The sequence below is a fragment of the Amycolatopsis pigmentata genome (assembly GCF_042684065.1).
GTDB classification, from domain to species: Bacteria; Actinomycetota; Actinomycetes; order Mycobacteriales; family Pseudonocardiaceae; genus Amycolatopsis_E; species Amycolatopsis_E pigmentata.
The window spans coordinates 170397-396989 of record NZ_JBHUKR010000004.1; the positions used below are offsets into that span (position 1 = coordinate 170397).

Annotated in this window: 214 protein-coding genes, 1 tRNA gene and 2 pseudogenes (2 of these 217 running past the window's edge); 112 read left to right on the forward strand and 105 right to left on the reverse strand. The window is 67.9% G+C overall.

The window, feature by feature from the left end:
- From ACFSXZ_RS02520 to ACFSXZ_RS02565, 10 genes are all read left to right on the forward strand, one after another.
- Positions 1–1346: the 3' portion of a glycosyltransferase gene (locus tag ACFSXZ_RS02520; RefSeq protein ID WP_378260778.1), read on the forward strand. It extends 31 nt beyond the left edge of the window; only the last 1346 of its 1377 coding nucleotides appear in the window; the start codon falls outside the window, past its left edge; it ends in the stop codon at positions 1344–1346.
- 41 nt (positions 1347–1387) lie between these two features.
- Positions 1388–1885 (forward strand): hypothetical protein, encoded by a 498-nt coding sequence (locus ACFSXZ_RS02525; protein ID WP_378260780.1) that lies wholly within the window; start codon positions 1388–1390, stop codon positions 1883–1885.
- Positions 1875–3191, forward strand: a complete 1317-nt coding sequence (locus ACFSXZ_RS02530; RefSeq protein WP_378260782.1) for an ATP-grasp domain-containing protein — start codon at positions 1875–1877, stop codon at positions 3189–3191. The genes ACFSXZ_RS02525 and ACFSXZ_RS02530 overlap by 11 nt, the downstream gene beginning before the upstream one ends.
- Positions 3188–4312 (forward strand): non-hydrolyzing UDP-N-acetylglucosamine 2-epimerase, encoded by a 1125-nt coding sequence (wecB, locus tag ACFSXZ_RS02535; RefSeq protein WP_378260784.1) that lies wholly within the window; start codon positions 3188–3190, stop codon positions 4310–4312. Before ACFSXZ_RS02530 ends, wecB begins: the two co-directional genes overlap by 4 nt.
- A complete protein-coding gene (locus ACFSXZ_RS02540) occupies positions 4309–5031 on the forward strand; it encodes an HAD family hydrolase (RefSeq protein WP_378260786.1) in 723 nt (240 codons plus the stop codon). The genes wecB and ACFSXZ_RS02540 overlap by 4 nt, the downstream gene beginning before the upstream one ends.
- An 87-nt stretch (positions 5032–5118) precedes the next feature.
- Positions 5119–5781, forward strand: a complete 663-nt coding sequence (locus ACFSXZ_RS02545; RefSeq protein ID WP_378260788.1) for a GntR family transcriptional regulator — start codon at positions 5119–5121, stop codon at positions 5779–5781.
- Entirely contained in the window at positions 5778–6740 is a 963-nt protein-coding gene (locus ACFSXZ_RS02550; protein ID WP_378260790.1) for a pyridoxal-phosphate dependent enzyme, read from the forward strand. Before ACFSXZ_RS02545 ends, ACFSXZ_RS02550 begins: the two co-directional genes overlap by 4 nt.
- The gene (locus ACFSXZ_RS02555; RefSeq protein WP_378260792.1) at positions 6737–7399 is read left to right on the forward strand and encodes an HAD-IA family hydrolase; all 663 of its coding nucleotides are present in this window, start codon (positions 6737–6739) and stop codon (positions 7397–7399) included. The genes ACFSXZ_RS02550 and ACFSXZ_RS02555 overlap by 4 nt, the downstream gene beginning before the upstream one ends.
- Positions 7396–7764 carry a RidA family protein gene (locus ACFSXZ_RS02560; protein ID WP_378260794.1) on the forward strand — a complete coding sequence of 123 codons (369 nt, stop codon included), beginning with the start codon at positions 7396–7398 and terminating at the stop codon, positions 7762–7764. Before ACFSXZ_RS02555 ends, ACFSXZ_RS02560 begins: the two co-directional genes overlap by 4 nt.
- Before the next feature lie 93 nt (positions 7765–7857).
- Positions 7858–9282 carry a cation:dicarboxylate symporter family transporter gene (locus ACFSXZ_RS02565; RefSeq protein WP_378260796.1) on the forward strand — a complete coding sequence of 475 codons (1425 nt, stop codon included), beginning with the start codon at positions 7858–7860 and terminating at the stop codon, positions 9280–9282.
- A gap of 74 nt (positions 9283–9356) precedes the next feature.
- On the opposite strand, the gene ACFSXZ_RS02570 is transcribed toward ACFSXZ_RS02565, so the two are convergent.
- The 3 genes from ACFSXZ_RS02570 to ACFSXZ_RS02580 all read right to left on the reverse strand — a co-directional run bounded on the left by ACFSXZ_RS02570 (position 9357) and on the right by ACFSXZ_RS02580 (position 12334).
- A complete protein-coding gene (locus ACFSXZ_RS02570; RefSeq protein ID WP_378260798.1) occupies positions 9357–10232 on the reverse strand; it encodes an LLM class F420-dependent oxidoreductase in 876 nt (291 codons plus the stop codon).
- 121 nt (positions 10233–10353) lie between these two features.
- Positions 10354–11538 carry a tyrosine-type recombinase/integrase gene (locus tag ACFSXZ_RS02575; RefSeq protein WP_378260800.1) on the reverse strand — a complete coding sequence of 395 codons (1185 nt, stop codon included), beginning with the start codon at positions 11536–11538 and terminating at the stop codon, positions 10354–10356.
- A gap of 43 nt (positions 11539–11581) precedes the next feature.
- On the reverse strand, positions 11582–12334 hold the full coding sequence (locus ACFSXZ_RS02580) for an SDR family NAD(P)-dependent oxidoreductase (RefSeq protein ID WP_378260802.1): 753 nt from the start codon (positions 12332–12334) through the stop codon (positions 11582–11584).
- An 80-nt stretch (positions 12335–12414) separates the two neighbouring features.
- Between ACFSXZ_RS02580 and ACFSXZ_RS02585 the strand changes: the two genes are divergently transcribed.
- The 4 genes from ACFSXZ_RS02585 (at position 12415) to ACFSXZ_RS02600 (ending at position 16850) form a co-directional block, all read left to right on the forward strand.
- Positions 12415–12984 (forward strand): TetR/AcrR family transcriptional regulator, encoded by a 570-nt coding sequence (locus ACFSXZ_RS02585; protein WP_378260804.1) that lies wholly within the window; start codon positions 12415–12417, stop codon positions 12982–12984.
- A gap of 376 nt (positions 12985–13360) precedes the next feature.
- Positions 13361–14257: a hypothetical protein gene (locus tag ACFSXZ_RS02590; RefSeq protein ID WP_378260806.1), complete on the forward strand. Its 897-nt coding sequence runs from the start codon at positions 13361–13363 to the stop codon at positions 14255–14257.
- A 914-nt stretch (positions 14258–15171) separates the two neighbouring features.
- Positions 15172–15843: a HEAT repeat domain-containing protein gene (locus ACFSXZ_RS02595; protein WP_449224268.1), complete on the forward strand. Its 672-nt coding sequence runs from the start codon at positions 15172–15174 to the stop codon at positions 15841–15843.
- A complete protein-coding gene (locus ACFSXZ_RS02600) occupies positions 15837–16850 on the forward strand; it encodes a HEAT repeat domain-containing protein (RefSeq protein WP_378260809.1) in 1014 nt (337 codons plus the stop codon). The genes ACFSXZ_RS02595 and ACFSXZ_RS02600 overlap by 7 nt, the downstream gene beginning before the upstream one ends.
- A 20-nt stretch (positions 16851–16870) precedes the next feature.
- Here ACFSXZ_RS02600 and ACFSXZ_RS02605 read toward each other — a convergent pair whose 3' ends face one another.
- Positions 16871–17644, reverse strand: coding sequence for an oxidoreductase (locus ACFSXZ_RS02605; RefSeq protein ID WP_378260811.1), 774 nt, complete (start codon positions 17642–17644; stop codon positions 16871–16873).
- Between the two features lie 81 nt (positions 17645–17725).
- Here ACFSXZ_RS02605 and ACFSXZ_RS02610 point away from each other — a divergent pair, with 81 nt between their 5' ends.
- The 3 genes from ACFSXZ_RS02610 to ACFSXZ_RS02620 all read left to right on the forward strand — a co-directional run bounded on the left by ACFSXZ_RS02610 (position 17726) and on the right by ACFSXZ_RS02620 (position 20819).
- Positions 17726–18304, forward strand: a complete 579-nt coding sequence (locus tag ACFSXZ_RS02610) for a TetR/AcrR family transcriptional regulator (protein ID WP_378260813.1) — start codon at positions 17726–17728, stop codon at positions 18302–18304.
- 232 nt (positions 18305–18536) lie between these two features.
- Positions 18537–19733 carry a hypothetical protein gene (locus tag ACFSXZ_RS02615; protein WP_378260815.1) on the forward strand — a complete coding sequence of 399 codons (1197 nt, stop codon included), beginning with the start codon at positions 18537–18539 and terminating at the stop codon, positions 19731–19733.
- Between the two features lie 162 nt (positions 19734–19895).
- Positions 19896–20819 (forward strand): NADP-dependent oxidoreductase, encoded by a 924-nt coding sequence (locus ACFSXZ_RS02620; protein WP_378260817.1) that lies wholly within the window; start codon positions 19896–19898, stop codon positions 20817–20819.
- Between the two features lie 31 nt (positions 20820–20850).
- Here ACFSXZ_RS02620 and ACFSXZ_RS02625 read toward each other — a convergent pair whose 3' ends face one another.
- Positions 20851–21873, reverse strand: a complete 1023-nt coding sequence (locus tag ACFSXZ_RS02625) for a glycosyltransferase (RefSeq protein ID WP_378260819.1) — start codon at positions 21871–21873, stop codon at positions 20851–20853.
- A 219-nt stretch (positions 21874–22092) separates the two neighbouring features.
- On the opposite strand from ACFSXZ_RS02625, the gene ACFSXZ_RS02630 reads away from it, so the two are divergent.
- The 4 genes from ACFSXZ_RS02630 to ACFSXZ_RS02645 are packed head-to-tail and all read left to right on the forward strand — an operon-like array spanning position 22093 to position 25668.
- On the forward strand, positions 22093–23001 hold the full coding sequence (locus ACFSXZ_RS02630; RefSeq protein ID WP_378260821.1) for an ABC transporter ATP-binding protein: 909 nt from the start codon (positions 22093–22095) through the stop codon (positions 22999–23001).
- Positions 23002–23014: 13 nt separating this feature from the next.
- The gene (locus ACFSXZ_RS02635) at positions 23015–23755 is read left to right on the forward strand and encodes an ABC transporter permease (RefSeq protein ID WP_378260823.1); all 741 of its coding nucleotides are present in this window, start codon (positions 23015–23017) and stop codon (positions 23753–23755) included.
- A gap of 3 nt (positions 23756–23758) precedes the next feature.
- The gene (locus ACFSXZ_RS02640) at positions 23759–25042 is read left to right on the forward strand and encodes a sensor histidine kinase (protein WP_378260825.1); all 1284 of its coding nucleotides are present in this window, start codon (positions 23759–23761) and stop codon (positions 25040–25042) included.
- Positions 25039–25668, forward strand: coding sequence for a response regulator (locus ACFSXZ_RS02645; RefSeq protein ID WP_378260827.1), 630 nt, complete (start codon positions 25039–25041; stop codon positions 25666–25668). The genes ACFSXZ_RS02640 and ACFSXZ_RS02645 overlap by 4 nt, the downstream gene beginning before the upstream one ends.
- 16 nt (positions 25669–25684) lie before the next feature.
- Here the strand turns inward: ACFSXZ_RS02645 and ACFSXZ_RS02650 are convergent, their stop codons facing one another.
- The 4 genes from ACFSXZ_RS02650 to ACFSXZ_RS02665 all read right to left on the reverse strand — a co-directional run bounded on the left by ACFSXZ_RS02650 (position 25685) and on the right by ACFSXZ_RS02665 (position 30568).
- Complete coding sequence (locus tag ACFSXZ_RS02650; protein WP_378260829.1) at positions 25685–26743, reverse strand: methyltransferase; 1059 nt, start codon at positions 26741–26743, stop codon at positions 25685–25687.
- A 37-nt stretch (positions 26744–26780) separates the two neighbouring features.
- Positions 26781–28247 (reverse strand): PP2C family protein-serine/threonine phosphatase, encoded by a 1467-nt coding sequence (locus tag ACFSXZ_RS02655; protein ID WP_378260831.1) that lies wholly within the window; start codon positions 28245–28247, stop codon positions 26781–26783.
- Between the two features lie 11 nt (positions 28248–28258).
- Positions 28259–28981, reverse strand: coding sequence for a GAF and ANTAR domain-containing protein (locus ACFSXZ_RS02660; RefSeq protein WP_378260833.1), 723 nt, complete (start codon positions 28979–28981; stop codon positions 28259–28261).
- 87 nt (positions 28982–29068) lie between these two features.
- Positions 29069–30568, reverse strand: coding sequence for an MFS transporter (locus ACFSXZ_RS02665; protein WP_378260835.1), 1500 nt, complete (start codon positions 30566–30568; stop codon positions 29069–29071).
- A gap of 25 nt (positions 30569–30593) precedes the next feature.
- On the opposite strand from ACFSXZ_RS02665, the gene ACFSXZ_RS02670 reads away from it, so the two are divergent.
- The 3 genes from ACFSXZ_RS02670 (at position 30594) to ACFSXZ_RS02680 (ending at position 35225) form a co-directional block, all read left to right on the forward strand.
- Positions 30594–31034, forward strand: coding sequence for a MerR family transcriptional regulator (locus ACFSXZ_RS02670; protein WP_378260837.1), 441 nt, complete (start codon positions 30594–30596; stop codon positions 31032–31034).
- A gap of 106 nt (positions 31035–31140) precedes the next feature.
- The gene (locus ACFSXZ_RS02675) at positions 31141–32529 is read left to right on the forward strand and encodes an SWIM zinc finger family protein (RefSeq protein WP_378260839.1); all 1389 of its coding nucleotides are present in this window, start codon (positions 31141–31143) and stop codon (positions 32527–32529) included.
- Positions 32526–35225 carry a DUF7824 domain-containing protein gene (locus ACFSXZ_RS02680; protein ID WP_378260841.1) on the forward strand — a complete coding sequence of 900 codons (2700 nt, stop codon included), beginning with the start codon at positions 32526–32528 and terminating at the stop codon, positions 35223–35225. The genes ACFSXZ_RS02675 and ACFSXZ_RS02680 overlap by 4 nt, the downstream gene beginning before the upstream one ends.
- Positions 35226–35254: 29 nt before the next feature.
- Here the strand turns inward: ACFSXZ_RS02680 and ACFSXZ_RS02685 are convergent, their stop codons facing one another.
- Positions 35255–36142 (reverse strand): LysR family transcriptional regulator, encoded by an 888-nt coding sequence (locus ACFSXZ_RS02685; RefSeq protein ID WP_378260843.1) that lies wholly within the window; start codon positions 36140–36142, stop codon positions 35255–35257.
- A 70-nt stretch (positions 36143–36212) separates the two neighbouring features.
- Between ACFSXZ_RS02685 and ACFSXZ_RS02690 the strand changes: the two genes are divergently transcribed.
- Positions 36213–36575 (forward strand): YybH family protein, encoded by a 363-nt coding sequence (locus ACFSXZ_RS02690; protein ID WP_378260845.1) that lies wholly within the window; start codon positions 36213–36215, stop codon positions 36573–36575.
- 246 nt (positions 36576–36821) lie between these two features.
- On the opposite strand, the gene ACFSXZ_RS02695 is transcribed toward ACFSXZ_RS02690, so the two are convergent.
- On the reverse strand, positions 36822–37703 hold the full coding sequence (locus ACFSXZ_RS02695; protein ID WP_378260847.1) for an SDR family oxidoreductase: 882 nt from the start codon (positions 37701–37703) through the stop codon (positions 36822–36824).
- A gap of 84 nt (positions 37704–37787) precedes the next feature.
- Between ACFSXZ_RS02695 and ACFSXZ_RS02700 the strand changes: the two genes are divergently transcribed.
- From ACFSXZ_RS02700 to ACFSXZ_RS02715, 4 genes are all read left to right on the forward strand, one after another.
- The gene (locus ACFSXZ_RS02700) at positions 37788–38366 is read left to right on the forward strand and encodes a TetR/AcrR family transcriptional regulator (protein ID WP_378260849.1); all 579 of its coding nucleotides are present in this window, start codon (positions 37788–37790) and stop codon (positions 38364–38366) included.
- Positions 38367–38654: 288 nt separating this feature from the next.
- Positions 38655–39380, forward strand: coding sequence for a hypothetical protein (locus ACFSXZ_RS02705; protein WP_378260851.1), 726 nt, complete (start codon positions 38655–38657; stop codon positions 39378–39380).
- Positions 39381–39391: 11 nt separating this feature from the next.
- A complete protein-coding gene (locus ACFSXZ_RS02710) occupies positions 39392–39760 on the forward strand; it encodes a GntR family transcriptional regulator (RefSeq protein WP_449224269.1) in 369 nt (122 codons plus the stop codon).
- Between the two features lie 121 nt (positions 39761–39881).
- A complete protein-coding gene (locus tag ACFSXZ_RS02715; RefSeq protein ID WP_378260854.1) occupies positions 39882–41342 on the forward strand; it encodes an amidase in 1461 nt (486 codons plus the stop codon).
- Here ACFSXZ_RS02715 and ACFSXZ_RS02720 read toward each other — a convergent pair.
- Positions 41317–42138 (reverse strand): helix-turn-helix domain-containing protein, encoded by an 822-nt coding sequence (locus ACFSXZ_RS02720; protein WP_378260856.1) that lies wholly within the window; start codon positions 42136–42138, stop codon positions 41317–41319. The two genes, ACFSXZ_RS02715 and ACFSXZ_RS02720, sit on opposite strands and share 26 nt — an antisense overlap.
- A 133-nt stretch (positions 42139–42271) precedes the next feature.
- On the opposite strand from ACFSXZ_RS02720, the gene ACFSXZ_RS02725 reads away from it, so the two are divergent.
- On the forward strand, positions 42272–43033 hold the full coding sequence (locus ACFSXZ_RS02725) for an SDR family oxidoreductase (protein ID WP_378260858.1): 762 nt from the start codon (positions 42272–42274) through the stop codon (positions 43031–43033).
- On the opposite strand, the gene ACFSXZ_RS02730 is transcribed toward ACFSXZ_RS02725, so the two are convergent.
- From ACFSXZ_RS02730 to ACFSXZ_RS02740, 3 genes are all read right to left on the reverse strand, one after another.
- Positions 43030–44328, reverse strand: a complete 1299-nt coding sequence (locus tag ACFSXZ_RS02730; protein WP_378260860.1) for a serine hydrolase — start codon at positions 44326–44328, stop codon at positions 43030–43032. The genes ACFSXZ_RS02725 and ACFSXZ_RS02730 overlap by 4 nt on opposite strands.
- Before the next feature lie 11 nt (positions 44329–44339).
- Positions 44340–44864, reverse strand: coding sequence for a DUF3887 domain-containing protein (locus tag ACFSXZ_RS02735; RefSeq protein WP_378260862.1), 525 nt, complete (start codon positions 44862–44864; stop codon positions 44340–44342).
- A gap of 239 nt (positions 44865–45103) precedes the next feature.
- A complete protein-coding gene (locus ACFSXZ_RS02740; protein ID WP_378260864.1) occupies positions 45104–45979 on the reverse strand; it encodes an NAD(P)-dependent oxidoreductase in 876 nt (291 codons plus the stop codon).
- A 141-nt stretch (positions 45980–46120) separates the two neighbouring features.
- Here ACFSXZ_RS02740 and ACFSXZ_RS02745 point away from each other — a divergent pair, with 141 nt between their 5' ends.
- From ACFSXZ_RS02745 to ACFSXZ_RS02785, 9 genes and pseudogenes are all read left to right on the forward strand, one after another.
- Entirely contained in the window at positions 46121–46708 is a 588-nt protein-coding gene (locus ACFSXZ_RS02745; RefSeq protein ID WP_378260866.1) for a TetR/AcrR family transcriptional regulator, read from the forward strand.
- Positions 46709–46789: 81 nt separating this feature from the next.
- Positions 46790–49339: an NACHT domain-containing protein gene (locus ACFSXZ_RS02750; RefSeq protein WP_378260868.1), complete on the forward strand. Its 2550-nt coding sequence runs from the start codon at positions 46790–46792 to the stop codon at positions 49337–49339.
- Between the two features lie 73 nt (positions 49340–49412).
- On the forward strand, positions 49413–50621 hold the full coding sequence (locus ACFSXZ_RS02755) for a YbfB/YjiJ family MFS transporter (RefSeq protein WP_378260870.1): 1209 nt from the start codon (positions 49413–49415) through the stop codon (positions 50619–50621).
- A gap of 5 nt (positions 50622–50626) precedes the next feature.
- Positions 50627–51487 (forward strand): SCO6745 family protein, encoded by an 861-nt coding sequence (locus tag ACFSXZ_RS02760; protein ID WP_378260872.1) that lies wholly within the window; start codon positions 50627–50629, stop codon positions 51485–51487.
- 109 nt (positions 51488–51596) lie between these two features.
- The gene (locus ACFSXZ_RS02765; protein WP_378260874.1) at positions 51597–52175 is read left to right on the forward strand and encodes a YbaB/EbfC family nucleoid-associated protein; all 579 of its coding nucleotides are present in this window, start codon (positions 51597–51599) and stop codon (positions 52173–52175) included.
- Between the two features lie 14 nt (positions 52176–52189).
- Positions 52190–52525, forward strand: a complete 336-nt coding sequence (locus ACFSXZ_RS02770; protein WP_378260876.1) for a type VII secretion target — start codon at positions 52190–52192, stop codon at positions 52523–52525.
- Positions 52526–52594: 69 nt separating this feature from the next.
- Positions 52595–53164, forward strand: a complete 570-nt coding sequence (locus ACFSXZ_RS02775) for a CGNR zinc finger domain-containing protein (protein WP_378260878.1) — start codon at positions 52595–52597, stop codon at positions 53162–53164.
- Between the two features lie 40 nt (positions 53165–53204).
- On the forward strand, positions 53205–53546 hold the full coding sequence (locus tag ACFSXZ_RS02780; RefSeq protein ID WP_378260880.1) for an ArsR/SmtB family transcription factor: 342 nt from the start codon (positions 53205–53207) through the stop codon (positions 53544–53546).
- Positions 53547–53564: 18 nt separating this feature from the next.
- Positions 53565–53813: pseudogene (locus ACFSXZ_RS02785) on the forward strand (SRPBCC domain-containing protein); the annotation flags it as partial.
- On the opposite strand, the gene arsM reads toward ACFSXZ_RS02785, so the two are convergent.
- Positions 53814–54581, reverse strand: a complete 768-nt coding sequence (arsM, locus tag ACFSXZ_RS02790; RefSeq protein WP_378260882.1) for an arsenite methyltransferase — start codon at positions 54579–54581, stop codon at positions 53814–53816. It lies immediately after the preceding pseudogene.
- A gap of 84 nt (positions 54582–54665) precedes the next feature.
- On the opposite strand from arsM, the gene ACFSXZ_RS02795 reads away from it, so the two are divergent.
- From ACFSXZ_RS02795 to ACFSXZ_RS02805, 3 genes are read left to right on the forward strand one after another with little or no spacing between them, the layout of a single operon-like run.
- A complete protein-coding gene (locus ACFSXZ_RS02795; protein WP_378260884.1) occupies positions 54666–55025 on the forward strand; it encodes an ArsR/SmtB family transcription factor in 360 nt (119 codons plus the stop codon).
- Positions 55022–55756, forward strand: a complete 735-nt coding sequence (locus tag ACFSXZ_RS02800) for an aquaporin (protein ID WP_378260886.1) — start codon at positions 55022–55024, stop codon at positions 55754–55756. The genes ACFSXZ_RS02795 and ACFSXZ_RS02800 overlap by 4 nt, the downstream gene beginning before the upstream one ends.
- Positions 55757–55773: 17 nt before the next feature.
- Complete coding sequence (locus tag ACFSXZ_RS02805) at positions 55774–56175, forward strand: arsenate reductase ArsC (RefSeq protein WP_378260888.1); 402 nt, start codon at positions 55774–55776, stop codon at positions 56173–56175.
- Here the strand turns inward: ACFSXZ_RS02805 and ACFSXZ_RS02810 are convergent.
- Positions 56156–56809 (reverse strand): FMN-dependent NADH-azoreductase, encoded by a 654-nt coding sequence (locus ACFSXZ_RS02810; protein ID WP_378260890.1) that lies wholly within the window; start codon positions 56807–56809, stop codon positions 56156–56158. The genes ACFSXZ_RS02805 and ACFSXZ_RS02810 overlap by 20 nt on opposite strands.
- Before the next feature lie 77 nt (positions 56810–56886).
- Between ACFSXZ_RS02810 and ACFSXZ_RS02815 the strand changes: the two genes are divergently transcribed.
- Positions 56887–57762, forward strand: a complete 876-nt coding sequence (locus tag ACFSXZ_RS02815) for a sigma-70 family RNA polymerase sigma factor (RefSeq protein ID WP_378260892.1) — start codon at positions 56887–56889, stop codon at positions 57760–57762.
- Between the two features lie 112 nt (positions 57763–57874).
- Positions 57875–58195, forward strand: a complete 321-nt coding sequence (locus ACFSXZ_RS02820; protein ID WP_378260894.1) for an NIPSNAP family protein — start codon at positions 57875–57877, stop codon at positions 58193–58195.
- A 144-nt stretch (positions 58196–58339) separates the two neighbouring features.
- On the opposite strand, the gene ACFSXZ_RS02825 is transcribed toward ACFSXZ_RS02820, so the two are convergent.
- The 3 genes from ACFSXZ_RS02825 to ACFSXZ_RS02835 all read right to left on the reverse strand — a co-directional run bounded on the left by ACFSXZ_RS02825 (position 58340) and on the right by ACFSXZ_RS02835 (position 60829).
- Positions 58340–59206 (reverse strand): SCO6745 family protein, encoded by an 867-nt coding sequence (locus ACFSXZ_RS02825; RefSeq protein WP_378260896.1) that lies wholly within the window; start codon positions 59204–59206, stop codon positions 58340–58342.
- A complete protein-coding gene (locus tag ACFSXZ_RS02830) occupies positions 59193–59870 on the reverse strand; it encodes a GntR family transcriptional regulator (protein WP_378260898.1) in 678 nt (225 codons plus the stop codon). The genes ACFSXZ_RS02825 and ACFSXZ_RS02830 overlap by 14 nt, the downstream gene beginning before the upstream one ends.
- Before the next feature lie 71 nt (positions 59871–59941).
- Entirely contained in the window at positions 59942–60829 is an 888-nt protein-coding gene (locus tag ACFSXZ_RS02835) for an AraC family transcriptional regulator (protein WP_378260900.1), read from the reverse strand.
- 156 nt (positions 60830–60985) lie between these two features.
- On the opposite strand from ACFSXZ_RS02835, the gene ACFSXZ_RS02840 reads away from it, so the two are divergent.
- Positions 60986–62047 (forward strand): aldo/keto reductase, encoded by a 1062-nt coding sequence (locus tag ACFSXZ_RS02840; protein ID WP_378260902.1) that lies wholly within the window; start codon positions 60986–60988, stop codon positions 62045–62047.
- Positions 62048–62078: 31 nt separating this feature from the next.
- Here the strand turns inward: ACFSXZ_RS02840 and ACFSXZ_RS02845 are convergent, their stop codons facing one another.
- Positions 62079–63311 carry a cytochrome P450 gene (locus ACFSXZ_RS02845; RefSeq protein WP_378260904.1) on the reverse strand — a complete coding sequence of 411 codons (1233 nt, stop codon included), beginning with the start codon at positions 63309–63311 and terminating at the stop codon, positions 62079–62081.
- A 99-nt stretch (positions 63312–63410) separates the two neighbouring features.
- Between ACFSXZ_RS02845 and ACFSXZ_RS02850 the strand changes: the two genes are divergently transcribed.
- Entirely contained in the window at positions 63411–64007 is a 597-nt protein-coding gene (locus ACFSXZ_RS02850) for a TetR family transcriptional regulator (protein WP_378260906.1), read from the forward strand.
- Positions 64008–64109: 102 nt separating this feature from the next.
- On the opposite strand, the gene ACFSXZ_RS02855 is transcribed toward ACFSXZ_RS02850, so the two are convergent.
- The 5 genes from ACFSXZ_RS02855 to ACFSXZ_RS02875 all read right to left on the reverse strand — a co-directional run bounded on the left by ACFSXZ_RS02855 (position 64110) and on the right by ACFSXZ_RS02875 (position 67744).
- On the reverse strand, positions 64110–64532 hold the full coding sequence (locus ACFSXZ_RS02855; RefSeq protein WP_378260908.1) for a PPOX class F420-dependent oxidoreductase: 423 nt from the start codon (positions 64530–64532) through the stop codon (positions 64110–64112).
- Between the two features lie 19 nt (positions 64533–64551).
- The gene (locus ACFSXZ_RS02860; protein WP_378260910.1) at positions 64552–65124 is read right to left on the reverse strand and encodes a TetR/AcrR family transcriptional regulator; all 573 of its coding nucleotides are present in this window, start codon (positions 65122–65124) and stop codon (positions 64552–64554) included.
- A gap of 27 nt (positions 65125–65151) precedes the next feature.
- The gene (locus tag ACFSXZ_RS02865) at positions 65152–65868 is read right to left on the reverse strand and encodes an ABC transporter ATP-binding protein (RefSeq protein ID WP_378260912.1); all 717 of its coding nucleotides are present in this window, start codon (positions 65866–65868) and stop codon (positions 65152–65154) included.
- Entirely contained in the window at positions 65865–66983 is a 1119-nt protein-coding gene (locus ACFSXZ_RS02870; protein WP_378260914.1) for an ABC transporter permease, read from the reverse strand. Before ACFSXZ_RS02870 ends, ACFSXZ_RS02865 begins: the two co-directional genes overlap by 4 nt.
- 383 nt (positions 66984–67366) lie before the next feature.
- A complete protein-coding gene (locus ACFSXZ_RS02875) occupies positions 67367–67744 on the reverse strand; it encodes a VOC family protein (RefSeq protein ID WP_378260916.1) in 378 nt (125 codons plus the stop codon).
- A 42-nt stretch (positions 67745–67786) separates the two neighbouring features.
- Between ACFSXZ_RS02875 and ACFSXZ_RS02880 the strand changes: the two genes are divergently transcribed.
- Positions 67787–68260, forward strand: a complete 474-nt coding sequence (locus ACFSXZ_RS02880; protein ID WP_378260918.1) for a MarR family winged helix-turn-helix transcriptional regulator — start codon at positions 67787–67789, stop codon at positions 68258–68260.
- A 16-nt stretch (positions 68261–68276) separates the two neighbouring features.
- Positions 68277–69083, forward strand: coding sequence for a class I SAM-dependent DNA methyltransferase (locus tag ACFSXZ_RS02885; protein WP_378260920.1), 807 nt, complete (start codon positions 68277–68279; stop codon positions 69081–69083).
- A gap of 179 nt (positions 69084–69262) precedes the next feature.
- Here the strand turns inward: ACFSXZ_RS02885 and ACFSXZ_RS02890 are convergent, their stop codons facing one another.
- From ACFSXZ_RS02890 to ACFSXZ_RS02900, 3 genes are all read right to left on the reverse strand, one after another.
- Positions 69263–69937, reverse strand: coding sequence for a response regulator (locus ACFSXZ_RS02890; protein WP_378262722.1), 675 nt, complete (start codon positions 69935–69937; stop codon positions 69263–69265).
- The gene (locus tag ACFSXZ_RS02895) at positions 69934–71094 is read right to left on the reverse strand and encodes a sensor histidine kinase (protein ID WP_378260922.1); all 1161 of its coding nucleotides are present in this window, start codon (positions 71092–71094) and stop codon (positions 69934–69936) included. Before ACFSXZ_RS02895 ends, ACFSXZ_RS02890 begins: the two co-directional genes overlap by 4 nt.
- 131 nt (positions 71095–71225) lie before the next feature.
- Positions 71226–71507 (reverse strand): hypothetical protein, encoded by a 282-nt coding sequence (locus ACFSXZ_RS02900; RefSeq protein ID WP_378260924.1) that lies wholly within the window; start codon positions 71505–71507, stop codon positions 71226–71228.
- A 129-nt stretch (positions 71508–71636) separates the two neighbouring features.
- Here ACFSXZ_RS02900 and ACFSXZ_RS02905 point away from each other — a divergent pair, with 129 nt between their 5' ends.
- Positions 71637–73178, forward strand: a complete 1542-nt coding sequence (locus tag ACFSXZ_RS02905) for an FAD-dependent oxidoreductase (RefSeq protein ID WP_378260926.1) — start codon at positions 71637–71639, stop codon at positions 73176–73178.
- Between the two features lie 97 nt (positions 73179–73275).
- Here the strand turns inward: ACFSXZ_RS02905 and ACFSXZ_RS02910 are convergent, their stop codons facing one another.
- Positions 73276–73881, reverse strand: coding sequence for a TetR/AcrR family transcriptional regulator (locus tag ACFSXZ_RS02910; RefSeq protein WP_378260927.1), 606 nt, complete (start codon positions 73879–73881; stop codon positions 73276–73278).
- A 138-nt stretch (positions 73882–74019) separates the two neighbouring features.
- On the opposite strand from ACFSXZ_RS02910, the gene ACFSXZ_RS02915 reads away from it, so the two are divergent.
- Positions 74020–75225: an FAD-dependent oxidoreductase gene (locus tag ACFSXZ_RS02915; protein ID WP_378260929.1), complete on the forward strand. Its 1206-nt coding sequence runs from the start codon at positions 74020–74022 to the stop codon at positions 75223–75225.
- A gap of 52 nt (positions 75226–75277) precedes the next feature.
- Here ACFSXZ_RS02915 and ACFSXZ_RS02920 read toward each other — a convergent pair whose 3' ends face one another.
- On the reverse strand, positions 75278–75994 hold the full coding sequence (locus ACFSXZ_RS02920) for an SDR family NAD(P)-dependent oxidoreductase (protein ID WP_378260931.1): 717 nt from the start codon (positions 75992–75994) through the stop codon (positions 75278–75280).
- Positions 75995–76178: 184 nt separating this feature from the next.
- On the opposite strand from ACFSXZ_RS02920, the gene ACFSXZ_RS02925 reads away from it, so the two are divergent.
- Positions 76179–77429 carry an acyltransferase family protein gene (locus tag ACFSXZ_RS02925; RefSeq protein ID WP_378260933.1) on the forward strand — a complete coding sequence of 417 codons (1251 nt, stop codon included), beginning with the start codon at positions 76179–76181 and terminating at the stop codon, positions 77427–77429.
- Between the two features lie 60 nt (positions 77430–77489).
- On the opposite strand, the gene ACFSXZ_RS02930 is transcribed toward ACFSXZ_RS02925, so the two are convergent.
- A complete protein-coding gene (locus tag ACFSXZ_RS02930; RefSeq protein ID WP_378262724.1) occupies positions 77490–77852 on the reverse strand; it encodes a hypothetical protein in 363 nt (120 codons plus the stop codon).
- A gap of 93 nt (positions 77853–77945) precedes the next feature.
- On the opposite strand from ACFSXZ_RS02930, the gene ACFSXZ_RS02935 reads away from it, so the two are divergent.
- The 3 genes from ACFSXZ_RS02935 to ACFSXZ_RS02945 all read left to right on the forward strand — a co-directional run bounded on the left by ACFSXZ_RS02935 (position 77946) and on the right by ACFSXZ_RS02945 (position 80174).
- A complete protein-coding gene (locus tag ACFSXZ_RS02935) occupies positions 77946–78734 on the forward strand; it encodes a glycerophosphodiester phosphodiesterase family protein (RefSeq protein ID WP_378260935.1) in 789 nt (262 codons plus the stop codon).
- A gap of 91 nt (positions 78735–78825) precedes the next feature.
- Positions 78826–79575 (forward strand): thymidine kinase, encoded by a 750-nt coding sequence (locus ACFSXZ_RS02940; protein WP_378260937.1) that lies wholly within the window; start codon positions 78826–78828, stop codon positions 79573–79575.
- Between the two features lie 251 nt (positions 79576–79826).
- Positions 79827–80174, forward strand: coding sequence for an RNA polymerase-binding protein RbpA (locus ACFSXZ_RS02945; RefSeq protein WP_144750627.1), 348 nt, complete (start codon positions 79827–79829; stop codon positions 80172–80174).
- An 81-nt stretch (positions 80175–80255) separates the two neighbouring features.
- Here the strand turns inward: ACFSXZ_RS02945 and ACFSXZ_RS02950 are convergent, their stop codons facing one another.
- From ACFSXZ_RS02950 to ACFSXZ_RS02960, 3 genes are read right to left on the reverse strand one after another with little or no spacing between them, the layout of a single operon-like run.
- On the reverse strand, positions 80256–81020 hold the full coding sequence (locus ACFSXZ_RS02950; RefSeq protein ID WP_378260939.1) for a polyprenol monophosphomannose synthase: 765 nt from the start codon (positions 81018–81020) through the stop codon (positions 80256–80258).
- Positions 81021–81044: 24 nt separating this feature from the next.
- The gene (lnt, locus tag ACFSXZ_RS02955; RefSeq protein ID WP_378260941.1) at positions 81045–82637 is read right to left on the reverse strand and encodes an apolipoprotein N-acyltransferase; all 1593 of its coding nucleotides are present in this window, start codon (positions 82635–82637) and stop codon (positions 81045–81047) included.
- A gap of 49 nt (positions 82638–82686) precedes the next feature.
- Positions 82687–84282, reverse strand: a complete 1596-nt coding sequence (locus tag ACFSXZ_RS02960; RefSeq protein ID WP_378260943.1) for an amidohydrolase — start codon at positions 84280–84282, stop codon at positions 82687–82689.
- A 97-nt stretch (positions 84283–84379) separates the two neighbouring features.
- On the opposite strand from ACFSXZ_RS02960, the gene ACFSXZ_RS02965 reads away from it, so the two are divergent.
- The gene (locus ACFSXZ_RS02965; RefSeq protein WP_378260945.1) at positions 84380–85756 is read left to right on the forward strand and encodes a KamA family radical SAM protein; all 1377 of its coding nucleotides are present in this window, start codon (positions 84380–84382) and stop codon (positions 85754–85756) included.
- A 47-nt stretch (positions 85757–85803) separates the two neighbouring features.
- Here the strand turns inward: ACFSXZ_RS02965 and ACFSXZ_RS02970 are convergent, their stop codons facing one another.
- Positions 85804–85998, reverse strand: coding sequence for a hypothetical protein (locus ACFSXZ_RS02970; protein WP_378260947.1), 195 nt, complete (start codon positions 85996–85998; stop codon positions 85804–85806).
- Between the two features lie 323 nt (positions 85999–86321).
- On the opposite strand from ACFSXZ_RS02970, the gene ACFSXZ_RS02975 reads away from it, so the two are divergent.
- The gene (locus ACFSXZ_RS02975) at positions 86322–86681 is read left to right on the forward strand and encodes a pyridoxamine 5'-phosphate oxidase family protein (RefSeq protein ID WP_378260949.1); all 360 of its coding nucleotides are present in this window, start codon (positions 86322–86324) and stop codon (positions 86679–86681) included.
- An 11-nt stretch (positions 86682–86692) separates the two neighbouring features.
- Here the strand turns inward: ACFSXZ_RS02975 and polX are convergent, their stop codons facing one another.
- The 6 genes from polX to ACFSXZ_RS03005 form a co-directional block, all read right to left on the reverse strand.
- Positions 86693–88423: a DNA polymerase/3'-5' exonuclease PolX gene (polX, locus tag ACFSXZ_RS02980; RefSeq protein ID WP_378260951.1), complete on the reverse strand. Its 1731-nt coding sequence runs from the start codon at positions 88421–88423 to the stop codon at positions 86693–86695.
- A 57-nt stretch (positions 88424–88480) separates the two neighbouring features.
- Complete coding sequence (locus tag ACFSXZ_RS02985; RefSeq protein ID WP_378260953.1) at positions 88481–89104, reverse strand: endonuclease; 624 nt, start codon at positions 89102–89104, stop codon at positions 88481–88483.
- A 39-nt stretch (positions 89105–89143) separates the two neighbouring features.
- Positions 89144–91330, reverse strand: a complete 2187-nt coding sequence (locus ACFSXZ_RS02990; protein WP_378260955.1) for an SMI1/KNR4 family protein — start codon at positions 91328–91330, stop codon at positions 89144–89146.
- A 114-nt stretch (positions 91331–91444) separates the two neighbouring features.
- Entirely contained in the window at positions 91445–92572 is a 1128-nt protein-coding gene (locus tag ACFSXZ_RS02995; protein WP_378260957.1) for an MGDG synthase family glycosyltransferase, read from the reverse strand.
- Positions 92569–93486, reverse strand: a complete 918-nt coding sequence (locus ACFSXZ_RS03000; protein WP_378260959.1) for a DMT family transporter — start codon at positions 93484–93486, stop codon at positions 92569–92571. Before ACFSXZ_RS03000 ends, ACFSXZ_RS02995 begins: the two co-directional genes overlap by 4 nt.
- Before the next feature lie 71 nt (positions 93487–93557).
- Positions 93558–93905, reverse strand: a complete 348-nt coding sequence (locus ACFSXZ_RS03005) for a hypothetical protein (protein WP_378260961.1) — start codon at positions 93903–93905, stop codon at positions 93558–93560.
- Positions 93906–93952: 47 nt separating this feature from the next.
- Here ACFSXZ_RS03005 and ACFSXZ_RS03010 point away from each other — a divergent pair, with 47 nt between their 5' ends.
- Complete coding sequence (locus ACFSXZ_RS03010; protein ID WP_378260963.1) at positions 93953–95029, forward strand: GDSL-type esterase/lipase family protein; 1077 nt, start codon at positions 93953–93955, stop codon at positions 95027–95029.
- Positions 95030–95045: 16 nt separating this feature from the next.
- On the opposite strand, the gene ACFSXZ_RS03015 is transcribed toward ACFSXZ_RS03010, so the two are convergent.
- Genes ACFSXZ_RS03015 through ACFSXZ_RS03030 form a run of 4 tightly spaced genes read right to left on the reverse strand, consistent with a single transcriptional unit; the run spans position 95046 to position 97180 of the window.
- Entirely contained in the window at positions 95046–95345 is a 300-nt protein-coding gene (locus ACFSXZ_RS03015; RefSeq protein ID WP_378260965.1) for a hypothetical protein, read from the reverse strand.
- Positions 95332–95565, reverse strand: coding sequence for a hypothetical protein (locus ACFSXZ_RS03020; RefSeq protein ID WP_378260967.1), 234 nt, complete (start codon positions 95563–95565; stop codon positions 95332–95334). Before ACFSXZ_RS03020 ends, ACFSXZ_RS03015 begins: the two co-directional genes overlap by 14 nt.
- Positions 95566–95591: 26 nt before the next feature.
- Positions 95592–96044, reverse strand: a complete 453-nt coding sequence (locus tag ACFSXZ_RS03025) for an Lrp/AsnC family transcriptional regulator (protein WP_378260969.1) — start codon at positions 96042–96044, stop codon at positions 95592–95594.
- Entirely contained in the window at positions 96041–97180 is a 1140-nt protein-coding gene (locus ACFSXZ_RS03030; protein WP_378260971.1) for a M24 family metallopeptidase, read from the reverse strand. The genes ACFSXZ_RS03025 and ACFSXZ_RS03030 overlap by 4 nt, the downstream gene beginning before the upstream one ends.
- 44 nt (positions 97181–97224) lie before the next feature.
- Here ACFSXZ_RS03030 and ACFSXZ_RS03035 point away from each other — a divergent pair, with 44 nt between their 5' ends.
- Positions 97225–98160: a 5'-3' exonuclease gene (locus tag ACFSXZ_RS03035; RefSeq protein ID WP_378260973.1), complete on the forward strand. Its 936-nt coding sequence runs from the start codon at positions 97225–97227 to the stop codon at positions 98158–98160.
- 82 nt (positions 98161–98242) lie between these two features.
- Positions 98243–99178 carry an alpha/beta fold hydrolase gene (locus tag ACFSXZ_RS03040; RefSeq protein WP_378260975.1) on the forward strand — a complete coding sequence of 312 codons (936 nt, stop codon included), beginning with the start codon at positions 98243–98245 and terminating at the stop codon, positions 99176–99178.
- On the opposite strand, the gene ACFSXZ_RS03045 is transcribed toward ACFSXZ_RS03040, so the two are convergent.
- A complete protein-coding gene (locus ACFSXZ_RS03045; RefSeq protein WP_378262726.1) occupies positions 99179–99685 on the reverse strand; it encodes a DUF1269 domain-containing protein in 507 nt (168 codons plus the stop codon). It abuts the gene before it with no gap.
- 226 nt (positions 99686–99911) lie between these two features.
- Between ACFSXZ_RS03045 and ACFSXZ_RS03050 the strand changes: the two genes are divergently transcribed.
- A complete protein-coding gene (locus tag ACFSXZ_RS03050; protein WP_378260977.1) occupies positions 99912–100373 on the forward strand; it encodes a DUF7144 family membrane protein in 462 nt (153 codons plus the stop codon).
- A 77-nt stretch (positions 100374–100450) separates the two neighbouring features.
- On the opposite strand, the gene ACFSXZ_RS03055 is transcribed toward ACFSXZ_RS03050, so the two are convergent.
- Together ACFSXZ_RS03055 and ACFSXZ_RS03060 are read right to left on the reverse strand one after the other, a co-directional pair.
- The gene (locus tag ACFSXZ_RS03055) at positions 100451–102040 is read right to left on the reverse strand and encodes an FAD-binding protein (protein ID WP_378260979.1); all 1590 of its coding nucleotides are present in this window, start codon (positions 102038–102040) and stop codon (positions 100451–100453) included.
- Positions 102041–102521: 481 nt separating this feature from the next.
- On the reverse strand, positions 102522–103403 hold the full coding sequence (locus tag ACFSXZ_RS03060; RefSeq protein ID WP_378260981.1) for a helix-turn-helix transcriptional regulator: 882 nt from the start codon (positions 103401–103403) through the stop codon (positions 102522–102524).
- A gap of 102 nt (positions 103404–103505) precedes the next feature.
- Between ACFSXZ_RS03060 and ACFSXZ_RS03065 the strand changes: the two genes are divergently transcribed.
- The 3 genes from ACFSXZ_RS03065 to ACFSXZ_RS03075 all read left to right on the forward strand — a co-directional run bounded on the left by ACFSXZ_RS03065 (position 103506) and on the right by ACFSXZ_RS03075 (position 105983).
- A complete protein-coding gene (locus tag ACFSXZ_RS03065; RefSeq protein ID WP_378260983.1) occupies positions 103506–104933 on the forward strand; it encodes an MFS transporter in 1428 nt (475 codons plus the stop codon).
- A 58-nt stretch (positions 104934–104991) separates the two neighbouring features.
- A complete protein-coding gene (locus ACFSXZ_RS03070; RefSeq protein ID WP_378260985.1) occupies positions 104992–105351 on the forward strand; it encodes an EthD domain-containing protein in 360 nt (119 codons plus the stop codon).
- A 230-nt stretch (positions 105352–105581) separates the two neighbouring features.
- Positions 105582–105983 (forward strand): hypothetical protein, encoded by a 402-nt coding sequence (locus ACFSXZ_RS03075; RefSeq protein WP_378260987.1) that lies wholly within the window; start codon positions 105582–105584, stop codon positions 105981–105983.
- A gap of 306 nt (positions 105984–106289) precedes the next feature.
- On the opposite strand, the gene ACFSXZ_RS03080 is transcribed toward ACFSXZ_RS03075, so the two are convergent.
- The 4 genes from ACFSXZ_RS03080 to ACFSXZ_RS03095 all read right to left on the reverse strand — a co-directional run bounded on the left by ACFSXZ_RS03080 (position 106290) and on the right by ACFSXZ_RS03095 (position 110162).
- Positions 106290–106703 carry a hypothetical protein gene (locus tag ACFSXZ_RS03080; protein ID WP_378260989.1) on the reverse strand — a complete coding sequence of 138 codons (414 nt, stop codon included), beginning with the start codon at positions 106701–106703 and terminating at the stop codon, positions 106290–106292.
- The gene (locus tag ACFSXZ_RS03085) at positions 106700–107752 is read right to left on the reverse strand and encodes a molybdopterin-dependent oxidoreductase (protein WP_378262728.1); all 1053 of its coding nucleotides are present in this window, start codon (positions 107750–107752) and stop codon (positions 106700–106702) included. The genes ACFSXZ_RS03080 and ACFSXZ_RS03085 overlap by 4 nt, the downstream gene beginning before the upstream one ends.
- 151 nt (positions 107753–107903) lie before the next feature.
- Positions 107904–109784, reverse strand: a complete 1881-nt coding sequence (htpG, locus tag ACFSXZ_RS03090; RefSeq protein ID WP_378260991.1) for a molecular chaperone HtpG — start codon at positions 109782–109784, stop codon at positions 107904–107906.
- Between the two features lie 39 nt (positions 109785–109823).
- Positions 109824–110162, reverse strand: a complete 339-nt coding sequence (locus ACFSXZ_RS03095) for a MerR family transcriptional regulator (protein WP_378260993.1) — start codon at positions 110160–110162, stop codon at positions 109824–109826.
- Between the two features lie 257 nt (positions 110163–110419).
- On the opposite strand from ACFSXZ_RS03095, the gene ACFSXZ_RS03100 reads away from it, so the two are divergent.
- The 4 genes from ACFSXZ_RS03100 to idi all read left to right on the forward strand — a co-directional run bounded on the left by ACFSXZ_RS03100 (position 110420) and on the right by idi (position 112426).
- Entirely contained in the window at positions 110420–110851 is a 432-nt protein-coding gene (locus ACFSXZ_RS03100) for an Hsp20/alpha crystallin family protein (RefSeq protein ID WP_378260995.1), read from the forward strand.
- Between the two features lie 132 nt (positions 110852–110983).
- Entirely contained in the window at positions 110984–111280 is a 297-nt protein-coding gene (locus ACFSXZ_RS03105) for a J domain-containing protein (protein ID WP_378260997.1), read from the forward strand.
- Positions 111281–111346: 66 nt separating this feature from the next.
- Positions 111347–111703, forward strand: a complete 357-nt coding sequence (locus tag ACFSXZ_RS03110; RefSeq protein WP_378260999.1) for a DUF488 domain-containing protein — start codon at positions 111347–111349, stop codon at positions 111701–111703.
- A 105-nt stretch (positions 111704–111808) separates the two neighbouring features.
- Positions 111809–112426, forward strand: a complete 618-nt coding sequence (idi, locus tag ACFSXZ_RS03115) for an isopentenyl-diphosphate Delta-isomerase (protein ID WP_378261001.1) — start codon at positions 111809–111811, stop codon at positions 112424–112426.
- Positions 112427–112449: 23 nt separating this feature from the next.
- On the opposite strand, the gene ACFSXZ_RS03120 is transcribed toward idi, so the two are convergent.
- From ACFSXZ_RS03120 to ACFSXZ_RS03130, 3 genes are all read right to left on the reverse strand, one after another.
- Entirely contained in the window at positions 112450–112821 is a 372-nt protein-coding gene (locus ACFSXZ_RS03120) for a hypothetical protein (RefSeq protein ID WP_378262730.1), read from the reverse strand.
- Between the two features lie 150 nt (positions 112822–112971).
- Complete coding sequence (locus ACFSXZ_RS03125) at positions 112972–113658, reverse strand: helix-turn-helix transcriptional regulator (protein WP_378261003.1); 687 nt, start codon at positions 113656–113658, stop codon at positions 112972–112974.
- A 64-nt stretch (positions 113659–113722) separates the two neighbouring features.
- Positions 113723–114472, reverse strand: coding sequence for a DUF4241 domain-containing protein (locus ACFSXZ_RS03130; protein ID WP_378261005.1), 750 nt, complete (start codon positions 114470–114472; stop codon positions 113723–113725).
- 299 nt (positions 114473–114771) lie between these two features.
- Between ACFSXZ_RS03130 and ligD (ACFSXZ_RS03135) the strand changes: the two genes are divergently transcribed.
- From ligD (ACFSXZ_RS03135) to ACFSXZ_RS03145, 3 genes are all read left to right on the forward strand, one after another.
- Positions 114772–115779 (forward strand): non-homologous end-joining DNA ligase, encoded by a 1008-nt coding sequence (gene ligD, locus ACFSXZ_RS03135; protein WP_378261007.1) that lies wholly within the window; start codon positions 114772–114774, stop codon positions 115777–115779.
- A 49-nt stretch (positions 115780–115828) separates the two neighbouring features.
- The gene (ligD, locus tag ACFSXZ_RS03140) at positions 115829–116752 is read left to right on the forward strand and encodes a non-homologous end-joining DNA ligase (RefSeq protein WP_378261009.1); all 924 of its coding nucleotides are present in this window, start codon (positions 115829–115831) and stop codon (positions 116750–116752) included.
- 89 nt (positions 116753–116841) lie between these two features.
- Positions 116842–118038, forward strand: a complete 1197-nt coding sequence (locus ACFSXZ_RS03145; protein WP_378261011.1) for an LLM class flavin-dependent oxidoreductase — start codon at positions 116842–116844, stop codon at positions 118036–118038.
- A gap of 216 nt (positions 118039–118254) precedes the next feature.
- Here ACFSXZ_RS03145 and ACFSXZ_RS03150 read toward each other — a convergent pair whose 3' ends face one another.
- Positions 118255–119160: an aldo/keto reductase gene (locus ACFSXZ_RS03150; RefSeq protein WP_378261013.1), complete on the reverse strand. Its 906-nt coding sequence runs from the start codon at positions 119158–119160 to the stop codon at positions 118255–118257.
- Positions 119161–119277: 117 nt separating this feature from the next.
- Here ACFSXZ_RS03150 and ACFSXZ_RS03155 point away from each other — a divergent pair, with 117 nt between their 5' ends.
- Together ACFSXZ_RS03155 and ACFSXZ_RS03160 are read left to right on the forward strand one after the other, a co-directional pair.
- Positions 119278–119886: a TetR/AcrR family transcriptional regulator gene (locus tag ACFSXZ_RS03155; protein ID WP_378261015.1), complete on the forward strand. Its 609-nt coding sequence runs from the start codon at positions 119278–119280 to the stop codon at positions 119884–119886.
- Complete coding sequence (locus tag ACFSXZ_RS03160) at positions 119867–120358, forward strand: pyridoxamine 5'-phosphate oxidase family protein (protein WP_378261017.1); 492 nt, start codon at positions 119867–119869, stop codon at positions 120356–120358. The genes ACFSXZ_RS03155 and ACFSXZ_RS03160 overlap by 20 nt, the downstream gene beginning before the upstream one ends.
- 11 nt (positions 120359–120369) lie before the next feature.
- On the opposite strand, the gene ACFSXZ_RS03165 is transcribed toward ACFSXZ_RS03160, so the two are convergent.
- The 10 genes from ACFSXZ_RS03165 to ACFSXZ_RS03210 form a co-directional block, all read right to left on the reverse strand.
- Entirely contained in the window at positions 120370–120987 is a 618-nt protein-coding gene (locus tag ACFSXZ_RS03165) for a LysE family transporter (RefSeq protein WP_378261019.1), read from the reverse strand.
- A 77-nt stretch (positions 120988–121064) separates the two neighbouring features.
- Positions 121065–122756 carry a chaperonin GroEL gene (groL, locus tag ACFSXZ_RS03170; protein WP_378261021.1) on the reverse strand — a complete coding sequence of 564 codons (1692 nt, stop codon included), beginning with the start codon at positions 122754–122756 and terminating at the stop codon, positions 121065–121067.
- A gap of 34 nt (positions 122757–122790) precedes the next feature.
- Positions 122791–123816, reverse strand: a complete 1026-nt coding sequence (locus ACFSXZ_RS03175; RefSeq protein WP_378261023.1) for an NAD(P)-dependent alcohol dehydrogenase — start codon at positions 123814–123816, stop codon at positions 122791–122793.
- Entirely contained in the window at positions 123813–124505 is a 693-nt protein-coding gene (locus tag ACFSXZ_RS03180; protein WP_378261025.1) for an iron-sulfur cluster assembly protein, read from the reverse strand. Before ACFSXZ_RS03180 ends, ACFSXZ_RS03175 begins: the two co-directional genes overlap by 4 nt.
- A gap of 20 nt (positions 124506–124525) precedes the next feature.
- A complete protein-coding gene (locus ACFSXZ_RS03185) occupies positions 124526–125566 on the reverse strand; it encodes an amidohydrolase family protein (protein WP_378261027.1) in 1041 nt (346 codons plus the stop codon).
- Positions 125567–125576: 10 nt separating this feature from the next.
- Positions 125577–125948 carry a propane 2-monooxygenase effector subunit MimD gene (gene mimD / locus ACFSXZ_RS03190; RefSeq protein ID WP_378261029.1) on the reverse strand — a complete coding sequence of 124 codons (372 nt, stop codon included), beginning with the start codon at positions 125946–125948 and terminating at the stop codon, positions 125577–125579.
- Positions 125945–127120: a toluene hydroxylase gene (locus ACFSXZ_RS03195; RefSeq protein WP_378261031.1), complete on the reverse strand. Its 1176-nt coding sequence runs from the start codon at positions 127118–127120 to the stop codon at positions 125945–125947. The genes mimD and ACFSXZ_RS03195 overlap by 4 nt, the downstream gene beginning before the upstream one ends.
- A 5-nt stretch (positions 127121–127125) precedes the next feature.
- Positions 127126–128160, reverse strand: a complete 1035-nt coding sequence (locus tag ACFSXZ_RS03200) for an FAD-binding oxidoreductase (RefSeq protein WP_378261033.1) — start codon at positions 128158–128160, stop codon at positions 127126–127128.
- A gap of 4 nt (positions 128161–128164) precedes the next feature.
- Positions 128165–129817: a methane monooxygenase gene (locus tag ACFSXZ_RS03205; RefSeq protein ID WP_378261035.1), complete on the reverse strand. Its 1653-nt coding sequence runs from the start codon at positions 129815–129817 to the stop codon at positions 128165–128167.
- Between the two features lie 136 nt (positions 129818–129953).
- Positions 129954–130187 carry a hypothetical protein gene (locus tag ACFSXZ_RS03210; protein WP_378261037.1) on the reverse strand — a complete coding sequence of 78 codons (234 nt, stop codon included), beginning with the start codon at positions 130185–130187 and terminating at the stop codon, positions 129954–129956.
- 130 nt (positions 130188–130317) lie between these two features.
- Between ACFSXZ_RS03210 and ACFSXZ_RS03215 the strand changes: the two genes are divergently transcribed.
- Complete coding sequence (locus ACFSXZ_RS03215; RefSeq protein ID WP_378261039.1) at positions 130318–132114, forward strand: sigma-54-dependent Fis family transcriptional regulator; 1797 nt, start codon at positions 130318–130320, stop codon at positions 132112–132114.
- 371 nt (positions 132115–132485) lie between these two features.
- Here ACFSXZ_RS03215 and ACFSXZ_RS03220 read toward each other — a convergent pair whose 3' ends face one another.
- Positions 132486–132872 carry a histone-like nucleoid-structuring protein Lsr2 gene (locus ACFSXZ_RS03220; protein WP_378261041.1) on the reverse strand — a complete coding sequence of 129 codons (387 nt, stop codon included), beginning with the start codon at positions 132870–132872 and terminating at the stop codon, positions 132486–132488.
- A 357-nt stretch (positions 132873–133229) separates the two neighbouring features.
- Positions 133230–133805 carry a DUF4142 domain-containing protein gene (locus ACFSXZ_RS03225; RefSeq protein ID WP_378261043.1) on the reverse strand — a complete coding sequence of 192 codons (576 nt, stop codon included), beginning with the start codon at positions 133803–133805 and terminating at the stop codon, positions 133230–133232.
- Between the two features lie 414 nt (positions 133806–134219).
- Between ACFSXZ_RS03225 and ACFSXZ_RS03230 the strand changes: the two genes are divergently transcribed.
- The 3 genes from ACFSXZ_RS03230 to ACFSXZ_RS03240 all read left to right on the forward strand — a co-directional run bounded on the left by ACFSXZ_RS03230 (position 134220) and on the right by ACFSXZ_RS03240 (position 136994).
- Entirely contained in the window at positions 134220–135125 is a 906-nt protein-coding gene (locus ACFSXZ_RS03230) for a YihY/virulence factor BrkB family protein (protein WP_378261045.1), read from the forward strand.
- Positions 135126–135358: 233 nt separating this feature from the next.
- Positions 135359–135853: a hypothetical protein gene (locus tag ACFSXZ_RS03235; protein WP_378261047.1), complete on the forward strand. Its 495-nt coding sequence runs from the start codon at positions 135359–135361 to the stop codon at positions 135851–135853.
- A gap of 124 nt (positions 135854–135977) precedes the next feature.
- Positions 135978–136994 carry a Gfo/Idh/MocA family protein gene (locus ACFSXZ_RS03240; protein WP_378261049.1) on the forward strand — a complete coding sequence of 339 codons (1017 nt, stop codon included), beginning with the start codon at positions 135978–135980 and terminating at the stop codon, positions 136992–136994.
- Between the two features lie 5 nt (positions 136995–136999).
- Here the strand turns inward: ACFSXZ_RS03240 and ACFSXZ_RS03245 are convergent, their stop codons facing one another.
- Positions 137000–138538 carry a substrate-binding domain-containing protein gene (locus tag ACFSXZ_RS03245; RefSeq protein WP_378261051.1) on the reverse strand — a complete coding sequence of 513 codons (1539 nt, stop codon included), beginning with the start codon at positions 138536–138538 and terminating at the stop codon, positions 137000–137002.
- A 126-nt stretch (positions 138539–138664) separates the two neighbouring features.
- Entirely contained in the window at positions 138665–139357 is a 693-nt protein-coding gene (locus tag ACFSXZ_RS03250; protein ID WP_378261053.1) for a nuclear transport factor 2 family protein, read from the reverse strand.
- A gap of 269 nt (positions 139358–139626) precedes the next feature.
- On the opposite strand from ACFSXZ_RS03250, the gene ACFSXZ_RS03255 reads away from it, so the two are divergent.
- The 4 genes from ACFSXZ_RS03255 (at position 139627) to ACFSXZ_RS03270 (ending at position 141527) form a co-directional block, all read left to right on the forward strand.
- Positions 139627–139842 carry a hypothetical protein gene (locus ACFSXZ_RS03255; RefSeq protein WP_378261055.1) on the forward strand — a complete coding sequence of 72 codons (216 nt, stop codon included), beginning with the start codon at positions 139627–139629 and terminating at the stop codon, positions 139840–139842.
- 288 nt (positions 139843–140130) lie between these two features.
- On the forward strand, positions 140131–140610 hold the full coding sequence (locus ACFSXZ_RS03260; RefSeq protein WP_378261057.1) for a hypothetical protein: 480 nt from the start codon (positions 140131–140133) through the stop codon (positions 140608–140610).
- Positions 140611–140705: 95 nt separating this feature from the next.
- Positions 140706–141254, forward strand: coding sequence for a class F sortase (locus tag ACFSXZ_RS03265; protein WP_378261059.1), 549 nt, complete (start codon positions 140706–140708; stop codon positions 141252–141254).
- A gap of 189 nt (positions 141255–141443) precedes the next feature.
- Positions 141444–141527: transfer RNA gene (locus ACFSXZ_RS03270), tRNA-Leu, on the forward strand.
- Here ACFSXZ_RS03270 and ACFSXZ_RS03275 read toward each other — a convergent pair.
- The 5 genes from ACFSXZ_RS03275 to ACFSXZ_RS03295 all read right to left on the reverse strand — a co-directional run bounded on the left by ACFSXZ_RS03275 (position 141483) and on the right by ACFSXZ_RS03295 (position 147780).
- Positions 141483–143168 (reverse strand): recombinase family protein, encoded by a 1686-nt coding sequence (locus ACFSXZ_RS03275; RefSeq protein WP_378262732.1) that lies wholly within the window; start codon positions 143166–143168, stop codon positions 141483–141485. The genes ACFSXZ_RS03270 and ACFSXZ_RS03275 overlap by 45 nt on opposite strands.
- Before the next feature lie 469 nt (positions 143169–143637).
- Entirely contained in the window at positions 143638–144558 is a 921-nt protein-coding gene (locus ACFSXZ_RS03280; protein WP_378261061.1) for a hypothetical protein, read from the reverse strand.
- Positions 144555–145193 (reverse strand): hypothetical protein, encoded by a 639-nt coding sequence (locus ACFSXZ_RS03285; protein WP_378261063.1) that lies wholly within the window; start codon positions 145191–145193, stop codon positions 144555–144557. The genes ACFSXZ_RS03280 and ACFSXZ_RS03285 overlap by 4 nt, the downstream gene beginning before the upstream one ends.
- Before the next feature lie 329 nt (positions 145194–145522).
- Positions 145523–146680 (reverse strand): TRM11 family SAM-dependent methyltransferase, encoded by a 1158-nt coding sequence (locus tag ACFSXZ_RS03290; protein WP_378261065.1) that lies wholly within the window; start codon positions 146678–146680, stop codon positions 145523–145525.
- Positions 146677–147780 carry a hypothetical protein gene (locus tag ACFSXZ_RS03295; RefSeq protein WP_378261067.1) on the reverse strand — a complete coding sequence of 368 codons (1104 nt, stop codon included), beginning with the start codon at positions 147778–147780 and terminating at the stop codon, positions 146677–146679. The genes ACFSXZ_RS03290 and ACFSXZ_RS03295 overlap by 4 nt, the downstream gene beginning before the upstream one ends.
- A 459-nt stretch (positions 147781–148239) precedes the next feature.
- On the opposite strand from ACFSXZ_RS03295, the gene ACFSXZ_RS03300 reads away from it, so the two are divergent.
- From ACFSXZ_RS03300 to ACFSXZ_RS03335, 8 genes are all read left to right on the forward strand, one after another.
- Positions 148240–149274, forward strand: coding sequence for a hypothetical protein (locus tag ACFSXZ_RS03300; protein ID WP_378261069.1), 1035 nt, complete (start codon positions 148240–148242; stop codon positions 149272–149274).
- A 188-nt stretch (positions 149275–149462) separates the two neighbouring features.
- On the forward strand, positions 149463–149789 hold the full coding sequence (locus ACFSXZ_RS03305; protein WP_378261071.1) for a pilin: 327 nt from the start codon (positions 149463–149465) through the stop codon (positions 149787–149789).
- Positions 149790–149870: 81 nt separating this feature from the next.
- Positions 149871–151931, forward strand: a complete 2061-nt coding sequence (locus tag ACFSXZ_RS03310; RefSeq protein ID WP_378261073.1) for a hypothetical protein — start codon at positions 149871–149873, stop codon at positions 151929–151931.
- Positions 151932–151936: 5 nt separating this feature from the next.
- Entirely contained in the window at positions 151937–153154 is a 1218-nt protein-coding gene (locus ACFSXZ_RS03315) for a PrgI family protein (protein ID WP_378261075.1), read from the forward strand.
- Entirely contained in the window at positions 153154–155043 is a 1890-nt protein-coding gene (locus ACFSXZ_RS03320; RefSeq protein WP_378262734.1) for a VirB4 family type IV secretion system protein, read from the forward strand. The genes ACFSXZ_RS03315 and ACFSXZ_RS03320 overlap by 1 nt, the downstream gene beginning before the upstream one ends.
- A gap of 33 nt (positions 155044–155076) precedes the next feature.
- Complete coding sequence (locus tag ACFSXZ_RS03325) at positions 155077–157623, forward strand: type IV secretory system conjugative DNA transfer family protein (protein ID WP_378261076.1); 2547 nt, start codon at positions 155077–155079, stop codon at positions 157621–157623.
- A 199-nt stretch (positions 157624–157822) separates the two neighbouring features.
- Positions 157823–158383: a hypothetical protein gene (locus ACFSXZ_RS03330; protein ID WP_378261078.1), complete on the forward strand. Its 561-nt coding sequence runs from the start codon at positions 157823–157825 to the stop codon at positions 158381–158383.
- A gap of 144 nt (positions 158384–158527) precedes the next feature.
- The gene (locus ACFSXZ_RS03335) at positions 158528–158785 is read left to right on the forward strand and encodes a hypothetical protein (RefSeq protein WP_378261080.1); all 258 of its coding nucleotides are present in this window, start codon (positions 158528–158530) and stop codon (positions 158783–158785) included.
- Between the two features lie 79 nt (positions 158786–158864).
- On the opposite strand, the gene ACFSXZ_RS03340 is transcribed toward ACFSXZ_RS03335, so the two are convergent.
- A complete protein-coding gene (locus tag ACFSXZ_RS03340; protein ID WP_378261082.1) occupies positions 158865–160019 on the reverse strand; it encodes an AAA family ATPase in 1155 nt (384 codons plus the stop codon).
- Between the two features lie 49 nt (positions 160020–160068).
- On the opposite strand from ACFSXZ_RS03340, the gene ACFSXZ_RS03345 reads away from it, so the two are divergent.
- From ACFSXZ_RS03345 to ACFSXZ_RS03360, 4 genes are all read left to right on the forward strand, one after another.
- Positions 160069–161124, forward strand: a complete 1056-nt coding sequence (locus tag ACFSXZ_RS03345) for a replication-relaxation family protein (protein WP_378261084.1) — start codon at positions 160069–160071, stop codon at positions 161122–161124.
- 7 nt (positions 161125–161131) lie between these two features.
- Entirely contained in the window at positions 161132–161731 is a 600-nt protein-coding gene (locus tag ACFSXZ_RS03350) for a hypothetical protein (protein WP_378261086.1), read from the forward strand.
- A gap of 331 nt (positions 161732–162062) precedes the next feature.
- Entirely contained in the window at positions 162063–162392 is a 330-nt protein-coding gene (locus ACFSXZ_RS03355) for a helix-turn-helix domain-containing protein (protein ID WP_378261088.1), read from the forward strand.
- Positions 162376–162567, forward strand: a complete 192-nt coding sequence (locus ACFSXZ_RS03360; RefSeq protein WP_378261090.1) for a helix-turn-helix transcriptional regulator — start codon at positions 162376–162378, stop codon at positions 162565–162567. Before ACFSXZ_RS03355 ends, ACFSXZ_RS03360 begins: the two co-directional genes overlap by 17 nt.
- 20 nt (positions 162568–162587) lie before the next feature.
- Here ACFSXZ_RS03360 and ACFSXZ_RS03365 read toward each other — a convergent pair.
- Positions 162588–162803, reverse strand: a pseudogene (locus ACFSXZ_RS03365) (transposase); the annotation flags it as partial.
- Positions 162804–163166: 363 nt separating this feature from the next.
- Between ACFSXZ_RS03365 and ACFSXZ_RS03370 the strand changes: the two are divergent.
- Positions 163167–163937, forward strand: a complete 771-nt coding sequence (locus ACFSXZ_RS03370; RefSeq protein WP_378261092.1) for a MarR family transcriptional regulator — start codon at positions 163167–163169, stop codon at positions 163935–163937.
- A 165-nt stretch (positions 163938–164102) separates the two neighbouring features.
- On the opposite strand, the gene ACFSXZ_RS03375 is transcribed toward ACFSXZ_RS03370, so the two are convergent.
- The 7 genes from ACFSXZ_RS03375 to ACFSXZ_RS03405 form a co-directional block, all read right to left on the reverse strand.
- The gene (locus ACFSXZ_RS03375; RefSeq protein ID WP_378261094.1) at positions 164103–165221 is read right to left on the reverse strand and encodes a hypothetical protein; all 1119 of its coding nucleotides are present in this window, start codon (positions 165219–165221) and stop codon (positions 164103–164105) included.
- A 664-nt stretch (positions 165222–165885) separates the two neighbouring features.
- Positions 165886–167595 carry a VWA domain-containing protein gene (locus ACFSXZ_RS03380; RefSeq protein WP_378261096.1) on the reverse strand — a complete coding sequence of 570 codons (1710 nt, stop codon included), beginning with the start codon at positions 167593–167595 and terminating at the stop codon, positions 165886–165888.
- Positions 167596–167619: 24 nt separating this feature from the next.
- Complete coding sequence (locus ACFSXZ_RS03385) at positions 167620–168798, reverse strand: AAA family ATPase (RefSeq protein WP_378261098.1); 1179 nt, start codon at positions 168796–168798, stop codon at positions 167620–167622.
- A gap of 837 nt (positions 168799–169635) precedes the next feature.
- Entirely contained in the window at positions 169636–172635 is a 3000-nt protein-coding gene (locus tag ACFSXZ_RS03390) for a BTAD domain-containing putative transcriptional regulator (protein ID WP_378261100.1), read from the reverse strand.
- Between the two features lie 70 nt (positions 172636–172705).
- Positions 172706–173119, reverse strand: a complete 414-nt coding sequence (locus ACFSXZ_RS03395) for a hypothetical protein (protein WP_378261102.1) — start codon at positions 173117–173119, stop codon at positions 172706–172708.
- 45 nt (positions 173120–173164) lie between these two features.
- Positions 173165–173593: a pilus assembly protein TadG-related protein gene (locus ACFSXZ_RS03400; protein WP_378262736.1), complete on the reverse strand. Its 429-nt coding sequence runs from the start codon at positions 173591–173593 to the stop codon at positions 173165–173167.
- A gap of 32 nt (positions 173594–173625) precedes the next feature.
- Positions 173626–174012 carry a pilus assembly protein TadE gene (locus tag ACFSXZ_RS03405; RefSeq protein WP_378262737.1) on the reverse strand — a complete coding sequence of 129 codons (387 nt, stop codon included), beginning with the start codon at positions 174010–174012 and terminating at the stop codon, positions 173626–173628.
- On the opposite strand from ACFSXZ_RS03405, the gene ACFSXZ_RS03410 reads away from it, so the two are divergent.
- Together ACFSXZ_RS03410 and ACFSXZ_RS03415 are read left to right on the forward strand one after the other, a co-directional pair.
- Positions 173962–174192 (forward strand): hypothetical protein, encoded by a 231-nt coding sequence (locus ACFSXZ_RS03410; RefSeq protein ID WP_378262805.1) that lies wholly within the window; start codon positions 173962–173964, stop codon positions 174190–174192. The two genes, ACFSXZ_RS03405 and ACFSXZ_RS03410, sit on opposite strands and share 51 nt — an antisense overlap.
- Before the next feature lie 419 nt (positions 174193–174611).
- Positions 174612–175718 (forward strand): DUF4037 domain-containing protein, encoded by a 1107-nt coding sequence (locus tag ACFSXZ_RS03415; RefSeq protein ID WP_378261104.1) that lies wholly within the window; start codon positions 174612–174614, stop codon positions 175716–175718.
- Between the two features lie 5 nt (positions 175719–175723).
- Here the strand turns inward: ACFSXZ_RS03415 and ACFSXZ_RS03420 are convergent, their stop codons facing one another.
- The 7 genes from ACFSXZ_RS03420 to ACFSXZ_RS03450 form a co-directional block, all read right to left on the reverse strand.
- Positions 175724–176170 (reverse strand): TadE family protein, encoded by a 447-nt coding sequence (locus tag ACFSXZ_RS03420; RefSeq protein ID WP_378261106.1) that lies wholly within the window; start codon positions 176168–176170, stop codon positions 175724–175726.
- A gap of 142 nt (positions 176171–176312) precedes the next feature.
- On the reverse strand, positions 176313–176501 hold the full coding sequence (locus ACFSXZ_RS03425; protein WP_378261108.1) for a hypothetical protein: 189 nt from the start codon (positions 176499–176501) through the stop codon (positions 176313–176315).
- 19 nt (positions 176502–176520) lie between these two features.
- A complete protein-coding gene (locus tag ACFSXZ_RS03430) occupies positions 176521–177414 on the reverse strand; it encodes a type II secretion system F family protein (RefSeq protein ID WP_378261110.1) in 894 nt (297 codons plus the stop codon).
- Positions 177415–177419: 5 nt separating this feature from the next.
- Complete coding sequence (locus ACFSXZ_RS03435) at positions 177420–178367, reverse strand: type II secretion system F family protein (protein ID WP_378261112.1); 948 nt, start codon at positions 178365–178367, stop codon at positions 177420–177422.
- Positions 178364–179869, reverse strand: coding sequence for a CpaF family protein (locus tag ACFSXZ_RS03440; RefSeq protein WP_378261114.1), 1506 nt, complete (start codon positions 179867–179869; stop codon positions 178364–178366). The genes ACFSXZ_RS03435 and ACFSXZ_RS03440 overlap by 4 nt, the downstream gene beginning before the upstream one ends.
- Positions 179866–180750, reverse strand: coding sequence for a chromosome partitioning protein (locus tag ACFSXZ_RS03445; protein WP_378261116.1), 885 nt, complete (start codon positions 180748–180750; stop codon positions 179866–179868). The genes ACFSXZ_RS03440 and ACFSXZ_RS03445 overlap by 4 nt, the downstream gene beginning before the upstream one ends.
- Positions 180747–181373 (reverse strand): SAF domain-containing protein, encoded by a 627-nt coding sequence (locus ACFSXZ_RS03450; RefSeq protein ID WP_378261118.1) that lies wholly within the window; start codon positions 181371–181373, stop codon positions 180747–180749. The genes ACFSXZ_RS03445 and ACFSXZ_RS03450 overlap by 4 nt, the downstream gene beginning before the upstream one ends.
- Positions 181374–181816: 443 nt before the next feature.
- On the opposite strand from ACFSXZ_RS03450, the gene ACFSXZ_RS03455 reads away from it, so the two are divergent.
- Complete coding sequence (locus ACFSXZ_RS03455; protein ID WP_378261120.1) at positions 181817–182092, forward strand: hypothetical protein; 276 nt, start codon at positions 181817–181819, stop codon at positions 182090–182092.
- Positions 182093–182552: 460 nt separating this feature from the next.
- Here the strand turns inward: ACFSXZ_RS03455 and ACFSXZ_RS03460 are convergent, their stop codons facing one another.
- Positions 182553–182930: a hypothetical protein gene (locus ACFSXZ_RS03460; RefSeq protein WP_378261122.1), complete on the reverse strand. Its 378-nt coding sequence runs from the start codon at positions 182928–182930 to the stop codon at positions 182553–182555.
- A 306-nt stretch (positions 182931–183236) separates the two neighbouring features.
- Here ACFSXZ_RS03460 and ACFSXZ_RS03465 point away from each other — a divergent pair, with 306 nt between their 5' ends.
- The gene (locus ACFSXZ_RS03465) at positions 183237–183926 is read left to right on the forward strand and encodes a prepilin peptidase (RefSeq protein ID WP_378261124.1); all 690 of its coding nucleotides are present in this window, start codon (positions 183237–183239) and stop codon (positions 183924–183926) included.
- A 17-nt stretch (positions 183927–183943) separates the two neighbouring features.
- Here the strand turns inward: ACFSXZ_RS03465 and ACFSXZ_RS03470 are convergent, their stop codons facing one another.
- The 3 genes from ACFSXZ_RS03470 to ACFSXZ_RS03480 form a co-directional block, all read right to left on the reverse strand.
- Entirely contained in the window at positions 183944–184543 is a 600-nt protein-coding gene (locus ACFSXZ_RS03470) for an SAF domain-containing protein (RefSeq protein WP_378261126.1), read from the reverse strand.
- A 166-nt stretch (positions 184544–184709) separates the two neighbouring features.
- Positions 184710–185048, reverse strand: coding sequence for a DUF6355 family natural product biosynthesis protein (locus ACFSXZ_RS03475; protein ID WP_378261128.1), 339 nt, complete (start codon positions 185046–185048; stop codon positions 184710–184712).
- Between the two features lie 185 nt (positions 185049–185233).
- Complete coding sequence (locus ACFSXZ_RS03480) at positions 185234–187444, reverse strand: tetratricopeptide repeat protein (RefSeq protein WP_378261130.1); 2211 nt, start codon at positions 187442–187444, stop codon at positions 185234–185236.
- A gap of 257 nt (positions 187445–187701) precedes the next feature.
- Here ACFSXZ_RS03480 and ACFSXZ_RS03485 point away from each other — a divergent pair, with 257 nt between their 5' ends.
- Entirely contained in the window at positions 187702–188064 is a 363-nt protein-coding gene (locus tag ACFSXZ_RS03485) for a winged helix-turn-helix transcriptional regulator (protein WP_378261132.1), read from the forward strand.
- Between the two features lie 9 nt (positions 188065–188073).
- Here ACFSXZ_RS03485 and ACFSXZ_RS03490 read toward each other — a convergent pair whose 3' ends face one another.
- Together ACFSXZ_RS03490 and ACFSXZ_RS03495 are read right to left on the reverse strand one after the other, a co-directional pair.
- Positions 188074–189288 carry a GGDEF domain-containing protein gene (locus ACFSXZ_RS03490; RefSeq protein WP_378261134.1) on the reverse strand — a complete coding sequence of 405 codons (1215 nt, stop codon included), beginning with the start codon at positions 189286–189288 and terminating at the stop codon, positions 188074–188076.
- 658 nt (positions 189289–189946) lie between these two features.
- Entirely contained in the window at positions 189947–190459 is a 513-nt protein-coding gene (locus ACFSXZ_RS03495) for a GntR family transcriptional regulator (protein ID WP_378261136.1), read from the reverse strand.
- 386 nt (positions 190460–190845) lie between these two features.
- On the opposite strand from ACFSXZ_RS03495, the gene ACFSXZ_RS03500 reads away from it, so the two are divergent.
- The 5 genes from ACFSXZ_RS03500 (at position 190846) to ACFSXZ_RS03520 (ending at position 195128) form a co-directional block, all read left to right on the forward strand.
- Positions 190846–191616 carry a helix-turn-helix domain-containing protein gene (locus ACFSXZ_RS03500; RefSeq protein ID WP_378261138.1) on the forward strand — a complete coding sequence of 257 codons (771 nt, stop codon included), beginning with the start codon at positions 190846–190848 and terminating at the stop codon, positions 191614–191616.
- 338 nt (positions 191617–191954) lie between these two features.
- A complete protein-coding gene (locus ACFSXZ_RS03505; RefSeq protein WP_378261140.1) occupies positions 191955–192410 on the forward strand; it encodes a hypothetical protein in 456 nt (151 codons plus the stop codon).
- A gap of 41 nt (positions 192411–192451) precedes the next feature.
- A complete protein-coding gene (locus ACFSXZ_RS03510; RefSeq protein WP_378262739.1) occupies positions 192452–193033 on the forward strand; it encodes a DUF3558 domain-containing protein in 582 nt (193 codons plus the stop codon).
- Entirely contained in the window at positions 193034–194350 is a 1317-nt protein-coding gene (locus tag ACFSXZ_RS03515; RefSeq protein ID WP_378261142.1) for a hypothetical protein, read from the forward strand.
- A 19-nt stretch (positions 194351–194369) separates the two neighbouring features.
- Entirely contained in the window at positions 194370–195128 is a 759-nt protein-coding gene (locus tag ACFSXZ_RS03520; RefSeq protein WP_378261144.1) for an ESX secretion-associated protein EspG, read from the forward strand.
- Positions 195129–195276: 148 nt separating this feature from the next.
- Here ACFSXZ_RS03520 and ACFSXZ_RS03525 read toward each other — a convergent pair whose 3' ends face one another.
- The 4 genes from ACFSXZ_RS03525 to ACFSXZ_RS03540 form a co-directional block, all read right to left on the reverse strand.
- Positions 195277–196347, reverse strand: coding sequence for a hypothetical protein (locus tag ACFSXZ_RS03525; protein WP_378261146.1), 1071 nt, complete (start codon positions 196345–196347; stop codon positions 195277–195279).
- 233 nt (positions 196348–196580) lie between these two features.
- Complete coding sequence (locus ACFSXZ_RS03530) at positions 196581–196871, reverse strand: hypothetical protein (protein WP_378261148.1); 291 nt, start codon at positions 196869–196871, stop codon at positions 196581–196583.
- Complete coding sequence (locus tag ACFSXZ_RS03535; protein ID WP_378261150.1) at positions 196868–199540, reverse strand: SUMF1/EgtB/PvdO family nonheme iron enzyme; 2673 nt, start codon at positions 199538–199540, stop codon at positions 196868–196870. Before ACFSXZ_RS03535 ends, ACFSXZ_RS03530 begins: the two co-directional genes overlap by 4 nt.
- Entirely contained in the window at positions 199537–200283 is a 747-nt protein-coding gene (locus ACFSXZ_RS03540) for a class I SAM-dependent methyltransferase (protein WP_378261152.1), read from the reverse strand. The genes ACFSXZ_RS03535 and ACFSXZ_RS03540 overlap by 4 nt, the downstream gene beginning before the upstream one ends.
- A 779-nt stretch (positions 200284–201062) precedes the next feature.
- On the opposite strand from ACFSXZ_RS03540, the gene pglW reads away from it, so the two are divergent.
- Genes pglW through ACFSXZ_RS03570 form a run of 6 tightly spaced genes read left to right on the forward strand, consistent with a single transcriptional unit; the run spans position 201063 to position 218919 of the window.
- The gene (pglW, locus tag ACFSXZ_RS03545) at positions 201063–205418 is read left to right on the forward strand and encodes a BREX system serine/threonine kinase PglW (protein WP_378261154.1); all 4356 of its coding nucleotides are present in this window, start codon (positions 201063–201065) and stop codon (positions 205416–205418) included.
- Positions 205419–205429: 11 nt separating this feature from the next.
- Entirely contained in the window at positions 205430–209038 is a 3609-nt protein-coding gene (gene pglX, locus ACFSXZ_RS03550; RefSeq protein ID WP_378261156.1) for a BREX-2 system adenine-specific DNA-methyltransferase PglX, read from the forward strand.
- Positions 208987–212808, forward strand: coding sequence for a PglY protein (locus ACFSXZ_RS03555; RefSeq protein ID WP_449224266.1), 3822 nt, complete (start codon positions 208987–208989; stop codon positions 212806–212808). The genes pglX and ACFSXZ_RS03555 overlap by 52 nt, the downstream gene beginning before the upstream one ends.
- A complete protein-coding gene (gene pglZ / locus ACFSXZ_RS03560) occupies positions 212805–215501 on the forward strand; it encodes a BREX-2 system phosphatase PglZ (RefSeq protein ID WP_378261160.1) in 2697 nt (898 codons plus the stop codon). Before ACFSXZ_RS03555 ends, pglZ begins: the two co-directional genes overlap by 4 nt.
- Positions 215498–216820: a BREX system ATP-binding protein BrxD gene (brxD, locus tag ACFSXZ_RS03565; RefSeq protein WP_378261162.1), complete on the forward strand. Its 1323-nt coding sequence runs from the start codon at positions 215498–215500 to the stop codon at positions 216818–216820. The genes pglZ and brxD overlap by 4 nt, the downstream gene beginning before the upstream one ends.
- Positions 216817–218919: a DEAD/DEAH box helicase gene (locus ACFSXZ_RS03570; protein WP_378261164.1), complete on the forward strand. Its 2103-nt coding sequence runs from the start codon at positions 216817–216819 to the stop codon at positions 218917–218919. Before brxD ends, ACFSXZ_RS03570 begins: the two co-directional genes overlap by 4 nt.
- 706 nt (positions 218920–219625) lie before the next feature.
- Here ACFSXZ_RS03570 and ACFSXZ_RS03575 read toward each other — a convergent pair.
- Entirely contained in the window at positions 219626–221884 is a 2259-nt protein-coding gene (locus ACFSXZ_RS03575) for an nSTAND3 domain-containing NTPase (RefSeq protein ID WP_378261166.1), read from the reverse strand.
- A 284-nt stretch (positions 221885–222168) separates the two neighbouring features.
- Here ACFSXZ_RS03575 and ACFSXZ_RS03580 point away from each other — a divergent pair, with 284 nt between their 5' ends.
- Both ACFSXZ_RS03580 and ACFSXZ_RS03585 read left to right on the forward strand, forming a co-directional pair.
- On the forward strand, positions 222169–222387 hold the full coding sequence (locus ACFSXZ_RS03580; RefSeq protein WP_378261168.1) for a transposase: 219 nt from the start codon (positions 222169–222171) through the stop codon (positions 222385–222387).
- A gap of 59 nt (positions 222388–222446) precedes the next feature.
- Positions 222447–222929, forward strand: a complete 483-nt coding sequence (locus ACFSXZ_RS03585) for a hypothetical protein (RefSeq protein ID WP_378261170.1) — start codon at positions 222447–222449, stop codon at positions 222927–222929.
- A 129-nt stretch (positions 222930–223058) separates the two neighbouring features.
- Here the strand turns inward: ACFSXZ_RS03585 and ACFSXZ_RS03590 are convergent, their stop codons facing one another.
- A complete protein-coding gene (locus tag ACFSXZ_RS03590; protein ID WP_378261172.1) occupies positions 223059–224447 on the reverse strand; it encodes a hypothetical protein in 1389 nt (462 codons plus the stop codon).
- 339 nt (positions 224448–224786) lie between these two features.
- On the opposite strand from ACFSXZ_RS03590, the gene ACFSXZ_RS03595 reads away from it, so the two are divergent.
- Entirely contained in the window at positions 224787–225956 is a 1170-nt protein-coding gene (locus ACFSXZ_RS03595; protein ID WP_378261174.1) for an SAVED domain-containing protein, read from the forward strand.
- A 123-nt stretch (positions 225957–226079) separates the two neighbouring features.
- Here ACFSXZ_RS03595 and ACFSXZ_RS03600 read toward each other — a convergent pair whose 3' ends face one another.
- A protein-coding gene (locus ACFSXZ_RS03600; RefSeq protein ID WP_378261176.1) for a ThiF family adenylyltransferase crosses the window boundary here: on the reverse strand, positions 226080–226593 show its 3' portion. 1235 nt of this gene lie beyond the right edge of the window; only the last 514 of its 1749 coding nucleotides appear in the window; its start codon lies off the right edge, out of view — the gene reads right to left on this strand; the stop codon is at positions 226080–226082.

Here is a 226593-nt window from a genome sequence, read left to right on the forward strand (position 1 = left end):
GTCACGCATGGCTGGTGACCGCGGCCGGCGTGCTGACCCTCACCGGTGGCGTCCTCGGCGCGGGCGACCTCGCCGTCCTGATGTTCCTCGCGATCCAAAGCGTCAACATGCTGTTCTTCGTCCGCCATCTGGCCTTCGTGGCCGCCACGACCCGCCGGTCCACCCTCGGCGGGCCGGGCGCCCACACGATGGCACGGTACTGGCCCTCCGTCACCGTCCTCGTGCCGTGCCACAACGAGGAAGCGGTCGTCGTCGCGATGGTTTCGGCGCTGGGCAGGCTCGACTATCCGCGCCACCGGTTGCAGATCATCTGTGTCGAAGACGGCAGTTCGGACCGCACCGGGGAGTTGCTCGACGACCACGCCGCCGGAACCGGAATCACCGTCCTGCACCGGCCTCCCGGCCAGGGCGGGGGCAAGTCGGGCGCGCTGAACTTCGCGCTGACCCGGGCCCGCGGCGAGGTCGTGATCGTGTTCGACGCCGATCACCGGCCCCACCCCGGGGTCGTGTGGCGGCTGGCCCGCCATTTCGCCGACCCGGAAGTCGGGGCCGTGCAGGGCTTGTGCCGGATCCACAACGGCTCCGCGTCACCGATCGCGCGGCTGGTGGAGATCGACTACCTGGCCGGTTACCTGGTCAACGAGTCCGGCAGGCACCTGATCTACCGCCTGCCCGCCTACGGCGGCGCCAACTGTGCCGTCCGGCGCGATCTGCTGTCCTCCGCCGGCGGCTGGAACGAAGACACCGTCACCGAGGACACCGACCTCACCCTGCGCCTGGCCCTTCGCGGATACCAGGTTCGCTACGACGCAACCGCCATCGACGAGGAAGAGGCGGTGACCACGTTGCGGCACTACTGGCGTCAGCGCTACCGGTGGGCCCGGGGGCACCAGCAGGCGTGGCGGGACTTCCGGAGCGCGGTGTGGCGGAACCGCCGGATGTCGTTCACCGGCAAGCTGGAGACGACGATGTTCCTGCTCGTCTTCCATACTCCGGTGATGGCGGGCCTGGGGGCCCTTCTGCTTCTGTTGTGGACCCTCGGCGCGGTACGGATCGATCCCGCCTTCGATTCCTACATGTTCGCTTTCTGGACCTTGCTTTTCCTCGGGCCGTTCCTCGAACTCGGCTCCGGGCTGCTCCTGTCGCTGCAGACACGGCGCAATGTCGGAATTCTCGTCTTCTTCGTCCCAATGTTCTTCGTAGGGGTCGCACTATGCACCAAAGCCTGGATAGACGGCCTTTTCCGCCGTCGATACACGTGGGTGAAGACCGCGCGGTCCGTGCCGGGCGCGCCCGGTTCCCCTTCTTCGGTCGTGGCCGCGGATTCAAGCGCGGCGGCGGGCTGAGCGCGGAGGGGACCCGGACCGTTCTGCTCACCGTGACCAGCGTGGCCGTCCTCGTCGTGGTCTTCACCCAGTTCCTCGACCCGTTCCGCCGGATGGAGGGGACCGCCGCCGTGGATCTGCTCCATCTCGTGGGTGTCCCGGAACACACCGTGCAGTCGCTGGGCGGTGCCTTGCTCGCCGTGATCCCTCCGGGTCACGATGGTTTCCTCATCTACGTCGCGCCTGGCTGTTCTTCGCTGGCGGCGCTGCTCTCGCTGGTCTTGCTCGTGCTGTTCACTCCACGCGGGCTGGGGTGGTGGCGCCTTTGTGCCCCGGTGGCGGCGATTTTGTGCGTCCTGACGGGAAATGTCCTCCGGCTGGCGGGTTCGCTGGGGTTCGGCCTGATCGCGGGCCGGGAAAGTTCGCTGCTGTTCCACGACTGGGCGGGCACCATTTTCAGCTACATCTACACCGTCGGGGGATATCTGCTGATGTTGTGGCTCCTGCTGACGGTGTGCGGCAGGCGGCGCCGGAAACTGGAGGCGTCCCATGTGGACTGAAGTGATCCCGTTCCTCTGTGGTGCGGTCCTGATCGGAGGCGGCCTGTGGTGGCGGCTGTCGGTCCGGGGCCGCGAGCACCGCATCCTGGCCGGCGCGCTGGGCGAGGAAGATCCGGTCGCGCGCTGCGCGGCGGTCAGGGTCGCGGTCGAACACGGAGCCCGGCGACACGCCAAGCTTCTTTTGGACCATGCCGAATCCGAGCGTGACCCCCAGGTCCGTGACACGTTGATGCGGGCGCTGGAAGCCTCTTTCATCGATCCGGCAAGCAGTTCCGAGTTGCTGAGGCTCCAGCTCTGGGCCCGGCGCGAACGCTGGCAGCGGCTGCCCCCGGACCAGGCGGCCGGCCGGCATGATCCGGAGATCGTGGATCCGGGCAAGGCCGTCATCGTGACCGGAGTCGGCGGAGCCGCCGGGATCGCCGTCGTCCGGGCTCTCACCGGCCGTGTCCGGGTCATCGGCACCGACTGCGATCCGACCGCCGCGGGCCAGGGACTGGCCGACGAGTTCGCGGTGATCCCCCGGGCCGACGATCCCGATCTGGTGCCGGCGCTGGTCAAGGTCGCCCAGCGAACCGGTGCGACCGCGTTGCTCTGCACGGTCGCGGAGGAATTCGGCGCGCTGCACTACGGCGTCGACCTGCTCCACGAGGCGGGGCTGGCGACCTGGCTGCCCCCGGTCGTGGGCACCCGCATCTGCCTGGACAAGTGGCGCTTCGCGTTGTTGTGTGAGCGCAACGGAATCCCGATACCGGCCACCGGTCTGGCCACGAACACCGATGTTCCCGGCCCGTGGATCGTCAAACCCCGGTTCGGCCGTGGCTCCCGTGACGTCCACACCGCCGACACCGAGGACGAACTGGAGTGGGCGCTGTCCCGCGTGCCCGAGCCGATCGTCCAAACCAGACTGACCGGCCGCGAGTTCACCGTCGACGCGCTGACCGACCGGGATTCCCGGCTCGTCGGCGCGGTACCCCGCTGGCGCCTGGAAACCAAGGCGGGAATCTCCACCAAGGGCCGCACCTTCGCGTGCCCGCACGTGGCCCGGGAGTCCGGCAGGCTCCTGGCGGCGCTGGGCCATCAGGGACCGGCCAACGTGCAGGGGTTCATGGCCGACGACGGGACGATCAAGTTCATCGAGGTCAATCCGCGCTTCTCCGGAGGACTGCCGCTGTCACTGGCGGCGGGCTCGGACCTGGTGGGCGAGTACCTCCGGGGCGTCTACGGCCTTCCGGTACGCCAGGATCGCCTTCGCGCGCAGGCCGGTCTGACCATGTACCGCTACCATGCGGAGGTCTTCGTCGAATGAAACTGCTCATTCCCTTCGGCACCAGGCCCGAAATCATCAAGCTGGCACCGGTGGTCGCCGCTCTGCGAGCGGCGGGTGACGAGGTCACCGTGGTGGCGACCGGTCAGCACTACGATCCGGCGCTGACCGAGGTGTTCTACGACGAACTCGGCATCCGGCCCGACATCGTGTGCCACGCCGACGGCAACCGCGCCGAGCGGCTCGGAACCCTGTTCACCGACGCCGTGCGCGTGGTCGGTGAGCGCCGGCCCGACGCCGTTCTCCTGCTCGGCGACACCCACACCGTGCCCGCCTACTGCCTGGCTTCCCGCAACCAAGCCGTGCCGGTCGTCCATCTGGAGGCCGGGCTGCGTTCCTTCAACGAAACCTCCATCGAGGAAGTCAACCGGCGGGTCGCCGCGGCGACCGCGTCGCTGCACCTCGCGCCGACCCGGCTCGCCCACGATTTCCTGCGCGGAGAAGGCATTCCCGAGGAACGCATCGCCGTCGTCGGCAATCCGGTCCTGGACGTCCTTCGCCTCCAAAAGCTCCGGACCACTCCGGTGGCGCGCCGCCACGGAGTCGTGGTCACCGCGCACCGGGCGACCAATGTGGACAATCCGGAGCGCCTCGAACACCTGGTCCGGCTCGTCGGTGACCTCGCCGCATCGGTCGGCCCGGTCACCTTCCCGCTGCACCCCCGCACCCGCGATGCCCTGGTGCGGCACGGAAGTCTCGATCGGTTGGCCGGACCGTACGTGCGGCTCACCGACCCGCTTCCCTACCACGACATGATCCGCCACGTGGCCCGGGCGAAGGTCGTGGTCACCGACTCCGGTGGGCTCCAGGAGGAAGCGGCGTGGCTGGGTGTGCCGGTCGTCGTGCTCCGCCGCTCCACCCCGAGGTGGGAAGGAATTCACGCGGGCATCGCGGTCCTGACCGGAATGGACGCGCCGCGCGCGATCAAGGCCGCGCTGGAACTGACCGCCGACGACGCCCAGCGCTGGGCCGCCGCCTCACCCTGTCCTTACGGAGACGGCCATACCGCGCGGCATGTCGTCGACATCCTGCACGCCCCGGCCACCGCCGGCCTGCTGCGTTTCGATGAACCCGACTTCGTCGACCGGGAGCCGCCGTCATGAACAGCACTGTCCAAGCGGTACTCGTGGATCTGGACGACACGCTTTATCCGCAGTCCGAATTCCTCGACGCCGCATGGCAAGCGGTGGCCGACGTTGCCTGCGAACACGGTGTCGACCGGGAAAACCTCCTCGCCGCGTTACGCGCGACGGCCGCCGAGGGTTCGGATCGCGGTCGCATCATCGACCGCGCTCTCGCCGCGACAGGGTGTTCCGCCGACGCCCTCGGCACACTGCTGAAGCCGCTGCTGGCCGCTTTCCGCGGCGCGTGCCCACCTCGGCTGAACCCCTATCCGGGCGTGGTCGAGGCGCTGGTGAGACTGCGCCGCCGGGTTCCTCTCGCCTTGATCACGGATGGAGAGGTCGACGGCCAAGGCCGCAAGCTCTGCGCGCTGGGGCTGGCCGGCGCGTTCGACACCGTGGTCTTCAGCGACACCTGGGGACGCGAATTCCGCAAACCCCACCGCCGCCCGTTCGAGGTCGCGCTCCAGCGTCTCGCCGTGACCGCGGACAACGCGGTCATGATCGGCGACCGTCCGGACAAGGACATCGCGGGCGCGGCGGGTTTGCCCATGCGCGCCATCCGGGTCCGGACCGGTGAGTACGGCCACCGGCCGGACCACCCCGGAACGTGGATGACCGCCGCCGACTTCCCCGCGGCCCTCCACCTGCTGATGCCGTACCTGCCCGCCGCCGACCGGGGCGCGGCCGCGGCCGGCTGAGGAAGAAGCGGAGCAGCCTCCCCACGCTTGACTGATTACCGGTAATCGGTAGATTGTCGGTATGACGTGTTCACAAGGGAGGCCGCGATGCCCCTGACCGAGTTCACGGACCGGCCCGCCAGGTTGACCGATGCCGTGCATGACCAGTTGCGCGGTGCGATCCTGGGCGGCGATCTCGCGCCCGGGCAGCAGTTGTCGGTGCCGAATCTCGCCCAGCGCCTAGGGGTTTCACGGGGGTCGGTTCGCGAGGCCGTGCTGCAACTGGTCGCCGACGGGCTGGCCGAGGAGCGGCCGCGCCGAGGTGTGGTGGTGGCGACGCTGGGGGTTCCGGAGGTCCGCCACATCCACCAGATCCGCGAGGTCCTGGAGGGCCAGGCAGCGCGGCTGTGCGCGGAGTCGCCCGCACCTGAGCTGGTCGCGGACCTCGAAGCCGCGCTCACCGAGCAGGAGCGGGCCATCGCCGGCGAAGACGGCACCGGATACACCGACACCGACGAGCGGTTCCACACCCTGCTCGCCGCCGCGTGTGGCAACCCCATGCTGGAGGCGCTGATCGAACGGCTGCATGCGCAGATGCGGGTGGCGCTGGCCCAGGTCGCCGAGGCGCCCGAGCATCGCCACCGCGGTCACGACGAACTGCGAGCCGTACTCGAAGCCGTTCGCGCCGGCAACCCGGACGCCGCGGAGTCCGCCATGCGTGCCCACATCCGCCGCACCCGGGCCGCGCTGGACGAGGAGGAGCAGTCGTGATCACGATCGACGATGTGCGCGCCGCGGCCGCCCGTCTCGAGCGCGTCGCGCACCGGACACCGGTGCTGACCTCGCACACGCTCGACGACCGCACCGGGGCAACGTTGTTGCTCAAGGCCGAGAATTTCCAGCGCGCCGGCGCGTTCAAGTTCCGCGGCGCCTACAACAAGATCTCGACCCTGTCGGCCGGGGAACTGGCTCGCGGCGTGTGCACGTGGTCTTCAGGCAACCACGCCCAGGCCGTGGCCCTCGCGTCGTCCCTGCTCGGCACCAAGGCCACGGTGCTCATGCCCGAGGACGCCCCGGTGGCCAAACGCGCCGCGACCGAGGGCTACGGCGCCACGGTGGTGACCTACGACCGCTACCGCGAGGACCGCGAAACCAAGGCCGGAGAACTGGCCGAGGAGCACGGCTTGGTGCCGGTCCCTGCCTTCGACGATCCGCTCGTGATGGCCGGGCAGGGCACCGCGGCGCTGGAACTCATCGAGGACGCCGGGCCGATCGACACCCTCGTCGTTCCCGTCAGCGGCGGCGGGCTGATCGCGGGCTGCGGCACCGCCGCACGAGCCCTGCTGCCCGGCGTGGAGCTGATCGGCGTGGAGCCCGCCGCGGGCGACGACACCGCACGGTCTCTGGCGGCCGGGCAGCGCGTGCGGATACCGGTGCCGCACACCATCGCCGACGGCCAGCAGGTCGAGATCCCCGGCGCCCTGACCTTCGAGGTGAACCGCCGTCAGATCGACGAAATCCTGCTCGTGGAAGACGAGGCCCTCGTCGCGGCGATGGTGTTTCTGTTCGAGCGCCTCAAAATCGTGGTCGAGCCCTCGGGCGTCAGTGCCCTCGCCGCAGTGATGTCCAATGTGGACAGATTCGCGGGCCGTCGTGTCGGTGTGATCCTCTCCGGTGGAAACGTTGGCGTAGCGCGCTTCGCCGCCCTGACCGAGGGAGCCCGGGCGTGAGCGCTCGCTACGACGCGGTGCTGTTCGACCTGTTGACCGCCCTGCTCGATTCGTGGTCCCTGTGGGACGCCGTGGCCGGCGACAACGCCGTCGGCCGACGCTGGCGCGGCGAGTACCTGAAACTGACCTACGCGGTCGGTGACTACCGCCCCTACGAGGAACTCGTCGCCGAAGCGGCCCGTCTGCAGTGCGTCGAGCCCAGCCGGGCCGAGGCACTCGTGGCCCGCTGGGACGAGCTCCAGCCGTGGCCGGAGGCGCCCGAAGTGGTCTCCGAGGTGGCCAAGACGGCGAAGATCGGCGTAGTCACCAACTGTTCGAACGGACTGGGGCACCGCGCGGCCGCCCGGGTCGGCGTCGACTTCGATGTCGTGGTCACCTCCCAGGCCGCGGGTGCGTACAAACCTCGCCCCGAGCCCTACCGGCGCGCGATCGCGGAACTCGGCCTGCCGGCCGAGCGGGTCCTGTTCGTGGCCGGCTCCCGTTACGACATCCCGGGTGCGGGCGGTGTCGGCATGCCGGTGTGGTGGCACAACCGGATCCACATGGACCGTGGCGACCTCCCCGCGCCGATCGCCGAACACGACTCCCTGATCCCGCTGCTCGGCGATCTCACGCCGGCCGGCAGCTCCATCAATGGAAAGGAATCCACGAAACCATGACCCTGACCTACGCCGAAGCCCCGCATCCCTACACACCCGCCGTCGCCGCGGGCGACCTGGTCTTCGTCTCCGGCCGCCTCGGCGTGGACGACGGCGTGTTCGTCGAGGGCGGGGTCGAGGCGGAAACCACACAGGCACTGAAGAACGCGGCACGCGAACTGGCCGCGTTCGGGCTCGACCTGAGCCATGTGGTGAAGGCGACCGTCTTCCTCGCCGACATCAACGACCTTCAGCCGGCCAACCGCGCCTATTCGGCTGCCTTCGCCGAGCCGCGTCCGGCCCGCTCCTGCGTGGCCGTCGCCGCACTTCCGTTCAACGGCCGCGTCGAGATCGAGCTGATCGCCTCGCGCAGCCGCGCCAGCTGAGAACGACGTTCGGGCCCGTCCGGACTTGGCCGGGCCCGAACCCCCTTCCCGCGCACCCGCTCGCGAAATCCCTCCCACCAGTTCGGAGTGACCATGTCTCACATTGGCGTGACCATGCCTCACGACCAGCCCTCTTCCCCCTCGGCGGTCCGCCGGCTTCTGACGAAGCTCTGGTTCTGGATCCTGGTGGCGATCACCGCCGGCATCATCGTGGGATTCACGGCGCCCGGGACGGCCAAGGAGCTCAAATGGCTGGCCGACGCGTTCATCCAGCTGATCAAGACCGTGGCCGCGCCGGTCATCTTCTGCACGGTCGTCGTCGGCGTGGCCTCACTGGGCAACCTCCGCAAGGTCGGCAAGCTGGCCGGTATCACGCTGGTCTACTTCTTCGTGGCCACCACCGTGTGCCTCGCACTCGGCCTGCTCGCGGCGAACCTGGTCAAGCCCGGTGCCGGTTTCGCCGGTGCTCCCAGCACCTCGGCGCTCAAGACCGCCCAAGCCGACCTGACCCAGGGCACCGGTGGCACCAGCGCCGTCCACTTCGTCACCGACGACGTGCTGCCCAAGAGTTTCCTGCAACCCTTCGTGGACAACGCGATCCTGCCCGTGCTCGTGCTGGCGATCCTGTTCGCCTGCGCGACATCGCTGCTCGCGCCGCCACTGCGCGCCCGGGTCATCTCGGGTGTCGAATCGATCAGCAAGGTCGTCTTCGGGATCATCCGCATCGTCATGTTCGCCGCCCCGCTCGGCGCGTTCGGCGGAATGGCCTACACCGTCGGCCAGTTCGGCGGAGCGACGTTGAAGAACCTCGGCGTCCTGATGGTCACGTTCTGGGCGACGTGCGCGATCTTCGTCTTCGTGATCCTCGGTGTGGTCACCCGCGTCAGCGGATTCAGCATCTTCAAGTTCATCCGCATGATCAAGGACGAACTGCTCATCGTGCTCGGCACATCCTCGTCGGAGACGGTTCTGCCGCGATTCCTGGCGAAACTGGAGTCGGCCGGCGCCTCCCGGCGGGTCGTGTCGCTGACCGTGCCGACCGGATACTCGTTCAACCTCGACGGTACCTGCATCTATCTGACGATGGCGGCGTTGTTCATCGCCCAGGCCGGCGGGACGCACCTGCCGCTGGGCGCCCAGCTCGGTCTCCTCGGCCTGATGGTGCTGATGAGTAAGGGCGCCGCCGGAGTCAGCGGGGCGAGTGTGGTCACGCTCGCGGCGTCCCTGCAGGCGTTCGGCCCGGAATTCTTTCCGCCCGCGACGCTGGCGATCGGGATCGCGTTGGTCGTGGGCATCGACCGCGTGATGAGCGAAGGAAAGGCTTTGACCAGCATCATCGGCGTGTCCGCCGGAACCATGGTCATCGCCAAACTCGCCGGAGAACGCGACGACGAACGCTTCCATGCCGCACTGAACGACCCCTCGATCGTGCGGGACGCCATCGAACGGGAACCCCTGGACGACGAGGCCACCGCGCCCGCCACCGAGCACTCCCGCGAGCCAGAACCAGTCCTATAAGGACTTCAGCGCTTGCCTGGTCCGGCGGGCAGGAAGACCCTGCCCGCCCCCGGAAGTGCGATCGTGCCCGGCATTCAGCCGAGTTCGGCGAGTTGAGGGACGGCCGGCGCCATCTGGTCGATCCAGGCGGCGGGCGACCCGGTGGTCGGCGTGATGATCACGGACTGCACGCCGAGCTTGGCGTAGTCGGCCATCGCGCGGACGAACTCGTCGCGGGTTTCCGGGCCCGGACGCGGGTTGTTGGGGAGGATCGTCTTGCGGATCTCGTCGTAGTCCCGGCCGACGTCGTCACAGTGTCCCCGCAGCACATCGAGTTTGTGCGCGACCTCGTCGGGCGACGAGCCGATCAGGTTGCACGCGTCGGCATACTGGGCGACCAGCCGCAGGGTCTTGCGTTCCCCGCCGCCACCGATGAGCACCTTGGGCCGGTTGATCGGCTGCGGCGAGCAGAGCGTCTCCGCCAGCTGATAGTGCTTGCCCTCGAAGGGGCCGTTGTTCTCCGGATCCCACATCTGCCCGCAGATGCGCAAGGCCTCCTCCAGCCGCTCGAACCGCTCGGCGAGCGGCGGGAACGGCACACCGAGGCCCCGGTGCTCGCGGTCGAACCACGCGGCGCCGATGCCCAGCACCGCCCGGCCGCCGGAAAGCACGTCGAGGGTGGTCACGATCTTGGCGAGCAGGCCGGGGTGCCGGTAGGTCACCCCGGTGACCAGGAGGCCGAGTTCGACCTTGGAGGTGTGGGCGGCCAGATAACCGAGTGTCGTGTAGCCCTCCAGCATGTTCGCCTCGGGCGGCCGCCCGGTCGGCGCGATCTGGAAGTAATGGTCCATGAACGACAACCAGGTCGCACCGGCTTCTTCCGCCGCGGTGCCCACCCTGGCCAGTTCACCGGCGATGGCGGTGGTGCCCCCGTCGATGTCGAAGATGGGGACGTGAAAACCGAGCTCCATGAAGCGGATCTCCTTCGTGGTTGAACGCTGCACCGTCACGCTAGGCCCTGGAGTGCGCTCCAGGACAAGTCGAAATTCCGGTCCGTAGTCGTGATCGTGCCACCGCGGCAGTTCCGACTTCTCAGGCGTCGCGAACCAGCCGCAGATGACGGGTCTTCTCCTCACCGGGAGCGGCCTTCGGCGCAGACCGGGCCGGAGCACCGCCGTCGACGAGATCGGCGAGCAGCTGGGTGGTCTGGCGCCGTCGGCTGCGCCGGACATACAACAGTGTAGTGGCCACGCTCTCGTGGCCGGCAAGATCGGCGAGGTCCTCCAGGGACACGCCCTGCTCATAGCCCAGGGTCAGCACGGTGTGCCGCATGGAGTGCGGCACCACGTCCTCCGGGTCGGCCAGCCCCGCCGAGCGGGCGTAGTCATGGAAAAGATTGGCCAGATCCCGCTGGGCCAGGGGAGTGCCGCTGGTGGTGACGAACAACCAGTCGGGCGAGACACCCGCGGGGTGACCTTCCCTGGCGGCGCGAGCGCGCAGATAGTCGTCGAGGGCGGTTTCGGCGAGCCCGAGGATGTCGGCGGTCTTGCGATGTCCGCCCTTGTTGCGGTAGCGGAGAACGCGGTTGCCGCCGCTGACCGTCAGCACATCGCCGTCGGTGCCGCACCGGGCGTGCAGGATCGCGCCGGACCGGACTCCGGTGGTGGCCATGATTTCCAGGATCGCCCGGTTCCGCAGCGCGGCCTCACTGCCCAGCCGCGCGGCCCGCTCACGGGCGTAACGCAGCAGCGCGACGAGTTCGTCGTAGCTCAGCGCCCGGGTCTGCGGTTCCTGATCGCGTTTGCGGCGGGTGGCGAGCTTGGCGGGATTGTCGTCGTGCAGCCGGTTCCCGATCAACTCGGCGTACCAGGCGCTGACCGCGGACAGTCGCGCGTTGCAGGTGGACGGACTGGCCTCGCCCAGCCCGCCGATCCAGTCCTTCACATCGGCCAGCCGCGCGGCCAGCGGATCCAGCCGGTGCCAGTCGCAGTAGGACAGCCACAGGCTCAAGCCGTGCCAGTAGGTCCGCCGCGTGTGGTGGCTGCTCATGTGAAAGAGCCAGGCCCGCGTGGTGGCCCGGATTCCGTGCCGGTCACCGGGATCCTCGTGGCCGAGCGCGGGGAGATCGGCGACCAGGTCGTCCAGCAGCTCGCGTAGCCGTTCCTGGCCGGGATGCCGGGTGGGGATCGGCCGTGGCCGGTACGGCTCCAGCGCGGGGTCGACCCCGCTGGGCCGGACAGATTCGGGTTCCCCTTCGCCCGGCTGCTTCCCCGCCACCCGTGGCTCCTTTCGACGCGTGCCTTCGATTATCTCGACGGACTCAGCGGGCGGAGTAGCCGCCGTCGACGTCGAGGACCGAACCGGTGCTGAAGGTGGCGTCAAGGGCGAGATAAACGATCGCGGTGGCGACTTCCGCGGGATCGGCGATCCGGTCGAGCAACAGCCGTGACCGCTCGGCGACCACCACGGTTTCGGCTACGCCGTCCTCCAAACCACCGAAATAGTCCTGGACGGCTTCGGCGAACATCGGCGTGTCGGTGGCGCCGGGGGAGACGCAGTTGACCCGCACCCTCGGCCCGAGTTCGACGGCCAGACTGCTTGTCAGACCGAGCAACGCGGCCTTGCCCGCGGAGTAGGCGGCATGGCGCTCACGCCCGTGCCGGGCCGACACACTGCCGACGAACACGACGCCCGCGCCGTCGTCGAACCGGGGTGCCAGGGCTCTGGTGAGGAAGAACGGGCCGCCCAGGTTCACGCTTATCAGAGCGTCGAAGATCGCCCGGGTCGTGGCCGCCAGACTATGGATCCCCTCGATCGCCGCCGCATGCACCAAAGCGGAGACGGCGGACTCGCCCACCGCGTCCGCCACCGTGGCGATTCCTTCCTCGGTGCCCACATCGGCGGGCACCACACTCGCCCGGTCGCCGATCAGCTCCGCCGTCCTCGCCAGGGGTTCCTGTCGCCGTCCGACGCAGTGCACGCGCAAGCCCCGGCCGGCCAGTGCCAGCGCGGTGGCCCGGCCGATCCCGCTGCCTGCTCCGGTCACCACGGCGACCCCATCGGTCCTGGTCATGCCGCCTCCCAGTTATTGACACAGTTGTGTCATAAACTATGGCAGCGACGATGGCGCCTGTCGAGTGGGAAGGTGTGCGAGTGGCACGGCCAGCTGATCCGGAACGGCGAGGGAAGACCCTCGCGAGGGCTACCGATTATGTGCTCGAACACGGGCTCGCCGGACTGAGCCTGCGGCCACTGGCCACCGCGCTCGGCACCAGCACGCGCATGCTGCTCTACGACTTCGGCAGCAAGGAGCAGCTGGTGTCCGCGATCCTCGCGGAGGCACGGCGGCGCGAAGCCGCCTTGCTCACTGACGCTTCCGCGGTGGAATCGGGCCGGGAACTTCTGCTCGGCGTATGGTCATGGATCTCCGCGTCCGAGCGGCGGCCGTTCCTGCGCCTGTTCTTCGAGACCTACCTCGACGCCATCACTCATCCCGAGAGCTACTCGGCGGAGGGCAAGGCCATGGTCACCGACTGGCTGAACACGTTCGCCACCGCGCTGGCACCCGGCGGCGACGACCCGGTCGCCGCGACGCTGGTCATCGCGGTCATCCGCGGACTGCTGCTCGACCAGTTGGCCACCGGCGACCAAGACCGGGTCGACGCGGCACTCGACCGTTTCGCCGACCTCCTCTACGCGCCGCCACGGACCCGCGAGCGGTAGCCGGCACCGCTCGGTACTCATCAAAAACCTTTCCTCTCTCCGCACAATTGTCACTGGCTGTCGCGGTTTGCATCCAGTAGGTTGACCCTCAATCTGAGCCACAAATATCCGACCATCACGGTTCGTCACGATCAGGGGAGCCAGCGCCACCCTTTAGGACGACGCCGCGTCATATTGGCGGAGAGAAACCGTCATCTCAGTAGAGAAAACCGAGGAGTCGATAATGTGAAGCGCTTTCGAGTTATGCCCCACTGGAGGCGCCGGGTTCCCGGGACCAATGCGGGAGTAATCCGCGGGATTACTCCCGGGCGCGCTCCGATGGTCGGGTCGGAGCAATGACGGAAAGCCAACACCGGAACGAATGACAAGGACACCGATGCACGAGGTACAGACCCCGTCTCCCGGCGAGGACACCGGGCTGCCGTGTCGAGGAGACCGGCCACCGCGTGGCCGGCGTCGGGGACAGCCCGCCCTGCGGAAACTGCGCACCACCGACGATTTCGGCAGCGCCAGGCTTACCCTGGCCCAGCGCAAGCTCATCCTGTTCGTGGCGGTCGTCATGGCGGATGAGGACGGGTGCCTGAGCGCGACCTACGGCGCCCTGCTCGCGGCTCACGCCCATGATCCCGAGCACTGGACTCACGACCATACCCTGAAGAGCCTGCAGAAACGGGCCTCGAGATATGTGGGTCGCGGCGCGGAGCACCTGCCCGGCTGGGACAAGGTCGTCGACGTCCTGCGAGTGGTCATTCCCGAACCCCACTTCACGGCGGTACTGGCCGAGGCGGCCGGTCTCTACAGTCGCGCGATCGACGCCGACAAGCCGGCGCCGGACTATTCGGGAGAAATCCGCCTCCCGGTCTGGGCTGACGCGCCGGCCGTGTCCATCGAGGACATCCGGACCGGTCTATGGTCGATCATCACGCCTGTGCGGAGTTCGGTATCCGCGCCCCAACCCGTCGAGGCTCGTCCTGCGGACCCGCTCCTGGCCGAGAGGGACCCTCAGGACCGTGAGCTCTTCGAGAACGTGATCCGTGCCTTCCGCGAAACAGAGCAGCTTTTGGAGGCCGCACAGGCCGAAAACACCAGCCTCCGCAAGGAGAACAAGACTCTCAGGGCGGAGAAGCAGCGACTGAGCAGCCACAACCGGCTCCTGCAGAACCTCCTCGACGCTCGATCTCCGGACGAACCTCAGCGCATTCTCCAGCGGGAGAAAAACCAGCTCATCCTCACGCGAGTTTTCCCGCCACCGCCATGGCAGCGCAACAAATAGTCCCCTCGGCAATGACACCGGGTGCCGCAATTCCGTACGCCCGGAGTCCGGCCGAGGAACATGACGGGTGTTACGCCGGTCAACGACCTCGACGGCCATTCGCCGCAGGGAGAAACCGCTAGTCGCGGGAGTTTTTCACGATCACCACGAATCGATGTAATTTCATGTCGAGCCCCGCCAAGGCGGGGCTCGACGCTTATTGACCACTCGCAAGAAAGCGCTTCCATGAGCATTTCCACTACCGCGCCGGCACGGCGACCCCGCGGCAGACACAGCGACGCGCGCCCCTAGACGCGTCACGCTGCCGCGGCACACCCTGCCCCACGGCGGACTCTTCCGGTCTCCAGCCCCCTTGGACAGCCCAAGGGTTCGGCCGCACACGCGGCCATCAACCGGAAAGGAGAGCCCCGACGTGGGAAAACACCGCCGGCAGTATGACCGGTGGCACAGCAGGACAGGGTGCGCGGTCATTGCCTGGTCCGTGCCCCTGACCCTGCTGGCCATCGCGCTCCACGAGGCTCGGTCCCTCGTGAGCTGACGGTCCCTGACGGGACCACCTCATCAAGGCGGGGCCGGACCGGCAAGTTCGGTCCCGCCTTCCCGAACACACAGTTATAACGCTGTGCGGTGCCGCAGTATTACACACCGCTCCCCGTAAACTCCCCGTCCTTTCGGAGGGAATCCGGCCGGCGCTCACCACCCGTGACCGTCAGGAGCCCCTGCCCAGTGAGCAGGTGAGCAGCGTGGCGGATGCGCTCCCCACCGTCGGTGGCCAGGCGGCCCTTTCTCCTCCACGATGCCCTGTTGGGCTGAATTGCCACGTCACCCCACTGCCGGTCCGGACAGGAAGACCAGCTCGCCGGATCACGCGGTTGACGTTGACACTGTGACAAGGTCTTCACTGGGTGCAGGAGGTGGTCCCCATCAACTCGGCACACCGGCGGCTGCTCGACGCATTGGGCGCCGCGAACTCGTCGACGCGGCTCCAGGCGGCTCTGGCGGCTGGTACGCACCCCGACACCGGTCTCGTCGAAACGCTGGTGACACGGTGCGCGATCGAGCCGGACTTCTTCGTGCGCGACATGCTCACCTGGGCGTTGACCCGGCTCCCACCGGAGCTGACGGTACCCAGGCTCCTCGCGGAGCTGCGCTCCGAGCGCGCCCAGGCTCGAAGCCAGGCGCTGCACACGCTGTCCAAGATCGGCGACAGGAGTGCGTGGCCCGCGATCACCCGGTCGTTGCTGCACGATGCCGACGACGAGGTCGCGCGCAGCGCGTGGCGAGCCGCCGTCGTCCTCGTGCCGCCTGGAGAGAAGCAAGGCCTGGCCGCGGAACTGGCCGCACAATTCGGTCGTGGCGACCGGAATGTGCGGCTGAGTCTCAGCCGGGCACTCGTCGCGCTCGGAGACGTGATCGAGTCAGTCCTGGAGCGGGGATCGGCGAGTGACGACCCGACGGTGCGGGCGCATGCCCGCGCCACGCAGCGGCTCCTGCGCGACCCGGATGCCGGCTTCGACCCGGACATCGACGAGGCGAAAAGAATCGCCGCGCTCGGACCGGAACGAGTCGAGGGCACCGCATGCTGATCGGTGAGGTGGCACGCCTCTCCGGGGTGAGCACCCGGATGCTCCGGCACTACGACTCTCTCGGACTGGTACGACCGACAGGCCGCACCGTGGGTGGCTACCGCGAGTACTCCATGGCGGACATTCGCCGGATCTTCCATGTGGAAGGCCTGCGGTCGCTGGGACTGTCGCTGCGACAGATCGGGCGCGCTCTGGAGGATCCCGCCTTCGCGCCGTCCGCACTGGTCGGCGATCTCATCCGAGCGACCGAAGAACGGCTGAAGCGGGAACAGGAACTCCTCGATCGGCTCCGTACCGTAGATGCCTCGGCGCCCTCCGATTGGGAGGGTGTCCTGCGCATCGTCGAACTGCTGCACGGACTGGAATCGCCCAGTCCCGCGCGCCGGCAGCAGGCCGTCCTGGCCCCGGCGGAGGACGTGCCGGTTCCCGCTGAGCTCCTGGCCAGGGCCGTCCTCGCCGAATCCGATCCGAACGTCGCCGGTGCTCTCAGGTGGGCGCTCGCGCGGGCGGGCGGTGACGCCGTGGCGAGTGTGGCGTCCGGCGTGCGTTCGGAGAACGTCGACATCCGGCGGCGCGCGGTGCTGGCGATGGCCGAAATGTCCGGTGACGAGGCGACCGCGGTGCTCGCGGACGCGCTCGAGGACCCGGACATGACAGTGCGCAGGCGTGCTGCTCTCGCGGTGGGGATGCGCGGCGTGACCGCGGCCGTGCCGGCACTCGTCGGCATGGTGGTCGAGGGCGCGAACGACGTCGAGGCGTCCGAGGTCCTGGGAACGTTGGCCCTCGACCACGGGTGCGCGGACCGGATCATGGGTGCCCTCGTCGACGAACTCGCCGCACCGACCGCGACCTCCGCGGTCCGGATACGCCTGGTCCAGGCACTTGCCGAGATGCCGCCGACCATCGCGCGGGAGGTCCTGCGGGAACTGGCCCACGACGATGATGCGTCTGTCGCTCGCGTCGCGTCGGCCCTCGCCGGGATGCTCGAACAGAGGCCCAAAGGCTGAACCGAGGCGCGGCCGGTCGCTCAGATGGTCGGGATGATGCCGCCGTCGACGCGGAACTGAGCTCCGGTGAGCCACTTCGCGCGGCCGGAGGCGAGGAAGGCGATCATCTCGGCGACGTCCTCGGGATCTCCGGGGCGGCCCATGGGGACCTTCAGGCGGTCCACGAGCTGCTGCGTGGCCTCTTCGGTGGTGATGCCCTGCTGCTCGGCCATGCGTTTCCGGTGGGCGGCGGCACCTTCGGTGACGACGAAGCCGGGCAGGACACAGACCACGCGCACCCCGTGCTCGCCGACCTCGGTGGCCAGTTCGCGGCTGTAGGCGTTGAGCGCTGCCTTCGCGGCGGCGTAGGACGCATCGGTGCGCCGAGGCAGTTGGCTGGCGATCGAGGAGACGTGCACGACGACGCCGGAGCCCCGCTCGACCATTCCCGGCACCAGGGCCCGGTCCAGGCGTACGGCGCTGAGGAGGTTGATCTCCAGGTCCGCCTGCCAGGATTCGTCCGACCGGCTCAGGGTCGGCGCCGGGGCGCTCGCCGCGCCCGCGTTGTTCACGAGGACGTCGACGCCGCCCACCTGCTCGATGACGCGACGGCCGAGTTCGGCCGCACCCTGCTGCGTGGAGAGGTCCGCCGCGAGGAATGTGGCACCGCTGTCCTCCTTGGGCCGGCTACGGGAGGCCGTCAGCACGGTCGCACCCGCGGCGACGAAGCGGCGCACGGTCGCCGCGCCCAGGCCCCGGCTGCCGCCGGTGACCAGTACCCGAAGGCCGTCGAGGCTGTTGTCGGTGATGGGCATGGGGTCTCTCCTCCCTAAGATGAACCTGACTCCGGAAACGGTACACGTAAGCGGAATCAGACTCACCTTATGGAGGTTCTCGTGCCGGCATCACGCCCGCTGCGCGCCGACGCGCGGCGCAACCGCGAGGCACTGCTGTCCGCGGCCCGCCAGGCGTTCCTCGACGGTGAGACCGACGCGCACGTGGAGGACATCGCTCGCAGCGCCGGTGTCGCCGTCGGAACGCTCTACCGCCACTTCGAAACCCGCGAAGCGCTGATCGAGGAGGTCTACCGCAAAGAGATCGACGCCCTGTGTGCCGCGCCCGGCGACCTGCTGGACCAGCACGCCCCGGAGGAGGCGCTGCGGCGCTTTCTGCTGCTGCTCGTGGACCACGCGGCGGTGAGCAAGGGGATGTCCAGTGTTCTGGAGAGCATCATGGCGACGGACTCGCCGGTCTTCGACGACGCACGCACTCGTATGGCCGACGCCCTCTCCCTGCTGCTCGAAGCCGGCGCCGCGGCCGGCACCGTCCGCGGCGACGTCACCGGCTCCACCCTGTTGCGTGCCCTGGGCGGCGTCTGCGGAATGCGCGCCACGGAGGGCTGGCTGGTCGAGGCCCGGCAGATCACCACCCTTCTCTTCGACGGCCTGCGCCACGGGGCCTCGCAGTCACCCTGAGTCGGAGACCGCGCGACACCTCTTACCCTTGGCGACTTTCGTCACGTGACGATCCCGGCTTTTCGGCCCACTCGGGCGTGACGAGAGCGGGTGCTCAAGCCGGGCGGGATCCACCCCGCCTCGGCACCACTATCCCGCGATAACCGCGATTATCGTGGTGCTCGACAGCGGAAGGTTAGAAACTATAAACCTAGGTTTAGATATAGAAACGCTAACCTGATAGGGTCTGATCATGCTGGATGGGACGAGAGAAACCGCTGGTCAGCGCGACGTGGACGAGGATCGGCCGCCGGTGCCGCCGAGGCGGGACGGCGCCGGGCGCCGGGAACCGCTCGCGGATGCGGACCTGTGCCGGTTCTGCCGCCGCCATCCCCGCCGCAAGGCCGGGCCGCGCGGCGGACGGCCGTCCCACTACTGCACGCGGGTGTGGGGGCACGACGAGGACGACCAGCCCGTCACCTGCTCCCGTCTCGACGAGGCCGACCGAGTCCTCGCCGCGGTCTACGGCGGCAACCGGGCACTGTCACGGTTTGACGTGACCGCGCTGGGTGCCGACATCGACCGGCTTCTCGGTGCGGTCACGCCGTTGCTGGAGACCGCCCGTGGGCTGGATGACCGGCTCGACGACGAGATCGCCACCGCACGGGAAAGGACCGAGACCGCCGAGGCGGGCCGCGCCGCGGCCGAGACCGCCGCCGAACGCGCCGAAGCCGCCCGAGCCGAGGCCGTGGCGGAGGCCGAAGCCGCGCGGGCGCGGGCTGATCAAGCCGAAACGGCCCGCGCCGCGGAGCAGGAACAGGCGGAACGGGAGCGCGGCATCGCCCAGCGGGCCACCCGGGACCGGCTCGCGGCCGAAGGACGCGTGGCCGAACTCAAGGACCGGGTCAGCGAGCTGGAGACCGAGATCGAGCAGCTCCGGGGCCGTGCCGAGGATGTCACCGGCCAGTTGGCGACAGCTGCCGCGGAACTCGCCGAGCGCACCCGGGGGTATGAAACCGTCCAGGCCCGCGCCGGTGCGCTCGAAGCCGAGTTGCGCCGGCAGGCGGACACACACGAGGGCGAGTTGTCCCGGTTGCGCCGAGGTTACGAGGACAGTCTGCGTGAGCTGCGCTCCGAGGACCAGACCGCCCGCGAGCGCTTACAGGCCGACCACGAGCGGCGGGTGCGAGAGCTCCGCGCCGAGCACGATCAGACCCTGGCCGAGCTGCGTGAGCAACAACGGGCGCAGGCCGCCGAACACGCCACCGCCCTGGCTCGTGCCCAGGCCGCGGAGACCGAAGCCCGCGCCGCCGCCGATCGCGCCAACCGAACCGTTGAGACGACAGCACGGCGCCTCGTCACGCTCCGAGAAGGCGTGCTGACGGCCCTGGCCCAGCCGGACACCTTGACCGACCGGCTCCGGGCTCTCCTCGACGACACAGCGCATTAACCCAGTCCAGAGCGCGCATCGAAGTTCGTGTTTTCGCGTGAGGTGAGGAGAGGGATGCTGTGACCTGCACCTCAACTGGTGGCCCCTTACATCGATGTCAGAGGTGAGGATGGCTCCAGGTCCCCGGAATCGCCGGGTCGGTCACATGAGAGGCAGCAAGGAATGGGACAAGCGTGGGGTTTCGGCAAGCATGGCGGGCCCGAGGTGCAGGAGTTCTTCGATCGTCCCGATCTCGCCCCCGGTCGCGGCGAGGTGCTGATCCGGGTCGACGTCGCCGGCGTGAACCCCCTCGACTACCTCCTGCGCGCGGGTCTGGTCCCCGGGCTCGACGGCGGGCGCCCGTTTCCCCGCGTGCTGGGCATGGAGGCGGCGGGAACCGTTCTCGCGCGAGGCGAGGACGTCGACGGGCTCGAGGTGGGTGACGCGGTCTTCGGCTTCGCACTCACCGGTGGCGGCACCTACGCCGAGACGACGGTGCTGTCCGCGCCGAACACCGCGCGCATCCCGGCGGGTCTGTCCGCGACCGTGGCGGCAACGCTGCCGGTGGCCGGGACGACCGCGGTGGACGCGCTCGACCAGCTCGGCCTCCCAGCCGGTGCCACAATCCTGGTCAACGGGGTCGGAGGCGGTGTCGGCCTCGCCGTGGCCCAGCTGGCCATCGGGCGTGAACTGCGGGTGATCGGCACCGGGAGTACCGCCAAGCGTGAGCACGCCGAGGCCATCGGGGTGCGGTTCATCGACTACACCGCGGAGGACGTCGTCGCCGCGGCACGCGAGCTGGTTCCGGACGGCTTCGACGGGATCGTCGACATGGTCGGAGGCACCTCGCTGCGGACGGTGGCTCCGCTGGCCCGGGATCCCCGCAACGTCATCGCCGTGGGTGACATGTCTGTGCCCGATCTCGGTGGGCGTTTCGTCGAGCGCCGCCTCGACCGCGAGAACCTGGAGCGGGCCGCCCGGCTGGCCCTCGACGGTGTCCTCGCGCCCGTGATCACCGCGGTCCATCCGCTCTCCGACGCCCCGGCCGCCCTCGCCGCCGTCGAGAACGGTCACGCCTCGGGGAAGGTCGTCATCAAGGTGGCATGAGAAGTGCCCGGCCGCCCGACGCCGTCGATCGTCACGACGGGGGCCTGAGTGCCGCCCATTCCGGCAGGTTGCGGGCGACCTCGTCCGGGGAGGGCATGCCGGCGATTTCTTCGGCGATCACGCGGGCCGCGTCGCGGTGCCCGGTGTTTCCGTGGTGTGGCAACAACTTCCGGGCGTGTTCGGTGATGGCTTCCGCGCTCACTTCATCGGGCAGGAGGCGCAGCGCGGCGCCCGCGGCGGTGAGCGCTTCGGCGTTGGCGAACTGGTCGGCTCCCTGGGGCAGGATCAGCTGCGGGGCGCCGACGCTGAGCGCGCCGAGGGTCGTGCCGCTGCCGCCGTGGTGCACGATCACATCGGCGTGCGGCAGAAGGTCCGCTTGCGGCACCCAGGCCCGGACCGTGACGTTGTGCGGCACGGTGCCGAGCTGCTCCGGTGGCACCCGGCCCGTGGCGACCACCACGTGCGCGCCGAGTGCCGTCAGGCCGCGGATGGCCGTGGTGAGCACTTCCGGGGTGCCGAACGCGGTGCCGAGCGTCAGGTAGATCAGTGGCCGCGAAGCGCGCTCGATGCGCCACGTGGGCGGTGCCGGTTCGGAATAGGGGACGGGGCGTAGTGCGATGCGCTCGGCTGTCGCGAGAAAACCCTTGTCCTGCAAGGACGGTGGGCAGATGTCGAAATGCGGCCGTCCGGGGGCGCCGGTGGCCGCCGTGGGCGACGGGAGTCCGATTCCTTCGGGAATCATGCGGCCGAACCCGTGCCAGAGGCCGGGAATCCCGGCGCGATGCGCGGCGACAGCGGCCCCCGGCAGCCCCCATTCGTGCACGACGAGGTCGGGCCGTAACCGGGCCAGTTCCGGTTCGAGATCCTCGGCGTAGATCTCGTAGAACGAATCCGCGGGACGAAAGGGCCGGAGTCCGTTCCTGAGCAACGGCGCGTGGACGTTCTCGCCGGCGGCGAAATGCACCTCGTGCCCGGCATCCCGCACGGCGAGCGCGAGAGGGATCAGCGGGTAGGTATGGCCGGCCGACGCAAGGCTGGCGAAGAGTACGCGCATGTCAGAGTGTCACGACCGGTCACTTCAGATGATGATGTCAGATGGTGAAGGCATTTGAATGTAGCCTACGGCCTGCGGACACGGTGATGGAGGGGACTCGACACGACACCAGTCCGCGTCCATCAGCCGATCGGTTGATGGCGGCATCCACCGCGCCGGGGGCGGGCCCTGGCCGCGCGGCCGATTCGGCGCGCCCCTGTCCGGCGGCACGCTTTTCGTATGGCAATCATCGAGGTAGACAGCCTCGTCAAGCGCTACGGCGACCACACCGCGGTGAACGGGGTCGGTTTCGCCGTCGAGCAGGGCGAGATCTTCGGCATCCTGGGCCCCAACGGGGCCGGTAAGACCACCACCGTCGAATGCGTCGAGGGGTTGCGCACCCCGGACGGCGGCACCATCCGGGTCTGCGGTATCGACCCGCAGCGCGACACCGGTGATCTGCGGCAGCTGCTCGGCGCCCAGCTCCAGGAAAGCGAGCTGCCCGAGAAACTCAAGGTCGGCGAGGCGATGGAACTCTACAGCTCGTTCTATCGTGAGCCGGCCGACTGGCGGGAGCTGATCGACACCCTCAAGCTCACCGGCAAGCTCGGCACACAGTTCCGGCGACTGTCCGGTGGGCAGAAACAGCGCCTGTCGATCGCGCTCGCCCTGGTCGGCAACCCGAAGGTGGCCGTGCTCGACGAGCTGACCACCGGTCTGGACCCGCAGGCTCGGCGCGACACGTGGGAGCTGATCGAGCGCATCCGCGACCGGGGCGTGACGATCCTGCTGGTCACGCACTTCATGGAAGAAGCGGAACGACTGTGCGACCGGCTGGCCGTGATCGACTCCGGCCGCCTCGTCGCGCTCGACTCCCCGGCAGGCCTGGTCTCGCGGGTCGACGACCGCCAACGCGTCCGGTTCCGGCCGTCCGCGCCGCTGGACCACGCCGTGCTGACCGCGCTGCCCGAGGTCACCTCCGTCGAGCGGGCCGGCAGTCAGCTCGTCGTGACCGGCACCGGGAACCTGCTGCTCGCCGTGACCACGGTGCTCGCCCGGAACCAGGTCACCGCGGCCGACCTGCGGGTCGAGCAGACCACGCTCGACGACGCGTTCGTCGCGCTCACCGGCCGCCCCATCGACGCCTGAGGAGAAGAAGATCATGTCCGCTCTGACCCGGCTCACCGCCACCGAGACCAAGCTGTTCTTCCGCGAACCGGTCGTCGTGTTCTTCGCGGTCGCGTTTCCCCCGATCCTGCTCGTCATCCTCGGTCTGGTCCCCGCGATGCGAGCACCCAGCCCGGATCTCGGCGGCGTCCGGCTGATCAGCCTGTACGTCCCGATCCTCATCGCGATGAGCCTTGCCTTGTTCGCGCTCAACGCCTTGTCGCAGCTGTTCGCCACCTATCGCGAGAAGGGTGTGCTGCGGCGGATGCGGACCACACCGGTCAAGCCGGCGGCGATGCTCGGCGCGCAGATGCTGATGGCCACGATCCTGTCCGTGGTGACGATGGTGGCCGTGCTGGTCATCGCCCGGCTGGCCTTCGACGTGAACCTGCCCCGGCAGTTGCCCGGCTTCCTGGTGAGTTATCTGCTGGCCGCCCTGGCGATGTTCGCGCTCGGTCTGCTCGTGGCTTCGCTGGCGCCGAGCGGCAAGAGCGCGGGCGCGATCGGGACACTGCTGTTCTTCCCGATCGTCTTTTTCGCCGGTCTCTGGGTTCCGCGCGACAAGATGAACGACGTCCTGCGCACGATCAGTGACTTCACCCCGCTCGGCGCGGGCGTGCAATCATTGCAGGACGCCGCGTCCGGTGGGTGGCCGCACCCGCTGCATCTGGCCGTCATGCTGGGGTGGACGATCGTGGCCGGTGGGCTGGCCGCGCGGTACTTCCGCTGGGAGTAGGTCGTGAGCATCGAGGCCGAACTGCGTGAGGAGTTCGACCGCTGGGAGCGCAAGGAAAACGCGGTCGCCAAGGTCCTCCCGTACGTTCTCCTGTGCATCGGCACCGTGATCACGCTGCTGCAGCCCCTGTGGCATCAGTCGGTGCCCTATCCGCCGGTACTCGGCCTCACGCTCGTGGCCGCGCTCTGGATGCTCTGGTTTCACACGCTCCACCCGGACTGGCACGACAACGCTCCGCTGATGGGGTTGTACTACGCGGTTCTGCTGGCGCTGGCCTTCGGTCTGGTGGCGCTCGCGCCCTGGTACGGCTTCTTCACCTTCGCCGGCTACCCCCAGGCGTTCCAGTACCTGAAAGGCCGCTGGCGATACGTCGGTGTGGCCGCCACGGCGATGGTCGCGTCGGTGTCGTATCTCGGCGGGCTGCCCAACATCAGGGCGTCGGACCTGTGGTGGGCCTGGCCGGCTGTCGGCGCGATCTGCACGGTGTTGGCCTGCGCGTTCTCCTACTTCGCCGACATGGCCGACGTGCGCAACGACAAGCAGAAGCAGGCGCTCGCGGAGTTGCACAAGGCGAACCTCAAGCTCGAGGCGGCACTCGAGGAGAACGCGGGCCTGCACGCCCAGTTGCTGGTGCAGGCCCGTGAAGCCGGGGTGCTGGACGAGCGGCAGCGGATGGCGCGGGAGATCCACGACACCCTCGCTCAGGGCTTGGCCGGGATCCTCACCCAACTGCAGGCCGCCGAGCAGACCATGGACAAGCCGTCGACGGTGCGCCGCCACATGACGAACGCGATGAACCTGGCCAGGGAGAGCCTGACCGAGGCCCGTCGCACGGTGCATGCCGTGGAGCCGGTGGTGCTCGCGGAATCCCGGCTCCCGGAGGCGATCAGCGATGTGGCCAGGCGCTGGTCCGAGGTGAACCAGGTCGACGCCGTGCTGACCACCACCGGCGACGCGCGGCCGATGCACGCCGACGTCGAGGTGACACTGTTGCGGACCGCGCAGGAAGCGCTGACGAACGTGGCCAAGCACGCGCAGGCCCACCGGGTCGGCCTGACCCTGTCCTACATGGAGGACCTGGTGACTCTCGACGTGCGCGACGACGGGGTGGGGTTCGACCCGCACATCAAGCGCGCCAACGGTTCCGGGAACGGCGGGTTCGGTCTCGCCGGTATGCGCCAGCGCGTGCAGCGCCTGGCGGGACGGCTCGACATCGAGTCCGAACCCGGTGGTGGCACGGTGATCTCGGCGACCGTGCCCGCGATTCCGGCTGGGGGCGGGGCATGATCACGCTGTTGATCGTCGACGATCACCCGGTGGTGCGGGACGGGTTGCGGGGCATGTTCAGCGCCGACCCCCGTTTCGAGGTGCTCGGCGAGGCCGGAGACGGAGCGGAGGCGATCGCGGCGGGGGAGAAGTTCCAGCCCGACGTGATCCTGATGGATCTGCGGATGCCGAGGACCGATGGCGTCACCGCCATCAAGGAACTGGCGAAACGCGGTGTGCGGGCCCGGGTTCTGGTGCTCACCACCTACGACACCGACAGCGATGTGCTGCCTGCCATCGAGGCCGGCGCCACCGGCTACCTGCTCAAGGACGCTCCACGGGAGGAACTGTTCCGTGCGGTGGAGGCGGCCGCGCAGGGCCAGGCGGTGCTCTCGCCCGCCGTCGCGACCCGGCTCATGGGACAGATGCGCCAGCCGGCTTCGGAGCCGCTGTCGCAGCGTGAACTGGAGGTCCTGGAGCTGATCGCCGCCGGTTCGACCAATCGTGAGGCGGCGAAACAACTGTTCATCAGCGAGGCGACGGTCAAGACGCATCTGCTGCACGTGTACGCCAAACTCGGCGTCAACGACCGTGCGGCCGCGGTGGCCGCCGCCTTCTCCCGCGGTTACCTGACCCCAGGAAACTGAAGCGGGCGACCGGGCGTCATGCCTTGACCGACTCGAGAATCATCAAAGGGGTCGGCGTGGACACGATCCGTTCGACGACGAAGCCCGCGTCACCGAGCAACGCCCGGAACTCACTCTCGGTGCGTTCCCTCCCACCGACCAGGCACACCATGGCGAGGTCCATTTCCTTGGCGGGATGCGGCTCATCGCCCGCGGGCATGACCTGCTCGACGACGAGCAGCCGGGAGCCGGCCGGCGCCGCGGCCGCGACGGTCCGCAGGATCTTGAGGGCTTCCTCGTCGATCCAGTCGTGGAGAATCCAGCTCAGCAGGTAGATGTCCGCACGTGGGACCTCGGCGAAGAAGTCCCCGGCGACCACGTCGACGCGTTCGGTCAGCCGGGCGGCGGCGAGCACCGCGTGTGCGGACTCGACGACGCCCGGGCGGTCGAAGACGATCCCCCGCCGGCCGGGCCGGACGTCCGCGCGCAGCAGTTCGGTGAGGATAGTGCCGTCCCCGCCGCCGATGTCGGCGATCAGCTCACCGTCCGGAAGCCGGTAGTCGTCGAAAGTCCCGGCCCGCATGGTCCTGGCGAAGTCGGTCATCGCCTTTCCGAAGATCGCGGCCAGGGGCGGATCCGTGGCGAGGTGATCGAAGTAGGGCTTGCCGAAGTACTTGGACGCGGCGGACTCCCCAGTCCGCAGGGTGTGCCTCAGCTCGGCGGCGGCCCGATAGTGAAGGTGCAGGCTCGCCAACGCGATGCCGAACACGGACTGCGGGTGGTTTTCGGAGAGAGTCGCGCCGAGTGCGGTGACGGCCACCTTGCCGCGCTCGGTCCGGAAGATGCCGTGAGGCGTGAGGGAGCGGATCAGACGAGTGAGGACATCGACATCGGAGCCGGTGCGTTCGGCCAGGGTCGCGATCGCCTGGGGTCCCTCGTCGGCCAGAATCGTCGCGACACCGGCGTCGGCGAGGACGAACAAAGCCTGAGACACCACGAACCCGTTCAGCAGTCGCGCCATCACCACGGTGGGGGGCAGCGGGACGTCGAGCTGGTCGGACCTGGTGACACCTGTCTCGTCGGGATCTTTGATCATCAACCTTGCCCTCCTTGCCACGGGAACGACGGCACGTTCAACGTTCGGGGTCGAGGTGGCCGGGGCTGGTCCAGCGGGCGAGCACGATGGCGGCGTCGTCCTGCAGAACGCCTTGCTGGTGCTGGAGAACGGCTTGGATGAGCCGCCGGGCGGTCTCCGGTGGCGGGTATCCGGCGGCCGCTTCGCGGCGAAGGAAGTCGACGAGCCGTTCTTCGCCGAAGAATTCTCCGGTGGCGTCGCGGGCTTCGGTGATGCCGTCGGTGTAGAGGATCAGCCAGTCGTCCGGTTCGAGAGTTTCCTCGGCGATCATGACGTCGAGGGGGCCAAGGCCCAGAGGCAGGCAGAGCGCACCGGCGAGCGGTTTGACGATCTTGCCGTCCCGCATGATCAGGGGCTGGGGATGTCCGGCGTTGACGTAGCGCAGCCGCCCGGTGGGCAGGTCGATCTCGACCAGGACACCGGTGGCGAAGGTCGCGGTGGCGAAATGCTCGCGCAGGGTCTGATCGATACGGTGGGCTTGTTCGGCCAGGTCGTTCCCGGCGCGACGGGCGGAGCGGTGGGCCGACACGGCGGCGGCCGCGATCAGGCCGCTGCTCAGGTCGTGCCCGAGCGCGTCCAGCATGATGAGGTGCGCGGTGGATTCGGACAGCGCGTAGTCGAAGGCGTCGCCGCTGACCCGCTCGCAGGGTTCGAGCATGCCGGTGACGACGAAACTGTCGACCCCCGCGGTCAGCGACGGCAGGAGCGAGAAGACCAGTTCCGCGCTGGGCTGGCGAGGTCTGGTCAGCCGGACGCGATCCAGGGCGTCACCGTGGGGGTTGAGCGCGATGAGCAGGTGCCCGACCAGCATGGCCACCCAACGGCAATGGGCGCGCAGGCCCGGGTCGTACAGGTCGTCGGGGTCGGTGACCTCGACCGCCATCACGCCGAGCCGTTCCACCCCGTCCAGGAGCGGCACCCAGAGGCAGGGCGGCTGCGCGGTGTCGGCCGGCAGGGTCTGGACGTGCCGGAACGCCCGCCCGGCCAGTGTGGTGTCGACGTCCAGGGACACGCGTTCGGTGCTGCCGTCCGCGTGCGGCACCGGGTGCAGGGTGCGCTGGTCGTAGTCGATCAGGAAGAGGGTCACCGCCACGCCGAGGGCCTTCCCTGCCGCGGCGGCGATCTCGGCCATCCGGTCCGGGGGCGCCAGCACGACGCGGTCGAGCAGTTCGACCAGCGCGGCCAGCGGAGGACTGGCGGGAAGGCGTTGCCGGATCGGCCTGCTGTAGGCGGCGCGGTGCGCCCCGGCCAGTTCGTCGAGGCGTTCGTTGACGGCTTGGGCCAGCACATCTCGTTGCAGCGGCGGCAACTCACCGAGCCCGTTGAGATAGGCGTCGACGTCCATCAGGCCGGCCTGGCCGCCGAGCGCGAAGTAGCGGCTCCAGAGTCCTTCGATGGTCAGTTGAGCACGCGACCACGCCTGAACGAGGCTGCGTCGCTGGTCGCGGGCACGATCGTCATTCATCGCGGGGCCTGTCAGCGACGACGCCGGAAGCTGGCCCGGGCCAGTTCGTCGGCGGCGTCACGGACCGTGCGGCCTTGCCGGCCGGCATCCTCGACCAGGGTCAGGAACGCCGTACGCTCGTCCACTCCGTCGCGGCCCATGATGACGCCCTTGGCCATGCTGAGCGCATCGCGGGCCCGCAGCGCTTCGGTCAACGCGTCGCTGATGTGTCCGGCGTCCTGGGCGGTGCGCATGTTGGTCAGCAGAATGGCCGCCTGGGCGGCGAACATGGTCAGCAGCTGTTCCTCCCGTTCGCCGTAGACGCCGGGCCGGGTCGCGTAGACCTTCAACGCGCCGAGCCCGTCGGCCTTGCCGACCAGCGGCACGCTCAGCGCCGACCGCACGCCCGTCCCGGTCACGGCCGCGGTCCACTCCGGCCACCGCCGTTCCTCGCGCAGGTCGTCGATGCGGATGGTGGTCCGTTGCCGCCACGCCGTCAGGCAGGGCCCTTCGCCCAACTGGTACTGCGCCGAGTCCAGGCGCTCCACCACGGGATCGGTGGCCGCGGAGGTCGCCCGCTCACCGTGCTCGTCCAGCAGCGTGACGCCGGCCCCGGTGGTCCCCGCGAAGACCTCGGCCGCCAGCGCGGTGATCGACCGCAGCGCCTCCTCCACCGTCTCCCGGGACAACAACAACCCCGACATCCGGGCGAACATCGCGCCGAGTTCGTCCGCCAGGGGCATCTCCGCTGCCATCGCCCCACCCCTACTCCCACATGTGAGCCCGTGACCTCGCCGGAGTGAGTGGCCGAGGAGTGGCCCGGCTGATACAGCCGTCGTCCGTCACGGTAGTGGGCGGGCAGGTCCTGGTGAAACTCCGGGCAGATCCGGTGCGTTCGCGGTGTGGGCGGCGCCCTGGTCCATCTCGTCGAACAGCGCTGCGGCATGCTGAGCGGTGCGGCGCGCCCAGGCACCGGTACCAAGCACGCCCAGGGCCATGATGCCCACGCCGAGCACGAGGACCAGCCACCACACGCCGTGTTCGGCGGTGGTGAAGGCGGCCCCGCCGGCCGATCCGAGGATCGTTCCGGAGATCGCCACGCCCAGGGTGGCGCCGGCCTGCCTGCCGACGGAGGCCAGCGAGGCGGCCACCCCCGCCATCGAGCGCGGCATTCCGGAGATCGCGGTGTTGGTGATCGGCGGGTTGACGGCGCCCAGGAAGACACCGAACAGCAGGAACGTCCCCAGGACGGCCGGCAGCGGGGTGGCCGGTCCGAGCCGGAGCGACGCCGCTCCGCCGAGTGCGAGCGCGGCCCCGGCGATCACCAGGGGCGGCCGGGGGCCGCGTTTCGGGATCATCCGGCCGGCGAGCGGGGACAGGAGCACGACCAGCGCGCCGACCGGGACCAGGCACAGCCCGGCCGCCAGTCCGGGCAGGCCGCGCACATCCTGCAGGTACTGGGTGGTGACGAACAGGAACGCGCCGAACCCGCACAGTGCGAAAAGCGCGGTCAGGATCGCTGAAGTGAACGGCATGCTGCGAAAGAGGCGCAGTTCCAGCAGCGGATCGGCGCGGCGCGGTTCGTAGCGGAGGAGGGCCAGTGCGCCGAGCGCGGCGACGGCGGACAGCCCGAGGATCACTGGCGAGGTCCAGCCCTGCGATCGAACCTCGATGATCGCGTAGACGAGGCTTCCCAGCACGAGGATCACGAGGATCTGGCCCACCGGATCGAACCGGCGGGGCCGGGCGGCGCGGGATTCGGGGATGAACAGCGCGGTGCACACGATCGCCACGGCGATGATGGGCACGTTGATCCAGAAGACGGCGTGCCAGCCGAGGGTGTCCACCAGTATCCCGCCGATGATCGGGCCCAGCGCCATCGCCAGGCCGGAGATCGAGCCGAAGACGCCGATCGCCCTGGCCCGCTCGGCCGGGCCGGAAAAAGTGGTGGCCACGATCGCCATCGCCACCGGGTTGAGCATGGTGCCCCCGGCGGCCTGCAGAACCCGTGCCGCGATCAGCCATCCGGTGTCCGGCGCGAGCCCGCACAGCAGGGAACCGAGTCCGAAAACCCCCAGCCCGATCTGAAACACGCGCCGGCGGCCGAACCGGTCGGCGGCGGACCCGGCCAGCACCAGGAAACCCGCCAGCACCAGGCTGTAGACGTCGACTGTCCACTGTAGACTGGAGAGTGAGGAGTGCAGGTCACGGTGGATCGCGGGCAGCGCGACGTTGACGATCGTGAGGTCCATGACCACGACGATCACGCTGGCGCAGCAGATCGCGAGCACCAGCGACCGGTGACGCCGCCCGGGTTCGCCGGCCGGAATTGAGGGTCTCATGCCTGCGAACGGTAGGATTTAGAGCGTGCTCGAAGTCAACGCGGAGTCCGAAGAAGGCGTGAGTATCGCCGAGGCCGCGCGCCGCACCGGGGTCAGCGTGCACACGTTGCGCTACTACGAGCGCGCGGGGCTGGTCGTCACCGCGATCGACCGTACCGCCGGTGGCCGGAGGCGCTACCGCCGTCTCGACCTCGACTGGATCACCGTCTGCACCAGGCTGCGGGCCACCGGCATGCCGATCAAGACCATCCGGCGCTACGCCCAGCTCGTCGCCGCCGGGCACGGCAACGAGCACGAACGACTGGCCCTGATGGAACAGCATCGCGCCGACGTGCTCGCCAAACTCGACGCGCTGCGGGAGAACCTGGAACTCATCGACCACAAGATCGACGTCTACCGGGGCAGGCTCGCCGCGGGCGACGCGGACCGTCTGTGGGCGTCGGTGCCTCCGGCCGTCGCTCGCTGAGCGGCCGGAGTGCTGTCCCTCGAAGAACTGAGGGGAAACCCCCAAATTAGGCCCAGGGCCTCCGATCACCGTTGACCGACAGTGATCGTTGAGTACCTTCTCCGAAGTGTCCCGGTTGACCCACACAGTGCAGTACTCGCGGCCCTCGGCTGTGCGTCCCGGCATCGACGGCACGCGCAGCCTCGATCTGGCGACCTCCGGCGGGTCGACCTCGCGTGGCCGGCCGGCTCACCCGCGGTTCTATTCCGGGTTCCTCACCGAGCCTGCCGCCGCCGCGGCGGCCGTGCTGGCGGTGGCAGACGTGGCGAGCGCGCGATACGACCGGCGTGACCTTTCGCGTTTCCTCGACCCAGTGGTCACCGGTAACGGCGACCGGTTGCGCTGGGAGTCGTTTTCCGCCTGCTGTGGTGTCTACGCCCGTCTCGATCTTTTGCGCGAGGGGCTGGACGGCGACGAAATCGGTTATGGCACGACGAATGTCGACGTCAACGAGCCCTTGCGGGACGCGCTGTCCCACATCGGTCGGGAGGACCCGCTGTATCTGCGGGTCGGTAGCGACGAGGTGGCGGTCACCACCGTCGATGGCGAGGTCGTGGAGAAAAAGGTTCCTCTGTCCGACCGCTGGTTGCGCGGTTTCGCCGAGGCGGCGGCGATCACCGCGGGTTTCGATCTGCGTGCCGAATTGCCCGCGGCGGAGGCGATAACGTTCCTGCGCACCGCTTTCCGGCCCGGTCGTGGCTCGTCGACGGTGTGGATGATGCCCGCCGGGCGGAGCCTGCGGCCGACGACCAGGCCGGGCCCGGGCGCGGTGTGCCTGGCCGGTGGGCAACGGCTGGTGTCCCTGCGACGCGTTCTGCGGCACGCCACTGGCCTGCGCGTCTACGGACCGTCCGTGGACCGCCTGGACACCGTCGCGTCGAGCGCGTGGGAAGTGCTGCTGCCCGGTATGCGACTGACTTTCGTGCTGTCACCGGAATTTGGCCGCGGATTCTCCGGCGAAGGCGCGGCACTGGACGCGCTCGCCTCGGACGGCGCGGGAGTCGACGGCGAACTGCTGGCGATGCTGCTTTCCTGGGAACCGCGTCTGGATCCGCGAAACCTGGCCGTCCGGTCCGGTCTGACTCCCCAGCAGGTTCGTGCGGCCCTGGCCTGGCTCGGTGCTTCGGGCCGCATCGGTTTCGATCTCGCCGACTCGGCCTACTTCCACCGCGAACTGCCCTACGAGGCTCAACGGGTGGACAAGCACAACCCGCGTCTGCGGGCGGCGCGTGAACTGGTCGATGCCGGTGCCGTCGTCCTCGACGACGACGGCGAGGGCGCGACAGTGACTTCGAACGGGAAAGTTCACCGAGTCCGGTGCGCGGACTCCTCGCCGGCTTGCACGTGCCAGTGGTGGACGACTTACCGGGGCGGTCGTGGACCGTGCAAGCACGCGCTGGCGGTCACGATCACGCGAAGAAGCGCGGTCCAGGCGGCGAAGGAGATTTCGCAGTGACCGCGCCGGTTCCGCCCGAGGTCTCGGATCTGTGTACCGCGGTGCGGCGGGGGCGGGTCGAAGACCTGCCGGGTCTGTTGAAGGCACTGACCGACGCCCAGCGCCGGGCCTGCCTGCCGGAGCTGCGAGCGCGGCGGAAGGAACTGCGGACCGCCCGGCCGGACAATTTCCGCGACTGTGTTCGCGCGACGCTGATCGCGGGTGCCGCCTGCAATCCCGGTGCGGCGGCCGCCGCGGCCTGGCTGTCGACCATCGACCGCGTCTTCGGGAAGCCGTGGGAACCGCTCTTCGACGTGCTCGCCGACCGGGGCCGCGAGTGGCTCGGCGACCTCGCCCAGCGGCTCGCCGGCCGGGACGCGGTGGCCGAGGCAAGTTACGAACTCGTCGCCGGTCTCGTCCGGATGTCGGGCTGTGCGGTACCCACCAGCGACGCCTTCGTCCGCGGCTGGGTTCACGAGACCGCCACCCCGGCAGGCCCGCTCGCCGACCGGCTGCGCGCTGACGAGTTCACGCCCGTCCTGCTGCCGAGGCTGTTCGATGTGGCCGAGGTCGGGGCCGAGATCAACTGGATGGAGCACTGGTGGGCGGCCCGCCGGCCGGAACTCGTCTGGAGCACCGCCCTGGCCGAACTGGCGGCTACCGGGTTCGTCGAGCGCGACATGCTGGTGGCGCGCTGTGTTTCCCGGTTGGTGCGGGGCACCGAGACCCCCTCGATGGCGCGTGGTTATCTCGCGATCCTGGCCGGATTGGACCTTTCCGCCGACGAGATGGCGGACCGGACCGGCGACTGGGTCCACCTGGTCGCGGATTCGCCCTTGCTGGTGGTGGTCGACCGAGCCCAGGAAATGCTGCGGCGGCTGTGGGAAGGGGACCGGCTTCCGGTTCAGTCGCTGGCCGAGGCCACTCGCGCCGTCTTGTTCCGTACCGAGAAGAAACCCGTGCGCGCCCATTTCGTCCTGCTGGGCAAGGCACTCGCCCGTGATCGATCCGGCGCGGAAACCTTGTTACCCGCCGTGGCCGAGGGATTCTCCAGTGCGGAGACCGACATTCAGGATCGTGCGCTCAAGCTGGTGGCCCGTCACCTCGACGCGGTGAGCCAGCGCGCGCGGACGGAGTTGGCGGAGGCCGCGACGGCGCTGACCGGCGATCTGCGGGCCCGCGCGGACAAGCTCTTCGGCGCCCCGCTCACCCCGACCGGCCCCGACTCGGAGGACTATCAGGAAGCGCTCCCCGCCGCCGTCGAGCCCCGACGACTGGCCCCCGCACCCGAGGGCGTCGACGAACTCGCCATGGACGTGGTCCTGCTTTTCCGGGCTTACGAACTGGAAGCGGAACAGGACGGTTTCGGCGTCAGCGGAGCGGTGCTCGAGCGCGTCCTGGACGGCCTGGTACGGCACGCCCACCGCGACTGGGTGGAGCTCGCGGAGGCCTTGCGCCCCGCGGTCCGGGACATCTTCGGGTTGCACAATCCTTTCACCGCCGTCCGGGGAAATCCGCACCCCCTCACCGTTGTGGTGTCGACGTTGTTGGGCGAGTTGCCTCCGCACCTCCTGCTTTCGGCCCCCGAGGAGCGCCGCAGAGCGCGGAGGTGCCCCTTCGACGCGCTCGATATCTACGAGTGGGTCCTGTTGGCGCGGATGTGGGAAGTGGCGCTGCGGATGTCCAAGAACACGCCGACGCCGTTTCTCCTGTCCACGCCGACTTTCGAAACCGGCGAGCTGGAGCCGGCGGAGCTGGTGGCACGATTGCGTGAATACCAGCGGCTTGGACTGCCCGTGGGGACGGTCGATTTCGAGCAGGCGCTGTTGCGGGTGCGGATCGACGAGAGCGCACAGCAGGCAGCGGAAGATCTCGGCTCGCCGGAGGGCCGGAGGCTCGTGGAATGGCTGCGCTCCGGCGGTATTCCGCAGCCGCCCGAAGGAGAGCACGTCCTCATCACGCTTCCGGAACCGCCCGCCCACAAATCGCACCGTCAACCCGCGATGTTGACGAGCAATGCCGGATTGCCCGCGCTGGCGGAGCATTTCGGCGAGCCTTTCCGGTATCTGGCACCACCGCTCACCCCGGCCTTGGACAACAGCCAGTGCCACCACTCGCTTCCCTGGAACGTTCCGGTGTGGCTGGGGACGCTGCCCGGGCACCGGGAAACCCTGGCCGCGCACCTGCTGGGCCCGATCGGTCAAGCCGTGCCAGGAGAGATCCCCGGCTCCGGACGCTGCCTGCCCGCGCTCGCCGAGGCACCGGGACCGGCCGGGCCCGCGACACATCTCGTCGTCGCCTACGGCCTGGGCGCGCGCGGCGTCAAAGACCGGGTCGGTGCGGTCGATGCGCTGCTGATGCTCGCCGCGACCGGAGCCCTCGACGCCGGCCGGTTCGGCAAGGACATCGCCGAACTCATCTGTCGTGGTCTCCTCAAGGCCACCCGGGTCTCCGACGCGCTGCGCACCGCGGCGGACGGGGGAGCGCACGCCACCACGTTCGCCGTCCTGGCCGCGGCGCTGCCGGTGTTGCTGGCCGACCCGAAGGCCGGCCGTGGCGCGGGTGCTTTCCTCGCGGTGGCCGCCGAATGCGCCGAGCGATGCCGTCCGGTCGCGGAAATCCCGCACCTGGAGGAAATCGCCGCGCGCCGAGGTTCCGCGCAACTCGTCCTCGAGGCCCGGAGGCTCCTGGCCGCGCTCAAGGCCTCGCAGCCCTGAAAGCGCTTTCCGCCCGCCTGACTTCCCGTTCATCGCGATGCGGCAAGCATCTTCCTGGCTCGTTCGATCAGGACGCGGGCGGCGGGGCTGACGGGACCCTTTGCGCGCCAAGCGAAAGCGAGCCGTCCACGAAGCCCGGGGCGGGTGATCGAAATCGGCCGGAGCCGGTCCGCGCGGGCTTCGGCGAATGCTTCCGGCAGGATCGCCACTCCGAGCCCCCGCGCCGCGAGTTGTGCCAGGACCTCGGGGTCTCCGGCCTCGAAGGCGATCCGTGGCGCGAATCCGTTGACGGCGCACGCTTCGTCGAGCCGCGCGCGTATCCCGGTGCCTTCCGGCAGGCTGATCAGCGGACGGCCCCGCAGGGTGTCGAGTGAAATCGTGGCGTGCGCGGCCAGTTCGTGGTCGTGGCCGACCGCGACGACGATCGCTTGTTCGGTGATCACCTGGATGTCCAGGCCCTCCGGCACCACGCTGCCGATACTGACGATCGCCGCGTCGAACCGACCGGTACGCAGACCGTCGACGAGCTCGTCGGTGGTCGCCTCGGCCAGGGTGATCTCCACCGCCGGGTGGGCGTCGTGGAATTCGGCGAGCAGCCCCGGCAGATCCACGTTGTGCGAAGTGACCGTGCCGATCGCGAGCTGCCCGCGCAGCAGCCCGGCCAGCTCGTCGACGGCCAGGCGGGCACCGGCGACCGCGGCCAGCGCCGCGCGGGCATAGGGCAGGACCGCTTCGCCTGCGGCGGTGAGACGGACGGAACGACCGCCGCGATCGAGCAACTCCTGGCCGAATTCCCGTTCCAGCCGCCTGATCTGCGCGCTGACCCCGGGTTGCGCCACGTGGACCCTCGCCGCCGCCCGGGTGAAGTTCTGTTCCTCGGCCACGGCCACGAAGTACTCGAGCTGACGCAGTTCCATAACTGCGGATTATAGCTCTGAGAAAAACTAGATGTTGGACTTCTAGGTCGCACAGCCCCAGGCTGAACACATGACAGACAACCGCGAACGGGCCGCTCAGCCCGAAGACCTGGCCAGACTGTTCGTCGAACGAGCCAACGCCCGCGATGCCGAGGGTATGGCCGAGCTGTACGCCCCCGATGCGGTGCTCGCGTACCCGCCCGGCGAGGCCACGGTGGGCCGCGATGCGATCCGTGCTGTGCTCGAACGACTCGTGGAACACGCCCCAGGGCCCTTCGCCCTGGAAGAATCGTTGCCCACCGTGCACTGCGGCGACCTCGCCCTCACCTCGACCCGTTCGGCCGACAACACCGGGGTCAGGGTGCAGGTGACGCGCCGGGAACCGGACGGAAGCTGGTTGCGCGTCATCGACCGCCCGGAAATTCATGGCTGACCGGAAAAGGTGCGAGGGATAGTCCCCGCCAGGATAAAAGACCGGTCGCTCGAACTTCCGGATTCGAGCGACCGGTCGAGTTCCCAAGCGTCTACCGTGATTTCAGTAGCGGCGAAGCTCGTCCAGCCACCACCGGCGGGCTGACAGTAATACGGCCTCGTGATGTCCGTGGAATTCCCGAGGGCGGCCGCCGCCTCGCAGGTCCACTGGTGGTTGTAATGACCGACGCGCCCAACGGGGAGACCCTCAGGGCTGGATGTGCTCCAGGTCCTCGAGGAGGCTGGGGCGCGTGGGCTGCCACCCGAGGACCTCGCGGGTGTGGGCGCTGGAGGCCGGCTGGTCCATGGCGAAGATCGGGCCGAAGGGGCCGAAGCTCTCCTCGGGCACCGACTCGACCGGCAGGCCGAGTCGCCGGCCGATGACGGTCGCGATGTCGCGGACAACGTCGCCTTCGTCGGCCACGGCGTGCCAGGCCGTCCCGGCGGGTGCCGACTCGAGGGCCAGCCGGAAGAGCACCGCCGCGTCGAGCGCGTGCACGGCCGGCCAGCGCTGGGTGCCGTCGCCGGGGTAGCCGGCCACGCCGGACCGGCGTGCCTGCTCCGTCAACAGGCCGGCGAATCCGCCCTTGCCCTCGTTGTGGACCGTGCGCGGCATGCGGACAGCCGTACTGCGCACCCCGCGCGAAGCCAGCTCCAGCAGCGCGTTGACCGAACGGCCGCGACCGCCCACCGGTCCGTCGGTCGGCAGGGGGTCGGCCTCGGTGGACGGACGGCCCGGCACCCACGGTGTGCCCGAGACCGTGACGATCGGACGATCGCTACCGAGCAGTTCTTCCCCCAGGGCGGCGAGAGCGGCACTCTCCTCGGCGATCGACCGCGCGAGGGCCTCGGCAGTGCTGTAGTCGCTGCCGAACGCCAGGCTGATCACGCCGTCGGCCTGTGCGGCACCGGCCCGTAGAACGTCGAGGTCGGCCAGCTGTCCGCGCAGTACCTGCGCTCCGGCGTCGGTGAGGGCCTGCGCGGACTTGTCCGATCGGGCGAGCGCGAGAACGGTGTGACCGCCGGCGAGCAACTCGCCGACGACGGGGAAGCCGATGGTGCCGGTACCGCCGGTGACGAAGACGTGCATGAAACTCTCCTGAAGTGATGGGACTGATGTCCCATCACGATACACAGTGACGGGACTCTTGTCCCATCACCTATGATGTCGTTCATGGCGCGATGGCAACCGGAGACGACCCAGCGGCTCGTCATCGCGGCCGTCGACCTGTTCACCGAGCAGGGATACGACGCCACCACGGTCGCGCAGATCGCCGAGCGCGCCGGGGTTACCAAGAGCACCTTCTTCCGGCACTTCTCCGACAAGCGTGAGCTGCTGGTCGCCGGCCAGGAGACGTTGAGCAGGTTGCTCGCCGAGGGGATCGCCGAGGCGCCCGCGGACGCCAGTCCGCTCGAAGCGATCGCGGCCGGTCTCGAACGCGCGTCCAGCAGTATGGGGCCGGCCAACCGCGAACTCGGCCCCCGCCTGAAAGCGGCCGTGGCGGCCAGCACCGAGCTTCAGGAGCGAGACGCCCTCAAAAGTGTGGGTCTCGCCGCCGCGATGACCGAGGCACTCATCGCCCGCGGTGTCCCCGACCCGACCGCGCAGCTCGCGGCGGAACTGGGAGTTCTGGCCTTCAAACGGGGCTATGCCCAGTGGTCCGAAGGCGATCGTGATGACTCGACAGGGCTCGCGCACCATGCGTTGGCCGCTCTGCGGGATCTGCGCACGGCAACAGCGTCGCTGGGCTGAATGTCGCCACATTCGGCAGCCTGCCGGACACCGTCGATTCCACTTGTGGCATAACCGATTCCCGGTGCGCTGCCACTGGCCTACCGTGGTCGCACGCGGTCGCCGACCACGGGCACGGCCGGCGTGCCGTTCACCGCGTTGTCTCCGGCGGACGGGCGTCCGGCGCCGTTGATCGTCACCTGGCACATGCTGGACGCGCCAAGGCCGGACGCCGCTCTGGTGACCTGGTTCCGCCGTCGGCTCTCCGGTCTTGTATCATCTGCTTGATACAAGACCGGAGGTCGTGGCATGCCGTTGGACAACAAGATCGCCATCGCCGTCTTCATGTTCGTTGTCGGCCTGGTGCTCCTTTTCCTGCTGTGGCCGGGAGACCGTCAGGGCGTGCGCCTGCTGCGCCGCTGGGGCGTCGCCGAGCCGCTCGAACAGGACGTGGCCGACGCGGTGCGTTATCTGCGCCGGCGGCGGTTTTGGTACCCGTGGCTGTTCCTGGGCATCCCCGCCGTCGCGAACACCGGTGTCACCATCGACGGCGAGGGCGACACGGCGTGGGTGGTGGTCTACACCATACTGTTCGGCAGCCTGCTCGCCGAGATCCTTGCCCAGCGCCCCTCTCGTGAGCCGCGACGTTCGGCCTCGTTGGCACAGCGCGGAATTCTCGACTTCGCGCCGCTCTGGGCGCTGATCGTCTTCGGCATCGGCACCGTGGTCACCGTGCTGCGGCTGACCATGACGGGGCACTGGCTGGAGCTGGCCGCGGCGCTCGTGGGGACCGCTTTGGCCTGGCTGATCGTGTTCCTCGCCGTGCGCCGCCCGTCGATCGGCCGTCCCGAGGTCGACTACGCGCTGCGCACCCGCAGCGCGCGAGTCGCGGTCGGCCTCGGCATCGCCGGGCCGGCCTCGCTGGTCGGCCCGGTCACGAACCTGGCCGGCCTGCTGTTCCAGGTGCTCAGCATCGTCGCCTTCCTCGCCATCGCCCAGCCCGATCGCCACCGCGCCGCGGCCGCCACGGGCTGAGTCGCGTGTCCCTGCGAGTTGTCATCGACAACGACAGCGGCCTCGCGCCCTGGAGGCAGGTGCACGACCAGATCGTCCGTCTGATCATCAGTGGTGCGCTCCGGCCCGGTTCCCGGTTGCCCGCCATCCGCCAGCTCTCCCGCGACCTCGGTCTGGCCGCCGGGACGATCGCCCGGGTGTACCGGGAACTGGAAACCGCCGGCTGGGTGACCACCGCGCGCGCCAAGGGCACGGTCGTCGCCGAGCAGGCCACGCATCCCGACCCCGGCGTCGTCCTGCGGTCCGCCGCGACCGAATTCGCCGCGCTGGCCCGGGATCTGGGGGCGGACGCCGACACCGCGACTCAGGCCGTGCGCGACGCCTACACCGCAGCCGAGTAGCACCGGTGGTGCCCAGCGCTGATCGTGCCCCGGTGGAAGGCCGTCGCGCCGCCCGTTCGACTTTCCCCTTACGCGAAGCGGAATTTCATGGCCTTCGCGACAGGCCGATAGCGTCGGATTCATGGAGTGGAATTTTCGGTCGGCCGAAGAGTCGGCGGCCGCGTTGCGTGCCGGTGAAGTGAGCTCGGTGGAGCTGACCGACCAGGCGATCGCTCGTATCGAGCGGGACGACAAGGTGATCAACGCGATCTGTGTGCCGGACTTCGACCGTGCGCGGGCCGCCGCGCACCGTGCCGATCAGGCGCGTGCCCGCGGTGAGGATCGGCCGCTGCTCGGTATTCCGGTGACGGTCAAGGAGTCCTACAACATGGCCGGCCTGCCCACGACCTGGGGCATGCCGCAGTACCACGACTACATGCCGGCCGAGGATGCGGTACAGGTGTCGCGACTGAAGGCCGCGGGGACTGTGGTGCTGGGCAAGACCAATGTGCCCTTGGGGCTTCAGGATCTGCAGAGCTTCAACGAGATTTATGGCACCACCAACAACCCGTGGGATCACCATCGCACGCCGGGCGGGTCCTCCGGCGGATCGGCGGCGGCCCTGGCGGCTGGATTCGGCGTGCTGTCCATCGGCTCCGATATCGCCGGTTCGCTGCGGACCCCCGCGCATTTCTGCGGTGTCTACGCGCACAAGCCGACGCTCGGGCTGGTGGCGAACCGCGGCATGGTTCCGCCGCCGGAGCCGGCCTTGCCGGTCGACCTCGATCTCGCCGTCGTCGGTCCGATGGCGCGCACCGCCCGCGACCTCACGCTGCTGCTCGACGTCATGGCCGGACCGGACCCGCTCACGCTCGGCGTGGCGTACGACTTGACGCTGCCGCCCGCGCGCCACGAGCGGCTGAGTGACTTCCGGGTCCTGGTCCTCGACGAGCATCCGTTCATCCCGACCGGGTCGGCTGTGCGGGCGGGCGTGAACCGGGTGGCCGACGCGCTTGCCGACGGCGGCGCCCGCGTCGAACGGCACAGTCCGCTGCTGCCCGATCTGGCCGAAGCCGCGACGCTCTACACGCAGTTGCTGGTCTCGGGCTCCGTCGCGCGTTTTCCCGTCGAAGAGGACGAGCAGCTGCGGACCCGCGCCGCCGGACTGAGCGCGGACGATGAGAGTCTGGACGCGGCGCGGCTGCGCGGGATGGTGTTGAGCCATCGCGACTGGATCTCCGTGAACAACCGTCGCGAGCTCCACCGCCACGGCTGGCGGCAGTTCTTCACCGAGTTCGACGCCGTGGTGTGCCCGATCACGCCGACTCCCGCGTTCCCGCACGACCACACCCCCAATTTGCTGGAACGCCGGATCGACATCGACGGCGCCGAACACCCCTTCTTCGACCAACTCGTCTGGGCCGGACTGGCCACCATGCCAGGCCTGCCCGCCACCGCGATACCAGCGGGCCTGTCCCCGGACGGCCTGCCGGTGGGAGTGCAACTCATCGGACCGATGTTCGAGGACCGCACCCCGCTGCGGCTGGCTGAACTGCTCGAGCAGAGGATCGGCGGCTTCACGTTGCCGTTGTCTCGGCCATAGACGCGAGGAGACGGAGTTTCTCATCGCTCTCGCTGCCCTGATCGGCGTAGTAGAGGACCAGCAGCAGATCCTCCACCGGGAGCTTGTCGCGGTGCAGGCACAGTTCGCCGACGACGGGATGGTTCACGGTGGTGGTGCCGCCGTCGAGGCCGCGGACGTCGTGGCGTGCCCAAAGGCTCCGGAACCGCTGACTCGACAGGGCGAGTTCACCCACCAGTTCCACGAACCGCGGGTTGTCGACATCGTCGCCGATGGATTTTCTGAAGGCCGCGATGAATCCTTCCGCGGAACGCGTCCAGTCCTGTTGGAAAGCCTGTTCCTCGGGGTCCAGCAGCAGTGACCGGAGACGGTTGTATCCCGGCCGCAGGCGCGGAGAGAGCGCGACGGCGAGCCGGTTGGATGCGAGCACGTCGAACGCGCGGCCTTCCACGAAGGCGGGAACCCCCACTCCGGCGAGAAGCTGACGTAACCGTGCGGGTACGCGTTCGGGTTTGCGGTGTCGCGGTGGCCTCGGGCGCGAGGCGACCAGGCCGAGGAGGTATTCCTCTTCGAGTTCGTCGAGGCGCAGGACCCGCGCGAGCGATTCGAGCACCTGGGGTGAGGGGTTCTTGTCGCGGCCGCGTTCCAGCCGCAGGTAATAGTCGGCGCTGATGCCGGCGAGCATGGCGACCTCTTCCCGGCGAAGCCCGGGAACACGGCGATTCGAACCGGCCGGAAGCCCGGCCTGCGCCGGAGTGACCAGCGCCCGCCGGGCACGGAGATAGGTGCCCAGCAGATTGGCACTGTCGTCGTTCATCTTCCTCATCGTAATGAGGGTCGGCTCAGCCAAAGGGGCCCTGCGAGGACCACGGAAGACCGGGGTACTGCCACCGTCCGGAGAACAGCTCGACACTCAACGGGACACCACACGGCTCGAGCAGGAGCAATCAATGGACATCAACGACCGCACCGTCTTCATCGCCGGAGCCACCTCGGGGATCGGTCTCGAACTCGCGCACCGCTTCGCCGCGGCAGGCGGCGCTGTCATCGTCGGCGGCCGCCGGACCGAACTACTCGACCAGCTGGCGGCTCAGGGATTCGCCACCGTTCCCATCGACGTGACCGATCAGGGCAGCATCGACCGTGCCCGCGACACGATCATCCGCGACCACCCGGGCCTCGACACGGTCGTGACGATGTCCGGAATCGGGATCCCCGAGGACCTGCGCGATCCCGCACATTTCGCCGCCGCGCACCAGACGATCGACACCAACCTGCTCGGCACCATCCGCGTCATCGACGCGTTCACCCCGCACCTGATCGGGCGCGGCACCGGCACCATCATCACGGTCACCTCGGGCATCGGCTTCCTCCCGTTCCCACTCCTGCCGACCTACGCCGCTTCCAAGGCCGGCGTGCACGCCTACACCGAGGCATTGCGTGCACAACTGGACGGCACTGGCATCGAAGTGGCCGAACTCGTCCCTCCGGCCGTGGCCACCACGCCGGAGTCCGCACGGCGCAACCCCAGCGCACTCGAACTGGGGGAGTTCGCCACCGAGGTGATGGACTTGCTCCGGACCGACCCGACTCCGCGCGAGATCCTCGTCAAGGGCGTGCTGATGCACCGGTGGGCCGAGCGCGACGGCACCTACGACGATCTGGTCGCCCAGCGGTCGCAGGCGCTCGCCGCGCTCCCGGGTCGTCCCTAACCGGCCATCATCCGCACGGCTCCCTTGACCAAGGCCTCGCTCGTTGCCTCGATGTGGGTTTCGTCGAGGTTCCGGGCCGGGTCGGAAACCATGACGCTGGTCGTCAGGGTGCGGCCGTCCGCGGCACGTACGAGGTAGTTCATCGTCAGCACGCCCGGCTCACTGCCGCCCTTGTACCAGACGGTCGGGAACCGGGACGGGTCCAGCGACAGGCCACCGTCGTTGATCGAGAGCGCGTGGCCGATCTCGGGCTGGTTTTCCTTGCTGAGACCGGAAAAAACGCGGCAGATGTCCGTCGGTGAGGCGAACCATTCGAGCTGGTCGATCTTCTCCGGCTTCGGCCAGATCGCCAGTCCCGTCAGCGGGAGTCGTTCCAGATCGGCCAATGCCGCAGGGCGGGCCCATCGCGGCAGCGCGAGGTAGGCGTCCGCGCGTGCCGGGTATTGCGCGCCCTTGAACTCGAACAACGCCTTGGTGGTCAGGAACGGGATGTTCGCCTGAGGCCGCTGGTTGCCGAACAGGAACAACTGCCGCTGCACGGCATCCCGGCCGAGCCGGTGAATGAGGTGGTCGGCCGCGGTGTTGTCACTGACCGAGATCATCTTGTCGGCGTAGGTGGACAGCGGGAGTTCGGTTCCGGCGGGCTCGTTCTGCAAAACGCCGGACGGCAGGCTCTTCCAGTCGTCCCGGATGGCCAGGTTCTCCGTCCACGACGCCCGGTGCTCGGCCACGGCGGTGCCCAGCGCGCCCAGCACATAGAGCTTGAACGTCGAGCCCAGCGGCCGCTGCACATCTTCGTTCACGCCGTGCACAGTCCGGCACCGTCCGTCCGCTCCGATTTCCGAGGCGGCGAAGGACACCCGTGCCCCGAGTGCGGAGAGCCTGCTGTCCAGTTCCTGCCATGAGCCCGGCACAGGGTCGTCGAAGGTGAAGCGCAGCGTGTCGATCAGGCCGTCCTGGCCGACGTGGAGTGAGGCGAGGTAGTCGTCCTTGGTCGCGTGGACGATCGCCTCGATCTGCTCGGGTTGTTCGGTGACGATCGTGCCCATGGTGAGCGGGCCCAGCGTGGCCAGCCCGGCGTTGACGCCGGCCGGACCGCCGGCCTTGTTCAGCAGCACCGGCGCCAGGTGCTCGCGAATCTCGTTGTCCGGTAAGGGAAGCCGGGTCGAGGCACTCACGACCCAGTCCAGTTGCTGCCGCGCGGTGGCCACGGTTCCGGCCTGCGCGGCGGGTAGTCCCAGCAGCGTCACCAATGCCGTCACCACGGCCACCACGGCTGGTCTCAGTTTCCGCATCGTTCCCCCATTCATTCGTTGGCAGGCCGAATCCACAGCCCGGCCACTTGCCCGTCCACGCGGTAGGTCACCTGCACGCTCCGCTCGCCCGCCTCGAAGTGCAGAGGCACCTGGACGACCGTGAACTCGCCCGCTGCCCGTACGAACGGCTCGCCCATGCGCTCGTAGCGCCCGACCGCCCCCGCCACCTGCGTCCACCCCTGCCTGATCAGGTCTTCGTCGACGGCCTCAAGCATCCGCTGGTCGAAGTCGCGGCGGACATCGCTCCAGCGGCACTCGATGATCGCGATCACGAGTTCCTCGGCACGGCCGGCCGCGTCCTTCAGCAGCGGTTCGGTCATGGGTGTTCCTGTCGTGGGGTCGATCGGGCGGCCGAACCGCTGGAAGGCGGCCTGACGGCTGGTGCCCAGCAGGTCACCGATCTCCTGCCAGGTGTGACCAGCCGTCCTGGCCGCCTCCACGGCCTGCCGCAGCTCCGTTTCCGCGTCGCGGACGGTTCGCACGGCCTCGGCTACCGCGGCCAACGGGTCGACCATTGGCTTGTCAAGGTTGGCTTGACGATCCGTGGTTGTCAAGGTTTCCTTTACGCGCGCCCGCTGTCGTCGAGCCGCGCTGCGACAGGTGGCATCGCAGAAGCGCCGAATTCGGCCTGTGTCAGCGCGTGGAGGCAGACGGCGGCCGCAGGCTTCGCAGTTCATATCGTCAAGGCTAGCGCACGAAAGGTTGAAACGTGCTGTTCCGTGACGTCAGGGCCGGCACGGAACGGGGATCCCGGTCACCTGTCCTGGAACGCCTTGACCACCGCGGCCATGTCCGATTTCGCGTCGCCCCGGGCGACCGTTTCGCCGAAGAGGGAATAGCACGCGTCGAGGAGCGGGGAGCGGCTTCCGGCTTCCCTGGCCGCTTCGAAGATCAGGCGGCTGTTCTTGAGGACGTCGTCGGCGGCTGCCTGCGCCGAAAAGTCACCGGCCACGATCTTGGCCAGTTTGGTCCGCGAAGCCTCACTGGCCATCGGTCCCGCGTTGTGCACGGCCAGGAAACGTTCGAGATCCAGACCGTGCCGCCGCGCGAAATGGGCCGCTTCGGCCAGTCCGGTCACCATCGTGATGAGGAAAAGGTTGATGGCGAGCTTCATCGACAACGCGTTGGGCACGGGGCCACAGAAAACGCTTTCACGGCACATCGGTGCCAGCAGGGGTCGTACCCGGTCCGCGAGCGACTCCTCGCCCGCGAGCATCGCCACGAGGGTGCCCGCTTCGGCCGGCCCGCGCGATCCCGAAACGGGGGCCTCGAGATAGCGTCCACCGGCGGCCGCGACGTCCGTGCCGAGCGCCGCCGAATAGCGCGGAGACGTCGTTCCCATGTGGACGATCGTGCGGCCGGAGACCTCGACGCCGAATTCGCCGCCCCGCCGGCCGAGGACCGAGTCGACGGCGTGTTCGTCGGTGAGCATCATGATCACGGTCGAACTGGCGGCGAACACGTCGGCCGGCCGGCGTGCCACCTCGGCTCCGGCCGCGCGCAACGGTTCGCACCGGCCTGCGGTCCGGTTCCACACCAGCAGGGGCGTGCCGGCCCGTGCCAGGTTGCCGGCCATGGGGGTGCCCATGAGGCCGAGCCCCAGAAAGCCCGTCTTCCCCGGGGTCTCCATCGAACCGTCCTTTCGGCCGTGCCACTCGGCTCACCAGCGATATCATGACAGTTGTCATGGGCGATGATGGGTCATGACGCTCGTCATGGTCAAGCGCGGCCGATGTCCTACGATGGCGCCGCTACCGGCGAGGGAGATGCGATGGCGCGGACCGAGTGGTCGCCACGGGAACGGATCGTCTACAGCGCGGCGCAACTGATCCGCACCCAAGGGGTCAGCGCGACCGGCTTGCGGGAGATCGTCGCGCACGCCAAGGCCCCGCGTGGTTCGCTTCAGCACTACTTCCCCGGCGGGAAGGACCAGCTCGTGCGCGAGGCGCTCGCCTGGTCGTCGCGGTTCGCCGCGGGCCGGATCGCGTACTTCATGTCCACTTTGGAGCCGCCCACCCCGTCGGGCCTGTTCGCCGCGATGGTGGACCAGTGGCGTCAGGAGTTCACCACGAGGGGCTTCGCGCGGGGATGTCCCTTGGTCGCCGCGGTCACCGACACCGCCGCCGCCAGCGACGATCTGCGCGAAGTCGCGAGTTCCTGCTTTCGTGACTGGCAAAGCCCGCTGCGCGAAGCGTTGACGACCATGGGAGTCCGGGCCGCCCGGGCCGATTCACTGGCCCTGCTCATGCTCAGCGCGCTGGAGGGCGCCATCGTGATCGCGCGCGCCCATCGGGACGTCGCACCACTCGACAGCGTCGCCACCGAACTAGCCCCGCTGCTGGAGGGCGCCGTGGCATAGCGGACACGCCTCGCGCATGTCCCGCGTCGCGATCACGACGGTGGTTATTGCCCGACGCCCGGATCTGCCAGTATGGCGCCGATGGGGCGGGACGGCGTGCACAACGAGTTCTCCGGTTCGGCGTGGTTCGTGGTGCAGGCGCGCGACATTCAGGGTGGGATCCATATCCATGCGCCCGATCCGGACGCGCCGCTGACGGAGCGGGCCGCCGCCGAACTCGCCAGGACGGTGCGGGCCCAGTGGCGCGACGAGGCGGCCGCCCGCGACCTGTTCAATCCCGCCCCGCTGCCGGTGGTGTGGGCGGCCGACAGCGCCGAAGTCGCCGACCACGCCGAAAACATCGGAGCGACGGCCGTGGGCCGAAGCGACGATGTCAGCGGGCTGGCCGATGCCTTCCGGGACCTGCCACATGGGCGTCTGGTGCTGCTGGGGGAGGCGGGGGCGGGCAAGACGACCCTGGCGATGGTGCTGGTCCTGGAGTTGCTGGCGCGGTGGACCCCGGACGATCCGGTGCCGGTGTTGTTGTCGATGGAGTCGTGGGAGCCCGGTCGCATGCACTTTCGCACCTGGCTCGCCGCCCGTTTGACGGCGGACTACCCGCACCTGGCCGCCACCTACGGGCGCGATGTGGCTTCCCGGCTGGTGCGCGAGCGCCGCGTCCTGCCGGTGCTGGACGGCTTCGACGAAATGCCGGCGCGAGCGCGCGAGTCCGTGCTTCCCCTGTTGAACAAGGCGCTGGCCGACGGTGACCCGCTCATCCTGGCGTCGCGCACGGGTGAATACTTCGCGGCCGTCGACGCGTCGGACGTGTTTCGTCACGCCGCGGTGCTGCGGGCCCAGCCGGTCTCGCCCGGCGCGGCGATCGCGTATCTGCGTGCGTCGGTGCCGCCACGGCGGCTTACCCGGTGGCAGCCGGTGTTCGACGGGATCACCGCGAAAGGCCCGCTCGCCGAGACGTTGTCCACGCCGTTGATGGTGTGGCTCGCCCGTGTCGTCTACTCGGCTTCGTCCGCGAGCCCTGCCGAACTGACCGATCAGGAACGGTTTCCCGAGCGCGCCGCCATCGAGGAGCACCTGCTCGGCGGGTTCGTGCCCGCCGTGTTCCCCGGCACGCCCGAGCCGGAGGACCACCCCGGGCCCTCCACCCGCGCATGGCCCAGCGACCGGGCCGAGCGGTGGCTGCGGTTTCTCGCCGACCACCTCACCCGCGCGCGGACCGAACATCTTCGCTGGTGGCAGCTTTACCGATCGCCCCTGCCGCGGATGCTGTCGGCGCTGGCCGCCGGGCTCGGCGTCGTGGGTCTCCTGCTCGTCACCCGCTGGTTGGTGGTGGTCTTCCGCGACGCCGAGGCCGGTGCCGAGGTCTCCGCCATGAGCGAGCTCGCGTTCTTCTCCGGAGCAGGCCTTGTGCTGGGCACGGTGAACGGAATCGTCTCGAACGGCATCGCACGGCTGCTGTTCTCCCTGCGGCCCGGAATGCCCAGCGGCCGCGCGCGCCGGCCCGAGTTACGGCTCATGTTCCGCGGCGCGCGGCACATCCTGCGATTGTGGCCGGTCCGCGTGGTGCTGGCCGGCGGTCTCGTCTGGTTGCTCCTGCCGAGCTGGTCGATGTCGACTCTCGGCGGCCTCGGCGCTCTGGTGCCGATCCTGCTCGGTTTCGGGCTCTCGGCGGCCGTTCGCGGCGTGGTGATGTTCCCGGCCGATCCGCATGCGAGCGTCAGCCCGGAACGGCTGCTCGCCGGTGAACGAACAGGGCTGCTGTTGTCGTGCGCGATTGTCGGCCTGATCAACGGCGGCATCGTGATCGCCGTCCTGGGGGCCGGCGGCACGCCCGCGCTCCTGGCGAGCGCCGTGGCCGGTGGCTGGTTCGGCTCCGCCGCCGTGATGGCCTTCAGCAGCGCGTGGCCGCGCTGGCTGCTCGCCAGGACGAGCCTGGCCGCGACGGGGCGGTTGCCGTGGCGGCTGACCACCTTTCTCCACGACGCCCGCAGGCGAGGGGTGCTGCGGCAGGACGCCGGGTCGTACGAGTTCCGGCACGTCCAGGTGCGCCGGCACCTCGCTCGCGTCCCGGAGCCGGCCGAGGCGGGCGCCCTTCGATGGGACGGCGAGGAACTGCGGATTCAGGGCACCGCCCTGCCGCGAATCCGGCTCCGGCCGCTGTTCAGCTCATCGTTCCTGCTCGCGGTCGGGACCGTCGGGGTCTGGCTCGTCAGCGGGACGGCGGGCCGGGAGATGCTGGGCGTGGACGCGGTGTTCGTCATCGGCGCCGGGTTCCTGTGTGGTCTCTACCTCCTGTTCAAGCCGTATCGGGCGGCTGAACTGCGGATGGACGGTGAGGTCGTCGAGGCGGGCACGAGCGCACGCCGGTTCCGTTGCCGGTGGGACGACATCGCCGAGGTGACCGTGCTCCCCACCCTCGCCCGCTCCGGGTGGCGGACCGGCTACTACGCCATCCACGTGCGGCTGCGAGCCGGGGTCGCGCCTCCCGAACGCGTCCGTCCGCGCCCCGACGGCTGGATTCCCTTGTGGACACTCGGCCGAAGTCCCCGGATACCTTCGGCGGTCGCCGCCGCCCTGATCCGTCTCTCCGGAGATCGCTGGGTCTCCCCGGACGAGCAGCACTCGGTATGACAGATGTCATAGCCCGCTGAATCGGTCCGGTGCCCTAGAAACGTACTATGACGATCGTCATGAAGGCGGCCCGGTGACGGCGGCGCGGCCGGAAGCCACGGTGAGGGAAGGACGACCGCTCGCGCAGGCCGCCGGCCTGGCCCTGGGCCCGCTGGTCGCGCTGGGACTGGGCCGCTTCGCCTACGGACTGCTGCTGCCGTCGATGCGCGCGGACCTTCATTGGTCCTATGCCCAGGCCGGTGCCCTGAACACGGCCAACGCGGTCGGCTACCTGCTGGGCGCCGCGGTCGCGGCACGCCTGATGCGCGCCATCGGGTCCCAGCGGAGTTTCGTGTCCGGATTGCTGCTGACAGCCGCGTCCGTGCTGGCGTGCGCGGGTACGGCGAGTGTGGGGTTGCTGGCCGCGCTGCGGCTCGTGTCGGGCCTGGCGGGCGCGGTCGTGTTCGTCGCCGGTGCCACGCTGGCCGTGCATGCCGGAGCCGGATTGCCGGGCAGGCGCGCGACCGTGCCGTTGGGCATCTATGTCGCCGGCGGCGGCGCGGGCATCGCGCTGTCCGGAATCGGGATCCCGCCGTTGCTCGCGTCGTTGAGCCAGGACCTCGGGTGGCGCGCCGGATGGCTGCTGCTGGGACTGGTGTCCTTCGCCGCGATCGTGCCCGCCGCCCTCGCCACGCGCGGATCCCACGCGCGGCCGCCGGAAGACACCGGCGGGGGCTGGAATCGCCGGTCCCTGCTGCCCACAGCGTTGGCCTATCTGATGTTCGGGATCGGCTACGCCGGCTACATGACCTTCGTGGTGGCGCTGCTGCGAACCCGCCTGGCCCCGGACCGGATCGCGGTGTTCTGGATCGTGCTCGGCGCCATGGCGGCCGGCGCCAGTTTCTTCTGGGGCGGGCCGCTCGGGCGTTCCCGCGGCGGGCGAGGACTGGCGGGCATGCTGGCGATCGTCACGGTGGGCGCGACTCTGCCGTTGATCGGCACCGGTTTCGGCCCGGCGCTGGGCTCCGCCGTCCTGTTCGGGAGCGCCTTCCTGTCCACCGTCACCGCGGTCACCGCGGTCGTGCGGCGAACCTGCGCACCGCACGAGTGGGGTCCGGCCATCGGCGGGCTGACCACGATCTTCGCCATCGGCCAGTGCGCCGGTCCGGTCCTTTCCGGGCTCCTGGCCGACCAGGGCGGGCTCCTGGTGGGGATGGTGCTTTCGGCCGTGGTCCTCGGGCTCGGCGGGATCATCGCGCTCGCCCAGTCAGATCATCTTCGTCCGGTACGAGAAGGGGAGTGACGGCCGTGTTTTCCCGATCCCTGTGGGAGCTCTACGAGCCCGTGCACGACGTCGTGTACTTCACGCCGGAGGCGCGGCAGGCGGCCGACGATGCCGGCATGCGCGGGTTCTGGATGGGCTACTTCGCCATGCGCGCCGCGCCTCTCGGCCCAGTCGGCCCGGACGTCGTGACCAGTTGTTTCTACGTTTTCTCCCCGGAGAGAGCCCGGCGTGCGCTGCCCGACGCGTGGCGGTATGGCAGTCCTCGCGAGATGCTGGCGGCCCGAAACCGGGGAGTCGACGGCGCGATGCGCCGGTTGCACGGGAACGACGTTGTCGCCGGTCCGGCAATGGCCGAGGCGGCCGACCTCGCGTGGGAAGCCGCGATGTCCGCCGACACCGCCGGCCGGGTGCTCGGCGCCGCCAACCAGGCACTCGCCCCTCCGGAAGAACCTCACGTGCGGCTCTGGCAGGCGGTGACCACGCTCCGGGAGCACCGCGGCGACGGGCATATCGCCGTTCTCGTCAGCCGTGGCATCGGGCCGGTCGCGGCACAGATACTCAAGGGAGCCGCCGGTGAATCCGATCCCGGGATTCTGCGCGAGGGCCGGAAATGGGACGAGGACACCTGGCGCGCGACGGAGGCCGGCCTGCGTGGACGTGGCTGGATCGACCAGACCGGACGCTTGACCGAGGCAGGGGCGGCCGAGCACGCCCGGATCGAAGAAGCGACCGACGCCGCGGCCGAACAGCCGTGGCGGGCGCTGGGCTCCGATGCCACGAACCGGCTCGCCGAGTTGCTCGCACCGCTGGCCCGCGATGTCGTGCGAGCTGGGCTGCTCCCAGGGGGCAACCCGGTCGGCCTCACCGCTTCAGCTCGGTTGTGAGCCGTTTCGCCATTCGCTCGATCCTCGCGTCCGGTATGCGGGAGAATGCGGAACCGGATGACCGGCTGTGTGCGTCCGACGTGCAGGCGATGCGTGAGGATGGTGGACGATGAGCGACCCGCTGTCGAGTACCGACGGCGACCCGGCCGCGCGGCTGGACCGCTGGGCGGCCGAGGCCAAGGCCAAGGCGCAGCGGTACCAGGCGATGCGGGCGCAGGTGGGCCAGGTGTCGGTGACCGAGTCGTCCAAGGACGGCACGGTCACGGTGACCGTGGATTCCGCGGGGAACGTGACCGACCTGCGGATCACCGACGCCGTCAAGGAGATGTCGGGCTCGCAGGCGGCGTCGGCGGTGCTGCTGACCTTGCGGAAGGCGCAGTCGCGGTTGCCGGAGAAGCTGGCCGAGGTCATGACCGACACCATCGGTGACGACCCGCAGACGATGAACACGATCGTGGGGAATTACCGGGCCAAGTTCCCCGAACCGGAACCCGACGACGGGGACGAGGCCACACCGGAACAGGTCCGGCCCATCGGGCGGATCGAGGACGACGCGCCCCCACCCCCGTCCCCGTCGGCTCCGCCTCCACCCCCTCCGCGTCCTGCGGCGCCGCCACGCAAACGCGAGCCCGCCGATGAAGACGACGACGACGGCTTCGGCGGCCAGTCGTTCCTGGTTCGCGAATAGCGGAGGATGGTGTCATGACAGCGAGCGATGCGGGCGGCGGCTATCAGGTCAGGACCACCGACCTGACCACGCACGCCAAGGCGGTCGACCAGGTCGGCGCCACCCTGGGGCAGGCGTTGTCCGCGGCCGAGCAGGTCACCATGGGCGTCGAGGCCTACGGACTGATCTGCGGGCCGCTGTTCGTGCCCATGGTGATGGCGGTGAGCGCGCCGGGCCTGGTGACTCTCGGCCTGGCCAAGGAGGCGGTCACCTCGGTCTCCCAAGCGGTGACCAAGACCGCGGAGAGCTACGAGAACGCCGAGCAGGCCCACACCAAGGTGCTCAACGACCTCGGCAAGGAACTGGCGTGACCGGGAGGCCGTCCGCTCCGGGTGTCTAGAGTGGATTAGCGCGTCGCGAAGTCCAGGGAGGCCGGTGCGGTGAACTTCGACAGCCACACCAGTGATGTCGTCTCCGCGGCGGTCGCGGCGGTCAACCTGCTGACGCCGGGCGAGGCACTGGGGCGGGAGTATCGCGCGGAGGTCTCGCCCGGTGAACTGGCCTTGGCGTTGCGGTCGCAGCGGACCCAGCGTGTGGCGGACGTGTCGCGGACGGACGTCGAAGAGCTTCGTGAGTACGCGGTCAGGTTGCGGAAGGTGTTCGCCGCCGTCGAGGACGCCCACGTCGACGAGGCGTGCGAGCGGCTCAACGCGATTCTCCGCGAAACCCACGCCGCGCCGGTGTTGAGCAGACACGACAACGAGCCGTGGCATCTGCATTTCCACGCGCCGGAGGCCGGATGGGCGCGGAGCTGGGCAGCGTCCATGGCGACCGCCTTGGCGGTCGTCCTCGGCAGCCCGGTCCACGACCGCCTGGGCATCTGCACCGCCCTGGCGTGTGATCGCGTCTACGTCGACACCTCGCGCAACGGGACTCGCCGGTTTTGTTCGACGTCGTGCCAGAACCGCGTCAAGGCCGCCGCTTTCCGCGCCCGCCAGCGCGTCACCTGAGCCGCCCGTCCGAGCCCACCGGCCGATAACACTTAGCGCAATGGCTCAGTATTCGGATGTGCTCGATGGTGTGTTCGTCGCGCTTGCCGATCCGACGAGGCGTGCGGTCGTGCGGCGGCTCGGTCGCGGGCCGGCGAGCGTAGGCGACCTTGCCGGCGAGGCCCCTATGACGTTGCCGTCGTTCATGAAGCACGTGCGCATGCTCGAGTCGAACGGCCTGATTCGCACGGCGAAGTCCGGCCGGGTGCGCATCTGCGAACTCAACCGGGAACGATTCGGGCTCGTCGAGGACTGGCTTACGGAGCAGCGAAACATCTGGGCGGACCGTACCGATCGCCTGGAGCGGTTCGTCACCACCACTCAAGAGACGGAGAACCAGTGAACAGTCGTCGAGGAATACGAGCGGATCGTGTTCACCAACGCGATCGACAGCGGATGGCGCCCCGCGAGCCCGCAGCCGATCTCGATGACCGCCGAGGTCGTGCTCCAGGATCACCCGGACGGCACCGACTACCGGGCCATCGTGCGCCACGGCGACCCCGCTGCCCGCGCTCGGCACGCGGAGTTGGGCTTCGCCGAAGGCCGGGGCACCGTCGCTTCCCAGCTGGCCCGCCTGGTCAAGAAGACCGACGGGGCGATGAACCTCTGATTATCCGAGCTCACCAACGTCGGATTCCTTGGTGGCGCGGATGATCGCGGAGTGCATGCCGTCGGCGACCTGGTGGGTCGGGGTGATCTCGACACCGGTGAAACCGGCGGCTTCCAGGCCCTGGCGGTATTCGGTGAACGAGAGGGCTCCGGCGATGCAGCCCACCCATTCGCCGCGCTGTGCCCGCTCGCCGGCGGCGAGGGTGTCGTCGGCGACGACGTCGGAGACGCCGATCCGGCCGCCCGGTTTGAGCACGCGGAACGTCTCGGCGAACACCGCCTGCTTGTCGGTGGACAGGTTGATCACGCAGTTGGAGATCACCACGTCGATGGTGTTCGCGGGCAGCGGGATCGCTTCGATGGTGCCCTTGAGGAACTCGACGTTGGTGGCGCCCGCCTTGGCCGCGTTGGCCAAGGCCAGCGCGAGCATCTCTTCGGTCATGTCCAGCCCGTAGGCCTTGCCTGCCGGACCGACGCGGCGTGCGGAGAGCAGCACGTCGATCCCGCCACCCGACCCGAGATCCAGGACGCGCTCGCCGGACCGTAGTTCGGCGACCGCGGTCGGGTTGCCGCACCCGAGCGACGCGGCCACGGCCTGGGCAGGCAGCGCGTCACGCTCATCGGCCGCGTAGAGGGTGGAGCCGAAGTTCTCGTCCACCTCGACCGGCTGCGGTCCGCAACACGCCGTTTCACCCTGGCTCGCCTGGCGGGCCGCGGCAGCGTAGCGCTGTCTTACGGTCTCCCGCAGTTCAAGGGCCTGATCAGTCATGCCTCGCTCCTGGGGTGTCGGCCTTGTATCGATGTCTCTCGATTCAACCTTGCGCCGTGGATCGAAGAACGTCAACATAGAAGTATGTCGAAACAGCTTCCGGCGGACGGAGTGTGCTGCACGGGCGTGGAATCCGCGCCGTTGGACGCCGATTCGGCCGCTGAACTGGCCGTCGTGTTCAAGGCCCTGGGCGACCCGGTACGGCTGCGGTTGCTGTCGATGATCGCCTCACGGCACGGCGGCGAGGTCTGCGTGTGCGAGATGACGCCTGCCTTCGAGTTGTCCCAGCCGACGATCTCCCACCACCTCAAGTTGTTGCGGCAAGCCGGTCTCATCGACTGCGAACGCCGCGGGACGTGGGTCTACTACCGGGTGCTGCCCGCTGCCCTCGACCGGCTCACCGCCTTCCTGCGCACCTCCCAACCGGTCGAGGCGACGGCGTGACGGTCTCGCTGGGCCGCCGCGTCACCGCCGAGGCGGTCGGTACCGCGGCCTTGGTCGCCGTCGTGGTCGGGTCGGGCATTCAGGCCGCCGAACTCACGCGGGATACCGGGGTGCAGCTACTGGCCAATTCGCTGGCCACCGTCTTCGGGCTGGGCGTGCTGATCGTGCTGTTCGGCCCGGTCTCCGGCGCGCATTTCAACCCCGTCGTCTCGCTGGCAGCGTGGGCCGTCGGCCGTCGTGGCCCAGACGGCCTGCCCCTGCGCGATGTGGCCGCCTACTCCGTCGCGCAGACCTTCGGAGCGATCATCGGTGCGGTCCTGGCCAACGTGATGTTCGGCCGGCCGTGGGTCACGTGGTCCACCCACGACCGGTTCGCCGGTCACCTGTGGCTGGGCGAGGTGGTGGCGACCGCGGGACTGATCCTGCTGATCTTCGGCCTGCTCCGGTCCGGCCGCGACCACCTCGCACCGTTCGCGGTCGCCTCCTTCATCGGCGCCGCGTACTGGTTCACCTCGTCCACGTCGTTCGCCAATCCGGCGGTGACCATCGGCCGCGCCTTCAGCGACACCTTCGCCGGGATCGCACCCGGTTCGGTCGTGCCCTTCGCCGCCGCCCAACTCGTCGGCACCGCCGCCGGCCTGGCCCTGGTCGCGGTGGTCTTCGGCCGCGCCGCCGCGGCCGTTGCGCTCCCGCACGACGAACTCGGCCCAGCCGTACCCGCCGAACGCTGACACACGAGGAGATCGCCATGACCCGACCGCGCCCGTCGGTGTTGTTCGTCTGCGTGCACAACGCCGGTCGCTCGCAGATGGCCGCGGCGTTCCTCACCCATCTCGCCGGTGACCGGGTCGACGTCCGTTCCGCCGGTTCGGTCCCGGCCGACCGCGTCAACCCCGCGGTCGTCGAGGCGATGAGGGAAGTCGGGATCGACATCGCCGCCGAAACCCCGAAGATTCTCACCACCGACGCCGTGCGGGTGTCCGACGTCGTGATCACGATGGGCTGCGGTGACGCCTGCCCGGTGTTCTCCGGCAAGCGCTACCTCGACTGGACGCTGCCGGATCCGGCGGGTCAGGACGTGGCGGCCGTACGCCCGATCCGGGACCGGATCAAGGTGCTGGTGGACGGGCTCATCGCCGAGATCGCCTGAGCACGGCCTCGCGTGCCGCCGCGAGTGATTTTGCCGCGTGGTCCCGGAAGCGCGCGAGCCCCGGTACGTCTTCCGCCCGCGTGAACTCGGCTTCGATGAACGTCAGGTTCGCCCTGGAGAAGCCGAGTTTTCCGAGGACCGCCCGCAGGTAGGGGGTCTGGAAGTTCAGCTCAGGCCCGTAACCGCCGCCCCGCGTGGTGACCACGACGACTTCCTTGTCCCGCAACAGACTTCTTCCGCTCACGGGATCGGTGAACACGCCCGGAAAGCCGATCCGGTCGATCCATGCCTTGAGCGCGGCGGAAATCGACAGGTTGTACATCGGCGCTCCGATGAGCACGGTGCCCGCCGCCCGAACCTCGTCGATCAGCGGCAGCGTCAGGTCCCACTCCCGCCGTTCGTCCGCGTTCTCGGCCAGTTCGGCCACCTTTCCCAGCGGCACCGTGCCAAATCCTTCGACCCTCTGGCCTAGGGTCACATAGGTCCTGGTCAACGGCGGCACCGGTGCGGCGGCCAGGTCCCGGTACCCGACCGGGCCGTGCCGGCTTCGCCAGGTTTCCGCGAACAGACTGGTCAACTGCCTGCTCACCGAATCACGGGTGTCACTGGCGCTGGAGTCCACCTGCAGCAACACGTTCGCCCTCCTCCTGTCACCTTGATGGGAATGTGTTCGTCAACCCGTCGACGGAACGAACCGACGAAAGGTGACCGATGGACGAGGACCTGCTGGCGCGGCGATTCGAGGCGCACCGGCCGCATCTGCGGTCGGTGGCCTACCGCATGCTCGGCTCGTCCGGCGAGGCCGAAGACGCCGTCCAGGAAACGTGGTTGCGGCTGAGCCGCGCCGACACCAGTGAAGTCGCCAACCTCGCCGGGTGGCTGACGACCGTCATCGCCCGGGTGTGTCTCGATCTGCTGCGTGCCCGTAAGGCCCGGCGCGAGGACCCGATGGGCGGGCAGATGCCCGAAATGGCGCCGGAGGCCGGGGACGGTCCCGAGGAAGACGCGTTGCGAGCGGAGTCGGTCAGCCGGGCGCTGCTGGTGGTGCTCGATAGGCTGGAGCCCGCCGAGCGGGTCGCTTTCGTGCTGCACGATCTTTTCGCCGTGCCGTTCGCCACGATCGCACCGCTGGTGGAACGGACCCCTGCCGCCGCGAAGAAACTCGCCAGCCGTGCGCGTCAGCGTGTGCGAGGCAGGCCGGTCGCCGCCGAGCGGGAACTGGCCCGGCATCGTCAGGTTGTCGAAGCGTTCCTCACCGCTGCCCATGGCGGCGACCTGGACGCGTTGCTCGCGGTTCTGGATCCCGATGTCGTCCGCCGCGCCGATCCGGCTGCCCTGCGCCCGGGGGCCGCTGCGGTCCTCCGTGGCGCGCGAGTCGTGGCGGGGGAGACCGTCCTCCTCGCGGCGCGGACGCGCTACGCCGAGCCTGCGCTGGTGAACGGTGCTCCCGGTCTCGTCGTGGCGCCAGGCGGGCGGCTGCGCTTCGCCCTTGTGGTCGCCGTCTCGAACGGCAAGGTCACCGCGTATGAGGTCATCGCCGACCCCGCTCGCCTGGAACGGCTCGAACTCGCCGTGCTCGGCACGTGATCCATGCCATCGGGTTTCGGTGCGGGTCCGGGCCGGGGATGGTGGCAGACTCGTCCTGCGGATCACCGGCTGCTCCGGGCCGGCGAGCGCGGCCAGGTGAGGAGAACCGCCCATGTTCTACGAAATTCGTCGCTATCAGGCCACCCCGGGCCGCCGGGACGAGTGGGTCCGGTACATGGAAGGTGTCGTCATCCCTTTCCAGGAGTCGCAGGGAATGACCGTCGTCGCCTCGTTCGTCGACGAGGAGGACCCCGACGGTTATGTGTGGATCCGGCGTTTCGAGGACGAGGAGGACCGGGTCCGCCTGTACCGCGCCGTCTACGAGAGCGACCGTTGGCGCGAGGAGATCGGCCCCCAGGTCCGTGAGCTGATCATCATCGACAAGATCAAGGTCACCCGCGTGGTTCCCACCCCGGTGTCCGGTCTTCGGTGACTCCCGCCGTCGTGGTGTGACGCGCCCGCGTCGCACCACGGCACTCTCCGTTTCCCCGGTGAGGGGAGGCGCCCGCACGCCGGTGTGCACCCGCGTCCGTGCTCGAGGCCGCGCCACCAGAGTGTCCTTTGTGGACGGTTTCGATCAGCGGAGTTGGTCGAACGTTCCGGCGGCGGCGAACGCGTCGTGGATCGGTGCGATGAGCGCGGCGAAGCGGCGAGCCTTCTGGGCACCGATCGGGGCCCAGAAGTCGGCGCAGTGCTCGTCGGTCTCGACCTCGATGCGTTCGCGCGCCGCCAGGCCGGCCTCGGTCACGGTGCCGTCGGCGTGGAGCCAGCCCCGCGCTGTCAGGCGAGCCGTCGCCGCATCCCATTCCTCGTCGGTCCACCCGCGCGTAGCGCGAACGACCCCGACGGGCAGCCGGCCTGTCGCCGTGTGCAGGACGTTGCACTCACACGGCCCGACGCGGTTGGCCGCGAGCACGAGGAAGTGCGCGTCGCCACGCCACTCGCGCACCACCGTGATCTGCTGCCACAGCGCGACGAGTGGATCCGGTGGGAGCGCGACCGACGCGTTGGCGGCAGCCAGTGGTTTGCCGGCGTAGTCGGCGGCCGCGACGACGGGGTCGACCAAGGACCGTGCCTCCGCTATCCGGTCGGCCGTGAGCTCCACACCGACCCGCCGCAACGCGCGGGCGGCCACCGCGAACCGGGCCGACTGCCACCGCTCGGGTGCGGCGGCGTCCCACACACCCGTCATGGACCGGACCCACTGCGGGCTGAAGTTGTAGAAGGTCGCGAGGACGACCTGCCACGGCACAGCGCCCAACGCGGCCGCCCGGAACGCCAGGTAGGCGGGTCCGCGAGCGGTCACTCCGAGTTCAGCGGCCATCGTCCGGGCTTCGCGGACGAGGTAGATGAACAGATGGGCATCGCTGACGGCGCGGCTGACTTCGCGAACGGCGTCCAGATCGACCAGCGGGCGGGGGCGAACAGGGTCAGTGAGCAGCATTGCGGTTCTCCACGTGGGGCGGGGAAAGGACGGCGGCGGTGTCGGAGACGTGGGCGGCGAGTGCTTCGGCGCCTTCTTCGCTTTGCCGGCCGAGCGCCAACTGTTCGAGCCGGAGGTGCTCGGCCACCGCGTCACGGTCGCGGTTGCCGGCCGCCGACCAGCGCCGCGCGAGCTCGCTGGCGGTCCACAACCGCTCGAACGTGTCCAGCAAGACGTCGTTGCCGCAGGCGTCGAGCAGAGCCCGGTGAAACTCGTGGTGCGCCGCGGCCCAGGCGTCGGAGAAGTGGGGGTCATCGTCGTGCTCGTACGGTGGCGTACGAGCGAGCCGATGGTGAGCGGCGCGCACCCGCGTTTCCCATTCCAGATCACCGTTGGCGATGGACATCCGCAGCATCGCCGGCTCGACCACCGTTCGCGCCTGGGCGATCATCTGCCATCGTTCGTCGTCGGCCTGGGGAACCACGAACCCGCGGTTCGGCAGCCGCTCGGCCAATCCCTCTCCGGCCAGCCGCAGCAGGCTTTCCCGGACCACCGCGAGGCTCACGCCCCGCTCGGCCGCGAGATCGTGTGGCTTCAGCGCCTGGCCCGGACGGAACTCGCCATGCAGTACGGCCCTCCGCAGAGACTCGTAGGTCCGTACCGACGGTGCCTGACCCTCACCCATGAAGTCGATGGTAGAGAAAATAATCGATTATCTCCACTTGATCGATCGCGCGCTCCGGGAAACCGCTCGACTCACCGCAGCGTGACCTGGGTCAGCCGCGCGGCGTCGCGACCCGGCGGGCTCCCGAAGGTCCGGCGGTACTCCCGGGTGAACTGCGACGGGCTTTCATACCCGACGACGTATCCGACCTCCGCGACGCTGGTCATGCCGGTGGCGAGCAGCACGCGTGCCTGCCGCAGCCGGATCTGCTGCCGGAACTCGATCGGCGTCATCGAGGTCGCCGAACGGAAATGGCGCCGGAACGTGGCCTCGCTCATCCCGGCCAGATCAGCGAGATCCGGGACGAACAGGGGCTGGGCATAGTTCTCACGGATCCACCGGACGACCCGGGCGATGTGGGCGAGATGCCCGTCGGCAGAGCCGATCTGGCGGACAAGCGCGCCCTGCTCACCGGTCAGCAGTCGCCATAGGATCTCGCGCCGCAGCCCGGGGGCGAGCACCCGCAGATCGTCGCGGCGCCCGAGCAGGCGCAGGAGCCGGACGATCGGATCGAGCAGTTCGGACGGCGCGTCGCTCTCGGCGAGTCCCACGGGCCGGAGTTTCCCTGGCGGCGCGGCGGTTTCCAGCAGCAGCGGTGCGATCGCGGCCGGACTCAATCTCATGCTGAACACCACGAGCGGCGCGTCCGGACTGGCCACCAGCGCCTGTCCGGTGACCGGCAGGTCGACCGACACGACCAGATAGCGGCCCGCGTGGTAGTCGTACGGCTTCCCGTTCAGCGTGGTGCGTTTGACGCCCTGGGCGACGACCGCGAACGACGGTTCGGACATCGCGCTCACCGGCGGGGTCGGACTGTCGACCGTGGTCAGCGTTATGCCGTCGAGGACCTCGGCCTTGCGCACGCCCTGGACACCGGTGGCGGCCAGGACCAGCGTGCGGAGTTCGTCGAGCGCGTCCATGTCCCGAGTCAAGCACCGGGTGCCGCCCGCGCGAAATCGCGCTGTGCGTTCCGGGCGAGTTCGATCGGATCAGGCAAGCCGGTGACCGCATCGGTCTCACGCTGCACGGCGCCCGCGTGATCTTCTCGTTTCCCTACCACGACGAAACGGGGAGACATGGAATACCGCACGCTGGGCGGAACCGGGATCAAGGTCAGTCCGCTGTGTCTCGGCACGATGATGTTCGGCGCCTGGGGCAATCCCGATCACGACGACGCGGCCGCGATCATTCACCGCGCGCTCGATGCGGGGATCAACTTCATCGACACCGCGGACGTGTATTCGGCGGGAGAATCCGAAGTCATCGTGGGCAAGGCCCTGGCCTCGGTGGACCGGTCCCGGGTCGTGCTGGCCACCAAGTTCGGTTCGCCCATGGGCGAAGACCCCAACGCCCGTGGTGGTTCCCGGCGCTGGATCGTCACCGCGTGCGAGGACAGCCTGCGGCGCTTGGGGACCGATTACATCGACCTCTACCAGATTCACCGTCCCGATGAGACGGTCGATGTCGACGAGACCTTGGGTGCGCTGACCGACCTGGTCCGCGCGGGCAAGATCCGGTCGTTCGGCAGTTCGACCTTCCCCGCGGAGCAGATCGTGGAAGCCCAGTGGGTGGCCGAGCGGCGCGGGCGGGAGCGATTCCGGACCGAGCAACCGCCGTACTCGATTCTGGTGCGGGGCATCGAAGGCCACGTGCTGCCGGTCGCCCGGGCCCACGGCATGGGGATCGTGTCGTGGAGTCCGCTCGCCGGTGGCTGGCTTTCCGGCCGGTTCGGCGTGGGCAAGGAGAACACGAGCGAACGGGACAAGCGCATGCCCGCGCGGCCGGGCGCCGGTGGGCGCTTCGACCTCACCGTCGAAGTCAACCAGCGCAAGCTGCGGATCGTGACCGAACTGGCCGAAGTCGCCGCCGCCGCCGGGCTGACGCTGGTGGAACTGGCCCTGGCTTTCGTGCTCGAACACCCCGCCGTGACCGCCGCGATCATCGGCCCGCGCACCAAGGAGCACCTCGAACCCCAGCTACGGGTGCCGGAGATCAGGCTGGACCCCGCCGTTCTCGACCGCATCGACGAGATCGTGCCACCGGGCACCGACGTCAACCCCGAGGACGTCGCCTGGCAACCTCCGGCGCTCCGGGACACGGCGAGCCGTCGCCGTCCGCTCAGGTCGTCTCGCCGGTAAGCGCTGTCCGGTCGCCGGGGCAGGCTGGGTGCTACCAGGTCAGGGGCAGGCGCTTCGGCCCACGGATGTTCGCGCCGGTTCTCCACTCGATGTCGTGGGGAGCGACACCGATTCGCAGGTTCGGGAACTCACGTAGCAGCCCGCCAACGGCTTCCTGGAGTTCCATGCGGGCCAGTTGGGCACCGAGGCAGTGATGTGGTCCGAACCCGAAGGCGAGATGGCGGTTCTCGGTGCGGTCGAGCGTGAGCTCGTGGGGGGTCGGGAAGACCGCAAGGTCGCGGTTGGCCATCTGCAGCGAGCCGAAGACCGCCTCGCCGGCGCGTACGGTGGTGCCGGACAGTTCGACGTCCTCAAGCGCGATCCGCGGCAGCCCTTCTGTCGCGCCGAGCATCGTGAAGCGCAGTAGTTCCTCGATCGCGCGCGTGAGGGCCACGCCTGCGCTGTTCTCCGGGGTGCTCTCGGCGAGGACCGAGCGGCGTAGCTCCTCGCCGTGGTCGGGCCGGGTCAACAGCAGGTAGGCGATGTTGCTGATCTGGTTCATCGTCGTCTCGTGCCCGGCCCCGAGGACGGTGATCGCGATCGAGATCAGCTCCTTTTCCGTGAGGCGCTCGCCCTCGTCCCGGGCAGTGACGAGGGCGCCGAGCAGGTCGTCGGTGGGGATGGCTCGGCGGCGGGCCACGAGCCCGGCCATGTAGGTGACGAGTTCGGTTCGGGCGGCGGCCCGCTCCTCAGGGGTGTAGCCCGTCGTGGAGAGCAGCGTGTCGGTGCAGCGGCGGAAGATGTGCCGGTCCTGCACGGGCACGCCGAGTATCTCGCAGATGATCATGACCGGCAGCGGCATCGGAAGGTGTTCCACGAGATCGGCGCCCGGGCCCGCGGCGCGCAGCCCAGCCAGCAGTTCGGCGGTGAGCGCGGCGATACGCGGGCGTAGCGCGGCGATGCGGCGAGTGCTGAACGCCTCGCTGACGAGCTTGCGCAGGCGCGTGTGTTCCGGGGGGTCCATGTCAAGGATCGACGACGAATCCCCAGTGATGTCAGGGCGCAGGCGGGGCACGTCCGCGCCGACCGTCGCGCTGCGACTGAAGCGGCGGTCGGAATACACGGTCTTCACATCCGCGTAGCGGGTGGCGAGCCATGCCTCGCCGCCATACGGCAGTGCGATGCGGGAGAGCGGCTCCTCGCGTGCCAGCCGCAGGAGAACCGGGTCCACCTCGAGAGCAACGGTCTCACCGAAGGGATAACTGTGGGCGCTGCTGGTCGTCATGTCCCTACTCCTGTTGATCGACGGCGGTATCGAGCCGTTTCTGGGACTGAGTTTCTAACATGAGACACAGTATCATTCGTAGTGGTATCGTGCTGCGTGATGAGCTCAGATCAGGTTGTCGGTGGTGCGCGGGGCCGCGCTCGACGAGCGATGCACGCCGAGTTGACCGCGGTGGCCATGGAGCTGTTCCTCGAGCACGGCTTCGAGGAGACGACGGTGGAAGACATCTGCACGGCGGCCGAGATCTCCCGCAGCACGTTCTTCCGGTACTTTCCGTCGAAGGAAGATGCCTTGTTCGGCCAGACCGCTGACGCCGGTGACACACTGGCCGAAGCGCTCGCCGCGCGGCCGTCCGACGAGCAGTTGTGGACCGCGATGCGGCGTGCGTTCGACCCGCTCATCGCCCAGTTGGAGGCCGCCGGCGCGAGCGCGCGGCGCCTCGCCCGGCTGATCGGCGGCCAGCCCGCGTTAGTCGCACGCCATCGCGAGAAGCACGCGCGGTGGCAGGAGTCCCTCCGGCCGGAGGTGGCACGCCGTCTCGGGACCGACCCGGGCGACCGATCCGATCCGCGCGCCGACGCCGTGATCGCCACCGCGCTGGGTTGCTTCGAGGCGGCGCAGACCGCCTGGGCCTTCAGCGATCAGCCGCCGCCGCTTTCGGCACTCCTGGACAGCGCCATGGGCGTGATCGGCTGACCTCAGCGTCCAGAGGACCTCTGGCGTCGGCGAGAAGAATGCTCTCCGAGCCCGGAAAACAGGATGTTCACCGCGGGCCGCACCGGCGAAATCCGGTCGGGCTCAGTCTTTCGGCACCCAGGGGCCGACCCCGCTGATGCGCTCGACCGCGTAACGCACGAGGTAACCCGGCCCCTGGGGCGCCGGAAACTCCGCGTCGGGCGCCATGTACACCTTCGCGAGCCGGTTGAGCAGATCCCAGGCGTCATCGCTGGGCACCACGGTGGCTCGTGCCCGCAGCACCGCGTACTCGTTGAGGAAAACGCCCGGCACCCGTGGCGCGTCGAAGGACAACACGACCCGTGGATCCCGCTCGATGTTGCGCAGCTTCAGGTGCCGTGCCATGTGCCCGCTGACGATTTCGTCACCGTCCAGGCCGATCCAGATCACCGTCACCTGCGGGCTGCCGTCCGCGTTGATCGTGCTCAGGTGGGCCATCGGCCCGGAAGCGATCAGGTCTCGCAGTTCACGGGGCAGTTCGGTCATCGCCTTGATCACCTCTGTTTCAGCCGAGGCCGTGGTGGACGAGTTTCAGGGCGTGGGACGCGACGTCATCGGGGTCGGCACCATTTTCGACCACGCCCATCGCGGCCTGGAGCAGGCCACCGACGAGCCGGCTGGTCAGTTGCGGGTCGGCAGGCCCGAGCGCGGCGATGGCCGCCATCAGGGGCCGGTAGTGGAGGAGATGGAGTTCGTGGACGCGGTCGCGGCATTCGACCGGAAGATCGGCGCGCATGAGCGCGTCGGCGGGCCGGTGCAGACCCTGGCCGGCCAGGAGCAACTCGGCGCGGACGAAGGCGTCGATCCGGGCGGAGGGGTCCTCCACGTTTTCGAGAGCCTCGGCGATGGCAGCGTCCGCGGCGGTGAAGGACTCCTCGACAATGGCCGCCAGCAGCGCGGCGCCGGAGCCGAAGTACTGGTAGAAGCTGGATCGGGCGAGTCCCGCGCGGGCACCGACCGCAGCCGGGGTGACGGCGGCGGCACCCTGCTCGACGAGAATGTCGACGGCGGCCCCGATCAGCGCGGCGCGTTGCCGGGCACGGTGCTCGGCAACGGTCGCCGCGTTGATCTTGGGCATGTGCGGGAATGCCTTTCGCGCTCGTCGTCAGTCGAGTCTGCCGTCCCGCAGGTTCAGTACGTGATCGGCCGCGTCCAGTATCTCGCTGTCATGGGTGACCATGACGGTGGCGGTGTTGTGGACGCGAGTCTGCTCGGCCAGCAGCCGGGCGATGTCGTGTGCGCGAGCACGGTCCAGGGCCGACGTCGGCTCGTCCACCAGCAGCACGTCCGGGGCAAGGACAAGGGCACGGGCCAGTCCGATGCGTTGCCGCTCACCTCCGGAAAGCTGGTGGGGGCGCCGGTCGGCCCGGCCGGCCATCCCCACCGCTTCGAGGAGTTCCTCCGCACGCCTTCGAGCGGCGGTGTCCAGACGGCCGGCGATGTGGGCCGGGAGGAGCAGTTGCTCGCGCGCGGTGAGCGAAGCCATGAGGTTGGCGTGCTGGAAGACGTACCCGATATGGCGACGACGGTGGGCCGTGCGCTGATGTTCCTTGAGGGTGGTCAGATCGACGCCCGCGACGTGGACGGTTCCCTCGGTCGGAGTCTGCAGGCCGCCCGTGACGGCGAGCAGGCTGGACTTGCCCGAGCCCGAGGGCCCGGTCACGGCGAGGAACTGCCCGGCCGGGACGGCCAGCGTGACGTGGTCGAGGGCGGTGACCTGTTGCTCATCGTTGCCCAGGCGCAGCGTGACATCGCTCAGGTGCAAGACCGCCGGCGCGCCGGCGCCGGGCGCGGAGGCCGGGGCGGGAGTGGCATGGGTCATCGGTTGGCTCCCAGCGCGATGATGGCCGGCACCTTGGTGATGCGGCGTACCGCCACCGCGGCACCCGCCAGGCCGAGCACGATCAGCAGAACGGCGGCCAGCATGACCTGGCTCGCCTGCAGGGAGAACGGGGCCGAACCGTTCATCGCCCCGCCCAGCGCCAGAGCCACCGCGGTACCGGCGGCGGTCGCGGTGATCAGGACGACGGCGACCTGGGTCAGCGCGTCGCGCAGAATGTAGCCGGTCCCGGCACCGATGGTCTTGAGCAAGGCGATCTCCTGACGGCGCTGAATGGTCCACACGGTGAAGAACGAACCGACGACGAGCGCGGAAATCGCATACAGGAAGCCACGGATCAGGTTCATCGTGCTGGACTCGGCGGTGTAGCCGGGGGAAGCGGAGTAGGTGCCCGTCCTGTCGACGGTCTGTGTGCCCAGTCGCCGGTCGATGCCGCTGATGTCGGCATCAGAGGCAAGTTGCAGTGCCACCGCTGTCGCCTCACCCGTGGCCGCGGCGGGCAGCGCGCCGGGCAGTCCGTAGTGAAGCTTCTGCCACAGCGACAGCGGCGCATACACGACGCCGACGTGGCCGAAGGAGGCATGGCCGATGGTGCCGATCACGGTCAGGGCGGTCTCCGCCTGTCCGGCCACGAGCCGGTCGCCGATCTTGACTCCTTCCTTGGCGATCTCCTCACTGATCAGGATGCCGTCCGAGTCCTCGTTCAGTGGCCTTCCCGACAGCGGAGGCGGAGCCGCGAAGCCCCCGGGCTCCACCCCGAACACCGCGAGATCGAGTTGCTTGCCACCTGCGCCGGCCAGTTCGGCGTGCACGAGTTGCTGGCCCAAGGGCTCGGCCTTGCGCACGCCCGGTTGTGCGGCCCAGCCCTCCCAGGTCTTCGTGGAGACGGTGGATCGCGAGAACAACTCGCTGGACGCGGCCTTGTCGAAGGCCAGATGGGTGACCGGAAGCGTGCGCAGGGAGGAGATGCCCGCGTCCGCCAGTCCGCTCGCGAGTCCGGACAGCATGACGGCGAGCACCGCGATCATCGAGACCACGGCTCCGATAAGAGCGAAGCGCCCGCGGGCGAATCGTAGGTCGCGCAGGGCGAGGAACATGGGGTTTTCCACTTCGGCTGGGGGTGGCCGACCATTGTTGCCGACATTTCTGTCGGCATCCTAGCAAGTCTTCCCGACACCCCTGTCGGCAAACGTGTCCAGACGCCCGCGGACCGACGTAAACGCCGGCAATCAGTCCGAGGAGGGCATAGGGCACAAACTGGGCCGCGGCGAGCACTCCGACTTCTACTGGTGTCGCCCCGAGCGTCCGTACGACGAGCACAGGCATCGCGACAGCCGTCACGGCAGTGCCGAACGAACTGACGGTCGCTGCGCACCAGTAGCGGACGAACGGCATCGAGCGAACCGCCACCGATGAACTCTCGGCCACGGCAGTGACTCTTTGCCGAATGGTTCGACCACGCAATCGACGCAGCCAACCCTCAACCGTCGACCGGGACGGCGGTGAACAGCTCATAGCTGTGCCCGTCCGGGTCCTGCACGTAAACCCCGCGCCCGCCGCCGAGGTGGTTGATCGAGCGGTCCCAGCCGTGTTCCGGGCCGGAGCCGTAGGGCACGGTGTCGCCGCTGAGTCGCTCCAGCAAGGCGTCGAAGAGCGCATCGTCGACGAGGAACGCATAGTGGCCGGCGTGGAACTCGTCCTCGTCGTCGAAGTCAAACGTGAGTTCCCCGTTGATGCGGACGGGAACGAAGGGGCCGGTCTGCTCGCCCGCCGTCAGGCCGAGCAACCAGGCGAGGAACTCGGCGGAGCGCCGCTTGTCACGAGCCGGAACGATCGTGTGGTTGAGCGTGATGGTCATGGCAGCAATATTATATGCGTATCGCATACAATTGGAGGCAGGGTGCGGGATCCTGAGCCGGTGGGAGCCGGGCCGGCGCTGTTCAGCGTGGTGCGGTTCTGGTCGCGACGCTGGGCATTGCGCCCGGCGGGTGCTCCCGAGGGGGAGGAACGCCATGCGCGAGCGATCATGGTCCTCGAAGCCGTGGCCACCACAGCGCAAGCGAGCGAGGACGTCTCGGTGTCCGATGTGGCACACCAGCTGGGTATCGACCACTCGGGCGCCAGCCGCTTCGTCACCGCCGTCGTCGACGACGGTTACCTGCGGCGCACAGCCTCGGCAACCGATCGACGACGGGCAGCACTGACGATCACGCCCGCAGGCAACCGGCTTCTGGCCGACGCCAGAGCCTGGCAGGAGGAGGTCTTCACCCGGCTGACCGCCGACTGGGATCGCGCGGACGCGGCCCAGTTCGCTGATCACCTCCGCAGGCTTGCCGGCCAGCTCGCCCGCTCCGTGGCGCCGGAGGGCGATTAAATGGGATGAGGAGCGGATGGTCCCGGGCGTAACGTCGGCGAGCGTGATCAGCGAGGCGACCGGGGGAGACGACCCAGCTGACGGCTGGTTTCCCGAAAGTGTGGCGGAGGACTACGACGCCCCAGGCGGTGCGAACGCGCCCGAAGTGGTGACGCCCCCGGTGGACGTCCTCGAAGACCTGGCCGACGGCCCGGTACTCGAGTTCGCTGTAGGGACCGGGCGGATCGCGGCGCCGCTGGCCGCCCGCGGTGTGCGAGTGAGCGGCATCGAGCTCAGCCGGGCGATGGCGGCACGGATCGCGGACAAGCCGGGCGGTGACGCGGTCGAGGTGACCATCGGCGATATGACGACGACACGGGTGGCCGGTCAGTTCTCGCTGGTCTATCTGGTGTTCAACACGATCAGCAACGTGACCACCCAGGACGGGCAGGTCGAGGTCTTCCGCAACGCGGCCGCACACCTCCGGCCGGGCGGTCTGTTCCTCATCGAGGTGGGCCTGCCGAGCCTGCGTCGCCTGCCGCCCGGGCAGGACACCGTCCCCTTCGCGATAGCGCCCGACGGTGACGGCGGCGGCTATTTCGGGTTCGACCAGTACGACGTCGTCACGCAAGAGCTGACGTCGAACCACATCACCGTGTCACCGGACGGGACCGGGCGGTTCCGCCGCATTCCTTTCCGGTATGCCTGGCCGGCGGAGATGGACCTGATGGCACGCATCGCCGGGATGCGCCTGAAACACCGATGGGCGGACTGGGATCGCTCCCAGCTCACCGCCGAAAGCACCAAACACATCTCTGTCTGGGAAACGAACCCGAGCACGTGATGGTGTGCGGTGGCTCAACTCGATTCGCTGTTGACCGGGGTCGCCATGAGCGCCGCGGAGGCAGCCCGGGAACTAGGGGAGACCCAGACCACCGGCGGCACCGCGACGGCCGGGCTGCTGGAGTCGATGGGGATCCCGTGGCGTGCACGAATTCAGACGCACCGGAGGAACCTGGTGGGTTATGGCTGGGTGAGGTGGTGTTGGTAGGCGTAGCGGACGGCTTGGGCGCGGTCGGTGGCGCCGATTTTGGCGTAGATGTGGTTGATGTGGGTTTTGATGGTTGTTTCGCTGACGAAGAGTTGTCGGGCGATTTCGGCGTTGGAGTGTCCGGCGGCGAGTTGGGTGAGGACTTCGGTTTCGCGGGTGGTGAGCCCGTCTGGTGGTGTTGACGGTGGCGTGCCTGGGCGGGCTGGGGGGTGCGCGGTTGCGGCGAGCAGGCGGGCGTGGACGGTGGGGTCGAGGACGGCTTGTCCGGCGGCGGCGGTGTGGATGGCTTGGGCGATGTGGTCGCGGCCGGCGTCTTTGGTGAGGTAGCCCAGTGCGCCGGCGCGCAGGGCATCGAGGATGGAGTTGTCGTCGCTGTAGGTGGTGAGCACGACAATTTTTGTGGCGGGGTGGTGGTCATGGATGCGTCGGGTGGCTTCGATGCCGTCGACGCCGGGCATGCGCAGGTCCATGAGCACCACGTCGGGGGCGTGTTGTTCGACGAGGGTGAGGGCGTGGCCGCCGTCTACGGCGGCGCCGACGACGGCGATGCCGGGGAGAAGGTCGAGGAGGGTGACGAGACCCTCGCGGACGGCGGCTTGGTCGTCGGCGACGACGACGCGCAGCGCCGGGTTGTCAGGGGTGGTCATGTTGGTAGCCACAACTGCAGGCTCCAGTTGGTTGCGTCTTGTCCTGCGATGAGTGTGCCCCCGAGCAGGGTGGCGCGCTCGGCCAGCCCGGGTAGCCCGTAGCCGCCCCCGGTAGCGCCGAGTGTGGTCCCGTCGGCGGTGGTGCTGGTGGGGTTGATGATGGTGACAGCGACGTTGTCGTGGTGGTAGTGCACGTGCACGGTCACCGGTTGGCCGGGGGCGTGTTTGCGCGCGTTGCTGAGGCCTTCCTGCGCGGTGCGGTAGATGGTGAGGGCGGCGTTCGCCGGTAGCGGGCGGGGCTCGCCGAAGATGGTGAGTGTGGCGGCGTTGTGATGGTCGGCGACCAACGCGGAGAGTTGGTCTCCAAGAGGTGGGGCGTCGTTGCGTAGCGCGCCGATGGCGCGGCGGGTTTCGGTGAGACCTTCCACGGTCAGGTGCCGGGCGCGTTGGACGTGGTGTCGGGCTCGTGGTGTGTCGGTGTCGGCCTCGAGGAGTGCGTCGGCGGCGTCGAGTTGCACGGCCACTGCGCCAAGGGAGTGCGCGAGCACGTCGTGGATATCGCGGGCGATGCGGGTGCGTTCGTCCAGTGCCGCGGCTCGGGTGTCGGCGGCGGCGGCGATGCGGGTTTGGGTGAGCAGTTGCTCGGCCTGGACGAGGCGTTGTTTGTACTGGCGGCGGTTGAATCCCGCGAGGGTGATCGCCACGAGTCCGCCGGAGTAGCCGGCGAAGGCCAACCACTGGTGGGTGATCGTCGCGGTGCCGACGGCCGCGACGAGGACGCCGGCGGCGGTCAGGGTCGTGGCCAGTGCGGGTGTTAGCTCTACGGCTGCGGTGAACGCTCCCATAGCGGCCATGGCCAGCGCCGGGGGCATGGGGGCGATGCTCATGAGCAGGCCACCCGCGGTGACCAGCGCCCCGCTGGGGGCGGTCGTGGTGAGGGTGCGGTGCTGATTGTCGAGATATACGGTGACGGTCCTGACCAGCCAGCCCAGGCATGCGACCACAACGCAGATCAGCACGGCCAGTGCCTGACCGTGAAGACCCAATCCCGGTGTGCGGGCGTTGATGCCGTAGACGATGCCGCCGAGTCCGGCCAGGCTCGCACCCAGCCGCACCGGCCACCATCGCCGTGGCACCCATTGCCCCGTCACCACCACCGCCGTCGCTCCTTATCTATCTGCATCTGCCCTAGCGCAACGATGTCACTGACCAACCCGAGCAGGCCACAGCGCATTGATCGATCACTCGGGCAAGCCAGATCACCAGGGTGGGAGAACGATAGAGGTGGTCAACGCCGTCGGCGCCTCCGCATCTTGAGGGCCACCACGCCCACCACAGCGAGGACAGCCACGGGCAGCCACACCGCGATTGGCACACCGAACAACACGCCGGCGGTTAGCAGGGATCCGATCAACATGGGTGGTGCTCCTTCGATGGTCACTATCACGACGGCATTAACCGCTGATGGCGACGCTACGAACACCGCCCCGGGTGTGTCGTCGGTTCGCGGTAGGACACCGCGGTGGACATTTCCCAGGCAGGTATCCACCCCGATCTCCACCTCCAGCACGAGGACACCCTGCCCGGAAACCGGCTAGTTTCACCGCCGATCGCCTCAGTGACCGCACGGGATCAGGGAGGGTGTGATGGCGAGCATGCATGCCGCATCGGCGCCGGCAGTGCGGCAGGACGGGGACCGGTGACCGACGTCCTGATCGCGGGCGCCGGACCCACCGGGCTCACGCTGGCCATCGAGCTGGCCCGCCGGGGCGTCGACGTGCGCATCGTCGACCGAGCTGGCGAGCACTTCCCCGGTTCGCGAGGCAAGGGGCTCACCGCACGCACCCAGGAGGTGCTGGACGACCTCGGTGTCGCCGACGAGGTGCTGCACTACGGGTTCAGGCACCTGCCACACCGGCGGTACCTCGACGGCGACCTGGTTGCCGAGGCCGACCCGCACGCCCAGCGGGCACCCACACCGGATCGGCCCTACGACGGCGGGCTGCTGATTCCGCAGTGGCGGATCGAGCGGATCCTGCGCGCGCGGCTCGCCGAGGACGGCGTGCGGGTGGAACTGGCCGCGGGCCTCGCCGAGTTCAGCCAGTCCGCGAACGGTGTGCATGCGGTGCTGGATACCGGCGAGCGGGTGGCTGCGCGCTACCTGGTCGGCTGCGACGGCGGCCGCAGCACCGTGCGCAAGGCACTCGGCGTGCGCTTCGAGGGGGAGAACCGGGAGCAGGCCATGCTGCTCGGGGACGTCGAGCTCGGCGGGCTCGAACCGGACGCCTGGTACCAGTGGACCGTCCGCCGGCGTGGGTTCCTGGCCCTGTGCCCGTTCCGCCACGAGCGGTCCTGGCAACTGCAGGCCGTACCGTTCAGCGGCTTCGGCGCGGAGGGCAGCCTCCCCGAACCCTCGCTGCCGTACTTCCGGCGGATCGTCGACGATCTCGCCGGTGGGCACGGCATCCGGCTCTCGAAGGCAAGCTGGCTGTCCACGTACCGGGTGAACGTGCGGATGGCCGACCGGTTCAGGGTGGGCCGGGTGTTTCTGGCCGGCGACGCAGCGCACGTGCATCCGCCGGCCGGCGGCCTCGGCATGAACACCGGCATCCAGGACGCGTACAACCTCGGCTGGAAGCTCGCCATGGTGTGTTCCGGCGCGCGGCAGTCGCTGCTGGACAGCTATCAGGAGGAGCGGCTCCCGGTCGCCTCGTGGACTCTCGGCGTGAGTGCCGAGGGGCTGCGCAGGGTCGCGGAGCGGTTCGTCAACGGTGGCAGCACGGACATCACGGGCGGCGCGCCCCCGGACGGCCAGCAGCTCGGGCTCGGCTACCCGGCCAGCTCGCTGTCCGTCGACGGCGACGCCGGGAATGGACCGCGCGCCGGTGATCGTGCGCCCGACGCGCCCTGCGTGGACAGCTCCGGTATGCCACGGCGGCTGTTCGACGCCTTCCGCGGCCCGCATTTCACCCTGCTCGGCTTCGGCGAGTCCTGCGCCGGTCCACTGCAGGACGTCGGCACCACCCACCGTGGACTCATCAAGCCGGTGCCGGTCGGCGCGCCGGGCAGCGGTGCCGATCTGGTGGACGTCGAGGGGCACGCGCGGACCGCGTACGGCGTCACTGGGGACACCCTCGTCCTGGTGCGGCCCGATGGCTACGTCGCGCTGCGCGCACCCGGCGCGAGCAGGACTGCCGTGCGGGACTACCTGGACCGGGTCGGCGTCAGCCGGAGCGCTTGACCGCCGAGACACAGCACACCGTGGGGGTGCCTACGAGGGGCTACTCCGAACCACCACTTAACATAATGTCCATTATCGGCGTTGGCTGACCGCAGGGTCAGCTGCCGCCGCGCTTGGCGGATTCCTTTGTCACGCCTGTCCATCCGGTGTCGAGAAGGGCGAAGATCCGGTCGAGCGCGACCTCGGTGTCGTCTCGTCCGCGAACGAGCGAGACGGCCTCGAGCGCGAAGTGGGCCAGCGCCTGACAACTGGGGTCGCCCTCGGGTAGCCCGGCGTCGGCGGCGATCGCCGCGGCCAGGGCGTTCTCGTGGCGCAGCAACATGCGCCGGGCGTGCTCGCGCAGTACTGGAGTGGTGTCGACCAGGCGCAGGAAGGCGGGAAAGTCCGGATCGGTGTGGACCTGCCGGGAGCGCTCGTCACGGAGCAGTTGGCGCAGCGCCTCGGGGATGGACTGGCCGACCGGGCGCTCGCGGACAGCGGCGACGAGCGCGGCCTCGCGGTCGGCCTCCTGGTCGAAGACCAGTGCTTCCTTGCCGTCGGGAAAGTGGTTGAACAGCGTGGCCACCGAGACGTCGGCGGCTTCGGCGATCTCCCGCACGCCGACCGCGTCGTAGCCGCGCTCCAGGAACAGGTCCCGGGCCGCGTCCGCCAGCGCTTGACGGATGGCGGCCTTCTTGCGCTCGCGGCGCCCTGTTTCGGTCACACCCCCACCCTAAGGCATACGTTGAACGGATCGAAATCTAGAACGATTAGACTTTTAGAACGGTTCCACATATGGTGTGGGAGGCCGGGTCAACCCGGCAAGCCCACCCACCGCATCAGACGGAAAGGACTCACTTTCATGGCCACGACACCTCGTATCGCCATCGTCGGCGGCGGACCCGCCGGCCTGATGTGCGCCCGTGTCCTGCAGGGGCACGGCATCCGGCCGGTGGTCTACGACGCGGACACCGCCGTGGACTCCCGTGACCCGGGAGGGACGCTCGACCTGCATGCCGACGCCGGCCAGATCGCGTTGGAGGACGCCGGGCTGATGGACGCCTTCCTGGCCCTGGCCCGGGTCGAGGGCCAGGCCAAGAGCCGCCGGGACCACCATGGCACCGTCCTGGCCGAGTTCACTCCCGCCGAGGGCGACCAGGCAGCTCCGGAGATCGACCGCCTCCACCTGCGGACCATGCTCTACGAGCACCTGGAGCCCGGCACGGTTCGCTGGGGCCACAGACTCGTCCACGTGACCCCGGCCGGAGGCGGGGCGCACCGACTGGAGTTCGACAACGGCACCGGTACCGAAGCCGACCTCGTCATCGGCGCCGACGGCGCTTGGTCACGGGTCCGCCCATTGCTCACCGACGCGGTGCCGGAGTACCTCGGCGTCCACTTTCTCGATGTCCGGTTCGACGACGTGGACACCAGGCACCCCGAGGTCGCCGCGATCGTCGGTGACGGCCACATGTTTTCCAGCGACAGCGACGGCCGCGCGGTCATCGTCCAGCGCAACAGCAACGGTGTGGTCCGCGGCTACGTGGCCTTCCGCGCCGAACTCGACTGGCATGTCACGGCCGGCGTGGACGTCACCGACCGTGAAGCCGTCCGCGCCTACCTGTTACGGGAATTCAGCGAATGGTCGCCGGTCATGCGTCCGCTGATCACCGACAACGACAGCGACTACGTGCAGCGCGGCTTCTGGGCATTGCCCGCTCCGCTGACCTGGGATCACGTCCCCGGCGCCACGCTGATCGGCGACGCTGCCCACCTGATGGCACCCTTCGGCGGCCACGGGACGAATCTCGCGTTGCTGGACGGCGTGGAACTCGCGCACGCCATCAAGAAGGAGAGCAGTCTCGACGACGCGATCGCGCGCTACGAGGCCGAGATGTTCCCGCGCTCCGGGGAACTCGCCTCCGACGCGAACACCGCGCTCAGGAAGTTCTTCGCCACGGCATCTCCGGATGCGCCGCACCTTCCCCCGGATCACGCGCGGGAACATCAGGACTACCAGGCCAGGGCGGCGGAATACCGACGCCGGCGCGCCGGAAGCGATCGCTAGAAGACCCTGGGGCCGCGAAGCGCGTGGTCGGGTTCAATGGGCCGGCCTCGCGCTACCGCGTGGTGAAGGCACCTCCGTTGACGTGGATGGTCTGGCCGGTGATGTGGCGGGCGCCCGGTGAGGCCAGGAAGGAGGCGGTCTCGGCGATGTCGTCGAGGGTGCCTGGTCGCTTGTCGTGCGTCTCCGCGACGAGCGCCCGGTGGCGTTCGTCGGTCATCTGGCCACGAAAGAAGTTCGTGCCGGCGATGTAGCCCGCGGAGATGACGTTGCAGGTCACGCCGCCGGGGCCGAGTTCGGCCGACAGCGACGCGTTCCAGGCGGCGAGAGCGGCTTTGGCCGCGCCATAGGAGCCACCTCGCCGCTCGGCGCCGATCGAGCCGATGCTGATGACCGAACCACCGCCGGTGAGCTTGTCCCGCACCGAGGTGGTGGTCAGGACCGCGGTGAGCAGATTCTGCGCCAAGCTGGACTGCCACTGGGCGAGTACTTCGTCCAGACCGGTCCCGTCGCCCGAGCCCGCCTCCGGGAGTCCCCCGGCGGCATTGACCAGCACGGTCAGTTCGCCGATCCGATCGGCGAGTTCCGCGACCTGTTCCGGGTCGCTCGCGTCGCACACGATGCCGTGCGCTCCCAGTTCCTTCGCGCTCTGTTCGACGGTTTCGGCGTGGCGCCCGGTGAGGAAGACCTCGGCCTGCTCGGCGGCGAAGCGTGCGGCGACGGCGTGGCCGATGCCGCTGGTGCCTCCTGTGACAAGCACGGTGCGCGTCACGTCTCCTCCTTCTCGCTCGCTGCGGAATCGTCCCCGGGATCGTCGCGCGTATCCGGTGGTCCGGGCAAACTCTTTGCGGTTGCTCCCGAAGGCGATTTTTGCCCGTTTCCGCACAGCGACTTCGTGGTGCTGCCGGATAACGTAGGTGGCCGAACACGGCCAGGGGCAGCGCGTCAGAATCCGTATGACAACCGCGCTCCCCGCCCCACCCCCGTCGCTTGAGCACCAGTCCCCCGCTTCGCCGGCCGGTCCGTCGCGGTTGGGCTGGCTGGACGCTTTGCGCGGTATTGCCGCACTTGCCGTGGTATTCGACCACTCGTCCTTGTCGTTCATGCCGGAATTCCGTCGCGAGTTGATGCCGGTCTTCAACACAGGCCGGTACGGCATCATGGTGTTCTTCCTGGTGAGCGGCTACATCATTCCTGCCTCGCTCGAGCGGCGGGGATGCGTCCGGACGTTTTGGCTCGGCCGGGTATTCCGTCTCTATCCCCTGCTGATCGCTGTCGTCGCCGTGGTGCTCGCGGTGCAACTGTCGGGATTCCCGGCGATTCGCGGTTCCGGTGGGCAAAGCATTGTCACGGTTGCGCTCGCCCATGTCACGTTGCTCCAAGAGTTACTGGGCACACCCAGCCTGGTGCTCGTTTTGTGGACGCTGTCCTATGAAATGGCGTTCTACCTGGTGGTGGTGGGTCTTTTCACCATCGGACAGCACCGGAAATCGGCGGCGGCCGCCGTGATCCTGGCCGGGTCGGCCGCCGTGAGCGTGGCGGCGGGCGTCGTTCTTCCGGTTTCGGCCCTGTCGGGCACGGTCGGCACCGGTCCGTTGATCGCGCTGGCGTCGGCGGCCATGGTCTTGACCATCTGCTGCGCGAGCACCGGGTCGCCGGTGCTGCGCGTGTTCGGTGGCATGGTGGGTGCGGTGCTGGCGCTCGTCCTGGTCGCTTGCAACGGTACGGTCCCCCTGTGGGAGGGCCTGGTGATCCTGGCCCTGATGTTCCTCGGCACGGCCGTCTACCGGGCCGGGAACGGTCAGAGCACTTGGCGTCATACCGCATGTGCGGCGGTCGCGGTGACCATCTGCGCCGTGGTGAGTGTGTGCCGGCAGGGGGACGGAACCCATTCGACCCGGACCGGCTGGGTCGTGGCGTTCCTGTTGGCTCTGGTGACCTTCGGCGCCGGATTGGCGTTGCGCCACCGTCGCTTGCCCCGCTGGCTGGTCGGACTGGGAACGATCAGTTATTCGGTCTACCTGGTGCATCCGCTGCTGCTGGGGGTGTGGTACGGCCTGATCGGCCGCTTGCGGCACGACAATGTGCTACTCGAGATCGCCTTCTACGCCGTGCTGCTGCCACTGTGCGTGCTGACCTACCGCTTCATCGAAACGCCGGGCCGGCAGTGGGGCCGGAAGCTGCTCCGCCGCGGTGGAGCGGCGTGAGCTGTGGGGCGAGCATGGTGATTCCCCTTGTGGCACCGGCTTGTTTGCCTCCGCGGGCGATCAGCGAAGGCGTTCGAGATCGCGGGCGGTGCGCGCGAGTTCTCCGGCCATGCGGCGGAGTTCGTCGGCCCCGGCGCCGTCTTCGGCCGCGGTGGCGACGTCTTCGGCGGCGCACCGCAGTTGGAAGAGTTTGTCCAGCAGCGTGGCGATCTCACCGTTGGACAGCACGACGGCGTCTTCGGGAAGGCCGGTGCGCTGGAGGGCGCTTCTCCGTTCGTAGGCCCGCTGGCGGCACGACTGGCCGCAGTACTGCCGCCTCCTCCCTATCGTCGTCCCCTGTTCCAGCCGGCGACCGCACCAGCCACAGTGCTTCACTCCACCCCGCCGCGCCGACCCCGTCTGCACCAAAACGTCACGTGACATTTCGGTGGCTTCCGCCCCATCGCTCACGCGGCAGACCCTAACCGTCAACCGCGAGATCATGCCGTGGCCACGCCGAAGGCGCACACTGAACACGTGCGGATCGACCATCCCTATCTCACCGGCGCCTCCCCCCGAGCGTTCGCGCACCGGGGGTGGCATCTGGACGACCTCCACGACATGGAGAACTCGCTGGCGGCCTTCCGGCGTGCCGTGGCCGAGGGCTACCAGTACATCGAGACCGACGTGCACGCGACCGCGGACGGTGTCGTGGTGATCCACCACGACGACGTCCTGGACCGCACGACCGACGGTCACGGCGCGATCGGCCGGCTGCCCTGGTCGGCGGTGCGGCGGGCGCTGATCGGCGGTCGCGAGCCGGTCGCGCGGCTGGAGGACGTCCTGGAGGAGTTTCCGGACGCCAAGTTCAACATCGACGTCAAATGCGATGCCGCGGTCGAGCCGTTCGTGGAGGTCATCGAACGGACCGGCGCCTACGAACGGGTCGCGGCCGCGTCCTTCTCCGACGCGCGACTGGCGCGGCTCCGCAGGCTCGCCGGCCCGAAGCTGCTGACCGCGATGGGCCCGATGGCGGTCGCTTCGCTCCTGGCCCACGGCCGGTTGCCCTGGCTCCGGCTGGCCCTGCGGATTCGCGGCGCGATGGCGCAGGTGCCGGTCCGCCAGGGCCTGTTACGGGTGGTCGACCGCCAGTTCCTGCGGGCGGCCGCCCGGGCCGGTGTCGAGGTGCACACCTGGACCATCAACGACCGGGACGACATGCGCGCGTTGCTGGACCTCGGCGTGCACGGCATCGTCACCGACCGCCCCGACCTTCTGCGCGGGCTCCTCGTCGAACGCGGCGTCTGGGTCGGCAAGGTCGCCTGAACCAGACGGTGTGAGCCGCCACACGGCCCCTGGAGGTGAGGGCGCGGCGAACGTGTCCGTCGAGGTTGGTGGGGCTATAGGGTCGAGTCCCGTGACCTTGCTTGATCCGCTTGACGGAGATCCTGACGGTGCGCTGGCGGCGGTGCCGGTCGCCCGGCGTGCGCCGGCCCGAGGCTTGCTGCGGTTCTGCTATGGCCCGATGGACTGCGGAAAGTCGACGCTGGCGTTGCAGATCAACCACAACCACGCGCGGCAGGGCCGGCGTGGGCTGCTGCTGGTGCGGCACGACCGTTCCGGCGAGCCGCGGATCAGCAGCCGGATCGGCATTGCCCGCCAGGCTGTCGAGGTGGACGCGGACACCGATCTGCGCAGGCTGGTCGTCGGGCGGTGGGCCGCCGGGGACCACCTGGACTACCTGATCGTCGACGAGGCCCAGTTCCTCTCCCCCGCGCAGGTGGAACAGCTGGCGGAGCTGGCCGACGAGGTGCGGGTCGACGTCTACTGCTTCGGTATCGCGACCGACTTCCGGAGCCGCCTGTTCCCCGGTGCGCGCCGGCTGTTCGAACTGGCCGACGAGTTGCAGCCGGTCCAGGTGGAGGTGCTGTGCTGGTGCGGGGCGCCCGGGCGGTTCAACGCCCGGGTGGCCGACGGCGAGGTGCTGCGGGAAGGCGACACCGTGGTGGTCGCCGACACGGTGGCCGAGGTTGTTGAAAAGGAAACTTCGTCACCCGGACCGCCCGAAGCGGCTACCGTCCGTTACCAAGTACTGTGCCGCCGCCATTTCCGTCTTGGTGATCTTGGTCCCACCGCCGCCCGCCACGGTCAGTTGCGGCTGACGTGAACGACGGCGCCAACCGGGCCTGAAAGGTTCATGGGGTAGTCCGACCGGGGGATAAACCTCACAAGACCAGGGTAACCGCGTCACGGAGAGGGCTCGGTTCACGTCCTACTGGTGGAAGCTGTTGCCACGGGGTGACGGAGGCATCATGAGTAACAACATGGCCTCCGGGGAATCTCCGACATCAAGCTGTCGTTGCATAGGGTGAGCATCACCCTGGCTCCAAACCGAGAGCCGACTGAAAGGACGTCATCATGGCCGACCGTGTTCTCCGTGGAAGCCGGCTGGGAGCGGTCAGCTACGAAACCGACCGCAATCACGATCTGGCCCCGCGCCGTACGGTGCGCTACGCCTGCCCGAAGAATCACGAGTTCGAGGTGCCCTTCTCCGATGATGCCGAGGTCCCCTCGGTCTGGGAGTGCCGCCTGCACGGGAGCGAGTCCGAGATCGTCGATGGCGGGCAGCCCGAGCAGAAGAAGGTCAAGCCTCCGCGCACGCACTGGGACATGCTGCTCGAGCGGCGCTCGATTCCCGAGCTCGAGGATCTGCTGAACGAGCGTCTGGCCGAGTTGAAAGGCCGCCGGACGACGCGCTCGGCGTAGCTGGCACGGCCCTCTACGGGCTCGACAGGAAAGCCCCCGTGAGTCACGGGGGCTTTCGTCGTCTCCGGGGAGGCGCCGGTGTCAGCGCCGGAAGAGGCGGCGCAGCTGGGTCCAGCGGTGCTGGAGACCCCAGACACCCACGCGCAGCATCGCCTCACGGATGACCGAGCCGCTCATCTTCGACTCGCCGAACTCGCGTTCGGTGAAGGTGATCGGTACCTCGACGACGTCGAACCCGGCCCTGGCGGTGCGCCAGGCGAGGTCGATCTGGAAGCAGTAGCCGCGGGAGGCGATCTCGTCCAGTTCGAGCTTCTCCAGCACCTGGCGGCGGTAGGCCCGGAAACCGGCGGTGTATTCGCGGATCTTCATGCCCAGCGCGAGGCGCGAGTAGAGGTTGGCGGCGCGGGAGAGGAGTTCGCGGCGCTTGGGCCAGTTGACCACGCTGCCCCCGGGCACGTAGCGGGAGCCGAGGACCAGGTCGGCGTCGCTGAGCGCGTCGAGCATGCGGGGCAGGTCTTCGGGCGCGTGGGAGCCGTCGGCGTCCATCTCGACGATGGTGGCGTAGTCGCGCTCCAGTCCCCAGCGGAACCCGGCGACGTAGGCGGCGCCGAGGCCGGCCTTCTCGGTGCGGTGCAGAACGTGGATGTGCGGGTTGTCGGCGGCGAGTTTGTCGGCCAGTTCGCCGGTGCCGTCGGGACTGCCGTCGTCGACGACGAGAGCGTTCACGTCGGGCAGCGCCTTGTGCAGTCTTTCGAGGATCGGCGTGAGGTTCTCACGCTCGTTGTAGGTCGGGATCACCACCAGCACAGGGTCGATCGGTTGTGCTGCCCGGGGCGCCTGCGCCATCCGTGTCCTCCCTCGGCGGAGGAGTCACTCCGCCACGGTCTTTCGCGTGTCGTTGGCGCTCTCGCGCCGGGTGCGCCACGTCTGCACGAGCCCGGTCAGCACTCCCGCGAGCGCCGCCGAGACCAGCCCGTACTCCGTCCACGCACCGAGTCGATCTGACAGCGTAGTCGTGTCGCGCAGGGGCACGCGTTCGACCAGGGATGCGGCGGTGAATTCGCTGGTCGCCTGCACGATCGTGCCGTCGGGAAGCACGATGGCGCTCACTCCGCTGGTGGCGGAGACGACGGTCGCGCGGCTGTGTTCGACCGACCGCAGCCGCGCCATGGCGAGCTGCTGGTAGGACATTTCGCTCTTGCCGTACCAGGCGTTGTTGGTGGGCAGCACGATGAGCTGGGCACCGGCGTCGACGGCGGCCCGTGAGACGTAGTCGTAGGCGATTTCGTAACAGATCGGCGTGGCCAGGCGGGTCCCGGCGGCGTCGAGGACGGCGGGGCGGGAACCGGGCAGCATGTCGCCGGTGCCGTCGACGAACGGCGTGACCCATTGCGCGATGGTGCGGGCCGGGACGAATTCGGCGAACGGAACGAGCTGCTGCTTGGCGTAGCGCTGGCCGGGGCCGGTCGCCGGGTCCCAGACGATTTCGGTGTTCTGCGCTCGTCCGCCGGGGGGCCAGGTGCGGGCACCTATGAGCGCGGGGACGCCGAGATCGGCGACGGCTTGGGCGAGCGCCGGATCGGGGCCGGAAAGGTCGGTCGCGGTTTCGGGCCAGACCACCAGGTCCGGCCGGGGCACCGCGCCGGACCGGATGTCGGCGGCGAGTTTCTCGTCCTGGCGGAGATGGTTGGCGCGCAGGGTGGGCGCCTGGGTCAGCAGGCCGAGCCCGACGTCGGGGGCGTTGCCCTGCACGGTGGCGACGGTGAGGGTGCCGGCTTGGGCGGTGGTGCTGATCGCCGGCCACAGGGCGAGTCCGGCGATGGCCGGGATCAGGGTCGCGGCCGCGGGCGTGATGAGGGCGAGGCCGGGCTTGCGCAGGCGCAGTGCCAGAGCGGTCAGGCCGAATCCGGTCAGCACCACGGCGAATCCGACCAGTGGTGCGCCGCCGATCGAGGCCAGGGGCAGGTAGGCGCCTTCGGGCTGGCTGAACGCGACCCGGCCCCAGGGGAAGCCGCCCAGCGGCCACCAAGTGCGTGGCGTTTCGGTGGCGATGATGATCAGCGCCATCCAGACCGGTGCCGCGGGCAGCCGGGCCACCAGCGTGCACAAGGCGCCTCCGACGCCGAGGAAGGCGGCGAGGGCGGCGGAGAGCCCGAGCCACGGCCACGGCCCGAAGGACGCGCCGAGGAAGTCCTCCAGCCAGGTCAGCAGGGGCAGGTAAAGGGCAAGCCCGAACACGAACCCGTAACCGAGGCCGCCCCAGAACCGCCGGCCTCGCAGGGCCAGCGCGAACCCGGCGAATCCCAGCGGCGCCAGCCACCACAGAGGGCGGGGCGCGAAGCTGAGATAGAACACGAGGCCGGAGGCGATCGTGAGCAGCAGCCGCAGCGCCCAGGGTCGCCAGGCATGGCGTCTGGGGGTCGCGCGGGGCGGGGCTTCCGGCGCTGCTACGGGTGCGGCCACGCCATAACCCTAAGCCGTGCGCGATAAGCCGGCCGTATCGCGTGGAGTGTCAGGCGAGGATGTCGTGGATGATCCGTCCGGCTCGCACTGTGCGGAGGCAGACGGGCAGCGGCAGCCCCTCCTCCAAGGGTGGCAGGGGCGGTACGCGGGAGCGGGGGTCGGTGGACCAGCGGCGCACGCGGGCGTCGGGGGCGGTGACGACGAGGTCGGCGGCGTCCCAGATGACGTAGTGCGCGGGCGCGCCGGGGGCCAGGGTGCCGGTCAGGCCGTCGGCCACGCCGGCGGCGCGGTGGCCGCCGCGGGTGTGGGCGGTGAAGGCCGCTCGCGCCGACAGTCCCGAGCCGGGGGTCCGGTGGTGCACGGCGGCCCGCACGGCGGCCCATGGGTCGAGGGGGGTGACCGGGCTGTCGGAGCCGAAGGCCAGCGGCACGCCGTGGGAGGCGAGGGCGGCGAACGGGTTGAGGCCCGTGGCGCGCTCCGCGCCCAGCCGCGCCGCGTACATCCCGTCCGGCCCGCCCCAGGCGGCATCGAACCCGGGTTGCACGGAGGCGGTCACTCCCCAGCCCGCGAGCGCGAGGATCTGGTCCGGGTTCACCATCTCCAGGTGTTCCAGGCGGTGATGGCGTGCGGCCAGCGCCCGCCGCCCGACGGCTTTCTCGGCGAGTTCGAAGCCGTGCACGGCTTCGGTGACCGCCGCGTCGCCGATGACGTGGAATCCGGCCTGGAGCCCGGCGTCGGTGCAGGCGATGACGTGGTCGGCGATGGCCTGGGCGTCGAGATAACGCGCGCCGCTGGTTTCGGGGGCGTCGGTGTAGGGCTCGCACAGTGCGGCGGTGTGGGAACCGAGCGAGCCGTCGGCGAAGAGGTCTCCGGCGAGCCCGCGCACGCCAAGTCGTGCGGCGAGGTCGAACGCGCCGGGTTGACCCCAGTACCCGATGACCTCGGGGCGGATCGGGTCGGCGGCGAGTGCCAGCAGTTCGGTGAGGTCGTCTTCACCGGAGATGTCCGGTCCGGCGCATTCGTGGACGCTGACGACGCCGTGCGCGGCGGCATGGCCGAGGAACGCCTCCTGGGCTCGTCTGCGGTGCGCGGGCGTGATCACAGAGCGGACGGCGGCGCGCACGTGGTGGTGGGCGTCGCGGGTGAGCGGGCCGTCGGGTGACCAGCCGTCTGCGGTGGCGGCGCCCGGGGCGAGTGCGACCATGGCGCTGGAAACCAGCGCGGAGTGGACGTCGGCGCGGGTGAGGTAGACCGGGACGTCGCCGGCGGCCTGGTCGATTTCGTGCCTGCTGGGCAGGCGGGGGTCGGTCCAGCCCGAGGAATCCCAGCCGTGGGCGATGAGGACTTCGCCGGGGCGGACCGCCGACGCCACAGCCGCGAGCAGATCACCGGCGTCGCGGGCCCGGCCGAGATCGGGACCGGTGAGGTGCAGGCCGGTGGCGGTGGCGTGGACGTGGGCGTCGACGAAGCCGGGGGTGACGAACGCGCCGTCCAGATCGACGATCTCGGCGTCGGGATGCAGTGCCCGGCCGGGCCCGTCCTGCCCGACCCAGACGACGGTGTCCCCGGCGATCGCCATGGCGGTGGCGTCGGGTGAACCGGGGGTATGGACGCGCCCGCCGACCAGCAGTGTCTCCTCGTTCACCCGTGCAGTCTGCCCTACGACATGCGTCAGCAAAATTTTCGTTCTATGGTGTCTCCTACGGGATATTTTCGTGTGATCATGCCGATAGGGAGCAGAGATGACTGTGACCGAGGACACGACCACGTCCGCCTCGCCGACCTCGGCGCTCGACCAGCCCTACCACTACCGGCGCGCGGAGCTGCACGAACCGGATTGGCGGAGGTTTGCCGGCTGGCGGGATGTCACCGAAGCGCAGTGGCGGGACGCGCAGTGGCAGCGTGTGCACTGCGTACGGAACATCCGGCAGCTACGGGCCGTGCTCGGCGATCTGGTCGGCGAACGGTTCTACGACGACCTCGCGGCCGACCAGCGCGAACTGGCGACGATGTCGATGTTGCTGCCACCCCAGATGATCAACACCATGGCGGCGGGCTCGACGGAGGAGTTCTACTCCGACCCGGTCCGCCGCTACATGCTGCCCGTGCGCAGTGACCGGGATCCGCGGTGGCCCAGCCATCCGCGCGCGGAGCGGGATTCCCTGCACGAGGCCGAGATGTGGGTGGTCGAGGGACTCACCCACCGCTACCCCACCAAGGTCCTGGCGGAACTGCTGTCGACCTGCCCGCAGTACTGCGGGCACTGCACGCGGATGGACCTGGTGGGCAACTCCACCGAGCAGGTCGCCAAGCACAAGCTGGCCCTCAAACCGGTGGACCGGCAGGACGCCATGATCGACTATCTCCGGCGCACTCCCGGGGTGCGCGACGTGGTGGTCTCCGGCGGTGACGTGGCCAACGTCCCGTGGCACCAGCTGGAGTCGTTCCTCATGCGGTTGCTGGAGATCGAGACGGTCCGGGACGTGCGGCTGGCCACCAAGGCACTGGCCGCGCTCCCCCAGCACTGGCTGCAGCCGAAGATCGTGGAGGGGCTGGAGCGGGTGGCGGGGACGGCCCGGCGCCGTGGCGTGAACCTGGCCATCCATACCCACGTCAACCACGCGCGGTCGGTGACGCCGTTGGTCGCCGAGGCGGCCAGGAGCGCGCTCGAGGTCGGCGTGCGGGACGTGCGGAACCAGGGGGTACTGATGCGCGGGGTGAACGCCACCCCGGCCGCGCTGCTCGATCTTTGCTTCGCGCTCCAGGGAGAGGCCAACATCCTCCCCTACTACTTCTACATGTGCGACATGATCCCCAATTCCGAGCACTGGCGGGTCGCGGTGTTCCAGGCGCAGGAACTGCAGCACGCGATCATGGGATATCTGCCCGGTTACGCGACGCCACGGATCGTGTGCGACGTGCCCTACGTGGGGAAGCGGTGGGTGCACCAGCTGGCCGATTACGATCGTGAGCGCGGTATCTCGTACTGGACCAAGAACTACCGGACCGGAATCGAACTCGCCGACCCCGACGCGCTGTCCCGCCGTTATCCCTACTACGACCCGATCTCCACTCTTTCACCGGAAGGGCAACGCTGGTGGGACACGGACGACCGGTGAATCCGCCTGGAAAGTGATTCACCGGAATTCCGGCCGGCGGCCGCGCTTCACAACCGGCTGTAGACGATGTCCGCCACGGTGATGTGCTCGATCAGCTCGCGGGCACTGACCAGCAGGTCACGGCGCTCCTGGGACGCCACGGCGAACCCTTGCCTGTCCCGGGAGTCCAGGAAGTGGTCGAGGTCGCGGTAAAGATCGGCCAGGCGGCAATAGATCATGCTGGCTTCGGCGAAATTGTACATTTTTTTCCTGACCTTCCGCAGTGCCGGCCTGTCGTCGCGGGTTTCATCGTTGCCGTGTCGGCGCGGAAACCGCGAGTACCCGCTTTCGACACCCGAATGCGTGACCTCGGTGTTTTCCGCCGCTCGATCCTTCAAACGACCCTGAGTCCCGCACGGTGTGCGAAGTGGGCCAGAACACGCCTGAAATCAACGTTCCGGGTCGCCACCCTGTGTGCGCCTCGCCTGCCAATGGTCCTCATAAACGAAGACCTCCAGCCCTCGCGAGCCGCCTGGGTGGGCGGGCACCCTTTTCGGTAGGGGAAGCCGACCGGAAGCGGGGAGTCATGATGAACGTCGTGGGAGCACTGTCCACGCGGGAATGCCTGGGCCTTTTGGGCACAGCGGGCGTGGGGCGGCTGGCGTTCACCGAGCGGGCGCTGCCGGCCGTGCGGCCGGTGGCCTTCGCCGTGGACGACGGCCACCTGGTGCTGCGCGGGAGTCCTCCGGAGGCGTTCCGGTCCCTGGACCGCCAGATCGTGGCCCTGGAAATCGACAACATCGACCCGTTCACCCACCGCGGCTGGCACGTCGTCGTGGTCGGGAAGGTGACGCGATCGGACGCACAAGGCCCCATCCCGCTCTTCCACGTCCCGCTCGACCACGTCAGCGGGGACCGGTTCGGCGCGGCCGTCGCCGCGGCCTAGCGTGGTGCTGCTCAAGGGGTCGGCGACGCCTTGAGCAGGAACTTCCGCAACCGGGTCAGGGGCCAGGTGTTGATCACGTCGTCGGGCGTGAGCCATCCGCGCTGCGCGGTGCCGACGCCGTAGGAAATTCCGTGGAGGTTCTGCGTCGAATGCGCGTCGCTGTTGATGGCGAACTTCACGCCGAATTCCTTGGCCCACAGGATGTGCTCGTCGCGGAGATCCAGGCGGTCGGGTAAAGAGTTGACCTCCAGCGCGGTGCCGGTGCGGGCGCAGGCGCGGAACACCTCGGCCAGGTCGGCGTCGACCGGATCGCGGCGGCCGATGAGCCGGGTGGTGGGATGCCCGATGATGTTGACGTGGGGGTTTTCGCAGGCCCGTACCAGCCGCCGGGTCATGTCTCGGCGTGACTGGCCGAACGACGAGTGCACCGACGCCACGCACACGTCGAACCCCTCGAGGAAGTCCGGCGGCCAGTCGACATCGCCGTCGGCGTCGATGTTGAGCTCGGTGCCGTGCAGCAGCCGCATGCGGCCGTACTTGCCGTCGAGCTCCCGGAGCCGGGCGCGCTGGAACAGCATTTTCTCGTCGGACATGCGCTGCATCACCAGGTTCGGTGCGTGGTCGGTGACGGCGTAGTACGCGTAGCCCCGCTGTGCGGCGGTTTCCAGCATGTCCTCCAGCGTGGCCACGCCGTCGGTGAGGTCGGTGTGGGTGTGCAGGTCGCCGCGCAGGTCGCGCTCGGTGACCAGGCCTGGGAGTTGGTCGCGTGCGGCGGCGTCGATCTCGCCGCGGTCCTCACGCAATGTCGGCGGGATCCATGCGAGGCCGAGCCTTCGGTAGACCTCCTCTTCGGTCTCGGAGACGACCAGCTTGCCGGTCTCGACGTCGAAGAGGCCGTACTCGGAGAGCTTCAGCTTGGCGTGCACCGCGATCTCCCGGGTGCGGACGTTGTGCGCCTGGGATCCGGTGAAGTACTGCAGTGCCGCGCCCCACGCCTCGAGCGGTACCACGCGAAGATCGACCTGCAGGCCTTTGGTGGTCCGGATCGAGGTCTTCTTCTCCCCGCTTGCGATCACCTCGTCGACGAGGTCCAGGTTCCGGAAGGCGGCCATGATCGGGGCGGAGTCGGTGGCGGCCGCGAGGATGTCGACATCGCCGATGGTCTCCCGGTAACGCCGCAGGGAACCCGCGTAGGTGCACCGCAGGCAACCCGTCACCGCGGACAGCGTGGCCACGATCTCCTCGGCGAGGTTCATGGCGACATCGAGCAGGACACGGCCACCGGTCTGCCGCATCAGGTCGATGCCGTGGAGGATGTTCTCCTCGGTCTTGGGGCCGAAGCCCTTCAACCCGCGCAACCGCTCGGCCTTGATCGCGTCGGCCAGCTCGTCCACCGACGAGATGCCGAGTTGGTCGTGCAGCAGCGCGGCCTTCTTCGGCCCGAGGGTGGGGATTTCGATGAGCTGCCGGACACCGGCGGGAATGCGTGCCCGTACCTCTTCGAAGGCTGCGACGCGTCCGTCGCGGAAGTACTCCTCGATCTTGTCGGCGATCGACTTGCCCACGCCCGGAATCGCCTTCAGCTCACGGGCCCCGAGGGTGGAGACATCGTCATGGCAACCGGCGATGGCGCGCGCGGCTCTTTCGTAGGCGCGGGCCTTGAAGGCGTCGCCGCCGGTGATGGCGAGAAGGTCGGCGTACTCCCGGAGCAGGGACTCGACCTCGTCGTTGGGCCGGGCCATGCGGCTACTGTAGCCGTGCGGCGACTTCGACGTGTGCTGCCGCGCGGTGCGTAGGCTCTAACCGAGCTGTCCGGCCAGTTTCCGGTCGCGGCCCACCCGTACCAGTGCCGCGGCGAAGCGGGCGAGATCGTCTTCGCGGACCAGCCCCGCCAGTTTCCGGGTGTCCTTGGGGAGACCGGCGGCCTCGGCGCCCTTGAGGGTCTTGTCGTCGAGATACGGCCGCAGCCCGGGCCAGACCTGCTGTGCCTCCCGGCAGAAGATGTCCACGCCGACCGGTCCGAGTCGTGGTACCTCACGCAGGAGTTCACGCAGCTTCGCCTGGTCACCGTTGGCCTGGTCGCGGAGTTTCCGCAGGTCACCCGAATATCTGTCGAGGATGAGCCGCGCGCCGTCGCCAAGCGCGGTCGCCGTGCTCTCGTCGTAGCGCACGTAGTGGCCGCGGCCGAGGGCGTCGACCCGGTCCTGCCAGCTCGCCTCGGCCATTTTGCGGGGTGTCCCCATGCCCGCCTTGATGAGTTCCTTGGCCGCGGCGGCCGCGATCGAGGCCTGGATCGGCGCCGACATCAGCACGGACACCACGAGCAGCTGGTACAGCGCCGACGGGGTGTCCTTCAGCTTGATGCCCGCTTCGGCCGCATAGGTCCGGCCTGCCGCGTCCAGGAGGCGTTCGACCTTGTTCATGGCATAGGTCTACCCGCGGACGCGGTGCCGAATCCCGGGTCAGGTGGGTTGACGGGTGACCGCCGCGATGAGGCGGCGCTCCGGCGTCATGATCCCTCGCAGCACCGGGTCGCTGATGAGGACGATCGGCATGACCCGTAGCGGTGAATCCGGTTGCCAGGAGGGCAATGCGTCTCGCAGCACGGTCCACGCCTGGTCCGGATGTCCGAGTTGGACGAGTTCCCTGGCGACGGCGCAGGCCCGGCCGAAGGGCTCGGGATCGGGAACCGGGTCCTTGACCAGGGTTGCGGCGAAGGCTTCCCACGCCGCGTCGTCTTGCTCGCCTTCGCCGTCCGGCCGACCGGGTAACGCCTTGATCCGGCTGCTGTACCGGGTGAGCGCCTGCGCCAAGGAGGCGGGGGGCCGGGTGTGGCCGGGCCAGGTCAGGGCCAGATACATCGGGATGAGGTCGCCGCGGAGGTGTTCGTCGTCGATGGCCGCCATCACGTGGTCGTTGCCGAGCACCCCGTTGCGCAGGGTGGCTTCGTACCAGTCGTGGGGAAAGGCGAACAGCCGAACCTGGGCGTCCAGGTAGGCGGCCACCGCTGAACCGGCGTCCATGGCCCGGTTCAGGGTTTCGTGCGCTGCCGTCACGTCACCGGCCAAGGCCAGGCGAGCGCCTTCGGCGAGCAACTCGTCAGCGCCTTCCGGATGGGCCGGCCTGCCCTCGTGGGCACGGAACCGTTCCAGGGTCGCCCGTTCGTCGGCCAGCATGGCGGCGAAGCTGTCGTATCGTTCGGGCTCGGAGCCGTCCGAGGGATGCCAGGTGTAGGCGGCCCACTCGCCGTCTACCTGGTCGGCGGGATCGAGGAACCAGTAGTCGCCGTCGTCGCTGCCACCGATCTGCAGCGCCCGCAGCAGCAGGTCGGTCTCCTCGCGGTCGTCGTCGACGAACGCACCCCACTCGTCGAGCAGGTCTTCACTGGTCTCCCGCATCCAGCCGACCTCCGCCAGCGGCACGACCCGTTCGCCGAACGGGCCGGCTTGGAGCAGGCCGTCGGTGGCTTGGTAAAAGGACCGCAGGGACGCGGGAAGCCGTTGTTCCAACCGGCTCTCGGCTTCTTCGATCGCCGTGCTGTCGGCCGGTGGACGGACGAGCCCGGTCTCCGGCAGGCCGGCCAGTTCGAGTTCTTCCTCGCTCGCCGTGGAGAACCATTGCTCGCTGTAACTGGTGACCCATTGGTGCCATTGCGATGGCGTCGTCGGCACCGCTTCGGTCACCTCCTCCGGCCCGGTTACCGGTGGAGCGGCCGCTGTCCGTTGCCGCATGAGGAAGCCGCTCAGCGGGACGGCGGCTTCGCCGGGACGCTGGTACCAGCCGAGGAAACGCGGTGGCGGCTCGGGTCCTTCCACGGTGTGCAAACGCAGCCCGCCCAGTTGCAGATGCGGCGACCCGGCGTTGCCGGTAATCCGCAGCCGATACCGTTCGCAGGTGCGGGGCCGGACAATCGTGAACATCCGCGACGTGAGCCGTCCGCCGAATCGCTCTCCATGGCGTTCGTCGAGCACGATCCATTGGTTGCCGCACAGGCCGAGCAGTTCCCAGTCGCTGGGATCCCGGTCGGGGGCGTCGTCGGCCGAGTCCAGCTCGTAGCGGACGACCGTGCGGTCCGTGCTCAGCCGGAGAGCCAGTTCCGCTCGCGGAACCGGTGCGAACCATTTCGTCGCCGCCGAGCCGTCGAGGAGATTGCGCGCCACTTCACCGGCTTCGGGGTATTCCGCCGTGGCCTGGATGTCGACCACCTTCGCGAAGTGACTGTCCTGCAGGGACGGCGCGAAGACGGCGTGCCCGCCTTCCCCGGTGGCCAACCGCCACGACAACCGGACGGGATAGCCCGTCCCGTTCTCGAACAGCAGTCGCAGCGGATTCTGCGGATGTTGCGGCAACGGCTTTTCGTTGTCGCCCTCGAACAGCAGGTAGACGGCCGGGTCCGCGGTCTCGGTCCCTTCGTCCGGCATCGGCTCGCCACGAAGTTCCCACGCCTCGCCCTCCGGCGACCGGTAGATCCCGACCAGCCCCGGCAACGTCAGCGAAGCCTCGGCGCCGGCCTCGGTGCGCCAGCCGACTTCGGTCAACGCCGCGTCCACGCCGTCCCGCTCGATCCGGACCGCGAGTTGTCCTGCTCGAGTCCAGCCCTGCGCCGCAGCCGCTGGACGCCGGAACAACTGATACCGCGGAATGATCACTCGCCTGACCCTAGCGACGCCTCCACGTCGCCACGACACCGTGTCACCGGGCTTGCACGAACAGAATGGACGCGTTTCCCGGACAGACACCCGCAGGGGCCCGTTGGGCTGGGGTCAGGCCTCACGCGTCGCGGACAGTGCCTTCAATCCTTCGGTGAGAGCGCCGGTGGACGAGCAGTGCCGGGTGGCGGCCTCGGCCATCGCCTTCCACTGGCCGGGGTCGGCGATCAGCGCCCGCACCGCGGCGGCGAGTTCGCCGTCACGCGCGCACACCACGGCCAGCCCGGCTTCGGCCATCAGCGCGGCGTTGGCCTTGCCGTGTGCGGCGATCGGCCGGTGCATCAGCACGGGCCGCCCGCAGGCCAGCGCTTCCAGGCCGGTGGCGCCTCCGGCGTTGGTGACGACCACGTCGGCCGCGACGGTGTAGGCGGGCATCTCGTCGGTCCAGCCGAGCAGGCGCAGGCGCGGTTCGCGCTCGGCCAGCGGCGCCAGCCGCCGCCGCAGGGACTCGTTGCGTCCGCACACCACCACGGGGACGACGTCGGGGTGGGCGCCGAGCAGTTCGGTGGCCGCGTCCTCGACGTCACCGAAGCCCAGCGAGCCGCAGGACACCAGCGCGATGAAAGCCCCGGCGGGCAGGCCGAGCTTGGCGCGGGCGGCCTCGGCGTCACCCGGCTGGAAGTCGCCGCGGACCGGGGGTGCGGAGACCGCGACCGGTGCGCCGGGTACGCAGCGGAGGGCGGGCCGCACGGCGCACTGGTGCATGACCAGGTTGAGGTCGATGTCGCCGTAGACCCAGAACGGGTGCGGCGCGAAGTCGGAGATCCAGGCCCCGGCAGGCACGGGCAGGCGGCCGTGCCTGCGCAGCCATTCGAGGCCGGCCGTGCCCAGCGGATAGGTCGAGATCACCAGGTCGGGGCGGATGGCGGCGACCCTGCGGGCCAGGCGCCGGCCGGCCCAGGCGCCGACGAACCGTTTGGAGGCTTCGGCGAACCATCGGTACCGCCACAGCGAGCGATAGAAGAACTCGTACAGCCACGGGGTGGTCTGCACGTTGGACACATAGATCCACCGGAACACCGGCCCGACCCCGGCCCCCATCACCTCCAGGGTGTCCAGCCAGGTCACCGACGCGCCGGGCCACAACCGCACCGCCGCGTCCTCCAGTGCGCGCCCGGTGGCGTTGTGGCCCTCGCCCATCGCCGCCGAGACGACCAGCACCCTGTTCACTTGGCTGTTCACCTGCCCCCTTCCGAAAGGACCGGGTCACCGGTCTGCCGCGCCAGCCTGGTGGCGCGGCCGGACAGCAGCACGATCCCGATAATGATCATCGCTCCCGCGACGGCTTCGCCCACCAGTGCCGCCGGGGAGGTGTCGGCCGTCTCGCCCATCCACCACACTCCCATGGCGACTCCGACGAGTGGGTCCAGGGCCGTGATCACGGCCAGCGCCGGAGTGAGGAACCGGCCCTGCTGGAAGGTGTTCTGGCTCAGCAGGAAGCCCAGCGGCCCGACCAGGCAGACCAGGTAGAGGGTCCAGTGACGGAACGGCTCGGTGAGGTCCGCGCGGGCCTGCACCGCGACGATCTTCATCAGGCCCGCGGTGACGCCGTAGAGCACCCCGGTGGCCACGGCGAGCCCGAGCACCCGGGCCGAGCCGCGGGCCAGCACGGACACCAGCAGCCCGATCAGCGTCAGCACGGTCAGCGCGACGGCCAGCGCGAAGGGCTCGGTGCCCGCGGCGGCCTGTGCTTCCTCTCCCCCACTGGGCCGCGCCATCAGCAGGAACGAGGCGAGCCCGGCGACGCAGATGAGCGAGCCCGCGGCCATCACCGCGTCGCGGCTGCGGCGTTCCAGGCGTGAGGAGAACACGCCCGCGAACATCAGCGAGGTGATCAGCAGCGGCTGCACGATGAGCAGCGGCGCGAAGGCCAGCGCGACGAGCTGGAGCGCGAGCCCCGCGCCGGTCGCGATCATGCCGATCAGCCACAGGGGCCGGTGCGCGAGGCCGCGCAGCAGGCCCGGGTCGAGGATGCGGCTGACCGCGACCTCCTTGGTGGCGCGTGCCTGTGCCGCGCTGGCCAGCCCCATGCAGGCGGCACCGACCACCGCGGCCGGAACGGCCAGCAAGAGTGAGGCACCGGTCTGGACGGCCATCGGGCGAACCACATCCGCTGTAGGCAGGGTGTCAAGTTTCCGCCGCCGACATTACAGAATTTCGGGTCCGCTCACGTCGTCCTTTCCCGCGATATCCGGTTCAGGAGATCTCCGCCACGCTCGAGGCATTCGGCGCAGATGACCGAGCCGCGCTCGGTGCAGCCCATCCGCGTCAGCGGCCTGAGGCGCCCGAAGAAGGTCCGGCGTTCGGTGCGGTCGCAGAACTCGCACGCCTGTGCGGCCGGTGCGAGGGTCAGCGCGGTGCCGCCCTGGCTGATCCGTTCCCGCCCGTCGCGGACCAGGAGCAGCCCGTCCTCCAGGCAGTCGGCGCAGATCGGGCCGCGCGGACCGGGAGCGCGGTGCTGACCCGGTCCGGGGAGCCGCCCGCAGAAGCGGCACGGGCTCGGATTCCTCCGCATGTGGTGATCACGGCCCCTTCCTCGGTGAGTCCGTAGACTTTCCCGCGATGCGACGGTTTCGATGGTGGATCGGCGCGGGAGTTCTGCTCTTCGTCGCGGTCCTGGTAGCGGTTTTCGTTCTCACCGGCCCGCCCGGCGCACCACCGGTGCGACGCCCCGGCCCGCCCGGCACAGGTCCGCTCACCATCGTCTCCCTTGGGGACAGCACTCTTTCGGGTGAGGGTGCCGGAGACTACACCGCGGAAACCAACGGCGTGAACGGCGACTGGTGCCACCGCTCGCCCAAGGCCACCGTATTCGAGACCGACCTGCCGGGCATCGCGGCCAAGGTGAATTTCGCCTGTTCCGGTGCAAACTCCGCGCAGGCCGCGCTCGGCGACGTCAAGCAGTACACCGAGCCGTCACAGGCCCGGCAACTGGCCGAGCTGGTCAAGACGCACCGGGTGTCGGCGGTGGTGGTCGCGCTGGGCGCCAACGACGACCCGCATTTCTCCCAGCTGGTCAACGACTGTTTCCAGGCCTGGTTCGTGGCCAGCAACCCGGCGTGCAGCGCGGGCATCCGGCTGTCCTGGGCCAACCGGATCGCCGCGATGGTGCCGAAGGTCGCCGGGGCGCTGGGGGACGTCAAGAAGGTGCTCGCCCAGGCCGGGTACGAGACCGGCGACTACACGCTGGTGCTGCAGTCCTATGCCGCGCCGATCGGCCCTGACATTCCCGCGAACCTGCAGAACCTCAACGGCTGCCCGTTTCGGACCGAGGATCTTCACTGGGTCCACGACGAGGCCGTGCGGTCACTGTCCGCGGGGCTCGCGCTCGCGGCCGCGCAGGCCGGGGCGCGCTTTCTGGACCTCTCACGTGCGGGCTCCGGGCACGAGGCGTGCAGCGGCGGCGCGAACCCGGCCACCGAGTGGTTCAGCAGGCTGACCCTGCATCTCAACGACCTCACCGATGCGGACCGGGCCAGTCACGCGTTGCAGGAGTCCTTTCACCCCAACGCCAATGGTCACGCGCAGATCGGCCGCTGCCTGACCGAGTTCCTGGCCACCGCGCTGCCCGCGTCGGCCTGCCTGGCCGGGGCCGACGGCAACCTGCACTCCACCGCCACCATCGCCGGTCCCGGCTGAGCGGGTGGAGACCGCCTCAGATGTCGAGTGCGGCCCGCAGGGCGATGTCGATCTGCTCCTGGACGCCCTGGTCGATCTCGGCGACGCGCTCGTTCAGCCAGGCGCGGTAGAGGCGGGTGAGGTTGAGGGTGGAGATCCAGAACCGGCTGTCCAGGGCGACTCCGAGGATGTCCTCCGGGTCGTACTCCAGGAGTTCGGTACCCAACACCCACGGCCGCTCGGAATCGTTCACACCGTCCGAGGAGAGCAGGAGCATCGTCCGTTCCCTGGCGGGATGGGTGGGCGGGTGGTAGGTCCAGATCTCACCCCTCCGCACGCAGGTCCTTCTCGGCCGCGGCGGCTTCGGCTTCGTCGGCCACCGCCAGCTCCTCGGTGTTCGTGGCGCGGGCCTGCGGGCGGTAGCCGGTGCGGACGGCCTCCCGCCGGGCCGCCTTCGACAGCCAGGACGACAGTGAGACGCCGTGCTGCCGGGCGGCGCGCTCGGCGAACTCCACGGCGGCCGCATCGAGGGATAACGTGACCTTACGTGTTGCCATACCTTTTACCCTACCGTAGATACGACTCACAACGTCGGGGAACGGCCCTCGAACGGGGTGGAAAGCACCACCGTCGTCCGGGTGGATACTTTCGCGGCTTCACGGATGCGGCGCAGCAGGTCCTCCAGCGCCCGTGGTGACTCCACGCGGACCAGCAGGATGTAGGACTCGTCGCCGGCCACCGAGTAGCAGGACTCGATTTCCTTGATGTGCTCCAGGCGCTGCGGGTAGTCGTCCGGCGCGGCGGGATCGTTGGGCGTCAGCGAAATCAGCGCCGTCAGCGGGAGGCCGATCGCCTCGCCGTCGAGCCGGGCCTGGTAGCCGACGATCACCCCGCGCTGTTCCAGCCGCCGGACCCGCTGGTGCACCGCGGAGACCGACAACCCGACCCGCTCGGCGAGATCGGTGAAGCTGCACCGGCCGTCCGCCGCCAGTTCCCGGGCGATCGCCTGGTCCAGCGGCTCCAGCGGCGCCGTCATGACTCGAGCACGACGAGCTCGTGCGGCCGGGTGTTGAGGGCTTCGACGCCGTCTTCGGTGACCACCACGATGTCCTCGATGCGGGCGCCCCACCGGCCGGGCAGGTAGATGCCGGGCTCGACGCTGAAGGCCATGCCCGGTTCGAGCGGGAGGTCGTTGCCGCCGACGATGTAGGGCTCCTCGTGGACGTCGAGCCCGATTCCGTGGCCGGTGCGGTGAATGAAGAATTCGCCGAAGCCCGCCTCGGTGATCGGCTCGCGCGCCGCGGCGTCGACGTCCTGGGCGCCGACGCCCGGGCGCACGGCCGCCACGGCGGCCCGCTGCGCCCGTTCCAGGACCGCGTAGGTCTCGGCCACGTCCGCGTCCCGGGGCTCGCCCACGGCGTAGGTGCGGGTCGAGTCGGAGTTGTAGCCGTCGGGAAGCGGCCCGCCGATGTCGATCACCACGATGTCGCCGCGCTCGATCACCCGCCCGGACACGTCGTGGTGCGGGCTGGCGCCGTTGGGGCCCGAGCCGACGATCACGAAGTCGGCGTGGGTGTGACCCTCCGCCACGATCGCGGCCGTGATGTCGTCGGCCACCTCGGCCTCGGTGCGGCCCGGCCGCAGCCACTCGCCCATCCGTGCGTGCACCCGGTCGATCGCCGCGCCGGCCCGCCGCAGGGCCTCGATCTCCGCGGCGTCCTTGCGCATCCGCAGCTCACGGACGATCGGCCCGGCCAGCGTCTGCTCGGCGTCGCCGAGCGCGGCCCGGAACGGGAGCACGTGGCGAGCGGCCGTGTTGTCGCTGACCGCCACCCGGCGTGGCTTGCCGAGCCGGTCGGCCACCATGCGGTACGGGTCCTCACCGTCGACCCAGGTCACCACCTCGACCCCGAGTTCACCGGCCGGGACGTGCGCGTATCCGGGCGCCTCCAGCTTCGGCACGACGAGGGCCGGTGCCTCGTCACCGGCCGGCAGGACCAGCGCGGTCAGCCTTTCCAGGGAGCCGCCGGCCTCGCCGATCAGGTAACGCAGGTCCGATCCCGGCGCGATCAGCAGCGCGTCCGTGCCCGCCGCGGCCGAAGCGGCGCGGGCACGGTCGAGACGGGCTCGGAGGGTGGCCGGGTCCAGGGTCTGTGGCGGTCGGCTCGACATGGGCCAAAGCGTATCCGCTCCAGGGGGCCGGGTCGTGGCAGGCTGTGTGCGTGACGTTAGCCCTGCTGGATTCCGCCAGCCTGTACTTCCGGGCGTTCTACGCGCTGCCCGAGTCGATGACCGCGCCGGACGGTACCCCGGTCAACGCGGTGCGCGGCTTCGCGGACACACTCGCCCGGATCCTCACCGACCGGCGGCCCTCCCGCCTGGTCGCCTGCCTGGACGCGGACTGGCGGCCCGCCTTCCGGGTCGAGTTACTGCCCAGTTACAAGGCCCACCGGGTCGCCGACGCCGAGGCCAACGCCGAAGAGGTGCCCGACACCCTCACCCCGCAGGTGCCGATCATCCTCGACCTCCTCGAAGCGGTCGGCCTGGCCACGGCGGAGGCCCCCGGCTACGAGGCCGACGACGTCATCGGCGCGCTCACCGAGCGCGAGAAGGCCGACCCGGTCGAAGTGATCACCGGTGACCGCGACCTGTTCCAGCTGGTCCGCACCGAGCCGTCCCCGGTGTCGGTGATCTACGTCGGCAAGGGCTGGGCCAAGGCCGAAGCGCTCGGCCCCGCCGAGGTCGCCGACCGTTACGGCGTCCCGCGGGACAACGCCGGCCCCGCCTACGCCGACATGGCGGCGCTGCGTGGTGATCCCTCCGACGGGCTGCCCGGGGTGGCCGGGATCGGGGAGAAGACCGCCGCCAAGCTCATCACCCAGTTCGGCTCGATCGAACGCCTCGTGGAGGCGGCCGGATCCGGCAGCGGCGAACTGCCGCTGAAGATGCGCCTGAAGATCTCCTCGGCCGGGGACTACCTCGCCGTCGCGCCCACCGTGGTCCGGGTCGCCGTCGACGCGCCGGTGACGCTGTCGGGCCCGGACACCGTCCCGGACCGCCCGGCGGACCCCGCGCGTGTCGCCGAGCTGGCCGAACGCTGGAACCTCGGCCGGTCCGCGCAGCGTCTGCTGGACGCGCTCGGTAATTCCTAGTTCTCCGGTATCCGTATATCCGTAGTCGAATAGGTAGTTGTGCGGTCCCGGTCACAGGCCTGTTTCGACGAGGGTGAACGGCATGACAGAGCCGTCCTGCCGTCCCGTCGCCACACCCGTGGACGTCGAAGTGGTCACCGACGACGGGGTCACCCTGCATGTGGAAATCAGCGGCAACCGTGCCGCGCCGGTCACCGTGGTGTTGTGCCACGGCTACGGGCTGAGCCTGAGCTCATGGTGCCTGCAACGCGAGGCGCTGGGCAGGCACGCCCGCGTGGTGACCTGGGACCAGCGCGGCCACGGGCTCTCCGGCTACGGCGAGCCCGGCAGTGGCGCCATCGACCAGCTGGGCCGCGACCTCTACCACGTGATCAGCCAGACCGCCCCGGTCGGGCCCGTGGTCCTGGTCGGGCACTCGATGGGCGGCATGACGATCATGGCGCTGGCCGAGCAGCATCCCGAAATGTTCGGTCACCCGGTCACCGGGGTCGCGCTGCTGGCCACGTCGGCGGGACCGGTCAACCCGAGTTTCGGGCTGCCCGCCGGCGGCGCTGTCGTCCAGCTGGCGGCGCACTGGGCCGCCGGGTGGATCGGCCCCGACCTGGTCCACCTGCTTCGCCTGGCGCGCCGCGTCCCCGGCTACCGGGAGATCGCCCGGGGCCTGGTCCGGCGGTTCGCGTTCGGCTCCCGGGTCTCGCAGCGCAAGGTCGACCTCGTGCTCGAAATGATGGAAGAAACCCATCCCTGCGCGGTGACCGACCTGTTCCAGCAGTTCCGGCCGCTGGACAAGAAGGCGGCGCTGGCCGCGCTCGGCCGGGTCAGCACGCTGGTGATGGCCGGAGAGCGCGACACGATCACGCCACCGCGTGACAGTGAAGCGATCGCCGACGCCGTGTCCGGCGCCGATCTCGTGACGCTGCCCGACACCGGGCACCTTCTCATCCTCGAGCGCTGTGGCCTGGTCAACGAGTGGCTGGTGCCCTTGGTTCTCCAGCCACCACTGGATGACGCCTGCTGATCAGACCCGTTGCGGCTCGTGCGTGTCGGCGAAGGCTTCGCGCAGCCGTTCCTCCTGCTCGATGGACAGGTTCGTGCTGATCAAGGTCGCCCCGGTGTCCCGGAAGCGGTCGAGCACGCGGTCGACGACGACTTCGGCGGAGACCACGAACAGCGCCGACGTGCCCGGGGTGACCTGCTCGCGGACGGTGTTGATGAAGTCCTCGTCGATGCCGGCGTGGGACATCGATCCGGCCAGCGCGCCGACCGCGGCCCCGACCGCCATGCCCAGCAACGGCACGAAGAAGATCAGCCCGAACAGAAAACCCCAGAACCCGCCGCCGAGCGCGCCGGCACCGGTCAGCTTGCCCAGTTCCCTGGTCCTGGGCTTCTTGCGGTCACGCGGCCATGACACATAGGCCGCGTCGATGATCCTGATGAGTTGCTCCTGCTGAAGTTTTCCCAGCTCCCCGAGCGCGTCCTCGGCGCCCGAGGCGGTGTCGAACTTCCACACCGTGAACGTGGCCATGACCATCTCCTCGCTTTCGATACCGGTGATGGCATGCACCCTGGCCACCGCCCGGGTTCGCGGCATCACCCAGGACATGTGAGGCGCATCGGCCTTTTTGTTGACACGCAAGAAGGACCGGCGGTCACGGAGGCCTCCGAACTCACCCCGCGCGGGCGAGGACCCGGCGGCCGGTTACCCCCACGATCGGGGGACGTCGGTAATCCGGCCAGAAACGGGAGGGGTTATGAGCGAGCACGCGCATCCTGGGGCCGGTACGACCGGCCGGGTCCGGCCATCGACCGCCGAGGAGGTCCCTTCGGCGTGGGTGGGCTGGGTCTGGTTCGCCGGCGCGATGATGGTCCTGCTCGGCCTGTTCAACGTCATCGAGGGTCTGGTCGCGCTGCTCAACCCCCGGTACTACGTGGTGGGCCCGCAGGGGCTGCTGGTGTTCAACCTGTTCGGCTGGGGCCTGGTGCACCTGATCATCGGCGGGCTGGCGGTGCTCGCCGGGCTCGGGCTGTTCACCGGCGCGATGTGGGCGCGTGTCATCGCGGTCGTCCTCGCGGTCATCAACGCGATCGCCCAGCTGGCGTTCCTTCCCGCCTACCCGGTGTGGGCCACCATCGTGATCGCGCTCGACGTGGTCGTCATCTGGGCGGTGACGGCGCACGGCGGGGAAGTCGCCCGCGCCCGCGAAGCCCTTTAGCGGGGGCAGGCGTCGCTTCCGGTCACCGCGAGTGTGCCCCGCTCGCGGTGACCTTCCCGTGCGTGGGCCGGGGTGGGTCAGCCCGACACGGACGCGCCCGCGCGGCGGCCCGAGAAGACACAGTCGGCGATCGACAACCCGCTCACATAGGACTCCGAGCACACGCCGACCGCCGTGCGCCCCGCCGCGTACAGCCCGGGCACGGCGGAACCGTCGGCGCGGGTCACCGCGCCGGACTCCTCGTCGACCGTGAGCCCACCCAGTGTGATCATCGGGCACGGATAGCCGCGCTTGGCCCGCAGAGAGCAGTCGAACGCGTAGTAGGGGCCGCGATCGATCGGGTGCACGTGCTCGGCATCCTTGCCCATCGCGTCGTCACGGCCCGCTCGCGCGTCGGCGTTGTAGGTGTCGATGGCGCGACGCAGCCCCTCCCGGTCGATGCCGGTCCGCTCGGCCAGTTCCTCGATCGTGTCCGCCTTGACGTGCCCGAGCCGGAACAGGTACGCCGCCTGCCACCGCTGGAACCAGAGCGTCTGATCCGGCACCTGGGCCTTCGCCTCGTCCACGATCCGCTGATCGACGATCAGGTGGGCCTCGGCGCCGCTCTGCCGCACGATGTGATCACCGATCCGCGCGCCGTAGCACAGCTCGTTGCACAGGCGTCCGCCCTCGCGGTTGACCAGCACGCCCTCGACGAGCGCGAACGGCGGGTTGAAGAACCGCCAGGCGGACACCCGGTGCATCCTGGCGGTCGCCCCGCCCACCGACTCGCCCAGCCGGATCCCGCTGCCGTCGTCGGCGATCGTGCCCAGGGACGAGCCGCCGCGGTACTCCGGCGCGTATTCGGCGAGCATCTTCCGGTTGAACACGAAACCCCCGGCGGCGAGGATCACGCCGCGCCGGGCCCGCAGTCGCCGGGTGATGCCGTGCTTGGCCTCCAGCCGCCGGATCGGTCCGTCCATGAGCTTGCCGGCGGGCCGGTAGTAGATGTTGAGCTTGCGGTTCCACCGGGACATCCACCGATGCGCCAGCCTCGCCACGACCGCTTTCCGCGGGATTTCCCGGCACTCCAGGCCGATCACGCGGCCGTCGTCATCGGTGATCAGTCCGGTCGCCGAGGTCTGTGGCCAGACGCGGATCTCGCGGCGCCGTACCGCCTGCCGCAGCGCCGCGAACAGCACCTTTCCCGAAGTGCCACGGCCTTTCGCGCGGTGACCGCGCGGTGCCGGCGGCGCCACGTCCCGGAAGGGCGGCACCGATTCGCTGCCCGAGTAGTACAGGTAGTAGTCGTTGGTGGGATAGGACGTCTTCCGGGGCGCCATGCTGCCCTCGAACGGAACACCCTGCTCGGCCAGCCACTCGAGGTTCCGCACGCTGTCCGCGCAGAACCGCTCCAGTGTGGCGTCGGTGACCGCGTCACCGGCCTCCAGCCGGAGATAGTCGAGCATCGCCTGGACGCTGTCTTCGAAACCGGCTTCCTTCTGGTACACGGTCCCGCCGCCCGCGTAGACCACACCGCCGCTGATCGCCGTCGCGCCGCCGCCGTCGAAGCGGTCCACCACGAGCACGTCGGCGCCCCGGTCGGCGGCCTCGATCGCCGCGCAGGCGCCCGCCCCGCCGAACCCCACGATCACGACATCGGCCTCGGCATCCCAGCTTTCCGGCATCCATGGCTCCTTCGCACACCGAGACAGGGCGGTCCACTCCGCCGCCGAAGTCTAGAACGTGTTCTTGTTTGTGTCGAGCAAGGAGCTTCCTAGCTGGAGGTTCGGCGAGTGCAACGCATTCCAGAAGGCGGGTCGCGTCGAGCTGGCCACCGGAGGACAGGCTCCGGCGGCTTCGGGCCCGCCCAGCCCGCGCCCGAAGCCTCGACACCGACCGCGCGGCTGATGGCCTATCTCGGAGGTTCGGTCGACATCCCGGTCCGACCGGACGGCGAGTCCTGCCGGACCGGCGCGCGCTGTTCGGCGGCTCCCGTTTTCGTCTCCGGCCCCGGGAGCTGATTCCCGCAGATGGCTGTGCACCGTCAGCCTGAGAATGACGAATTCTTCGAATATGTGCACTCCGGTCTGGTTTCCGACCGAATCCAGGGCGGGATGGCGGCCGAGCCATCGCGTGATCAGGGCGTCGACGGTTCGCTGCTCCTCGTCAGGTGGCCGGGCGCAAGCGCCGTACCTTCGCCGGACCGTCGATGGTGCCGCGGGCGATCCGGTTGGCGAGTTCTTCGAGCCGTTCCTGGGTCGTGCGATCGTCCGGTTGGTAGACCACGACCCGGGTGCGGGGGTTTTCCTGCAACAGCATCGTGATGGTGCGCAGGGACAGGTTGCCGACGTGCAGCGACCGGATGCGCTTCAACCGTCCGGGATCGGTGGACACGTCCGCCTGGTCCCACAGGCGCACGAACAGGGGTGACTCCTCGCGGAGCCGGCCGAGCAACGGCTCCCACGCCGGATCCGTGACCGACTCGCCGTAGTACGCGCGCAGTTTCGCCACGACGGCCGCGCACTCCTGCTCGTGGTCGGAGTGCCCGGCGATCCAGTCGGGATGGGTGAAATGCAGGTAGGCGCAATTGCGGTCGGCTGCAGGCAGTGCCTCGATGTCGTCGATCATGAACCGGAACGACGCGTTGTAGGCCAAGGGTTCGAACCAGGGATTCATCACCACCGCCGGATGCGGAGAGAGGCTGTCCAGCAGCGTCTGCAACTGGACACTGGTTCTTTCCCAGCTCGAGGGTTTTTCGGCGTCCGGGTGACCGCCGAGGAGGAACAGGTGCCGGCGTTCGCCGCTCGAGAGCCGTAACGCGTCCGCGATCGCTGCCAGCACCTCGACGCTCGGCTGCACGTCGCGTCCTTGTTCGAGCCATGTGTACCAACTCGACCCGACGTTCGCGAGCACCGCGACCTCCTCCCGGCGCAGGCCTTTGACCCGGCGCCGGCCTCCGCCACCGGGCAGGCCCACGTCCGCGGGGGAAAGCCGGTCACGGCGTGCGCGCAGGTACGCGCCGAGTTCGCGAGAACGAAGGTCCGCCATGCCATCGATCGTCTCACGGCGAGGCGAGGTCAAGGTGGTGGTCCGAGCACCAGCATCACGACAGTCTGGGTAGTCGCCTGCCGGCCGCGCAAAGTGATTGCCATGCAACGGACTTGGCCGATTTTCGTCGCGGCGTTCGGTGCGACGTACACGTTCAGCATCGGTAACGTGACCGCCCCGCGGCTCGGACCGGAACTGGGCGCGAGTCGCGGCGAAGTCGCGCTCGTGCTCGCCGCTTTCGCGGTGTCGTTCGCGGCCGGACTGATTCTCGCGGGGCGTCTCGGAGACCGTTACGGCCGCAGACAGCTGCTGGCCATCGGGCTCCTTGCGCTCGCGCTCACCTCGGCGCTGGCCGCGGCGGCTCCCGGACTCTGGTGGCTGGTCGCGGCACGGATCCTGCAAGGTGCGGCTTCGGCGATCGTGATGCCCCAGACGCTGGCGATCATCCAGACCTCGGCCGGTGGGCCCGCCCAGGCACGCGGCATCGCGGCCTTCACCGCGAGTTCCGGAGTCGGCACCGTGGCGGGTCAGATCCTCGGCGGTCTCGTGATGGGGCTGAGCCTGCCCTTCGCGGGATGGCGAGGAGCGGTCCTGACTTCCGCGATCCCCAGCGTGGTGGCGCTCCTGGGTGCGCGCCGGCTCCACGCTCATCCGCCGAACGGCACCGAACGGCCCGACCTCGGCGGCGCCCTCCGGGTGGGGATCCCGCTCCTGGCCCTGGTCGCCGGCCTGTCACTCGGCTCGGCGACGAGCTGGACCTGGTGGACGCTGACGCTGGTGGCACTGGGGTTGCTGGGGTTGTACGGTTTCTGGCTCAACCAGGTGCGGCGTGAGCTTGCCGGACGCCCGGTTCTCGTCGCACCCTCCGTCCTACGGCTGCCCGCGCTGCGGCTCGGCTTGGCGATGGCCCTGCTGCTCTTCGCCGCCTATGGCGCGTTCACCTATGAGTACTCGATGCTCACGCAGGTCGGCCTGGGGTTGACGCCGGTCCAGTCCGGGCTCACGCTGACCGCGTTCGCCGGGACCTTCGTGCTCACCGGACTTCGCATGCCGCACATCGTCGCGCGATTCGGCAACCGCACGATGGAACTGGCCGCCGGTCTGCTGATCGCCGGTTCCCTCGTGCTCGGCGTTGCCTCGTGGTTCACCCAGGGCAAGGGAGCGGCGACCTGGATCGCCTGCTTCGAGGTGATCGCCGTGTTCCTCGGTGCGGCGCAGGCGAGCCAATACGGCCCCCTGGTCGGGACGGTCATGGCAGCGGTGCCCGATCGAGTCGCGGGCCTGGCCGGGGGCTTGTTCACGACCGCGCAACAGGCCTCGCTGGGGCTCGGCATCGCCACGATCGGCGGGATCTTCGGCGCCCTCGCCCCATCGCAGGGCTGGGAGCACGCCTTCGCGTTCGCGCTCGGCATCCAGGTTGTCACCACCGCGCTGTTCTGGATCCTCGCGCGGCGCCTCCGCACACGACCGCGCGGCTTTGACGCCCACATCGCTCCGGGCACCCGCCATAACACCGAGATGGTCGATTGACCCGGTCACCGGTACCCACAGTTTTTCCACCAGTCACCAGAAGAAAGGCAATTCATTCATGATCAAGATGGTCATCACGCTGAAACGTCGCGAAGGCATGACGCACGACGAGTTCAAGCATTACCAGAAGAACATCCATCGACCGCTGCTCATGTCGATCCCGGAATCGGAGAAGTACATCCGCCGGTTCGTCGTCTCCTACCCCGTGCCGGCGGAGAAGTACCCCGCCTCCGAATACGATTCGGTGGTCGAGGCCTGGTTCGACAGCATGGCCGACCTCGAAGCCCTGTTCTTCAGCGACAACTTCCTGACCATCGTCGACCCGGATCACGAAAATTTCATCGACCTGTCGGCGTTCGGGCGAATCATCTGCGAAGAGGACGTGGTCATCGGCCGCAACCAGCTTGACGGCTCATGAGGCCGGCGTCGGCTGTCCGCGAGGTCGAGGGTGACTTTCGACAGTGGACAGCCGACGCACGTCAGCAGGTAACCGTCGGCTTTCTGGTGCGGCGTCAGGCAATTCGGCTCGCTCTGGTGTCATCGGACCGCCCTTCACAGCCGCCTCACAGCGACTTCCCCGGCTTTCCTCAGGATCGGTGGGGAATCTAGGCTTTACCGGGCCTGGGAGTGCCCGGCAAAGGAGTTCCGATGCCAGATCAACCTGCTCAACCGAACCCTGAGGAGAAGCCGCACGCCAACGCGGCATCCGAGGCCGCTTCGCAGACCGAAGGCCAGGCCACTCAGGAAATGCCCGCCTCGGCGCCGCCGCCCTCGTTCGCGCCGCCTCCGTCCCACGCGGCCTCTCCGCCGCCGTACGCCACCGCGCCGCCACCCGGCGGTTTTCAACGGTTCGTCCGGCACCGCGCCACGCATCTGGTGGCGGCGGGACTGGCCGGGGTGATCATCGGGGGTGGTGCGGTCGCACTCGCCGATCACATCGGGGGCCCGGGACCCGGGTGGCGGGGCGGGCCTCCGCCCGCCGCGCGCTACCACCACCCCGGCACGGGGCCTGGGTCGGGTCCGGGACCCGGCTGGCACTGGGGGCCGTGAGCGCGACGGACCGGCCGGAAAGTGTCATCGCGGAATAGGCTCTCACCGCGGAGGATGCGAAAAAGTTACCGGACCACTCTACCGGTTGACAATTTTTCCGAATGCGCACCAGAGCGTTAAAGTGGTGAAGCGGCCGCGCGAGCCGGGACCCCGCCCGCAGGCCGTCCAGCTTCTCACCGAGGTGCCGGAATGGGCCGTACGGGGCGGCGGCAGCCCGGTCGCGAGCCGGTCGGAGTCCGGCACGCCGTTTGTTCACCGGTGAATTCTTTCACCGGTGAACAAACGGAAAAGAGCGCGGTTCCCGGGTCAGGATTTTCGCCGCCGCGACACGAACCCGCCGATCACGACCGCCACCGCGACGACGGCGAACGTGATCGCCAACCGTGGCACCGGGTCGCGATCGTGCAGGCCGGGCAACGGCGGTGTGCCGTAGGCCCGCCACAGCAAGGGCACCGCCAGCAGCGCCAGCACGGTGCTGACGACCAGTCCGACGGTCAGCGGCAACCGCCAGCCCGGCGGGGCCAGGCGCGCCACGGCGAACCCGGCCAACCCGCAGACCGGTGCGACCACGGCATCGTGCACGACCGGGCCACCGAGCAGCCACCCCGCCGCCACCAGCGCCTGCCCGGGCGCCGGCACGGCGAACCCCGCCAGCAACACGGCACCCCAGGCCAGACCCGCCAGCCCGGCCACCGCCAGGACCACCCGCGCGATCCTCATCGCACCTCCAACCGGCCGACCCACTTCGTCTGCAGCACGCCCGGCCGGTTCGGCGCGATGACCCGGCACGGATATCCGTGATCGAGATCGAGCACCTCGCCGTTGAGCCGCAACGCCAGCAGGGTGAGCGGATCCGCGGTGTGCGTTCCGGGCAGCACACTGCTCGCGTAGATTCCGTTGCGCTCCAACGACGTCACAGCCACCTCCGCCCCCGGTTCCGCGCCCACCACGCGCAAGAGGTCCGCGATCGCGACCCCGCTCCACTCGGCCTGCTGACTCCAACCCTCCACGCACGCGATCGGCAACGTGGCCGTGGTGTGCGGTAACCGGTTCAAGTCGGCCAGAGAGAGCCGGGTCAGACCCGAAGGCGCGACCACTTCGAGCCGCCAGTCGTTCGCCGTGGCCACTCCGACGACACCAGCCCCGGCCGCGCTCCGGTTCACCGGAACCCCCTGCGGTCCCTCACCGCGCCACGACAACACCGACACGGGACGCAGCCACGGCACCGTCACCCCCGCGGTCGCCACCACCGCGACCCCGGTCGCCAACGCCGTGGTGCCGAGAAAAGCCCGGCGGGACACCCCGTTGCGCTCGCGGTCCGGCTCCGGCTCGTCCCGGCGGCGGCGCAGTCCGTCGCGGAGGACGGGCAGCTTCACCGCCACGTGCATCAGGATCGAACCAGCGGCCACCCACGCCACGGCATAGTGCACCTGCGGGAAGTAGAAGTTCCACGGGTAGTTCTGCGCCACGTTGAACAAACCCGTGGACAACTCGAACAACGCCGACGCCGACAACACCAGGATCGACCCGCGTTCGATCGCGTGGAGCACCGACCGCACGACCGGACGAGCGAAAAGCTTCGGGTAGACGTTCCACAGTTTCGCGCCCAGCAACGGAATCGACGCGATCCCCGAAATCACGTGCAGGCCCTGGGTGACCCGGTACAACCCGGCCGGACGGCTCGGCCAGACGAACCACGGCGGCGGATGCTGCACGAGATGGCTGATCAGCCCGGTCACGAAACAGATGGTGAACGTCAGCGCCAGCATCAGCCCCAGCCTGCTGGTCACCGCCACCGAAAGGCGTTCTCTCACACCGTGACACGCTAAGTCCACCGTGGACGGTGTGGAAGCGTTGCGATGCTTACCGAATCCTGACGCCGCTCCGCCGGCCCGCGCGGCACGCGGGCCGGCGGACAAACTAGAGCGCGCGCTCCAGGTGACCGGTGAGCAGCCGGGTGAACCGCGCCGGGTCGGCCAGTTCGCCGCCTTCCGAGAGCAAGGCCATGCCGTAGAGCAGCTCCACGGTCTCGGACAACCCCGCCTTGTCCTCCCGCTCGCCGAAGGCCTCACGCAACCGCGTCACCAGCGGATGCCCGGGATTGAGCTCGAGGATCCGCTTGATCTGCGGCAACTCCTGCCCCATCGCGCGGTACATCTTCTCCAGCGTCGGGCTGACCTCGTGCGTGTCACCCACGATGCAGGCGGGCGACGTGGTCAGCCGCGAGGACAGCCGCACCTCCTTGACGTGATCCGCCAGCGTCGTGGTCATCCACGACAACAGGTCGGAAAAGTCCGCCTGCCGCTCCTCCGCCTCCTTCTTCTCGTCCTCCGTGCGAAGATCGACCTCGCCCTTGGCGATCGACTGGAACTGCTTGCCCCCGAAGCCGGGAACCGCGTCGATCCACATCTCGTCCACCGCGTCGGTGAGCACGAGCACCTCGAACCCCTTGTCCCGGAACGCTTCCAGGTGCGGAGAGTTCTCGATGAGCGCACGCGACTCGCCGGTCATGTAGTAGATGTGCTCCTGGCCCTCCTTCATCCGCTCCACGTACTGGGCCAGCGTGGTCTGCTTTTCCGGATCGTGCGTGGAATCGAAGGAGGCGATCTCCAGGATCGCGTCGCGGTTCTCGTAGTCGTCGAGCAGGCCCTCCTTCACCGCGCGACCGAACTCCTGCCAGAACGTCCGATAGGAGTCGGGCTTGGCGGTCATCATGGACTTGACCGTCGAAAGCACCTTCTTCACCAGGCGACGGCGCATCAGCTGAATCTGGCGGTCCCGCTGCAGGATCTCACGGGAGACGTTCAGCGAAAGATCCTGCGCGTCCACCACGCCCTTGACGAACCGCAGGTACTCGGGCATCAGCTCGGCGCAGTCGTCCATCACGAACACCCGCTTGACGTAGAGCTGCACCCCGCGCTTGCGCTCGCGCATGAACAGGTCCAGCGGCGCCCGCGACGGAATGAACAGCAACGCCTGGTATTCGAACGTCCCCTCCGCCTGAAGGCGAATGGTCTCCAGCGGGTCGTTCCAGTCGTGGCTGATGTGCTTGTAGAACTCGGCGTACTCGTCCTCACCGACCTCGCTCGCCGGGCGCGCCCACAGCGCCTTGCGCGAGTTGATCGTCTCCGGCTCGCCGCCGTCCTCACCCGCGAGCCGGACCGGCCAGGTGATGAAGTCGGAGTAACGCTTGACGATCTCGGTGAGCTTCGCCCGCGAGGTGTAGTCGTGCAGATGCTCTTCCTCGTCGGCGGGCTTGAGATGCAGGGTGACCGCCGTGCCCTGCGGGGCGTCCGCGACCGGCTCGATCGTGTACGTGCTCTCGCCGCTGGACTCCCACCGCACACCCTCGCTCTCACCCGCCCGCCGCGTCACGAGGGTGACCTTGTCCGCCACCATGAAGCTGGAATAGAAACCGATGCCGAACCGGCCGATGAGATCCTGTGATCCCGCCGCGTCCTTCGATTCCTTGAGCTTGCGCAGGAACTCCGCCGTCCCCGACTTGGCGATGGTGCCGATCAGCCCGACCACCTCGTCACGGGTCATGCCGATGCCGTTGTCGCGAACCGTGAGCGTCCGCCGCGCGGAATCCACTTCGAGCGCGACGTGCAGATCGCTGGTATCGGCGGGCAGGTCCTTGTCCCGGAACGCTTCCAGCCGAAGCTTGTCCAGCGCGTCGGAAGCGTTGGAAACCAGCTCCCGCAGGAAGGTGTCCTTGTTCGAATAGATCGAATGGATCACCAGCTGGAGCAGTTGGCGCGCCTCGGACTGAAACTCCAGGGTCTCCGCCTGAGCGGTCACGTATCCCCCTTTCACCTAATGATGGAACGGCACGGAATCTTACCGAAACCCGCCCTCATCGCGGCGTTCGTCATCCTCGAGCCGCCGCCGGAGACTGGTGATCTCGTCCTCGGCGGCCGCGAGCCGGTCCTGCAGGCCGACGATACGGGCCGCGGACGCCAGCGTGTGCCCCTCGTCGAGCTGCTCCCGCACCCGCACCACCAGAGCGAGCTGGCGCCGTGAATACCGCCGGTGCCCGCCGTCCGAACGGTCCGGCCGGACCACGTCGGCGGCGTCGAGGCTGCGCAGGAACGCCTCCTGCACTCCCAGCATCCGGGCCGCCTGCCCCGTGGTGAAGGCGGGATAGTCCTCGTCGTCGAGCTTGCCAAGTCCGGTCACAGTATTCCTCCGCGAGTCTGCGCGCCCCGCGATCGGGGCGGCAGGGCGCCCCTCACCGGCACGCGTCGCTCGTCGATCACACACTACAGGCTATCTGCAGTGTCCGCTTGACACAATCTGCAGTGCGCGCTATAGAAATAGGTGAGCGCCCACCACGGGCGAGCGGCACCCCGAGCCATCGGCGGAAAGCGGCAAACGGGCCCTGCGGGCCTGGCATGTACTGAGAGCGAATCGGAAAGGAGAAGGAGGTCATGGTCATGTTGATGCGAACCGACCCATTCCGTGAACTGGACCGGCTGACCCAGCAGTTTTTCGGCGCGACCGGCACGAACACACGCCCGGCCGTCATGCCGATGGACGCCTACCGTTCCGGTGACGACTACGTCGTGTGCTTCGACCTGCCCGGGGTCACGCCGGAATCGATCGACCTCGACGTGGAACGCAACGTGCTCACCGTCAAGGCCGAACGCCACCTCGCCTACGGCGAGCAGGCCGACGTCCAGGTCGCCGAACGTCCGCGCGGGGTGTTCTCCCGGCAGTTGTTCCTCGGCGAAAGCCTGGACGCCGAGCACATCCGCGCCGACTACGAGGCCGGCGTGCTCACCATCCGGATCCCGGTCGCGGAACAGGCCAAGCCACGCAAGATCGTCATCGGTGGCGGCGAGGAAGCCAAGCAGATCAAGTCCTGATCCGGAGCCGGGACCGGCCCCCACACGAAAATCGGCAGGCCGTTCCCGGGCAGCAGTGACAGGTCCACGGGGTCCGGCCCCGCCACCGACGGGGCCGGACCGTCTTGCCTCCCGAGACGAACGATGAGCCCGATGGCCGATCCTTACGCCGTTCTCGGTGTCTCCCGTGACGCCACACCAGCGGAGATCACGGCCGCGTACCGGCGGGCCGTGCGCGCGTGCCACCCTGACACCGAGCATCCCGATCCTGGCAGGCTTGCCGCCGTCATCGCCGCGTACCGGATGTTGCGCGCCAAGCAGGAGGACGCGGGGAAGGCATCAGCCGAGTCGTCGACTTCCGGCAGCACCAGCATCCCCGTCCGGGTCCACCGCCGGCCTTCGCCGCGCGGGCCGGACCTTCGAGCGGGTCCGGCCCGCCACGATCCCTGAGACTGCGGCCCCGGGCAAGACGCGCCATGCTGGAGTCGCACCGTCGAGGCAGCGGGGGAGCAACTGATGAACGTCACCTATCGCAGGATCTACGAGGAGGCTTCGCCGTCGGACGGCACCCGCGTGCTTGTCGACCGCGTGTGGCCGCGTGGGATGCGCAAGGATTCCGCTCGGCTTGACGAGTGGATGCGCGATGTCGCCCCGTCGACCGAGTTACGGCGGTGGTACGGCCACGATCCGGACCGGTTCACCGAATTCCGCCGCCGCTACTTCGCCGAACTACGCGAACCGGAGCGACGGGACGCGGCCGAGCGGTTGCGCGAACTCGCCGAAGAACACGACCTCACCCTGCTGACCGCGACCCGGGATGTCGACCACAGCCAGGCGGCGGTCCTCGCCGAATGGCTCCGGACTCACTCGTAGGCGGCACCGTCGACGTAGCCGGCGAGAATCCCCATGGCCGCGGTCAATTCACCCGCTTCTTCGCACACACAATCGGGCATTTGCGCGGAAAGAACCTGTGGCACCATGGGAAACCGTGGTACCGAAAGTGGCATCCGGCCGTTTTCGTTGTCCGAAGGGATGAACATGGCCGCCCTCGCCGATGACCAGGGAAAGACGGAACTGGTCGTCCTTCTCGATGACGAACTCGTACCGGTGGGGGCCGCGCCGAAGGCGACCGTGCACACCGCGGACACTCCCCTGCACCTGGCCTTCTCCTGCTACGTCTTCGGGCCCGACGGGCGCGTGCTGCTGACCCGCAGGGCGATCGGCAAGAAGACCTGGCCCGGAGTGTGGACCAACTCCTTCTGCGGACATCCCGCTCCCGGTGAACGTGAGGAAGACGCCGTCATGCGGCGGGCGCGGCAGGAACTTGGCCTCGCGATCACCGATCCGCACGTCGTGTTGCCGGATTTCCGCTACAGCGCCGTGGACGCGAGCGGGGTGCGGGAGAACGAATTCTGCCCGGTATGGACGGCCACAGCCGATTCGGACCCGGTACCCGAACCCGGCGAGGTGTGTGAGTGGCGCTGGCTCGACTGGGCCGATCTCGTGGACGCGATCGAACGCACACCGTTCGTGTTCAGCCCATGGGCCCAGTTGCAGGTGCCACGCCTGGATTCGGCGAGATCGCGGGTCGCGTAGTCCTGACCCCCGCCCGGACGGTGTCACGCCAGCAGCAGAACGCCCAGCACGATCAAGGCCAGCACCTTGACCGACTCCAGCGCCACATAGACGTGATGGGCCCGTGAACGCGGCACGGACTCCCCCGCCAGGACGCGGTCCGAACGCCGGTTGAGCCGCGGCCGGACTCCGCCGAGTTGCCCGGCCAGGATCGCGACCGCGACCGCCATCACCACGACCACCGCTGGCGGCGGCCCGCCCAGCACGACGGCGACGATCACGCCGGCCGCCAACGCCGACTCGACCGAGTTCAGCGCCCGGAACACGATCCGCCCGATGCCCAGGCCGAGCGGGATGGTCACGCCCGGCGCGCGGAACTTCAACGGCGCCTCCAGGAAGGAGATCGCCAGGACCATGCCCAGCCATACGAAAGTCAGTGCGCTCGCCGCGGCGGCGGACACATGGTTCACGGTGGCCTCCTTGCTCACGGGACAGCGCACCCGGCCGGCTCGCGCGGCCTCCACCGCGCCGTCCCCTGTTTTGTACGACTGAGATTGTAAATAACCTCAGGGAGTGGGTTGTACCTGCTCCAGATAGGCCAGGCACCGCGCCGAGTCGACGAACGGGTCGAGGCCGGTAACCGCGAGCGGGGCCCGCACCTCCTCGAGCACGCCCCGGATCACGCCGAGATGCAGCGAACAGACCACCTCGCGGTGTTGCTGGGCGACTTCCCGGAACGGACAGTGCAACAACGGGATCACCGGCGTGGCGGGATCGGACACCGGCCCGGGCGCGAAGCCGGCCTCGGCCAGCACGGCCGAAAGCCGGCGCAGGGCCTCCTCGGCATCGACGTGCCGGTCCCGCGGCGGCCGCTCGACGAGGAACCGGCCCCACGCCTCGCCGGCCGCGACCGCCGCCTGCTGCGGATCCGGCACGGCCTCGGTCACCAGGCCGGTGAGCATTTCGGCCAGCAGACGGTAACTGCGCCGGCCTGCGGTCGTCGTGCCGGTGAGTGCGCGGTAGACCATGCGCGGGCGGCCCGGCCGGCTGCGGTCTTCGGTCTCCCGTTCGGCGAACCCGCGCTCGACCAAGCCGTCCAGGTGGAACCGTGCGGTGTTCGGATGCAGGCCGCTGCGTTCGGCAACGTCCTTCACCCCCAGCGAACGACCCGCCGCCCGGAGCAGGCCCAGCACCCGGGCACGGCTTTCCCCCAACGCCGCTGACGGTTCGCCGACGACCTTCCGCGCGCTCACATCCGGCGACTTTAGCCCAACAAACTCCGGAAAAAGGCGCTTTCGGCCATGGCGAGCGCCAACGTCAGGAGACCCGCTCGCTCGACTGGATCGGCGACCGCGGCAGCGGGGTGGTCGGGGAGCGCTGGGCGATGACCGCGTCGGCCGGAACGTCACTCGAGGATGACTCGTGGCCGGTCAGCACGAAGAAGTCGGTGAGAAAGCAGGCGACCTCACCGTCGGCGGTACGCCCGACCCAGGTCGGATAGTGCCCGTCGCCGCCACCGGAGGAGAACGCGACCACCAGGGGCCTGCCCTCCTCATCGGTGAGGGTGGCGGGCGCGGTGTAGTCGGTCGCCCGGACGCTCAGGCTCGTCAGCACTCGATCGGCGTAGTCGTCGCTGTCCCGGCACAGTGGCGCGATGGCGGTCGCGTCGATGAAGCCGCCGGTGCCGCCGTCGACCGGGTAGCCGAAGAACGCGTCGCCTCCGAGTCCGGCGGCGTCTTGGCGTTCGCGGACCGCCATCTCCCAGGAGACGACGGGCTCGTCCCGGACCACCAAGCGGGCCGCCGCGACCACTTCGCGCGCGTCCTCATCGGACACGGCCAGTACCAGGACCAGCGGGTACCGGCCGGGCGGGACCCGCTGGACGAAAGCGTCACCCGAGTCGTACATCGCACCGAACATGAATGGCTCACCGGCCACGACTCGTCCGGATGGCAACCACAGTGAGGCTCCCTGCCGCAGCCGGACCGTCGCCACGTCGCCGCCAGGCAGGGTGTGACGTGTCCCGGGAACGAAGAGTTGTTCGAAGTCGGGGGCGCACAGCGGCATGGGAAGACCATAGCGACCCCTGGCCGTCCACTTCGCGGTAAACACCAAAAACTGTCCGCGGAAGTCCCAAACCGGCGGGCTGGGGAGCGTAGCCGGGAACATTTCGTGACGCGAGTCGCCGATGACGTCTTGACCTCACGAACAACTGTTTCACAAATAGCGCTGGGCGGCTCGCCCAGTCGTTTGCTTCTTTTATTTTTCAATCATTGTCGGCGCGTGTCGGGCCGATCATCGGCCGCCGTATAGGGCGTTATACATCCCGGATGATGGCGTTACGCCGAACGGGTTACCGTGAGGCTATGGCCCGCTGGACGCGCGGCGAGTCTTCCCAGGTCCCGCCAACTATTGAGCCGATGCTCGCCGTCGCGGGCGACGGCGAGGTCGTGGACGATCCCCGGTACCACTACGAGTTCAAATGGGACGGCTACCGAGCCGTGATGCGGGTCGCGCCCGACGGCACCACGATGCTGACCAGCCGTAACGGCAACGACTTCACCCAGGACTACCCCGAGCTTCGCGGCGTGTTCGGTGACGGCCTCGCCGGCCGGGCGGCCGTACTCGACGGTGAGATCGTCGCGCTCGACGAGTACGGGCACCCGGATTTCACCCTCCTGCAGAACCGGCGCGCCCACCCGCAGCCGGTCAGCTACTTCGCGTTCGACCTGCTGCGGTTCGGCGACACGGTGCTTCTGCAGGAGCCGTACCGGTATCGCCGCGAACTCCTGAGCGGGCTCACGCCCGCCGATCCGAACCGCGTCGCGATCCCCCCGTCCTACAGTCACGCCGAACTGTCCGAGCAGGGCCTGACTCCGCAAGGATTGCTCGACATCGCGGCCAGGTCACAACTGGAGGGTTTGATCGCGAAACTTTCGGTGTCCAGGTACCACCCGGGCCGCCGGAGTCACGTCTGGCTGAAGTACCCGCTCATCCAGACCCAGGAGGTCGTGATCGGCGGATGGCGGCCCGGCCGTGGGCGCCGGGCGGGCGTGCCGGGAGCGCTGTTGCTCGGCGCGCACGACCCGGGCACCGGAGACCTCCTCTACATCGGCGATGTCGGTACCGGGTTCACCGAGCGCGCGCTCGACTCGCTCGGTGAGATGCTGTCACCCCTGAGCCGTCCGGCCAGCCCGTTCGCCAACGAGGTTCCGCGTGACCGGGCGCGTCACGCGCGCTGGGTTGAACCCCGGCTGACCGGGGAAGTCGTGTACCGCCGGTTCACCAGGGACCGGCGGCTCCGCCACACCGCGTGGCGAGGCCTCCGCCCGGACCGTGACACGAGCGAGATCGTCGTCCCGCGGATCGGCTGAGTTCGCGGGACTGGGCCCGCGAACCCCAGGAACAGAGGAGCATCGGAGCGTGGCGGAAGACCGGGTCACCGTCGAAGTCGGCGGCCAGCGGCTCACACTGTCCAACTTGGACAAAGTGCTCTACCCCGCCGAGGGGTTCACCAAGGCAGCGGTGATCACTTACTACACGCGGATCGCCCCTGTGCTCCTCCCTCACCTGAAGCACCGGCCGGTGACGTTCGTTCGCTACCCCGACGGTGTCGGCAGCGGCCAGTTCTTCGAAAAGGACGTCTCGCGGCACGCTCCCGGCTGGGTCCGCACGGCACGGCTCGACAGCATCGGTTCCCGCGGCCGCGGCGAGGAGATCGACTACCCGCTGCTCGACGACCTGCCCGCGCTCGTGTGGGCGGCCAATCTCGCCGCGCTCGAGTTGCACGTGCCGCAATGGACGACCGGCCGTGACGGTCACCGGCAACCACCCGACCGTCTGGTGTTCGACCTCGACCCCGGCTCGCCGGCCACCATCGTCGAATGCTGCCGCGCCGCCGAACGCCTCCACGACATCCTCGCCGAGGACGGTCTCACCCCGCTCCCCAAGACCAGCGGCTCGAAGGGCCTCCAGGTGTACTGCGGGGTGCGCACCCGCCGCCCCGAACGCACCTCCGAATACGCCAGGGCACTCGCCGGACGGCTCGCCCGGGAAACCCCGGACCTGGTCACGGCCAGGATGACGAAGTCACTGCGCACCGGGAAGATCTTCGTCGACTGGAGCCAGAACAACCCGGCCAAGACGACCGTCGCCCCGTATTCGCTGCGGGGACGCGAACGGCCCACCGTGTCCACCCCCGTCACCTGGGACGAGGTGCGCGCCTGCCGCCACCCCGATGACCTGGTGTTCACCGCCGCCGACGTGCTCGACCGGGTCGAGGAGAACGGCGACCTGTTCGCCGGCCTCGCCGAAACGCGGGTGGCACTCCCCTCCCCCGCCCGCTGATTCTTCCCCGCCTGGTCTGGAATTTCGCGCCTGATTGCTCAAAACTGGCCGAGGACCGCACGAACTCAACGGCGAGACGGAGGCGAAACATGAGCAGGTTGCGATTCGGCGCGTTCCTGGCACCGTTCCATCCGGCCGGCGAGAACCCGACGTTGGCGATACAGCGCGATTTGCGCCTTGCCGAGCATATGGACTACCTCGGTTACGACGAACTGTGGATCGGTGAGCACCATTCGGCCGGTAGCGAAATCATCGCCGCGCCGGAGATCTTCATCGCCGCCGCGGCCGAGCGCACCAGGAACATCAAACTGGGCACCGGCGTGACCTCGGTGGCCTACCACAACCCGCTGTGGGTCGCCGACCGGATGGTCATGCTGGACCATCTCACGCGCGGTCGTGCGATGTTCGGCGCGGGCCCGGGATCCCTGCCCACCGACTCGGCGATGATCGGACTCGATCCGACCGACACGCGCGAGCTGCTCGACGTCAACTTCGACATCATCATGCGGTTGCTGGCCGGCGAAACCGTTTCGGCGGAGACCAAGACGCACCGGCTGATCGAAGCCCGGCTCCAGTTGCGGCCCTACACCGAGCCCTGCTTCGACATCGCGGTCGCGGCCGTCGCCTCCCCGACCGGCCCGCGCCTGGCCGGGCGGTACGGCACCGGGCTGCTGTCGATCGGCGCGACCCTCACCAAGGAGGGGTTCGATGCCCTCGCGCACCACTGGAACGTCGTGGAGGAACGCGCGGCGCACTACAAGCGGCCGGCGCCCGACCGGTCCCAGTGGCGGCTGGTGGGACTGATGCACATCGCCGAAACCCGTGAGCAGGCCTACCACGACGTCGAGCACGGCATCGAGCAGTGGTTCCGGTACTTCCAGCGCGTCGCCGCGTTCCCGCAGATGAGCGTCGAAGGCAACGGGCTCAAGGAGATGATCGACTTCATCAACGAGGCCGGTGTCGGCGCGATCGGCACACCGGCCGACGCCAGGGCGCAGGTGCAGCGACTCTGGGACCAGTCGGGTGGCTTCGGCGCGATGCTGCTGATGGCGCACGAATGGGCCAATCCCGAAGCGACCCGGCGCTCGTTCGAATTGATCGCCCAGCACGTCATGCCCCATTTCCAGGGCAAGAACGACGGTCAGGGGCTCAGCCACGCCGAATCCACCCTGGCCGCCAAACGAACCGCCGAGGAAAGGCGTCCGGGATATGCCCAGGCACAGCTCTCGGCGGTCGAGCACATGACCGAGAAATACGCGCAAGAGGTCGCCGACAAGAAATCGTGACTGTTCTCGGTGGGAGCCGGTTTCGTGGGACCGGCTCCCACCGAGTGCACGACCTGGCCACCCGAAACCGATCGCGCGCGCTTTGAAACAGAACACAGTCCAGGCCGATCGTGGCTTCAAGCAAGAACCCGGCAGCACTCGTGGTCCGCCGTGCGTTGTGCCGCATGACCGGCGCCGCGGTGCCGGTCACGCGGCACAGTCCGCGTTGTTCCGAGGTTACTGGTTCAGTCCAGCGATGGACTCGACCATTTCCGGCAAGAGGTGCACCTCTCCGGCGGCCACGTTCTCCCGCAGGTGAGCGGGGTCGGACGTGCCCGGAATCAACAGGGTTCGCGGATAGGACGCCAGCAGCCAGGCCAGCCCCACCTGCGCCGGCGTGGCACCCAGCGAGGCCGCGATTTCGACCACGACCGGGTGCTCGCTGACCTTGGCGAACCCGGGAAAGGCCGAGCCGAGCGGGAAGAACGGGACCCAGGCGATGTCGTGTTCGCGGCACACGTCGAGCACCGCCTCACTCGACCGGTCCAGCGCGCTGTAGGAGTTCTGCACGCAGACGATGCCCGCGGGCAGGGCTTGGCGCACCTGGTCCGCGTCGACGGCGGACAACCCGATCCCGCCGATCTTTCCCTCGTCCCGCAGCGCGATGAGTTCCGCCAGCTGGCTGTCGAGATCGACCAGTTGGTCGCCTTCGGCCACCAGTCCGGGTGGGGAGTCCGTCCGGCGAAGGTTGACCACGTCCAACCGCTCGGCTTTCAGCGTGGAAAGGTTGGCCTCCACGCTCGCGCGCAACTCTTCGGGCCGCTGAGCCAGCACCAGACCAGCCGTGCTGTCGTGCCGGGCGCCCACCTTGCTCACCAGGACCAGCTCCCGCGAATAGGGGTGCAACGCCTCGCGAATCCGCTGGTTGGCCGTGCCCGGCCCGTAGAACTCGGCGGTGTCGATGTGGTTGACGCCGCTGTCGACCGCCGCGCGCAGCACCGCGATCGCCGTCTCCTTGCTGGGCGTCTCCCGGCCCCGCACCTCCCCGAGCTGCATCGCCCCGAACCCGACCCGGGCGACCTGCCGCCCGGCCAGTGTGATGGTCCCTCCCGGGGCCTGCGAGGCGCTTCCGGCGCTCGTCATGTGAGAACTCCCGTCCGTCATGGCATAGGCTTGCCGAGGAGTACCGGAGGTTCCTCCGGTACGGCCCCGACCCTAGCAGAAACGGAGGGCCCTCCGATTAGTCCCGTCAGCAAGAGTGTGCGCACCGATGCCCGGCGCAACCGGGAACGTCTCGTCGAGGTCGCACGCCGGTTGTTCACCAGCGAGGGCGGCGGCAAGGTGCCCCTGGAAGCCATCGCCCGCGAGGCTGGCGTGGGAATCGGCACCCTCTACCGCCACTTCCCCACGAGGGAGGCCCTGATCGAGTCGGTCTACCGCGCGGAGAGAAGCCTGCTGTGCGCCCGCGCGGCCGAACTCCTCGAATCACAGCCGCCCGAGAAGGCCCTCCGAACCTGGATGGACCGCTTCGCCGACTACATGGCGACCAAACGAGAGATGGCCGACGCCATCCGGGAGATGATCGCCTCGGGCACCGTGACCTCCGCAGAGGCACGCGAGGAACTGTCCGTCGCCGTCCAGAAGCTGCTCGACGCCGGCGCCGCCGCGGGCACGCTGCGCGGAGACATCCCCGCACAGGATGTCGTGGTCAGTCTGGTCGGCATCTTCCTCGCCTGCCGGGAGCCGGAGCAACGCGAGCAGGCCGGACGGCTGTTGGACCTGCTGGCCGACGGCCTGCGCTCCCCCGCCATGTTGACTTCGAGCGAGCTGGAGGTTCTACCGTCGCCTCATGAGCGGCGAACCCCTTGAGCGGTTGCAAGCGTTATTGGACGACAGCGCGAAACGCGCGGGGAAACATCTGCGCTCGACATTCGAGATACCGGATCGCACGCTCACCGCGGGGCAGCTCATCCGCTACCTGGAGAAACCACGGTCGGTTGCGCTGGCAACGGTCTCGGCGCGGAACGAGCCCCGAGTGGCGCCCGTGGATGCCGTCTTCCATGACGCCGCTTTCCACATCCCCACGGTGTCCGACGCTGCCCGGGTCAACCACATCACACGTCAGCCCGCCGTGAGCGCGACGCATTGGATCCCGGACGAGATCGCCATCATCGTGCACGGCACCGCCACCGTCCTCGACGCCGATTCCGCCGAGCTGGACAAGCTTTACCACGCTTCGTGGTGGAGGCCAGTTCGTGAAGAGGGACGTGGCGTCTACCTGAGGATAGAGGCTGATCGCATGTTCGCCTGGGCCCGCGACACCACGAAGTATCCCGCCTGAGAACGCGGAGCTCATAAAGCGGAAACGAAAAGGCGAACGGCGAGAACGATAATGAAGCCGTTCCCGGCCAAGGCGGTGAGCAGGCGGCCCCGGTCGCTGACGAGCACGCGGCCGACGACCGCGCCTCCCAGGGCGAGCACCGCCTGCCAGCTCGCCGACGCGGCGAACGCCGCCAGAACGAAGACCGCGGCCCTCGGCGGCGACCAGGTTTGCTGCTGGGCGAGGATCAGCGCCGCGAAGTACACGATGGTCAGCGGGTTCAACATGGTCAGCCCGAACAGCTCGAGATAGGCCCGCAGCGGCTTCTTCCCGTTGCCATCGAGGCGTGCGTCGACACCGGGCCGGCGGAGCGCGGCGACGACCCCCTTTACGCCGATCAGGACGAGGATCAGTGCACCGGCCCACTGCATCGGGCGAGCCACGGGTCGTAGCAGGGTGATCAGCGCTGCTCCCGCCAGTGCCGCGAGCAGCGCGTAGACCCCGTCGGCGGTGGCGGTGCCCATCGCGCCGGCCAGGCCGGTGCGCAGTGATGTCCGCGCCGACAACATGATGATCAGCACGGCCATGCCGCCGACCGGTATCGCGATACCGTAGCCGGCGACCAGCCCCGCTATGGCAGCCTCCGTCATTCCGGCCCTTCTTCGAGTGCGGGGGATGTTCCCGCATGAAACCGGTGACAGAAGCCGAAGGCAATCGAATTTGCCGGTCAGCCGACCGACGGGCCCATGCCCAGCGACTGCGGGGTGCTGGCGTCGGGTGAGGGCTGATGCAGGCCCTCGTCCAGCGGGCCGTGCTCGGTCATCAGCGCCCGGCTGCCACCCCAGGGCGTCTGTTCCTCGGCGACCAGAGAGTTGGTGGTGAGCAGCAGGCCCGCTACGGAGGCACCGTTCCGCAGCGCGGAGCGGCACACCCGCAAGGGATCGATGATGCCCATCTCGACCATGTTGCCGTACCGGTCCAGCAGCGCGTCGAACCCCTCGTCATCACCCAGGTGCCTGGTGTGCTCCACCACTTCCCGCGCCGGATAGCCGGCGTTGCTCGCGATGAGGTAGGCAGGTTCGCTCAGCGCGCGCCGGACGATGTCCGCCCCGGTCGCGTAGTCGCCTTCGAGGTCCAAATCGGACAGTACGTTCTCCGCGTGCAGCAAGGCCGCACCGCCGCCCGGCACGATCCCCTCCGCCATCGCGGCCCGGGTCGCCGACAGCGCGTCCTCCACCCGGTGCTGCAGTTCCTTCAGCTCGGCCGGGGTCGCCGCGCCGACCCGGATCACCGCCACCTTTCCGGTGAGCGCCCCGATCCGTTCGGTCAGAACGTCCTCGTCGATCCCGAACCGGGCGCGCTCGAGTTCGGCTCGCAACTGGTTGACGCGGAACTCGACGTCCGACACCGACCCCGCGCCACCCACGACCGTGGTGCTGTTCTCGTCGACCCGGACCTGCTTCGCCCGGCCCAGGTGTTCCAGCGTCATGGTCTCCATCGTGACCCCGGACTGGCGGGAGATCACCGAGCCGCCGACCACCGCGGCGAGGTCCTCCAGCTTGTGCAGCCGCCGGTCACCGAACCCGGGCGCGCGCACCGCGACCGAGGTGAAGGTCCCGTTGACCTGGTTGTGGACCAGCATGCTCAACGCCGAACCCTCCACGGTCTCCGCGATCAGCACCAGCGGGCGCGGTGCCCGCATGATCTTGTCCAGCACCGGCATCAGCTGCCGCACGTCGGTCACCTTTTCCGCCGACATGAGGACGTACGGATCGTCGAGCACCGCCTCGAGCCGTCCGGGATCGGTGACCAGGTAAGGGGAAAGGTAACCGTTGTCGAATTCGAACCCCTCCACGAATTCGACGGTCATCCCGATGTCGGCCGACTCCTCCACCGTCACCACGCCCGTGTCGCCCACCGTGTGCAACGCCTTCGCGATGACCGCACCGACCGCGTCGTCGTCATTGGCGGAAATCGCCGCGACCCGCGCGTAGTCCTGTTCGCTCAGCACGGGATGCGCGGCCTTCTCCAGATGATCCACCAGCCTGCCCACCGCACTGTCGATGCCGCGCTTGACCAGAACCGGGTTCCCGCCCGCGTCGATGGCCTCCATGCCCTCGCGCACGATCGCCTGCGCCAGCACCGTCGCCGTGGTCGTCCCGTCACCCACCACGTCGTTGGTCTTGATCGCCGCTTCCTTGACCAGCTGCGCGCCCATGTTCTCGAACTGATCCTTGAGATGGATCTCGCGCGCGATGGTCACGCCGTCGTTGGTCACCACCGGCGAACCGGTGATCTTCTCGATGATCACGTTGCGTCCCTTGGGACCCAGCGTCGACTTCACCGATTCCGCCAGCTTGTCCACTCCGGACAGCAGAAGATCCCGCGCCTGGGCGCCGAAACGCAGTTCCTTGGCCATCGTGCGTGCTCCCTGTCGTGTTTCCGCGATTTTCCTAGGGGGTGAGAATGGCCCGGCCCCGCACACGTCCGGCGTCGAGATCCGCCAGCGCGTCGAGCGCCCCGTCGAGCGGGTACTTCCGGGTGTGCAGGGTCACCTTGCCCGCCTGCGCCAGCACCATCAGCTCGGCGAGATCGTTGTAGGTGCCCACCAGGTTGCCGATCACGTTGCGCTCGGTCGCGATGAGATCGATCGCCGGGATCTCCAGCATGCCGCCGTACCCGATCACGAAATGCGAACCATCGCGCCGGGTCATCGCGAACGCGTCCTGCTGGGCACCCTGCTCGGCGACGAAGTCGAGCACCACTTCGGCGCCGTGCCCGCCGGTGAGGTCCAGCACCGCGTCCACCTGCTTGCCGTCGGCGAGCACCGTGTGATCCGCGCCGAGTTCCGCCGCCAGCTCCAGCGCCTCCGCGTTGCGGTCGACCACCACGACCGTCGCCGCGGTCAGCGCCCGCAACGACTGGATGCCGATGTGCCCGAGCCCGCCGGCACCGTTGACGACGCACACCGTGCCCGGGTACAGCTGCGGCACGGCCTTGCGCACCGCGTGGTAGGCGGTGATGCCCGCGTCCGCCAGCGCGGCCACGTCTTCCGGTCGCGTGGCCGGGTCGAGCTTGATGCACGCCCTGGCCGAGGTGAGCAGATATTCGGCCATCCCGCCGTCACTGTCGATACCCGGAAACGACCCGAATTCACAGTGCATGTCGTTGCCCGCACGGCAGGCGTGACACAGCCCGCAGGTCGGCGTCGGGTGCAGGATCACCGTGTCACCAGGCTCCACATTGGACACAGCCGACCCCGTCTCGCGGACCCAGCCCGCGTTCTCGTGCCCGATCGTGTAGGGCAGTGTGACCCCCGACTTCTCAGCCCACTGCCCCTCCACGATGTGCAGGTCGGTGCGGCACACCCCGGCGCCACCGAGCTTCACCACGACGTCGAAGGGACCTTCCGCCTTCGGCTCCGGCACCTCCTCGACCACCGGTTGCCGGTGGTACTCGTGCAGCCGGACGGCCTTCATTCCATTCCTCCCTTCCCGTATCGCGTGCGGAGCAGGCCACGGCAGAACCCGGCGTTGCCGTCGATGCTCACCCGCACGGCCCGCGCGAACCTGAGCCTGCTCGCCACTTCACTCCTCGGCACCGGCCGGCCTTCGTCGTCGACGAAGAGCGGGGACTCCGGCATCGCCGGGAGGCCCAGTTCCCGCCGGCGGCGGAGCAGGCCGTCCCGTTCCGGCGAATCGGGCACGTCGCTGAGCACCATCTCGGCCAGGTCCGCCACCTGCCTGCCCTGGTCGAGCAGTAGCCGGCAGGTGCGTTCGAGCGACGCCGTATGCGCCTTGCGGAGGAAGGTGCGACGCAGTTCGCCCAGCTCGTCCACCGCGTGTCCGGGAAAGGCCTCCGTGAATCCGGCGCCCATCGCCACGCCAGCGTTGATTTCCTCGGCCGCGAAATGATCCTCCAGCCGCACGTCGACCGACTCCACACCGGGAACCGAGTACAGCGCGTCGACCGCGTCGGCCACCATGAGGTAGGCGAAGTTCGGCGCACAGAAGTACGTCGGCAGCCGTAGCCGCGCCCGCACGCCGGGCCCGTCCACCGCCAGTTCGTGGACGAACCCGAGCTTGGTGATCGGCTCGTCGAGTTCGGGGTCCCGGACCGAACTCAGCGCGTCCCACGCCGCGGTCATCAAACTCATCACCTCGGGCATGTGTACCTCCGTCCGGGGTGTCATACGGGAACCTTCGGGGCCGAGCCGACCGCTTCGCCGCTGTCCACCGGTTCCGGCCGGACGTCGGCCTCGCGCGGGATGTCCATGTCGTAGAGCTTCGCCGCGTTCAGGCCGAGGATCTTCTTCTTGATCTCGGTGGTGAGCACGCCGTACTCGTCCTGCATGTCCTCCGGGATCTGGAAGTCGACGAACGCCTCGATCAGCCACTTCGGATGCCAGATGGCGTAGTCGCTGGCGAAGGTGAGCCGGTTCTCGTCGAGCCAGTACAGCAGTTCCCCGATGATCTGGGCGAAATACCGCGGCCTGGTGTGGATGAACGGCATCGCGACCGCGAGCCCACCGTAGACGTTCGGCTCCTGCGTGGCGATCCAGCAGAAGTCCTCCAGCCGGGGCAGACCGCAGTGCTCCACTATGAACCGCAGTTCGGGGAACATCGTCGCCGCTTCGTCCACGTCGTGGACATCGAAGGCGTCCATGTTGAGCGGGTAGATCGTCGGTCCCTTGTGGACATGGATATTGACGATCCCGAGCTCCTGACACTTCTCCAAGTAGCGGTAGGCCCACGGATCGGACAGCTTCCAGCCCTTGGAGATGCCCTTCCATTCCGCCGTGTAGAGCTTGACGCCCTTGAGATTCCACCGCTGCTTAAGCATTTCCAGCGTCTTCAGCCCGGTCTCGCCGTCACGTGGGTCGAACGCGCCGTTGACGACGAACTTGTCCGGGTAACGTTCGGCCACCTTGCCGTTCTGCTCGGTGGTGTTGAACCCGTTGACGTAGAAGTCGCTCAGGTACGTCGGCTGGAAGATCGCCCGGTCGACGTAGCCCTCGTCGAACAGGTCACGCACGAGCGTTTCTTCCGGGTATTTCTCGAACTTCTCCAGCGGCCACACCCAGCCCTCGGGGCTGAGATTGCGGTGATAGTCGTAGAAACACTCGATGAATCCCTTGCCGTAACGGTTGGCCTGGTTGGCGAGACTGCCGTCCCACGCGTGCACGTGGCTGTCCACCACGAAATAGCTTTCGCCGTCCTTTGTGTACATATCTACTCCCTCAACGGACCGGGCGGAGGTCGAAGTCGAGATACTCGGCCGCGTCCTCCGGATTGGCGAAGAAGATCGTGCGATCGTCGGTGTGCACCATCCGCCCGTAGTGCGTGGACATGCTCTCCTCGAACTCCGCCGAGTTGAACCAGCCCTCCTCCTCACCGGCGGCTTCGTCCACTTCGGAATAAACCACGTCCATCCGGCCGTCCGCGTCCACCCGGATCATGGACGGCAGGTGCGTGATCTTCACGTTGGGCTGGTGCTCCATCACTTCCGCGACGATCACCCCGACCTGGTTGTTCATCAGCGTGAAGCCGCACCGGTTCGACGCGGTGCTGTCGGTCTTGAACGGGCTCTCCGAGGTCTTGAACGTGGTCATTGGGCCAGCTCCTTCGGTTCTCGCAGACCAAGGTCGGACAGGATGCCGCTGAAGCGGCTCTTCGCACGGTCGAGACCGTCTTCGAAGCGCATGGGTTTGGCGTCCGGCTGCGACCACAGCGGTTGCAGGGTCCTGGCCGCGGTGATGCAGCGCGGCACGTAGAGGGACAGCCATTCGGTCATCAGGTTGCTGTTGTGGATGGCGAACTCCCGGTCGTTCGTCAGCAACTGGAACATCGACCGGGTGTAGCGGAGATCGCGTTCGGCGTAGTCGTACTCCTCGGCGCCGATCAGCGTCGGCGTGACGAAGTCACCGTTCGCCGGAGCCGCCTGCTGCACGAGACTGCTCCGGAACAGCTCTCCCACCAGCGGCTCGAACACGATGTTGCCCGCGAACACCGCCTCGGCCCAGTCGTCGATCGCGGTGAGCAGTTCCGCGACTTCGCGTACGCCCTGCCACGCCGGATCCTCGGCCCACGTCGTGCTGTGCGCGGCACCGTCGAATCCCGGGATCTCCTCGGAAAGGGTCAGGTTGTACAGCGCGAGGTCCTGGGCCGCCCGGATACGGTGCATGCCGTTGACCGCGATCGCGGTGTTGTGCATGTTGGTGGGCGCCCGGCGGTTGGCGTTGGAGAACAGGTACAGCCCGAGGCCGTGGTCCACGTGCATCCACGCACCCACGTGATGCTCCACGAAGTGCACCCAGTTCCGGCTCCACTGCTCGAACGCCTTGGACTGGCGGGCCGCCTCGACGTTCTGGTTGAGCTGCCGGACCACGTTGGCGTTGTAACGGTAAAGCGTGAACTCCCATTCTTCGTTGGGGTCACGGAACTCGTGCCAGCCGTGCGCCGGCCAGTCATAGCCCTTGCCACCCGAACCGGGACCGCGTTCGGGCTCAGGCCGGTCCTGGCCCCAGGCCTTGAGCCGTGTCCACTCCAGCGGGTAGCCGCCCTTGCCGTCGGCGAAGCCGTACAACCACCCCTGGCTCAGGTAGTGCCGGGGATCGGGCTGGACCTCGACCGTGACGTCTTCGTAGTGGCTTTGCTTGCGCTTGTGAGGAACGAAATAGTTGAACCGCCGCGCGTGCGCGTCGGGAAATTCCTTCGCGCCCGCTTCCGCGTCGGTGAAGACAGGCTTCGGAACACTGCGTTGTGCTGTAGTCGTCTCGGTCATTCTACTCAACTTTCGCCCGTTGTCGTGAACTTGTCGTAGAAAATGCGCTTCTCGGCCACACCCAGTTCGGGCAGCAGCTCCAGCGCCGCCTCCACCATCGGAGGCGGCCCGCAGACGTAGGCGTCCGCGCCGGTGAGGTCCCGCTCGCGTCGCCGCACCACGTCGGTGATCAACCCCACTTCGCCGTCCCACGCGTCGTCGCCCGGCTCGGAAAGCGCCGGAACATAACGGAAATCCGCCAGCGTCTCCTCCAGCGACCGCAACTCCTTTTCGAAACACAGGTCATGGTCGCGTCGAGCGCCGTAGTAGAAGACCGCCTTGCGTTCGATCCCCCGTTCGGCCATCGACCGCAACAAGGCGAGGATCGGTGCCATGCCAGCGCCACCACCGACGAAGACCAGGTCGGTTCCCGGCGCGTCGCGCAGGGTGAACACCCCGAACGGACCGGTCACCTCCAGCCGGTCGCCGACCGCCAGGCCGGTCTCCAGGAACTGCGAGAACAACCCGTCCGGATACACCTTGACCACGAATTCGAGCCGCCGCTCCCGCGCCGAGGTGTTGGCCATGGAAAACGATCTGGTCTCCTCGGTGCCCGGCACCGCGAAATCGAGGTACTGCCCGGGAAAGAACCGGAACGTTTCCGGTTCCACCAACTGGACCACGAGGTGGCGCAGGTCGTGCGTGATGTGCTCGTTCGACACCACTTCGACGATGCCCCGCTGGATCGGGAGTCCTGAGTGGATCATCTCCTCGTCGTAGTTGAGGAGTTCGATCGTCAGGTCCTCGTACGCGTGGGCCCGGCAGAGCAGCGTGTAGCCTTCGTCCTTTTCGAAATCAGGCAGGGCGAAGGTCGAATACCGGTCGAGTTCGAGGTCTTCACCGTCGAGGACGAACGACTTGCAGGACGCGCACTGCCCCTCCTTGCAGCCGTGCATCAACATCACACCCTGCTCCGCGGCGGCACGCAGGATCGTCTGCTCTTCGTCCGCCTCGATCTCGATGCCCACCGGTTCGAAGCGCACCAGGTGTTTGTCTCCCACGTGATCAACCGGCCGTGGGAGCCGGCCGTCCCGCCGGGCCCTGACGGTTGTAGTCCGCCGCGAACGCCTCGCGCTGCTCGTCGGTCATCTCGTTGAGCGTGACGTTCGGGCTCTGCAACGGCGGGCAACGGCGCAGGTGGTCCAGCGTCCACATGTGCTTCTGGTCGAGGTCCAGGTGCGGCTGCGCGACCAGCGTCCTGCCGTCGTCCCGGACGAAACCCATGTCGGAGACCACGTCGGCCCAGTTCCAGCCGTGGTAGAGGGTCTCCCACTCCCGCTGCCCGATGAGCTGGCCCATGTTCGGCGTGCTGCGGCCCTGGTAGCTCGGACGGAACGCCTCCACGTCGGTCCACCGGCAGGTCTCGGAGCAGTAGGTCCGCCACTGGCCGTCCACTTTGTCCATGACCATGTCCTCACGGATGAGGCACGGCACCATGCAGGTCCAGCAGCGGTGCGGGTAGACGTAGTCCACGTCCTCGAGCGCGATCGGGTTGTGCCCGTTCGGCTTGCTCAGCCGTGCGTAGTTCTCCCACCACTTCCCGTACTTGTCGTACCAGCCTGGGTACTTGTATTCGAACCACTCGAAGTCCTCGTCGGTCATCGGGTCGATGCGCCAGTAGTTCGCCAGCCACCCGGTCGCGAAGAACTGCGCCACCTCGTGCACGTAGCCCTTGTTCCAGATGCGGTTCCAGGCCTCCTCGATCAGGTCATGCGGGATGACCAGGCCGTACTTCTCCAGCGGTACGAGGTAGCTGCGGTAGTAGTCGTCATAGATCCACCGCCGCCACATCTCCGCGTAGCTCTCGCGGTCCTTGCGACGGTCCTTCGTGCCGTACTCGATGAACGTGCCGATCGCGGCGTCCACCACGGCGTGGTTGTTCCACCACGCATAGCGAAGGTCGCGCTCGAGAAGCTGGTGGTTGCTCTCGTCGGACAGCGCCATGAGCAGTGTCGCGTAGCCGTTGCTGATGTGCCGTGACTCGTCGGACTGCACCGAGTGGAACACGGTCGGCAGCAGGTAGTCACCGTTCGCCGCCGCCTCCGCCGGCATGGCCACGAAGAGCGTGTTGGTGAACGCCGTCTCGGCCACGATCGTCAGGTAGATACTGGCGGCCGTGATGGCATCACCGGTGATGAACCCCTCCGCGAACTGGCGGCCGATGGTGCCGCAGTAGTCGTTCTGGAAGTCCCGCAGGCTCGAATTGAACCCGGCGGGGTCGATGTAGTTGTTCATGTACAGGCGCTTGAGGTTCTGCTGGATCGTCGAGTGCCGAACCTCGTCGATCATCTGGATCGCCTGTCCATTGTGGAGTTCCGGGTTGGGCACGGTACGGAACAGCAGTGGCATCGCCCTCGCCGCGGAAATCTCCGGCAACGGGATGATGCTGAGGAAAAGTTTCTGCCATTCCAGCCAGCGCTCCTGCACCTGGCGGAACATGTTGCCGCGGATCGCGCCGTCCTCGGCGCCGTAGACGCGATGGTCCTTTTCCTCCTGCATGGGGAAGTAGGACCGCAGGACCTGCTTGAGCGGGTCCTTCTTCTTGGCCTTGCGGAACGTGTAGTCCGTTCCGTACTGCGACACCGGCTCGTGATACGCCGGTTCCCAGGCCAGTTCCTGGATCTTCTGGTGCGCTTTCGCCACACTCTGGCGGCTCATAATCACTCCCCTGGGCAGGTTCACTTACGTGGGCACGAGTCCTACTTCTCGATTAGAGGCGCAGCCGCGCGTGACGCGAGTCTCAATCTGAGACACTGCGGACGTCTTGCCCTGGTGACAGCGGGATTCCGGCCCGTCATCGGTCGTCGAGCATCGTCGCGCGAAGATCGGCGAGATGGTGCCGCACCTCTTCGGTGAACCGGTTGTGGCCTTCGGCCGCGGGCGCGATTCCCAACGCACGCAGCAGCGCGGCCGCGGGCTCGCCCGGGTGCCCACTCTCACCGAGAGTCGGATGCAATCCCTCTTCGGCCAGATGGTGAAACACCAGGTTCACGATGGTCCACGGATTGTAGGTTTCCTCATCGGCCATAACGCCATCCCAACGCCGCCCGCACCGGCGGCAAGTCTCAATTTGATACAGCGCGCATGAGGGTGGCGTCGGGTTGACGGGCCGGGTTACGGTGGCCCCAACGACCTGACCACGTGGGCGGGAGGCCAGTGTGGACAGTGCTATCGCATCAGATGTCCCCCTGCTTCCCGACGAGGCAGGGCTGGCCGCGTTACGTGAACGGTTCCTCACCCACGACGCGATCGACACCGACCGGATACGGGCGCCCATTCTCGCTTCGTGGTTGCGTTCGCGGGAATTCAATGTGCCCGCCGACCGGATCGAGCTTCCCTGTCCGGGCACCGGTGACCCGGACACCCCCCTCAGCCGCGGTGCGGCGCCCGTTCTCCGCAGGCTCGGTGATCAACTCGACGGGCAGCCGATCAGCGTGATCCTCACCGATCCGGCCGGTGTGGTGGTCAGCCAGCGGACCGGGGACAGCGGCCTCCAGCGGTATCTCGAAAGTGTCGCGCTGGTGCCCGGCTACAGCTATGGCGAACGTTTCGTCGGCACCAACGGCATCGGCACGGCGCTGGAAGACGGCAGGCCCACCCACGTCTTCGGTCACGAACACTATGCCGAGCACCTGGAGAACCTCGCCTGCGCCGGGATGCCGCTCCGTCATCCGTTGTCCGGCAAAGTCCTGGGCGTGGTCGACCTCACCTGCTGGCGCAAGGACGCGGGCGGGCTGCTGGTGACACTGGCCAGAGTCACCGCCGACCAGATCCAGCAGGCGCTGCTCACCCACAGCGACGGGGGCGAGCTGACGTTGTTCCAGTCCTACCGGCAGGCCTGCCGGCGCACCACCGGTGTCGTGATGGCCTTCGACTCCGACCTCGTGATGATGAACGAGTGCGCGCGGCGGTTGCTCGATCCGGCCGACCATCCGGTCCTGCTCGGCCGCGCCCGGCAGGCGCTCGCCGAGGACGTCCGGTCGACCGCGACGGTGACACTGTCCAGCGGCGGCCGGGTGCGTATGCAGTGCCGACGGGTCGCCGAACGAAGCAAGCACGCCGCCGGCGTTCTGTCGGTCGAACTTCTCGATACCGCCGAGGAAGCCGCGGCCACTTCCTCCCCGATGCTGCCGATGTTCCTGCCCGGTGTGGTCGGCTCGGCACCGCTGTGGCTACGCTGTTGTCACGAGGTCGACGCCGGCTTCGCCCGCCGCGAATGGCTGGTGCTCTCCGGCGAACCGGCAACGGGCAAGCACACGCTGGCCATGGGCGTGCACCGGCGGCGATATCCGGCGGGCCGGCTCCGTACCTTCGACGCCGACCGGCTACCGCCCGGCTGGGCCGGTCAACTGCGCCGCGACCTGATCGACGACCCGGTGGAAAGCCTGGTCCTCCGGCACGCCGACCACCTGGACGCGGACGCCACCCGTGAAGTCGCCGCCATCCTGGGGCAGGCCCGTGCCCGTCCGGCCCCGACCTGGGTCGCGCTCACCACGTCACCGGATGCCGAAGCGGATCCGGACCTGCTGGCGCTCTTCCCTCGCACGATGACCGTCCCCCCGTTGCGCCGCCACACCGAGGATCTCGCCGAACTCGTCCCGCTGCTGCTCGCGCGCCTGTCCGGCACCGGGCGCCTGACCTGCTCACCGGCCGCGATGCACCTGCTGATGAGGAACGACTGGCCGGGCAACGTCGTGCAACTCCACCGGGTCCTCCGCCTGGTGACGAAACACCGCCGCACCGGCACCATCCAGCCGGCCGACCTGCCGGCCGAATACCGCGCGATCACCCGCCGGCCGTTGAACCGGTACGAGACGGTCGAACGGGACGCCATCGTGCGGAGCCTGGAGGACGCGGACGGCAACAAAGCTCGCGCGGCCAAGCTCTTGGGGGTCTCCCGCGCCACGATCTATCGCAAGATCCACGAATACGGGATCGTGATTCCGGCTCGTTGACCGTCCGTTGTGGATTTCCCTGATGATCTTGTGGTCATTTCGGCCGTCATAATCGGCCGCTACGCGGTCGAGCGCCGAGCCGTATAGGTCGTTATACACATTGGTGACGAAAGAAGCCGGAACGAACACAGCCTGCATCCGGATCGAGAAAGACGATTCCGTCGATGAAGAGCGCGGGCGATCCGGAAAATTTCACGGGACCCGTCGAGGAGGGAAGGACGACAAAAGGGCGTGCTCCACTCCCGTCCCAAGAGGACCGGAGCGGACCACCCCACTCACGCGCCTGAGTTCCCCTGCTCAGGCGCGTGAGTATCGCGCCCTGAAAGTGGCGCTTGAACCGCTCACGCGCGGTGGACGAGCCGGCCCGTCGCCTACTTGGCCTTGCGGCGAGACGCCCGCTTGCGCCCTGCCTTGGCCGGTTCCGCCTCGGTGTGCGCCTTTTCGTAGGCCTCTTCGATCTCCGCGGAAAGCCGGCCACGGGCCGAGACCTCGAAGCCGTTCTGTTGTGCCCATTCCCGGATTTCCCGGGGGCGCCCGCTCTTGGCCGAGGTGGCCTGCACGGCGGTCCGGCGAATCCTGCGACCGCCGGTGCGCCGCGCCGCGGCGACGTAGGCGGACAGCTCGTTGCGCAAATGTTCGGCGTTCTCATCCGAAAGGTCGATCTCGTAGGAGACCCCATCCAGACTGAACGGTATCGTTTCGACCGCTTCACCGCCGTCGAGGTCGTCGACCCACTGAACAAGAACCTGCTGTGCCATGCTTGCCGCTCTCCTTTGTTCGTCCCGGTGCGCTGCGCAGCTTACACGGCATAAACTTTTACTGGTGGTTCACCTCACTGTCCATCTCGGACGCTCCCATTCCGGGCGCTCGTGACGTTACGGTGACATTCACGGCGGCCCGGCACCGGCAAGCGTGGTCGGCGAAGTCACACCTTGACCGGCGAGCCTGCCGTGACGGTACGAACCAACATGCCGGCCGCACGGGCCCGCCGGTCTCGCGGCGGCCCGGACCGCTCCGCGCTCATCGACGTCGAGGCTCCTCCGCGGCGACGGTCCCTCCCCGGACCAACGCGGACCCGGCCGATTCGGCGGCCTGGCCGCCGGGGACCGCGGCGCTCAGGCCGCGGGGACGGGGAGTTTCTCGAAATTGACGTCACCGGTCGACTCGAGCACCTGCATATGGGTCTTGACGAATTCACCGCACTGCTCGGCGAAGGATCGGACGAGGGTGTTACGGGTGTCCGCGCGGACCTTCCCGATCAGGATGAACGCTTCGGCGTGTCCCTGGCGCAATGTGTTGGTGTAATCGTCGTCGAACGTCGTACCGGTCTCGTTCCGCATCCGGTCGATCCCGACCTGCATGTCCGGAGCGGGCTGGTCGGGCAGTTTGATGTTCATCATCTGCGCGATCTGCAGGTCGTGGGCCTGCAGTTGAACGTGCTGATCGATGATGGTCTGCGCGGCCTGTTTGACGAACTGGTTGGCCGATCGTTGCAGAGCCCATTGAGAAACGGTGATCTCTCGCAGACTGGTTTGCCGCACGATCGTCATCAACTTGATATCGGCCGCACTGATCGGACCGTATTGCGTCGGCGTGAGACTCTGGTCGTCCCCTGTCTGCTGCTGCCCCTGCGGCGTACTCGAGCCCGGCGCGCCGGGGCCGCCGTCACAGGCGGACAGCGGCACCAACACGGCAAGTCCGCACAGCACACCCGCTACGGTCCGAGAAACTCGCGATGTCACCGTCAGCCTCCATCTCCGGGAAAGTCGGTAGGTCTGCGTTCACACGACTCGCACACGTCCGGGGTTCAACGCATGGCCGTTTTTTCCCTTCCCTGTTTGACTTCCCGGCGTACTTTGCCGACAGCAAACATTTGATGGTGCATGCCTCCAGCTCCATACGCAGGGCTTTTCGCCAGCGGCACGCTGGCGAGCCGGTGCGCCGCCGACTTCCTCGATGATCACGATGAGAGATCGTGACGACACTGTGCGTGAGCGTGGATTGCTTTCGAGCCGTGATGGGTAATTCGCAGGCTGAACGTGCGCCCGGAACGGCCGGGTGCCGGAACCGATGGTGGATCGCGGCGGACGGGCGGGAGTCGAGTAGTGACGGAGTTCAAGGACGGCACGAACGGGGGCGTGACCGGAACAGTGAAGACGAAGCTGGACCAGCTCGACGCCTATCAGCAGCGTCACCGGTGGCTGGCGGTGCCGGTCGCGGTGGCGCGGAAGTTCAGCGAGGACCAGTCCACCAATCTGGCCAGCATGATCGCGTTCTGGGCGATCTTCTCGGTCTTCCCGTTGTTGCTGGTCTTTGTCACCCTGCTGGGCTTCCTTGTTCCCGATGACCTGAAGAACACCGTGCTGGGCACCGTCAGCTCGATGTTTCCCATGGTCGACAACTCGGCGCTGCGCGGGCTGAGCGGTTCCTGGTTCGCGTTGATCTTCGGTCTCGTCACCGCGTTGTGGAGCGGGACGGCCGTCGTGCGCATCACGCAGGACGCGTTCAACTCGGTGTGGCACCTACCCGCTTCCGAGCGGCCGACGCTGGTCCGGCGGGTCGGGCGCAGCCTGGCCGTGCTCGCCACCATCGGACTGGGGCTCGTCCTCACCACGGTGCTCAGCGGATTCATCACCACGCTCGCCTCGGCCCTTCATCTCGGGTGGCTCGGGAACCTGCTCGGTTACGCCATCGCGATCGCGTTGGACGTGGGACTGTTCATCGCGGCGTTCCGCATCCTCACCGACCGCTCGGTCACCATGCGGGACGTGCTGCCCGGCGCTCTGCTGACCGGCGTGCTGTTCTGGGTGCTGCAGTCGTTGTCGTCGCTGATCATCGGCCGCTACGTGGCCGGCGCGTCGCGCACCTACGGTCAGTTCGCCACGGTCATCACCCTGCTCTGGTGGTTCTATCTCCAGAGCGTCATCACCGTGCTCGGCGCCCAGCTCAACGTCGTGCTCAAGGAACGGCTGCACCCCCGCGCGCTCACCGCCACCTCGGCGACCGGCTAGCTCGAACACGCGACCGAAACAACCGGGAACCCACCTCCCGCACGCGCGGCCCGCGCCGGGCGCCCGGCAACAGGACTCGCCAAGAGGCCCTGGACCAGCCGGGGCACCGGGAAAGGCTTGCCAAACCTCAGAAAGGTTAGCCTATCGAGAATTGCCGCGCCATTCGGAGATATCCGTCACCTGAATGGGTGGCGATGCGGCCGTTCGTTTTCCTTCGCGCTATTGTTCCCGCCATGCAGGCGTTGCTGGAACGAATCCGGGAAGACGAGCAGGCCTTCGTCCTGCGCTATGTGCAGCCGGGCCTGGTCGGCCTCATCGACGGCACACTCTCCACGCTGGCGCCGATCTTCGCCGCCGCGATGCTGTCCGGTTCGCACGCCGCCCTGTTCGTCGGCCTCGCCACCGCGCTCGGCGCCGGGATCAGCATGGGCCTGTCGGAGGCGCTGTCGGACACCGGAAGCCGCACCGGACGCGGTCCGGCCGCGCTGCGCGGCACCGTGACCGGGCTGATGACGACCCTGGGCGGCGCGTTCCATTCCCTGCCGTTCCTGATCGGCGACCGCCACACCGCACTGGTCGTGGCCGGCGTGGTCGTGGCCGTCGAACTGTCGGTCATCGCGGTGATCAGGAAACGCTATCTGCGCGTCTCGCTGCGCACATCCGTGATCCAGGTGGCACTCGGCGGCGTGCTGATCACCACGGTCGGGCTGGTCCTCGGGACCGCCTGACCCACTGTCCACTTAGGAAGGTCCTGGCCGTTCGCCACGCGCGGCGCGGAAGATGCGCGGCGAGCGGCCGGACCGGTCCCCCGTCCGGCTCCGGTAGTCTCGCCGGTGGCGAGAGGACGGTGTCATGACAGCTGGGGCCGAACCACTGCGAATCGGAGTACTCGGTGCGGCGCGCATTTCCGGCCGTGCCATCGTCGCGCCGGCGCGCGCGACCGGGCACCGGCTTGTCGCCGTGGCGGCCCGCGATCGTGCCCGCGCCGAGGCCTTCGCCACCGAGCACGGCGTGGAACGCGTCGTGGACTCCTATGCCGAGCTGATCGCCGACCCGGAAATCGAGGCCGTCTACAACCCGCTCGCCAACGCTCTCCACGCGCACTGGAACATCGCCGCGCTGCGGGCAGGCAAGCACGTCCTGACCGAAAAGCCGTCGGCTTCCAACGCCGAAGAGGCCGCCGATGTCCGGGACGTGGCGGCCAAGGCGGACACGATCTTCATGGAAGGCTTCCACTACCTGTTCCATCCGTTGACCAAGCGGCTGCACGAACTGCTCGGCTCGGGCGAGCTCGGTGAACTCCGCGAGGTCGAAACCGTGGTCTCCATTCCCGCGCCCGCACCGGAAGACCCGCGCTGGTCGTTGGATCTGGCGGGTGGAGCGTTGATGGATCTCGGCTGCTACAGCTTGCACGCCCAGCGCATGCTGGCACCGTGGGCCGGTGGTGAGCCTGCCGTCGTCGGAGCGCGAGGCGGTCCGCGGGAGGGCACCGGGGTCGATGAGTGGCTCGACGCCGAACTCGCCTTCCCCAGCGGCGCGACCGGATCCGCGCGCTGTCACATGGCCGCCCCGGAGCTGCGGATGTCATGCCGGATCACCGGTTCGCGGGGCGAGGCGACCGCGCACAACTTCGTCCTGCCGCAGCAGGACGACCGCCTCGTCATCCGGAGCCGGGCCGGAACCCGAACGGAGACCCCGGGCGGGAAGACTTCCTATACCTACCAACTGGAAGCGTTCGCCGCCGCGGTGCGCGAGGGCGCCCCGTCACCGCTCGGGGCCGAGGACGCCCTGACCACCATGACCATGATCGATGCGTGCTACCGCGCCGCCGGTTTCGCGCCGCGGCCACGGTTACGGATCGAGGGGTAAGCGCTTCACGTCGGGCGGCACAGCACCGGGTTGGCCAGTTCCGCGCACGGCCGGTCGCCATGCGAGCGAACGATGTCCGCGCCGACCTGGTTGGTCAGGTAACGCAGGAAGCTGGCGGCCGCCGAGTCGGCCTTGGGGTCACCGTAGGCGTAGGCGTATTCCGTTTGCCAGAACGGGTAAGCCCCGTGATCGGCGGCGTCGAGGGTCGCCGGCCGCCCATCGATCCGGACCGTGGCGACATCGGAACGCCCGGACGCGGCACCGAGTTCGGCGTAGCCGACGGCGCCGGACACGCCCGCGACGGCATCGAGCATGCTCGTCGTGTCACCCTTGCGGCAGCGGATGACCGACGCGGGCGGGCTTCCCGGCTTCGCTTCCTGGCAGTCCACCGAATTCTCGCCAGGCTCCGCCGTCCCGAGAACGCGTTGCTCCAGGGTGGTCCGGGTGCCCGAGTCGGACTCGCGGTCCACCACGCGAACCGGCCGGTCGTTCCCACCGAGTTCCTTCCAGTTGGTGATCCGTCCGGCGAAGACGTCCTTGACCTGCGCCAGCGTAAGGTCGCGGACACCCGCGTCCGGGTTGATCACCAGGGTGAAGAGCAGAAACGCGATGGGACGCGGCAACAGAAGCGGAAGGCGGTCGCCCTTCGGGCCGTCGGAGAACGCCAGCGCGGCCGGGTTCTTCTGCCCGTTGAGTGTGTCCAGGCCCTGGGCGCTGCCGTGCAGGTCGAAGGTGAAACCGCTGCCGGGGCACGTCTTGGCATAGGACGCGGCGGCTTCCCGGAGCACCGGTTCGAAGGCGGTGGATCCGGTGATCCGGAGTGAACCGGTGGCGCAGTCGAGCGGGGCGGGTTTGGCGGCGACCAGGTTCATGACGAACGGTTCGGCCAGTGTGACCGACAGGAGCAGGTAGAGCAGCACGCTGATCCAGCGCGGGATTCCGGTGCGGCTGCGCGTCTCGCGGATGCCACCCGTCCGGACGCCGCCCTTGATCCCGGCGATCACCTCGGGGTCGGACAGCTTCTTGTGCTCGGCGCCCGCGCGCTCGAACACCGCGAGGACCTTGTAGTGCTGGCCACGGTTCAACGGGACCCTGGGCAACTCCACGACACCGACCGTCCGGCCCGAGTTCTTCTCGTTGCGGACGCCCAGGCCGGACTCCGGCCCGAAGTTGTCGCGCAGGAACTCGTCGCTGAGTTCGGTCACCACCATCCCGGCGACACGCCGGTCCGGAAAGTTGACCTTGATACCGATCTTGCTGCCGTCGAGGACGGCGTAGTCGTGCGTGTCGATGTTGGTCGTGCCCGTGTTCTCGATGCGCAGCAGGACGAACGACGGGTCGACCAGAGGCGTGCCGTCCTCCCACTCCAGCCTTCGCCACGCACCGGCGTTGAGCGACGTGGCCTCGTGGCGCGCGGTGGTGTCCATCTGGACGCGATAGCCGAGCCGTTTACGGCCGACGAAGACGAACTCCCACAGGAACGCGAAAATCGGCACGACGACGCCGACCACGGCGAGAACGGATGCCCACGGAAAACTGGACACGGTACCTCCGGGCAAGGACAAGGGCGCTCACCGTAAGCCGGATTCCGGTGTGCCCACCTGCGCTTCGCCCGGCTGTTCCGCCCTCGTTCACCGGTTGTTCGCCCCGAGGTCCCGCGACCGCGCCGATCAGACCCCGGTCACCGGATGCGGGTAATGGAACGGCACGACCTCGGTGGCGGGGAAGAACTCGAAGCCGTCGACGAGTTCGTCGGGCCCGAGTGGATCCTCCGGGAACGTCACCTTCGGGATGATGTTCGTCAACGGTGGCGTGTGGGCCCAACCCGCGTCGTAGTCGGCGTGCCAGAACGGGGTGTAGCCGAGGCGCCTGATCTTCCAAACGCCGTCCTCGAGCACGTACCGGTTCTCGTAGAGACCACCCTCCCACCACTGCTCGAACTGGGTCCGCGAGGCCTGCTCGGGCGTCGACTCGTGCACCCCGGCCTGCATCAGGCACCGCATCCGCGCCCGCGCCGAGGCGCCGTCCGGCGCGATCGTGATGACGTCCTGCATGATCATGTGGTCGAGCAGGAACCCCCGGACCGGGCCGTTGTGACCGCCCGTGAACCGCTCGCGGAACCGGTGCAGGTACAACCGTTCGATCCCGGCGCGTCCCCGGTAGATCCCGCCGGCGAACACGACCTCGCCGTCCTCGCTGTAGAGGTCGACGACCTCCTGGTAAAGGCACTTGTCGAGGTAGTAGCCATACTTGAACTGCAGCTGCCGGACCTCGTTGGTGGCCTCCAGCCGCCGCACCCGGTCCGCCAGTTCTGTCACGGTGCGGCGCAACTCCGCGATCTCGCCGCTTTCGGTGCTCGACACGGGATCTCCTTCGATACGGTGCCAGGCGAGGTGAACTCCTCGCGTCCGAGTCAACGACAGCGCCCGGCACAACGGGAGACAAGGGAACGAGAGGCTTTTCCGCTATCCGGAATCCTTGCCTGGCCTCCGTGGTGCGCAGCCAAGCTGGAGGTACACCTGGATACCCGTGGGCGCCGACTGGCCGTGCCGGCCGGGTGATCTCCCTCGATGTCGCGAGCCGACGTTCACCTATATCCCGCGGGACGTCCTCGAAGGAACCCCGTTCTACGGTGCCGGCAATCTTTATCGCCGATTCCGCGGAGAGAACCCGCTCTGGCATTTCGGGATCACCCCCCGGCGACGTCGCCGGACTGCTCGCCGAATACGGCTGGCGCGAAATCGAGCAAACCGGGCAAGCCGAATTCCTCGATCGGCACGTCCGGCCCGCGGACAGGACCCTTGAGGTGTCCGCGATCGAACGGGCCGCCTACACCACCAAAGCCTGAATATCGAAGCCAGGACAGGAAGTCCAGGTGCGGCAGCTCGCAGCGGGCGTGCACCGATGGTGGTACACCCGAACAGGCCGAGGCCGCCGCGGGCACACTCTTTAGCGGGACATTCGCCGGTATTCTCCGATGACTGTTGAAATCACGAAGCGCCGCGCATTATTTTCGACTCGCCCGAAAAAACCACGCGTAAATGATCACCCCATTGTGCGATGCAGCACGCGCGGCACTTTGACGATGACAGATCGTCTCCGTACGCGAGGGGTAGGAATCAACAAGGGGTAGAAAATGAGGAAATGTCAGATACTCGGCACGACCTTGGTCGCCGCGGCGCTCACCGCACTGTCCGCCGGTGCCGCGGTGGCGGCGGACAAGCACGCGGAGGCAGTCGCCGGCGCGGCCGCGCAGGTCCACGCCGCGACCGCGCCGGGTGAAGACCCGGGCGACATCGGTATCCCGGGAGTCAACAAGCCGGGAGACCCCGGCGAGGGCGAGGGCAAGGACCCGACGAAGGGTAAGGACCCCGGCAAGGGCAAGGACCCGACGAAAGGTAAGGACCCCGGCAAGGGCAAAGACCCTGGCAAGGGCAAGGGCAAAGAGCCCGGCAAGGGCAAGAATCCCTCCGGCGGTGGCAACAACGGTGGCAACGGTGGCACGAGCAGCAGCTCGCCCTCCAGCTCGGCGCCGACGACCACCACGACCGCGCCCCCGGCGCCGGTGCCGGTGGGACCTCCGGCCACCGGGGATGGTTCGTCACTGAGCGCGTGATGCCTTCTGATCACCGGCAAGTGCGGCCGGGCGTGGGGTCTTCACCCGCGCGCCCGGCCACACGCCGTCGGATCCTCGCCCTTGCCTTGTGCCTGATGCCGGCCCTCGGCGCATGCGCCGTGGAGTCGGAGGGCAGCACCGTCGCGCCCGCGGCCAGCTCGCCGGCCACCACCACGACCACCGACGCGAGCCTGCCACGCTCGAACCCCACCCATGTCCGGATCCCGAAGATCGGCGTCGAGTCGACTCTGGTGCCGCTCGGCCTCAACAAGGACGGCACGCTCCAGGTCCCACCGCTCAACCAGGCCATGCAGGCCGGGTGGTACCGCCTCGGCCCCACCCCCGGCGAAGTCGGCCCCGCCGTCATCGCCGGTCACGTCGACGGCGACGGCCACAAGGGGGTGTTCTACGACCTGAAGAGTCTGGCCCCCGGCGACGACATCGACATCGACCGGGAAGACGGCACCACCGCGCACTTCCGGGTGGACCACGTCAGCGAAGTCCCGAAAAACGCGTTCCCGACCGAGGCGGTCTACGGGGACACCGACACCCCGGAGCTTCGCCTCATCACCTGCGGTGGCGCCTTCGACCGCAGCGCCCGCAGCTACGTGGACAACATCATCGTCTTCGCCGACCTGACCTGATCGCCCTGCCAGGCCGTCCCGACACTTACGGTGACGATGTCCGCTCTTCACCAAGCTCGAGCTGCTACTCCGCCCTCCCGCGCTGCTACCCTCGGTCAAGGAACGGCCTTATACCGCAACGTCGATCATGCCCTGACATGGCCCCCGCTGTGAGCGGCCCACGGGATGGGCTAATCTGTTTCCCAGCAAGTCCGAGTGGCGGAATGGCAGACGCGCTAGCTTGAGGTGCTAGTGCCCGTAAAGGGCGTGGGGGTTCAAGTCCCCCCTCGGACACTTACCATAACCCCAACCATCCGGATCGATCGTCGTTTCGATCCGGACGATACGTGTGCCCGGGTGGTAGGTCGCGTGAAGCCGTAACTGTCGGTAGACCTGGGCCTTGTCGTCCCGGTCGGCCCGTGCCAGCGTGTGGCGGATGTCGCCGAGTCGCCGGACCAGGGATTCGATGTCTTGTTTGTCCATCCGGGGGCGGTCGACACGACCTGTGGAGCGCGCCAGCGCTTCGGCGCGGCGGGCCTGGGTCTCGGTGATCCACCGGGTGACCAGATGCGGGTCGGCCCCCGCCTCCAGCGCGGCCCGGTGGCGCGCCAGCGCCTGATCACACTCCTTGACCGCCCGCGCCGCGACCACCGCTGCGGGGTCGATGTCGGTGTCGGGTTGCGCCTGGTAGAGCGCCTCCACGGTCTCGGCCACCCTATGCGGCGCGAAGCAGGTGCTCAACCAGTCGTCGAGGGGCCCGAGCAGGTCACGTTCGGCCAGATACACGTTACGGGGATGCTCGATCTTGTTCGCCAGGCCGTACTCGTTGGGGAACCGGCACCGGTACAACAGCAGGTCACGGCTCTGCTGGCCCTGCATCCGGCGATTACACAACCCGCAGTGCACCAACCCTCGCAGAACATAACAGTGCCGGGTCCGGTGACGCTCCCTCGTGGTCCGGCCCGCACCCTTGGCCGCCATCACCTGCTGCGCACGCTCGAAAGTCCCGGTATCGATCAGGGGATCATGCACGACCTCGTCCGAGACGATCCACTTGTCACGGGCGTTCCACTGCATCCTCGTCTCGTGGCCGAGCGCGACGTCATCGACGTCGATGAGGACCTCTTCTTTGCGTTGCTTGTTCCACACCTGCCGCCCCGTATACCGAGGATTCGACAAGATCACCCGGATCGCACCCTTGGACCACGCCACCCCAGACCGATGCCGATTCCGCCCAGGATCCGACGCCGACGGTGACGCAACACCGTCGCGGGTCAGGCCCTCGGCGATCGCGAAGATCCCCCGGCCGGCCAGATACTCGGCGAAGATCCTTCGCACCATCGGGGCTGTGTCCGGGTCCGGCTCCAACCGGTGCAGCCGTTTGCCGTCCGCGGCCTTCGCGGGGTTCGGGTGCGGCCCGGCGTCAGCCAATCGATACCCATAGGGCGGCCGCCCACCCAGGAAGCGTCCCTCGACCCGGGCCTGCGCCGTCATCGCCGACCGCACCCGGATCTTGATACGGCTGCGCTCCCCCTTGCTCATCCCCCCAAAGACCGACATCACCAAGTCATGAGCCTCGGAGTCAGGATCGACCGCTCCCCCGACCTCCGGCACCCACAAACCCACCCCATAATGCACAAAAACCGGAAACGTCAAACCATACTGATTGCCATAGAACGCCCGCTGCGGTTCTCCGACCACCACCGCATCAAACCCACGACCCGGATCACGCATCGCCGCCAGCAACCGCGCCGCCTGCGGACGCCGCTTCCACGGAATCGACCGCGACTGACCCACATCGAAAAACTCCGCCACGATCTCACCATGCCGGTCCACCAACGCCCGCGCCCGAGCCCGCTGCCAGTTACGTGACGCCTCCGGATCCTGCTGATCCTCCGTCGACACACGCCCGTAGAAAGCGAACCGAATCGTCATGCCGCCCTCTGCTCCCCCGTACCCCCAGCGGTATCCTGAACCTCAACATGCTTGGAGCAGCAAGGAGTGCTGTTGCAGAGCAGACGCAACAAGGTACGAGCGGCCACCGGTGACATCGACGGCGAATCAGACGGAAACCGTACCTCTACCCGCTCTCCAGTTCTCTGCCGACCGCCCCACCGCGATCCCTTCACCGTCCCGATCCTGACCGACTCATAATCACAAGATTCACCCATAGCAAACCCTCACAAAGTTCGAGACAAAACAGCACCACGGCCGTCGTCGACCAAATTTAGCTCTACAATGCCAACCCAGCTACAGTGAACCAAAAAGAACATCCAGAACTTGACGTGTGCACGGCCACCGGACAATCGTGGTTTGCGCCGGGGTTACTTATCGGCACACCTCACTGGCTACGGCGATGGCCTTTGCCCAGTCGCGATCGGATCGTGCGCCCCGCGACAGTGGGCTATGCCGCTCGCTCCTCGGTGGCCGAGGTCCCCGAGCGGCACGCCCACGGGGAGCAGCCATCCGGATCCTCGTCCTCAGTGGCGCTGGTGGCGACAAGCTTGAGGTGCCGCTTCACCGGAACGGACGGGTCGAGGTCGGCCTTGTCGAGGGGCTGGCAGGAGCGGTGCAGGAAGTACTGCCCGCGCAACTGCTGGCCTTGCCCGGTGGCGTGCGGGTAGCCGTGGCGGATGGCGTGGTCGAAGGCGACCGCGTCTGCCCAGCCGTCGGGGTCGTTGTCGCGGATCCAGCGCCATCCCGCGTTGCCGTGGAACGGGCAACCCAGACAGGATGACTTGACCGTGTTCCCGAACCCACGCTCGGCGAGAAACTCCACGCAGCGGGCGCGGTCCCAGCCCAGGTCGATCAGCGGGAACACGTTGCGGAGGTAGCGGACGTCCGAGTCTTTCGCGCGGGCGAATTCGTCGGTGCTGATCCCGATCGCCTGCTCGGCGTACACGCCGCGCGGGACCCGTCGTGGGTGCGGGTAGCCGAGCAGTTCCCGCACCGCTTTCTTCAAAGGTGCGATCTTGTACTCCCCCGTGCACTGCCTACGGGCCAAGCCTCGGCTGCCGTCCGGGTTGAGCACGTGCAGCGGCATCGACACGAACCGGTGAGCCGGGTCGAGCGCGTCGTCGCGGATGTTGCCCGCCGAGACTCTCCGCACCGGGATGCCCGACTTCGCGGCATGCTCCCGCAGGCGGGCGAGGTTCGTGTAGACCGCCTTTGGCTCCCAGCCGGTGTCGGCGAACAGGGCGCAGTCGAAGCGTGGAATCACGGCCTCGCAGGCCAGCAGCAGTACCGTGCTGCTCTGCACGCCGGCGCCGAGCGATAGGCACCGCAACGCCGGTTCGGTCCCACAAGTTGAGGCTGCCGTGGTCATGCCGCGTCCGCCAGCCTGTACCCAAAAGACGTGTCTGCGGTGGGGCCGACGAGCGCGGCGGGGTCGGCCAACAGCAGCGCGACGGTGTAGGCGTCTTGTTGCGGGCCGAGACCAACCCGGTGACGCACGAAGCGCCGGTCGACTTCCGCGCCCTGCCGTCCCACTGATCCCACCGGGCAGACGAGAATACGGGCATGTATTGCCTGGAAGCGGTCATCGCCAGCCAACTGGTGCTCCGTGAACTGGCCAGTTCCAACCAGCAGGCACGCATTGTCGCCCTCGGCCAGCATGTGTCGCTGCTGCCCATGACCGACGCGCTCCATGACGCGGTTAGGGTCGCCGGCGCCCCCGAACTCGACGGCTTCTGGAAAGCTCCCGCCGGATTCGGCAACCACCTTGTGGCGTGCTCGGCGTACGGTCCCGTGGCCTACGTCGAGGCGGAGTTCTTCGGCGGGGTAGGGACACAGTCCGCGCAAGTGTGGGACCGAGGCAAAGTGGTCCTTGGTCCCCTGCACATGGCCGAGGACAAACCGGATCCAGTCGCCGGCAGCCCAATCTCCCAGGCGCTTCGGAAACTCGGCGTCGCCCGGGGCGACCACTTCGACGAGTTCGATGCGGTCGGACTCGGCCGTCACCGGCGAACGAACGACTGGCTTCCACCCGTAACCTGACCAGCACCCAAAGCCTCGACCCCTGACTTGGTGCAGAGAAAGCACCTTCGGCATCCGGGCGGTCAGGATCTGGGCGACGTGCGGGTCGGAGTCTGCGCACGAGACGACGCAGCCGCCGCCGCGCGCGGCGAGGGTTCCGAGATCCAGCCCGCCGTACCCGGTGCACACCGATCCCGGCAGTGGCCCTGGATTTGCTGAACCGACCAGTGTCCGCTCGATCGATGGTTGAGACTCGGAGCCAGCGACGCGGAGCTGTCGTTCCGTCTCGCGTCGATTGTGGAGTAGCGCGGTACTCATGCGGCTCGGTTCTCGGACGCGCCCAGGCCATCGACGCTTGGGTTCTCGGCGTGTCGTCGCGGTCCGGTGAAGAATCGTCGGGATTCTTGAGGTTTCTTCACTCCAGCTGAACTCAAGGACGTCAGCGGCGTGCGGAACACCAGGACGTCCTCGTGCGAGATCAGGTGCAGGGGAAGCCCCGCCTCGCGTTGTTTGCGGATGAAGTCGCGTTGGAAGAACGAGCCTTTCGGGACGAGGTCGCTGTCGCCGGCGCGGGCGAGGAGGGCGACGCAGCGTTCGACGGGGATCAGTCCGGCGTGGATGCCGCACGCGAGGATCTGGGAGGGCAGGTCGATGAGTTCGGCGTGCTCGCGCCACGGGCGGATGGTGATGGCAAAGTATCCGCCGGGCCGGAGGAAGGGGACGCATCCGGCGAGGATGCGGGTGAAGCCGGCGAGGAGTCGGTGGTGGCCGATGTTGGCGAGGTTGCCGCGGTCGAGAGTGTTGCCGTAGCGGTGGTGGTACTTCTGCACGCCTTCGCCTGGGGCGACGGCGACCCGTCCGTGGGTGGAGGGCCCGTAGGGTGGCGAGGTCACGACCAGCGCGACCTGCCCGACGTACTCGGGTAGGAGGAGTGTGGCGAGTTGGCGGGCGTCGCCGTGGAAGACCCGCACCGCATTCTCGATGCCGTGTTCTCGGGCGAGAGCAAGGTTGGCGCGGGACACCTCGACCCAGTGCGGTTCGTACTCAATCCCGACCGCCCGCCGTCCCAGGTGGACGGCTTCGACGAGGGTGGTGCCGATGCCGCACATCGGGTCCAGCACCAGATCACCGGGCTCGGTGTAATGCGCGATCGCATGGGCCGCGACGGCTGGCAGCATCTTGGCCGGGTGCGCGGTCGACTCGGCCACGTAGCGGCCTTTGCGTTGAGTCGCCGGTGAGGTTTGCGCGGTGGTCCACACCGAGACCGCCGGCGGCGGATTCCCGCTGATCGTGTGGGGTTCGGTTGTGGGGTCGATGCTGTCGATAAGCGCCTGCGAGATCGGCAGCGTGGCGTCGTCAACAGGCGGGGCGCCGGGTGCGGCGGGCGCGAGGTGGTTGCGACGTCGTTCGGCCACGGATGTGCCCTTCTGGCGGCGGGATGTGGTGGAGGCGGAGCGCGCAAGGTGGCTCATCGAACGGCTCCGGCGGCACAGGTACGGCCGCTCGGGCCCAGCTGTGCGCTGACGAAGACCAGGACGTCGCTGTGGACCCGTCGGTGTGGTGCGGGCAGCCTGCGCACCGCTGCGCGGTGCTCGGCCAGAGCGTGCTCTGCGGCGGCGGTGGGTCCTTCGGTGTCGGTGACGAGGTGGCCGTTGGCGACGGGTACGTGGAGGGCGACGATGTGCTGGAGGTAGAGCAGGTCGGCATTCTGCCCGGCAGCGACAATGGTCCCGGAGGGGTCGATCAACTCTCCCCGTGTCCAGTCGCAACGGGTGAGTAGGGCAAGGACGCCGCCGCTGCGAAGGCGCCGCGCGGCATACAGCGCGACGAGGTCGCTGACGGCGTCGCTGCGTTGTTCGGGGCGCAAGCTGGTGATGGCCAAATCGAAGTCGGTGGCAGAGTCGAGGATCTCGCCGCCGCTGGAGCGAGACGGTTGTTCCGATGCAGCTGGCGAACGGTGAGGGTCGCCGACGAGTTCGGTCCAGGACGGGTGCGTGGTGGGTCCGGCGGTGGTCGGGTCGGCGGGAATTCGGATCACGTGGCCGGTTCGGTCGAGATCCTCGATCGCGGCGAGCGCGGCAGTTACTTCGTCCTCCGACTCGGTTCCTGTTGCGTGGTCGATCGCCTCGGCGGCATGGGCCTGGGTGGGCGTCGGCGTGTCGCGGGTGACCGGGTCGACGGTCGGCCACGGCAGCAGGAGGACTCGGGCGCCGGGTGCGCTGAACGAGGTGACGATCTTGGTGATGATGGGCGTCGGCCAGGTCGCGTCGAGGTCGATCGGTGCTGGGCCGGCGGTCCAGACCGTGGCTGGAGTCGGGGTGGACGACGGACCGTGTGATCGCGCCCGGCCGGTCCGGGTGGTGGGCTTGGCGGGGCTGATTCGGGTGGTAGTAGGCGCCGTTGGGTAGGGCCGGCGCTCGACGCTGCGGCGGGTGCCTGAGCGCGGGGTGGCAGGTCGGGTGGAGTCGCTGCGCCGCGCGGGGCGGCGGGGTGCGCGACGGTCGGGGTGGGTCACGGGAACCTCCGGAGTCACGAGGTGCGCGTCCGCGTCGGTGCGCGGCGCTGATGACACCCCTGAACTCCGAAATACAGACCCGTTCGGGACAGCCGGCCGCGCAATTTTTCACGGGGCTCACCACCACTGGTCTTAAAGCTGAGACCGCCATAGAGGCGTGCCTCATAGCTGTTCTGAGTCTTCCGCCTAGAACTTTATTCTCGCGTGTTGTCAGGTCTCCTCCGCCATCCGTTGCGGGGGTACGTCGGTGTGGTGACCGCTCTTACCGAGGTGGTACCGCGATCAGGAAACAGCAGCTCAACGGCTATTACCGCGTCCACCAGCGCGATCTCGGAACCGTGCGCGGAAACCGGATTTGTCGATCTTGATTGCGAGCGAAGATGATCAGCCGCGATCGTCGGTGCGCGCTGGGTGAGAGTTTGGTGCGGGTCCGGTAAGCGTCTGGTCAGAGTTCGGTACCACCTCGTATGGCGTCCTTGTCGAGTCGTTTCCGTTCGACTCGACAAGGAGCTATTCATGGCGACGAACAATTGTTTTCCGCGTTCGGGTTTCGAGCGTGGTGGGATGCCGTTGGATGCTGTGCGGGCGGCGTTCGAGTGGCTGGTGACCGGGCCGGAACCGGTGTCGGTGGATGGCCGGTTGTTTCCCGGACTGCCCGGGCGGCGGGTGCCGCTGAACGAGGTGCGCGACCGGTTGCTGCACCGCCGGTGCCCGCAGGCGTTGCGGGACGCGGTGTGGCGGCATCTGGTGCTGCTGTCCCGCACCGAGGGCGCGACGTGGACGGTCGGGTGCGCGGGTGTCGCGCTGCCCGCGCTAACGACGATCGCCGCGACACTGTCCGCCCGGTTCGCCGGTGATCCCAGCGACCTCCACGCCGCCGTCTTGGCCGGGTTTGTCGCCGAACTCGCCACCATCGATCTGCGCAAACCGCGGGTCATGCTGCGCCTGCGGTGGGCCGCCTACCGCGCCGGGCACGCGGGACTGCGGGAGTCACTCGACGCGCCCGTTCCCTCGGGCAACGCCTTCTGTTCCGTGGCCCCGCCCCCGCCGTGGGGACATCCCGACTTCGTTCTCGCGCGCGCGGTCGCCGAGGGCGCGATCACCGGCGAGGAAGCCGAGTTGATCGCGTCCACGCGGTTGGAAGGGGTGCCGCTCGCGACGGCCGCGCAGCGGCGCGACCTCTCCTACGAGGCGGTCAAGAAGGTTCGCCAGCGCGCAGAGCATCGCCTCGTCGCCTACCTCGCCGACGACACCGCAACCGAGCCGAACACCGGTCATTCCGAACCCGACGTGGCGCGCCGGGCCACCGACATCGCCGTCATCACCGGAGCCGGGAACGCCACCGAGGAAGCCCGCAACAGGACGCAGCCGACGACCGCAGCGGGTACCAAGAGAGTCCGGCGCCGCGTGTCCCGAAAAGGCCGCCACAGCGGAGTTCAGGGGTGCGGGAGGAAACCAGCCACCTCACCGCATGACACCTCACCCGACCGGCCCGCCGCGTTGTCTCAGCGGCCGTCGGGCCTGACTTCGGAGAGCCCGCGATGCGCCTGACCCGCCTTACCGTCCCTCTCTCGTCCGGCTCCGGCCGGACCGGCCACGAGCCCGCCATGCCGCCTTCGCTGGCCGCTGCCCTTGCCCGTCGCCGTCGTCCGGTGACGGTCCGCCCGACTGTTGCCGCTGCCGGTCTTCCTCCACAGTCGTATGGGTCCGCTCGCCGCGCGCTGCGGTGGCGGGTAGCTGTGATCGCGGAACTGGCTGTTCTCGTCGTGCTGGTGTCTGCCGTTGTGGCGGCGCCTGACGCCTACGCGGAGACCACGCGGGTGCTGGCGTTGGTGGGCTCGGTGGATGAGGTGCTGACCAACATCCGCAACTGGATCATGGGCATTCTCGCCAGCCTGGCCACGGTCTTCCTGTCCATTGGCGGGGTCCGCTACGTCATGGGCGGCGGCGACCCGGGCGAGATCGAGAAAGCCAAAACCGCGTTCAAGGCCGCCGGCATCGGCTACGGCCTCGCGGCGCTCGCGCCCGTGATCGTCACCGTGCTCAAAAGCATCGTCGGTGCCTAACCGATGCCGCCAACCAGACCCACCCCGACACCGGCCAGCGCGCGACGGCGCGTGTGTCCGGAGGTGCTCGCAGCCCCGTCGATGCGAACAACTTTCCGCACCAGCGGCCCTGTCCAGTCGCGGCTGCGCATGACGCGAGGCCGGGCGCTGGCCGTGCTGGCGGTCAGCCTGATCGCGCTACTGGGTGGCACGGTGGCGCTCGCCGCGACAGCCGCTCCGGCCACCGGCCAGCAAGCCCCCGCACCGCCCTTACCGCTGCCCACTGGCGGAACCTGCACACCGGATTCGTCCGAACCAGCCTGCCACCTCCCCACCGCCACGGACACCGCACCAGCGACAGGAATGCCGCTACCAATTCCGACTGCGGCGCCCTCGGTGACGTGTTTCCCCGGCTCGCTCCAGGCCGAGTGCCAGCAGCCCTCTGCTTCCCCGTGCACCGGGGCGGGCTGCATCCCACCGCTGACGGCTCCCCCTCCGACATCCGCTGGACCCGGTGCGGGACAAGCCGGTAGCGGCGAGAGCGGAGACGCTGACTGCGGGATCGCCCATGTCGGCGGCTGTATCAGCAACGCCATCAACGCGTTCTTCCGCGGCATCGTGCAGGACGCGCTCAACCCGCTGCTGGACCTGTTGTCCCAGACGCTGTTGACCACACCAGCCCCCGACAGCCTGCCCGGGATCGGCGAACTGTGGGACACCTCGTGGCAGATCCTGCTGGTCTGCTACACGACGTTGATCCTCATCGCCGGGATCTTGGTGATGAGCTATGAGACCCTGCAAACTCGCCACACGGTCAAGGAAATCGCGCCCCGGATCGTCGTCGGGTTCCTCGCGGGAGCGCTGTCCCTGTGGGTGGCAACCCAGGCCATCCAGATCGCCAACGCACTCGCCCAGGCCATCCTGGGCGGCGGGCTCGACGCCGGGGCCGCCGGGCCGACGCTGCGCGACCTGGTGCTTGGCTCGCTCATCGGCGGAGTCTGGATCAGCCTCATCGGCCTGTTCCTGGCCGGGATGCTGCTCGTCCTGCTCGTTACCTACATCGTGCGCGTCGCGCTGACGATCATCCTGATCGCCGGAGCGCCGATCGCGCTGATGTGCCACGCCCTGCCGCAGACCGAGGGCATCGCCCGCTGGTGGTGGAAAGCCTTCGGGGGCTGCCTGGCCATCCAGGTGGCGCAGTCGCTGACGCTGATCACTGCGATGAAGGTGTTCCTCGCCCCTGGCGGGTTCACCGTCTTCGGTCCCACGCGCAGCGGTCTGGTCAACCTTCTCGTCGCGCTCGCGTTGATCTACATCCTGTTCAAGATCCCGTTCTGGGTGCTGGGTTCCCTGCGCGGTGGCGGACGGCGCTCACTGCTCGGGTCGATGGTGCGGGGCTTCATCGCCTACAAGACCTTCGGTCTCCTCCGCGGCGGCGGAACGCCCCGTCCCTCTCCAGCAAACGGTGGGAACGGGCCACAGGGCGGCGGACGTGGCGGCGTGACCGGCTATGCGCGCACCACGCCTGACGGCCAATATGTGTTGCCGTTGCCGGGTTTACGGCGTACCCGCCCAGTGCCCAGGCCCCGTCCTGCTCCGGATCCGAGAACGCGTGCGGCTCACGGATGTCAACTGGCTCTGCCGCTCGGCGATGACTGGCCTGAGAACAAACCGGTTCTCGGACGAGATGGCCAGTACCGGCTGCCGCTGCGCGCGGACCGCGTCACTCGGAAACCTGCCGCATCCATCCACCCGGAGCCCGCCGTCGGTACGCGGCGGGGGCGACAGCGGGCGGGGCAGCTGGAACTGCCATTCGACCCCTACAAGGGCAACCGATCGACGCGTTCCGGGCAGTACCCGTTGCCACTGGACGGCCTGCGCCGGACGCCACGCCCTCCGGTTATTCCGCCGCCGACGCCTGCACGCACGCGCACTGGACAGTTGGAGTTGCCGTTCGATCCGTATCGGGGCAACCGGCCGCTGCGCTCGGGCCAGTACCCGCTACCCCTGGACGGGCTGCACCGTGTCCCGCGCGCCAAACCCACACCTGCCCCCGCGCCGCCACACCCAGCGAGACCGCCCGCTGGTCGGCAGTTGCGGCTACCTCTCGACGTGCCCACGCCACCACGACGCCCGGCTCCACAACAGACGAAGGGTGAGTAAGGATCATGAGTTACCACGAAAACGAAGCGGGCGGCCCGTCTACGGTTCGCATTCCGTCCGATGTGGACATTCAAGATCGCGTCCTCGGTCCGCTGACCGCCCGCCAGCTGGCGATCCTCGCCGTCACCGGCCTGCTGCTCTACACCTTTTGGACCGTGACACGCAGCGTTATTCCGTTTCCCGTATTCCTTGTTCTCGCCCTCCCCGTCGCATCGACCGCGGCAATCCTGGCGCTCGGACAGCTGGACGGGCTTTCCCTGGACCGGCTCCTGCTGGCCGCAATCCGGCAACGCCTCAGCCCCCGCCACCGCGTCGCCGCCCCCGAAGGTATCCAGCCAATCCCCGACTGGCTCGCCCCGCACGCCCTCACCATCGACGCGAAGGACGGCGCGCGGTCCGGACGTGAGCCGATGTCGCCGGCGGTGTTGCGGCTTCCGGCGGAGGCGGTCACCGACACCGGCGTGGTCGATCTCGGCAGGGAGGGTCTGGCCGTGGTCGCCGTCTGCTCCACCGTGAACTTCGCCTTACGCACTCCGGGCGAGCAGGACGCATTGGTCGCCGGGTTCCGCCGCTACCTGCACAGCCTGACCGCCCCCGTGCAAGTCCTCGTACGCACCGAACGTCTGGACCTGTCCGGACAGATCACCGACCTGCGAGCCCGCGCGGGCGGGTTACCGCACCCCGCGTTGGAACGTGCGGCGCTCGAGCACGCCGACTACCTCGCGCAGTTGGGCGAACAGTCCGATCTGCTGCGCCGCCAAGTCCTGCTGGTCCTCCGCGAGCCCATCACCGCCACATCCCCTGACGGCTCCGGCCCAGCCGCGGTGGGGACATCGTTGCTGCGCGGCGGAAGGCAACGGTCCCACGAGATCAGCGCGGGTGCGCGGCGCGCAGCGGAAGCCCGGTTGGTCCGCCGCCTCGGTGAAGCGGTCGAACTGCTAGCGCCAGCCGGGATCGTGGTCACTCCGCTGCATGCCGGGCAGGCCACCGCCGTCCTCGCTTCCGCCTGCAACCCCGACACCTTGCTCTCGCCATCCGCGGACCTGGCCGGCGCCGGCGACATCATCACCAGTCCCGCCGCACGCCAGCCCGACTTCGACGTCAACGACTGGCCAGGCGGCGTAGACGACAAACCCCACTGTGGGCACGGGGTGGTTGCCGATGTCGACGAGTGGGACGACGAGAACTCCCCACATGACGAGGACGAGACGAGGTGGCAGTGATGCCGCGGGCCCGGCACGCTGTGCCACTAGCAGCCTCGTCGGCGCGGGCTGCCGCGTTCACACCCGACGCGTTGGCGGTGGGCGCACGGCACCTCGAAGTCGGCAGCGAATGGGTCGCCTCCTTCGCGGTGACCGGCTACCCGCGCGAGGTCCACCCCGGATGGCTCACACCACTGCTGACCTACCCCGGGCGGCTGGACGTCGCGGTGCATGTCGAGCCGATCGACCCTGCCACCGCCGCGGCCCGGCTGAAGAAACAGCTGGCCAAGCTGGAAAGCGGCAGGCGCCACACCGCCGAGCACGGCCGTCTCTATGATCCGCAGGTCGAGGCCGCCACCGAGGACGCCTACGACCTCTCCTCACGCGTCGCCCGGGGCGAGGGCAAGCTGTTCCGCGTCGGCCTGTACCTCACCATCCACGCCCCCACCGAAGACACCCTCGCCGACGAGGTGGCCGCGCTGCGCGCCTTATGCGCCAGCCTGTTGCTCGACGCCCAACACACCACCTACCGCTCTCTGCAGGGATGGGTGTCGACGCTGCCGATGGGCCTGGACCTCATCAGGATGCGCCGCACCTTCGACACCTCCGCGCTCGCCGCCGCGTTCCCCTTCACCTCACCCGACCTCCCCGCCCCTGACCCCACCAGCGCAGCAGCCCCCTCCGGGGTCCTCTACGGCTTCAACCTCGGCTCGCAGGGGCTGGTGCACTGGGATCGGTTCGGCGAGGGCATGCACAACCACAACGCCGTCATCCTCGGCCGCTCCGGAGCCGGCAAGTCCTACCTCGTCAAACTCGAATTACTCCGGTCGCTGTACCGAGGTATCGAGGTCGCGGTCGTCGACCCCGAGGACGAATACGCCCGCCTGGCCACTGCGGTCGGCGGCACCTACGTCCACCTCGGCGCCCCCGGCGTGCGACTCAACCCCTTCGACCTGCCCATCCACACACGCCCCGACGGACGGCGCACCGCGCCGAAAGACGCCCTCGTCCGGCGATCGCTGTTCCTGCACACCGTCATCACCGTCCTCACCGGCACCCTGGACGCCGGACAGCGAGCCGCACTGGACCGGGCCATCGCCACCACCTACCAGAAAAGCGGAATCACCATCGACCCCCGCACCTGGACCCGCCCCGCACCCACCCTCCGCAACCTCCGCGACCAACTCGCCACCGGCGACCACGCTGCAACTGAGCTCGCCGCACGGTTACATCCCTTCGTCGGCGGCGCCTGGAACGGCCTGTTCGACGGACCCACCAGCACCAATCCCGAAGGCCACTTGGTGGTGTTCAGTCTGCGGGATCTGCCCGAAGAACTCAAAGCCATCGGCACCCTGCTCACCCTGGACACCGTGTGGCGCCGCGTGTCCAACCCCGCCCTCCGCCGACCCCGCCTCGTGGTGGTCGACGAGGCCTGGCTGCTCATGCGCGAACACTCCGGCGCGCAATTCCTGTTCCGCATGGCCAAAGCCGCCCGCAAACACTGGGCCGGGCTCACCGTCGCCACCCAGGACTCCGCGGACGTGCTGGGCGGCGATCTCGGCAAGGCCGTCGTGGCGAACGCCGCGACCCAGATCCTGCTCCGTCAAGCCCCGCAGGCCATCGACGACATCGCCCGGACCTTCGATCTTTCGGCCGGGGAACGGCAATTCCTGCTCTCCGCCGACCGGGGCCAGGGTCTCCTGTCGGCGGGAACTCAGCGCGTGGCGTTCCAGGCCGTTTCCTCACCCAGCGAGCATTTCTACGCCACGAGTAACCCGGCCGAACTCGCCGAGTATGGCGAAGCAGAGGCGACACCATCCTATATGGACCTTGACTTCGACGATACCTCATTACGGGAGGCCGAGTTCGGCCACGCCGAGAGCGACGACCAGATCGACCTCGATACCTGACATATTTCCCGACCTACCCGGAAGGACTGGCGAATGCGTTCCTGGATCACTGCTGTCCTCACGCGCACCGCGTTGGCGGATGGGTGGCTGGACGACTACCTGCGCGACCCCGGCGGCGCACTCTCCCACTTCCTGAGCCATCTACAGGGCTGGGCCCTCTCGTGGGGCCCGATCACCGCGCCCGCACTTGCCCTCGTCGTCACTGGGCTCGTGGTCTCGCGACGCTGGTGGACACGTCACTGCCATGCCCAACTGGTCGCCGACGCCCGCCAGATCACCGTGCTCGCCCCGCCCACCGTCGACCCCGCCGGTGGTATGGCACTGTGGTCCAACCTCGTCGGACTCCTGCGTCCAACCTGGCGCCGCCGACTGACCGGCCAGCCACACGTGGCATGCGAGTACATCTTCTCCGAAGCCGGGGTCGCCATCCGATTCTGGGTACCCGGCGTGATCCCACCAGGATTGGTCGAGCGCGCCATCGAAGCCGCCTGGCCCGGCGCACACACCCGCGTCACAACACCCGACCCACCACTCCCACCACCACGCGCGGGCAAGCGCCCCGTGGCCGTCGGCGGCGAACTCCGGCTCGCCCGCAGCGAAGCCTTACCCATCCGCACCGCGTTCGACACCGACCCGCTCCGGGCCCTCATCGGCGCACCCATCGGCCTGGGCCACAACGAATTCGCCTGCGTCCAAATCCTCACCCGCCCCGTCACCGGCCATCGTGTCGCCAAAGCTCGCCGCTCCGCACGGCGAGTACACACCGGCTCCACGCGCCCTCTCGGCCGCCTGCTCGACCTCCTCACCCCCAGCCATCGCACAAAACCAAAAACCAAGGGCGGGGCGATGGACCCACAAACGGCGCTGGAATACGGCGCCCAGAACCGCGCGATCGTCGCCAAACAACGCGGCAGCCAGTACGAAACCGTGATCCGCTACGCCGTCACCACCCTCCTCCCCGCCGCCACCAGTGACGCCGAGATCCGGACAGCACGCGACGTCGCCCGCGGCCGGGCCCACGCGCTGGCCGCCAGCTTCGCCTCCTTCACCGAACACAACCACTACACCCGCCACCGCCTCCACCACCCCGCCCGTGTCGTGACCGAACGACGCCTGGGCCGAGGCGACCTGCTCTCCGTGCCCGAACTCGCCGCGATCGCCCACCTGCCCACCGACAACGCAATCCCCGGCGTCCAACGCGCCGGAGCCAAAGCCCTCGCCCCACCACCCGGCATCACCACCCCCAGCCCCCAGGCCAAACCGATCGGCGTCACCGACACCGGACACCCCCGCCCCGTCGCCCTACGCGTACCCGACGCACGGCACCACCTGCACGTCCTCGGCGCCACCGGCTCCGGAAAATCCACCCTGCTGGGCACCATGCTCCTAGCCGACGCCGAAGCCGGACGCGGCATCGTGCTCATCGACCCCAAAGGCGACCTCGTCACCGACATCCTCTCCCGCCTACCCGCCTCGGCCGGCGACCGCGTCGTGCTCTTCGACGCCACCAGCCGGACTCGCCCACCCTGCCTCAACCCCCTCGACGGCGAAGAAACCGACCTCACCGTCGACAACCTCGTCTCCGTCTTCCGGCGCGTCTACTCCGCGTTCTGGGGACCCCGCACCGACGACGTCATGCGCGCCAGCTGCCTCACCCTCCGCACACAACAAGCCGTCGCCACCCTCGCCGACCTACCCAAACTGCTCGCCGACCCCGCCTTCCGCTCCCGCACCACGGCCGGAATCACCGACCCCGTACTGCGCGGCTTCTGGACCTGGTACGAAGAACTCACCGACTCCCAACGCTCCCAAGTCATCGCCCCACTGATGAACAAACTCCGCGCATTCCTCCTCCGCCCCTTCGTGCGCGACGCCATCGCCGCCGGACATTCCACAGTGGACATGAACGCGGTACTGGACGGCGGCATCTGCCTGGTCCGCATCCCCAAAGGCAGCCTCGGCGAGGAAACCACCCGACTGATCGGGTCACTGGTGGTCGCCCGCACCTGGCAAGCCACCACCGGCCGCGCCCGCACACCACAACACCAGCGCCACGACGCATCCCTGGTCATCGACGAATGCCACAACTTCCTCAACCTGCCCTACGCCATCGAAGACATGCTCGCCGAAGCCCGCGGCTTCCGCCTCGCCATCACCCTGGCCCACCAACACCTCGGCCAACTCCCCCGCGAACTCCGCGAAGGCATCTCCACCAACGCCCGCAACAAAATCTTCTTCAACGCCTCCCCCGAAGACGCCCGCGAACTCGCCCACCACACCACACCCCGCCTCACCGACCACGACCTCGCCCACCTCGGCGCCTACCACGCCGCCATCCGCCTCGTCCTCCACGGCGAACAAACCCCACCCTTCACCCTGCACACCCAGCCACTCCCACCACCCACCCCCGGACGCGCCCGCGACATCCGCACGGCCGCCCGCCACGCCCTACGCACCCGCCTGTCCGGTCCAAGGACATCGGCACCCGCACTGCACACCGCACCCGGGCCGGACGCCGCCAACGTCCACAACGGATCTGCCGCGCCGCCACGCAATGCCGACCCACGGCGACGCGGCTGACCCCCCGCCCGCAGGTAAACCGGCAAAGCACAGTTCCTACTCGACCCGAGAGAAAAGACAAAACACGTCCACCCCCAGCCCATCGTTCCCACACCTGGCTTGACATTTCGCCGAAACAGAGCGTTGATAGAAACGTTCCGTCACCAGAAAAACATTTCTGAGTCGAATAACAAAAGCCATCCATAGGAGGGAATCCGCTATGAGTGAAAACACGCCCGCCCAGCCCGCCGACGTCTCCACAACACACGAGTTCACCGGCTGCACGTCCATGATGGGCGAACTGTATGCCGCTACCGCCCATGAATCCTTGGAGGTCATCGCCACTCGCCTACACCACGAACTGATCGACGCCCGACGCATCGGGCAGATCCCCGCCAGCCTCGGATTCGACATCACCGCCCACACCGGACAGATCACCACCGCACGCGGCGTCGCCGTCGGCATGCTCACCATCAACCTCTACAACGGCCCGATCATCACCCCGCACGACGACACATCCCTCGACGCCTCAATCCAGCACGTCCTGGCCCTGGCCAGCCAGTTCAACGCCGTCGACCTCACCCACCCCGACACCGCCCGCTTCATCGTCGCGATCGTCGCCTACCAGCACCCCGACGAACCCATCCACGACCACCCCCAACGCGTGCTGATCGGCACCATGTACGGCGACACCGCCGACTACCTCCGCAACCTTGACGACCCCACCGAGCCGTCGCCCGTCCCGTTCCCGTCGGGAACAGACACCGTCTGGGCAAGCTGAAACCCGGGAGCGGCAAGGGTGTCGGGCGGCAGGTAAGAGTCGCAGCGGTGTCGATGACCGCCCGCCGATCACGACATTCTCACGGCAGGTCATGGTCGGTGATTTCGGCGTAACAGCGGCTGAATCAGCCCCAACTGTCCTGCCGTGAGCTGTCGTCTCGTCGTTGCCGTCGCGGTGGTGGTCGTGGTCGCGGCCACCGTGCTGTGGGCCTGGCGGCCGTGGGCCGGACCACAATCCAGCGCCGCGAGCCCCTCGCCCACGAGCCACGCGGCACCACCGCTGACCCCGGACGCCGCCTGGTCGCTGGCCGCGGACCTGGCCAGTGCCGACGAGACCCGCGTCCAGTCCGCCGTGGCCGTCAACCCGGCCCAGCCCGTCGACAGCAACGCCGTCGCGGCGTAGTCCGCCGCCCAACCGGCCTTCGACGCCGCGACATTCCAAGCGACCAGCGACACCAGCGCCACGATCAACTGCCCGGGGCTCAACGTCCTGAGCCGCCGGACAGCAATGGCCAGGCGCCCATGGCGAGGACCGCGTCAGCGGTCTCGGCGACGTCCCGACCGCTACTGTCCACCCGCACACCGATCTTGGCGCGTTCCAACGCCTCACTGTCGGTGACCGCCCGGTTCACGGCCTGCCGCAACCGCTCAGCAGACAGGCCCAGCAGGGGGTCACCAGGCTGGGACCAACTACCCCGCTCACCACGCGGCAGGATGCGGCGAACCAGATCCGCCCGATCCGCATGCAGGCGGCACACCGTCAGCGTTGCGGCTGGCAGCGCCCTCACGTACGGCACTTCCGCCTCGTGCGCGCTGATCTCACCGACGATCACCAACCCCTCGGCGCCCGCATCCCGGTACGCCCGCCACACCGCGGCCACGTTCGCCGCCCGAAGATGATGGTCCACCCCATCGGAAGCGCCGAACCCGATCTGACGCAAGTCCAGATAACCCACCGCGCGGCCCGCATCCAACGTGCGCCGGAAAATCGTGTAACCCACCATCGACGTGCCGACCCCAGGCACGCCGCTCACCCACAAAACCGGACCATCCGCCGGGGCTAACACCGGCACGGGCGATACCGCGCCGGTCACGGTGTACCAGCCGTCGACAGCCGCCATCACGGCCGACACAACCTCGGGCACAGCCTGACCGGTGGTATCCACGCACACATCCGCGACCGTGCTCGCATCCATCTCATCGGCGTCGGCCACCACCCCCGCAACAGATTCCTCCGGCCCCGAACGCGTCCGAAACCGCCGCACCAACTCGTCACGATCGGCCCGTAGCCGACACAACGTCACCACCGCACCCGGCACCGCGACCCGGTGAACCGGGTCCACAACCCCTGACACCACCACGCACGTCGCGCCACGAGCCGCGACATTCGCCACCACAGACGCGAGATTGCGCACCTTCAGCCGATGCCGCCCCCGATCGGAATCCCGCTCCGGGTAGCACATGCCGAGTTGGTCGATGTCGACGTACGCGGCCGCGACCCGGCCCTGACGCAGCCGTGCCCGAATCCGCCAAGCGACCGAGGTCTTGCCGACACCGGGCGGGCCACACAGCCACAGAACAGGGATCACCAGCGCAGTTTCACCACAATTCGGCCCCGCTGTCGAATCGATAACCACACCAACGAATCAGCCCTGCAATTCCGCCCACTGGCGCGTCAGGAGAGCCATGATTTCGAACCCCACACCCCAGAGGGGCCTTCGAGGCCACAAGACCACCCGTCCGACCCCGCGTGCGGCCAACACCGCCGAACACCAGGCCATGCTCGCCTGGCGGCTGACCCCGCGCGACAAATGGATCATCCGGATGCTGCACGAACACCGCGTCCTCACCATCCACCAGCTCACCGACCTGACCTTCCCCTCCGCCCGCGCCGCCCGGATGCGACTCCGGGAGCTTTACGCGTGGCGGGTGGTGGACCGCTTCCAGCCCTTCGTCTCGGTCGGCACCGCGCCCATGCACTACGTCCTCGCTCCTGCCGGAGCCACCGTCCTGGCCGCCGAAGACGGCCTCGACGTCAAAGACCTCCGCTATCGGCACGACCGCGCCTACGGCATAGCCCACTCCCTGCGGCTGGCTCACATCGTCGGCGTCAACGAATGGTTCACCGCCCTCGTCGCCGCATCACGCACGAGCTCTGGAGAAGAGGCCCTGACGGCGTGGTGGTCGGAGACCCGTTGCGCCCGCCACTTCGGTGACCTGGTCAAACCCGACGGTTACGGCCGTTGGACAAACCACGGGACGGAGATCGAGTTCTTCCTCGAATACGACTTCGGAACCGAACCACTCACCAAGCTCGCCGGAAAACTCACCGGCTACGCCGCGCTCGCCGCCTCCAGCGGCATCACCACGCCCGTACTCGTGTGGCTCACGACCGCACGCCGCGAGGCCGCCGCCCGACGCCTGCTGCACCGCGCCTGGCAAACCCTCGACAACCCACGATCGGTGCCCCTCGCGACCGCCACCGCAGACCTGCTCAGCCCCGACGCCACGCCGAGTCCCGCCGAGGAGGTCTGGCTGCCCCTCGACACCGTCGGCGGAGCCAACGCACGCTGGACATTGCACCGACTGACCGCCGCCTGGCCGCATGTACCGCCAGCCAACACCCCCGACAAGCCCGGTAGCGATCTCGAACCTATGTCGGACTCGCCGCTGGTAATCGCTCCGGCCCCGCGACCGATGCCTCCGGCTAGTTCACAGGCACCGAGCAACCCCTGCCGGTGAGCCGCTGATGCTCGCGAAGGTCGGTATCGCGACGTTCGTAGCCATCGTGTTCTTTCCCGTAGTGATCGCCGCCGGAATCTCCGGCGCGGTCTCAGCGGTGTTCGGTGGCCGCACCAGCAGCAACGACTGTGCGCTCGCCAGCGATCACGCCGAGGTAGCTGGCTACGGGCCGGATCAACTTGCCAACGCGACCACCATCGTCGCGGTCGGCAAACAGATGAACATCCCCGAGCGGGGGTGGGTGGTGGCCATCACCGCCGCGATACAGGAATCCGGGCTCCGCAATCTCAGCTACGGCGACCGCGACAGCCTCGGCCTCTTCCAACAACGCCCCTCGCAAGGCTGGGGAAGCCCGACGCAGATCATGAATCCCGCCTACGCTGCCACCCAGTTCTACCAGCATCTGCTCGCCGTACCCGGCTGGCAGCAGATGAGCGTCGCCAGCGCCGCGCAGGCTGTCCAACGCTCCGCCTTCCCCAACGCCTACGCCACGCACGAACAGGCCGCGCGCCTTATTGTCGCCATTGTAGATTCCGGGAATTCCCGAGCAATTCCGGAAGATCCTGAGCAACCCGTGAGCACGTGTCCACAGGGCTCGCGCTCATAAGAGACCCCGACCGGCCCCAGCCACACCGACGCCGGCAGAAATCGTGCTTGCTTCGCGGTTTAAGCAGATGTTGGCCGGTAGGCGCTCACCGGCGGACACGACCGGCAGGAGACGCTGACCGACAACGCCGGTCCCCATACCGCGGTTTTCCCCGCGACCTCCTGTTCAGCGTTCCCCGATCTGTTCGTCGACGCGGGTGAGCGTCCGGCGTTCCCGGTCGTGCTTGTATTGACTCGGTTCGTCAAACGACGGCGTGTCGGCTCCGGGACGCGCCGTCGTACACTACCTTAACTGGCACCACTAATCGCAAAATCTGTTTCTGGACGAGAATATGAATGAAGATCGACAAGGATTGACGCTTGATCTTGACGTCAGGGGCGGGACTGACGCACTCGCACGCGCGATAGCTCCACTGATCGCTGACGCGATTGTGCGTCAGCTCCAAGAGTGTCCTTCCATCCTGCCCGATCAACCGCGCGTACTGCTGACGGTGGAGCAAGCTGCCCAGCGATTGGCGATCAGCCGGACAGTTGCCTACTCGCTAGTCAAGACTGGCGACCTTGAGTCAGTCAAAATCGGCAACATCAGGCGTGTCCCAGCTTCCGGAGTGGACGATTTCGTGCAACGACTCCGAAAGGAATCGCATGAACAGCCAGCGTGAGTTGCTAACCGTAGCTGAGGTGTGTGCCGAACTGAAGGTCGGGCGCAGCACCTTTTATCAGTGGCGGGCGAAACGACGAGGACCCAAGTGTATCAAGTTGCCGAACGCCGAGCTTCGTATCAGGCGTTCCGACCTTGAGGATTGGCTCGACCACCATGAGGTACAGGGGGCTTAGCCGCAGTTTGCCAACACGGCGACCCAACGGTGGAGGTCGGTCTGGTCGTAGGCCTTGTCGGCATGCAGCTTGCCGGGCTTGCGACGGCGGGGATCGCGCCGGGATTTGATCGCTGGAATGGCATTGACCAGGGGCTTGAGAGCGTGGGAATCGTGAGTGTTGGCGGCCGACTCAGCGACCGAGAGCGGTATGCCCGTACGCTCGGACAGGATGTAGATCTTCGAGCCGGGTTTGCCCGAGACAAGAGCACCGGCGGTTTCCCGCGCGGCGTCCGGCAGTCGTTCGGCCAGACGAAACAGCCCCATCACAGCTTCCCATTCAGCCCGCGGCGCCCAGCCCGGTCGGCGGCATCGGGATCGAAGCTTCGCCATGTGAGAACCGACCGCAGTCCCGCCAGCTCTCCGCACTAACTTGTGCTTGGCGACGCGAGGATGGGACCGTCCATAAAAGACAGTCATCGCATTTGCCGAATCCACTTGACTTCAATGGCGAAGGAAGCGTCCATAGACGTGTGGCCCGAACCAACCGGCAGCGCACCGGCGGGTCAATCGCCCCGGCCGGGGCATGACCACCACCCATAGCAATGAATCGAGGTAGTCATGTCCACACAGACACGTACCCAAAAGAGTCCTACCGCTCGCAAGCTTCAGCCCTTCCCGCAATCGGCCGGCACGCCAACGGGGCGTACGGAGGCGGAGGCCAAGCTGTGGGAAGCGTTGCGCGCCAATCCGAATAGCACTGCCACCGGGCTGGCCAGCGCGGCGAGCATCGGGAAATCCACGGCGGGAAAGATCCTCGCCAAGTGGGCGAACCAGGGCAACGCCACCCGCACTCCTGGAATCTTCGAAGGCGGTCAACGAACTGCCGACCGGTGGGTGATCGCCGACGACCAGCACGAGGAAATGGATATCAGCAAGGCCGAGCGCGCCCGAACGGATGCCAGGACGGACACCGAGGCGAAGACGATCAGCACGACAACGCCCGCGACAGCGACCGACCCCTCACACGGGAAATCCGCCGATATCCCAACGGCCAACGCCGAGGTAGCGGAGGTGGACACAACAGCGCCCGTGACCGCCGACCCGTCAGGCGACAAGACTGCCGAGCAGCACCAAAGCGGGAACAGCGCGGCCACCGACAACAACACCCGCGAGAAGGCTCCCCGGTTGGCGCCCGGTGCACTACGCGGCATGGTCGAGGACTATCTCCGTGACCACCCGACCGAGGAGTTCGGACCGGCCGCCATCGGGAAGGCCCTGGACCGGTCATCAGGTGCGGTCGCCAACGCCCTGAGCCTGCTGACCGAGCGAGGCGTGGCCGTACAGACCTCGCAGGCTCCCCGGCGCTACCGCATCGCCGCAAGCGGCTGACACATGATGAACCATGGCTGCCCGGGGACTCGATGGCCGAGTCCCCGGGGCATCGTGGTCGTACGGAGGGGCCGGTATACGAGGCGTGCAAGCAAGTCCCACCGAACGCCTTCTGGCTCACGACCGGCGTCGTTCGTGCCATGAGGTCTTCAGGGGGCCGTAAGGTCAGGGCTTCTTGGCGGGCCCGAGCTTCGCCACGCCGAGAAAGGGGTGTCCAGGCACGCCGACGGCATTGCCGCCCCCTCTCGGTGTACCGGCCACCCATAGCACGCCCGAGGCCTCGATCGCGGCCCCGATGTTGGCGCTCACCCGGCGAAGCTCTACCGAGCGCAGCGTGTCATCCGGTAGCGTGCAGCGCCCGGTCAGGCTCGGGAAGGCGACTCCTCGCCGCGGTGCGGAATCGACGGTGATCCGCAGCGGCGTCCAGACGACCGCCCGTGCCGCGCCGGCCAAACGGCGCAAGCGAAATATCATGACGAACGATGTCCACAACAGGAAGACCGCCAGCAATACCCCGTACACCGAGACGATGCCCGGCAGGGTGTCGATCCTGCGGTCCGGGCCGAGCAGCCAAGGAACGTAGGACACCGCAAACCACCCGGCGACCAGCACACTCGGCACGACACTGGCGAGCACGTAAAGCACGTTGAACCGGGCAGCGGTCTGCACCACCGGATCGTCCTTCGGCACCACCGTCCGCGCCGCGACCTCGACGACCGACTCGGCCCCGGCCGGAGGTGTTTTCTCGACGCGCCGGGCGACGGCCTGCACCATGCCGGGAAGGAAAACGATAACGCGGCCGGCGGAATCCGGACCCAGTACCCACACGTATCGCCTGCGAGCCAGAAGCGGCACATAGACCGACGACGGCCGGAACCGGAACCACTGGCCGTCGGCCAAGCGCGCGTACATGGCGCGCTTCGTCGCCCGAAGATCACCCTCCCCCAGGTCGATCTTTCGCAACGGTGTCGCCAGCAACCGCTCCCGAGACCGGGGACTGGACATGTACCAACCGTAGACACCGGAGGAAAAGCGCAGAGCGAAGAACAGCGCCAGCACCGCAGGCAAGGCAACTCCCGCCCACGCCCGGCCCTCGACGAGAACATAAACGCACACCACGACCAACGGCAGCGACCACAGCGCCAACGACCGCCTCCGCCGGGACGCGGCCCTGACCAACGGCCCGATCCACGGATCCTCACCCGCCGGCACATCCTCGCGCGGCTCGTACACGACGATCTCTTCCCTCGACGGAACTGCTCCAGCATCGATTCCAGCGCTCACGGCGACATCCATCCCAGGCGTAACCGGTCCTCGACAGGACCCGATGTAGGGCCTCGAGGCTAGTCGATCTCGACACCGATCGAGAGAAAGGCCTCACGCATGGTGCACTCGATTCCGTCCTCGACGAATGGCCCCTGATCAGCCAAAGAGCGACCGTGCAACCGGAGCGGCCGTGATGCAATTGTCCAGGTGGTGCAGGTTCGTCTTTTCGCGGTCACAGCTCCGACCGCGCGACGGGCACGCCGGGGTTGGTCATGCTGGCACGCAGGTCGACTTCGACCGGGCCGCCTATGCCATTACGAGCCTGCACTCGAGTGACTCATGCCCAGTGCACGTCCCAGAAACCCCGGCAGATGGGCCGCCCCGTGGCGGGCAAGGTGTCGTGGCAGACGATCCAACTACCGCGACGGAGGGACTCGCGTACCATCTGATCTCGCTGGCCAGGGTCGATGTGCATGAGGTTGCCGGGGCGGAAGATGCACGTGGCGCACTTCCTGCCCAGCAGGCGCGGGCGACCGGTCTCCGGGTCGACTACGGCGCCGCAGGGTGGTTTCCGGTCCCGTCGTCGGTGTCGAACGGGCGGGTCGTCACGGCGGTTCCTTCGTTTTCTTGGTGGCGTAGGGCGTGGTGGCGGGCGCCCCAGTGGCCGCCGCCCCGGGCAGGGTTAGTGGGCGGCGCGCAGGGCGGTCGTGGCAGCGCGGCCGATGGCTTGGGCGGCGGTGGCCGGGTCGGCCATGACGTGCACGGTCGCGCCGGTCAGCGGGGTGTCGTCGGTGTCGGGCGCGATCCACAAGAGACCACACCCGGCAGCACGCAACCGGTCGATCCGCTTCTGCGCGTTCGAGCGTGGGGTCGCTCGGAAGCGTCCATCGGACACGATCACGAGCAGTCGTGCGGCATCGGGCTGGGCCAGTCCGAGCACGCCGTCGAGGGCGTCGATCGCGTCGTCGATGGCTTCCCAGTTGTCGCGGGTGGCGAACTCGGTCACGGCGGCGGGTGCGGTGCCGGGCCGGGTGATCGGGCGGACGTGGTGTCCGAAGATCACGGTCGCGGTTTCGGTGGGCACGGTGGTGTGGCGGGCAGCGTGGGCGAGGATCCAGGCCGCCGAGGCAACCGGGCGGGCGTAACGGCCCATGGAGCCGGAAACGTCGCAGGCAATACCGAGCCGGAGCGGCGGGGTTGGGACCGTGGCGCGGGTGGTGCGGGTGAACGGTTCGGCGGTCGGGATCGCACCGGCGGCGCGTTGTGCCTCCCGCGCGAGCACGCCGCGCATGCGCAGGCGTCCGGGCGGAACGGTCGAGGTCGTCTTCGTCGCGGCCCGGTCGCGGGTTCCGGCTGTGGTCAAGGCGCGGGCGAGAACGCGGGCGGCGGTGCGTTCGGCGTTGGTGGGCGGTCGGGTGCCGGTGGTTTCGGTGCGCCCGTCGCGGCGGCCACCGATCTCGAACACCTTCCGCGCGGTTTTCTCGGCGGACCGTCGCGCGGCGTCGACGGCGGCTTTCGCTTGCCTGGCAACCATCGCTGGGTCCGCCGGTAGCGTCTCCCGTGCTACCGCGCTTGCGACCTTGCCGAGCACGGCAGAGGCCGCTTCTGTCAACGGTGAGGGCGTAGCAGGACCGGTCGCTGGGGTGGGTTCAGGGCCGACGATCTCGCACCAGCGGCGTCCGAGGTCGACCATGGCGTCGGTGTCGTCGTCGGCGACCCGGAATGCCTCGCGCCACAACGCCCGCAACGCGGCGAGTTTGTCCGCGCCCAGCACCGTTTCGACGACGGTGGCGAGGGGTGCGGTTTCGGCGTGGGTAAGGATGCCGCCGTCGGCGCGGGCGAGCAGCAGGGCGGCGGTGCGGGCGGCGTCGGGCGCGGTCATGGTCGGGGCGTGGGTGGGGTCGCCGAGTTTGAGCCCGTCGGTGACGATGGTGGTGACACACGCGCGGAGCCAGTGCCGGTCGTCGGGACGGCGGCGGATGTGGGCGGTTTCGATACGAGGTTCTTCCAGCAGCATGGCGGCGGCCACCGCCCGGGGGTCGACGTCGGCGGGTGGTGTCCACCGGCTGTGCTGGGCGTGCGCGCATTCGTGGGTGAGCGCACCCCAGACGGGCGCGTAGCGGGCACGGTCGCTGATCAGGTGGGGCTGGGCGGTGGCGGGGTCGACCGTGCCCAGGTGGGTGCCGTCGACTTCGATCATCGCGCGGGCGGGTAGGAAACACGCCGGGGCACCCTGCCCCGCCCCGGGCGCGATCGTGACCAGCAGGTCGTCGCGGCCCGCGATCACCGGTACCTCGGCGCTCATCGCGGTGGACAACTTCTCCCATCCGGGCACGGCGGGTAGGACGGCGGTACCGGTGGCGGTGGGGTCGGCGATCATGTGTGCGCTCATGGCGTGAGTGTCCTTTCCGGACGGTCAGGGTCGGGTGGGTTGGATGCGGGTGCCCAGGGCCAGCGGGGTAACGGGTTTGCCGAACACGGTGCGCACCACGCTGGCGACGATGTCGCGGTCCTCTTCCGGTGCGGTGCCGACCAGATTTCCGGCGGCGGCCGTGGGGTCGAGTACGTCGGCGATTTTGTGGAACGCCAGCAGTTCCCGCAGTTGCGGGGCCCAGCCGATCTCGCCGTTAGCCTGCCGGGTGGCGAGGTTGCGCGCGACTTTGACCGCCCGGGGGTCGATCTTGAGTTGATCGGCGAGGTCGTAGTCGGTGGAAACCTGGATCTGTACCGAAAACCGCGACGCGAGCGCATCGGTGAGCACCGCACCGTGCACGCCGGGGTTGTGTCCTGCCACGACGTAGAACCCGGGCGCGGCGTCCACGGTTTCGCCGCCGTTGGCCTTGATGATGATCTGGCGGCGGCCGTCCATGGCGGGGTAGACCACGGCCAGCACGGTCGGCGGGATCAGGGTCGCGTCGTCGATGAACAGGGTCCGGCCTTCCCGCATGGCACGCACCAGCGGCCCGTGGACGAACACGAAACGCCCGTCGGGGGTTTGGGTGTACTCGCCCACCAAGTCGGCGACCGTGGTGTCCCCATCGCCCTGCACGGTGATCAGATCACCGAAGGCGGCCTCGACCACCGACGTCTTGCCCGTGCCAGGTGGCCCGTACAAGAGTGCGGCAACCCCGGCGTCGCGCAGTTTGCGTAGCGCGGTCACGTCCGGCATCCCGGACAGCGTGCGCGGGTGGTAGATCTGTCCATTCGGTCGCGTGACCGGTCCGGTCACCACCGTTGCCGTTGCTCCGCCGGTCGGTACGGCGGGGGTGCGCGGTGTGCGTGTCCGCCGGGGCGAGCCGGACGGGGCGGGCGTGGGGACGGTCGTGGCGTCGACGGTGGTCGCGGTCGCGCGGTAGCGGAGGGGCTTGATCGAGGTCCGTTCGGCGTGCCCGCTGTCGGCCAGGGCGGCGAGTGCGTTGCCCACCGCGCCCGAGGAACGGCCCAACGTCTGCGCGATGGCGCGCGGGGTCAACTCGGCGCCCGCCCGGTAGACGAGCACGTGTGCCACCATGCGGCGCAGTTCACCGTTGCGCAACCGGCTGGCCGGGGCCGTGGTCGAACCTGACACCGGGGGCGGCGTAGTTGGCGTGGTCATCGCGGGTGGTGGTCCTTTCCGGTCAGCGGGGTAGTTTCCGCCCGCTTCGTTTGACATGGCTCGCGCCAGGCGTGGTATTCGTCGGTTTCCGATTCCCCGGGCGCAATTCAAAGATAACTCGGCCCGCAAATGCACGCAACACGAAACGCCCGCATTTTTCAGGAATCTTTTTCAGGAAACGTTCACCGGTACGGTTTCCGGAATGAAAAGACGCAGGTCGCGACTCTTAATACTTCCCTAGAACAGCAAACAGGGTGCACCGGTAAAGCCAATTAGACGAACGCCGGACAATTACGGCCAGAAAAAGGTGTGAAATTGATTCGAGGGCATTCACGGAATATGAGAGACGATGGGGGCGAGCAGCCGGCCAACCACCTTCACCTGCACCCACAACGCGCCCCGATGTGTCTACCCGCTTGTGGGCAAGCGAGTCTGGGATACCAGCGGATCCCCCTACATGGCCAGCCGCCTGCGCTTTTGCTGGATTCGGGGGGTGGAACTCTAATCGGACCCCCCATTGGATCCCCAAATGGATTCCCGGTTGGAAACCCCGATGGAAGTCACCGTCGTGCAGAGGCTCGATCTCGCCAGGCCAAGCCTCCGTGCGACATCATAGCGTGCCGGTTGCCCCTCGGCCCGAACCGTCTTGACAGATCTGCACGGTGTTGATTCCGTCCGCGCCACGCACGACGCTCCGGAAAACCCTCACCCGGGGATATATGGCCGAACATTCTGCACAATACCATCCTGAACGCACTAGAAATCGCGAACGGTGCCCGCCCAGCCGGCCGCTCGGTACCCGCACTTTCCGTACCAAAAGTAACCGATTTCGTGATTTCATCGGCCGGCTACGGTGCGCCGGTGGCTGGCGCCGGCGTCGTGCGTGTGGCGGTGGTGGAGTCGTGCGGCGAGCGTGGTTGCTTCCGCGCTTGGTTTGGCGTCGATCTCCGAAAGTCGTCTGCGGAGCAGGGTGAGTGTGCGTGGGATCGCGTCGATTTGGCCGAGGCGTTCTTGCAGTCGCATGATGTCGCGGTAGAGGGCTTCGTTGTGGGGGTCGAAGGCCCGTGCGGCTTCCAGCAGGTCCAGTGTCTGTTGTGGATCGTCGTCGACCAGTGCGCGGGCGAGTGCTGCGACGGCGTCGATGCCGTCGCGGCGGATGGCTTCGCGTGCGGTCTCGATCCAGTTGCTGGACAGGCCGTCGGCCAGCGGACCTCCGTACCTGTCGACGACGCGCCGGTAGGCATCGACGCGCTGCTGCACGGTTGGGGCGGCGCGGCGTGCGGTCACGGCTGCCTCGAAGTGCCAGTAGTCCACCTCCACCAACTCGGGGTCGAGCCGGTAGCGGCCGCCTCCGGTGATCGTGAGGTTTGACAGCGTTCCGTTGGTGGCTTTGCTTGTTGCGGCGCGGAGGCGGGAGAGCGCGGTGTTGAGGGCGTTTGTCGTCTTGCCTGACGGGGTGTCGGCCCACAGGGTTCCGACGAGCGTGTCGCGGTTGACGCCGTCGGGGTGCACGGCGAGGAACACCAGCAGTTCGAGGCTCCGGGGCTGGAACACGGTCGTGATCTCGCGTTCGGTCGTCTCGGAGTCCCCCGCTTCGGGCTCCGGGCGCCAGAACATTCGCGGTGGCCCCAGCACGCTGAGTCGGACTGGTGCTCGGGTAGGTCGCGAATGTGGTGCGGCTTCCGCCCTCTCTGTGGCCGCAGTGTCGACCACCACGGTCTTGTGGTCGCTGGCAACTGCGCTTGCCTCTGGCCGTCCGGCGTCGTGGACCGGGGGGCGAGCGCGCAGGCGCGGGATGGGAGCCAACTGCGGGCCGAGGATCTCCAAAGCAGTGTCGTCGACCGGCGTCTCAACGGCGGCGGTGATCTCCAGTTCAGTGTCAGGGCCGACAGCGGTTCCGCCCGCTTGGTCTGTCTTGGCTGGCTCGGCATCCGCCAACATCAGCGGACGACGGATTTTCGTCTGAGCCATTCCGGACGCCGTCCCGGGCTGAGTAAGTGGCTGTCGGACCGTGTGGCGGTCGGCATCGTGGAGCAGGGTCAACAGTTCGACGGTGTCGTCGTCGCCGAGGCGGAACATCTCGGTCTTGCGCAGCGCCTCGCCCGGCCCCGGGCTCGTGGCCGAGATCGTGCCGTCCTCACGGACGTAGGCGCTGATCCCTGGCCGCCACTGGCCCAGCAGCAACCCGGTGACACCGAAGGGCGCGCCGTCGTCCAGCACCGCCTGCAGCCGCTGCTGTTGATGTTCCTGTGGTCGGGCCACCAGCACCAGCGGCGGCGAACTCTCCGGGGTGATGTCCTGCTCGCGGCGGGCCACCGCGCGCACCAGAATCTCGGCCTCCAGCGCGTCGAGCGCTTCTCCAAGGGTGTCCACGACGCGAAGGGCTGCCGGCAGCTGCGCTCGGGTGACGAGGTGTCCCAGGAGGACAGCGAGATCCTCGACGGGAACCACTACCGTCGTCCCGTTCGCGGGTGCCGTGCCCGTGAGCGTTGCGAGCAGTAGCGCGCGCAAGGCCGCGGGAGCACCTGGGCCCACGAGCCCGAGGCCGCGCGCGCTCGCCAGTTCCAACGCGATTTCGCGTCCATCGCGGACACCCAGCACAGGCGACGGTGCTTGGCGCTCGGAGGATCCGACCACCAGGGTCGGAGGTGATGGCACGTGTTCCTGACCGTGGTCGTCTTCGTCGTCCCATTCGGCTCGGGCGTGGGCCATGCGCAGTTGGTAGACCACGGGCGCCATCGGATAGTCGGTGCGGTCGCCGCTGCCGGGCCGGTATCGGCTGTAGTAACGGCGGCGGGCGATCGTCAGCGCGGCGGTGACCGCCGCCGCCAGGCCCAGGCCGACGAACAGCTCCGGTCCCCAGCGCACGCCCAGTTCCCGGGTAGCCGGCTGACGTGCGCCAGCGTCGGACGCGGGCGGTGTCTGGTCCGGTGGGGCTGGCTGGGTCGAAGGAACGGGCGGCCGCTGCGTGCTGCTGGGCGGGGCGGTGGTCGGGGGTGCGGGTGGCGGGGTGGGTGGTGGCAGGGTCGCGTCGGCGGGTAGGAGGAGTTCCTGGCCGGGGAAGATCAGGCTGGGCAAGGTCAGGGGACGGTGTCCCGGTTGGGGTTTGCCCTTGTTGAGCTCGAAGATCTCCGGCCAGCGCGCTCCGTCGCCGAGCATGCGCTGCGCGATCCTCCACAGCGAGTCGTGCACTCCGTTCTCCGGCGCGTGGACAACTACGGATGTGGGATGCAGGGGCGGATTCGCGATCGTCGCGCTCCCGCCTGTCGTCTGCTCCGTGAAGGCGGCATTGCGTACGCCTGGATAAACGTGGTTCCACGCGGGTGCGGTCGCGACCACCTCCGAGGCAGCCGGAAGCGCAGTGGACCGGATGGGCGCCGAGTCCGAGGCTGTGCGGTTACCGAGGACCGACAACACGACCGCGCCCACCAAGACGGCGGCGAGCCCGTGCACCGCTCCAGCGGTCGGCAGGTCCGATAGCCGTACGCCGCGCACCACCTCCGCCGCGCAGCCGACCACGTCGAGGGTGAATACCGCCCAGGTGATCCAACACAGGCAGGCCAGGAAGTCCAGTAGGAATGTGGTGGTCATCGGACCGAGCAGGACCCCCTGGAGCTCGGCCAAGGTCGGGACATGGTGCGGAAGCGGCCACCCGATGTAGTGCCATAAGGCCCACGGAAGACCTCCGATGAGCGCGAGAAGCATCGCGGCCGCGATCAGACCCTGCAGGACGCGGCCAAGCAACCGGAGAATGCCCACGAGCACCCATGAGGCGCGCCGGTGCATGCTCGGTGGCCGAGACGCCTTCTGACGGGGACGGGGTGAATGTGTGGTCACGGTGGGCTCGATTCATTGGCAGTAGAGGGCTTATTGCTCGAAGCGCACTCCTGAACGCGGTCCGTGCCGCTTACGTCGTCTGTGCTGCGGCACGTGTGGAAGCACCCGCGGTCGCGGCTTGAGATGGTGCCGGACGCCTCACCCGGGAGGCATCCGCGCTTGTGGTCTTCTTCCTCGCTGGTGCGTCAGCGGCAGGGCGTTTGCGCTTGATACGACTCGTTTTATGTGACGTGCGGGCGTCGAGCCAGCGGATGAGGTCTGCGGCGGGCACGTCGGTGAACCGCGACAGTTCGGCGATGTCGATGACATCTCTGGCCGCAGCAAGCACCTCACCGAGTTGCCGTTCGATGTCTTCGAGTTGCTCGACGATGTTCGCTCGCCGCTGAGCCAACTCGCCGATCTGCGTTGCCGCAGCGGAACGCCGCGCGCTGCGCGCAGTGTCGGCCTCTTCGATGCGGTGACGAATCTCGTCAAATGTGGCCATGTCAACCTCGCTTTCTCTTGGTACGCCAGGCTCTGCCTACGATGGTCACGGGGTAACGGCCACCACCCCTCGCTCCGGGTGGGCGCTTCCTTGCCCGTGAATCGCAAGGCTCCCGATCCCGACCGCGCCAAGCAGTTGAGTCCGTTGAGAACTGACGACCCTGACAGTCACGGTGTCGCCGGAGACGGTCGCGGTGCCGGAGGCTCCCGCAGCGGCGAGGTAGCGTTGCGCCTCGGCGATCGCCTGATCGGCCACCAACCGGAGAGCCCCGGTGTCGCGGTAAGCCGCCAGGTCAATGGCTTGGGCACCGGCGCGGGCGGCAGCCTCGGCCTGTCCATTGGCCTTCACCTTGGCCGCTAAGGCGAGACCGCCGTCCAGGGTCAGTCCCGCGAGAGCCAGGATGCCGATGGTCAGCACGACGACGAACGCGGTGACCCGGCCCTCGTCGGCACACCACCACCTTCGGCACCGCATCCCGCGGTTCCGGCCGAGATCATGCCAGCGATTCATTGCCCGCCTCCGGCGGAGTTGCCACCGCGCCAGCTATCGATCGGCTCGGTTGCGGTGCTGGCTAAGCGTTTTTCCTTTGGCACACCGAGGACGGAGGCTTCTCTGAAGTCGACCGTGCACGAGACTGCGACGATGACCGAACCGCCGGGCCGTAGCGCGCTGGTGTCGGTCTCTACGTCAAGCTCCCGGCAAGGCACCCCGGCTGCGGACAGGGCGCTCGCCGCAGTGGACTGGGCCGCCGCGCTGGCGGCAGCGGGTATGCGTTCGATGCTGGCCGCGCGTGCCGCCTGATGCGCGGCGTCGTCCAACCTCAGCCGCACGTCGACTCCACGATGGATGACCACAGCGACGAACACCAGCAGCATGACCAGAAACGGAGCCATGAGCGTGATTTCCGCCGCCACAGAACCCCGATCGGTCCGCCACCACTTCCCCCAGTCACCGCGCCGCAATGGCCGGACAACCCGCTCCCGCGCACCGAGGGTCGCGTCACCCTTATCGACGGCCTGCTGGCCGCCGCGGTTCTGGCCGGACTGACGCTCAACGCCGCCCTCGGCTGGTGAGCCGACCCACTGGCCGGCTACGTCCTGGTCTACTACGCCGCCCGCGAAGTCTGGACTATCTCCACAGGCGATCACTGACCCAGCAATGCCTCGCGATCGCCAGCCACCGCTCCACGCTCGTAGCGACCCGAAGCTTCCAAGTACCGTCACGGCGTACCCCCAACGCTAGGGTTTCCGCCGGACATGGCTTCAGAATTCGTGAGCCCGTTGACGTCTGTCCCGACCGCATCCTCGACGAAGTCCTCGTCACCGGCGGCGACCTGTGCCGCCTCTGCGCCCTCTTTGGTATGTCGGTCAAAGCCGCCGCCCGCTACACCGCCATCCTCGACCACCCCGACCTGATCAACACCGCGTCGGACTGAACTGCCCGCGCTAAATCCGGTCGCGGGGCCAGCGCCTCGTCGGGCACCCTGCTCCGCGTGTCTCCAGCGTTTATCTCCGGCGTGGAACTGTCGGGCCGCCTCTACGACGAGGCGGTGCATCCCCTGCTGTCCCAACACTTTCCTGGCCTGGCCCACACCGCGACGTTGATCGGTCCCGGCTCCGAGGTACTCGGGTTCGACACCGCCCGCTCCACCGACCACGACTGGGGACCGCGCCTGCAACTGTTCCTGCACCCCGACGATCTCGCTGAACACGGCGCCAGGATCTCCGACATACTCGCCGAGCAACTGCCCACCACGATCGCTGGCTACTCGACCAACCTGGTCCCGATCGGGGACCAGGGAACGCGGCACATGCGGCCCGCGCTCGGACGTATCCAGCATGGGATTGTGGTTGCCGAACTCGGTGCCTGGCTGACCGGCTACCTCGGCTTCGATCTCCGAGACGAGATCACCACACTCGACTGGCTGACCACTCCCACCCAGGTCCTGGCCGGAGCCACCGCCGGCGCCGTCTTCCACGATGGTCTGGCCCAGCTTCACCCGGTCCGACGACAGCTGGCCTGGTATCCCGACGACGTGTGGCGCTACATCCTGGCCTGCCAATGGCAACGCGTCAGCCAGGAAGAACCCTTCGTCGGACGCTGCGGCGACGTCGGCGACGAACTCGGATCGGCGATCATCGCAGCGCGTCTCGCCCGCGATCTGATGCGCCTGTGCCTGCTCCTCAACCGGGTCTACCCGCCCTACAACAAGTGGCTCGGCAGCGCGTTCGCCCGCTTGCCCTGCGCGACGCGGCTGGCTCCGATACTCACTACTGCTATGGCGGCGACCGACTGGCACGAGCGTGAGCACCACTTGGCCAGCGCCTACGAAGCCGTCGCCGCCCTGCACAACGAGACCGGGCTCACCGAACCGGTCGACCCCCGCACGCGCTCGTTCCACGATCGGCGCTACCGGGTGCTGCACGCCGAGCGCTTCACCGCAGCCCTGATCGCGACCATCCGCGACCCCGCGCTGCGCGACCTGCCATTGACCGGTGCCATCGACCAATTCGTCGACAGCACCGACGCCCTCGGATCCCGCACGCTTACTCGACGCCTTGCCCAAGCAGTCTTTCCTAACCGAACCGAAGCGCCCTGATACCGTCATCGAGCACCTCCAGCACTTGAGTTCCCGCCGGAGACCGCTTCAGAATTCGTGAACCCGTAAACGTTTGTCACGAAGCGTTCGACCGGCCCAACTGCTTCGGCGTGCACCGGCAAGCGGAGGAACGGGAGCACAGAAGAAGCGCGGCCACTGATCTGCACCGAGGCGCTGGTAGCGCTCCGGCCGATATTCACGCTGACGTCGGTCAGGGGGCCACGCGCGAGTTGATCCAGCATCGCCCGCGCGCTGGCGTTACCGGCCGCCACGGTGCCTGCCTGGGCGCGGGTGGCGGCGAGTCCCTGGGACGCAGCGGCTTGGGCGAGGTGCGTGGCGTGTGACCACAACGCGAACTGCACGATCGCCATCAGCATCAACAGCAACACGGGCGTGGCGACCACGAGCTCGGTGGTGACCGCGCCGCGATCACCCTGCAAGGCATACCGCACAGGGGTGGTGTCCCGACCTGCCGTACGGCCGACAGATCGCAGGGGCCGGCGACATCTCGCCGACAACAACACCGGTCGAACCGATATCTTCAGCGGATCGCTACAGCGCCAAATCCGCGCGTCCGTATTGCGTATCATCAGCTTACAATTCGATGCTCTTGGATTTGGCGGTTACCTTCGCGACGAGGACAGCGATCACCGCCAGCGCCAAGACGACCAGCAGCGCGGTGACCAGAACGGTCTCGGTCGAGTATCCAGCCTCCGGTTGCTGGCGCAGCAAGTTCCACCGCGCTTTCAAGGTTACGCATAATACCGTCAGATAGGCACACATCACGCTCTCCTCCCGCGGGTCAGAGTTGGCCCAATATTTGATTGAGCGCCGGGTAAGCGATGAAGACCAGAAAGCCCAGGAACAGCGCCATGACCGGAAGGGCCATCCGTTCGGTGGCCGCTTGTGCCTGAGCCTCAGCGTCGGCGAGTTGGTGGGTGCGTAGCGCTGTGGCCTTGGCCGCCAGCGAGGTGCGGATTTTGGCGCCTTCGGTTCCGGCGAGGCTGAGCGATGCGGCCAGTTCGGACAGTTCGGTGATGTCGAGTTCTTCACCGAGCTGGCGAAGAGTGGCCCAGGGAGTAGTTCGCGTGAGGCGCGCTCTGTCCAGGGCGCGGCGGATGTGGGCGAAGGCCCAGCCGCGGCCGATGGCGGCCGAGTCGCGGAGGGCGCTGTCGACTCCGGCGCCTCCCGCGAGGGTGATCCATACGAGGTCCAGGTAGGCGGAGAGGGCGTGGCGGAACCCGGTGCGGAGTTTCGCCGCTTCGGAGCGGGTGCGCAGGTCGGGTACGACGAACCCGCACGCGGCCAGCACCAGCCCGGCGACGACCTGGCACTGAATACCCAGCGACAGTCCCGCGAGCATGAGCAGCAGTTGCGCGAGCACCGGCATGAGGAGACCGGCGATCGCCAGCACCGCTTTCTCCGCAAGGTGCGTAGCGACCGGTCGCCCGAGAACGGTCAGATCACCTGCCAGGCGCGTTCCGGGTAGACCGAGCGCGCGTAGCGGAGCGACGAACGGACGGCCGAGTTTGGCGACCCAGCCGGTCTCCTCGCTGGCGAGGATTGGTGCCGGTGTCGGCCGCGTCATGGCGCGCGCCAATATCGCGCCGAGGGCGGGCCGGGGCGGAAACAGCCAGACAGCCAACGCCCACAGACCGATGCCGCACCCGACTCCGAGTACAAGCCCGATGACCATGAGACTCACATCCCTATTTCCGTCAGGAGCGGGGCGCGACCGGTGGTCATTTCGGCCGGTGGCGACCCTTCTGTGTGTAGGAAGCGGTCAGGTTCGTTAGTACTCCTGGCAATTCGGCTCAGCCAGGCGAATCCGAGTCCAAAGAGGACACCGATGCCAAGCAGGACGATTTGGCCGACGACGGTGTCGAAAGCAGACAGGTACGGGCGGTTGAGGATGGTGAGGCTGGTGGCGAAGGTAAGGGTGGTGCCGACGATGACCCGCACGGAGGTGCGGGTGCGGGCACGTCCGGCTTCCACCCGAAGCCGCATGGAGGCTTGTTCGCGCGCGGTGTGAGCCAGCGAGCCCAGTAGGTCGGCGAGGTGGCGGGCGTGGTGTTCGGCGGCCAGCACCAGCGCGGCAATGACCAAGTCGGCGGTGGGGTCGGTGAGCCGGGTGGCCAGGGCACGCAGGGCGGGTGCGAGACGTATCCCGTTCTCCAGGCTGGCGGCGAGCTCGCCGATCTCGCCGCGGATGGCTGCGGGTGCGAGGGGTGCGGTGGCGAGGATGGCTTGGTTGAGGCCGGCGGCGGCAGTGAGGGTGTCACGCAGCATTTCGGTCCACGTCGCGATGGCCTCGATCCGCGCTACACGCCGTGCCTGCTCAGGATCCCGGCCCAGCAGGCGCGGCAACGCCCAGACCGCGAGCGTGGCCAGCACCGCACCCACCACCCAGCCGGTGGCCAGCCCGGTGAGCACACCCGCCGCGAGGGCGAGGCCGAGCCGCAGGATCCGGTGACGGTCGCCGTACGCGCCCGGGGCGTGCCGGTCCCAAGTGCGACGCCACAACGAGGGCCGGCCGTCGACCGGCGCGCGCCAGCCCCGGACGACCAGCAGCAACCCCGCTCCGGTCCCAAGTCCCAGCAACGCCGAGAGGCCGGAGGCGGGCGTGGCGGCGATGGTGGAAAGGGTCATCGGGGCCACCACCCGTCGGGTTCCTCGAGAATGCCGGGGTCGAAGCCGACATCGACCAGGTCATCCAGCGTATCGGTACGCAAAGCCCCGGCGACCGGGCGAGCCCGGCGGTCGAGGCCGGGTCGGTAGACCTCGTTGGAGATGATCTGGTTGCCGTCAGCGCCGACGACCTCCCGGATCGACGACACCACGCGCGTGGTCTTATCCGCTCCGCGAGCGAGGTGAACGACGAAATGCACCGCACTGGCCACCAGCAGGTTCGTTGCTTCCACCGGCAGCCGCTCGGGGCCTTGAGCGGCGTAGGACGCCAGGCGGGTGAAGGCGATGCGGGAGCTGGAGGCGTGCAAGGTGGCCATCGACCCGTCGTTGCCCTGCGACATGGCATTGCACATCGGAATCACCTCGGGACCCCGGATCTCCCCGACGATCACCCGGTCCGGGCTCATCCGCAGCCCCCACCGCACCAACTCCGCCTGCGACACCGCCCCCACACCCTCGACATTGGGTTCGCGCGCTTGGAACGCGGTCACATCCGCGTGCAGGGCCGGGTCGCGGTCAAGGCCGAGTTCGAAGGCATCCTCGATGGTCACGATCCGCTCCAGCGGATCCATCTCCGACGCCAACCCCCGCAGCAGCGTGGTCTTGCCCGCCCCCGTACCACCGGTGATCAAGACGTTTTTCCTCGCGCGGACGAGGGCGCGGAGGAACTGCTCCAGGCCGGGATCGAGCGTGCCGCGGGCGCGCAGCTGCGGCAGCGTCACCGTCAGGTAGCCGTGGCGGCGGATCGACAGCGAGGTCACCCCACCCGCGGTCAACCCCATCACCGCGAACAACCGCTCCCCACCCGGCAACTGCAGATTCACCGCAGGCGAACCCTGATCGAACCGTCGCTCCTGGCTCGAGGCGCGGGCCGCCAGCACCCGCACCAGATCCGTCAATTCCTCATTCGAGGCCGCGATCGGCGCGACCTGGGCGCGGCGCCCATCGTCGTACTGGACAAAGACCCGGTCGAACCGGTTGGCGTTGATGGTTTCGACCGTGGGATCGTCCAGCAGGGGTTGCAGGCCGGCCATGCCGAACAGCTCGTTGACGACCTCGCCGATCACCCGCACCTCGACCTCACGACCTACCAACCCACGGTCGGCCATCACCTCGGTCTCACTGTGCGCCCGTATCGCCTCGTCCAGAATCGCGTACGCCAGCTCCCGCCGAGCCATCCCGGAGACCGGCGCACCAGTACGACCCTGCTGCGCCTCCACCCTCTGCGGCAGCTCGGCTCCGAGCGTGTCCCGAAGATGCCGGCGCAACCGATCCACGGCCTCGTCCGGCAGAGGTTCCGGGGCGGCGATCTGCTGGGCCGTGGGAACGTCCGGACGACGCGGTTGAGAACCCTGCTGCTCGGGTGACCCGGGTGCGCTGCCCGGTGGCGTGTGCGGTCCGGGTGGCGCTTTGCGGGGCCGTATTGGAATCGGCGGCGAGTAGCCGTTATGTGGGTGGTTCATAATGCGTTTCCTCCGCTCCACGAGCTGGGACCACCGGGCTCGAACTGGGATAGCGGTACGACACGCAAGCCGCGCGCCGAGGCTGGCCCGGTCGGCACGTCAGGAACCGTCCGGCCGGGCGGCATGGGTTGGCTCTCAGCCGGGCCTTGAAGTGGGAACGGCACGTTCTGCGCGAGGAGTGTTGTGGCGACTTTGCGCGCGACCTCTCCCAGGGCCGAGCGCCCGGCGCGTCTCCACCATGTACGTCCGCAGAACATCGCAGCGCCCCGTGGGTCGTGAGGTATGCGGCCCAACGGCGTCACGCCAAGTTCTCGGCCGACCTCTTCACGCGAGTAGCCGTCGCCCACCAGCATCAGCACCGGACACGGCGTCCAGCGCCCCAGAGTCGGCAAGCGGCGCGCGAGATGCGCGAGATCGTCAGCGCGAGCGCCGGTCAATACGATCAGCGCATCGGCTGACTGCACGGCCGGCAGCGCGGCAGACCCGGCCTCGATGCGCCCGCAGTCGACGATCACCGCCGTATTCCGCGCGTTCGCGGCGGCCCGCACCATTCCCCCACCCGTGATGGGCTCGAACAGCGCGGACAACACCGCCCGAGCGCGGTCGGCATCCGGCGGCGCGGTCACCACAGGAAGACCGTCGGCCAACGATTGCGCGTGCTGCCAAAGCAATCCGGGGTCACTGCTCTGGCGGGCGGCCGCGAGGAAACTGACTAGGCCAGGCGAAGCAGCCAGGCTGAACCGGACCGCGAGATCACCCCCAGAGGGGTCAGATTCGACCAGCAGTGGTCGCCCTGGACCGGGCCAGCGTGTCGCCAATGCGACCGAGAACGTGGTCACCCCCGGCGACCCCTTCACCGACACCACTGCCACCAACATCATCGCCCTCCCCCACTCGACAGCATCACCAGCGCGAGCTGTCCTGCCGGGACCGCGGCGACCAGGCGAGCGGTGTCCTCAGCCAGTTGCAGCGACACCACCGTGGTCTGCTCGTTGGGCGGGGAAACCACGCCGACGACCACGGCCGACCAGGCCATCGAGGCGTCCAGGCTCGGCGGGTCAACGAACGCGGCACCCGTCCGGTTAGGCACCAACACGAGCGACACGTGCGTCCCGGGTGAAATCTCCGGCGGGAACTGACCCGCCTTCAACGCCAACGCCGCGACCGCCTGCCCCTCCGCAGGAACAGCGATCCCACCGACATCAGCGGCGCTCAACAACGCCCCCACAGGCAGACTCGTCGACATCCTTTTACCGATCAGACTGCCCGCCTGAGCGACATCCACAACGGACACATCTGGGTCGACGGCGACGTTGACCTGCCGTAGGTCCTGGGCGGTCAACATCTGCCCGACGGTTACCGGTCTCGTCAGTGCCAGCACCGGAAGCCGGTTTCCGAATTCGGCCGAGATCACCACGAAGCCGCTGGCGCACGCCAGTACCAACAGGACGCCCAGCACGAGGTACGGGATGCGGCGGCGCCGACCGCCGCGGAGCCCACTCACCGGCTTACCGCCAGCAAACCAGGAACCCGCACCAGGCTGAGATCGGTCGATGTCCGGTTGAGTTGTGGTCTTCGTGTTCACGCGATACCTCCACAGGCATAGGGGTAGCTCGCCACGTCGCTGACTTCGCTCGACGAGTGGTAGGAGACTTGTTGTGATGGCGGCAAAGGGACCGGGAGGACCGTCAGCCGCTTCCGTTGTTCAGGGCCTGCATCTCCACAACACGAAAGGCCGCGTTGGCAGTTGTGGTCATGTCCGGGAAGGATCCACTCTGTCCCGCACCCGACCAGGTGATCCGGTAGTGAACCGTGGCCGCGACAGGAAACGCTTGCCCTGCCTGGCCTGCCGAGGAAACGCGGTAAGTGTGGCCACAGTCCGGCGAGGACGCTGCCGGATCGGTACCTGGCCGGAACGGCGTACCAGCGCCTCGGCAAAGGACCGTCGTGCCGTCCCCCACCGACCATATGACCGACGTCGGCGTCGCGGTCGCGCTCACCGAAACACCCGGGACCGACGCGGCCGCAGAGACCGGGTCCCACGCACTCGATACCCACAGCCACGTCGGGAGGTTCACCAACTGCTCGGCCGCCGGACTCGACGCGATCCTGGGCGGCGGCAACCGCAACTGGCTTCGAGCCAGCGCCGCCAGTTCGGCTGGCGAGATCAGCGGCGCCTCGCCCGAATGCTGCTCGTCAGGTACCCACTTCGGTGCCCGGTAGAAGGCATCCGTCGTACCGAGGCCCGTGCATTTCCAGATGTACCAATCACCTTCACGTCCTGGCCCTGCTACGGGGTGCACGAGCCCCGCGACATGCGCGGTGCCATCCCTGGCCCTCGTCGACAGCACATGCGCGATGGTGCTCGCCGCGCCGACGGGCGGCTGATAGTCGCTTTTGACATAGGAACAGTTCGCAAGGGCCGAGTCGTCACCGACGATGGTGTCGCCCGCAGGCGGGTCACTGTCACGGCCGCCCGAATTACCTGGGCCAGTGGAATGAGGCCGCCCGACTCCCGCAGGTTTCCCGTCGTGACCGTCCGCGCCTGCGGTGAGGTCACAAAGCGGGGCCGGGGTCTGGTGGCAGTCGGTGCTTCCCCATCCGTCATCCGCCCATACCGGACTCGCCATGCCGAGAATGCTGGCGACGGCAACGCTGGTCAGGACGCCGATGCGGCGCGGGGTCACACACATGACCCGACCTCGTGCACGGCGTACTCGGCTACTTTCCACGACCCGTCCGGCTGGACCTTGACCACGGCATTGATCAACCGCCGACCACCGGGTGTGTTGTCGGCAAGCTGACCGTTGTCAGCGCGGTATTTCAACCAGTGCGTGGAGTCGCCGCAGTCCGTGATGTCAACCGTCATCGGGCGATCTGCCGGTTCCTGAGACGACACGTTAGGGTTCAAGTCCGGTTGCCCTCGCGTGACGAGTCCGTTGTAGCGGTCGGCATACAAGGCACGTGACAGGTTCGTCAGTGCGATCCCGGTCGCGTGCAGCCCCAGCCTGGGCGACTTCCAGTCCGATGTGGTTCCCGCATCGGTGAAGTCCTGCCACATTTCCCGATACGCCGCCAAAGCGGCCTGCCTCGGCGAACCCGATTCGGGTGTGGCAGGCGCCGATGAGGTCCGCATGGCCGGAGGTTCCGGGGAAGGAGAGATCGCGGGCGCACGAGCAGTGCAGGCAGTGCAAAGCAGGCCAGCGAACGCGATTACCGTAATATATTTGGCTTGTGAGTTCATCCAGTCCCCCGGTGTCATAGTCGGTGTATGGCAGGTTCCTACTCCGCTATCCTCTCCAGCAGCGCGGTTTCCCGGCGCAATCGCCTTCGGTGAGAAAAAGTCCGCTCGTTCGGGTGAGTAGGCGTGCATATCCGCGTCCGGCACGGACGATGGTCCCGTGGGGACGAAAACGTGATCACCGGCGCCGGACTGGTCGCTTGCGCGGTCGCAGGGGCGTTGCTCGGCTGCGGGGCACACGCGGTGACTCGACGTCTGCTGATGCGGCCCGACAGCGCGCCGTGGGCGAACCGTGTCATGGCCGCCCTGACGACGGCCATCGTCATCGTGGTGCTGGGGTGGCGTGTCGGTCTCCGCTGGGAGCTGGTTCCCTACGGGTTGCTGGTGGTAAGCGGTGTTCCGCTCGCGATCGTCGATATCGCGGAGCGTCGGTTGCCGCAGGTTGCGGTATTGCCGTTGTATCCGGCGTTGTTGGCCTCGTTGAGCGGGATCTCGGCGCTTCGTCATGACGCGTCTCCGCTGGTTCGAGCGATCGAGGCGATGGTTGCGTTGGGCGGTGTGCATCTGGTGCTTGCGCTCGCGGTGCCCGGTGGCATGGGTGCGGGCGACGTCAAACTGGCCGGCGCGGTCGGCCTTGCCACGGGCTGGTCGGGATGGGGAACCACCTTCACCACGCTGGTGTGGGCGTTCCTTATCTTGACCGCGGTGATGCTCGGTGCGCGTCTCCGGCGCCCATCCGAGCCTCTGGGGACGTTCGCCTACGGGCCTTGCCTGCTGGCAGGCGCTGTCGCGGCGATCGCTCTTGGGGGCGGTTGAGTAGGCCATGAGCGCCATCACGGTTTCCAATCACCGAGCGTGGACGGAATGCGCCCGGCGACGAGCTGGACGCCGGGTGCCGGCTGTTTCGATCCGCTGAGGTCGTCGAAGGTCAACAAGCTGCCGCGGGCGAGCTGGCGCACCACGACATACCCGACGAGTTCATCCTTCTTCTCGCCGCCGATGGCGTGGACGTAGCGAGTCGGCACAATGTCCACGGTCGCCAGGTCGCTTGCGGTGAGGGCTTCGAGGGCACCCATGCCACGGGTGAGGACGACCACCGGTTTACGGGCATCGTGCATCGCCAGTGCCGCGCCGATACTGCTCCCGGTGACCGCCGTCATGGCGACAAACCCGACCCTGCGGCCGTATTCCCGCCCCCGCAGGTTGGACAAGAGTTTCAAAGCTGTTGTTGCGGCACGGTCTTCCACCAGCCTCTCCGTGGCTTGGGGCCGCGCACGTGGGGGCAGGTAAGAGTCGTTGGGGTCAATGATCTCGACCACGGCTCGCTGGGTCTGGCAGTGCCGGCACCAGGCGGCCGACGACAGGGCAATCCAGTCAGGCTCGGTGGCAATGTCCTCGATGTGCTGGCATTCCAACAGGTAATCGGCGCACATGGGGTGTCTCCATTTCTTTTGTTGGGTGGTTTGGATGGTGCGGCGGGAGGCGGGGGAACTTCCCGCCGCACCGGGCGGCTCCGTTGGGCGGAGCGGGTTATGGGGGCGGGCCGCGGGACGAGCGGCTTTCCGAGCGGGTTGTCATCGCGTCGATGCGGTCGCGTGTTTAGGGCCCGTAGAAGCCTGGCGCGCAGCCGACTCCGCCGTTCCACCAGGCGTAGACCACGCGCCATCTGATGCCGGGCTGGATGTTGTGCAGGCCGGGGCCGACACAGTAATGGTGGATGCCGAAGAAGACATCCTGAACGTCGAGCATCACCGTGGACCCGCTGCCGTTATCGCAGTGGCGGTATTGGCCCATCGGGATATAGCCGCACTGGTCGTCCCGCGCTTGGCCGGGTGCTGCAACGGCCGTTCCTCCGTTGACGAGTAGTCCGCTGAGCGCGAGCAGCCCAACAAGGATACCGGTGACAAGCCGGGCGGCTGAACGTTTCTTTGTTCGCATATGCCACTCCCTGAAAACGATTTATCGGGTGGTTCCGCCGAAGTGGCGGTTCCGCTGATGCAAGAAGACTTTCGCACGAAATAGAGCATGCGGGGAGAAGGCTCGTTCGCCCTGCGCTTGGAAAACCGGTGTCATTTCAGGAAAATCCGGAAGGCGCGCACTCGCACGGGTACGCCGTTCGCGGATTATGCGGTGAGGTTGAGAGTGACCAATGTGGCGTGCGCGTGGAGGGCACGGTGGTCATGCAGCTCGCCGAAGATGCGGATCGCTTCGTCGACCGCCTCACGGGCGGCGGCGCATTGTCCGAGCGAGGCGAGCGCTTGCCCGCGGACGAGTTGGGTGTCGGCTTCGCCCCAGCGCTCGCGGGTGGCGCGGCGCAGGGTCAATGCGTGGTCAAGGTGAACGAGGGCGTCGCGGGCCTCGCCGTGTCCGAGGTGGAGAAGTCCGAGCTGGTAGTGCGCCCGCGACTCCAGCGGGCGTACCCCGAGTTTCTGTGCGCACCGCAGTGCTTCGGCCGCGACGGTGAGTGCCTCATCGTGCTGGTCGAGGTGCTCCAGAGCGATCGCGAGGCCAGGTTGGACGATGGCTACGCCCAGCGGCCAGTGGATGCGGAAATGAGCAAGTGCACACAGGAAAAGCTCGTACGCTTCCTCGTGCTCGCCCAGAGAATTCAGGCACTCCCCCAGCGCGAAGTCGGTCCAGGCACGACCCCGATCGTCCTCATTGTCGGCATGCAGTCGTGCCGCTTTACGAAGATGGCATACGGCGTCCCGATCACGCCCCAGTTCATGAAGCACCCAGCCAAGCCCCTGAAGGCACCAGGCCGTGCCGACCTCGTCATTTTCCCGTCGCGCGACGGTCAAGGCATTCGCGGTGAGATCGAGAAACGGCTGCCATTGCTTGGACAAATACAGGTAGGGCCAGAAGAGCACGGCGAGCTTCCACACCGGGACTCCTCCGTGCTCCACGCCCCTCCGAACCAGGGCGAGCACGCTGGCAAGTTCGGCCTCGTACCAGGAGATCGCGTCCTGGTAGCTATCAAGAGGTTTCCCACCGACAACGTCGACCGCCTCGCCGGTCGAGCCGGGTATGAGCGCGTCGCTCGCTGCAGCAGCGGCGCTGAGGTACCAGGAAAACAGGCGGTGCCAGGCTCGCTCACGTCCTTCGGCGGATTCCTCAGCGCACGCCCGCTCGGTGGCATAGACCCGCAGCAAGCCATGCAATCGGACCCTGCCGTCGCGAGCGGTCTCGACAAGGTGCGCCTCCACCAACCTGGCCACGCTCTCGCGCGCGGTCCCGATTTCAACGTCGGCGAGGGCGGCAACCGCGGCGATGTCGAGAACTGGACAGGGCTGCGCAGCCAGCAACCGCCACGTGCGCGCCACGGCCGGCGAGAGCATCCGGTAGCTGACGTCGATCACGCTGCGCACGCTGAGGTCAGCGGAGGCGAGGACGTTCAAGCGGGTGCCCTCAGGCTCCAACTCCTCGGCCAGTTGCCGCAGTGTGAGGTGCGGACGCGCGGCCAACTGCTCACCGGCCAGGCGCAACGCCAGCGGAAGCCGCCCGCACCGGTCGGCAATCAGTTCGACAGCCTGAGGCTCGGCATCGATGCGGGCCTTCCCCGCGAGACGACCGAGCAGACGACGTGCGTCCGCCGGCGGCAGTGGGCCAAGCCGGATCGAGGCGGAGCCAGTAGCAACGGCCAGGTCGGGTAGGTGCCGTCGGCTGGTGAGGACGACGGCACAGGACTGCCCGGGCAACAACGCTCTCACAGGTTCGGCCGTGGTGGCGTCGTCCAACACGAGCAGGACCGGGTTGGCGGCCGTGACCGACCGGAACAACGACCCCAGTTCCTCCACCGTGGCGGCGCTCAGCACTTCCTGCGGAAGCCCGAGAGCCGTAAGGAACCAATGCAGCACTGTCTGGGGCCCGTCGGCGGCAAGGTGGCCGCCGAGGTCAGCGAACAGGCACCCACCGGGAAACCGTTCCGCCGCGGTCGCCGCCCACCGCACGGCCAACGTGGTCTTCCCGACGCCGGGTGCGCCCTCGATCGTCACGATCTTCGCTGCGCGTCGGCCTGGATCGAGGAGGAGTTCATCCAGCGTGCGCAGTTGCTCGTCACGTCCGACGAACTCGCCCGTCACGGTGGGCAGTTGCACTGGCCGTGGCAACCGTGGACCGTCCGCGCTGGTGTGAAGGAACTTCTCCAGGAGCCCGTCAGCCGCGAGCGCCGTATCCAACCGCCGGACCAGGTCGGTCGACGGCGCCCTCTGGCCGTGCGCCACCTTCCACACAAACGACGTCGAGTAGCCGACCGCGGAGGCCAACGCCGTCCACGTCAGTCCGCTCCGCGCCCGCAACCGGTGAAGCTCGGCGGCAAACCCGGTGGCCTCCATGCCCGATCTCCCCTCGCTCGGCGTGCGCTCCCCGTTGGGCGACGTCCCGGCAAAGCACGAGTACCAGGGCACTGACCACTGAGGACAAGGTAAGCACCCACTGAGTTCGGGCTCAGTGGGTTAACTTTCACCCTCCTGGGCGGTCCCGGTGCCTGGCGCACCTTCGCGTCCGGGCGCGTCGCGGAGCGGCGGGCTCCGGGCCGTGGTAAGTGATCGGTATGACTGAGGGGTCTGAGGGGTGGGACGTTCCGTATCGCGTGGCAGCGCTCGAGGTGATCGAGCTCCTGCGACGCAAATGGACAATCGCGATACTGGCAGAACTCGCCGTCGGCGAAGTCCAGTACAAGGACCTACGAGCGGCGATCAACGCGGTCGAAGCGCGCGTCGGGTGGAGCTCGCATCACAAACCGCTCAGCGACCGCGTCTTCAGCGACACCCTGCAAGAGGCCCAAGACAACGGCCTCATCGAGCGCCGTGCCGAGGCCGGTCACTTCGGCAATCTGGCCTGGTACCGACTCACCGCGACCGGCCGCTCGTTGCTGCGCGCGATCCGACCGCTCGCCGAATGGGGCCAGCAACACCGCTACACGCTGCGCCGGCTTCAGCCCGGAGCCGAATAGCCAGCCGTATCAGTTCCGGAGCGGGGTCTTCCCATCTGATTGCACGGCACGCACGCAGTCACGTCCGGAGTCCTTGGCCAGGAACATCGCGTTGTCCGCCGCCATCAGCACCTCATGCAGATCGTGCCCGTGATCCGGATACAAGGCAGCGCCGATGGAGACGGTCAACCGCAGTCCATCGACCGTGCGACCGGTGGACGGGTCGCACACGCTCACACCGCGCACGGCCGCGCAGATGCGCTCGGCCACCTGTGTCGCCTGTTCGACGGACGTCTCCGGCAGCAGAACGACGAACTCCTCCCCACCGAACCGGCCGCACAGGTCATAGCGGCGAACCCCCCGGCTCAGCTCATCCGCGACCGCTCGTAGTACCTCATCGCCGAACTCGTGCGAGAACGTGTCGTTGATCCGCTTGAAGTGGTCCAGATCAATCATCAGCACAGCCGTCGTTCCGCCCGTGCCGACTGCCCGGGCAAGTTCGGCATTGGCGAGCGAGTACCAACTGGCCGCGTTGAGCAGTCCGGTCTTGCCGTCGGTCGTGGCGGCGTGCTCAAGCTGGCGGATCAACACCGCCCTCGTCAGTACGAACAGCGGAGGCAGCACGAACGCGACAGCCCAGGAGTGCCCCTCCAGCAACACGGCAGTAAGAGCACCTACGCAGAGGGTGGCGCCTTCCAGACTGTTCTCGCTCCACGTGCCCAGCAAACGCCGCAGCGAGTGATCCTCCTGCGTGAGCGCGATCGCCGCGGCGACCAACCCCGAGTTCACGGACCAATAACCGACGAGGACCCCGAGCAGACCGAGCAACGAAACGGGGCGGTCCAGTGACAACGGGTACGCCGGCAATACCGTCGTCAAAGCCGCTGCTGCACAGCACGACAACGAAACCGCGCTCGCGTTGAAAACCGTCCGATACGCCGCGACCTGGACCCGCCGCCAACTCCGCAGCCAGAGGTGGAGGTACAGCACGCCGGCAGTCACCGTGGCCAGCAGCGGGGTTGTCACTACCGCGGCCGCCAGTGTCCACACCGAACTCATGTTCACGTGCGGGGTATCCGCGAAGCGGCGCCTCATCCGCTCCACATGACGAGTTGCCTCCGCAGCGACCAACCCCAAGCCCACGATCACGCCGAAAAGCACCACGTCCCGTTCATCCGGCGGTCGAACCACCGCGAAGATCGCCGTAACCACCACGGCCGCGATCTCGACTCCCAAGACGAACACGACCACTCGACAACGCAGAGTCCACAACGTCCACCCACTCGGGTGGTGATGCCTCCCGCTCATACTGGATACGCTGCGCGCCGGTCTCCCTTCGTAGCCATGAGAGGCACCGTCCGCAGCCGAACCGGCCACACCATCCGGCCGCTGGGAGGAGGTGGCAGCCATGCGCAACAAGGACTGGTGACCACACTCCGATGGTTCGCCTTCGACCGCACGCCGAAGGCGAACCGCACGCCACCCGACGTGCGCAGCCAGGGCTACCGCAAGAACCAGGTACCCCGGCATGGCGACGACACGAAAAGGGCCGACGAACTGGACAATCGCGTCGGCTCCGGGAATCGTGAACTCTTGCGCCAGCACATACGTGTTCATCGGGCCACCAACCCGACCGCTGCAGCGCTGCATACATCGTCGAGCGCGGCTCCGGTCTTCGTCGCGACCGCCCCTCCGGCCATCTCCCCTCCTGAACCACTCATCCGGCCACCCGCCTCAACGGACCAGCAGCCCTCCCCTCATGTAGAGTAACCGTCCGGACGCGCTCCGTCACTACTGAAGCGCTGCGGCCTCGATACAGGAGCGGCAACTGCGGCACGCAGCCGTGCACGTGTAGCACGAGGCGCAGCGTTACCCACGTTGTGAAGACCCGTCCCAAAAATCCTCACCATGCGCTGATTTCTTGCACGCAGTCCATAAATCCAGCAAGCTCTACCAAAAGAACAGGTTCAACCTCCTCCCCCGCAAATAGTCCCAGGTAACGCGCTTCGTTTTTCTCAACAGGAGAAATAGTCACCCGCGCCGGGCTGTCCCCCACGATCCCGTCTACGGCAACCCCTGGGTACTTGTCGCCACGGCAGCCGAACCGTTCGCTACTGGACAAACCTTTCCTCGTTTGCCGTTGACCCTGGTCGACGACGAACGTCCCCTTGGACCGGACCGTGATCACAAGCCCTCGCTCGCGGAGCAGCCTGATCGCGTGTCGTGCGGTGCCAAGCGAGACGCCGTATTCGGCGACCATGTCGAGTTCAGGAGGAAATCGCTTGTTCGGACGAAACTCTCCAGACGTGATCCGACCTGTGAGGTGATCAGCCAATTTCACATACATGTATCGGGGCCCGCCGTCGTCCGTCAAACGGACAACTGGCTCGCGCTCCTCTGTGCCATGCTCGCTCATCGGCGTCGACCTCGCACGGGCTCCCAACCGTTCGCTGAGTTCAAACGAACAGCCACTCGCCTGGGCCCTCGGCGACGAGCAATTATTTGGACGCGATTCCGTAAGGAGTCCGCCAAGACGAGTAGAACAAACAAGGACCCGGCGACGGACGCCAGCAGAAGCAACTCCATTGACACTCCTTGGTACGTTTGGTTCAAATTGGTACACGGCCAGTGTCAATGTGTACTGAACACCCCAGAGCAGGCAATGACCTGTTCGGGTTGTCTGGAAAGACACCATATGTCTCGATCGGTACTCTTCGGCACATGCCGAGGACCACAGGGGGCAGAGGCGGTCAAGAGTTGGCCAGCGTTCTCCGCGCGCAGTGGGGACCACGGCGGAACACCATGACGATGCGCAAGCTCGCGGAGCTGATCGGGGTTTCACACGCGACGGTGAGCCGGTGGTTCAACGGCATCGCCGTTCCGGACGTCGATCAGGTCTCCGCCGTACTGACCCACCTCGGGGTCAACGGCGACGAGCGGACGAAGATTCTTAACCTGGCCATCCGGGCGGCGGCCGCCCCTGCGGACATCGCCGAAACGAACAACAGCCCGGCCCAGTTCAAGGAACTCCTGACACTGGAGCGGACGGCTCATACCGTCGTGGAGTGGTCACCTCTGCTCGTTCCAGAGCTGCTCCGCACCGCTAACTACGGACGCGCCACAGTCGCCGGCGAGGCGCCGACCTTGAAGGACGCCGAGGTCGACCATCTGACAACCCTCATGCTGGGGCGCCAGAACGCCATCACCCGGGAAGACCCCGTTCGGCTGACCGCCTTCGTAGGCGTCGCCGCCGTCATCAGCCGCATCGGTGGCCAAGCCACGATGGCCGGGCAGTTGCGGTACCTCCTTACCGCCTCTCGACTCGAGGCGGTAACCGTGCGATTGGTGCCTATCGAGACCGACTGGCATGGCGGCCTGTTGGGCCCCTTCTCCATATACGAGCGCGGCGAACTGCCGACGGTCATTCGCATCAAGCGCTATCACGACACGGCGTTTGCGCACGATCCAAATGTCGCGCAGGAATACCGAAAAATCGCCAAAGAGCTGGGCTCGATCGCGATGAGTCCAGACCAGTCACGCGACTGCCTCAACACCGTAATCAACGAATTGTGACGAACACGGAAGTCAACGAGACCAACGACCGGCCGAACAGATGCCAGCAAGGGGTCTCAACTGGGCACTCGCCTGGCCCACTGGACGAAGTGGCTGGCTGGATGTCGATGAGCCGACGGTTTCAGCACGCCGCTATCACCCGAGAGTCGGGGACACTGCGAGCGACTGCTGACAGCACGCCAACACGCGGACGTCCAGCCCGAACCATCAGCCGAGCAGCGAAGACTAGTCAACCTTGCCAAACACGTCCACCTCTGCGTGATCGATCCGCTACCGTAGGCTCCGCGGTGCGGTATGCCGCGGCGTGCCGCGCGGTCGAGTGCAGAGGGGAGCGACCATTGGCACCGGCAGGATGGCTCAGCGATGTCAACTTTTTGATCAAGGACGACCAGCGTGCGCCGAACAGCCTGGCCAATGCCGTTGGCGCCTCACCCGGCACAGGCGCAGGCGTGTCCAGCCAGGGTTTCAGCCTGACCCGCGACGAAGCCGAGAACATGGTTCGCCAGGCCGGGGCTGTGCTCAGTGATATCGACGCCATGCTCCGTAAGGCTGAAACCCTGACCAGGGTCACTCCGCCGGCGCAGGACCCGGCGAGCATCACGTTCAACACCCAGTTGGTCGGCAACGGACGAGACGCCGGCGCGTTCGGCTACGGGCGAGGGCATCTCGAGCGGGAACGGGGTTACCTCGCTGAGCTGGTGCAACGTCTCAACGAGGCCCTCGGCAACACAACGGCGAGCGATCACGCAGCCACCAGCACCCTCGACCACGCCACCGACAATGGGATCGCCTAATGACTCGAACCTCCCCCGTCTGGCTGCTTGCGGTGACCGCAATGGTCCTCGCGGGCTGCAGTAGCGATCCGGGCGCAGGCGGTTCCCCGTCTTCAACCCCGCCAGCATCCCCGACCGCTGACAGCACGCCTCCCTACGCCGGAGCACCGAAAGTCGCCACCCCGCTCCCGGTGTCCCTCCTCTCTGGTGACCCGTGCACGACTGCCCTGACCACCGACCAGACCAAAACGATCTTCGGCCAGGTCGAGCAGGGTAAGCGGAGCGACAACGGCGCTCTCGGGCCAACCTGTGAGTGGAGCAATCTGGACACGGGCGCCGGACTGTCGGTCCTCTATGACTCGACGCACGACGGACTGAGTTCTGTCTACCGCGGCACCAAGCCACGAGCCATCGTGTGGCGCGAGACCTCGGTGCAAGGCTTCCCTGCGGCAGTGCATTTAACTGACCAGGGCGGCTCCAAAGACGCGTTCTGCGCTGTCACCGTCGGCACCGCGGACAGCGCCTCGGTCGATGTCGGTCTCACGCTCAGCCGGGCCAAGGTGGGCAAGTCCGATCCCTGCACGGTCGACCTCCAGATCGCCGACATGGTCATCGGGAACCTGCAGCACAAGGCGGGTTCATAAATGGGCATGTTCGACTGGATAGGCGACGCCGCGAAAGCTGTCGTGCACGGCGTCGAAAACGCCGCCGACTGGGTCGGTGACCGCGTCAGCGACGTCGAACATTGGTTCGGCGACTTGTTCACCGGCGACCTCGGGACCCAAGCGATGTCCGTGCCTGAGGTCGTCCAGAAGGTCAAGGCCAGTCAGGGAGCCACGGATTGGCACGGCAGCGCCGGCGTGGCCACCGACCTGGCCGGCGACCACCGAGCGGTGGCGACCCAAATTCAGAACATCAGCAGCGGACTGGAATCGGTCTGGACCGGCAGCGGCGCCGACGCCGCGCAAGCCAAACTCAAGCCCCTCCGAGATGTCGCCGACTCCGCAGCGCAGACCTTCACCGCCAACTCAACCCACGTCACCGGCATCGCCTCGGGCTTCGACGAGATGAAGCGCTCCCTCACCCCGATTCCGTCGTCTCCGCCGCACAAGAACCTCTGGGACGTCGTGACTCCCTGGAGCACCGACACCGAGGACCAGATCAACCAGTACAACGCGCAAATCCAAGAGAACCTCAACCGCTACAACGCCTACTCCCACCAAGCGCAGGACGCTGGCCACCAGCTCACGGTCGACTACGGCCAGATCGGCACCTTCGACGGCAACGTCACCTTGGCCGCCCAGAGCACCACCGGCACCACAAACCACCCGGCGCCCGGATCCGGTAGCAACGACCACGCCCTATCCCGGCTGGATGCACCATCCCCCACGGTGCACCCGACCGGCGGTCCGGCCACGCCATCCGCTGCGGGCCCCGGTGTCATCTCCGGCCACGGCCGACTGCCGGAAACGGACAGCACTACCTCCTCGGCGTCCTTCCCTGCCGGACCGGCGCCGACCGGGCCCGGAACAAGCGGCTATGGCATACCAGGACCGAACGGACCTGCGCCCACCGCGGACGGCCTCGCCGTACTCGGCGGCCCTGGAATAGGAACGGCCGGCGGACTTGGCGGACCCGACTCCGGCTCCGGCCGAGGCGGCAACGCTGGCCGAGGCGCTCTGGAAACCGGCCAACCAGGGGCAGGAAACCGCACGGGCGCCGCCCCACGCACCGCGCCGGGCGCCATCACAGCCGCGGAAAAGGCCACGGTCATGGGTCGAGGCAACACCACCGGCATGGGCACCGCCGGCGCCGGCGCTGGGCGAGGCAAAGACGACGAGGACAAAGAGCACAACCGCAAGTACGGACTCGAGGACGACTCACTGTTTGCCGACCACAGCGACGGCCTGATCGACCCCGAGACCGGAATGCGGGTCACCCCACCGACCATCGGCGGCTGAGGGCGAAGGTAGATAACCCGTGACGGTCATCGACCGACCACTGCGACTCCCCCGACTAGCCTTCCTGACCGCCTGGGAACTCCAGGGCTTGGGCACCCCGCACCCCATCGTCGGCGTCAACGATCTCTACCTCACCGACGAGTTCCGCGCAGACATCCTCCGGCGCACCCTCGCCCGGCTGACCGACCTCGATCTGGCCACCCCAAACGGACTGAAACCAGCCCTGCAACACACCCTCACCACGATCGCCTCCGCCACCCGCGAGCTCTACGCCTGGAGCAGCTTCCGCAACGGTGACACCGGCGCCATCCTCCTCGCGAGCCGCGGCGACCACGCAGTCCGCCTCATCACCGACGGCACAGCCATACACCTGGATCCCATCGACCCCAACCAGCTCACCCAGCACTTCGTCGAGACCTTGCCCGACGTTCCGGGCGCGCGAGTCCGCCCCATCACGATCACCAACACCGACTACAACGGCGATCGTGACCGTGGGGACCCGCTCGCCGAACCGAACGTCGCTGAACAGCAGGCCGCTTACCTGCGAGAGCTGATGCGGACCGAACGTGACGCGGTGCACCAGATGTATGCCGCGGTCCGCGACAGCCAGGACGTACGCCACCGCAGCGTGCCGATCTCCGCCATCGACTTGTCCCATCGCGGCCGGGTTGTGACCTTCCTGAGCGATGGAGACGGTGGGCCGGACGCCATAAATCTCGTCTCTGGCACCCCGACCAAGTTGATCTCCGTGCTGAAAGCGACGCTCAGCGGGTTGTGAGCTCACTCGATGGCCATAGGCCGTGCGCGGCGAGGTCGGCAGAGCGCTACAAACTCTCACAGACCAAGTGTCACGCCGAATCGCCGAAGTCAAAAAGCTCGGCAAGGAACCCCTCGGGTTCGCCGGCACCCACTTCCTCGGTGGTTCGTTAGGGCGGTCGTCGGCGCAACCGTCCGGGGCGAGGAACCGGGGTTGCCGTTCGCCGTGGCGTTCTTGGCTTGCGGTCCTGGCCGAGCGCTCGGTAGAGACGTTGGCGTGTGGCGCTGATGACCAGCCGGGCGGGGCGTGTGAGCATGAGGCTGGCGGTCACGGCGACGACGATGGCGCCGGCCACCGCGAACTGCGCCGGGGATTTTACACCGATGACTTGGAGCGCGGCGAAGCCGACGGTAGCGGGAATGGTGATGAGGGTGAACAGGCCGACGGTGGCTTGGACGTGGTAGTCCGTGTCGTCCCGGGCGGTGTGGTTGAACTCGACAATTTCCGCGTTGAGTTGGGTGAACCGGTCGCGGAGATGGTGTTGGTCCTGGTATCCGCTCAACAGTTCGTTCCCGATGCCGTGACGGCTGATGTGCAGCCACCACAAGCGCTGCCGGAAGCGGGTGACCTGCTGTTCCAGTTCAGACATCAGAACGTGGGGTCGGGGGTCGTCGAGGGCGGCTCCGAGTTGCTCTTCCAGGTGGGTAATGGCGTGGTCTTGGAGCATGCCGAGGAGAAGCGCATCGAGATAGACGGTGCGCACATTGGTCTCGGCGAAGCCGAAGAACGTGTCGTCGACGCCGCGGTCTGGCCGGGTCGCCACGAAGGCGGCGCCGTCGCGAAGAACGAGGGCTCTCCAGTCCGCGGATAGACGCAGAGCATGCCCGAGCAGGTCCTGTCGGCTGTTGGGGTCGGGCGGGTAGTCCGTGAAATCGGAGCAAGACGCCAGCGTCCAAAGCCACTGGTCGCCCCGCGGCCAGTGGCGATACGACAGACGCGGAAACAGGAGGGGCAGGCGCTTTCCTTGAGGGCTGACAAAGGCAACGCTGAACGGCTTGGTCGAAAGGTCGGGTTCGGCCTGACCGTCCGCCAGTTCCCGAACGTCGAATGGCGGAGGGTCTGCGCCTCGTCGGCTGGCGATCGCACGCAAGGTGGGCAGTGGCGAACGGCTGTTCCCCCGGATGTGGACGATCAGCCAGCCTTGCTCCGGGTGGTCATGATCGGCGCGGAGGATCTCCATACCGATAGCGGTGACATCGTTGCTGTGGACGGTGAGCCACCGGTGCCACCTCGTCGGGTGGTCCGGACTGCCGTAGAGCAGACGGGTTGCTTTCGGCGAGTGGTAGGTCTGGCGGGCGCTGGCGTCGGCGCGGACGCTGCCGTGCGTCACGGGGAGCGGCCCGACCTCCCAGGTGGGTGTGTCAGCGATTCGCGCGGGATAGATAAACGCCAGCACCTGTCGGGCCAGGGGCATCAACGGTAGAATTCCTCGATTTCTGGCTGATCGAGTCGTATGACATAGCGAGCGTGGGTGGGCTGGTCAGGGTCGAGGAAGAACCGTACCCGTTCTCCGACCCGGATGGTGCGGAAGCCTTCGGTCACGATTTCCATGTAGTTGAACGAGTAGTGCGTCCCAGTTTCCTCGTCACGAACGAAGTAGGTACCCGTGCGCCCTTGCTGACCGCTGCCGAATGGCTGACGTTCTACCACCTCGCCAATCCGCTGGTTGTCGCGTGCGGACTCGTCTGTCAGGTCATGAGTCATGGCAGATCCTCGACACAGCGAAAGCCGACGGCGTTGCTGCTGCCCCGGCGACGGAACAATCCTTTGGACCAGGTTTGCACGGCCCGATAGGGATTGTCGTAAGAGCCACCGCAAATAGCGGCTTCGTTGAGGTCGTCGAATACGGTAGCGGTCCACTCCCACACGTTGCCGGCCATTCCGCGGACTCCGATGGGTGAACGATTGCGACCGTGGTCGTGTACGGACGTCGGCATGGCGTTTCGCAACCCGCCGCGGTCGATGTCGTCCTTCCACGCCTCGTACGTTACGAGCGGTCGTCCGCTCCAGCCGTCGGCGCAGTTCACGGCGTCCAGGTCGACCTCGTCTCCCCAGGGAAACAGTCTCCCGTCATCACCGCGAGCCGCCGCCTCCCATTCCAGCGCGGTCGGGAGACGCTTGCCCTCGAAGCGAGCGAAGGCGTAGGCACTCCACCAGTTGACGCAGATCGCTGGGTGGTCGTCGTACATGGGGTTCTCGTAGTAGTCCGGGTGCTGCAATCGCGCGTACCAGGGGTCGTGGGTATAGTCCGAAGGTTTGTCCGGATGGTCCCAATCCGCTGAGCCGTGTTCAGCAACCGCCGCGAGGAACTGCTTGTACCGGCCCACGGTGACCGGATGCAGGTCGAACCGGACCGGCTTGGCGACGCGTCGAAGCAGGAGGTGATGACTCGGGCCGACCAGGTGGGTGCCGGGTTCCAGTACGCAGTCGTCTCGGCCGACACTGTCGCTGCGGAGGGTGGCATGGTGCAAGAAGGCGCGCACCTGTTCGGTGAGAACTACGCCTTGATCGGACTCGGCAAGTGCATCCCGTGCCTGGCGGTCCCGTAGGTAGGCTGCTGCGAAGAACTCCTGGAAGACCGAGTGCTGCAGGGCAACGGATGTTGCGTCGACGGGATAGAACAGCTTGCGAAGGCGAAACGCCTCAAACTCCAGCCGACTACCCTCAAAGACGTCCATACCGAGTTCATTGCACAGTTCGAGTAGAGTGAACGTGCTTTGGCCGAAGAGAAAACCCCGCCCGAGTACGGCGACAAGCCGTGCTGGATCAGCAATACCCGCGACTTGGACAGTCTGCTCGACGTAGGCGCTGACAAGTTCTTCCAAACGTGGCCCGCTGGCCGGAGCCTGAGACTGGTCAATGGCCAGTCGGAATTCCAACGGGGAGCCCTGCTGTCCCGCCTCACCGGTTACGTCGTGCAGACGTAGCGCGGAAAATTTCGGCAGCCGCAGTGGATCAACTCCGCGCGTATGCAGTTGCTGCACGAGTCGCTCCGATACCAGGGCCCGGCTGTCCAGCAGTTGGCGGACGTGCGGAGAGTCCTCCAAGAACGATACTCGCGAGCTCATCACCACGGCCGACTCCGCAGACAGCACCTGGGCCAATTCGGCGAACAGCGCCAGGAAGCCTTCCAGCGTGTTCTCGGGCACGGCTTCGTCGATACCGTCTAACGCACACAACACGGAGCCCGAGCGGATCAGGTAGTGGAAGACGTCAAAGACCCGGCCACGCTCGACGCGCATGCAACTCGCGAGTGTGCGGGTGACAAACTCGGTGGCGTCTTCCTCGCGGCCCTTCAAGCGTAAGTCGAAGAAGAACCGGTGGCGGCGCGTGGAGGCGACGGAAGACGACGTGACCAACTGCTTGAGCAGGCTACTCTTGCCGCTTCCTGGCCGGCCCACCACCAGTACGTTGGCCGAAGTCGACGCAAAGTCCTCCAACAGGGCTGACGTGTCCCCGACCTCTTCATGGCGGATCTCGCCGGTACGACCGTCCGTCCGTAGAAGATCTCCCGAAATTGCCCGTAACTGTCCACGGTCAGTAGGCAGCCTCGGATGGGCGGTCTCGATCTCCGCGAGATGGCGGTCGATGTCGATGATCGTGGCCAGGAACTCGTCGAAGGTCACCACACGATAGTCATCCCGCCCGAGTACTTCGGTGACGTCGGTTTCTTGACCGTCCTCCAACACCAGGAACCGGGTCATCTTCGGAAGGCGAGTTTCCAGCAATTCGCCCCCGGTCGCCCCCAGGACCTGCTGAAGTTCCGCGATATCACCGGTCAGGAGTAGCTCGACGTATTCACTGCGCACGCCGACTTCGCGACAGAAGAGCTGGTAAACCGTGTGCGCTGAGAGCTCAAACCGCTTGGTCAGCCGGTACCCCATGGTGAGATACAGGCCTGACAAGAACTCGGCGCGTTGCGCCACCGTAGGTGCGAGCCGCGGCGCGGCGCCGGTGAGCGCCTCACTGCCAGTATTCGTGAACCACACCAATACCTCCAGCAACCGGCGCACAGACATCAAGGCATCTTCTTCCGCGACCTGATAGCCGTCGTGTGCGGAACGATTGCGGAGTCGCTGAATGTCTCCCAACGCATCCAGCACTGACGGGCCCCGCAGGTAGGGACGACAACCTCTGATCAACTCCCCCAACGACTTCGACCCAGGATCGCCGTTGACGTTGTGATGCCGCCAAAGCTGCTTCAGCAGTCTCTCCGTGATCTTACCGACCCACGAGATGGCGTTTTCCGGATACCCATCACCCAACGACTGGATAGGACGTTCGAAGTCCAGCCCCAGGTGTCGCGCGATGCGCGTGTGATCACCAAGTTCGGTCTTCAACCGGGTCAAACGCTCATCCAGATACTGATTCAATGCACCGTCCCCAACACGAACGCGAACCGGTCAACGAACTTGACCCATTCACCTGGATGCCCGCGGCGGATCTCCTCCACGCCCGCCGCGAGCTCGTCGTCACTGAACGTCGAGAGCAGAGACATGTACCGGTTGTTGACCATTTCCACGTATCGCTGCGTCGACAACATCAGCGGAAAACCATCGTAAGTCAACTCCACATTCAAGCCCGCCTCACGCATCGCCGCCGCCACACCCTCGGGGTCCGGTTGCAGCGACTGGAACCGCTCGCGCGCGGCCTGAAACAAGGGATAGTCAATCCTGGTCGGCAACATCACCACCAACAGCCGGCCACCTGGCGCGAGCAGCGTGGACAACCCACGAATCACGCCCGCCCGGTCGACCACATGGTGAATGGCTTCCTTGACCAATACCGCGTCATAGCGCGAACCCGGCAAGTCCACTTGGCTCGCGGCGACTTCCTCCGCCGAGGCCAGCACACGCACAAGCCGGGGATCATCCGGAATCTGCGCGAGCATCCCCTGCGAGGGATCCACGCAGGTCACACTCTCCGCTCGGTCCACCAACCGTCGGGCATACAGGCCCGTCCCACACCCGATATCAACTACTCGATCGCCAGCACCGATGCGGAGCCTCTGATCGATGGCCTCAGTCATCCAAGACAGGAAGTCTTCGCTGTACGCCCAGTTCTCGTCATAGGTCGCGGCCAGCCGGTCGTAATGCGTCCGAGCATCCCCACCCACGAACGACGTCCCCCGTTCAGTTACGACGCGATCACACAACGCTAACGCAACACGAGGCACCACGCCAGCACCGGCGCGCCCCACGCACCAAGCCTTGACGCCTACTGCGCCAGTCCGGTCAGTTCAGAATCCCCCCGTCGCGCGATAACGCCACGTCAAGAACTGCATCATAGAAGGACTCCCGCGCCCGGTGGTTCAGATCGACAGGCGGAGCAGAACCGGGTCGGCCGCACTCCACCGCGGCAGAGCAAGTTGGTCTCTAACCTTTCGCCAGGCAAGTTGACTCGGCCGCTAATTGACCAGGCGTCAGTAAAGTGGCTCGGTGAGGTATCAGACCAAAGCGGTGCAGGCCGACGACGGACCGCGTGGCAGGGGCCCACATCGACGACGTGTCGCGTTGTTCTGTACAAGCTTATCCGTGACTGCGTTGGCAGTGAGCCGCTCGCTGCCAACGCCCAGTAGCAAGCTTCCGCCACCACCGACATCCCCACGGCCGACCGAGGGTTGACCGTCAATATCACTGTGAGCTGCCGAACGGGAGGCGCTGAGCGTTGGGTAAGCGCGGACGCTGTCACACCTCGATCCCGGGGCCCCTTCTGTGTCACCCATTTGGCGGTGAAACGTCGCGTAACGTTACGTTCCGGATTTGCGACTCCACCGTAAGTGTGGGGATGCCAGCAGGGTCGCCGCCGCCCGCCGCCGTGGGTGCTCGCCCGTACCCGCTGGTGGATACCATCGCGCCGGAACACTGAACAAGAGCGTTGAGGAAGGGGGCCGCCGTGCCGAGCGGTGGAAAACCGGCGCCCAAACCCGCACCTCCGCCCAGGCCTCGGCTCCAGTGGAACCAGGAACAGACCTCGCCGTACCCCTGGGAGCAGGACGGGCTCGAGTTCGTGCGGCGGCTCATGCCCCCTGCCGAGCCCTACCGGTCGTGGGCGACCTTCTCTTTCACGGCAGCTTCTGGCCGGATCAACGAGTGTGACCTCTTGATCGCCGTGCCCGGCGGGCTGTACCTGGTGGAGCTCAAGGGGCACCCCGGCCGTGTGATCAACCGCAGTGACACCTGGCAGTTCTTCCCGCCGGAGAGCAGGCGCATTCTCACCCTGCGCAATCCGCTGCACCCGACCGAGATGAAGTGCCGGGACCTGAAGACCCGCCTGGAGTGGGCCGCCAAGCAGTTGCATATCTCCAAGCGGATCCCGCGCATCGAGTCGGCGGTGTTCCTGTCCGCGCCGGGGTTGCGGTCGGAGTTGGACGAGGTCCAGCGGGTCAAGGTCTACGGCCGCGACAACGAGTCCGACGGACTGGGCTGGATCTGGCGCGATCTGCTGGCCAAACCCCCACACAGCGAGCATCAACGGATCACCGCCGAGTTCTCTCGCGAAGTGTTACCCAGGCTGCTGGAGGCCATCGGCATCCGCGCCTCCACGGCCCACCTGCGGTTCGGCGACGAGTGGACGCTCAGCCGCGACCCCCTGGAAGTGGGTCCCACCTGGGAAGACCGGCTGGCCAAGCAGCATGGTTTGGTCGAGGAGGAGGGCCGCGTCCGGATCTACCTCACCGAGCAGCAGGCGAGCGACGAACGTCGTCAGTCGATCGAACGGGCCGCCCGCCGCGAATACCAGGTGTTACAAGGCATCACGCATCGCGGCATCGCGCAGGCCGTGCAGATCCGGGAGCACCAGGGCGGGCCGGCGATCCTTTTCCGCCACCGCGAGACCGATCTGCGCCTTGACTCCTACCTGGCGGTGCACGGCGACCGGCTGAGCACCGAGACGAGGCTGGACATGGTGCGCCAGCTCGCCGAAGCGGTGCAGTACGCCCACCACCGGTCTCTCTACCATCGCGCCCTCTCCGCGCGCTCGGTCTACGTCTCGGCGAAGGAGGACGGGTCCCGGCCGGTCCTGCGGATCATCGACTGGCAGGCCGCGGCCCGGGATTTCGACACCACCGGCATGTCGTCGGTCGGCAAGAGCTCGCTGTCCGGCGAGCATCTGGCCAGCGCCTCCGAGGTCTACCTGGCACCGGAGTTCGACGCCTTCGCCGACCCGGTGGACCTGGACATCTTCGGCCTCGGCGCGCTCGCCTACCTGATCATGACCGGGCAGCCGCCCGCCACTCAGCGCAGTGGCCTCATCGAGCGCCTGGCCGAAAGCCAGGGCCTGCACCCCTACGCGGTGTCCGACGGCGTTTCCGACTCACTCGACGCCCTCGTCTTCGACGCCACCCGCAATGACGTGGGGCTGCGACTCGACTCGGTCGACACATTCCTCAAGCGACTGGACGAGGTCGAACGCGAGTCGCTTCCGGAGAGCAGCGTCGAGCACGTGGACCTGCTGACCGCATCAGCGGGACAGGCCGTCGACGGCGACTGGGTGGTGGAGCGGGTACTGGGCACCGGCGCCACCGCGCGGGCGCTTCTGGTCTTCCGGACCTGGGAGGACGAGGACGGCGAGCAGCACACGGAACGCCGTGTCTTCAAGGTCGCCCTGGACGAGGCGAAGGCCGAACGGCTGCGTGCCGAGGCCGAAGCGTTGAAGATCGTCGGTGGCGGGGTGATCGTCAAGCTGCTGGACGGCCCGCGGCAGGTGGGCGGTCGGACGGTGCTTGATCTGGAGTTCGCGGGTGGTGCCGACCCGAACGGTCAGACGCTCGGCGAACTCCTGCGCGCCGACGGCAAGCTGAACTACGACCGCCTTGCCCGGTACGGCGGCGATCTGTTCACGGCCTTGGACGAGCTCGCGGGCAAAGGGGTCCGCCACCGAGACCTGAAGCCGGACAACTTCGGCGTTTACCGTCGCGCGGATCGATCGAAACAGCTGATGCTGTTCGATTTCTCGCTCGCTGATGCCTCCGAGCGGGACGTCACGGCGGGCACCCGGGGCTATCTCGACCCGTTCCTCGACACGCCGCGCCGGCCGGTGTACGACGATCACGCCGAACGCTACGCCGCCGCGGTGACCCTGCACGAGATGGCTTCGAACCAGCGTCCCGTCTGGGGCGACGGCATGACCGATCCCCGCACCACGGCCGACGAGGCGCCGACGGTCGCGGCCGATCTGTTCGAGCCGTCCCTGCGGGACGGGCTCACCGCGTTCTTCTTGCGTGCATTTCACCGTGAGGTGGATCGCCGGTTCGACACCTTCCGGCAGATGGAGGACGCCTGGCGTGCGATCTTCCTCTCCGCCGAAACGGCCCGGCCGATCAGCACCCCCGACACGCTGGGACTCGAAGAGTCCACTGTGGAGGAAGCGAGAGATGCGGCAGCGGCAGCGGCGAAGCTGGACACCACGCTGGACATCGCCGGGCTGAGCCCCAACGCCGTTTCGGTGGCCAACAGCTTCGGCGCCACCACCGTCGGCGAACTGCTGGAGGTGCCGTTGCACCGCATCGCCAAGGCCCGGGGCGCGGGCATGGTGGTGCGCAAGGAACTCAACCGCAGGCACAAGCAGTGGACGAAGGCCCTGCGGCAACCCACCACGCAGGCGGCGCCGGCAGGTCTGCCCGCTGAGGCAACGGCCACGGTGGACGATCTGGCCGCGCTGCTGGAGCCGAAGGGCGCGCGGAAGGGGTCGAGCAAGGCCGACGTCATCCGGCTCATGCTCGGTCTGCAGTCCGCATCTGGCACGGTTCGCGCGTGGCCGACACAAGCCGAGGTGGCCGCGGAACTGAAGATCACCCAGGCCTCGGTGTCGCGGCATCTGCGCGCGGCGGCCAAGGACTGGGCGGCGGAGCCGCGCATCGCCGACCTGAGCGACGAACTGGTGGCGATCCTGTCCGGCGCGGGACGGGTGATGGCCGCGCAGGAACTGGCCGCCGAAGTCCGCGCGCGGCACGGTGTGTTGACGGACGATTCGCCGGAGCGGACGGCGGCGCGCGCCCTGGCGGTCGTGCGGGCGGCGGTCGAGGCCGAGATGTTTTCTGGTCTCAACGGCGGTGAGGATCAGGAGCCCCGGCTGACCGTGCTGCGCCGCGGCTCGCGCGTGCTGATCGCGCTGGAGTCGCTGGCGGGTTCCGATGATCCCAGCGCGGTGGAGTTGGTCGACTATGCGCTGGCGTTGGGCGTGCGAGCGGATCAGCTGGTGGCGATGGAACCGTTGCCCGGCCGGGGTGTGGTGGTCCGTGAACTGCGGGCGGTGAAGCCGCCGGTGGGGTTGCCGTCGCAGGCGGACACGCGGCTCGTCGAACTGGCTGCCGTGATGTCGGAACGCGCGGCGGCTTCGCCGAGGCTGGAGCTGTATCCGCGTGATCTGGACCTGGTGCGTGCTCTGCGGATCTCGCAGGCGGCGGCCGGGGTGCGCCGTCATCCCGGCATCACCTTCGAGGATCTGCTGGCGAAGGTGCGCGCCCGGTTCCCGGCACTGGTGCTTCCCGAACGGCTCACCCACCTACTGTTCGAAGATGCCTTGCGGGCCGCGGGTTTCCCCTTGGAGTACGACACGGCCGCGAAACGGTTCCGGCCTCCGGAGCCTGAGCGGTCGACGATGCCTGTCTCGTCGAGCACTTCGCTGAGCGGGCAAGGCCTGCCGAAAACCGCGGGATTCGATCCGCGGGATGTGGTGTCGGGCAAACTGGGCAGGGCGGTGGAACGCGGTGGCTTCCTGGCCTTGACCCTGCGTGGCACCAATCTGCCCGGCGCGGCCGAAGCGCTCGCCGCCGCGTATCCCGTGCGGCCGGTCGATGTGGACGCCGAATTTCTCACCGCTTTCCGCGACTTGGTGCGGGAGCGGGGCCAGTCGTGGGAGAAGGTGCGGAAGCTCGACGCGCGGTTCAGCGAAACCGGCGAGCTGTCCCGGGGGCTGGCATCCTATGTGCGGAACACCTGGGAAGCGGTGCACCGTCGGCTCACCGGCCTGGGCACAGGTGAACAGGTGGTGTTGTTCCTGCACCACGCGAGCCTGCTCGCCCGCTATTTCGAGGCGGGCGGCCGGGAGTCGTTGACAGAACTGCAGAACGCGGCACGGCGCGCCGGTGATGCGCCGCACGGCCTGTGGCTGTTGTGCCCGGGCGAGTCACCCCGGGACACGCCGCAGTTGGACGGACGGATCGTCGAAGTGCTCGGGGACGCCGAGCGGGTGGTGCTGGGTAGGGAGTTCCTTCGGAGTCTCACCGAAGGTTCGGGGCAGGTGGCGTGAAAGGGAGCGGTATGGCGGCGCGCGGAATCGACTTGCCGGAGCTGGTCAAGGATCTTCGCAGGCAGGTCGGCGTGCTGGAGGACGATCTGCGGGCCCGAAGCGACGAAGTGCCCGAGCACGCGCGTGCGTTGCGGGCCGAGTACGACCAGGCCCGCGAGGCCAAGCGCACCGCCGCGACCTACGAGTCGTGGCGGGACGAGCGTGTCATGCAGGTCGCGGCCGCGTGGGTGCTGGGCACCGTGTTCGTCCGGTTCAGCGAGGACAACGGACTGATCCCTTCACCGTTCCTCGCCGGCCCCGGCGAGCATCTGGCCGAGGCGGAGGAACGGCACGAGGCCTACTTCCGCGAGCACCCCAACCACAACGACCGCGACTGGCTGGTAGCGGCCTTCACCGCGCTCGCCGAGTCGCACCCGACCGCCGCGGGCCTGTTCGACAAGCGGCACAACCCCTTGTGGGAGATCACGCCGTCCTTCGAAGCGGCGACGGCGTTGCTGCAGTTCTGGCGGCGACGGGACGGAGACGGCTCGATCCGGTACGACTTCACCGACGAGGACTGGGACACCCGGTTCCTGGGCGACCTCTACCAGGACCTCTCGGAGCACGCGCGCAAGACGTATGCGCTGTTGCAGACGCCTGAGTTCGTCGAGGAGTTCATTCTCGATCTGACGCTGGAGCCTGCGGTCGAGGAGTTCAGCCTGAAGGGCCTGCGCACCATCGACCCGGCCTGCGGCTCGGGACACTTCCTGCTGGGCATCTTCCGCCGCCTGCTGGCGAAGTGGCAGGCCTCGGAACCGGGCACGGACGTCTGGACGCTGATCCGGCGCTCCCTGGACTCGGTGCACGGCTGCGACAAGAACCCGTTCGCCGTGTCGATCGCCCGGTTCCGATTGCTGGTGGCGGTACTGAAGGCGGCCGGAGTGCAAAGGCTGGACCAGGCCACGGAATTCCCCATCAACGTCGCCGTCGGCGACTCGCTGATCCACGGTGAAGGCGCGCCCGGTATCCAGGAGGATCTTCTTGGTGGCGGCGAAGTGCACACCTACGCGACGGAAGACGTACGGGAGTTCCAGGATTCGTGTCATCTACTGAAGCGCGCGTCGTACCACGTGGTGGTCGGGAACCCGCCGTACATCACGGTGAAGGACAAGCGGGAGAACGAGATCTATCGCGAGGGCTACGACGCCTGCTCCGGGACTTACGCCCTGTCGGTACCGTTCGCGCAACGCATGTTCCAACTCGCCATCCGCAAGGACGGCAGCGAGCGGGATGCGGGGTTCGTCGGCCAGATCACCGCGAACTCGTTCATGAAGCGCGAGTTCGGCAAGAAGCTTATTGAGCAGTTCTTCCGGACGGTGCACCTGACCCACGTCATCGACACCTCGGGCGCCTATATTCCCGGACACGGTACTCCGACCGTGATTCTGGTGGGCCGGAACCACGTCCTGCGCAAGAATGATTCGGTACGTGCGGTTCTGGGCGTGCGCGGAGAGCCTTCGCAGCCGGAGGACGCAGCTCAGGGGCTCGTGTGGCGCGCGATCGCCAGCCAGGTCAGCAAGGCAGGTAGCGAGTCCGAGTGGATCTCGGCCGAAGATCTCGACCGAACCACTTTTGCACGTCATCCTTGGAGCCTCAGCGGTGGTGGCGCGGCACCGGTGGTGGCGCAGATCGAGTCGTTCGGACGGAAAGCCGAGTCCAGGATTGATAGCCCAATCGGGCGAGCCGTTCGAGCTGGAGCCGATGAGGCCTATATGCGGCCTGTGCGGTCTACACTGCGGACCGTTGCTGACCGCCGCGGAATCAAGCCCCTATTGATCGGTGAGGCCATCCGGGATTGGGGAGCGCAGGTCGAGGACGGGATTTGGTACCCATATAGTCCGTTCGTCGATCCGCTTGCATTCTCGAACGAACTTTGGGCGTGGCGAACCCTTCTTGCCTCGAGGCGCACTTTTCAAGGCGATATGGCCGCAGCTGGTCTTCAATGGTGGGACTACATGCAGCACACTGCTTCCGCATATCGCACACCACTATCGATAACATTTGCCTTTGTAGCAACACATAATCATTTCGCCCTAGATCGAGGCGGAAAGGTGTTCAACCGTTCTGCGCCGGTGATCAAGTTGCCGGAGGGGGCGAGCGAAGATGATCATTTGGCACTGCTGGGCGTACTCAACTCCTCCACAGCGTGCTTTTGGCTCAAGCAGGTGAGCCATAACAAGGGAAGGCCTGGCGCAGAACAAGCAGGTGCAGACGAACCCTGGGAGCACCGGTACGAGTTCACCGGGACCAAGCTGCAGGAATTTCCACTTCCCGCGAAGTCTCCTCTTGAATTGACCCAAAAGTTGGACACTCTCGCATTCGAACTTGCCGACAACGAGCCATCAATGACGTGCAATACCGTCGTACCGAACAGGGCGAATCTGGAAGCCGCGCGAGTGGAGCATGAGCGCATCCGTAGTTTAATGATCTCATTGCAAGAAGAGCTGGACTGGCATGTTTACCACTCGTACGGACTGCTAAACGACTCTGAACTGAGTCAGCTGACCCTACCGAATCTCAGTGATGCTCCTGGGATAAATTCGGGCGAGCGCGCGTTTGCTATTGTGCTCGCTCGCCAAATGGGGAGTGGGGAGACCACGACGACTTGGTTCAAACACCATAACCACAAGTTCGCCCCGATCACCGAGATCCCCGCGCATTGGCCGGATTGGTACCGCGAGATCGTTCAGGCTCGGATCGACATCATCGAGAAGCGCCGGGACATCGCGCTCATCGAGCGGCCCGAGTGCAAGCGCCGCTGGGCCACTCAGCCGTGGGAGAAGAAGGAAGCGGAGGCCCTGCGCACCTGGCTCCTCGACCGGTGCGAGCGTCGTGACCTGTGGTTCGGCATGCGCGATGGGTTCGAGCAGCCGCGCACCCTCACCGTGAACCAACTCGCCGACCAGTTCAGCGGCGACAGGGACATGCATTCCGTCGCGCAGCTCTACGCAAGGGACCACCTCGGCAAACCCGACCTCTCCCTTGCCCAGGTACTGGAGCGGATCATTGCCGACGAGCACGTTCCCTATCTCTCCGCCCTGCGCTACAAGGACACCGGGCTGCGCAAGCGCGCCCAGTGGGAGAGCGTGTGGGAGCAGCAGCGTGAGGAGGACCGCACCGGGAAGCGGCTCGACATTCCTGTGCCGCCCAAGTACACGTCCGCCGATTTCCGCAAGACGAGCTTCTGGTCCCATCGTGGCAAGCTGGACGTGCCCAAAGAACGGTTCGTCTCCTACCCGGACGCCAACCCCGATTCCGATCCGAGCCTTCTGCTCGGGTGGGCGGGCTGGGATCACCGGGACCAGGCCCAGGCGTTGGTCAACCTCGTCAATGACCGCACCAGCGAGGCTGGCTGGGGCACGGACAAAATCACCCCGCTACTCGCCGGGCTCGCCGAAGTGATGCCGTGGGTCAAGCAGTGGCACGGCGAGTTCGACGAGGAGTGGGGTGAAATACCGGCCGAGGGGTACCAGGCGTTCCTCGACGAGCAGCGCACCAGGCACCAGCTCACCGAGGATCACCTGAAGGCATGGCGGCCCGTCGCGACGGGCCGTGGGCGCAAGAAGAAGGATGGCCAGTGAGCGAGTTGTACCTGCGCGATGTCATCGACATTCCCGACTCGGTCCATGCGGGGAACTTCAAGGTCGAGCTGACCGGTGGCTTCGGCGAAACCGCCGCCCGGGTCAAGGAATACGTCGTCACCGACCAGTTGCGGCAGGCGTTCACCAAGGCCCTGTCCATCGTGCGGACCGCGTTGCGCGACCAGGACTCGCACGCCGCCTACCTGCACGGTTCCTTCGGTTCCGGTAAGAGCCACTTCCTCACGGTGCTCCACGCGGTGCTCAACGACGACCAGTCGGCCCGGGAGAAGCCGGGTCTGCGGGAGGTGATCGCCGAGCACGATGAATGGTTGCGCGGCAAAAAGTTCCTCATGGTGCCCTACCACCTGGTCGGGGCCGCCGACATCGACTCGGCCATCCTCGGTGGTTACGTCCGCACCGTCCGCGCCTTGCATCCCGGGCATCCGACGCCTCCGGTCTACCGGGCGGATTTCATGCTCGAGGACGCTAGGCGTCAGCGGGAATTCCTTCACGATGACACCAAGTTCGCCGAGTGGCTCGGCGAGACGACAACGTCCACAGAGGACGATGGCGACCTCGACGTCATCGAAGGCGCCAATGTCTCGGCGTGGACCACCACACAGCTCGACCGCGCCTTCTCCGCGCCGGCCGGTGACCCGATCCGCGACGCGCTGGTGTCGGCGTTGCTGTCTGGGCCCATGTCCTCCTACGTTCGCGGGGCCAGCGGAGACACGGAAGCGTTCATCCCGCTGGAGAACGGCCTCTCGGTCATCACCCGCCACGCCAAGGACCTCGGTTATGACGGGCTTATCCTCTTCCTGGACGAGCTGATCCTGTGGTTGCAGGCGCACATGTCCAACCAGCAGTTCGTCAACACCCAGGTGAGCAAGCTGGTCAAGCTCATCGAGTCCGGTGATGCCGACCGCGCCCTGCCCGTCGTGTCCTTCATCTCCCGGCAGCGAGATCTGTCCAAACTGGTCGGCGAGGACGTCACCGGCGCGGACGTGAAGAACCTCGAAGCGCAGGTGCAGTACCTCGCGGAACGCTTCGACACGGTCTCACTGGAGGACCGGAACCTTCCTGCCATCATCAAGGAACGCGTCCTCAAACCCAAGAGCCCCGAAGCCAGGGCGCAACTCGACGCGGCCTTCGCGGCCATCGAATCCAGCAAGGCCAGTGACCGGGAGGTCCTCCTCGACTCCGCGGGTGCCACCGGCGCAGACTGGCAGGACTTCCGCGAGGTCTACCCGCTCTCCCCTGCTCTGCTGAACGTGCTCGTCGCTCTGTCGGGTGCGCTGCAACGCGAACGCACCGGTCTCAAGCTGTTGCAGGAAATGCTGTGGCGCCGCCGGGACGACATGAAGCTCGGCGAACTCATCCCCCTCGGCGACCTGTGGGACGTGCTCGCCGACGGCACCGGCGAGGCGTTCACCGACCAGCTCCGGCGCGAGTCCGAAGCTGCACAGCGGTTCCATGCCAAGGTGCGGGCTCACCTGCTCGGGCGGTACGAACGCGAGAACAACCAGCAGTTCGTCGCCGTCGACCGGTTCGTCAAGACGCTGATTCTGGCCGCGCTGGCGCCGAACGTGCCCGCGCTCGCACGGCTCACCGGTGACCGCCTCGCCGCCCTCAACCTCGGTTCCATCCGGTCCCGTACCGTTTCGCCCGGTTCCATGGTGGTCGCGCGGCTGCGCGAACTGCAGGCAGAGTCCGGGGAACTGCGCTCGGAAGGCGAAGCCGACCCGGTTTTCGTGCTGCGACTATCCGATTTGGACGTCGAGCCGCTGCTGGAGATGGTCGGCGAGCAGGACAGCCTCGGCGCTCGGCGCATCTGGACCAAGAAGCAGTTGTGGAAGCAACTAGGCATCAGTGACACCGAGAACTTCGTGTGTGAGAAGGAGATCGTCTGGAAGGGCACCCGGCGCACCGCGGAGTTCGTCTTCGCCAACGTCCGGGACACGCACGATCTGGCGGACATGCAGTTCCGGCCCAGCGTCCCGGGGCGGATTCGGTTCATCCTGGATTATCCCTTCGACGAGGGAAACCACCCGCCGACTGACGACTCGGCGCGGGTGAACCGCATGCGCCGGGAGGGGTTCGAGGATGCCACTCTCGTGTGGTTGCCGCACTTCCTGTCCATCCAGAAGGCCGCGCAGCTCGGCCGTCTGCTGAAGATCGAGTACCTGCTCGAACGCGACCGGCTCACCGACTACGCGGCCACTATGTCCGAGGACAACCGCGTGAAGGCGCGGCACCAGTTGCAGGCACAGCGGGACAACCTCGAGTCCCAGCTTGTCGCCACTCTTCGCGGCCTCTACGGCATCGCTCAGCCCGACGAGTCCGCCCTCGGCGCCATGGTCGGTGAGGACGGGCACGTGCTGTCGCTCCAGCCCGGTCATCAGCCGCGCCTGGCTGGCGGCGCGGGTTTCGAATACAACGCGCTGACCTTGGCCGACAGCCTGTTCGCCGCGCTGTATCCGAAGCATCCTGACTTCGATCCGGCCCGGAATCGGAAGCCCGTCACGCTCGGCGAGGTCCGCACGGTGTACGGGTGGATCGCGAAGGCCATGGAGGACGGTCAGCGACGGGTCGTGGTTGACCGCAACCAGCTGGCTCTGGTCAAGCGGATCGTGCATCCGCTCGAACTCGGCGAGGTGTCGGACGGTCCGCTCGTCGTCTCCACCGAGTGGCGGCGTCGGATCGAACAGGCGGCCAGTCAGCACGGTGCGACCGGCGACCTTCGCGTCGAGGACATCCGCGACTGGATCGAGGAACTCGGTTACACCGGCCTGGACAAGCCGGTCCTCAATCTCATCATCGCGACCTACGCGCTGCTCGCGGACCGGGCGTGGCTGCTTCACGGCTCGCCGCTGCGCGAGGTGCCGGAACTCGACAAGATCGGCATGGGGCACGCGCTCCGCGCCCAGGAACTGCCCAGCGCGGAGGAGTTCTCGGCGGCGCGACGCCGGGCATCCGCCCTGTTCGGCGTCACCGTGCCCGATACGTTGTTCGCGCGGAACGTCAACCGCCTCGCCGATCAGGTGCGGGACCGGATCGACGCGCTGACCAGCGCGGTCAACAACGTCCGGCTGGCACTCCAACGGCACGGCGAGGACCTCGGCATCAGTCCCGACGCGCCTCGTGTGGTGAGCAGCAGAGCCGCCGAGGAGTTCATCGAACGGCTGTCCGGCACCCGCGACGCCACGGCTCTCGTGCGAGTGCTGGCCGAAGCCGGTCCTGGCGTGGACGACCAGGTGCTCGGCGCGGCGATCTCCTCCGCCCCCGCGATGCTGGCCGCGCTGGAAAACGTGGAATGGTCCCTGGTTAAGTCCGTGCGGAACTTCGTGGGCCGGGGTGACGCGGTCGGCAACCGCGCGGAGAACCTGCTCGGCGAGGTGGCCGCGGTCGCGGCGGCCGACGAGTTCAGCCGAGCGCTGGCACCCGTCCTCAACGAGCTCGGCCAGCGGTTCCTCGCGCTGATCAACGAGGCGGTCAGTCATGCGGCCGGGTCGGCGGCACCGTCCACAGTGGAGCCCGCGTCGCCCGTGGAGACCAGCGCGAGCCAGATCAGCCTGACCGACAACGGCACTCCCCCGGTTCCCGGCGAGAAGGCCAATGACGAACCGAAACCTGTCCAGCCCAAGGTCTTTCCGGCCAGCGCGGTCGAGCGGGACCTGGCCGCGATCGTGGCCGAGATCCGGGACTACGCCCAGCACCATCCCCAGGTGCGGATCGAGGTCTCCTGGCGGGCGATCGAGGACCGGTCGTGAGCGTGCCGCCCGCACTCGACCGGAAGATCGTCGAAGCGTTGGTCCAGCAATGGCTGCCCCAGGCCAAAGAGCGACGCCTGCTACTGGCCTACGGCCGCTATACCGACGGCACCACCGAGTTCCCGGTGACCGTCGACGGGAACCGTCGCCGGGTGCATGTCACCGACCAGCATTCGGTGCTCGGCGTTGTCGAAGCCTGGGAGGAACATCGGCGGTCGCGCTCGGAGAACGAAATCCTCGTCGTCACCACGAGCGTGCGGGACGAGGACCTCGGCTGGGACGTGCTCGCCTACGCGATCGGGCGGTCGGTCCGGATGGCGGACCGGGTGCGGATCGTGGCGCAGCGGTTCGGCGCGGTCGACGTGGATCCCCGCATCAGGAACGAGAAGTGGCTGGTCGAAGCACTCTTGGCGGCGGAACCGGTGGAGGGATGGCCGCGCAGCGGTTCCGTGCTCACCCGTGACGCCGCGGTGCGTGCGCTCATCGGTGCACGGCTCGGCCGCACCGTCGTCGCGGAGGGGACGCTCGACGCGGGGGCATTGCTGGAATGGTCTCTCGACCCGGCGGGCCCGGTCCGGTTCGCCGAACTTCCGCCCGCCGAGCGCGAAGGGCTGACCGACTGGCTCGTGGGCACCTCCGGCCCGGTCGCCGCCGTGTTGATGCGCCTGGCCACCGAAAAACGGGCCGGCGACGCGATGCCGCTGGGGATCGTGGGCACCGCGGCCACCAGTGAAGCAGCGCCCTCCGACGCCGTGCTGGGCTTCGGGGCACTGATCGGGGGCGGAAACACCGCTGAACTGCGTGCATTCAGCAATGCCGTCGAGGGGTTGCTCGAACGGTGGGTGGCCGAGGCGGAAACCGGAGGCCGTCACGGGGAAGACGCACGGCTGAGAGTGCTTCGCGTCCTGAATCGTGCTGACGACCTGGCCGCGGAAGTCAAGCTCACCTCGGCGCTCGGAGAGAGTCGTTTTCTTCCCTCGGCGTACTCCTCTCGTCTCGGCAAGCTCGCCGCTGCCCTTGTGCCGGGCGACCCGGCTGCTGCCGGTGAGGCCGAGCGCGCACTGACCGAGTTGCGGGCGCACTGCTTCGCCCGGTTGGCGCCATCCCGGCAGCAGGCCGCCGAGATGGCGGTCCGCTTGCTGCGGTGGCTGGCCGTGCCGCAGGCTCCGGCGGGATCCGTTGCCGCGTTCATCCGGGACCACATGGCCACCGGGGCATGGGTCGACCGCGCACTGACCATCCTGTGGGAAGGCGACGCGGCGAACGACCCGGTCGTGGGACAGGCCTACCGGGCGGTGTGTGAGGCCGTACGGGCCCGGCGGGAAATGCTCGATGAAGCCTTCGCTGGGAAACTCGCCGCTTGGGCGCGGCACGCCTCTGCCACCGAATCGGCGGGTTGCGTCCTCATCGAGCAGGTATTGCGGGAATTCGCCCGCCCGATGGCCGCGGGCAAGCCGCCGTTGATCGTCGTGCTCGACGGAATGAGCGCGGCGATCGCCCTCGATTTCGCCGAGCAGGTCGCCAACCGGGGCTGGACCGAGGTCTCCCCCACTCCCGGCCGAGCCGGTGCGGTGGCCGTAATCCCCTCCGTCACCACAGCCAGCCGCGCGAGCCTGCTCAGTGGCGGCCTGACCACGGGCGATCAAGCAGGCGAGCGCGATGGTTTCATCAAGTTCTGGCGCAAGCACAACCGCGAGGCGGCGCTCTTCCATAAGGCCGATATCGCCGGTGGCGCCGGGCGCCGCCTGGCCGACGACCTGATGGCGGCGCTCGCGGAGGAACGCACCGTGGTCGGGGTGGTGCTCAACACCATCGACGACGCCCTGGACCACGGCAGTCCCGGCGATCGCACGAGCTGGTCGCTGGCGGACATCACCTACCTTCCGGAGTTGCTGGACGCCGCCCGCGGCTACGGCAGGCCGGTCCTGCTGGTGTCGGACCACGGGCACGTGCTGCATCGCACGGAAGACCCGCCGGCATCCAAACCAGGCACGGAGTCGGCGCGCTGGCGCACCGGAACGCCGGACAAGGGAGAAGTCGCGTTGTCGGGCCCCCGCGTGCTCTATGGCGGCGGCTCGATCGTGGCGGCGTGGCGGGAAGACCTCCGCTACACCCCCCGCAAGGCCGGCTACCACGGCGGTGCCTCGCTGGCAGAGATGACCGTGCCGGTGCTGATGTTCCTGCCTTCGGCGGACGACCTGCCGCAGGGTTGGCACGAGCTCTTCGGCCCCGACGTCACCCCCTCCTGGTGGGAGCCCCGGGCCAAGACAGCGCCTGCCGCGCCCCCGAGCCCGCAGCCGAAACCCAAAGCACGGAAGCAAAAACTGCCCGAGGACGCGGTGCCTCTGTTCCCGGTCGAGCAGGCAGCGGAACAGCGAGTGGAATCGCTGGGCTCACGCGTCGTGGCGACCGATGTGTACGCGGGTCAGCGGGCGTTCGTGCGCAAGGCGCCGGACAACGAGACGGTCGCCGCCGTCATCGACGCGCTCGCCCAGGCGGACGAGTCATTGCCGCTCAGCACGGTCGCCTCGGTCGCGGGCCGGGCCGGGCGACGCGCCGAATACTTCGTCGCGGTGCTCCAGCGTTTGCTCAATGTGGACGGTTATCCTGTGATTTCCCTGGTGGATGGTGATCGTCGGCTGAAACTGGAGAGGGAAATGCTGCGCCTGCAGTTCGGGGTGCGAGAGCCGTGACCGCAGCGGTGAGCGAGGCGCGCAGGCGCGAGGTGATCGACGCGCTGCGGCGCGGGACCGTGCCCCAGTCTGGTCTCGACCTGCTCGCCGTCGGGCTGGACAGGTTTGACACCGCGATGGACGAGGACCTGACCACGGTGGCGCGGGGTGGCGCCGCCTTCCACGCGATCCGTGGTGAATACGGTTCGGGTAAGACGTTCTTCGCCCGGTGGCTGGCGGAGCGGGCGAAACGACGTGGCCTGGCCACTTCGGAAATCCAGATTTCCGAAACCGAGACTCCGCTGCATCGCCTGGAAACCGTCTACCGTCGCCTGACCGAGCGGTTGTCCACCGCCACCCACCAGCCGAGCGCGTTGCGTGCCGTGGTCGATTCCTGGTTCTACACCTTGGAAGAGCAGGTACTGGAGACCGGCGAGGTCGACGAAGACGACGAGGACACCCTGGCCGTCGAAGTCGACAAGGTGCTGGAACACCGGCTCGCCGATGTCGCGCGCACCACGCCCGCGTTCGCCGCGGCCCTGCGCGGCTACCGGCAGGCTCGTGCCGAGGGGGACAACGCTACCGCGGAGGCGCTGATCGCCTGGCTCGGCGGGCAGAAGTCCGTGGCCGCCTCGGCTCGCCGATTCGCGGGGGTGCGCGGCGAACTGGACCACTTCGGGGCGCTGGGGTTCCTCCAAGGTTTGCTGACGGTGCTGCGGGACTGCGGGCATCCCGGTCTGTTACTCGTGCTGGACGAGACCGAGACGCTCCAGCGGGTGCGGGGCGATGTGCGGGAAAAGGGCCTCAACGCGCTGCGACAACTGCTCGACGAGATCGACGCCGGCCGGTTTCCAGGCCTTTTCCTGCTGATGACCGGGACTCCGGCGTTCTTCGACGGCAGGCAGGGCGTGCAGCGCCTGCCCCCGCTCGCCCAGCGGCTGGCCACCGACTTCACCACCGACGCGCGGTTCGATTCACCCCGCGCCGTGCAGCTCCGCCTGCCCGGTTTCGATCTGGAGCGCCTCGGCGAACTGGGCCGCAAGGTCTGTGATCTGTACCAGGGGGTGGCTCATCACCCCGAACGGGTTGCAACGGTCGTCGACGACACCTATCTGGCCGAATTGGCCTCGGCACTGACCGGCCAGCTCGGCGGCCAGGTCGGCATCGCGCCACGGATCTTCCTGCGCAAACTGGTCGCCGACGTCCTGGACCGCGCGGACGAGTTTCCCGACTTCGATCCGCGCCAGCACTACGCCCTCACCCTGAAACCGACCGAACTGACCGAGATCGAGCGCAACGCGGTCACCGGTGCCGGCGACATCGATCTGGACCTGCCGTGACGGAGACCCTCAGCCGGTTGCATCCGGCGCTGGTCCACCACATCGTCAACACCCTCGGCTGGCGGTCCCTACGCCCACTCCAGGAACAAGCCGTCGAACCCGTGCTCGGTGGACAGGACGCGCTACTGCTGGCACCCACCGCCGGTGGCAAGACGGAGGCCGCGTGCTTTCCCTTGCTCACCGCGATGGAGGAACAGCGGTGGGACGGTCTGTCGGTGCTCTACGTCTGCCCGCTCAAGGCGCTGCTCAACAACCTGCTGCCCCGCCTGGAGAACTACGCCGGCTGGTTGGGTCGCCGGGTGGCGATCTGGCACGGGGACGTCACTCCATCCGCCCGGCAACGAATTCTGCGTGACCCGCCGGACATCCTCCTCACCACACCGGAATCGCTGGAAGCGATGCTCGTCAGCACGAAGGTCGAACACCCGGCGCTCTTCGCCGGCCTGCGTGCGATCGTCGTCGACGAGGTCCACGCCTTCGCCGGGGACGACCGGGGATGGCATCTGCTGGCAGTGCTGGAGCGGCTCACCAACGTCACGGGCCGGGCCATCCAGCGCATCGGGCTCTCCGCGACCGTGGGCAACCCGGCCGAGTTGCTCGGCTGGTTGCAGGGCGCGGGCCGGGACGCGCGGCCCAGCTCCGTCGTCGCACCTCTCGCCCCCTCCACCGTGTCCCAGGGCGACATCGAACTCGACTACGTCGGATCGGTGGAAAACGCCGCCGTCGTGATCTCAAAGCTGCACCAAGGCGAAAAACGGCTCGTCTTCTGCGATTCTCGCAAGCTGGTCGAAGAGCTGGGCGCGGCGCTCCGGGCGCATGGGGTCACCACGTTCCTCTCGCATGCATCACTTTCGCTCGACGAGCGCCGCGAAGCCGAGCAGGCGTTCGCCGAGGCCCGCGACTGCGTCATCGTCTCGACGTCCACCTTGGAATTGGGCATCGACGTTGGCGACCTGGACCGGGTCATCCAGATCAACGCCCCGGCAACCGTTGCTTCCTTCCTTCAGCGACTCGGCCGCACCGGCCGCCGTCCCGGCAGCACCCGCAACTGCCTGTTCCTGGCCATCGGTGAGGACGACCTGCTCTGGGCCGCGGCGCTCCTCCTACTCTGGGGACGGGGCTTCGTCGAGCCAGTCACCGCACCGCCCGAGCCCCGCCACATCGTCGCGCAACAGATCCTCGCCCTGTGTCTGCAAGAACACCGCGTCGGCGACGCGCTGTGGCCGCAGGCATGGAACGGCCTCGCCCCCTTCGACCGCAGCGCCGAACCCGTCGTACGCCACCTCATCGAGTGTGGCTTCGTGGAACGCGACGGGCCCATGCTCTTCATCGGCCCGGAAGCCGAACGCCGCTTCGGACACCGCCACTTCATGGACATGACCGCGGTATTCACCGCCCCACCCCAGTTCACCGTGCTGGAAGGACGTCGGGAAATCGGCCGAACCGACCCAGCGTTGCTCACCGAACGGGTCGACGGTCCGCGCCTGCTCCTGCTCGGCGGTCGAAGCTGGAAAGTGACCTGGATCGACTGGAAACGCCGCCGCTGCTTCGTCGAAGCGGCCAAGGACGGTGGCCGGGCTCGATGGCTGACACCCGGCATCGGGGGCGCCAGCTTCAACCTGTCGCGCGCCGCCCGTGACGTGCTACTCGGCGAAGACCCGCCGGTCGACCTGACCCATCGGGCTCAACGGGTCCTGGCGGAACTCCGCGAGGACCGGTCCCGGGCCGCGCACCCCGGCGGTCTGGTGATCACGACGCAGGGCATGGACGTCCGCTGGTGGACCTGGGCGGGTTTCCGCGCGAACGCCACCCTCACCGCGACGCTCTCCGGCCTCACCGACGAGAAGCAGAGCTTCACCGACTCGTCCATTCGCCTGCGTGGCGACCTCACGCGCGAAATGTGGCGGTCCGGCACGGCGGACGCCATCGAGCGACTCTGCCTCCCCGACGTCGACGAACGCGCACTCGCCGGCCTCAAGTTCAACGAGGCCCTGCCGGAAAGGCTCGCTGTTGCCACGCTGGCAGCACGGCTGGCGAACCTCGATGCCGCCGCCAAAGTGATCAAGGAACCGACTCGATTCCTGGTCTCGGACGGGTGAACCGCGCCCCTGAGGCCGATACAACGTTGTCCACGGTGCCGACACCTGCTGCGGGTCCCGAGAAATACGTCCGCTCAGGTCAACGTTGATCGGCATGAGGCTTATTGGCGCAGGACATCGTCGCGATGTGCTATTCCGCTTCGCCTATCGTGACGTCTGGCACGGCACGCCCGTACTGATAACAATGATGGCCGCTTCGGCCTCCTCGCGGTGGTGCGCGGAAAGATGATCGACTTGCCGGAGTAGTCTCGCAGTGATCCAGTAGCACGATGGCCGCAGATGATGTGTCTAAACAGGCTCGCTATCGGGTGCCGGACGAGCCCCCCGAACGCCGTATTATCCAGTTGCCACCGCACACCGTGGCACCACGAAGTCGCAGGGGCAAGTCGTTCACATTCGTGGGACAGATCGAGTACCTGGGCGGCGATGAAGGCGAGCGACTGCGAAACGAACTGGGCGACGTCATACGGGAACTCTTGATCCACTTCCGCGACGAGCAAGCGCCAGGCGATAGAGACTCACTACACGGATCGGGCGGACCCTCAGGTTCGTCGGGTTGACGACCGGATCTTCGTGATGGTCGTGATCTGGTACTTACCACCATTCATCGCGAAACCGGTGGTCACCCGGACAACCTGCAGCCCGAACCCGAGGTAGCCGAACGTGAGTCTGGATCACCTGTTAGGGCTGTTTGCAGCACGCTATATCAGTCGCGACGAAAGGTCGAGAACATCGCCTCGATCCGACTAGGGTTATGCGCAAACGTTCTGGATACCTCAACTGGCGGAGCATCTTCGGGCTTGGATGTCCTGTCAAAGTAATTGCGGGCCCTATCGTATTCGTCGTCAAGGCCGTGCGCCTCGAAGTCCAGGAATTCCAAGATCGCCTCGAGTGTATCCTGGTCGATATCGGGCTCGTAGTTGTCGTCGGTCCACTTCTCCAACTCTTCGATACCCATCGCAAGTTTTTTGACGTTAAGTTCTTCCTCTCCCAATTCAGCAACCCTCGGGCTCAACTCGGCAAGGTCGTTGAGAATTGCCTCTAGCCGCTGGGCGTCTTCCCACTCGCGGATTCCATCGATCGCCGCAGAATATGTAATATTCGCAAGTTCCTGCGCATAGCGTCTCCACGCTGGAATCGACGACTTCGCGACATCGACGGTCAATTGGTAGAGTGTGCCCACGCTTGGCCTGTATGCCTCAATAACCTCATCAAGCACGTCGATCCCCGCTGCGGCCAATTCTGGAGATTGATCGAATTCACCCAAAGCAATGATGAACTCAGCTACGGTCGCCTCGTGGTCGGTGGTCCTGTACTCACCTAGCAGCGCGTCAAGGTCCCCAACTCGTACGACGGCGTCACGAAGACGATCCATATGACTGGTGACTGCATCGCGGAGCGTGTCTCTAACCCACCAAGCGGAGGACGATGTCCAGATGGTGACTAACTGATCCAGGAATAGCGCGGAATCAAACAAGGTACCAACAATTTCGGAATTTCTGGCCAAATGATTGTGCAGGAAGTCCACAATTGATGGATTACTGAACGCTACACGGCGCTCATCAACATCATCGTTGACTCTCACAATGAGAGGTTCGAGACGCCGCAAAGAACGACGGAATCGTCTGTCGGTGTCGGAATTTGCCACGATACTGAGATGGGCCCGCCAGGCGTCGCGTAGCCGATCATGACTCGCGGACCGGTTGGCCGTGTATAGGACGAGAACCAGCGCCAACTCGTCAGCATCGAGCACTTCTTCAATAAGCCTTTCCCACAGATGAGCGGGATTTTCGAGATTTCTTATCACAATATGTGCAATATTCCCGTATTCCTCCGGGGGAAGTGTAGTCACCTCAGCGAGGGCGTGTTCGAGAAGGCGAGGACTGTAGTTGCGGTGACTGATAATATAACGGTATACATCCGGCCGCGCTAGTTGTGCACGTTCTCGCGGGGCAAGATCGGAGAAATAGATGTGGTTATAGAAAATTTCCGCTCTGATGGTGGATGCGAATCCAGCCGCGTCAATACTACATTCGTAGGGACTTAGTGCGGGTTCGTCAAGGCGCTCGTGGTGTTCACGCGCCTGTATTATCAGGTAGTTTCGGCAGGTGAGGACGAGACGCTTCGTCGACGACTTCCGGATCATACGTAACAGGCGAGGTAGCTCCTGGTTCGCCAGACGCGCCGCCGTTTCGTCCAACGTGGTCTGACCGACGAAGTCGTCGACGAAGAAAATCTGTTTCTCGTCATCGTTCCACATGCGGTGGACGTCCTCGAGGTGGTTAGTGGCTTCGATCATCGTGAAGCCCTTGGCCTGATAGTCGGCGAGCAAGACATGCGCGAGAGTGGTCTTGCCCACGCCTGGAGGACCGACGATAAGGCAGCTATGCTGGTTGTTCAGCAACCGACGCGCGTGGTCGCTACCCTCGTGAGGCACGAAGCGGCGTAGGCTCTCGTCGATGTCGAGCGCGAGCACTCGGGACCGGTGCAGAACATCCCGGTTGATCAACGAACTTAGTATCGCGCTACTCGCCAGCCACAACCGGATGTGCCGACGCACCACTTCCGGGTTTCTCCGGAGCAAAGCCACGATTTCTTGCGCCCCGTAAACATCACCGGGAGATCGTAGGCAACCGGAAAATATTGCGGCGATTTCGTCTTTCGCGCCGACGGTGAGTTGTACCGTTGTAGCGAGGAGATAGCGGTCCGGGCCAAGACGTTCGACCTTGGCAAGCTCCTCCTTTCGGAGGTGTCTGATCAGCGCATTACGTCCTGACCGCATCCAGTGTTTGCACTGGATGATCGTGGTATCTTCGGAAGCAGGGGAAATGTAGCGTAGGTCGATGCCGCCATCGCGGCCGCGCGCGAACACCTCGAGTGGGCAGTCGAGGACGACTTCGAAGAGATCCTTACAGAGTTCCTCGAAGTCGAAGTCGGTCAGCCGGCCGAGATCGAACTCATCCACCCCAGAATCCTACTGCATTTTCTTCTCGACGATCTGAATCTGCTGGATCGCCGCCCGGGACAGAATGCGGGCAGCCGCCCTCGCCCCCCAGTTTGCAGCGATCGCCTCTGTACTCGGTGGCATACTCCTCACAGTAACTGTCCCTGCGGACGCCCTCCGCCAGGTTGACACCTGATGTGTGAGGCTTCGGCCTTTGCTTGGAAGGATGTCATCGTTCCAAGCCCTACCTAGCCCGTGCATTCCGTGACGATGTCGTTACTGTGGCGCGTCGTGGTGGATCCCCGTTGAAGCAGATCGCCCAGGATTTCGGGATCTCCAAGTCCTGCCCGGCGAACTGGTTGCGTGCTGCTGATGTCGAGGACGGCGCGCGGCCAGGGGCGACGCGTGAGGAGTCCGCTGAACTGCGGGAACTGCGTAAGCGCAACCGTTTGCTGGAGCAGGAGAACGAGGTCCTGCGCAAGGCGCCCGCCCATGTGGCGCAGGGCAGTCTGCCGGGAAAATAGCGCTCCCGCTCGTCCGTGAACTGGCCGCAACCGATGCCCCTGTGCAGGTGCCGGTCGCGGTGACGTGCAGGGTGCTGGGCATCTCCCGGCAGGCCAACTACCAGTGGTGTTCGGCCCCGGTCTCACAGCGGGACTGGGATGACGCGCACCTGATCAACGCCGGACTCGACATCCAAGCCGACGGGTACCGGTTCATCGCCGACGAAATCGCCCAGCGCGGGTTCACCCTCGGAGAAGCGAGTATGGCGGCTCTGCTCGATCCAGCAGACCTTTCCTCGCACCCCAGGAAGAAGGCACGGTCCCGCAAGGCCGGGCCTCCGGTGCATGACGACCTGGTGCGGCGGGACTTCGCCGCCGAGGCGCCGAATGTGAAGTGGTTGACCGACATCACCGAGCGTCCCACCGACCGAACGCTTCGTCACCTTCCTCACCCTCGGTGCCGTTCTGACTTGTACCATGACTCCCGACGAGGTGAGCGGCAGGTTCGACCGGTTCGACGCGCGGCCGGGAGGGTCGTATCGGTCGACCCTGCCGAACGCTGACGCGTCGGCGGCGCCCGGCAAGCCCACCCTTGTCGACATGGCCGGCGTACGCGTGGTGGAGGCGATCGACTTCGTCTCTGACGACCCGCCTACGCTGACACCCGGAAACCCGATATAATACCGAATAGTTTAAAAGGGCGCGGTTGAAGCCCCAAAGCCGGCGTCGCGTAGCGCCGTGTGCAGTCCAGGGTAACTGTAGTATTCGCCTTCGCCTTCGCTTGCCTCGCACTTCGCGGCGAAGTCGGCGAACGCGGGTCCACGCGCCGTACCCAGGTGCGCGGTGTCGTGGAACAACTGAACAGCCTGGCTCGGCATTGTCACGGCGCGGCGACACTCCTCGTTGTCATACCAGGCTGTGAGTACCGCCTTTAAGGTGTCAAGCGTGAGGAACGGCGCATGCTGCACAACGACTTGCCCGACTTGATCGCCCATTCGCCACGAACCCGCCCCCTGCAAGAATGTGACCACGCTGGGCACGAAGTACTCGCTGGGTTGAGCCATCGCGACGGCCATCTGCTGATGCGTCAGCAGGCTAGCGTATCGCGTCTCCAGTAATGGCAGTCGAGTGCGGGCATAGGAGTTGCCCACCAACGCCAGGATCGCGGCGATCTCGGAAGGCATGGGATCGCCTGGCGCAGGATTGGGCAAGCCTGTGATCAGACTCTCGAAACGGCTGGCCAGAGCTTGGTCTACAGACGCCCAGAAGTAGTCGTCCTCAGCCATCCGCATCAGGACCCGCAACTGGGTGCCGCCGTCGAGCAGGGTGAATTTCTCGCGTGTGCTGGCGATAGCGTCGCGAACAGCGTCACGTGCTCGCTCAGCAAAGGCGCGCAGAGCGAGTGCCATCCGGTTGGCGTGCTCGGCTGGAGGCAGCCGGCCATCGGGGTCGAGTTCGAGCATGGCCGCCTTCGCGGCGAGCTTAATGACGTTCCGGCGGGTGGCGTCCCGGGCACGGTCATAGAAAGTAGCCTGGATATGGCGGAGGGTCGGGGTAAAGAAGGGGTCGCAAATGTGGTTGGTGAACTCCTCGATCAGCCTGGTGCCTTGCGTTGGGGGATGCACCAGCAGCGTCGTTAGGGCGATGGCGAGGTGCCCTCGGGCGACCTCCGGCCGAGGGACATAGACCTCGCCCCCAGCTCGCAGCGATGGGTGGGCGCAGAGGTGGCGGTCCTCGCGGATTCGCTCGAGTTCCCGTTTGCCGATGCTGTCGATGAGCTCGAATTCCACGGCGTTGTTGATCAGCTCTGCTTCGATCTGCTGCATTGCCTTCACGCCTGCTGGCGTAAGGCCGTGGGCTTGTGCTGCCGCAACCTTCGCCCGGAAGGATGCCGCCTGCTTGTCACCCTCATCGGCCAAACGGGTGAGCTTGACGATGATGTCCGCGCTTACGGCCGACCATGTTGCGGCGATACTCGGGCGAATCGCGCCAGCGGTGTAGCAGCGCCAGGCCTCCTCCGCGAGGGGCCGGATGTCGGGGCTCCACACCTGGGAGATCAGCGTCTCCAGATCAGCTATCACGGCAACGATTGTCCAGCAGTGCGACAGCTGCCAGCTCGGAGGGACTCGGTGTTGCCGAACAGCTACCGGACTACGGTGCACACCGATACTGATGCGCCCCGGTTTCTGTGCGGCCGGCAACAGACCCGGGGCGCATCAGGTGAGCAGGTCGAAGCCAACAGTTTCGGCGTGACGGCAGGGCACAGCAGGGCCCCTTCCATATCCCTGTGCAGCAAGCCCACGACATCCCGGTAGTCGATGACGACCAGTGGCGTTGCTGCTTGCCCATGCCCTATGGATCTCGTGGCCACGATACCCGGCACAATGTGATGAGCACGGAGAGCTGGTGGGAGATCGGTGGTGGCGGGCAAGGTTCGGGACACGCACATCTCGCGGTCAGCAATCAAGGAGAGCGTCCGGCTGGCGGTCTGGGCCCGTAGCGCGGGCCGCTGCACGATCTGCAACCGTCGAGTGCTGGGTGATGTTCGTACGTTCCTGCACTCGGTCGCCGCTGCAGAGTTGGCCCACAACGTCGGCGCGACCAGCAGTAGTGCGTCACCGCGTGCCGACGCGGCGGTTCCTGACATGGACCGGGAGAGCGAAGAGAACCTGCTGCTGGTCTGCCACGATTGCCACCGCATCATTGACCATGAGGAACATGTCCGATTCTTCCCGCCGGAGAAGCTGCGTGAGCTGAAGCAAGCACATGAGCGACGCATCGAAATGGCCACCGCGCGGGGCCAGCTCACCCGTACGGCAGTCATCCGCGTGGGTTCGAAGATCCGCGGTGCGTACTCGATTGCCTCCCAGAAAGAAGTCGCGGAGACCCTGTTCGCGCTCAACTACCTGGGCTTGGTCGAAAGCCAGTGGAGCGGGGACTTCACATGCAGCATCACTGGAAATACTGGCGGAAAGGGCTTCTGGCAGGCTGGGGAACAGCAGATTGACGACACCTTATCGCGGGTCAGGCAGGCAATCGAGCAAGGCGATGTCGAGCATATCTCGGTGTTTCCGTTCGCCCCTATCCCGCTACTCGTCTACCTCGGTTCTCGCCTTGATGACAAGACGACCACAAGGATCTTTCAGAAGCATCGTGGCCAGGGCGCTGGTTGGTCCTGGGCCGAGGACGGCCGGGCCGTCGAATTCGCAACCGACCTTGTCGAGTCGCGCCGCTCCGACACCGAAGTAGTTCTGGTGTGCGAGATGAGCAGTCCGGTGAATCCAGAGAACCTGCCAGCCGATATTCGGGAACTTCCTCGGCGCGTCCTCCGTCCGGTTGCGCAGGTGCCCTCGCCGGTCCTGATTGACAGCGAGCAGAGCTTGACCAACTTCGCCTCCGCGTGGCGGACGTTGTTGGCGGAGGTGGAGTCGGCCTATCCTCGAGCGACTCGGTGGCATGTGGTCGCGTCGGTTCCGGTCTCCGTCGCCGTAGAGTTGGGGCGGGCGTTCATGCGTGACGCTCAGCCGCCGGTGACGGTTTACGAGCGCTCCGACGCAGGCTATATGGCCGTACTGGACGTCAATATCTAACACCTTGGATATCACGCACGGTGCTTGTCTTCTCGATAGGAGGAGGCGTCGGCGGGTGCAGTTGGGCGGGCTTTTGAATCGTCCTGTTTCGACTATCAGATGGCCGTTGTTCGATATATCGTTTTAGTCTGACTGAATAAAGGTGTACGACGGGCTGGCGGGCGAGTGTGGCAACGCGATCAAATGTGTTCCCGGAACCGATTCCGTAGCTGCCAGATGGGTCCCCAGAAGGCTCGTGAGCGTGGCTGCTATAGCCGCCATGTCGGCTGCCGATCCGTGGAAGGTGGGTATGGAGCAGCCGCGGGTGGGAACCAGTTCGTCGTCGCCGGGGATGTCGGTCCAGAAAGTATGAAACGGTTCAAGACTGCCGTCCTGTAGTACTTTCTGGCCAACCCGCCGGTCGATTTCGTTGGCCCCGGCTGGCTCGCCGGACGGGCTGATGGTGAGGATGCCCAGCGTGCCGGTCTTGACGTCGGTAGCGACCTGGGCATAGCAGGGCCGGTTCTCGAGGGGCGTCAAGCCGTCGAGGAACTGGCCGATCGCGTGGGAGATGGTGGCGTCGATGATGACGTCCGCGCTCGGAAGACTCGTCGCGAGATCGTCCGGGGTGGCCCCGATGTGGGCGTCGACCTCAATG

What these genes read in the sequence shown, in the direction of transcription:
- ACFSXZ_RS02530 (WP_378260782.1), top strand. Translation starts at nt 1,875, where the DNA reads ATGTGGACTGAAGTGATCCCGTTCCTCTGTGGTGCGGTCCTGATCGGA.
- wecB (WP_378260784.1), top strand. Translation starts at nt 3,188, where the DNA reads ATGAAACTGCTCATTCCCTTCGGCACCAGGCCCGAAATCATCAAGCTG.
- ACFSXZ_RS02540 (WP_378260786.1), top strand. Translation starts at nt 4,309, where the DNA reads ATGAACAGCACTGTCCAAGCGGTACTCGTGGATCTGGACGACACGCTT.
- ACFSXZ_RS02545 (WP_378260788.1), top strand. Translation starts at nt 5,119, where the DNA reads ATGCCCCTGACCGAGTTCACGGACCGGCCCGCCAGGTTGACCGATGCC.
- ACFSXZ_RS02560 (WP_378260794.1), top strand. Translation starts at nt 7,396, where the DNA reads ATGACCCTGACCTACGCCGAAGCCCCGCATCCCTACACACCCGCCGTC.
- ACFSXZ_RS02565 (WP_378260796.1), top strand. Translation starts at nt 7,858, where the DNA reads ATGTCTCACATTGGCGTGACCATGCCTCACGACCAGCCCTCTTCCCCC.
- ACFSXZ_RS02570 (WP_378260798.1), bottom strand. Translation starts at nt 10,232, where the DNA reads ATGGAGCTCGGTTTTCACGTCCCCATCTTCGACATCGACGGGGGCACC.
- ACFSXZ_RS02580 (WP_378260802.1), bottom strand. Translation starts at nt 12,334, where the DNA reads ATGACCAGGACCGATGGGGTCGCCGTGGTGACCGGAGCAGGCAGCGGG.
- ACFSXZ_RS02590 (WP_378260806.1), top strand. Translation starts at nt 13,361, where the DNA reads ATGCACGAGGTACAGACCCCGTCTCCCGGCGAGGACACCGGGCTGCCG.
- ACFSXZ_RS02600 (WP_378260809.1), top strand. Translation starts at nt 15,837, where the DNA reads ATGCTGATCGGTGAGGTGGCACGCCTCTCCGGGGTGAGCACCCGGATG.
- ACFSXZ_RS02605 (WP_378260811.1), bottom strand. Translation starts at nt 17,644, where the DNA reads ATGCCCATCACCGACAACAGCCTCGACGGCCTTCGGGTACTGGTCACC.
- ACFSXZ_RS02615 (WP_378260815.1), top strand. Translation starts at nt 18,537, where the DNA reads ATGCTGGATGGGACGAGAGAAACCGCTGGTCAGCGCGACGTGGACGAG.
- ACFSXZ_RS02620 (WP_378260817.1), top strand. Translation starts at nt 19,896, where the DNA reads ATGGGACAAGCGTGGGGTTTCGGCAAGCATGGCGGGCCCGAGGTGCAG.
- ACFSXZ_RS02625 (WP_378260819.1), bottom strand. Translation starts at nt 21,873, where the DNA reads ATGCGCGTACTCTTCGCCAGCCTTGCGTCGGCCGGCCATACCTACCCG.
- ACFSXZ_RS02630 (WP_378260821.1), top strand. Translation starts at nt 22,093, where the DNA reads ATGGCAATCATCGAGGTAGACAGCCTCGTCAAGCGCTACGGCGACCAC.
- ACFSXZ_RS02635 (WP_378260823.1), top strand. Translation starts at nt 23,015, where the DNA reads ATGTCCGCTCTGACCCGGCTCACCGCCACCGAGACCAAGCTGTTCTTC.
- ACFSXZ_RS02645 (WP_378260827.1), top strand. Translation starts at nt 25,039, where the DNA reads ATGATCACGCTGTTGATCGTCGACGATCACCCGGTGGTGCGGGACGGG.
- ACFSXZ_RS02650 (WP_378260829.1), bottom strand. Translation starts at nt 26,743, where the DNA reads ATGATCAAAGATCCCGACGAGACAGGTGTCACCAGGTCCGACCAGCTC.
- ACFSXZ_RS02655 (WP_378260831.1), bottom strand. Translation starts at nt 28,247, where the DNA reads ATGAATGACGATCGTGCCCGCGACCAGCGACGCAGCCTCGTTCAGGCG.
- ACFSXZ_RS02660 (WP_378260833.1), bottom strand. Translation starts at nt 28,981, where the DNA reads ATGGCAGCGGAGATGCCCCTGGCGGACGAACTCGGCGCGATGTTCGCC.
- ACFSXZ_RS02665 (WP_378260835.1), bottom strand. Translation starts at nt 30,568, where the DNA reads ATGAGACCCTCAATTCCGGCCGGCGAACCCGGGCGGCGTCACCGGTCG.
- ACFSXZ_RS02685 (WP_378260843.1), bottom strand. Translation starts at nt 36,142, where the DNA reads ATGGAACTGCGTCAGCTCGAGTACTTCGTGGCCGTGGCCGAGGAACAG.
- ACFSXZ_RS02690 (WP_378260845.1), top strand. Translation starts at nt 36,213, where the DNA reads ATGACAGACAACCGCGAACGGGCCGCTCAGCCCGAAGACCTGGCCAGA.
- ACFSXZ_RS02695 (WP_378260847.1), bottom strand. Translation starts at nt 37,703, where the DNA reads ATGCACGTCTTCGTCACCGGCGGTACCGGCACCATCGGCTTCCCCGTC.
- ACFSXZ_RS02700 (WP_378260849.1), top strand. Translation starts at nt 37,788, where the DNA reads ATGGCGCGATGGCAACCGGAGACGACCCAGCGGCTCGTCATCGCGGCC.
- ACFSXZ_RS02705 (WP_378260851.1), top strand. Translation starts at nt 38,655, where the DNA reads ATGCCGTTGGACAACAAGATCGCCATCGCCGTCTTCATGTTCGTTGTC.
- ACFSXZ_RS02715 (WP_378260854.1), top strand. Translation starts at nt 39,882, where the DNA reads ATGGAGTGGAATTTTCGGTCGGCCGAAGAGTCGGCGGCCGCGTTGCGT.
- ACFSXZ_RS02720 (WP_378260856.1), bottom strand. Translation starts at nt 42,138, where the DNA reads ATGAACGACGACAGTGCCAATCTGCTGGGCACCTATCTCCGTGCCCGG.
- ACFSXZ_RS02725 (WP_378260858.1), top strand. Translation starts at nt 42,272, where the DNA reads ATGGACATCAACGACCGCACCGTCTTCATCGCCGGAGCCACCTCGGGG.
- ACFSXZ_RS02730 (WP_378260860.1), bottom strand. Translation starts at nt 44,328, where the DNA reads ATGCGGAAACTGAGACCAGCCGTGGTGGCCGTGGTGACGGCATTGGTG.
- ACFSXZ_RS02735 (WP_378260862.1), bottom strand. Translation starts at nt 44,864, where the DNA reads ATGGTCGACCCGTTGGCCGCGGTAGCCGAGGCCGTGCGAACCGTCCGC.
- ACFSXZ_RS02740 (WP_378260864.1), bottom strand. Translation starts at nt 45,979, where the DNA reads ATGGAGACCCCGGGGAAGACGGGCTTTCTGGGGCTCGGCCTCATGGGC.
- ACFSXZ_RS02745 (WP_378260866.1), top strand. Translation starts at nt 46,121, where the DNA reads ATGGCGCGGACCGAGTGGTCGCCACGGGAACGGATCGTCTACAGCGCG.
- ACFSXZ_RS02750 (WP_378260868.1), top strand. Translation starts at nt 46,790, where the DNA reads ATGGGGCGGGACGGCGTGCACAACGAGTTCTCCGGTTCGGCGTGGTTC.
- ACFSXZ_RS02765 (WP_378260874.1), top strand. Translation starts at nt 51,597, where the DNA reads ATGAGCGACCCGCTGTCGAGTACCGACGGCGACCCGGCCGCGCGGCTG.
- ACFSXZ_RS02770 (WP_378260876.1), top strand. Translation starts at nt 52,190, where the DNA reads ATGACAGCGAGCGATGCGGGCGGCGGCTATCAGGTCAGGACCACCGAC.
- ACFSXZ_RS02780 (WP_378260880.1), top strand. Translation starts at nt 53,205, where the DNA reads ATGGCTCAGTATTCGGATGTGCTCGATGGTGTGTTCGTCGCGCTTGCC.
- arsM (WP_378260882.1), bottom strand. Translation starts at nt 54,581, where the DNA reads ATGACTGATCAGGCCCTTGAACTGCGGGAGACCGTAAGACAGCGCTAC.
- ACFSXZ_RS02795 (WP_378260884.1), top strand. Translation starts at nt 54,666, where the DNA reads ATGTCGAAACAGCTTCCGGCGGACGGAGTGTGCTGCACGGGCGTGGAA.
- ACFSXZ_RS02805 (WP_378260888.1), top strand. Translation starts at nt 55,774, where the DNA reads ATGACCCGACCGCGCCCGTCGGTGTTGTTCGTCTGCGTGCACAACGCC.
- ACFSXZ_RS02815 (WP_378260892.1), top strand. Translation starts at nt 56,887, where the DNA reads ATGGACGAGGACCTGCTGGCGCGGCGATTCGAGGCGCACCGGCCGCAT.
- ACFSXZ_RS02820 (WP_378260894.1), top strand. Translation starts at nt 57,875, where the DNA reads ATGTTCTACGAAATTCGTCGCTATCAGGCCACCCCGGGCCGCCGGGAC.
- ACFSXZ_RS02825 (WP_378260896.1), bottom strand. Translation starts at nt 59,206, where the DNA reads ATGCTGCTCACTGACCCTGTTCGCCCCCGCCCGCTGGTCGATCTGGAC.
- ACFSXZ_RS02830 (WP_378260898.1), bottom strand. Translation starts at nt 59,870, where the DNA reads ATGGGTGAGGGTCAGGCACCGTCGGTACGGACCTACGAGTCTCTGCGG.
- ACFSXZ_RS02835 (WP_378260900.1), bottom strand. Translation starts at nt 60,829, where the DNA reads ATGGACGCGCTCGACGAACTCCGCACGCTGGTCCTGGCCGCCACCGGT.
- ACFSXZ_RS02840 (WP_378260902.1), top strand. Translation starts at nt 60,986, where the DNA reads ATGGAATACCGCACGCTGGGCGGAACCGGGATCAAGGTCAGTCCGCTG.
- ACFSXZ_RS02845 (WP_378260904.1), bottom strand. Translation starts at nt 63,311, where the DNA reads ATGACGACCAGCAGCGCCCACAGTTATCCCTTCGGTGAGACCGTTGCT.
- ACFSXZ_RS02850 (WP_378260906.1), top strand. Translation starts at nt 63,411, where the DNA reads ATGAGCTCAGATCAGGTTGTCGGTGGTGCGCGGGGCCGCGCTCGACGA.
- ACFSXZ_RS02855 (WP_378260908.1), bottom strand. Translation starts at nt 64,532, where the DNA reads ATGACCGAACTGCCCCGTGAACTGCGAGACCTGATCGCTTCCGGGCCG.
- ACFSXZ_RS02860 (WP_378260910.1), bottom strand. Translation starts at nt 65,124, where the DNA reads ATGCCCAAGATCAACGCGGCGACCGTTGCCGAGCACCGTGCCCGGCAA.
- ACFSXZ_RS02865 (WP_378260912.1), bottom strand. Translation starts at nt 65,868, where the DNA reads ATGACCCATGCCACTCCCGCCCCGGCCTCCGCGCCCGGCGCCGGCGCG.
- ACFSXZ_RS02870 (WP_378260914.1), bottom strand. Translation starts at nt 66,983, where the DNA reads ATGTTCCTCGCCCTGCGCGACCTACGATTCGCCCGCGGGCGCTTCGCT.
- ACFSXZ_RS02875 (WP_378260916.1), bottom strand. Translation starts at nt 67,744, where the DNA reads ATGACCATCACGCTCAACCACACGATCGTTCCGGCTCGTGACAAGCGG.
- ACFSXZ_RS02885 (WP_378260920.1), top strand. Translation starts at nt 68,277, where the DNA reads ATGGTCCCGGGCGTAACGTCGGCGAGCGTGATCAGCGAGGCGACCGGG.
- ACFSXZ_RS02890 (WP_378262722.1), bottom strand. Translation starts at nt 69,937, where the DNA reads ATGACCACCCCTGACAACCCGGCGCTGCGCGTCGTCGTCGCCGACGAC.
- ACFSXZ_RS02915 (WP_378260929.1), top strand. Translation starts at nt 74,020, where the DNA reads ATGGCCACGACACCTCGTATCGCCATCGTCGGCGGCGGACCCGCCGGC.
- ACFSXZ_RS02925 (WP_378260933.1), top strand. Translation starts at nt 76,179, where the DNA reads ATGACAACCGCGCTCCCCGCCCCACCCCCGTCGCTTGAGCACCAGTCC.
- ACFSXZ_RS02930 (WP_378262724.1), bottom strand. Translation starts at nt 77,852, where the DNA reads ATGTCACGTGACGTTTTGGTGCAGACGGGGTCGGCGCGGCGGGGTGGA.
- ACFSXZ_RS02945 (WP_144750627.1), top strand. Translation starts at nt 79,827, where the DNA reads ATGGCCGACCGTGTTCTCCGTGGAAGCCGGCTGGGAGCGGTCAGCTAC.
- ACFSXZ_RS02950 (WP_378260939.1), bottom strand. Translation starts at nt 81,020, where the DNA reads ATGGCGCAGGCGCCCCGGGCAGCACAACCGATCGACCCTGTGCTGGTG.
- ACFSXZ_RS02965 (WP_378260945.1), top strand. Translation starts at nt 84,380, where the DNA reads ATGACTGTGACCGAGGACACGACCACGTCCGCCTCGCCGACCTCGGCG.
- ACFSXZ_RS02970 (WP_378260947.1), bottom strand. Translation starts at nt 85,998, where the DNA reads ATGTACAATTTCGCCGAAGCCAGCATGATCTATTGCCGCCTGGCCGAT.
- ACFSXZ_RS02975 (WP_378260949.1), top strand. Translation starts at nt 86,322, where the DNA reads ATGATGAACGTCGTGGGAGCACTGTCCACGCGGGAATGCCTGGGCCTT.
- polX (WP_378260951.1), bottom strand. Translation starts at nt 88,423, where the DNA reads ATGGCCCGGCCCAACGACGAGGTCGAGTCCCTGCTCCGGGAGTACGCC.
- ACFSXZ_RS02985 (WP_378260953.1), bottom strand. Translation starts at nt 89,104, where the DNA reads ATGAACAAGGTCGAACGCCTCCTGGACGCGGCAGGCCGGACCTATGCG.
- ACFSXZ_RS03000 (WP_378260959.1), bottom strand. Translation starts at nt 93,486, where the DNA reads ATGGCCGTCCAGACCGGTGCCTCACTCTTGCTGGCCGTTCCGGCCGCG.
- ACFSXZ_RS03005 (WP_378260961.1), bottom strand. Translation starts at nt 93,905, where the DNA reads ATGCGGAGGAATCCGAGCCCGTGCCGCTTCTGCGGGCGGCTCCCCGGA.
- ACFSXZ_RS03010 (WP_378260963.1), top strand. Translation starts at nt 93,953, where the DNA reads ATGCGACGGTTTCGATGGTGGATCGGCGCGGGAGTTCTGCTCTTCGTC.
- ACFSXZ_RS03020 (WP_378260967.1), bottom strand. Translation starts at nt 95,565, where the DNA reads ATGGCAACACGTAAGGTCACGTTATCCCTCGATGCGGCCGCCGTGGAG.
- ACFSXZ_RS03025 (WP_378260969.1), bottom strand. Translation starts at nt 96,044, where the DNA reads ATGACGGCGCCGCTGGAGCCGCTGGACCAGGCGATCGCCCGGGAACTG.
- ACFSXZ_RS03030 (WP_378260971.1), bottom strand. Translation starts at nt 97,180, where the DNA reads ATGTCGAGCCGACCGCCACAGACCCTGGACCCGGCCACCCTCCGAGCC.
- ACFSXZ_RS03040 (WP_378260975.1), top strand. Translation starts at nt 98,243, where the DNA reads ATGACAGAGCCGTCCTGCCGTCCCGTCGCCACACCCGTGGACGTCGAA.
- ACFSXZ_RS03045 (WP_378262726.1), bottom strand. Translation starts at nt 99,685, where the DNA reads ATGGCCACGTTCACGGTGTGGAAGTTCGACACCGCCTCGGGCGCCGAG.
- ACFSXZ_RS03050 (WP_378260977.1), top strand. Translation starts at nt 99,912, where the DNA reads ATGAGCGAGCACGCGCATCCTGGGGCCGGTACGACCGGCCGGGTCCGG.
- ACFSXZ_RS03055 (WP_378260979.1), bottom strand. Translation starts at nt 102,040, where the DNA reads ATGCCGGAAAGCTGGGATGCCGAGGCCGATGTCGTGATCGTGGGGTTC.
- ACFSXZ_RS03060 (WP_378260981.1), bottom strand. Translation starts at nt 103,403, where the DNA reads ATGGCGGACCTTCGTTCTCGCGAACTCGGCGCGTACCTGCGCGCACGC.
- ACFSXZ_RS03065 (WP_378260983.1), top strand. Translation starts at nt 103,506, where the DNA reads ATGCAACGGACTTGGCCGATTTTCGTCGCGGCGTTCGGTGCGACGTAC.
- ACFSXZ_RS03070 (WP_378260985.1), top strand. Translation starts at nt 104,992, where the DNA reads ATGATCAAGATGGTCATCACGCTGAAACGTCGCGAAGGCATGACGCAC.
- ACFSXZ_RS03075 (WP_378260987.1), top strand. Translation starts at nt 105,582, where the DNA reads ATGCCAGATCAACCTGCTCAACCGAACCCTGAGGAGAAGCCGCACGCC.
- ACFSXZ_RS03080 (WP_378260989.1), bottom strand. Translation starts at nt 106,703, where the DNA reads ATGAGGATCGCGCGGGTGGTCCTGGCGGTGGCCGGGCTGGCGGGTCTG.
- ACFSXZ_RS03085 (WP_378262728.1), bottom strand. Translation starts at nt 107,752, where the DNA reads ATGCTGGCGCTGACGTTCACCATCTGTTTCGTGACCGGGCTGATCAGC.
- ACFSXZ_RS03100 (WP_378260995.1), top strand. Translation starts at nt 110,420, where the DNA reads ATGTTGATGCGAACCGACCCATTCCGTGAACTGGACCGGCTGACCCAG.
- ACFSXZ_RS03105 (WP_378260997.1), top strand. Translation starts at nt 110,984, where the DNA reads ATGGCCGATCCTTACGCCGTTCTCGGTGTCTCCCGTGACGCCACACCA.
- ACFSXZ_RS03110 (WP_378260999.1), top strand. Translation starts at nt 111,347, where the DNA reads ATGAACGTCACCTATCGCAGGATCTACGAGGAGGCTTCGCCGTCGGAC.
- idi (WP_378261001.1), top strand. Translation starts at nt 111,809, where the DNA reads ATGGGAAACCGTGGTACCGAAAGTGGCATCCGGCCGTTTTCGTTGTCC.
- ACFSXZ_RS03120 (WP_378262730.1), bottom strand. Translation starts at nt 112,821, where the DNA reads ATGGTCCTGGCGATCTCCTTCCTGGAGGCGCCGTTGAAGTTCCGCGCG.
- ACFSXZ_RS03130 (WP_378261005.1), bottom strand. Translation starts at nt 114,472, where the DNA reads ATGCCGCTGTGCGCCCCCGACTTCGAACAACTCTTCGTTCCCGGGACA.
- ligD (WP_378261007.1), top strand. Translation starts at nt 114,772, where the DNA reads ATGGCCCGCTGGACGCGCGGCGAGTCTTCCCAGGTCCCGCCAACTATT.
- ACFSXZ_RS03145 (WP_378261011.1), top strand. Translation starts at nt 116,842, where the DNA reads ATGAGCAGGTTGCGATTCGGCGCGTTCCTGGCACCGTTCCATCCGGCC.
- ACFSXZ_RS03150 (WP_378261013.1), bottom strand. Translation starts at nt 119,160, where the DNA reads ATGACGAGCGCCGGAAGCGCCTCGCAGGCCCCGGGAGGGACCATCACA.
- ACFSXZ_RS03160 (WP_378261017.1), top strand. Translation starts at nt 119,867, where the DNA reads ATGAGCGGCGAACCCCTTGAGCGGTTGCAAGCGTTATTGGACGACAGC.
- ACFSXZ_RS03165 (WP_378261019.1), bottom strand. Translation starts at nt 120,987, where the DNA reads ATGACGGAGGCTGCCATAGCGGGGCTGGTCGCCGGCTACGGTATCGCG.
- groL (WP_378261021.1), bottom strand. Translation starts at nt 122,756, where the DNA reads ATGGCCAAGGAACTGCGTTTCGGCGCCCAGGCGCGGGATCTTCTGCTG.
- ACFSXZ_RS03175 (WP_378261023.1), bottom strand. Translation starts at nt 123,816, where the DNA reads ATGAAGGCCGTCCGGCTGCACGAGTACCACCGGCAACCGGTGGTCGAG.
- ACFSXZ_RS03180 (WP_378261025.1), bottom strand. Translation starts at nt 124,505, where the DNA reads ATGCCCGAGGTGATGAGTTTGATGACCGCGGCGTGGGACGCGCTGAGT.
- ACFSXZ_RS03185 (WP_378261027.1), bottom strand. Translation starts at nt 125,566, where the DNA reads ATGTACACAAAGGACGGCGAAAGCTATTTCGTGGTGGACAGCCACGTG.
- mimD (WP_378261029.1), bottom strand. Translation starts at nt 125,948, where the DNA reads ATGACCACGTTCAAGACCTCGGAGAGCCCGTTCAAGACCGACAGCACC.
- ACFSXZ_RS03195 (WP_378261031.1), bottom strand. Translation starts at nt 127,120, where the DNA reads ATGACCGAGACGACTACAGCACAACGCAGTGTTCCGAAGCCTGTCTTC.
- ACFSXZ_RS03205 (WP_378261035.1), bottom strand. Translation starts at nt 129,817, where the DNA reads ATGAGCCGCCAGAGTGTGGCGAAAGCGCACCAGAAGATCCAGGAACTG.
- ACFSXZ_RS03210 (WP_378261037.1), bottom strand. Translation starts at nt 130,187, where the DNA reads ATGGCCGATGAGGAAACCTACAATCCGTGGACCATCGTGAACCTGGTG.
- ACFSXZ_RS03220 (WP_378261041.1), bottom strand. Translation starts at nt 132,872, where the DNA reads ATGGCACAGCAGGTTCTTGTTCAGTGGGTCGACGACCTCGACGGCGGT.
- ACFSXZ_RS03235 (WP_378261047.1), top strand. Translation starts at nt 135,359, where the DNA reads ATGCAGGCGTTGCTGGAACGAATCCGGGAAGACGAGCAGGCCTTCGTC.
- ACFSXZ_RS03240 (WP_378261049.1), top strand. Translation starts at nt 135,978, where the DNA reads ATGACAGCTGGGGCCGAACCACTGCGAATCGGAGTACTCGGTGCGGCG.
- ACFSXZ_RS03260 (WP_378261057.1), top strand. Translation starts at nt 140,131, where the DNA reads ATGAGGAAATGTCAGATACTCGGCACGACCTTGGTCGCCGCGGCGCTC.
- ACFSXZ_RS03265 (WP_378261059.1), top strand. Translation starts at nt 140,706, where the DNA reads ATGCCGGCCCTCGGCGCATGCGCCGTGGAGTCGGAGGGCAGCACCGTC.
- ACFSXZ_RS03275 (WP_378262732.1), bottom strand. Translation starts at nt 143,168, where the DNA reads ATGACGATTCGGTTCGCTTTCTACGGGCGTGTGTCGACGGAGGATCAG.
- ACFSXZ_RS03280 (WP_378261061.1), bottom strand. Translation starts at nt 144,558, where the DNA reads ATGACCACGGCAGCCTCAACTTGTGGGACCGAACCGGCGTTGCGGTGC.
- ACFSXZ_RS03290 (WP_378261065.1), bottom strand. Translation starts at nt 146,680, where the DNA reads ATGAGCCACCTTGCGCGCTCCGCCTCCACCACATCCCGCCGCCAGAAG.
- ACFSXZ_RS03300 (WP_378261069.1), top strand. Translation starts at nt 148,240, where the DNA reads ATGGCGACGAACAATTGTTTTCCGCGTTCGGGTTTCGAGCGTGGTGGG.
- ACFSXZ_RS03310 (WP_378261073.1), top strand. Translation starts at nt 149,871, where the DNA reads ATGCGAACAACTTTCCGCACCAGCGGCCCTGTCCAGTCGCGGCTGCGC.
- ACFSXZ_RS03315 (WP_378261075.1), top strand. Translation starts at nt 151,937, where the DNA reads ATGAGTTACCACGAAAACGAAGCGGGCGGCCCGTCTACGGTTCGCATT.
- ACFSXZ_RS03320 (WP_378262734.1), top strand. Translation starts at nt 153,154, where the DNA reads ATGCCGCGGGCCCGGCACGCTGTGCCACTAGCAGCCTCGTCGGCGCGG.
- ACFSXZ_RS03325 (WP_378261076.1), top strand. Translation starts at nt 155,077, where the DNA reads ATGCGTTCCTGGATCACTGCTGTCCTCACGCGCACCGCGTTGGCGGAT.
- ACFSXZ_RS03330 (WP_378261078.1), top strand. Translation starts at nt 157,823, where the DNA reads ATGAGTGAAAACACGCCCGCCCAGCCCGCCGACGTCTCCACAACACAC.
- ACFSXZ_RS03345 (WP_378261084.1), top strand. Translation starts at nt 160,069, where the DNA reads ATGATTTCGAACCCCACACCCCAGAGGGGCCTTCGAGGCCACAAGACC.
- ACFSXZ_RS03350 (WP_378261086.1), top strand. Translation starts at nt 161,132, where the DNA reads ATGCTCGCGAAGGTCGGTATCGCGACGTTCGTAGCCATCGTGTTCTTT.
- ACFSXZ_RS03355 (WP_378261088.1), top strand. Translation starts at nt 162,063, where the DNA reads ATGAATGAAGATCGACAAGGATTGACGCTTGATCTTGACGTCAGGGGC.
- ACFSXZ_RS03360 (WP_378261090.1), top strand. Translation starts at nt 162,376, where the DNA reads ATGAACAGCCAGCGTGAGTTGCTAACCGTAGCTGAGGTGTGTGCCGAA.
- ACFSXZ_RS03370 (WP_378261092.1), top strand. Translation starts at nt 163,167, where the DNA reads ATGTCCACACAGACACGTACCCAAAAGAGTCCTACCGCTCGCAAGCTT.
- ACFSXZ_RS03380 (WP_378261096.1), bottom strand. Translation starts at nt 167,595, where the DNA reads ATGAGCGCACACATGATCGCCGACCCCACCGCCACCGGTACCGCCGTC.
- ACFSXZ_RS03385 (WP_378261098.1), bottom strand. Translation starts at nt 168,798, where the DNA reads ATGACCACGCCAACTACGCCGCCCCCGGTGTCAGGTTCGACCACGGCC.
- ACFSXZ_RS03395 (WP_378261102.1), bottom strand. Translation starts at nt 173,119, where the DNA reads ATGGCCACATTTGACGAGATTCGTCACCGCATCGAAGAGGCCGACACT.
- ACFSXZ_RS03400 (WP_378262736.1), bottom strand. Translation starts at nt 173,593, where the DNA reads ATGCGGTGCCGAAGGTGGTGGTGTGCCGACGAGGGCCGGGTCACCGCG.
- ACFSXZ_RS03410 (WP_378262805.1), top strand. Translation starts at nt 173,962, where the DNA reads ATGGATGACCACAGCGACGAACACCAGCAGCATGACCAGAAACGGAGC.
- ACFSXZ_RS03405 (WP_378262737.1), bottom strand. Translation starts at nt 174,012, where the DNA reads ATGGCTCCGTTTCTGGTCATGCTGCTGGTGTTCGTCGCTGTGGTCATC.
- ACFSXZ_RS03425 (WP_378261108.1), bottom strand. Translation starts at nt 176,501, where the DNA reads ATGTGTGCCTATCTGACGGTATTATGCGTAACCTTGAAAGCGCGGTGG.
- ACFSXZ_RS03430 (WP_378261110.1), bottom strand. Translation starts at nt 177,414, where the DNA reads ATGGTCATCGGGCTTGTACTCGGAGTCGGGTGCGGCATCGGTCTGTGG.
- ACFSXZ_RS03435 (WP_378261112.1), bottom strand. Translation starts at nt 178,367, where the DNA reads ATGACCCTTTCCACCATCGCCGCCACGCCCGCCTCCGGCCTCTCGGCG.
- ACFSXZ_RS03440 (WP_378261114.1), bottom strand. Translation starts at nt 179,869, where the DNA reads ATGAACCACCCACATAACGGCTACTCGCCGCCGATTCCAATACGGCCC.
- ACFSXZ_RS03445 (WP_378261116.1), bottom strand. Translation starts at nt 180,750, where the DNA reads ATGATGTTGGTGGCAGTGGTGTCGGTGAAGGGGTCGCCGGGGGTGACC.
- ACFSXZ_RS03460 (WP_378261122.1), bottom strand. Translation starts at nt 182,930, where the DNA reads ATGTGGCAGGACTTCACCGATGCGGGAACCACATCGGACTGGAAGTCG.
- ACFSXZ_RS03470 (WP_378261126.1), bottom strand. Translation starts at nt 184,543, where the DNA reads ATGTGCGCCGATTACCTGTTGGAATGCCAGCACATCGAGGACATTGCC.
- ACFSXZ_RS03475 (WP_378261128.1), bottom strand. Translation starts at nt 185,048, where the DNA reads ATGCGAACAAAGAAACGTTCAGCCGCCCGGCTTGTCACCGGTATCCTT.
- ACFSXZ_RS03480 (WP_378261130.1), bottom strand. Translation starts at nt 187,444, where the DNA reads ATGGAGGCCACCGGGTTTGCCGCCGAGCTTCACCGGTTGCGGGCGCGG.
- ACFSXZ_RS03495 (WP_378261136.1), bottom strand. Translation starts at nt 190,459, where the DNA reads ATGAGCGAGCATGGCACAGAGGAGCGCGAGCCAGTTGTCCGTTTGACG.
- ACFSXZ_RS03500 (WP_378261138.1), top strand. Translation starts at nt 190,846, where the DNA reads ATGACGATGCGCAAGCTCGCGGAGCTGATCGGGGTTTCACACGCGACG.
- ACFSXZ_RS03510 (WP_378262739.1), top strand. Translation starts at nt 192,452, where the DNA reads ATGGTCCTCGCGGGCTGCAGTAGCGATCCGGGCGCAGGCGGTTCCCCG.
- ACFSXZ_RS03515 (WP_378261142.1), top strand. Translation starts at nt 193,034, where the DNA reads ATGGGCATGTTCGACTGGATAGGCGACGCCGCGAAAGCTGTCGTGCAC.
- ACFSXZ_RS03525 (WP_378261146.1), bottom strand. Translation starts at nt 196,347, where the DNA reads ATGGAGATCCTCCGCGCCGATCATGACCACCCGGAGCAAGGCTGGCTG.
- ACFSXZ_RS03530 (WP_378261148.1), bottom strand. Translation starts at nt 196,871, where the DNA reads ATGACTCATGACCTGACAGACGAGTCCGCACGCGACAACCAGCGGATT.
- pglX (WP_378261156.1), top strand. Translation starts at nt 205,430, where the DNA reads ATGGCGGCGCGCGGAATCGACTTGCCGGAGCTGGTCAAGGATCTTCGC.
- ACFSXZ_RS03555 (WP_449224266.1), top strand. Translation starts at nt 208,987, where the DNA reads ATGGCGGCCCGTCGCGACGGGCCGTGGGCGCAAGAAGAAGGATGGCCA.